The following is a 227,755-nucleotide window of genomic DNA, read 5'->3' as shown; positions in this document are numbered from 1 at the left end:
GAGATCTCCTTCCGGCTGCGCGGCACTTCGCCTCCATACGATTCGACAACTTCCCGGACGCCAAGCTGCAAATTCCGCACCCGTGAATAATACCCAAGACCTTCCCATTGTTTCAGCAGTTCTTCTTCCTCGGCATAGGCAAGAGCTTCAGGCACCGGAAACTTTTCCGTGAACCGTTCATAATAAGGGATGACCGTTTCGACCCGCGTTTGCTGAAGCATCACTTCGGATATCCAAATATAGTACGGATTCGATGTCCTGCGCCATGGCAGATCCCTTTTTTCCCGGTAATACCATGTGATGAGCGCATTCCTGAATTGTTGTTTGTGATCAAGTAGTGAAATCATACGGCCTCCTGTTCGAATTACTTTTCGTATCATTCAAAATGGGTATATAATTAGTATGAAACCTGCGCTTTGCAGGCGGAAGGAGTGATGATTTGGATACAGGAACTCATGTCGTCATGAGCGCGGCCCTCTGCGGCATCGCACTGGCGGATCCTGCTATTTCCTCGGATACCGTGACAATGTCCGCCGCATTTGTCGGAATTGCCGCCGGTTCCCTCGTCCCAGACATCGATACTGTTCTGAAACTGCGGAACAACGCGGTTTATATACGAAACCATAGAGGGATCACACACTCGGTCCCCGCGGTCCTTCTCTGGCCGCTTGTCATATCAGTGCTTCTTTCATTCATATTGCCGGAAGCGAACTATATCCATGTATGGGCATGGACTTTCCTGGCTGTGTTCCTGCATGTGTTTGTTGATATATTCAACTCGTACGGCACCCAGGCGCTGCGTCCATTTTCAAACAAATGGGTCGCGATCGGCGTCATCAACACCTTCGACCCGATCATCTTCGGCCTGCATGTTGTCGCGATTCTGGCGTGGGTGCTGGGAGCAAATCCGGTATTCACTTTCATCGTGCTTTACGTCGTCCTGTTCCTCTACTATTTGCTGAGGTTCGCAGTGAAGGCCGCCGTCAAAAAAGCGGTGCAGAACACGGTGCCGGATGCGACGGATATATTCATCGCACCGACGATGGCGTTCTTCCAGTGGAGGGTCGCCGCATCGAACGAGCATTGCCATTATGTCGGACGCGCCTACAAGCGCTCCGTCAATATCTATGATAAATTCGAGCGCAAACCAATGCCGAAATCTCCCTATATCGACGCCGCGATGGAAGATCCGAACGTGAAGGCGTTCGTCTCGTTTTCCCCCATTTACAGATGGGCGATTTCCTACCATGGCGATCTTGTCGAAGTGCGGCTCATCGACCTTAGGTACCGGAGCAAGGGCTACTATCCTTTCGTTGCCGTCGCCCATATCGATGAGGATCTGAATGTCGTCAATTCATACACAGGCTGGATCTTTTCTGAAGATAAGCTGCGCAAGAAATTGAAGTTTGTCCCCAATTCTTAAGTAATACTGCACATGAACAATCGCCAGGATAGCTCCTGACGATTGTTTTTCATGTGTCTTCAAAAGGAAACCTGACAGAAGTCCGCGGGGAAAACATGTCCGCAATTGCCTGTTTCTGCGGTTCCACGTGGAAATAGCCTTGTCCTTTCGACATCATTTGCCAGATTTCAACGGTTTCAGCATTGCGATCGGCAATGCTTCTGCGGCAAGTTCCCCTCCGAGCCGATATCCCCAGGCGAACCGCCCCTTCAAATAATCGACTTTGAAGAAGACGCCCTCGTCCCCTTCAATCCGGTATACCTCCCCTGGCACAATCGTGCTTGGATCGACAAGATAGGACTGAGCCATCGTCGCTTTTCGCTGATAGACTGCATATTCATTAATGATGCCGAGCTGCTCCGCCTTGCGCGCCTTCTCCATCAAGTTCGCGATTTCCTGCCGGAGCTCATGCTCGGACATCTCACCGTAGTTCTTCTTATTCTCCATGTTCTTCAAGCTCCTTCATTTCGATGAACCTGTTGATCCTGTCCATCGGAATCCCTTTCTGGTACATCGCCTGTTTCACCCGGTTCACCCGTTCATAGCCGGAATGCTTAGCCGAATACCTGCGCCATGCCTTCTCGCCGATCGATTCGGTCATCCGGTCCCATTCATCATCCGCAACCTCGACTTCTAGTGAATCGATCACGTCATTGACAATGCCATAGGAAAACCCTTTCCGCAATAAGGCGTTCTGGATCTTCTGCTTCAATTTAGCGGGCGGGTCATTCGTATTGCTGCGGACCGCCTTTTCTGCCAGTTTCGCAGCCCGGCTCCGCTGCTCATCCTCGGAATACATCTCAATTGTCTTCTCTTGCAATTCTTTTGTAATCCCCTTTTTCCTGAGTTCCTGCTGGATCGCTTTCGGCCCTTTGTTCGACGTGTTCTTCTGCGTCTCGAGCAGCGCCTTGGAGAACGCTTCGTCATTCAGAAACCCAAGTCGTCTCAATTTCACAATCGCTTCCATGATGACCGCTTCACCAAATTCTTTTGCGGCAAGCTTCTCTTTCACTTCCGCTTCACTCCGCATGCGGAACGCCAGATAATGGAGGGCTTTATTGAACGCCTTTTCAATCTGGTCCTCGTACTCAATCTCACCAAGCGCCCATTCATCCAACGGCATCCCTTTCGTAAGGCCGAACTTCACAAGTACAGTTTCATGGACGCTGAATGAATATGTCCCGTCTATGAAAATATTGTAACGCTCGCTATCGCGTTTCTGTTGTGTTATTTTCGTTATAACAGACAAGTACACTACCTCCCCTGCCTTTTAAGTATACAGCTATCCAGGCGCGGGGTCACTTCAAACAGAGAGGAGCGAATGCCATGAAAATCGTCATTACGGGCGGTACAGGTTTCGTAGGCCGCGTGCTGACGGATCTAGCGCAGCAAGACGGACATGAAATCATCATCCTGACAAGAGGGAGGCCACGCGAGGAAGACGGAATCAGGTACGTGCAGTGGCTGGTGGACGAGGCGAAGCCCGAAGAAGCAATCGGGCATGCCGATGCCTTTGTGAACCTGGCAGGCGTATCAATCAATGATGGCAGATGGTCGGAATCACATCGCCGCGCCATTTACGATAGCCGGATGGAAGCGACAGATGAGGTGCTGCGGATCATGAGGGCTATGAAAGAAAAACCTGATTTCCTGGTGAACGCCAGCGCAGTCGGCATCTATCCCGCTTCGGAAGATACCATCTATACGGAACAGTCGGCCGAGCGCGATACCGGAATACTAGGAACGACAGTCGCTGATTGGGAGAAAAAAGCGGCGCAGGCCGAAACGGACGGCATCCGGACTGTCTTTACAAGGTTTGCCACAGTTTTCGGCAAGGATGAAGGCGCCCTGCCGCTGCTCGTCCTTCCTTATAAACTGTTTGCCGGCGGAAAAATCGGAAGCGGCAGGCAGTGGGTGTCGTGGGTCCATGTAGAGGACGTGGCTCGGGCGATCCTTTTCGCCATTAACACGCCTGATCTCCATGGTCCTGTAAACGTGTCATCTCCTTTCCCGAAACGCATGAGCGATACCGGCAAAGCAATTGCGGGCGTCCTGCACAGACCTTACTGGTTCCCAGTTCCCGGTTTTATGATGAAGCTTGCACTAGGCGACAAGAGCGCCCTTGTGCTGGAAGGGCAGCATGTCCTTCCGCAAAAATTGCAAAACGCCGGGTTTGAATTCAAGTATCCTGTCATGGAGGATGCACTGCGCGATTTACTGGCATAATGTATAAATTGATGGAAAGACTCCATCCTACCCTCAAAAAGGAGGGTACGTATGGAACATCATGGACCAGGCATTTTGATGGCCGCTTTCATTATTATTGTCGGTATCCTGTTCAATCCATTCGCCGCAAGCGCGGAGGAGTTCCACTGGGGCTTCAAGAAGTCGACAGGCGGCGTGCCGCCGGATGCAGGAGCCTCGCTCAATGAACTGCTGGAGAAACACGGCGCTCTTTACAAAGGCAAACCCGACGAAAAGGTGGCCTATCTGACGTTTGATAACGGATATGAAAACGGCTATACGGAGACGATTCTCGATACGCTGAAAAAGGAAGAAGCGCCTGCCACCTTCTTTTTAACAGGGCATTACTTGAAGAGCGCCGCCCCTCTCGTTCAGCGGATGGTGAAAGAAGGACATACGATCGGAAATCATTCGTTCAATCATCCGAATATGGCAAATGCACCAGCCGCCAAAGTGGAAGAGGAGCTGAAAAGCTTTGATGAATTGCTGATGAAAACAGCAGGCGTCAGACGTACCCACTATTTCAGACCGCCACAGGGGATCTTCAGTGAATCATTGCTCGCGCAGGCCAACGAACTCGGATACAGGCATATTTTCTGGTCAGTCGCTTTCATCGACTGGCATGCGGATAAACCGAAAGGCCGTGATTATGCTTATAATGAGCTGATGAACCAGCTTCATCCGGGAGCATTGATTCTCATGCACACCGTCTCGCCCGATAATGCACAGGCGCTGCCTGATTTTATCCGCGATGCGAAAAAACAAGGGTACGTCTTCCGCTCGCTCGATGAACTTGTCGCAGAATATGAAGGCGCGGACTTGATTACGGAATGACAGCAAATAGGAAAGGCAGGGGCTCAGTGCACCCTGCCTTTTTTACCGCCGATGAAACCTGCGACGAACAATAGCGCGAAAAAGATCGCCAAGATGAGCAGGAAGCTGATTCCTTCCGTATGCTCGAGGAATAGTCCGCCAACAAAAGGTCCAGTGAGACTGCCGAGACTGAAGAAGATACCGCAGAGCAAGTTCCCTGTCGGCAGCAGATCTTTTGGCGTCAAATCCGACATATAGGAAATGCCTAGTGAAAAGACCGAACCGAGGAAGATGCCGGCAAGAAAGATGGCAGCAAGTATATAAGGTACAGAAGTGCCTGACAAGCTCGCCAGGAAGAAGGCAACCGCCCCTCCTGCATATGCCATCAAGACGACCGCGCGCCTCCCGATTTTGTCTGACAGCATGCCAAGCGGCAGTTGTGACAGGATGGCGCCGAATGAGAATGCCGCTAAAATGAGCGACACCGAACCAAGTGCAATGCCGCTCCGCAGAGCATAGACCGGATACATCGCGTTCAAGGACGATTCGAGGAATCCATAACCGAATGGGCCAAGAAATGCGACGCCCGCCACAAGCACTGTCATCTTCGCGCGGCCAAAGAAGCGCCGGCCATCCGTCTCGTTGCCGGATACCGCATCCGGAAAATCATTGCGGAGCGTAAAGACGAATGACCACGCCAGCATGCAGAGCAGGCCCGAAACGATGAACGGCAGACCCTCAAATACATTGACCAGCGGAACAAATAGCGGACCGAGGCCAAATCCCGCGCTGAACGAAAGGCCATAGACGGCGATATTGCGCCCCAGGCGATTCTGAGGCGACGTACTGGTGATCCATGTCTGCGTTGAAAAATGGAGCGCATGGTCCCCGATTCCGATCAGCAGGCGCAGTGCGAACCAAAACACAGCGCTTTTCCAAAGCGGAAAAAGGAGGAGCGAGGCGAAGACGACAATCCCGCCAAAAATGATGACCGGCTTATAGCCGAACCTCCGAAGGGGCGCTTCCATAAATGGGGATACTAATAATGTACCTATGTATAAGCCTGTCGCGTTCAGGCCGTTCAAGGTGCTCGATACGCCATCCCGCTCAAATATGGCGGAAATCAGGGGCAGCAGCATCCCTTGCGAAAACCCGGAGATCGAGACAATGAGAACGAGAATCCAAAAACGGTTCCGTTCCATCCGTTGCGTTAATTCCATAAGCAATCTGCTCCTTATGTTTGCGAAATTCTTATACAATAGTAGCACAAGGAGGAATGATAACGATGAAATTCGAAATGACTGAAAACGGTTTCGAAACCGAAACAGCGTACGGCAAGCTTCACATCTCTCCTAAGGATGAATATGGATTCCGCCCGTATCAGCTTCTCGTCTCCTCGGTTGCGGTATGCAGCGGCGGTGTCATGCGCAAGATCTTGGACAAGATGCGCATGCCGGCCGAGCATATTACTGTGGAAGCGAAAGAAGTCGTAAGAAATCCCGATGAAGCCGACCGTCTTGAAAAGATCCATTTGCACTTCACAATAAAAGGCTCATCGGTCGACGAAGCTAAGATGGAGAGAGTCCTTGAACTGACGGCAAAAAACTGTTCCATGGCACGCTCAGTGGAACAGTCGATCAAGATTGTGGAAACATACGACCTTCTATGACTCAGTGAACACGAAAAGGCCCAGTCCATATCTGATGGCAGATTATGGCTGGGCCTTTACATCTGAGTAATACTGTCACTTTCCATTTGCATAAAGATGTCGTAGTCGCTCTGGCAGCAGTGCCACTGAACGTTCACGGATCCCTCCTTCTTCATAAGGAATAGATTCGTCCCTACTCTACGGCCTCCTTTGCTTTAGAATAAATTAACTATATCATAACCTTTAGTAGTTTTCAAATGTTTTGATTGGATTATCTTTTCTATTAATTAACGTGCAGTTCCGCTTCTCTTCCTCCCATTGAACAATCGCTTCAATTGATATACGATAAGACAGATGAAAAGAGGTGTGGCGCTTGGAAACTCCAAACAATAACGGACAAGTGGAACAGCTGAAAGTCCGTCTCAATCAATTCCTTGAAAAGCTGGATACAATGGAACCAGAAACGACAGATTTGCATGAGATTGACCAGCTGATCGGGCTTGTCGATGAGATTGAACAGCAAATGGAACAGCTGAAAACAGATAACTGATGATGCAGGGGGAAATCTGAATGTACATAGAGAATTTGGAAAAGAGCATGTATGCGTTGATCTGCGAGACATCTACGGCGCTGCCGAAAGATGTCCGCCGTGCTGTGAAGTCTGCGCGCGAAATGGAAGATGCAGGAACAAGGGCGGCGATGAGCCTTGATACGATTGCCCGGAATGTCAATATGGCGGACGAGAAACTGTCTCCCATCTGCCAGGACACAGGTCTTCCGACATTCAAAATCAAAACACCGATTGGCGTGAATCAGCTTGAGATCAAAGCTGCAATACGCCGAGCGATCGATCAAGCGACGAAAGACGGCAAACTTCGTCCGAACGCAGTTGATTCATTGACGGGCGAAAACAGCGGGAACAATCTCGGTGAAGGGCTTCCTGTCTTCAAATTTGAACAGTGGGAAGAAGATCATATTGAGGTGAAGCTGATCCTGAAGGGCGGCGGCTGTGAGAACAAGAACATCCAATACAGCCTTCCGACTGAACTGGAAGGGCTCGGCCGCGCAGGACGGGATCTCGACGGCATCCGTAAATGCATTCTTCACTCCGTCTACCAGGCACAAGGACAAGGATGCTCCGCTGGATTCATCGGCGTTGGCATCGGCGGCGACCGTTCCTCCGGCTACGACCTCGCAAAAGAGCAATTGTTCCGCGAGCTGGATGATGTCAACCCGCGGCCGGAACTAGCGGCGATGGAACAATACATATTGCGGACAGCCAATACATTCGGCATCGGGACGATGGGCTTCGGCGGTGAAGCGACATTGCTCGGCTGCAAAATCGGCGTCATGCACCGCATCCCGGCAAGCTTCTATGTATCGGTCGCCTATAACTGCTGGGCGTTCCGCAGAATGGCGATTGATGTGGATGCAGCTACCGGCGAGATCATGGACTGGCATTATAATGAAGGCGAGAAGCTGAAATTTGATGAGCCTGCTGAAGACGGCGCCCTGTCGGGTAAGGTTGTCGAGCTGACCGCGCCGATCACAGAAGAAAAGATCCGTTCATTGAACGTAGGTGACGTCGTCAAGATCAGCGGCCGCATGTATACGGGACGGGATGCAATCCATCACCATCTGATGGAGAACGATGCCCCTGTCGACCTGGACGGCCAGATCATCTATCACTGCGGTCCCGTTGTCCTTAAAAATGAAGACGGCTCGTATGAGATCAAAGCTGCCGGCCCGACGACTTCTATTCGTGAGGAGCCGTACCAAGGCGACATCATGAAGAAGTTCGGCATCCGTGCTGTGATCGGCAAAGGCGGAATGGGGCCTAAAACACTTGCGGCTCTCAAAGAACATGGCGGCGTCTACTTAAACGCAATTGGCGGAGCTGCCCAGTATTACGCCGACTGCATCAAAGCCGTCGAAGGTGTCGACTTGCTCGAATTCGGCATACCGGAAGCGATGTGGCATTTGCGCGTAGAAGATTTTACCGCGGTCGTCACGATGGACTCGCATGGCAACAGCCTGCATGCGGATGTCGACCAATCGTCACTAGACAAGCTTGCGCAGCATAAGGAAAAAGTGTTCGCTTAAGCAGCGAGGCCCTATCGATTTTCAGATAGGGCCTTTTTTCTTGATACTTCGATAAGTTGAAACCTTATCAGCTCTTGCAGAAAAGAGAATCGGAGAACTCAAAGATAAATATAAAGATGAAGTTCAAATCCTCATCCACCCTGAAGGCGCTCAGAAATGAGCGTTTTTTTGTTCCAATTAAACCTCCTGAAGTTCGACAGCTTTCTGTTTACCACCCCCCATAAAAAATTTGTATGCATATCGGTAACAAAATCAGTTTTCTCATGCTATACTAGTGGTACTTAATAATAATTACAATTACATAATCATTATTAAACAGACAAACAAAAGTCGATACCCCAAGAAGGAATCGACTTTCCCACTTTATTCAGCATTATGATAGTGAAATTCATTCTCAATTAGGAGGGGTATAAATGACAATTCAATCTGTAGAAACCGAACGAAAACCGATTCAATGGACTGCATTTGCGGAGCTTGGCGCCGCCATCCTGTCAGGAATTCTGATTCTAGCCGCCTGGATGATCGGCCACGAGGAAATGAACAAGGTGTCCATCACCCTATATATTCTTGCATTTTTGATCGGCGGCTTCGCCAAAGCAAAGGAAGGCATCGAGGAAACCATCAAGGACCGTGAATTGAATGTCGAGATGCTGATGGTGTTCGCTGCGATAGGATCTGCAATCATCGGCTATTGGGCGGAAGGCGCAATCCTGATTTTCATTTTCGCGATCAGCGGTGCTCTCGAGACGTATACCATGAATAAGAGCCATAAAGAGATTTCAGCTTTAATGGAAATGCAGCCCGAAGAGGCATGGCTCATCCAGGAAGACGGGGCAACGGTCAAAGTGCCCACCTCTTCCCTCACCGTCGGCTCTGTGTTGCTCGTCAAGCCGGGCGAACGGATTCCGGTCGATGGAGTTGTGAAACAAGGGGCCACTTCCATCGACATGTCTGCAATTAACGGAGAGTCTGTACCTGTTTCCAGAACAGTGGGTGATGAGCTCTTTGCCGGGACAGTCAACATGAGCGGCGCAATTCAAATGGAAATGACAAAACCGAGCTCTGAGACACTCTTCCAGAAAATCATTGCACTTGTTCAAAACGCGCAAAGTGAGAAATCCCCTTCCCAGCAATTCATTGAACGTTTTGAAGGCACCTACGTCAAAATCGTCATCGGAACTGTTTTCCTTATGATGTTTTTGCCGCATTATCTGTTCGGCTGGGATTGGACGACGACTTTCTATAGAGCAATTGTTTTGCTTGTCGTCGCCTCCCCATGCGCATTGGTTGCTTCGATTATGCCCGCCACCCTAGCCGCGGTTTCAAATGGCGCGAAACGGGGCGTGCTGTTCAAAGGCGGCATTCACTTGGAACATGTCGGCTCGCTGCAGGCAGTCGCCTTTGATAAAACTGGGACATTGACCACTGGCAAACCGACAGTCACGGATTTTCTAGTCCGTGACGGGGTAAACGAGCAGGAGATCCTTTCTATACTAGCCGGTATCGAGTCACAGTCCAACCACCCACTCGCCCTGGCAATTGTCCAATATGCGAATGAGCAAGGTGCCGCCATCCAGGTTCCAAGGCAAATTGAGGATGTTCCCGGATATGGAATCCGCGCGATGACTGGGCATGGTACACTCCTGGTTGGAAATCCGCGATTTGTCGGTGCTGAACTGGCTCGCGACTTTAAAGGAGGTATTTCTTCCACTTTGTCGGAAGAAGGCAAAACTGTCATTTACATGAAAGATGATGAAGGCATCCTCGCCTCCGTTGCCTTGAAAGATAAAATACGCCCCGAGGCAAAAGAAGCCATCCGCAAATTGCATCAATTAGGCATTAGCCCTATTATGCTTACAGGTGATAACGAACGGACTGCAGCAGCCATCGCTAAAGAAGCAGGCGTCGAAACGTTCGTCGCAGAGTGTCTGCCTGAGACGAAGGTGGATGAAGTCAAAGGACTTCTCGCAAAATACGGCAAAGTCGGCATGGTCGGCGACGGCATCAATGATGCGCCTGCTCTCGCGACTGCGACAAGCGGCATTGCGATGGGTGAAGGGACGGATGTGGCACTTGAGACGGCTGATGTAGTATTGATGCAAAATGACTTGAACCGCCTGCCTTACGCCATTAACCTATCGCGGAAGATGGAACGCATCGTCAAACAGAATGTATTTTTCTCCATCTCAGTCATCGTCATTTTGATCATCTCTAACTTCATGCAGGCTGTCGATTTGCCGCTAGGCGTTATCGGACATGAAGGAAGCACAATCCTCGTCATCTTAAACGGACTGCGAATGCTGAACACAATCAAGTGACGGGTGACCAAAACGAAAGAGCAATGCCTCCTCAATGGATGGCATTGCTCTTTTCTTTCGCCAGTTTGGCTTGTTTCCGCTCCGTCATGACGGCGTTGATCTGTCCGCCGAGTATGAGAATGATCGAAGAGATATAGAGCCATAGCATGAGGACGATAATGGCCCCGATACTGCCGTATGTCTTCGAGTAGTTTCCAAAGTTTCCGACGTAGAACGAAAATGCCAGTGACGTCAAAATCCAGCCGACTGTCGCAAATAATGCGCCAGGAAGCGCACTTTTAAAATGAACCTTCATATTTGGCACCAGCCAATAGACCATCGTGAATACGAGGAAAATGAGGATCGGTGGAATGACCCAGCGTAAGCTGTTCCATAATTTCAGGAAGCCTTCTTCCAGGCCGAAATAAGAGAACAGCAGAGAACCGATCTGCTGACCGAACACAGGCAGCAGCAAGGCGACAAGCAACACGGCGATCAAAGCGACCGTAAAGACGACAGACATGCCGCGGGCGACGATGAATGACCGTGTCTCCTCAACAAAATAGGATCTGTTCAACGCTTTCGTCAAGGCATTCATCCCTTTGGAAGCTGACCAGATGGTCGCCAGCAGACCAATGGATAGGAGCCCTCCGTTCCGGTTCTTCAATATCTCATCCAGCGTTCCTTTTATGAGATTATAGACATTTTCCGGTGCATATTCCCGAAGGAACAGAAAAATCTGCGACTGATCGAGATGCAAATATGGCAGCAAAGTTATTAACGAGAGTAGTAGCGGGAAAAGAGACAACAGGAAAAAGAAGGCGAGCTGTGAACCTAAACCCGTCACATCGACTTTCTTGATCCGGACAATCAGTTCCTTAAAGAAACCGTTTGTTGTTGTCACATCAAACTTCTCCAAGTCCCCATCTTTCACATCAGCGAGGAAACCTTTCAGTTTCGAACCTTTGTCATCGTCTTTTTCATCATTTGGATAAATAGGCTTCCGGGGAGTTTGCTTGTAATTGTCGTTCACATCAGACTCACTCCTTTCCAAGCCCTTCACTTTTTTGCAGCCGTTTCCGCATCTCCTTGAACGATTTCCTTCACATCCTCAGTTGAATCCATCACGGCATCTTTTGTGCTCATGACAACTTCCTTCACTTGCGGAGTAAGTGTTTTCAGCTCTTCCACTTGCTGTTTGATGAACTTAGCATCGCCAGAAAGCTGTTCATAGACAGACTGGTACTTCTCTTTTTGCTGATTGATCTTGTCCATCAGTGCATCACGGTTTTTTGCATAGTACTTCGCTTCGATTGCAAGACCCTTCGCTTTCTGGACAGTTTGCTCCCGTGTCGCACGGTCGAGCATGCTGGCGAGCGCACCTACAAGAGCCCCTAACAAGATGAACCTTCCAAATTTGCTATTGTTCATGTCTATGCCTCCAATTCCGACTAATTTTGCATATCATATTATACCCTATGGCCAATTAAAACAAACAACCATCCGATTGGCTAAAAAAGTACTTGACTACAGGCTCACAATTTCGGAATATTAACAATAGGACTAGTTATCTTTATGTTCCGGTTAAAAAAAGAGAGTGAAAGGTGGGATATCCAAGAGACCATCTAGTACAGGAAGCTAGTTAAAAAAAGGGGGTAACGGAGAAATGGATCAAATCACAGAGTTTTTAGAGAAGATAAGCGGTTACGTCTGGGGGCCGCCGCTGCTGATTCTGCTCGTGGGGACCGGCGTCTATTTAACTGCAAGGCTGGCATTCATTCAAATTCGTCTATTGCCGTATTCATTGAAACAGGTATTCTCAAGGAGACATGACAAAAAAGCGACCGGAGATATTTCCCAGTTCCAAGCTCTGATGACCGCAATGGCGGCAACGGTCGGTGTCGGTAATATCGTCGGTGTAGCAGGTGCAGTGGCAACCGGCGGACCGGGAGCGGTATTCTGGATGTGGCTCGCTGGATTCTTCGGCATGGCGACAAAGTATGGCGAAGCGATCCTTGCCGTCAAATACCGGACGAAGGACGCGAGAGGCCAAATGGCTGGCGGACCTATGTATTATCTGGAGCATGGATTGAAACAGAAATGGCTTGGCGTCATGTTCGCCGTCTTCGGAGCTTTTGCGGCATTCGGCATCGGGAACGGAACACAGTCAAAAGCGGTCGCGGATGCTATGAACAGCACATTCAACGTGCCTTTTTGGGTGACTGGAATCGCTCTGGTCGTCTTCGGGGCACTCGTAATACTAGGCGGCATCAAATCGATCGGACGGGTAACGGCATTCTTCGTTCCGATCATGGCCCTATTCTATTTCATCGCCGGATTAATCATTGTGGTGACGAACTTCAACCTCGTACCTGATGCGTTCGCACTGATTTTCAAAGATGCATTCACTGGACAAGCGGTCGCTGGCGGTGCTGTCGGAGCGGTCATCCGCTTTGGCGTTGCGCGCGGTCTCTTCTCGAACGAAGCAGGCCTTGGCTCTGCTCCGATTGCAGCAGCTGCTGCACGGACAGATCTGCCTGGACGCCAGGCGCTGATTTCAATGACGCAAGTCCTCTTCGACACTTTGATCATCTGTTCCATCACAGGTGTCACGATCGTCATGTCCAACAAATGGGCGGAAGGCATTGAAAAAGGTGCATTGACAGCGGAAGCGTTCGGCACGTTCCTAGGAGGAGCCGGTCCGATCATCGTCTCGATCGGCCTCATCTTCTTCGCGACTTCGACGATTCTCGGCTGGTCGTACTATGGAGAGAAGTGCTTCCAGTATCTCTTCCCGAATCCGAAGGCAGTGCTTGGCTACCGGATCGTATTCGTACTCTTCATCTTTGTCGGTTCGGTCGCGACGCTGGATGCAGTCTGGGCGCTTGCGGATGTCTTGAATGGTCTCATGGCAATTCCGAACTTGATCGGCCTGCTTGGCTTGTCGGGAGTCATTGTATTTGAGACGAAGCGTTTCAGGGCTAAGATGATAGAAGAGAAGGAAGCTGAAAGATTTGGGAAGTCCGCAGTTGACACGACTTCAGAATAATGGAATGATGGAGTCCGAAGCAACAGAAAGGCGGAGTACCTAATGGATTTGACAAACCCTACGCAAGAAAATATGACATTCATGATCGAGCAGATCAAGGACAAGCTGCGCATGGTCAATGTGGATGCAATGAAATCAGATAGTTTCAGTTTAAAGCATTATGAAGACCTTCAGTATTTATACGAAATGGTGATGAAACGCGACACCTTCTCGCCGAATGAAATGCAGGCGATTGCCGCGGAACTCGGTTCACTGCGCAGCTGACAAAAGGACCGCTCCTATCTTGAGGGCACTGAAAAAGTACCCAAGTTGCTTTTTAGCTCGGCAGGAAACGATTTATCGTTTCCTGCTGAGCTTTTCCCTTTGGCGCCGTGGATTTCCGTTCCAGGCGGACGCTTTCCGCGGGCACGGCCTCAGCCGCTTCCTTCGCTGCGCTCCGTCCAGGGTCTTCGGCTCGCGCTGTTCCCGCTGGAGTCGCCGCCTTCCACTACAATCCACTAGAATAATCCTGTATACTTTATGGTAAGAAAACACAGGTGGTGCGTCTCATGATTTCAAACCAAGAAACCCTTCCCTTAAGTCCCTACATGGCGATCTACGATCTCGTTGTGCCGAAAGACAATATGCTTCGACAAATCAATGAGCTGGTCGATTTCTCTTTCATCCTTGATGAGCTGAAGACTAAATACTGTCTCGATAACGGTCGGAACGCGATTCCTCCCATCCGTATGTTCAAATATCTTCTGTTAAAAGCGATCCACGATCTGTCTGATGTCGATCTTGTGGAACGATCTAAATACGACATGTCCTTCAAGTATTTCCTAGGCATGGCGCCAGAAGATGAAGTCATCGATCCAAGCTCACTCACGAAATTCCGCAGACTGCGTCTACAGGACGTCGGTCTATTAGACATGCTGATCGGGAAGACAGTCGAGATTGCGCTGGATAAGAAGCTCATCACAAGCAAGACCTTGATTGTGGATGCCACCCACACAAAGGCTCGGTTTAATCAAAAATCACCGAGGGAGTTCCTCCAAGAGAAAGCAAAGAATGTGCGGAAAGCTGTCTATAAAATCGATGAATCGATGAAAGAAAGGTTTCCTGAGAAACCAATTTCCCAGGAGATGGACGAGGAATTGGCTTATTGTGAGAAGGTCATCACCGTACTCGAGAACGAACCCCAAATCGCCGAGGTGCCCGCTGTCAAAGAGCGTTTGAACACATTGAAGGAAATAGTCGAGGATACCCAACACCACCTTGCATATTCCGGGGATCAAGACGCACGGGTAGGCCATAAATCGGCGGATTCCTCCTTTTTTGGATATAAGACGCATCTTGCGATGTGTGATGAACGGATCATCACGGCGGCAACTATTACGACGGGTGAAAAAAGCGATGGACACTACCTAAAGGAACTAATCGAAAAAAGCAGAACGGCTGGCATGGAAATTAGCACGGTACTTGGCGACGCGGCATATTCAGGAAAAGATAACCTGATCTATACCCAGAAGGAAGAGATCCAATTGATCTCCAAACTGAATCCGATTCTGAACGGGACCAGGACACAGGCGTTTGATTTCAACAAGGATGCCGGTATGTTTGTCTGCCCGGCGGGACATCTTGCGACGCGGAAGGCACGAACTGGCAAAAAAGGCCAGGGGAAAAACCAGTCCATGACGTTCTATTTCGATATCGAAAAATGCAAGACGTGTCCAATGCGAGAGGGCTGTTACAAGGAAGGGGCCAAAAGCAAGACCTATTCCGTATCCATCAAATCGGCGGAACATGTAGAACAGGCTGCTTTCCAGGAGACAGAACACTTTAAGAAACTTGCGCGGGAAAGATATAAGATTGAAGCGAAAAATAGTGAACTGAAACATGCCCATGGGTTTCATACGGCCAAATCCGCGGGTTTATTTGGCATGGATGTTCAGGCAGCGACCACGATATTCGCAGTCAATCTGAAACGGATCCTGAAGCTCTTAACAGAGAAAGTGCAATAATAAGAGGAAGAAAAGAGGCGATTTCTGTTCAAAATCGAACAGAAATCGCCTCTTTTTTGTTTCTAAGGAGAAATCTTCTTGAAATCGTAAGATTTTCAGTGCCCTCCCTATCTTGGAGCGGTCCTTTTCATATGCAATCATTCAACTGCTGTACCATCTTTCATGACAAGCGGCTGGATCAGCACTTCGACCCGGCGGTTTTTGCTGCGCCCTTCTGCTGTGTCATTCGAGGCGATCGGCTGATATTCACCATAACCTTTCGTGCTGAAAAGCCGTGGATCCAGTTTGCTGTCACGCACGATGATTTTCAGGAAGTTATATGCGCGCATATTGCTCAGATCCCAGTTCGAATCGAATTCAGCCGTATGGATCGGAATATTATCTGTATGTCCCGTTATGACAATCTGACGCGGCTTGTCAAAGAGAAGAAGATCGCCGATATCTTTCGCGATATTCTTATACTGCGGGCTGACTGTCGCTTTTCCCGGTTCAAACAGGACACTGTCCCGGATGGTGATCAGCAACCCTTCATCCGTAAGTTTTGTCTGGAACTGGTTTTCAAGTTCCTGCACAGCGATATAGTTATCGACCTTGTCTTGGATTTCTCCAAGGGAACGCTGATCCTCAAGATAAGAAGAACTGTCACTTTCTTTACCGGCGTCATCTTTAGGAACAGGAACCGTCGTAGGAGATGAGCTCTCCATCACGCCTTTCCCTCCATCAAAAATCTCATTGAAAACAGAGGAAATCTGGCTGAATTTCGCTTCATCGACTGAGCTTGACGCGAACAGGACGATGAAAAGGGCCAGCAGCAAAGTCAAAAGATCTGCGTATGGCAATAGCCAGGATTCATTCACATGTCCTTCTTCATGATTCTTCTTACGTCTCCTCGACAACCTGACCAGCCTCCTTGCCGCCCGCACTCTTATCTGCTAGTTTACGGCGTTCTTCCATTGAGAGGTAGGAAGCGAGTTTCTGTTCAATGACACGCGGCGCTTCCCCTTCCAGTACGGATAGGATCCCTTCGATCATCATCATTTTCTGCCTGACTTCTTCCTTGGATTTTCTGGCCAGTTTATTGGCGAACGGATGCCAGAGAACATACCCTGTAAAAATACCGAGAAGTGTAGCGACGAACGCAGCAGAGATGGCATGTCCCAGCGCATCAATATCACTCATATTTTTCAGCGCCGCAATCAAACCGACAACCGCACCGAGTACCCCGAGTGTCGGCGCATAGGTTCCCGCCTGCGTGAAGATCTGTGCACCCGCGGCATGGCGTCCTTCCATAGCATCCACTTCTTCAGACAGCACATCACGGATATAGTCGGCATTCTGTCCGTCAATCGCAAGTCCAAGCCCGTTCTTCAGAAATGGTTCAGAGATTTCATCCGCTTTCGCTTCCAACGAGAGAAGCCCTTCTCTTCTGGCGATATCTGCCCACCCGGAAAACATACGGATCAATTCAGCATCGGAAGGAAGTTTCTGTTCCTTGAAGATGACGCCGAACAATTTGGGGATCCTTTTTATCTCTTTCAACGGAAACGCAATGACAACACAAGCGATCGTACCAGCAACAATGATCAGCAAGGCTGCCACGTTCAGCAAGACGGTCGGTTCTACCCCTTTTAGCGTCATGCCGACAAACAGTGCGACAAGTCCGATGATGAGTCCAAACACCGTTGATAAGTCCATATTCCGTACCTCCATATTAACCTTCTACTTCTTCTTATTTCGACAGAATACCTCTGTTCTTTAGGTTTGTACACGAATAATCCTTATTTTATTTCAAATATGTTACAACGTCATTCGAACAATTTCAATTGCTCCGCCGCTTCGAACTTGTTACTATTAATAGAAAGAGGAAAGGAGTTTTGATATGTCTTCATTTGAAACAAAATTGGCGAATTATGCTGAGCTCGCCGTGAAAGTCGGCGCCAACATCCAGCCAAATCAGAAGCTATATATAAGCGCTTCCATAGAAATCGCAGACTTTGTACGACTGATTGCCGAAAAGGCTTATGATGCGGGTGCCCGCCAGGTGATCGTCGACTGGTCTGATGATATGCTAGGACGCATCCGGTACGAGAAAGCACCTGCAGATTCCTTCTCTGAGTTCCCTGAGTGGAAAGTGCTCGAGCGTGAAACTCTCGCTAAAGAAGGCGCTGCTGTCATGAGCATCGTTTCCCAGAGCCCGGACCTGCTCAAAGGAATTGACCCTTCTCGGATCGCTGATGCACAAAAGGCAGCTGGCAAAGCACTCAATACATACCGCCAGATGATGCAGGCCGATAAGTTCAGCTGGACCGTCATCGCTGCACCTTCCAAGAAGTGGGCCGAGAAAGTATTCCCGGATCTGCCGGAAGAAAAGCAGGTCGATGCTTTGTGGGATGCCATCTTCAAAGCAGTGAGAGCAGATGTGGACAACCCGGTCGATGCTTGGAAACGCCACGATGAGACGCTTCACGAGAAGGCGGATTATCTGAACCGCAAAAACTATAAGTCCCTTCATTACACAGCGCCGGGAACGAATCTCACAATCGATCTTCCTGCTGGCCATATTTGGTGCGGTGCCGGCAGTGTCAATGAACAGGGCAATACCTTCATGGCCAATATGCCGACCGAAGAAGTATTCACCGTTCCTCATAAAGATGGTGTCAACGGACATGTGGCAAATACGAAACCGCTCAGCTATGGCGGAAATATCATCGACGGCTTCACAGTGACATTTGAAAACGGCAAAATCGTGAAAGTCGAAGCGAAGACTGGCGAGGATGTACTGAAGAATCTCGTGGATACGGATGAAGGCGCCAAGCATCTAGGCGAGGTCGCACTCGTCGCACATGATTCACCGATTTCAAATTCCGGTTTGCTCTTCTACAATACGCTGTTCGATGAAAACGCTTCAAACCACTTGGCGATCGGCAGCGCATACGCATTCTGCCTGGAAGGCGGCAAGACGATGTCCCAGAAAGAACTTGAGGAACACGGCCTTAACCAAAGCATCACACATGTCGATTTCATGATCGGTTCAGATCAGATGGATATCGACGGCATTAAAGAAGACGGAACTCGCGAACCGATCTTCCGCGGCGGAAACTGGGCTTTCTAAAATACGCCACAAATGCGTGTAAACGCCACTTAATTTATACAGCGGATTATAGTATAATGGTCTTGCAAGGAATATCTATTGCATAGAGAGGAGTCTTTTAGATGGGCTTGATGTTTACAACAGTTATCGGCTACATGGTCGTTCTTGGTATTGCTGCATACTTTACAATGCACTACCTCCGCAAGGCCCTCAATTCTTCAGATGCTGAACGGATTGATCCGAAGCCGGACGTAAAATAAGAGTTGCCATCCGGCGACTCTTTTATTTATATGGAGATTTTTTATCAGAATTGGAGGCAACTGCATGACAAACCTTACGAATATTCTTGAATTTAATAAGCAGTTTGTGGATCACAAGGAATATGAACAGTATGCCACAACCAAATTTCCGAACAAGCGGATTGTCATTCTGACTTGCATGGACACTCGCTTGATTGAATTATTGCCTAAGGCGATGAACTTGAAAAATGGAGATGCCAAGATCATCAAGAGTGCAGGAGCGGTCGTGACGCATCCTTTCGGCGGCATCATGCGGAGCATTCTCGTTGCTGTCTACGAACTGCAGGCGGATGAAGTCTATATCATCGGCCACCACGATTGTGGCATGAGTTCCATCGACACGGAATCGATCATATCGAAAATGGTCGACAGAGGCATAGATCGGAGCCTGTTCTCCACTCTTGAATACTCAGGCATCAATATGGAAGAATGGCTTCGCGGCTTCAGTGATGTGACAGAAAGCGTCAAACGGAGCGTGGATGTCGTCCATAACCACCCGTTAATGGATAAAAAAGTGCCTGTTCACGGCCTTGTCGTCGATCCTGCTACTGGTAAACTCGATGTCATCGTTGACGGATATCAGTTAAACGCCAAACAATGACATAGTATTCCCCGGGAAATATCCCTAAGTCTGCAAGTTCGCCGGCTACAAATAAAAAGTCGATTCCTTCTTACAGGAATCGACTTTTTATTTGTGTAACCAGTCTCCGCCAGGCGGCCTTACCCTTTCAAAATTCATCCTCCAGCATGGCGTACATATAGTGGTCTTCCCAGACGCCATTAATGTAGAGGAGCTTCCGCAAAAGGCCTTCCCGCAAATATCCGGCGTTCTCGAGCACTCTCACAGACCCGAAATTCCGGGGAGAGACGAACGCTTCGACCCGGTGCAGTGCGGCCGTTTCAAATGCGAACTTCGTCACAATCCGGACCGCTTCTGTCGCAAGTCCTCTCCCCGTCTCTCGCTCGTCAATCGAATACCCGACGAAACCGCTTGAAAACGGCAAACGTTTAATGCTGTAAAGGGATATATGTCCAATGAGCCTGCTCGTTTCCGAGTCAAAAATGCCAAAATTGTATTCTCTCCGGTCCCTCATCTGGTAAAGTGATTCCCTGATCTTCTGCCTTTGCACAGCCACGGTATAATAGCTTCGGTCATGCCTCGGCTCAAATACCGTCCAATACTCTTTGTTCGCAATCAGCATGTCGGTGAAGATTCCGGCATCCTCCTCTGTCAATATCCGTAAATAACAAGTTTGCCCTTCAAGCAGTATCACTGGCCAATCACCTTTCTTCGGCTGTCAATTTTAAGAACTCTTCCACATCAGCTGCGCATAACGCGACACCCTTAGCCCAGAACTCTTGCTTTGTAATATCTTCTCCAAGATGTTTCATCGCAAGATCCTCGACTGACATCACCGCAGTATCGCGCAATAGCGCCATGTATTTCTGTTCAAATCCTTCCCCTTCGGAGAGCGCCTTCGCATATATGCTGAGCGAGAACAAATAACCGAATGTATATGGGAAGTTATAGAACGGCGTCCCTGTAATATAGAAATGAAGCTTAGAAGCCCAGAAATGCGGGTGGACCGTATCAAGCGCTCCGCCGTAAGCCTCCTGTTGTGCCTCTGCCATCAATTCGTTCAGGCGGGATGCCGGCACGACTCCTCTTTTTCGTTCTTCATAGAATCTAGTCTCGAACAGGAAGCGTGCATGGATATTCATGAAGAATGCAACGCTGCGCTGGATCTTATCTTCAAGAAGTGCAATTTTCTCTTCTTTGGACTCGGCTGCCTTCACAGATGCATCGGCGACAATCATTTCAGCGAATGTCGAAGCTGTCTCCGCAACGCCCATCGCATATTGGCGATTCAGGAAGTGAACCGGGCGCAGTGCATACGAATGGAATGCGTGACCGAGTTCATGAGCAAGTGTGGCGACGTTCGACATGCTGCCGCTGTACGTCATGAAAATCCGGGATTGCTCAGATGCCGGCATGCCCGTACAGAATCCGCCTGGACGCTTGTTCGGACGGTCTTCCGCTTCAATCCAGCTGTCTTCAAATGCCTTACGCGCAAAAGCTTCCAGTTCTGGTCCAAATTCACCGAAATGTTTCAGGATGAACTCCGCACCTTCCTGGTACTCCATCTTCTTAGTGGAGGCAGTCACAGGAGCGTCAAGGTTATACCAGTCCATCTTTTCCTTGCCGAGCATTTCAGCTTTGCGGCCTAGGTAACGGACGAACGGCTCTTTGTTCGCACTGATTGCTCCCCACATTGCGTCAAGTGTCTCTTCACTCATCCGGTTGCGGAGCAGCGGCTCTTTTAGGACAGAATCCCAGCCGCGCTTCTCATAGATGGCAAGACGGAATCCGGCAAGGTGGTTCAGTGTCGTCGCAAAGAAGTCCTCACGGTCGCTCCACACATCCTCAAGTGCCTCAAATGTGTTTTTGCGCAGTTCTTCGCTTTCACTTGAGCTCAAGTTATTCGCCTGGCCGACAGACAGGATTTTCTCTTCGCCGTCGATTGTGACTTTCACTTTGATGTCACCGATCAGCTGGTTGTAGAACTGGCCCCATCCATGATAGCCGTCGACACTGAGTGCAGTGATCAGGCTTTCCTCTTCTTCTGAAAGCTTCATCGCCACTTCCTCGCGCCATTCCTTCAAGATGAAACCGAATTGCTTCAATTCTTCTGTTTCGAGAAGCTCAGTCCAGACAGATTCTTCAATCTTCGCAAGCATCTGCTGAAGTGCCAGGACTGCCGTTGAGAAGCGTGCGCTCAGAGTGCTTGTCTCCGCCTGGAGGACGAGCGCTTTTTTATCCTTCGTGTCAGCCGCAAGGTAGCATCCGATGACTGCGCCAGCCTGGCGAAGGTGGACCGCTGTTTCTTTCATCGTTTCCAGAAGGTCCACAACCCGTCCAGCATCATCGCGGGATGCGGGTACACTGAATTCCTTCACTTTATTTTCGAATGCCTTAATTTTATCCGATGCTTCGTCCAAATGCGAGCGGAGCTCCTCAGATTCGCTGCCCCCTTTGAAAAACACATCCAAATCCCATACTTGTGAGTACGCTAATTTTGTCATGCCGATTCCCCCGATTCATTTTTAAGATTCTAAAAAAACCTGCCATTTCATTATACCACGACTATTCGGGAATCGAAATAAATGAATTGTAATTGATTCTTCATACTTTCCTGCGCATCTTAGCCCTTTCCTATGTATACTTGTATATAGGAGGATTTGGAATGTCTAAATTACTGCTTATGACTTTTACATTGGTCGCTGCCATCGCCTGTAATTTGGCAGTCACCATGTTTTCAATGAATGGCACTACTACGAATGAAATTACCGGCCGTCTTCCGGTGCTCTTCAATCCGGCCCATTATGTCTTTCTCATATGGGTGGCCATATATGGATCGCTTTTTTATTGGATCAGCAAGAGCCGATCTGATCAGACGCAGCTCATGCCTCGGCGGGTTGTGCTGTTTCTCATGGCATGCGGGCTGCAAATTGCCTGGATGCTGCTTTGGCAATTCGAGCAATTCAACTGGTCGCTCGCAGTCAAAGCTGCCTTGCTGCTGACCTTGACTATTTTTTATTTCACTTACCCTTCCCGGGAGAATAAACTTGCGAAACGGGCGCCTATCTCTTTGTTCTTCGCATGGACCTCCGTCACCTTCATCTCCAATCTGGTATATGTTCTGATGTTGCATGATTGGTCGGGATGGGGGCTCAGCGATCCGCTGTGGACGGTCATATATATGACGATCGGTGCGGCTGTAGCTCTACATTTTATGTATCACCACGGAGATTATGTATTTATCCTTGTGTATATCTGGACCTTCCTGGGCATAGCTGTTAAAAACGGCACGGATGAGTTATTCGTATCGTCCGCCGCTATTTTCCTGCTTGTCGTTCTTGCGGCAAGCTTCCTGTTTCTGCGGGACCCAAAACGGGAATAGCTTGAATACCTTCATACATGGTTCTCCACTATCCGGAGGGAGGACGAAGAAATGCCGCCTCTCCATAGACTGGAGGGCGGCTTTCATGTTATGCATGTTTTAGCAAACGCTGTGAAGAAGCAAACAGCGGAACGGCAATTACTGAACATAGGATAATGGACGGAATCATGAAGGAACCGTTATAGATCAATGAGTAAAGCCATGCAGGCTGATCACCTGCGTATTGTGCGTAAAATACGATTCCAGCGATGTAGTGGCAAAGGTAGCGAAGAAGCCCGCCGATCACTGTTCCTGCAATGACAGCTGCAGCCATTCCGCCTTTATTGCCGGTTGCCATGGCTTTCCGGTACCAGCCGAGCGTCACTGCTGCAAGGCCGACGACCGTATATGATCCGAAGTAGTCGAGGAACCCCTGGACAGGATGTATGAGAGTGCCGCCGATTACAGCCTGCAGAGTACCTGTCAGCAATCCTGTCAGCATGCCTCCGGCGAGTCCCCAGCGGAATGCCATGACGATGACCGGCAGCATGGACAAGGTGATCGACCCTCCCTGCGGCATTTTAAACAGCGTAATCTGATCGAGCACGAAAGACAATGCTCCCAAAATAGCAACTTCCAACAACATTTGAAGACGTTTACGATCCATTTTTTCTCCTCCTTTGATTTTGGAGGGATACGGTAAACGGACAAAAAAAGACGCCCCGGATAGAACCGGGACATCTCGTTATGTATGCCTGTTTCCATCCACATCCCTACGCAAGTGCGAACTTACAGGTTCTAAGGGTCAGGACATGCGTCCAATCTCAGCCAGAAACGGCCCCCCTTGTGGTCTTGTAATTCAATTGTCGCCTTCATTGTATATGATGGGACAATTGGAAACAAGATGAGCAGAAGAAATACTTCTACTCGGAATCTTTCGCAAAAGGAGGTTTTCCTATTGGCCAACAATAAAATACTATCCGCATTGTGTTATTTCAGCATATTCTTTTCACCGCTGCTATTGCCGGTTGTCGTTTATTTCGCTTCCAATGACCATGAAGTGAAGATGAACGCAAAACGATCGCTCTTTTCACATCTCATACCGGTCGTTGTCCTGATTGCGGGTTTCATCATCTTTTCATTCTCCCTTGTGTCATTCGAACAGCGTCTTAACACGATCGTGACTGGACGTTTCGATTTTTGGGGATTGGCCCCTTTCCTGTTTCTTCTCATATACGGCGCATTGACGCTAGTTGTAATTGTATGGAACATCTACCAGGGCGTGAAAGTGATGAAGTGAACCAAGCGGATGCATCATCCATTTCTACATCCGCTGCGTATGATATAGTTATGGATGGTAAAGCAATGCGAGCAGAAAGGACTTGTAAAGATGATAGTCAAAACAACTGAAGAAATCGAAGCGTTACAGAAGATAGGCCGGATCGTCGCAGAGATTCGCGAAGCGATGAAAGAGGCCACGGTCCCTGGCATTACGACAAAAGAATTGGATGAAATCGGCGGCCGGCTGTTCTCCGAAAAAGGAGCGGTCTCAGCACCGATCGATCAATATGATTTTCCAGGCTACACATGCATCAGTGTCAACCATGAAGTGGCCCACGGCATTCCGGGTTCCAAAGTGATCCAGGAAGGCGATCTTGTGAATATTGACGTCTCGGGATCATTCGGCGGTTATTTCGCCGATACGGGCATCTCATTCGTCGTAGGTGCTTCTGATGAGCGGAAACAGAAACTTTGTGACGTTGCGAAAAGCGCTTTCGACCGGGCAATGACGAAAGTGAAACCCGGCTCACGGCTGAATCAGATCGGAAAAGCGGTGGAACGTGAAGCACGCGACAATGGGCTAACGGTCATCAAGAACTTGACCGGCCACGGTATTGGCACATCTCTCCACGAAGAGCCGCAGCATATCCTGAACTATTATGATGCATGGGATAAGACTTTGATGACTGAAGGCATGGTGCTGGCGGTCGAGCCGTTCATCTCCGAAAAGGCTGAGCATATTATTGAGCTCAGTGACGGCTGGACGTTCGCGACGCCTGATAAATCCTTAGTTGCACAAATCGAGCATACGATTATCGTCATGAAAGACGGGCCGATGATCTTGACTGAACTATAATGCCAAAAGAGACCTGGATCGCATTGATAGCGTTCCAGGTCTCTTTATATGCCCAGCCGCGTTATTTCTTGCGCGGCTGTTTCTTCTTTTTAGAAGGCGATTTTTTCACGGCAGTCTCCGTTTTCGTCTTCGCATTCCCTTCCATCAGCTTGCCATGGTACCAGATTTTCTGCACAGGTTTGAATTGCTTCGTCAGCTTCCGGTAATCCTTCTCCTCCGGGTATGAAAGAAGGGTCAATACTTCCCCGTCTCGCCCTGCACGTCCTGTCCTGCCCGAACGATGGATGTATTGCTCGATCGTATGCGGGACATCCACGTGGATCACATGCGTCAGTCCGTCAATGTCCAATCCTCTGGCCGCAAGATCCGTAGCAATCAAGATGTTGATATCGCCTTTACGGAACCGCTCCAATGTCTCCTGCCGTTCAAACTTCCTCATATCCGAGTACAAGACAGCGATCGGCGCATCGTTGTGATTCAATTTGATCTCCTTCATGCGGATCTGATCGACATTGTTCATGAACGCAAGCGCGTGGATGCCTTCCATATGGGAGAGCCCCCGCAGCAAATCCGTCTTATCCCGGGCGTCCGTCTTGATGAATGAATGCTCGATGGATGCGGTTATAGGCATCTCATCCAGGGAAACCCGGAATCGAGCAGGGTCGTTCATCAGATTTTTTGCGACAAGTTCAATTTCGTCTGTGATGGTCGCTGAGACTACCGCAACTTGCCGGTCCGGACTGGCGCCCTCAATCAAATTCTTTACGAGGACCCGGTAATCCCTTGACAGCAATTGGTCGCCCTCATCAAGGACAATTGTTTCGATGTCGGCCATTTTAAGCCGTTTCGCCTTCACCAGTTCGACAATCCGGCCCGGTGTCCCGACTACAATGGTCGGTTTCTTCTTCAGCTTTTCAATCTGCCTTTGCATGTTGGCACCGCCGATCAGCTGCGTCACCGTAATATCCGTTTCAGCTGTCCAGTCACGGATAACGTTGACGATCTGCATGGCGAGTTCCTGGGAAGGTGCCATGATGAGCGCTTGGGTCCGCTGCTTGGAACCGTCGACCTTTTGAAGGATCGGCAGTACATAAGCAAGCGTCTTGCCGGTCCCTGTCGGCGATTCCGCCACAATATCCTTTCCGGCAATCATTTCGGGTATCATCTGCTCCTGGATCGGAGTCGGCTCCGCAAAGTTCCATTTCTTCTTAATCCTATTGTCCATCGTATCCAAAAAGGACATGTCCATCCCCGCTTTCAAACGTTTCCTATACGTTAATAATGGACTTTATGGCCGTTCTTTTCAACTACTTTCGAACAGGGCTCGGGGCTTCCTCCGTCCTTTCACCTTCTGCTCATACGCAAAGGCGTAGCCAATCAGCTCGAATTCCGTGCACGCCTGGCCGCAGAACGTGATGTTGAACGGTTCCCCTTTATCCGAAAACGCAGAAGGGACGGTGACTGCCGGGTATCCCGCCGCAGCGCTGAAGCTGCAGCCATGATCTTGCGGGAAGACCAGGACATCGACACCATTTTTGCCGAACGCTTTCCCGAGCGCTTCCTCTTCCGCGAGATGCCTATTACGCAGCAGAGCCTCCAAATAGACTGGTTCTGTAAGAGTCCCGCTTGTCCGGGCCACTTTTTCCAATGTCACCTGGCCATATTCAAGTGTCTCCTCGGGATGTTTTTTATTGAATTCGATAATATCGTGGATGGTGCGAATCGGATTTGTACTCGCCGTATGCCCCAAATATTCATGGAGGGCCGCTTTGAATTCATAAAGAAGAACCTCGTAGCCAAGATCATCCTCCATCGTACCGAGTTCGATATTGTCGTGGATGATCGCGCCAGCCTGCTCGAGGCTTCGCAAGGCTTCATCAAAAAGCTTTCTGCGTTCTGTCGAGATTTCTCGTTCGAATATCTTTCGAGGCACTCCGATATGCACGCCTTCCAGCGCATCCGCTTGTAACGCCTCCTGCCAGTCGACGTGTTCAAACCGCTTCGCAAGAACAGTTGCCGGATCCGCCTTATCCTGGCCAACCAGCACACTGAAGACGAGCGCCGCATCTTCGACGGTCCTCGCGATAGGGCCTGGGGTATCTTGTGTAAAAGAAAGCGGGATGATCCCGGATCGGCTGATCGCTCCCACGGTCGGCTTGATGCCGACTAGCGAGTTCTGGGCCGCAGGATTGATGATCGATCCGGTCGTCTCCGTACCGATGGAGGCGGCAGCCAGATTCGAAGCCACGCCGGCAGCAGACCCGGAGCTCGAGCCCCCTACGTCAAAGGGGCCATACGGATTCTTCACTTGACCGCCCCGCGAACTCCAGCCGTTCGTCATGCGGTCCGACATGAAATTCGCCCATTCCGTCATATTTGTCTTGCCGAGAATGACCGCCCCAGCCTCACGGAGCTTCCTGACCAGAAAAGCGTCATCCTCCGCGTAGAAATGCTGCATCGCGAGCGAACCGCAGCTCGTATGCATTCCGTCAGCTGTATCCATATTATCCTTCAGCAATATCGGAATGCCATGCAGCCAGGAGCGCACTGTGCCGTACGCCTGCCTTTCCTCATCCAGACCTTTTGCAATTTGAAGCGCTTGCGGATTCAGTTCAAGAACCGCCCGCAGTTCGCTATTCTTCCGGCGGATTGCATCGATATACAGCACAGTCAGCTCCTCGCTCGTCAGCTCGCCTGCCGCCATCTTTCCCTGCATATCCCGGATGGTCGCTTCTTCCAGCCATTCATCACGCAGTCTTTGCAATCTTTCATTCAACATACGCTCACCTCAATTGCTCAATGCCGCCTTTACTGTCCACATATTGTTTCATCAATTCATATAGAGATAATTCATATAACTGTTTGCCATTCACTTTAAACACGCCTTGACCGACTAGATCGTTGATAATCAGATCGCGCTTGCGATCAAAATGGATATCTTCTATCTTTCTCATGATGATGTTCCTTTCATCTCGATGTGCATTGTTTTCCTTTCAAGTATTCCCTTTCGCCATTTGCAGGTAAACCTGTCTGAACATTCGAGGAAGTGTTTTTGACGGTTGCTAGCCACTAGCGTTGCATAACTTGAATATGTACCCATTTAATACTTATGTAACCTAATTAAAATGAACAAAAAGAAACACCTTACCAATTTTATTAAAAGTAATTTTTTTACTTTTTACGAGACTTATTTAAATAATGGTCTTTTGTAATCGGTGAAACGATGGCAACGTCTTCTCCGTATTGGATAGGAATTGGAATGCATTCGGGAAGCTTTTGCCTTCCTTTGCTTTTCTTGAGCCTTCGATTGCAAGTAGCTAACAACGTACTTATCGGCCGATAGACATGCGCTCTAATAAGTCGTAAAAAATCCCAAATAGATCTTTTTGGCTGATGTATCAGCCGCATGATTTCAATCAGCGCAAATGCGATCAAGGTAATATACATTTGATTCCATATTCCTTTAGGCGACTGGCTGAAAAGGTGATTGAGTTTCAAATGCTGCTTGATCCATTTGAAGAAAAGCTCGATATACCACCGGTTCTTGTACGTTTCCAGAATTTCCTCTTCACTTAGGTCTAGCCGGTTGGTTACTAAGTGGAACTTTGTTCCTTCTGCATCTTCGAACTCGATATAGCGTAGTATCTCGGGCCTGGTTTGTATTGAAACAAGTTCATTCCGGGTGACAGAGGGATGAGTCGGTGCATAGGACCAAATGGTCTCCATGTGAAACGTCTTTCGCACACGCACCAGGAATTGAATGTTTCTCTGAAGCCAACCGCCCATCTTGGTTTTGTGTGCATATCCGCGGTCCATGATGTATAGAGCATCTTCGTCGATGATGTAATTGACGGCATCCGAGTCCGCAATATTTCCTGTCGAAGCGATCATTTTTTCTGGAAATGCGCTGTCTGATGAAGCGACGACAATCCGGACATGGAGTTTTATGCCGCTTGAAACCTTGGAGATCGCTGTCCAGTTCGATGCACTATCAGGCAATTTTACGTAAGTTCCATCAATGATTCTGATGATACCAACGTTTGTATTCATGCCTATGGCATGTCGTTGTAAGGTCCAGTAACACTTAGTTAAACGACTTAGCAGATCAACAAGCTGGTTGGTGTCTAGATTGATGAGCCGACGACTAAGCTGGGAATGGCTGATTGACTGCAAATCTAGTTCTCGTTGTATGGATTTGTTAGCGCGGATGTTTTCTTCGATTTCTCGATGGCTTTCCCACTTACAGATCATACTTAATATGAGGGCTTTGACCAATGCGAAGTCAGTTAACTTCTTAGCATCGTAGTTCATCAGAGGGCATGCCAGACTGTTGGCTGGCAGCAACGATAAGTATTGACGAAATACTAAGTTATGGTCTATGCTTCCCATAGGGAGTCTCCTTTCTGTAGGATATAACTGGTTTAGTCGTCAGTTATTATTTTACAGTAGGAACTCTCTTTTTGCATTATTCAGGCATTGATGAATACTAGTTTTATATCTATTTACCATAAATTTAAAGCTGTGCAACGCTAGTGGTTGCTAGCTGGGAGTGGCTGTTCGGCTCGGCTAAAAGGCGTTCGACCGGCGGATTCGGGCGCTCGGAGTGGCTAAATAGGCGTTCAACTGACGAAATCGGGCGCTCGGCATGGCTAAACGGGCGTTCAACTGACGAAATCGGGCGCTCGCAATGCTAAAAGGGCGTTCGACTGACGAAATCGGGCGCTCGGCACGGTGAATCGGGCGTTCGACTGACGAAATCGGGCGCTCGGCACGGTGAATCGGGCGTTCGACCGGCGGATTCGGGCGCTCGACGCTACAACAGATCGTTCAAGGTTCATAAACAGTTGCTCGTCAGCTTAAACGGATCGTTGCCGGCGCTAATCGGTCGTTTCCCCAATACGACGGCCGGCAGCCGCCCCGCTAAATCCGCAAACAAAAAAAGAAGGAGCGGCCACCAAGCGGCCCCTCACCTTCTTTACCAAGTATGATTTTTGTACTTTTTGTAGTAATTCACTTGCCGCGCCAGCAGATAGAGCTTCCGCTTGAAGTTCTTATCTCCCTTATAGAACAGCGGGTTGGCGTACTTGCCGGCCCGCAAAAGCCCCCTGATCTCTTCCGCGACATCCGAGTTGTCGACGAATTTTTTGAGAACTATTTTCGGGACGACGGTGAACAGGAATTTCTCTTTCAGCAAGGTTAACGGCTTCTCTTTATTGTAGATCACGTCATCCACGAGATTGCGGGCCATGTTATGTCCGCATGACGTAATATAGTAGCTGGATCGTCCTTGCCTGATATTGACTTCGAACACTTTGAACGTGCCGTCGCGGTAGTCGAATTTCAAGTCGAAATTGGCGTAGCCGACATAGCCGAGGGCCTCGAGGAATCCTTTCAGCTTCATCATCATTTCCTCATTGAACCTCGTGATGACGGCCGTGTAGTTGCCGATTGCGGTGAGTGTATGCTCTTGCAGGACGACTTGTCCGAATGTGATCAGCTCCGTATGACCCTTGCTGTTGATATAGAAGACGGAATCCCACATGTATGTGTCGTCGCCGGGGATGAAGTCCTGGATGATCAGGTCGTCCCGGTAGCCGCTCGCCTTGATCGTCTCGATGACTGTGGCGATCTCTTCGTAGGAATCCACCTTGTACACCTTTTGCATGCCAGGGAACGGGTGCTTATAATACATGACACCATTGCTCGGCTTGATGATGACCGGAAATGTCACTTTGTCCTCAAAAGCGCCGTTTTCCGCACAGGAATAGAAGTAGGTGGCCGGCGCATCGATACCATGTTCCGCACAAAGCCGGTAAAAGTTCTTCTTCACCAGCAGATTATTCAACAGATCTTCATCTATGTAATTGAAGACAAAATGCTTCCGCAGCTCTTCCGCATTCTCGATGATAAGACGGACATACAGATCGTTTGTTCCGACTAGCAGAAGCTGCTTGCCAGGCTCTTGATATTTGGAAGCCACCTGTTTTAAGAAGCGGACAAACTCCTTTGATTCACCGATTCCCGTGTTGTATTCAATGGCTTTGGGAATCGAGCTGAGTTTCGTGAAGGAAAGCGGCTCTTTGCCGACCAATATTGGATGGATGCCGTATTCTTCGTGAAAGGAGATTGCCATATTGTATGCGTTTATATCTGTCCCGACGATGATCGGGATGAACGGTTCGTTTGTCATCATAGTCCTCCAGCTGCCCTTAATATGTTCATGATAAGTGTAGGGTTCTCGTTTTCCGATGTCAATGAAGAGCAGGCACGGACTTTCAATTAGGTCAAGATGGCCAGATCCATTACCCTGTCCCAAGGGGCCTTGCCAGGCGGCAGCGATTCAAAACGCATCCACTCTTTTGTCGTAGGATGCGGAAACTCCAGCGTATGTGCCCATAATGCAATCTGTTCGCCCGGCCGATTCACATGGCGGCCGTATTTTTGGTCGCCGTATAAGGGGTTGCCAATCGCTGCGAGTTGAACCCGGATCTGATGGGAGCGTCCGGTATGGAGCGCCACGGCAAGAAGGCTCAAGTTCTGGTCATGAGATAATGCTTCATAAAAGAGCGAAGCCTGTTTCGCCCCATCCGTCTTAGGTGACACGACATGCACTTCATTGCGGGCCGCATCTTTCTTCAAATGGTGGCCCAGGACCGCCTGCCCCTCCAATTTGCCCCGGACTACGGCCAAGTAACACCGATTCATCTCTTGCCTCCTCAGCGTATCCGACAGGCGTGATGCAGCTTTAGAGGTCTTGGCGAATACCATGACACCCCCTACCGGCCGGTCCAGGCGGTGCACAAGCCCCAGATACACATTCCCCGGTTTGTTATGCCGCTTTTTCAAGTCCTCCTTGAGCAAGGTCAGCATGTCCGCGTCTCCGCTTCGATCCGACTGGACAGGGATATTCACCGGCTTCAGGGCGACGAGCAGATGGTTGTCCTCATATAAAATGGGTAAGCGCATCGATCTGACCGCCTTTCTTTCCAATTGTCGCCACCGGATAATGCCTTCCTGCCTGTTGTTCTCTCATCTGAATTCCTCCTAGTTCGTTTCCGCGAAGAAGGACTGCCAATTCCGGCAGCCCTTCATGCGGATAGATCGTCTTCTTTTATTTTCGCAAGCAGCGCCTTGCAGCCTGCCGTCACCAACTGATAGGTCTCTTCGAAATCACCGGTGAAATAGGGATCCGGCACGTCTTTCGGCACTTCCGTCATCTCCAGCAGGCGGAAGATCTTCGGATGGTCAGGCTGTCCGAGCATCTCCCTGATCTCACTGATATTACTTGCGTCCATCCCGATGATATAGTCGAACCGCTCAAAATCGCCTGCGTCGACTTGTCTTCCGGCCATGCCTTCTGTTGAGATTCCGTACTCCTTCAGTTTATTGACGGTCCCTTCGTGCGGCGGGTCTCCGATATGCCAGCTGCTCGTTGCCGCAGAATCCACTTCTATCCTGTCAGCGAGGCCTTCATCCGCGGCCATCTTCCGAAACACAGCCTCCGCCATAGGTGACCTGCATATATTTCCAAGACAGACGAACACGACACGAACCTTCTTGTCTCTAATCAATCCTATCTCCTCCTCTCCTTTTCTATCATGTCATATTTCCGCAGTCCTCCGCAAAGAAATGCGAGCCCTCCTAACCGGCATGAAAAAAGCTCCCCGAAATGAAAGCCCTTGTTTCAGGCAGCCATTTCGGGAAGCTAGCCGTTTTCCGGCGTCTTCCTCTATCACATCCAGTCATATCTATTCTTTCGCCAGATACAGCTCTTCCGGGCGCTCCTTCAAATCGGAAATGATGCCATCCACTTTGTACTTCATCGCTTTGGAGACGAGGCGCCGGTCTTTCTTCGACCATACAAACACTTTGCCGCCGCTCTTATGGATCTGGTCAACCATCCGCTTGTTCGTGAATGAAACATTGAAGTTAATATAATCAGCGAATGTCAAATAGTCATCGATTTTCCGCTTGGTTAGCAGTGAATCTTTCGGATGGACAAGGATGGCGATTTCAACATCCGGGATAAGGCTATGTATTTTTCTCATCGACTCCACATCGAATGATTGGATGATGATCCTGTCGGCAGCATTATATTTATTGAGCACGCCGGCTACCTTCTCTTCAATTCCCGGATAGTCTTCCGGGTCTTTGATCTCAATGACAAGTCCTACTTCCCCTGCGAATTCCTCAACGAGCTCATCCAGCGTCATGATCGGCTCTCCGGCGAATTCCTCCCCGAACATGAGGCCGGCGTCAAGCTGCCTGAGTTCAGCGAGCGTCATATCACGGATTAATCCTTCGCCGTCCGTCGTCCTGTCTACTTTGTCATCATGCATAATGATGAGCTCCCCGTCTTTTGAGACATGTACATCACATTCCAAGTAATCCGCATTCAGGTCGACCCCTTTTTGGAAAGCGGAACGTGTATTTTCAGGCGCATACGCGGAAGCCCCGCGGTGCGCGATACTGATCATATCATTCGGCGGCAGTTGCCGTATTGTTTGGCCATTATACCCGACGAGGACAAATAAACTTGTCACCGTCAACGCGATGATCAGCAGCACTCGATTTTTTCTCATGTCCCCTCAACCTCTATTCTCTCTGTATAAATGTTTGAATTGTCTTTAAATTAGTATATCATATAATACTAGTCTTGAATACCCTTAATTTATATATAGGGCGAATACACCAGAAAATCTGATTTGACAGCATCTTACTCTAGTCTATGTAATAAAAAAACAAAAAATCCCATGCTCATAAAAGGCATGGGATTCTTCTTCATTCTTGATCTGCCATGATCGCTTTCTCCAGCATGGCATCCGAGTCTGTCTCCAGTACCCGTTTGAGGCCAAGCTGCAAAGAGCTGAATGTCGGCACGTCTGTGAAATCAAGGCCAAGCTGAATGGCTGTCTGCACAATTTCAGGACGCATTCCAGTGATTGTCGACTGGATGCCCAGCAAACGCAGCACTTGAGTGATCTGGTAAATCTGCTGAGCGACGTGCGTATCAATCGTCGTCACTCCGGATAAATCGAGGAACAAGTGGTGAATACCTTCACTTACACATTTCATCGGGATGATATCAAGGATCATCTGCGCTCTTGTCGCATCAATTTCTCCAATCAGCGGCAGTACCCCGATTTCGGAAGTAATAGGAATGACCGGCGCGCTGAGCTCTTCAATCAGATGCTCTGCCGCAGATATACGGCTTGTCATGATTTTATGGTACTTTTCTGCAAACCGGGTAATCAGCGTATCAAGTGCGTTATTGATCATTGCGCCCCACTCAAAAGCATCCGATAATTCAATGTCGTCCTCATGTTCTTTAACAAAGAGTCCTATGTACTCCCAGTAGACGAGACGGACATTATACAGAGCCTCCAGAACTTCATACACAGGCGTATTTGTTTTGACCCTGCTTTCCGCGACTGTCCGGGCCCAATTTTCTCTGTTTTCATTGAATACATCCGGGTCTTCCAGCAAGATTGACGCCACAGTCTTGTTCGTCATGCCGTTCTGCTCGCGAAGCAGCTCCTCGGCAGGCCCTCCTGCGTCCTTTGAATAAATGGAACCTTTTTTCATAGCCCGGCGCTTTAGCCAGGCTTCGGTCATATTGCTGCTGTTTATTGATAAGTATTCATAGAGATCTTTATTTGTAATGCTCAATCTCCCCACCCTTTCTTCCAAACATCAATAAACACATATATAGACAAGTATAGCATAGGTCCGAGGGAATAGATGGTTTTTGTTTAGCTGTACGGGTTCCCGGGGAAAATGATTGGTAAAAGAGCAGGGAGCTGTTACCTATGGGTTTGAAAAAAGTAGTGAAGACAACCATCAAATGGGCGCCCATCATCTATCCGATCGTCCGTCAATTATGGAAGAAAGAAAAGCGCCATGCCGGAAAAAAATAAGTCAAAAAAGCAGTGAAGGAAAATGTCCTCCACTGCTTTTTTTGATTTCAGTTCAACACTTTGAGTTTCACTTTCTTAACGCCCCACTGCATGGCATTCTCGTAGGAGGGGATAAACACATCGATCTTATGGCCTTTAATAGCTCCGCCTGTGTCTCCTGCAATTGCTTCCCCGTATCCTTCCACCCATACCCGTGTTCCTAACGGGATGACACGCGGATCGACCGCAATTACTTTCCGGTCTGGGTTTTCCCGCAGATTAATACCGTATGCTGTCGTTCCAGAGCATCCTTTGCAATAGGCCGTATAGGCAGTCGCCGTCACGAACATCTCTTTCCCTTCCGGCTCGCTTCCTGCAGCGGATGTTGCGGGCGTTGCGGGTGCAGCCGAGACGTCCGGTGGCGCTTGTTTAGCCTGAGGCTGAGCAGCTCGCGATTTCGCCTCCACTTTCGTTTCCGTCCTCGGTTCTATCACAGAGGCGACAAACGGTTTGTTATTCGGCTCAGTCACTTCCATCCCCTCAACAAATTCCAAAAGCAGTTCGTCGCCCGGATGGATGATATCGCTCGTCAGCCGGTTCAGGCTGACCAGCTCTTCGAGAGTCATGTTATGATTCATTGCGATCCTGTAAAGGTTATCTCCGTTTTCCACAATATATGTCCGTGGCTCTTTCGGCAAGTCCGGAAAAAACAAGGCGTAATCCGGCAGTGGCCCGTCGTAGATCGGCCCTTCATAGTCGTTTGATTGAAATGGCAGCTGTTCCAAAGTGATAGGGACATATTGATCTGTTTGTGCAAATGCCTCAGCACCTGGTCCCATTCCGGTTGCTGTGATGAATACGAATCCCAGCAACATACTTTTTAGTTTCTTCATTCGTTCCTCCTTCGGTCCTCGTAGCCGGCTGTCTGTCTGCCGGCTGTACTATCTGACCGTTCTTGCATGGTTCGCGGTGATAACTGCGCAAGCAATATTCCGCCGGCCAGAAGTTACCACCTAGTATTGCCCTGCAAGTTTGAAAAACAAACATTATTATCCAAAATTTTTAGTTGTTATTAAAATTGTACTTGTCTATGTATGTTGCACTCTGTATTTCCATCTCGTTACAAACAAGATGCACTCTTGCTGCCATCATTGCCAAACAGGGAGGTTTTCATCCCTTCTTTCCCGCCATTTATCAATGTTTTATGAGCAGCCGATTGTTAACATAGCTTTGAAACGTTCGCATGTTTACCGCGAATGGATTTAGGTAACTTCTTATTATAGGAGGATGTAAAGTGTCCGTATTATACCGATGGCTAATATTCAGAAAGATTTAATCGCGTATATGTATTGACGCACAGTCCCTATCCCTTATAATTAAATCAATTTCATATTTTTCATCAGGACCCAGCCGATCCGGGGGGTCCTGAAATTATGAAGTGTATTTGTGATCTACAATCAGAGAGGCGTGATGATCGGGTTGGAAAATAAGCTGACGCTCTACGGCTTTAACAACCTCACAAAAACACTTAGCTTCAACATCTATGATGTGAGCTATGCAAAAAGTGAGCGCGAACAGAAAGATTACATCGCTTATATTGACGAACAATACAATTCTGAACGTCTGACGAATATCTTGCGTAATGTCACTGACATGATAGGAGCTCATGTGCTCAATATCAGCAAACAGGACTATGACCCGCAAGGAGCCAGCGTGACTATCCTTATTTCCGAGGAAACCATGCCAGTCGGCTTGATTGACAAGTCATGCAACCAGGGACACGCTGATATCATCGCGACACGCGACTCGGTCGTCGGCCACCTAGATAAGAGCCACTTGACAGTTCATACGTATCCGGAATACCATCCGGATAATTCCATCGCCACATTCCGCGTTGATATCGAAGTGTCGACGTGTGGCGAGATATCTCCTCTTGCCGCTCTCGATTACTTGATCGGCAGCTTCGACTCGGACATCATCACGACCGATTACCGGGTCCGCGGCTTCACAAGAAATGAACACGGCAAGAAATTTTTCATTGATCACAAAATGACTTCCATCCAGGACTATATCGATAAGGAGACCTTAAAGAAGTATGATGCGATTGATGTGAATGTCTACCAAGCGAATATTTTCCATACGAAGATGCTCATCAAGGAGATCGAGCTGCAGAATTACTTGTTCAACCGGGATGTGTATGAAATCCCGCCGAAGGAACGTCTGCAGATCACGAACAATCTTCGCAAGGAAATGATTGAGATCTTCAGTGGGACGAACATATATGATGAGTGAAGGAGGTGTTCGAGAATGACACGGATTTCACAGCATAATGCCCCGATAGCGGAGGCGCTCGATAACTATCGATCCATGCGGGTGGTGCCGTTTGACGTACCGGGCCATAAACAAGGACGCGGCAATGAGGAACTGGCGGCTTTCCTTGGTGAACGCTGCCTCAGTATCGATGTGAACTCCATGAAGCCGCTCGATAACCTGATTCACCCCGTATCGGTCATACGGGATGCCGAGATGCTGGCAGCGGAAGCGTTCGGTGCCAGGCATGCTTTTTTCATGGTGAACGGTACGACGTCAGCTGTACAAGCGATGGTCATGACCGCCTGCAAAGAAGGCGATAAGATCATCCTTCCGCGGAATGTCCACAAAAGCGCAATCAATGCGCTTATTTTGTGCGGGGCTACCCCCGTTTACGTCAATCCAGGAACCCACAAAGAGCTCGGAATCCCTCTCGGCATGGCCCTTGAGGACGTACGGCAGGCCATCGCGGATCATCCGGATGCCAAAGCGATCCTTATCAACAATCCGACGTATTATGGCATCTGCTCGAACCTTAAAGCGATAACGGAACTCGCGCATGAAAATGGCATGCTCGTCCTTGCTGATGAGGCGCATGGCACCCATTTTTATTTCAATGAACAGCTGCCTTTGTCAGCCATGGAGGCCGGAGCCGACATGGCTGCTGTCAGCATGCACAAATCCGGAGGGTCGCTTACGCAGAGCTCCTTCCTCTTGATCAACAACGAAGTGGATGAAGGGTATACCCGCCAGATCATCAATTTGACGCAGACGACAAGCGGCTCTTACCTGCTCATGTCGTCCCTCGACATTTCACGGAAAAACCTGGCCCTGTACGGCAATGCCATTTTCGATAAAGTCATCGGGATGGCAAAATACACTCGAGAAGAGATCAATGCGATCGGCGGCTATTATGCCTTTTCAGATGAATTGCTGAATGGGGACACGATTTTTGATTTCGATATTACGAAGCTCTCTGTACATACGAGGGAAATCGGCCTTGAGGGGATTGAAATCTACGATATCCTTCGGGACGAATACGATATCCAGATCGAGTTCGGGGATATCGGCAACCTGCTCGCCTACATTTCTGTCGGAGACCGGGCCCGTGATATTGAACGCCTCGTTGCCGCGCTCGGCGAAATCAAACGGCTGTACGGCCGGGAAACGCCGCCTGCAGTCGATGCGTACGATTACATCAATCCGATCGTCGAATTATCGCCGAAGCAGGCGTTCTACTCACCGAAGGAAAGCATGCCGCTTTCTGAAAGCGCCGGTTGCATCGCGGGTGAATTTGTCATGAGCTATCCGCCAGGCATCCCGATCCTCGCTCCAGGCGAACGCATTACACAGGAAATCCTGGACCATATCGAATATTGCAGGGACAAGGGCTGTTTCCTTTCCGGAACTGCGGATAGCCGGGTGCTTAACATCAATGTTGTAAAGGAGCAATCATGATGGACTTATGGTATACCGAAGATCATTCACCGGATGTCCGTTTCTCGTTCCGGGTGGAAGAACATCTTTACACAGGTAAAAGTGATTTCCAGAAGATCGATGTATTCCAGACAGCCGAGTTCGGCCGGGTGCTGACGCTGGACGGATACGTCATGGTCACCGAAAAGGATGAATTCATCTACCATGACATGATCACGCATGTGCCAATGGCGACGAACCCGAACATCAAAAAAGTGCTCGTCATCGGCGCAGGAGATGGCGGTACGATCCGTGAACTGGTACGCTATGAATCCATCGAGCGGATCGATATGGTGGAGATCGACGAAATGGTCGTCGATGTCTGCAAAGAATATTTGCCGCAGACCGCTTCAAAGCTCGACGATCCGCGGGTACATCTGTTTTTCGAAGACGGCTTGCGTTTCGTCCGCAACAAAGTCGATGAATATGATCTGATCATCGTCGATTCGACCGATCCGTTCGGCCCCGGAGAAGGCCTGTTCACGAAAGAATTCTACGGCAACTGCTATAAGGCCCTGACCGATGACGGCATCCTTGTGAACCAGCATGAAAGCCCTTTCTACAAGGAGGACGCGCTCGGCATGCAGCGGGCGCATAAGCGCATCATCGGGTTCTTCCCGGAATGCAAAGTGTACCAGGCGCATATTCCGACCTATCCATCCGGCCACTGGCTGTTCGGATTCGCTTCAAAGAAGTATGACCCTGTGAAGGATCTGGATGCAGACGCTTGGAACGCGCTTGGCATTAAGACGCGGTATTATAACACAGACGTCCATGCCGGCTCGTTCGCCTTGCCAAACTACGTGAAGGAGCAACTACAAGATGTTGAATAAAAATATCGAGACATTCATCGGCTGTGATAGCGAATACGAAGACGCAGATATCGTCCTGTTCGGAGCACCGTTCGACTCCACCACTTCCTTCCGGCCGGGCACGCGCTTCGCGAGCAAAGTGATGCGCGGCGATTCGTTTGGAATTGAAACATACAGCCCGTACCAGGACAAGGATCTCGAAGACATCAATGTGTTTGATGGCGGAGATCTTGAATTGATCTTCGGGAATACGGAAAAAGTGCTCGGACAGATCGAAGAATATACTGCGCAAATCGTGAAAGATAAAAAGATTCCTGTCATGATCGGCGGCGAACATCTGGTGACGCTTGGCGCGGTGCGTGCGGTCGCCAAAGAATATCCTGATTTGCATGTCGTCCAGTTCGATGCACATGCGGACCTCCGCGAGGATTATTTGGGCGAACCGCTCTCCCACGCTACGGTCATCCACCGGGTCTGGGATATTCTCGGAGACGGCCGGATCTTCCAGTTTGGCATCCGATCAGGCGACCGCAGCGAAATCCAGTGGGGCAAGGACCATGTCTTCACGAATCCATTCAATTTGGACGGACTTGAAGACATCGTGAAGCAGCTTGACGGGAAACCTGTCTATTTGACGATCGATCTCGACGTGCTCGATCCTTCTGTCTTTCCTGGAACAGGGACGCCGGAAGCAGGCGGCATCAGCTTCATGGACTTGCTGCAAGGGATCCTGACCGCAAGCGGCATGAATATCGTCGCTTGTGATGTGAACGAGCTGTCGCCGGTATATGATCAAAGCGGTGTTTCAACAGCTGTCGCAGTCAAAGTGCTGCGCGAGCTTTTATTGTCACTGAATACGAAATAAGACTATCGAAGGGGTGTAATACAATGGGTAAAGCGTTAATTATCGGAGCAGGCGGCGTCGCAAGCGTCGTCGCACACAAATGCTGTCAGGTGCCGGATGTGTTCGAGGAGATCTGCATCGCGAGCCGGACGAAATCGAAGTGTGATGCACTCAAGGAAAAGCTGGACGGAGGTCGCACGAAAATCCAGACGGCGCAAGTCGACGCGGATAACGTGCCTGAGCTTGTCGCATTGATCAACGACTTCAAGCCGGAGATCGTCATCAACGTCGCATTGCCGTACCAGGACCTCACCATCATGGATGCATGTCTTGAAACTGGCGTCCACTATCTCGACACAGCGAACTACGAGCCGCTTGACACGGCGAAATTTGAATACAAGTGGCAATGGGCATACAAAGAGAAGTTCGAAAAAGCGGGACTTACTGCGATTCTCGGAAGCGGCTTCGACCCTGGCGTAACAGGCGTCTTCTCGGCATATGCACAAAAGCATTATTTCGACGAAATCCATACGATTGATATTGTCGATGCGAACGCAGGCGATCACGGCTATCCATTCGCGACAAACTTCAATCCGGAGATCAATATCCGTGAAGTGACCGCAAATGGCCGCTATTACGAAGACGGAGAGTTCAAAGAAACGCCGCCGCTTTCCGAAAAGCGCGTGTACGACCTTCCTGAAATAGGACCGAAAGATGTCTACCTTCTCTATCACGAAGAACTCGAGTCCCTTGCAAAGAACATCAAAGGCATCAAGAAGATCCGCTTCTGGATGACGTTCTCGCAAAACTACCTGACTCACTTGAAAGTGCTTGAAAACGTCGGCATGACGTCAATTGAACCGATCAACTTCGAAGGCCAGGAGATCGTGCCGCTTCAATTCCTGAAAGCCGTGCTTCCGGATCCGGCTTCCCTCGGACCGCGCACGAAAGGAAAAACGAATATCGGCTGTATTTTCCAAGGCACGAAAGACGGCGAAGAGAAGACCTATTATGTGTATAACGTTTCCGATCACCAGGAATGCTACCGCGAAGTCGGGTCACAGGCGATTTCCTATACAACAGGCGTGCCTGCGATGATCGGCGCGATGCTTCTCATGAAAGGCGAATGGAAAAAACCAGGCGTCTACAATGTCGAGGAGTTCGATCCGGATCCTTTCATGGAAGCGTTGAACGAGTACGGCTTGCCATGGCAGGAAGATTTCAATCCTGAATTGATTGACTGATAGGAGGTGCGGTAACTGATGAATATCAATTTTAATCCAAGCAGCGTCCCCTCCCCTTCCTACGTGGTCGATGAGGCATTGCTCATTAAAAACCTGGAAGTGATGAAGCGCGTCATCGACGAGACAGGCTGCAAAATCCTGCTCGCTCAAAAGGGGTTTTCCATGTTCTCGGTCTATCCGCTCATCGGAAAATACTTGAACGGTGTCACATCGAGCGGCGTGCTCGAAGCGAGGCTCGGCTATGAAGAGATGGGAAAAGAGGTGCATACGTATGCACCTGCCTTCTCCGACGATGATTTCGGCGAGATCCTGAAATACTCCGATCACATCGTCTTCAATTCTTTCAAGCAATGGAATAAATTCAAAGACCGTGTACAAGCGGCGGATAAACCGATCGAATGCGGCATCCGCATCAATCCGGAATACTCCGAGATTGAAGTCGATATGTACAATCCATGCTTCGCCTACTCGCGGTTCGGCGTCACGAAAGAAAACTTTGAGGCTGGCCAGCTGGACGGCATTGACGGACTCCATTTCCATACGATGTGTGAACAGAATTCAGATACACTCGAACGCACGGTGAAAGTCGTGGAAGAAAAGTTCGGGGAATACCTCCATGAGCTGAAATGGCTCAACTTCGGAGGCGGGCACCATATCACACGCCCTGATTACGATGTAGACCGCTTGATCCGGACAATCAATTACGTGAAAGACAAATATGATGTCCAAGTGTATCTCGAGCCGGGAGAAGCAATCGCACTAAACACAGGCTTCCTCGTTTCCACCGTACTCGATACACTTGATAACAAGATGCCGATTGCAATCTTGGATACATCGGCATCCACCCATATGCCTGACGTCCTTGAAATGCCATACCGGCCGGAAATCGCAGGCGCGGGCATGCCGAATGAAAAGGCAATCACCTACCGTCTCGGCGGGCCGACCTGCCTTGCAGGCGACGTCATCGGCGACTACTCGTTCGACGAGCCGCTCAAGCCCGGCGACAAGCTCGTCTTCGGCGACATGGCGCACTACACGATGGTCAAGAACAACACCTTCAACGGCGTCAACCTGCCGTCGATTGTGCTGAACACCGTCGACAATGGCATTAAAGTCATTAAAACGTTCGGCTATGAGGACTTCAAGGAACGGTTGTCTTAAATGAAAACAGTGCATGGCGGCTGCCATGCACTGTTTTTTGTATGATTAACTTTCATCAAGCTTGTGGAACGACAAATTAGCAAGCCGGATGATCCGTTTAGCAAGAGAAGCGATCGATTAGCAGGCGGAATGATTCGTTTAGTCGACGGAGCAATCCATTTTGCCACCTGAACGATCCATTTAACCGGCGGAGCCATCCATTTAGCTTCCGGAGCAATCCATTTAACCAACTGAACAATCCATTTAAACAGTCAAACGATTCATTAGCCGACGAACCAACCTATTTACAAGATCGAACGCCTCATTACCAGCCCTTACCGCCTATTAACAACAACGCCCTACTCCTTCTTCTCCTTCACTCGCACTCTCGCTAACTTGTATTCTCCATCCTTTTCGACAAGAGGACCTTCCATCTTCTCGCCTTCTTTGCCGTATGCCTCGATTGGACTGGCGAAGAGTGTGTTACCTATATCCGTCTCGATGGAAATCTCATAGTCGGTCAGCTTTTTGATCCGCTCGTCGGTTTCCGGATTGTTGAATATGAGGCGAAATGAGCCGTCGGGATTCACCTCGGTCACTCCGATGAAGCCGGATGTGATGTAGTCCGGCAAAATTGCTCTCCCTCGCAGAGACGTCCCTTCGACCAAATTGCTGACGCCATCGATAAAGATATAGTCGTCTTCTTTTGTTATTTCCGTAGGCTCCAGGCGGATTTCAAGGTCTCCGTAATCATCGGGCTGTTTCCAGTCGGGTGCATGCAGCGCCATTTCCACCGTTTCGTTCCCACCTGGCAATTCGACCGTCACGGATGCTTTCTGATATTCCGTTTCGTAGGCGTCGTACGCAAATTTGCGGATGAACGGCCCCTCAAGACTATCACCGTCTTCGCCGTAATGTTCTTTAATCTCTTCATTTTGGCGGGCGGGTTCGAAACTGATTTCCATGGTGATGAGCCCATCCACCGACTTCGGTAATTCCGTCTCGTAACGGAAGCTGCCATCCGCTGCCACGCTAGCAGTACTATTGCCGCCGATCAGTGTTCCGTCTGCCCAGTCCAGGTAGAAATACAGCTGTGAGCCTTCCAGAAGATTCGTCATGCCTTCTGCTGTCACAAGCCGGCCTTCTCTTTTGACGGTCCCTTTGAGCTCAACTGCCGTATCTCCAGCATTCTCATTTTTCGTGATCAATTCAATTTCTTTCTCAGCTTTTCCCTCGCCGGCAGACTCATTTTTCTCTTCAGCAGCACTTGTCCCGCCTTCTTTCTTCACATCTGCTCCATCCTCGGCTTTCGAGCAGGCGCTCGTGAGCATAAGAGCCGCCATGAAAAGATATAACACAGATTGCTTCCGCATTCCTACCACTCCTTTATGCAGGTCTTCGATTTTCAGTATCTTTACGTATACGGCATACCCTCCGCCGCGTTTCACAAATCCTCTCTTTTCCTTGTAAATCAAATCTTTTGAAGGAGACGAAAGGTTATTGGACCTACAAAAAAAGTGCCCTATATGGACACTTTCTCACCCGCCTCTTGATAAGCGGTTATCTCTTTATAATATTTGTTCATCGAGGAAGGCGACACTCCGAACCATTCAGCAATTTCCTTCAATGTCATGTCGAGCGGCTCAAAACATTCCGCTTCCAGGCCATAACGGATCGCTCCCGCGGCAATCGCGACTTCTTTCCTTGCATTCGGCTGCAATTCCACCAGATAATTCTCTATCGTTTCAAGCAGCCTTTCCGAAGAACGGTCATGCGCCTTCAAAAATTCAACCGCCGCCTCGAGAACTCCTGTTTCGAACTTCGAGTATTCTTCGCCTTTATAGCCGTCTTCTGAAAGCATGAGCCAGAATTGCAAGGCATGTTCCTGCATGAATTCCTGCTCATCCGCCTTCTCATAGAGCTTTGCGAACTCGCCAAAGACCGACTGATGATCGACAGGGAAGAAAATCAATGTGGAGACTGCAAGGAATTGATCGGCAGGTTCCGTTTCATCCGGCAAGATGAAGCAGAATAGATGAACACCTGTAGGGATCGGCTTCTCCCCTTCCCGTCGAAGCCGGATCACATTGCCATCCACGATTCCTCTTACCGTCATATATTCATCATCCACATTCAGCACATTGCCGATGAACATGCGAGGGGCCTCACGCCATCCTTCGAGAATCTTCAAGATGGACGGACGGACTTGTTTTTTCAGTTGCTTCTCAATATACGACTGCCAAATATCGGTGCGTTTCTGAAAGAAGAACACATCAAGTACAATCGCTTCAATCATTTCTTCCGCGATCTTCCCGGCCAGTTTCCCCTTCCATTCATCTGCCACTTCCAAATATGAAGGCACATCACTTCGTTTTGGATACTCATCATAAAGTGTCTGTAAAATCCGTTCGACTTCGTATGATTTTACATCAGCAACTGTAACCGCTGCCTTCGATTCGCAGCATTTCTTATACTTTTTCCCGCTTCCGCAAGGACAAGGATCATTTCGTCCAATCATATGTACACTTCCTTAATAAAACTACTTTGCTAGTGTACCACGTATAGCCCCACTGAATAAAAGGGATTTTGAACGAATCTGCGCAAAAAATCCGAGCCAGCACATTTGATTTAATGATAGACTATTTAGAGAATCAATCAGACGAGGGGGATACCAATGAATACGCCATTACAGGAAAAAGTCCAGTCCGCTTTCAATCACTTGCATGCACATCCCGAACTGAGCTGGGAAGAAGTCGAGACGACGCAATTTATCAAACGGCAGCTTGAGGAAGCGGGCTGCCGGGTGACGACATTTGAAGATTGCACGGGCGTCACCGGAGACATCGGCAACTTCTCAGGAGATGTCCCCATCATCGCCATCCGGGCGGATATGGACGCCCTCTGGCAGGAAGTCAATGGCGAGATGAAAGCGAACCACTCCTGCGGCCATGATGCTCATATGTCGATGGCGCTTGGAGTCCTGTGGAAAGTCAAAGACCGTCCTGAACTGCTGGACCGGCTAGGTATCCGTTTCATCTTCCAGCCAGCTGAAGAAGTCGGAACAGGGGCTTTGAAGCTCGTTGAAAAAGGGGTTGTCGATCAAGTCGATTACTATTATGGCATCCATTTGCGGCCATTTCAGGAAATGGAAAACGGTAAGGCGGCGCCTGCCATCCTGCATGGATCGACCGGCACTATCGAATTTGAGATCAAAGGCGACGACGCACACGGCGCGCGCCCTCATCTTACGTATAACGCAGTAGAAATCGGGACGTATATCGTCAACGCTCTGCATTCAATCCATCTCGATCCGACCATCCCGCATTCCGTAAAAGTCACACGGTTTCTCGCCGGAGGCAGAAGCACGAATATCATACCGGGCAGCGCCTCCATGGCCGTCGATTTGAGGGCCCAGACAAACAGCGCCATGAATGAACTGGCAAGACGGGTACATGAAATCCTCGACTCCGCCCGCACCCTATTTGGCGTCCGGCTCCTGGTCACCGAAGACAGCCAGACAGCTGCTGCAGAGGTGCATCCTGACGCACAGAAAATCGCCCAGCAGGCGATTGAATCCATCCTAGGGGCTGAAAATACAATGCCGCCCATCGTAACGCCAGGCGGTGATGATTTTCATTTCAATACGATTGAACGTCCTAGCCTGAAAGCGACCATGGTCGGACTAGGCTGCGGATTATCGCCGGGCCTGCACCATCCGGATATGACCTTCAAACATGATGCCATGCATACAGGCATTAGCATCCTCGAAAAAATCCTGGAACTGCATGCTCTCGGCAAATAAAAATAGAGGCGCTGCTCCGGGTGGGCAGCGTCTCTATTCACTCTTCAGATTCACCGAGTTCCTCACGCACCAATCGTGAAGACTTCGATTCCACGTCCGTCAGTTCATAATACCAGCCCTTCTTCGACTCCTGTGCATAGGTGATGATTCGGCCGACGAGTGTCCGTGCCGTCAGCACCGCCTCATGGAGTTCCTCTTTCTTCTTCTCGTTCAGCGATCCTGTCTCGAGAAGTTCCTCCAGCAGCAGCACCATCGTCTCATACGGTTTACTCAGCAAGGACACATCGCTCAAATATAACGAGTCAAAGAACGACTTCGTATCCCTCAGTTCGTTAATTCGGATTTGCAGCAGATCTTTTCCGCTGTCTTGCGGCAAATTGGCAACCCAGTACGACAGTTCCTGATCATAGAAAGGCTCCAGGCGCTCAACCGCCTCTTTCACCTGATGCTGATACATGCCTTCCGTCTGGGCAGCAAACGCCCTCTTTTCCTTTAATAAATATGTATTCCAGTAAAGGAGAAGAAGGAAGGCCATGACGACGAGCAGAACGATATTCTTTTTATTCATGCCGCTGCCTCCCTCCTTTTTGGATAAACTAAACTAAATAGCACATAGCCGATCATGACGCCGACCGTGTTTAAAATGACATCATCGACATCCGAACTGCGGCCGATGAAAAGTTGGATGAATTCAATCGTACAAGTGACCAGCAGCCCGATGAAGAACACTTTCCACCACCTGCACATGCGATTCCACAGCAGCGGAACCAAAATCCCGATCGGCGTGAAGATCAGCATATTTCCTAGAAGGTTCACAAGTGACAAGCTTCCCCAATCACTCGCCCCGCGGTTCGGCCCAAAGTACATTTTCACCGTTTTAAGCGGCGACCAGTTGACACTCGCAAGTTCGTTCGTCATGATGAAATGCAAATAGCGGCTTCCCGTCTGCGGATTATAGTCTACATACCATTTCGGGAGGATGGTCTGCGATGCAAGTCCAATCATGTACAGCGAAAAAACGGCGATGCCTATCTCCCGCCATGCGTTGCTTTCCTTTTTCCCTATTTTTAAAAATAAAATCCTGAGAAACACATAAATCGGCAATGCGGCAAGCATATAGAGAGCCATGTTTTCCATATACATGCGGATTAATCCCATTGTTCCACGCCTTTCATAAAACCATACCACCCATCTAAGAGCCGGCCTATTCTTTTTGGGCCCGCTCTTTTAAGAAATGTATCGTCCATTAAAGTGAAGTATGACAATCATAGTTGAAAGTTTACCATGATGCCTGCCAGGATAACAGCCTAGCTGCGGTCCGGTTTACAGGAGATTTACAGACAATCTTTAAATGATACCGCTTACATCGGACAAATTGCAACATTATTAAAAAAAGGACTAAAATAAAACAACAATTTGTGCTATTCTAATCCGTAAGGTTCTTGCTGGCCCCTTTCGCCGCAAGGATAACACATACATATCAAGGGGGATTGGGAAATGAGAAAGAAGAGTATTTTCGCTTTGCTCACAATTGCGTTTTTGATGCTGGCACTGGCCGGCTGCGGCAAGAGCGATGACAAGACAGAAGCAGCAGAAAAGGGCGGAAACGCCAAAGTGGAGATTGGCATGTTGAAATTGACGAGTTCCGCTCCCCTATTCATCGCAATCGAAAAAGGTTTTTTTGAGGAAGAAGGCATCACGCCTGATGTGAAATGGTTCGAGGCGGCGCAGCCGATTGCAGTCGCAACAGCCAGCGGCGATATCAATGTCGGTGCCACTGGCATTACCGCCGGCCTTTACAATATGATCGCGGGCGGTGAGAAACTGCAGATTGTCGCGGATAAAGGACGCGAGGAGAAGGGCTATTCTTCGACAGCTTTGCTTGTCCCTTCGGATTCCGCCGTCTCTTCGATTGAAGAGCTGAAAGGCAAGAAGATCGGAATTACCCAAACCGGCTCCACGTACCACTATATGGCGGGACGCTTGCTTGAAGCGCACGGACTTTCAACGAGCGATGTTGAACTTGTACCGCTCAACAGCATTCCCGGCTTGATGGAAACCCTCCAAAGCAAACAGGTCGACGCGGTTCTCTTGAACGAACCGAATGTTTCCCGCGTCGTAAATGAAGGTTATGGAAAAGTGATCGCACAAGTGGGAGATGAATTCGACTATCAGACATCGGGCATTTTCTTTGCCCAAAAATTTGCGGATAATGAAGAACTCGCGACTAAATTCATGAAAGCCTATGCGAAAGCGACCCGTTATTATTACGATGCTGCCCTGCACCAGGAAAACGGCAAAATTGTGCCAGGTGATAATTATGAAGAAGTCGTAAAGATTATTGCAGAGTACACCGACCAAGAGCCTGATTTGATCAAACAAGGGTTGCCTTACATCGATCGTGACGGCAGATTGCTCGCGAATGACATCCAGACACAAATAGATTGGTATGCAAAAGAGAACTTGATCGATACATCGATTGATGCAGCTGAAATTGTGAACACCGACTTGCTGGAAGAAGCCATTACACAACTAGGGAAGTGAGCAGCATGAGAATTGTCATCGACCATGTCGGAAAGACATTCAAACGGTCAAAACATGAAGAGACGACCGCTCTTAAGGATATTAACTTCACTATCAATGAAAAGGAGTTCGTCGTCCTCGTAGGCCCAAGCGGCTGCGGAAAATCGACCTTGTTAAATATTGTCGGCGGCTTGCTGTCACCGACCGAGGGCAGTGTGTATTTCGAAGGCATGGAAGACGAGGCAAAAGATCCGTCTCTTGCGATCGTCTTCCAGGAAATCGCCCTCTTTCCATGGCGTACTGTCTACGAAAACGTCATATACGGACTGCAAGAACGAAAAGCGAGCAAGCAGGAACAGCGGGAGAAAGGCAACTACTACATTGATATGGTAGGCCTGACGGAGTTCAAGGATGCGTACCCTAAACAGCTGTCCGGCGGCATGAAACAGCGGGTCGGCATCGGCCGGGCGCTTGCTGTCGAGCCGGACCTTCTCCTGATGGACGAACCGTTTTCCGCTCTTGATGCCCAAACGCGCACGCTCATGCAGGAAGAATTGCTGACGATTTGGAATCGCACGCAGCTCAGCACCCTTTATGTCACACATAATATCGAAGAGGCCGTCTATTTGGCGGACCGGGTCATCGTCCTGTCGCGGCATCCGGGACAGATCAAAGAGATCATCGAAATCGATTTGCCGAAAATGGGCCGTGGCAATGGGGAGCATCTGGAACAGTTCAATCGCTATACGGAACAGATCTGGCAATTGATCCGCCACGATGCAGTAGAGGCACTGAAGGAGTGAGACGCTTATGACAAATAACCTTATGACGAAACCAGACATCGCGGAGCCTACTCCGCCAGCGGGGAAATCTAGCGGGAGCTCCCGGAAAATAATCACGAACCGGGTCGCCTTCCTTGATAAGAAGGTCCCCCTCTACGCCTCTGTCCTTGGACTGGTCGGCATTCTCGCCGTTTGGGAAATCATCTGCAGCCTGCATATCGTCTCGCCGCTCTTCCTTCCCGCTCCGTCAGCCATCATCACGACCGGCTGGGACATGCTGCGGAGCGGCGAGATTTTGAAGAACCTGGCGCCAAGCCTGTACCGGATCGGGATGGGCTATGTGATCGGCTCAATAGTCGGCATCCTTGTTGGCCTGATCCTCGGCTTTTCCAAATGGGCGGACGCTGTCGGTACACCTGTAGTCTATTCCATTTATCCGATACCAAAAATTGCACTGCTGCCGCTGTTCGTATTGTGGCTTGGAATCGGAGAGCTGTCCAAAGTGACCATCATTTCACTTGGCGTCTTCTTCCCTGTCGTCATTAATACGTACTCAGGTGTTAAAAGCGTCGACCCAATCCTGATCAAAGCCGCCGTCACATTCGGCTCAAACCATCTGAACGTCATCCGGAAAGTGATCTTGCCAGGGGCGCTCCCGATGATTTTCGCCGGCCTGAAACTGGCAGCTGGCACCTCGCTGCTCCTGCTCGTCGCAGCCGAAATGATCGCTGCTCAAAACGGCATCGGCTCCATGGTACTCCATTACGGCAATCTCATGATCACTACAAAACTTATGGTAGGCGTGCTCGTCCTCTCCTTGCTCGGCCTCGCATTCAACCGGCTGTTGCAGTGGATTGAGAATCGGCTGCTCCCATGGAAATAGGAAACCAGGCGGACACCGTGTCCTCCTGGTTTTTTGATTGTTCCATAGCGGAACAAGGATTGATCAGTTCATGCAAAAGAACGACCGACTAGCAGGGTGAACAATCCACCTACACGGGGCCCCTCCCTCTCCCTCTCGCGCGTCACATTACTTTGCGTAAGAAAGAACAGATTCACTCTCCTAGCTGCTTACCCAGCCTCGCCAGAATAATAGGACAATCTGTTTTTAATTCCCTGGCACTATGTTACACTAGCCCATAGACAATCAATATCTGGAACAGCAAAAGGAGCCCTGCCATGTATATTGTCAATTCGACATTCCAAGTTCCGTCCGAGAAGGCGGATGAAGTGATTGGGATCTACAGAAGCCGGTCGAAGCGGGTTGATCAGGCAGAGGGATTCCTGTCGTTTCAATTACTTCAGAATCAAAAGCGGCCCGGTGAGCTCGTAGTCCATATGGAATGGGACACGCGGGAACACTATCTAGAATGGGTGCGCAGTGCGGAGTTCAAGGAAATTCATGAACTTGAGAAGAAATATCCGGATCAGGAGCTGGCGGGGATCATCCCAAAAGTCTCCCAGTATAAGGTGGTGGCGGATTAGTGGAACAGGAGCTCAAAGAGCAGGTTGTGGAAGAAGTTGTGGAGCAGATCTACGAGGCCTATCCATGGCTGTGGGAAAAGTTCGGCGACAATGGCCACAAGCGCACTGCTGAAGACAACTACCATCATCTGGAACATCTCGAAACCGCTTTTCAAATGAACGATATTCGGTTCTTTATTGATTATACAAAATGGCTTGACCAGGTATTGACAAGCAGGAACGTAGGTACCGAATTGATTGTGGATAATTTCGAACGACTGCTGGCTATACTGCCCGGCAAGCTGGATCCAGAGAGAGAAACAGCTTATTTGGAATATTTACAGCAAGCACTTACTACATTACGGCAAACAGGCTGACAAGGAGGGATCAAATGGCAGACCATTACATCAAGCTGGCGGAACTGTTCCTGACAGGAGATGAACATGCCGCCATTGCATATATTACCGAGGTCATGTCTGAAGATAATCGGCTGATGCTATACGAGGATCTTCTTACACCTGCAATGAGCCACATTGGAAGCCTATGGGAGCGGAACGAAATATCGGTGGCGGATGAACATCTGGCGACCGGTGTATGTGATTATGTCATTTCGGATTACGAATTCAGGAATTCATCAGAACAACATGCCAGCTGCAAAAAAGTGATGCTGTTCGGCGTGGAGGGCGAAGAACATTATATCGGACTGAAGATGGCAGCGGCAGTTTTCCAAGAATGCGGCTGGATGGTGCGATATCTCGGCCCGAACCTTCCGCTGCGCCATGCCGAAACGGCGGTTAACGCCTGGCAGCCCGATGTGGTTGCCATGTCGGCTGCCCTTTCTTACCGATTGCCGATGCTCCGGAAATCTGTACAAGTGCTCGCGAATACGGTTAGCCGTCCGACCATTGTCATCGGGGGCCGCATGGCACCTCACGCCAACTTCAAGCAGGAGGCTGGTCCTGGTCAAGTGATCGCCATGCCGAATTTGCGGGAACTTCGAGATTGGCTAGTGTATGCAGAAAAAGGAGCGGAACCGATCAATGTCATTTCCTAATTCCTCCTTGCCGATTCCTATGTATGCGATTGACAAGAACTTGAATATCCTGAAGGCCAATCAAGCTGCAGTACATACATTTGCCCTCGGAAAAAGCATTCTTGAGATCATTGAGCCGGAGAGCCGGTCAAAAATGGAGAGGCACATTCTGCAGTCCCCATCCATCGAGGCTCTTGAGATCAACGCACTTTCAAGCTCAGGCGAAGTCCTGCTCGCCGATTTCTATGTATCCTGGGACGATCAGATGGCTGGCGAGGTAGCTATTATCAAGAAGGACCGTGCAATTATAAAAGTGAGTGAACAGTTAGGACGAATCCGTTCCCGCCTGAACGAAACCAATTTCGAACTGCTGGAAGCGAAGGAAACGGCAGAAAACCTGCTGGAGGAAAACATCAGGCTCTCCTCTCCCTTTATCGAATTGACGGATACAGTCGCTCTTGTTCCTATTTTTGGCGGCCTTGATGAGCATAAGTCGGAAATCATCGCATCCACGCTGACTCGGCGTGCTTACACATCGAATGTGGAAACAGTGATCATCGACTTCACAGCTGTCGGACACATCGAACAAGGCGGATTGAACGGTTTCGAAAAGCTGGTGAGCATGCTGCAGCTCCTCGGATTCTCCATCCTTGTCTCAGGCCTCCACCCGGGACACGTGAAAGAATGGAAAGAGCTGGAGTTCACATCTGATATCCAGTTCAAGAAGTCTCTGCGGCTGGCGATCCAAAGCCTTCTCTCTGCGAAATCCGCCTATCGGAATAAAGAAGTCCATCAACTACCCTCGTTGATGGACATGAAATCATAAAAAAGAGAAAGCGGCATCGCGCCCTTTCTCTTTTTTATCTTCATCAGACCTGCCGTTCCATCTTCACCTCGAACTCCGGATGGGTCACGTAGTCCATATACTTTACACCGCCGAGATTTTCCAAGTATACGTTGAATCGCGTGCAGTAGGCATCAGCCTGCATATAGGCGAGGACTTCTCCGCGCGGCACCCAGCGGGAGTCTGATGTTTCTTCCGATGTAGTGAGCTCTCCGCCTACCGGTGTACAGACGAAGTCCATCATCACTTTGGTCGGCACATCGGTGATGCCATCATGCCATTTATGGATTGCTGTATTTGAATAAATGCCCAGCAGCCGGGACACTTCAATCTCGATGCCACTTTCTTCTTTCACTTCCCGTATGACCGCATCAATCACATTTTCCCCCACTTCCACTTGGCCGCCCGGAAATACCCAGCCCCCGTGCTGCGTTTTCACAAGCAATATGTTCCCTTCCCGATCTTCCACAATTCCTCCTGCTGCGACAATATGAGTCGGCATCGCCATAATAACACCCCTTATTTATCCTTCTACCATTGTACCATAACGTAAATTCTGAAAAACGGAAGATTCTGCTTGGCAGGTGTGTTATATTGAGGCAGAGAGGAGCGATCAATATGGGTATTCGGAATTTGAAGCCACATCTGTAATGCGCATTATCATTACAGGAGGAATAAAACATGACAACACACAAATGGGTACTCCCTTTCTATAAGAGACAATTTGAATGGCTGGACAGCAGCCTGGAAGAGACGATGCAGGATGATCTTACAAGACAAGCATCCGACGTGGTCGAACAGGCAGGAAAACCGATCCGGTCGATGCTTGAAATCGGCGCCGGCATGGGGGCTCTTGCAAGGCATCTCGATTCCATCGGCATTTCGATGACGACGCTTGAGCTCGTGCCAGATCTGGTCGCCTATTCAAAAGGAATCTCTCCAGAGACGATTGACATCCACCAAGGTGATTTCTACACATATGAGTTTTCCCGCACATTTGACGCGGTCGGCTATTTCGACGGGTTCGGCATCGGCACGGATGAGGATCAGCTGATTTTATTGAAACGGATCCGGGACTGGATGGCGGAAGACGGGTGCGCGCTGATCGACATCTACAAGCCCGAGCATTGGCAAAAGGCGGCCGGCCAGGAGATGAACCTTGGGGCTGCGTCCCGGCGGTATGGATTTGACGAAGAAAACAGCAGGATGCTGGACAGCTGGTGGAATCCGTGCACCCCTGATTCCCTCGTCACGCAATCCTTGCGCTGCTATACTGTTGAAGAGGTCAGTGAGCTCTGCTCGCAGGCCGGCCTGCTCATAACAGGCATCTTTCCCGGCGGTGCCATGGATTACGAAAAGTGGATCTATCATGAGCTTGCCCCGCTGCCGGACTGCATGATGTACCGAATCAAATTGAAAAAGCTCTAAAGCAAGCGACAATCAAAGGAGATGAAAACATGGACGACCAGATGCAAACCTACATGGACGGACTAGACCCCAAATGGGCAAATGCCTTTCGGGAGCTCAAAGGCATGATCGACCAAAGGATTCCGAGTGGATTTACGTGTACGATGCAAAATGGCATGCCGTCGTATGTTGTACCGCTCGGAACCTATCCGGCCGGTTACCATTGCGAAGCGAACACCCCCTTGCCTTTTCTGAGCTTAGCTGCGCAGAAGAAACATCTGGCCCTGTATCATATGGGTCTTTATAGCAGCCCTGAGCTGCTCGGTTGGTTTCAAGAGAACTACCCGAAACACATGGACACCAAATTGAATATGGGCAAAAGTTGCATCCGGTTCACCAATCCGAAAAAGATCCCGTATGAGCTCCTAGGTGAACTTGTATCCAAAATGAGTGTGCAAGACTGGATCCACTTATATGAAACGAATGTAGAGCGCTAAACAAGCAAAGAGCAGAAGATCTACCATCTTGTGCTCTTTGCCTTTTCCACGATGCAAAAACTAACAATGGACTAGCAGGCTTCAATAGATCAGGAGGTGCTTGACTTGAAGATGATTCCACTTTTCATCGTTGCTTTTGTCATGCTCATCTCGCTGCTCGGATGCGACTCAGGGAAAAATAGCCTGGACGGCTACAAAGACAGCGATGTCGCGGCAATCGTTTCCGGCAAAGAAATAACGATCGGTGATCTGAGGCTTCTCTACCGGGATGAGGATGTGCTGGATAATATCGAAGGTAGCGCAAAACTAGAAGTGCTCATACAAGAGATGAAACGCAGGGGCGTAGATATTTCAGAGGACAAGCGGACCCAGAAAGAGCTCATGTTATCGGTCCCCTTTGAGGAGATTGAAGATAATACGATGAGGGATTTCATTAAGCAGCAGGCTGATAAGCTCGGAATGGAGCCTGATCAGTATTATGAAAAATTCGCCGAACTGAGAAGCGAGCAGGATCCCTACCTGTCAGCCTTCATGGAAGAGATGTTCAGTGAAGAGGAAATTGAAGAAGGCCTGAATGATGTAAAAGCCTTCGATAAGAAGGTGAGCCAGGCACTGGACCGCTTATACAAAGCCCATAAGGACGAGATTACAATCCTGATCAAATAAATGAAAGCCGGCAAAACGGAAAGACGCATACGATCATGCGTCTTTCCTGTTCATCGACTTTGTGCGTTCCATTCATTACGGGCATCGACGAGTTCAAACCGTTCACAGACAAGTTCCAGATCGTCCTTAAAGGCAATTCCTGCTTTCCCCAGTTCCTGCTTGAAAAATTGTTCATGTGCTTCCTTCCAGTCACGGAAAGACCCTTCACCTTCCGCCAGTGCAAATTCCTCCGTCACTTCATTCATCGGCACAATCGACACATCGACTGTCCTAATGATGGCGACCGGCTCTTCGCGGCTGTTCAAGATGATGCTGTGCTCCCCGGTCTCTGGAAGCGGCTCGTTCTCCATCTCGTAGAGGATACGGGCAGAACAGGTAGCTGTCTTCCTTCCATCGATCACGGATTGGGCAAACTCGTCCGGCGAATCGCCAAATGCCCATGCACTGACCGATTCCGGCACTTCCTTTCCCGCTGAGTAAAGCTTCCAATACTCCATTGCCGCCTGATTCATATGATTACCCCCTTTCCTGGCTTTCTGCTGCCGATTGTTCTGCCTTCACTATAGCAAACAGCAGATGATCTTTCTAGTTGATTACCCCTTGTCCAACCTCTATATGCACAAGCCCCTTTATTGACAAGCAAAAGATCCTCTCTTATAATTACCTTGAATTCAAGATAAAAAGGAGTGTGTCCGATGAATGAATTGAAAGGAATCCACCATGTTACGGCAATCACAAGCAGCGCCGAGAAGAATTATGAGTTTTTCACGTTCGTGCTCGGCATGCGACTGGTGAAGAAGACTGTCAATCAGGATGATATCCGCACCTACCATCTGTTCTTTGCGGATGACAAAGGATCGGCGGGCACCGACATGACCTTTTTCGACTTTCCGGGCATCCCAAAAGGAACGCATGGAACTGATGAAATCCATAAGACCTCATTCCGTGTACCGAGCGATGAGGCGCTTGGTTACTGGGTGAAACGGTTTGATAAATATGATGTCGTCCATACCGGTATCCAAGAACTTTTCGGTACACGTACACTTTCCTTCACGGATTTTGACGATCAGAAGTATATGCTCGTCTCTGATGAAAACAACGCTGGCGTCCCGTCCGGCTCGCCTTGGCAGGACGGCCCTGTTCCGCTGGAATACGCGATTACCGGTCTAGGGCCTGTCCATATCCGGGTGTCTGATACTATGCATTTCAAGGATATTCTTCAGGAAGTGATGGGAATGAAGGAAATTGCGACTAACGGGGACTTCCATCTATTTGAAATGGGGCAGGGCGGAAATGGCGCCCGTGTCATCGTCGAGTTGAACACTGCATTGCCAAGAGGACAGCAAGGGTTCGGCACAGTCCATCATGCGGCATTCCGGGTCGCTGACAGGGCAGCTCTTGATGAGTGGATCCAGCATATGCGCAGTTTCCGCTACCCGACATCCGGCCATGTGGACCGTTTCTTCTTCGAATCGCTTTACTGCCGTTTCACGCATGGCATCTTGTTTGAATGGGCGACGGACGGACCCGGTTTCATGGGTGATGAGCCGTACGAGACACTCGGTGAAAAGCTGTCACTGCCGCCGTTTCTCGAACCGAAGCGCGAGTCGATCGAACGCATGGTGCGGCCGATCGACACGGTGAGAAGCACGCTGACAATCGAGAAGGAATACTTGTGATGCATAGAGCCGGGCGATTGCCCGGCTTTTTCAGCAGATGATAACCACTTGATCGGGGGTGGTCTGTGCAGGTATGCTTCTGGTCGTTGCGCCATAGACAACAAGAAGAATCCGGTTTCTCGGGTCTCCTGTAAATGCCTGACCGTTCTCCAACACCATTTTCGTCCTCTTTCCGAGATTCAGTTTCAAAGTGCCCGTACTGTTCACAAGCAGACCGTCAAAATAATCGATCGTCACAAATCGTCCCGGTTCTTCCTTCGCCATGGCGACCGCCCGGTATTGCGGCGGGTAAATGAGCGGTACAGGCAAGTCGGCATCAAAGAACCCGATCACCCGGTCGCCCCTCTTCACCATTGCATGATCCACAAAATATGTGCCAGGTTCAATGACGAACTGAACTGGAGAACCCTGATCTCCCTCCAGCATGAATAGCTGATAACAGCCAGCCGCCGGATCACCTGGACTCAGATAAAAATCCGAGATGTCCATCACCCTGCCGCTGAATGATTGAAAGTTCAATGCATCCTCCCCTTTCTGGTTCTTACGCCTATTCACCATATGCAAGCATGCATGCGGATGTGCGAAGCCTGCTGCGACATTGTTTCAGGCGAATGCTTGTGATATACTCGTGTGAGCACTGACTTTATAGAGAAAGAAGGAAGCCGTTTCTTTCCGAAGAAACAGCGACTGCATGAAACTGATCCGGATTTGCCTGCAAATCGGCATCCTTTTCCTATTTTCATATGCCGGCAACTTGCTTCAAGCCACTTTTCACCTGATTTTACCCGGCAGTATCATCGGCCTGCTGCTGCTGTTTGTCTGCCTATGCCTGAAGGTGATCCCCGCCAAGCTGATCGAAGACGGCGCGGGCTTCCTGATTGGCATACTGACCCTTTTGTTCATCCCCATGACGGTTGGAATCATGAAATATCCTTCCCTTCTGTCGATTCATGGGCTTCTTTTATTCTTAGCAGTCCTTGTCAGCACGGTGCTTACCATCGCCGTCACTGGGGCAGTAAGCCAGCGGATTGAAAAAAGAAGGGACAGAAAGGAGGCCGAAAAGGCATGCAGCAAATAATACTGCCGGCAGCAATGGTATTGCTGACCATGGGCTGCTACTTCCTTATGACAAGAGCATATACACGGTTCCCTCTTCCCTTCCTGCTGCCCGTCTTGACATCGACGGTTGCCATTATCCTCATCCTTTCGATTTTCTCTATTCCCTACGAGACATACATGGCGGGCGGAAAGTGGATCAATTCCTTGCTCGGTCCGGCGGTTGTCGCTCTTGCCTATCCCCTCTACAAGCAACGGGAATTCCTGAAGAAACATATAATCGTGATTCTTGCAGGCGTTTTGACAGGCGGCACGTTCGGCATGCTAAGCGTTGCCATACTTGCAAAGGTCAGCGGATTAAGCCGGTCTTTGAGCCTGTCGATCCTGCCGAAATCCGTGACAACCCCGATTGCGATTGCAGTCGCCGATAGTCTCGGCGGCAATGCCTCCATGGCAGTCGTCAGTGTCATGATTGCGGGGATTTTCGGTTCAATTCTGGCTCCCTATCTGTTCAAATTGGCAAGAGTGGACAGCCCGGTCGGAAAAGGGCTCGCGCTCGGGAGCGCTTCCCACGCACTCGGCACAGCAAAATCAGCGGAATTCGGGGAGCTCGCCTTTTCCATGAGTTCGGTTGCAATGACGATCAGCGCCATTCTTTGTTCGATTCTTGCACCGCTCATCGCCTGGCTGTTTTTTGGCTGATCAATCATGGAAACGGGCGAATAGGACATATGCCTATTCGCCCGTTCACTTTACTTCCGCGCAGATCAGTCCGAAATAGGTCGGGGCTTCATAGGAGTGCCCTCCCTCGTCAGGCGCATCCGCTCAGGCTGATTCCCTTTCAGCTCAGGAATGATTTCCCCTCCGTGCGGGGCGATACAGGCAAATACAAATGGATTCATGTCATCACATCTTTCCTTTAAGATATCTTTATACCTTTCTATAACGAAATTAAAAATCCTTCTTGCCCGCCTGCTATTTTCACACAATTAAAGGATTCCCAAGAGTTCATCCCGAAATAGAAGGAGATGAAAGAGAGGAGAATTCCATGAAACCACCTGTAGCAAAACGCATCCCCCATCCCCACGAACTGCATGGCGATGTGCGGGAAGACGATTATTACTGGCTGAAAGAACGCTCGAACCCGGAGGTCATTGACTATCTGGAAGCGGAGAACGCCTATTTCAGAAGCGTTATGGATCCGCTGAAGGACCTGACCGAGGAAATCTATCAGAGCATGGTGGACCGCGTGCCGGAATCGGAGACAAATGTTCCTGTGAAACGCGGCGCTTACTTCTATTATTCGCGCCTGGACAAGAGCAAGCAGTATCCGATCTATGCACGCAAGAAAGCGGAGAGCCGCCAGGGACTCGAAAATGCCAAAGAGGAAATTGTACTCGACCTGAATGAACTGGCAGAAGAAGACGGCTATCTGAGCGTCACCGCCCAGCGCATGAACAGTGCCCATGACCGCCTGGCCTACCTTGAAAACCGGGACGGCACGGACCGGTATACCGTTTTTGTGAAAAACATGGAGACTGGCGAACTGCTGGAAGACACGATTTCAAATGTCTATATATACGGCAGCCTGGAGTGGAGTGAATGCGGCGACTACCTCTTCTACATAACGGTAGATGACAGCGAACGTCCAAACCAGCTTTGGCGCCATCGTATCGGCAGCGGCACGGAAAGCGATGAAATGATCTACGAAGAGAAGGATGAAACGTTCACTCTTTACTTGGGCAAGTCACAGAGCAGCAGATACATCTTTGCCTACTCCCATTCCAAGACAACGAGTGAAGTCCGAATGATCGACGCATCCTCTCCTCTCAAGGAGCCAAAAATCCTCGATGAGCGCCGCGAAGGAATTTTGTACGACGTCGAGGATTGGGGCGATGACCTGCTCATCTTGACAAACGAAAACGCACTGAACTTCAAGCTGCTCCGTGCGCCGCTCGATGATCTGCGGAACAGGACAAGTGTCATCGAGTACAAGGAAGAACGGTTCCTCCAAGGCATGTATCCTTTCAGGGACGCCTTGATCCTATCCGGCCGAGAAAACGGCTTAACACAAGTCTGGGAGCTGAAAGACGGCGCCCTGGAACAGATTGAGTGGAACGAGCCGATCTACTCTGTATCCGTCATCGGCAACCAGGACTATGATGCGACTGAGGTGTTGATCGAGTATGAGTCGCTGCTGACCCCTGAGACGACCTACAGCATAGATCTTGCAACTGAAGAGAAAACATGTCTGCAGGTAGCTCCGGTCAGCGGTGAATATGATCCGTCTTCCTACCGTCAGGAACAGCTCTGGGCGACTGCAGAAGACGGTGTCAAAGTGCCGCTCAATGTCGTCTATAAAGAAGGCGCGTTCGATAACGGACCTGCGCCGACAATCCTGCATGCATACGGCTCCTATGGATCGAACAGCGATCCATATTTCAGTCCTTACCGACTGCCCGCCTTGGATAAAGGCGTCGTATTCGTCACCGCGCAAGTCCGGGGCGGGTCTGAAATGGGGCGTCAATGGTACGAAGACGGGAAGATGCAGCACAAGCGGAATACATTCACCGATTTCATTGCGGCTGCGAAACATCTGATAGCGGAAGGCTACACAACTCCCGATCTGCTTGCAGGGCGCGGCGGCAGTGCTGGCGGCCTCCTGATCGGAGCGGTCGCGAACATGGCGCCAGATCTGTTCAAAGTGCTGATTCCAGAAGTGCCGTTTGTTGACGTTATAACGACGATGCTGGACACTTCCATACCGTTAACGACTCTCGAGTGGGATGAATGGGGCAATCCGCAAAAAGCGGACGACTACTTTTATATGAAATCGTACAGCCCTTACGATAATGTCGAGGCGAAAGACTATCCGCATCTTTACATCACAACCGGCATCAACGATCCGCGTGTCGGCTACTGGGAACCTGCAAAATGGGTGGCACGCCTGCGTGATCTGAAGACGGATGACAATCTGCTCGTGATGAAGACGAACATGGGCGCCGGCCACTTCGGCGCGTCCGGGCGTTTCAATCACTTGAAGGAAGCTGCTGAAGTGTATGCGTTTGTCTTTGATAAGCTTGGTGTTCGTTCTCAGTAAACAATCTGACCCCCGTCTTTGCACGGGGGTTTTCCAATACATACAGGGTTCTTCTTAGGAGCCTGGGTACAATGAACTTACGCACAGAGTTAAGCATCCTTATTTATAATGCTGCTAAGTGGGTATGAATAGACAGAAGAAGGAGCAGAAAACTGAAAGGAATGAGGCATATATATGGTCTACCTGCTGTTGCTTGCCGGATTCGCTTTACTGATCAAAGGAGCAGACTTTTTCGTTGACGGCTCCTCGAATATTGCACGCCTTCTGCGGATTCCGCCTATTTTGATCGGTCTGACCATCGTCGCATTCGGAACCAGTTCTCCCGAAGCGACCGTCAGTATTATCGCAGCTCTTGACGGCAGTGCGGGCGTCGCTGTCGGAAACGTAGTCGGAAGCAATATCTTCAACATCACTCTCGTTGTCGGCATAGCCGCCTTCCTCCATCCTTTGAAGGTGGAGAGCGAAAGCGTCAAGAAGGAAATCCCTTTCACCCTGCTCGCGAGCATCGCCCTGCTCATCCTCATGAGCGATATGGCCTTGCAAGGATTCAGCAGCAATGTGATCTCGCGCGGAGACGGTTTAATCTTTCTCTTGTTTCTATCCATTTTCATGTACTATGTCATTGAACATGGCTTGAAAAGCAGAAGAGAGACTTTGAATGAACCCGTTCCTGCTGCGGGCAACTGGGGGAAAAGCATCTTCATCACCCTCTTAGGGCTCGCTGCTATCATCTTCGGAGGAGATCTGGTTGTCGATAATGGGACAAAAATCGCTTATTCACTCGGCATGTCGGAAACCCTCGTAGGGCTTACCATCATTGCAATCGGCACGTCCCTCCCCGAACTCGTCACTTCCATCACCGCGGCCTTGAAGAAAGAGAGTGAAATTGCACTAGGGAACATTGTCGGGAGCAATATTTTCAATATCCTATTCGTTCTGGGTGTCTCCTCTGTGATCTCACCTCTGGCAGTGAACGGAAAAGTCCTGCTGGATGTGCTATTCATGATCTTGCTGACATTCGTTCTGTTGATTTTCGCCAGGACCGGCTACAAAATCGGCAAGCGCGAAGGAATTGTTCTCGCCATTTTTTATCTTATCTATTTCGTCTATATCATCATTCGGAACTGACCGCCTGCAACTTAAAAACCCCGCATGCCGTTTTCAGCATGCGGGTTAGCAGGTTACTTGAATTAAAAAGGATTCGTCGCAATGAACGTCGCTGTCTTCGTATAGACACGAGGATGCAGCTTCAATTGGCTGACAATCACTTCTGCGATGTCTTCCGGCTGGATCGTTTTGGTCTCGTTGTTTTCCTTGATAAGGTCAAGATCATGCGCCAAGTCTGTAGCGACCGTGCTTGGGGCAAGCGCTGATACCCGGATATTGTTGCGGCGCACCTCTTGCGCAAGCGATTCGGAAAATCCGATCACTGCAAATTTGGATGCACTATACGCGCTTGATGTGGCAGCACCGTTTAAGCCATTAGTCGAAGCGATATTGATAATGTCTCCGCTGTTTTTTTCGATCAGCTGCGGCAGCACCGCGCGCGTCACGTAATATGTGCCCATGACATTCACGTCGATGATCCGCTTCCATTCTGCGGGCTCCATCTCCTGCACGGTGCCGAATGTCGCGATCCCCGCATTGTTTATGAGAATATCAGCTTCGCCCAGTTGTTCTGTCAGGATGTTGATTGCCTTTTCCGCCTGCTCCTGAGAAGAAACATCCGCCGCAGCATAAGCTGTTTTCACTCCCAGTTTACCGATTTCATCCGAAACTTCCTTCAATGTGGATTCCGTTCTTGCGAGCAAGCCGACATGCACGCCTTCTTTCGCCAAGGCAATCGCCGCCGCTTTTCCGATGCCCCGGGCAGCCCCTGTGATGAACGCCACTTTCCCTTGCAATGATTGTGCCATCAGATGATCTCCTTTCCATACTTCTTCTGAACGATTCCATTATACATTGTCTGACTTGTCCGTTCATCGAATCAGTCCGTATACAGTGCACTAAACCAAAATTGTATAGTTCCTACCATTCACATTTCCACACCTGCCTGTAACCATTTAGCCGTCACAGTGTCCGCTTTCATCATTTCTACTGGCGTGCCTTCAAACAATACGAGACCGCCCCGCTTTCCGCCTCCCGGTCCCATTTCTATGATCCAGTCGCTCGCTGCCAGCATGTCCAGATTGTGTTCAATGATGATGACCGAGTTTCCTCTTTCCACAAGCTTTTGAAAGACATCCAGAAGTTTCTTTCTGTCCTTTGCGTGCAATCCAAGGGATGGTTCGTCCAGCAAATAGATTTGGCCTTCTTTTTGCAGCTGGCTCGCAAGTTTAAGCCGCTGGATTTCTCCACCGCTTAGAGAACTTGTCGTCTGGCCTAATGTCAGATACCCGAGTCCTACATTCTGCAGCGTTTGCACCCTGTTCAATATCTTTTGCTGTGTGAAATAATTAGCGGCTTCGTCAATGGTTAACGCTAAGATCTCTATAATATTTTTGCCTTCAAATCGATAGGATAACGCTTCATCGGAATATCTCGTGCCCCCGCATGCTTCACAAGGGATCGTCACGGGATCTGCAAATGCCACTTCCGGCGTCAGAACCCCTTTTCCGTTGCAGACGGGACAAGCTCCTAATGAGTTGAAGCTGAATAATCCCGCTGGCTGTCCTGTCGCTTTGGCAAATGTTGTGCGTATATCATCCATGATCCCCATGTAGGTAGCCATCGTTGAACGGCTGGAAATACCGATACCGCCTTGTTCAACGGTAATCGATTCGGGATACCGTTTTTTGAATGCTTCCAATATCAACGAACTCTTTCCTGAACCGGATACGCCGCAAACAGACACGAGTACATCTTTCGGAATTTCAATATCCACTTTCCGCAAGTTATTGTCCGAAGCTCCTTTGATTGAAAAACTTCCATTTCGTTCCCTTGGACTCCGGTTAATAGTAAGTTTCTGCTCTAGGGCAATAGCAGTCGGAGTATCCGACAATCCTGCCAGATCTCCAGAATAGACCACTTCCCCGCCATTCACGCCTGCACCCGGCCCCATCTCGATGATCTCATCAGCCGCTTTGATGACGGATAGATTATGTTCAATGACGATGACGGTATTATGGTGTTCTTTTATACGATTGAGCATTTGAAGTAACAGTTCCACTTCTTCCGGATGCAGCCCCGCACTCGGTTCGTCGAAGATGTACGTAATGTTGTTTAAGCTGCTCCCTAAGTGACGGGCGATTTTCACCCGTTGCGCTTCTCCTCCAGAAAGGGTCCCCATTTTTCTGGATAGGCTCAAATACCCTAATCCCATGTTGATTAGCTGTGTTACGTATGGAATTGCCTGCCTGGCGATCGATTCACCCATCGGATCTTTTATAGCCTTCAGTTCCGCAAGTATTTCCGGCAGCTCCAAATGGTCGTATTCTGCAATGTTCAAGCCGTTGATCCGGCATTCCAAGACTTTAGGATTGAGGCCGGACCCTTGGCAAGTCGGACATAATGAGTGCGAGGACATGGCTAATACATCCTCTTGGGAAACGGATTTCAGCTTGGAGATATCCCGATTGATATACACCCGTGTAAATCTAGGCAGCAATCCATCCCACTCTGCGTTATGAGGTCCGTTCTTTGTATGGAACGGTGCATATGCCCGTTCACCTTCCCGAGGACCGTACAATAGCAAGTGAAGGTCTTCTTCGGAGTAGTCCTTCAAAGGCAGATCCGGATCAAATAATCCACATGTCATCATCCAATGGCCTTGCCAGCCGGATGGGGATAAGGGCTTAAATTGAACTGCATATTCCCGCAGTGATTTATCGAAATCGACGAGTTTATTTACATCCGGTGCAATCACTTCTCCAAAACCGCCGCATTCCGGACATCTGCCGAACGAGCTTTGGCTCGAGAAATCATTGGCGGAACCGATTGCCGGCTGTCCGATCCTTGAAAACAATAGCCGGATTAACGGATTGATATCCATGTATGTCCCAACTGTTGACCGGGAGTTGCCCCCGATCGGCCTTTGTTCCACGACGATGACAGGACTGAGATTCTGCATCAGATCAGCATGCGGCCGCTCATACCTTGGCATCTGATTCCTGACATACAAAGGATAGTTCATCGTCATTTGCCTTCTGCTTTCAGTCGCTACTGTGTCAAAAACAACCGAGCTCTTTCCTGAACCGGAAAGGCCGGTAAACACGACAATCTTCTCTTTCGGTATCGTCAGATCTATATTTTTCAGATTGTTTTCTTTCAGTCCTCTTAAAATGATTTCATCTTTCATATCCGACATAGAATAATCCGATCCCTTCCTATTTTTATCGCTCGTTCACCTTTACCCCGAAAAACATACTTGCTTACCATTATGACTTTTTTTGCACTTATATTAAAATGATCGGCGGGAAATCCGCAGACAAAAATATAGTCCATCCTAGTTACCGGATGGACTACATGATTACTTCTCTTTTGCAGCCTTTTCCTGCAGTTCTATAAGTATAGCTTTTACCTCCGCCTGTGTGAGCGGCGCCCAAGCAGAGCCAGCAGCGTCGGACAATGCTGAAGCCGGACTCTCACCCTGGTTAACCCATTTGGCTTGATAAGGCACTCCTTTGAAGATGATCCGCTGACCGGCCGCATATTTAGTCGCTTTTCTCCAGGGCGGATAAGTATCTTGCGGAACGGCAGGCTGTGATATCGGTTTTTCACCAGGCATTACGGGACCTATGAGATTCCATGGTGTCTCCCATGACTGAAGAACCGGATTGTCTGGCACGTCGCCTTTTGTCCACCACTTGGCTTCATACACGTTATGGTTTCGAACTACTTTTTCACCTTCCAGATACATGACCGCCGGTGACCATATCTGGTAGGGACTTGTTTCAGGATTGTCAGGTTCCTGCTGACTGGCAGACTCCTGGTCAGACATTGTTATAAGACCGGCACTCGTAACGATACTCCCTTTAAAACCCCTGCCTAACAACTCGGAAAAACCGAACTTCGTTTGCTGTACACCACTACAAGCGTCTGAAACGATGCCGACGTCCACATAATTACTTCCGCACATGATATCGCGGTTGACCGACCACATGGACATCCGGCCAACCCCCTGCGACTGAGCAAACTTATTAAAAGCTTGTGCGTCATTCAAGGTGAAAATTTCATTTCTATAATCGTTTTGGCCAATCATGGGTGTTGCACCAATCTTCGACCATAAAGTTTCATCACGCAAGTTGATACCAGCTTGCTTGTAAAGTATCTTGAGCTGTCGATGAGTCTGTAGGAGTGCACTTTCTGAAGCATCCAACATTGTCTGATCAGGCGTTAGACTTGATCCGTAATCCATTGTCATAACGTTCACTCCTGCTAAGTCGACACCATGCTCAAGCAGCTGTTCAACAGCTTTCGTACCGTCCTGACTCAATCCTTGAGGTGAGACAGGGAGCGTTACCCATACCGCCAGTTTCTTGCCGACTGCACGCCTTTCCAGCTGTAATTTGGCGATTACTTCAGCACGTCGTCTGCCGGCATCTGTGTCCGTAAGCCCGGCATTTTCAAGATCCAAGTCTATCGTTGTCAAATTATATCTGTCAACAACTGATTGGTAGGCGGTGAAGAGTTCTTCTGTGGCTGTACACTCGACTGCCAGTTCATTGTTCTTTACACCTCCAAAGGAGACGGCAACACTGCCGCCCTGCTGTTTTAATCGAGCAATGCGCCGATCCAGATCAAGCATTTCACTGGCTTGATCCAGAGTGTACGCACCGCCCCAGGATGGTGTACAAGAATGTACCGGATCAGAAACAATGAAGGCAAGAACTGCATCCTTATGCTCGAAGGAACCTACGTTTTGAAACATGAACATCGGTGTAGCAGTCACGTCAACGTAAGGTGCAAACCATTGACTTGGCAACTCATCATGAGAGACCCACAAATTCCCCAGCCTGCCCGTTATGCCAAGGAAAGTACTAGTGACCAGGCCAGCAATGACCATAAGTAAAAACAAAAGCCGCCATGGTGATAAACGCAGTTCCTTATCCGCACGTTTCTTGTACTCGTTCATGAGCGCATCACTTCATTTCCTTCTGCTTGGGCTGGTAATGAAGTCAATGCACTCCGATATGAGGCGTGACCAGACAACTCCATCTCGCCATCACCATGATAAATAATCGCTTGCCAGCTAAGAGGCTTTGCTTGCTCTTGCTTCTTATTTTTCTTTACGGGCACGTATAACCAATTTTTGATGCCGAGCCATATATCAACAACTGTATTTTTGATGCCGATAAATTCCACAACAGCCCAGGTGGCCGTAAGAATATTGAATGCTGCAAAAGCGGCATTGCCCCAATTCTGCAGTACGACGCCACGCCAAAAAATAAATAGTGAGATTCCAATTATGAGGAGAGGAGAAAGGACGTATAGCATGGGAGATATTGTGCGGTCCTTGATTTTAGGAGTTCGAGCAAAGGGGATTTTGCGGGTGCTTAGAGCCTGCTGTATGGATGTCAGCACGCCAGCTAAGTTCACTGGTAATAAGATTAGGTTGAAACCATAAATTCTGAAGACGTCACGTCGCTTATAGTTGCAATACTTAAGATCACTGGACATCGCCAAGAAGTATGGCAATGCTGCAAAGAGAACAAATGGGCTCAAGAGACGCCCGTCTATAGGGTACGCTAACATGATTAACAGTCCAATGCTAGCCCAAGCAATAGAGGCCAGATAGTTCAAACGAAGTAATACCTCTATCCTCGACACACCATTTCCTTGTCTTTTACGATTTCGAACCAAAGACCACATCTTCGGCAAGATGATCAGCCCTCCATTCGCCCATCGACGCCTTTGTACAATAAGCGAACCGAAATCAGGGGGAGTTGCGCTATAACTGAGTCGTTCAGGATAGTTGATCAGCGTCCAATCATATCTGGCTAGATCAACACTGGATTCCGTATCTTCGATAACTGTACGATCCTGGATATACCTTCTTATCTCAAAGTTACCCACCCACTCCGTCTCACAGATATCTTCCAATGCAGATTTCCGTATGATCGCATTGGCCCCGACCCAAAATGTTGCGTTATAGCAAGTCATGCCCTGGTGTAATATATGTTGGATGTCAGTTGTAGCTCCTGCAATCCGTTCAATGCGGGTAGCGGCTCCGCGGAATGAGGAATAAGGTGTCTGTACGACCGCCACACGTTCATTGTTCGGCTGCTGCAAGAAATAGACCAAGCGTAAACAGTATCCTGGACGCAGTATGGAATCTGCATCTAAGGTAAGTACAAATTCGCTATCCGGAAATGTGATACTCTCTCCATTATGATGTTCAGCCGCGGATACCAGTATAGGACCATCTGGCGTTTGTACCTGTTTGAACGTCCGGCCCATAAGTCCGATATACGAATTGAGGTTCATGGCTTTATTAGGTTCATGAGATAATGAAGCAAACTTTTTACGCTCAAAGACATCCAGGTCCGTGTTAAATATCCAGGTCAGCCGTTTATAAAGTTGATTGATCCTGCCAGCAGGCAGACTCACTTTTTCGGTGTAGGAAGCCAGCAATGCTTCATGAACCAATCGCAACTCATTTGATAAACCGCCTACCACTTCACCTGCAAAAAATTCTCCAACGTGGTCACCAACTTCTTCCTCCTTGACCAGCTCATCTAACCAGTTGGCCGCCCATGCATAATGTTCAGCCAACTCCTTTGTAATCTCTAGTCTGCTACGCTGTGAGTCTTCCTGTTGATATTCTACAAGTTTGGACTCAAACAGTTGACGGGGAGCAGCAAATGAATCAGTGATATCTTGAACCAGCTGCCGGGTGGCATTGAGTCGAACTGAAGCCGCTGGATCGGTTGGATAGGGGGCATCGTCCAAGAGAAGAACAACTCGGATCCGGGGATATTCTTGTAGAGCAGCAGATAACAGGGTCTTGCGCACGACTTCCGGCTCTTCATCGTAAGATGGTACCAGTACAGTGATTTCAGGCTGATTGTCTTCTAAGTATCTGTCGATATCAGCTCGAGGTATGCGTACATGTTTACTAAATCGCTGCATCGCACCCTGACGTGCTATGAGATACATTAAGGCTGAAAAGGTTAAAAAAGTGACAATCAGCAGATACCCTACGGATTCCATTACGAACTGATACGTAATCGGCCCCTTAAAATACTCCTGTATAATAGTCGTTATCACATAGGCAATCCAGAATCCGATTGTCAAGATGATAGCTAACCCGCCATAGACCATTTTCCGGACAGGCGGCTTGTCATGGAAAACGGGCAGAGGCGTTGAGTCCCGCTCCGTCCCCCACTGCCGTTTCCGTTTCAGTTTCCGAGTGCCTCGAGCACGTGACATATCGATTATCAGATCCCTTCAATAGTATTTCTACACCAACACCGCGGCGTGTCAAATGGAGAAATCGGCGCTAGATGATTATATTCACCTATTCAATTCTCTATTCACAGATACAGCGACTATTGATTGGTAATCATTATGTCTATAGAAACATGGATTGTCGCATTGCTTTCAGTTCTCGCTTAAAAGCAGATCCCTAGCACCAAAAATCCCCCCGAGCCATCCGCCCGAGGGAACATATCTCATCAACCTATTGCAACTCGATCAACGCCACGCACTCCACATGTGTTCTCATTTTATTAGAATAGATTTTCGCGTAGGATTGGGGACCAAAAACTGGAAATAAGTGCAACAGTTTTCTGCGCAAACTATGAGTTACAATAGTCATTATAGATTTGTCGCATTGGAAAAACATGTAACGAATTTTAAGGTCATACCTTATATATATTTCATTAGAAATGAAAGGATTCTTTATGATGACATTTTTGAAATAGGTCTGGAGTAAAGTTATATTTATATTTGAGTTTAGCGTCAGATTGCATAATGAACAATTTAGGCTTGGAGGTTTATTCTAAGCCTTTTCATCATTCTCCAATTTGGCATTCAGTGCTATAATGATGCTAACGAAATAACAAGGCGGTGTTTCAATTGAGTGTTAACCGTGACGAACTGAAACGGCTGGTTGACATGATTCACGAAGAAGATGCAGCTGAGGTATATGATTTTATTGGTTATCTAAACATGAAACGAGAAAGGGAAACCATTAATCAAATTGATTTGTCTCTTTTCTCGGAGGATAAAGAACTTATCCGTCAAGTGCAAAACAGCCAGGAAGATCGTTTAAATGGACGGATTTTTGATCAAAAACAGGGACTAACCTATCTTCAGAACAAGATCAAGGAGTCCGAAAGTGAACAAAACCTATAAAGTCTTTTGGTCAAAAACTGCTCTGGATGAATTGAGTGGTATACTTGCATATCCTTTAGAAGTTAAGGAACAGATATACTTGGATTCCTTTGGACGACTGTCATACATGCCCGCTTTGACTGCAAAACAAATAACAACCGGGGCTTTAAAAGGCTACTGGGTAAGGCTTGGTTTATATCAAGTAATTTTAGTGTTTGAAGTTAATGAAGAAGAATCTGTTGTTTGGATTGATGGTATCAAACATAAAAGAGAAAATGTTTATTGGAAGAGGAATTGACGATTCAGCAGAAATCGTTACGAGGATGCTCAATCTTCATAAATACGTGCGAATATCAATGAGGGCTTGGAGACTAATTCAAAGCCCTTTTTGTCATTTAGTTCTGCATCAAGGCTAACCCTCGGGGGTCAAAAAATCCCCCGAACCATTCGTCCGAGGGAACATAAAACACACTTCACTATTCACCTGAAAACCACAAAACCATTACCACCAACCTATTGCAACTCGATCAACGCCACGCACTCCACGTGACTGCTCTGCGGGAACATATCGACCGGCTGCACTTCTTTCGCCCGGTAGCCGCCGTCCTCTAAAATCCGCATATCGCGGGCGAGTGTGCCAGGGTTGCAGCTGACGTAGACGACGCGCTTCGGCTTGTAGGCGAGGATCGTTTCCAGCAGCTTTTCATCGCATCCTTTTCGCGGCGGATCGACGACGAGGACGTCAAACCGCTTGCCAGCTTCATACCACTTTGGAATGACGTCTTCAGACGCCCCTGTTTCAAAAAAGGTATTGGTGATGCCGTTCAATTCTGCATTGCGCTTGGCGTCTTCGATCGCCTGCGGCACAATTTCCACACCGTATACCTCTTTCGCCCTCTGCGCAAGGAACAGGGAGATCGTACCGATGCCGCAGTAAGCGTCGATCACTGTTTCGTCTCCTGACAGCTCTGCATAATCCAGCGCCTGCCCGTACAGCACTTCCGTCTGCTCTGGGTTCACCTGATAGAAAGAACGCGCAGAAATCTCGAACTGGATATCGCCGATCTTGTCGATGATAACGGGTTTTCCATACAAGTTGATTGTTTCATTGCCGAAAATGACATTCGTCTTGTCAGGATTCACGTTCTGCATAATTGACGTCACTTCAGGCACGACCCGTTTGATCAGCTCCACAACCGTCTGCTTTTGGGGGAATTTCTTTTTCAACGTGACGAGGACGACCATGATTTCACCTGTCGCCTTCCCTTTCCGGACGATCAAGTGCCGCAGCATGCCGCGGTGCGCTTTCTCGTCGTAGGCATCAATGCCAAGCATATGCATTTCATGCTTCAGCGTCGACATGAGCTCGTCCGCTTCCTCACTCTGGATGATGCAGACATCCGTATCAACGATATGATGGGTGCGCGGTTTGAAGAATCCGGAGACAACGCGTCCATTCCGCTCACTGAATGGGATCTGTGATTTGTTCCGGTATCTCCACGGATCTTCCATCCCTTTCACCGGATGGACAGGCACGTGCGGAAGCTTCGCAATCCGGTCGATGACATCGCGAACCTGTTTCTGCTTTTGCGCAAGCTGCGCCTCGTACGACAGGTGCTGCAGCTGGCATCCGCCGCATTCCCAGAACACATGGCACGGTGCTACCACGCGGTCAGGCGACGCCTGTTTCACTTCAAGCAATTGAGCAAAGCCATAGTTTTTCAAGGTTTTTCCGACTTTGATATCGACTTCCTCCCCAGGCAGCGCGCCAGGGATGAATAAGGGATACCCTTCCACTTTTGCGACTCCCGATCCGTCATGAGTTAGATCTTCGACATGGACAGTGAGGCGGTCGTTTTGATTTACAATAAAAGACATTCTTCTGTTCCTCCACATTTCGTATGTGTCTAGTGTAGCACTTTTGCAGGCAATCACACACCATTACATGATGAGTGCATAGAAAAAGGAATGTCCACAGGTACAGTGAACATTCCTTCCCCAGTCAGTTGCGCTTTTTCCTGTCTCGTCCAGCACGTTTGCCTTCTTTCCGGACAACATTGCCATCCATCGGCGCCACGACGAATGCGGCGGCAATCAGCGCAATGAGGACCAGGAACGGTGCATAGAAAATCAGGAAGTTCGTAAACGCTTCAGGCATGATCGATCATCTCCTTATGCATGGTGGTCACTCTTGCCGCGGACGTAGTCCTTGTTGAACAGGAACAGACGCAAGAGAAGGTAGAGCGACGGAATCAGCAGGCAGAGCCCGAGTATGAACGCGACGACAAGGGCAGTAGCCATCGCCGGGTTCGTGAAGCTGTCGTACAGTGTCAGGTACGGATACAGCAAGTACGGGTAATGGGACATCCCGTAGCCGTAGAACGCGAAAGCGAACTGGCCGGCGAGCAGGCCGAACGCCCAGCCGTATTGCTTTCCCTTGAGCAACAAATACACCGTACCGGCGAACAGGATAGCCGAGATGAGGAACATCGGCCAGAAGTTCTGGATGTTCGTGTAATGTTCGGGATTGTGCCGCCTGAGTTCAAAGATGATGCCGCCAGCCGCAATGATGGTCGGCAACGCCCAGATGAGCGCATATTTGCGGAGCAGCCCTGTCGCCTCCGCGTCCCCCGCCTTATTCGCATACCACGTCAGGAAGACGGCGGAAATATAAAGAGTTGCGGACAGACTTAATACCACGATCGACCACGTCAACGGGCTTGTGAAAAGTACCCAGTAGTCGAGCACGGGCTTGCCGTCTACCATTTCGATGAACCCGCCTTCCGAAATCGTCAGCACAATGGAGAGCGACGCGGGAATCAAGAGACCCGCCAGACCATACATGAAGGAGTAGCCCTTATGCCCTCTCGCCCCGTACGTCTCAAACGCATAATAGGAGCCACGGATGGCAAGCAGGATGATGCCGAAGCTGACCGGCACAAGCAATGTGGTCCCATAGTAGAAGGCGGTCTTCGGAAAGAAGCCGATGACGCCGACGAAAAAGAACACAAGGAAGACATTGGTCACTTCCCAGACAGGCGACAGATAGCGCTGGATGACATTCGTCAGAATCCGCTGCTTCCCCGTCAGCAGGCTGTATGCGTTGAAAAAACCGGCTCCGAAGTCAATCGCCCCGACGACGATATAACCGAATAGGAATGTCCAAAGGACCGTAATACCGAGTATTTCAAGGTTCATCGCACATCCGCACCCCTTTCCGCATGCCGGTCTTCCAGTTCACGTTCAACCGGATTCTTCTTGAACATCCTTCGCAGAACAACGGCACTCCCTACTCCGAGCACCAAGTAGAGCAGGCAGAACAAGATGAGCATAGTGTCTACGTGGTCACTTGTTGTCGCCGCCTGATCGACACGCATGATATGGCGCAAGATCCATGGCTGCCGTCCGACTTCAGCGAGCCACCATCCCGCTTCGATTGCCAGGAGTGATAACGGTCCGCCGAGTACAATGAGCCAGCGGAACCACCGTGTCTGCACGGTTTTCCAGCCGCGTCTCATGCCAAGCCAGAACCAGGCTGACAATAGCGCCATCCACATACCGATAAAGACCATAATGTTAAATAGATAGTGAATATAGAGCGGCGGTCGTTCGTCCTCAGGAAATTGGTCGAGGCCGATGACTTCCGCATTCGGATTGTTATGTGCAAGAATCGAAAGGCCGAATGGAACTTTGATGGCGTATTTCGGTTCGCCGTCTTTCAGGATGCCAAGCAGCAGCAGTTCCGCATTTTCCTTCGTTTCAAAATGCCATTCCGCTGCGGCAAGCTTTTCTGGCTGGTATTCCGCGAGATACTTTCCAGAGAAATCACCGATGATGGCAGCGCCGATCGAAAAGATCAGACCCAGCTTCATCAATAGGTACAGCGCCTTCTTGTGATAAATATGATCTGACCCTTTGAGCAGCCTGAACGCGGCGATGCCCGCCAGGACGAACGCCGAAGTCATATAAGCCGTCACGACGACGTGCGCCACTTTTGTCGGCATAGCCGGGTTGAACATTGCAAGGATCGGCTGGATATTGACAAGCTGTCCGTCGACTATGTCAAATCCTTGCGGCGCGTTCATGAACGCATTGACGATCGTGATGAAAACCGCTGACATCGATGCCCCGATTGCGACCGGGACAAGCAAAAGCATATGCTTCTTCTGATTTTCGAAACGGTCCCATGTATAGAGGTAAATGCCGAGGAAAATCGCTTCAAAGAAGAATGCGAACGTCTCCATGAAAAGCGGCAGTGCAATCACATTGCCCGCCAGCTCCATGAAATTCGGCCAAAGCAGCGACAACTGCAGACCGATGGCCGTTCCGGTCACGACACCGACCGCAACGGTGATGACAAACCCGCGCGCCCATCTGCGTGCCAGCAAAATGTAATGCTCGTCGTTCTTCTTGATGCCGACCCACTGGGCAATCATGATCATCAGCGGTACACCGACACCGATGGTCGCGTAGAGAATATGGAAACTGAGTGTCGTCTCCGTCAGAACCCTTGAGAAAAATACAGCTTTTTCATTCATTTGCCTCCCCCTCCCTTATGAACCGAAAATCCGGCCAAGTATGGATATGAGCATAATGGCAGCAACGCCGAACGACAGCCATATAAGCCACTTTTCCTGCTTCCGGTACATGTCATCATCTTCTTTCCAAAAGATTTTAACCGATCTTTCCATTAGGGAATTCCCTTATCTCTCTTCATTTTAGTATTTCCTTTCCCCTAATCCTAGCCACTCTAACAACCAGTTATGAGGAATTGGTGACCGGCTGATGACGAATTATTGAAGTCACCAGCAACGGTACTCTTGAGAATATACGTAATATTGTGTATACTAGTAGAATCAAAAAGGGGTGACTGCGGTGGTTTGGAAACGGAAAGTTTTAGCGTATATCACAAATGGGGAGCACGAACTTCTTGTGTTTGAACACAAGGATCACCCAGAGGCGGGCATACAGGTGCCCGGAGGAACCATCGAGGACGACGAGCTGCTGATCGATGCGCTGTTCCGGGAGATCAAGGAAGAGTCTGGGCTTGGGTTTGAACAGCTGCTCTTTCTTGGTAAAGTATCAAAGTCGAACTATTATCCTGAAGGTACAACTGATGTTATCTACGAACGTAACTATTTTCACCTCGCCTACGTCGGGGATGAAAAGCTTGATGAGTGGGAAAATAAAGTGAGCAGCGACGGAAAAGACAATGGTCTTGTCTTCTCATTTCGCTGGGTGCCGATCTCCCGCATTCCGGATCTTGCCGTCAAACAGGATGAGGCTATTGAGCTGCTGGACTTTGATGAAGTATCGTAAACAGCCCGCACGGCCAATTTGCCATGCGGGCTGTTGCTTGTTTATACCCGGTCCTGTTCACGTAGTTCATCATACGGAGCGAACATTTCAATATGCCGGTACTTGTTTTCAAAAGTCGCAGGCAAAACGCCGCCGTATTCACCGTCCAAATTCAAAAGCACTTCTTCGTTTGAAGTGACTTTCACATATTTCGCGCTCGTCGAAATGACAAGCGGGTCATCCAAATGCTCTCCCCGCAATGCAAGACTGGCGACCCGGATGAATTCGGCGATATTGCATTTCTTCAAGATGAGCAACGTGAAATTGCCATCGTTAACACTGGATTTTGGTGCAAGCTTTTCGAATCCGCCGACCGAGTTTGTCAGCCCGATGAGGAATAGCATTGCCTCTTCCTCAAACACTTCCCCATCATATTCGATGCGGACATGGCTCGCATGGATGGACGGCAGCATCTCGATCCCTTTTAAGTAATAGGCAAGCTGGCCAAGGACGGTCTTCAAGCGGCTCGGAACTTCATACGTCAATTCCGTGAGTCTGCCGCCCCCCGCAATATTGATGAAGTAGCGGTCGCCGTTCATCAATCCCACGTCGACTGGAATTTTTTTGCCCTGTATAATAATATCGAGCGCCTCGTCAATATCACGCGGAATGCGGAGTGCCCGCGCAAAATCATTCGTCGTACCCATTGGGATCAATCCGATGGTCGGCTTTTTTTCAGACGAAGAAATACCTGCGACTACTTCATTCAACGTGCCGTCTCCGCCCGCAGCGATGATTACGTCAAATCCACGCTCCACTGCCTCTTTTGCCGCAGCTGTCGCATCTCCCTCACAAGTCGTCGCATGTGCTGATGTTTCATAACCGGCGATCTCTAGCTTTTCCAGCACTTCTGCAAGATGCTTGCGGAACACTTCTCTTCCTGCTGTCGGATTGTATATAATTCGTGCACGCTTCATCTTTGTACCCTCTCGTTTCATGGTAGAATGCAATTCAATCAGGCGTTCTCCTGCAGTACTGGCATGAACGTCTTCCGGATATCCTCATATACGGCAAGCCATAGTTCCGGCTGCGTTGTATATTCCGTCATCAGGTTTTGAATGAACGACTTCTGCTTCTCATCGAAATCTGGCGCCTCTTTCGGCGGCAATGCCTTTCTGCGTTCCAGTACATCCCTCTGGATCGACTCTGCGCGGGGGCCCCACGTCGCCGCAACATGTCCCTTGTCATCCAGCAAGAGATAGATCGGAATCGATCTGCCGCCGTTTGTCAGATGCCGGTCGATCAGATCCGTATCTTCATCCCGGTATACCGCACGCACATCAAGATCCGCAGCTTCTGCGATTCTGCGAAGAACCGCGTTGTTCATCATTGCATCCCCGCACCAATCTTCCGTGATGACCAGGATCCGCGGTTTTTTCTCCCTGAGCAGATTGATGAATTCATCATCCTTCGGCACTTCGAACCGTTCGTAGATCCCTTCCGTATTCTCTTTGTGGGATGTCATCTTTTCTGTGTAATCCGCAAGCGAAATAGCGCCATCATAATAGTCGAGTTCAGTTTTCATGTTCCACACTCCCCTTTAGTTTCAAGAAAACGCCCTATGCGTTGACCCTTGCAGCCAAAGATAGGACGTTTCCCTTTTTCATGCGTTCCCGATCATCGTTTGCCGATCTCTTCAAGAAGGATCTTGTTGACGAGCGGCGGATTCGCCTGCCCTTTTGTCGCCTTCATCACTTGGCCGACGAGGAAACCGACAGCCCGGTCTTTACCATTTTTATAGTCTTCGATCGACTGCTCATTGGCATCGAGGATTTCAGTGACGACTTTGCGGAGAGTGCCTTCATCGGAAATCTGGACAAGGCCTTTCGCCTTGACGATTTCAGAAGCATCGCCGCCATTCTCAATCAATTCCTTGAAGACTTTTTTCGCGATCTTCGAGGAGATGGTGCCCTCAGCAAGCAGTTTGACCATTCCGGCAAGACCTTCTGGCGTTAGTTCCGTGTCATGAAGTTCTTTCTGCTCCGCATTCAGATAGGCGGACACTTCACCCATGAGCCAGTTCGACGCGAGTTTCGCATCAGCCCCCGCCTTGACCGTCGCATCGAAGAAGTCCGACATCTCTTTTGTGAGCGTCAAGACGTGCGCATCATATTCAGGCAAGCCAAGCTCATTGACATACCTTGCTTTCCGGGCATCCGGAAGTTCTGGAATCTCTGCGCGCACCCGGTCCATCCATTCTTGGTCGATATGAACTTCGGAGAGATCCGGCTCATTGATGAAGCGGTAATCGTTCGCACTTCCTTTAACACGCATCAAAACCGTCTGGCCAGTCGCTTCGTCATAGCGGCGCGTCTCCTGGACAATTTCCCCGCCGGAAAGAAGGATCTTCTCCTGGCGTGCGACTTCGTTTGCGATTCCGCGGCGCACGAAGTTGAAAGAGTTCAAGTTCTTCAGCTCCGTTTTCGTGCCGAACGTCTCCTGTCCATATGGGCGGAGTGAGATATTCGCGTCACAGCGGAGTGATCCTTCTTCCATCCGCACATCCGAAACGCCTGTGTACTGGATGATCGATTTGAGCTTCTCCAGAAAAGCATACGCTTCTTCCGGCGAGCGGATGTCCGCTTCCGTCACGATTTCGATCAGTGCAGTGCCTTGACGGTTCAAGTCGACGAGGGAGTAGCCGCCATCAGCATGCGTCAGCTTGCCTGCATCCTCCTCGAGATGGACCCGTTCGATGCGGATCTTCTTCTTTTTCCCTTCCACCTCGATTTCAATCCAGCCATTCGATCCGACAGGGAAATTATCCTGCGAAATCTGAAAGGCTTTTGGATTATCCGGGTAGAAATAGTGCTTCCGGTCAAAATGCATGACAGGGGCGATGGAGCAGTTGAGCGCCATGGACGCTTTCATGCCGAAATCGATTGCACGCTTATTCAGAAGCGGCAAAGTCCCTGGATAGGCGAGATCGATGACATGTATATTCTTGTTCGGTTCCGCACCGAAGTGGGACGGAGCCGGAGAGAAGATTTTCGTGTCTGTTTTCAGTTCAACGTGGACCTCAAGTCCGACAATCGTTTCAAAGTTCATCGGTTCATCCCCTCCCCTAGTACTGGAGTGCCTGTAAATCCGGCCGCCTGTTCGTATGCATGAGCCACTTTATACAGCGTCGCTTCGTCAAAGTGGTTGCCTATGAACTGAAGACCGATCGGCAGGCCGCCGGATAGACCGCATGGAACGGAGATGGCCGGCACACCCGCAAGGTTCACGGGCACTGTCAGAATATCGTTTGCGTAAAGTGTCAGCGGGTCAAAAATCGTCTGATTCAGTTCGTAAGCGGTTGTTGCGCTCGTCGGGCCTACGATGACATCATACTGCTTGAATAGCCTTTCAAAGTCCTGTGCAATCAAGGCGCGCACTTTCATGGCTTTCACATAGACGTCTTCATATTGATCAGCGCTTAGCGCATATGTTCCGTAAAGGATGCGTTTCTTCACTTCCGGTCCGAATCCTTCGGCGCGCGTGCGGAAATAGAGCTCCTCGAGATCCTTTACTCCTTCCGCTCGGTAGCCATACCGGATGCCGTCAAAACGCGCAAGATTGGAAGATGCTTCCGCACAGGCGATCGCATAGTATGTCGGTGCTCCGTACTTTGCGTGCGGCAGGTCGACCTCCTCTATGGATGCTCCAAGTGATTCGAGCACGTCAATCGCTTTGCGTACAGACGCCTTGACATCCTCGGCGATGCCTTCTCCAAAGAATTCTTTTGGGACAGCGACTTTAAGGCCTTTGATATCCCCAGTCAACGCGCTCCGGTAATCCGGGACTTCCTTTGAAGAAGAGGAGAAATCATGATCATCATTTCCTGCAATGGCTCCAAGCAGAAGTGCGTTGTCTTCGACTGTACGGGAAAGCGGACCGATCTGGTCAAGCGATGAGGCAAATGCAACAAGGCCGTACCGTGAAATCCGGCCGTATGTCGGCTTCATTCCGACGAGCCCGCAAAAAGCGGCCGGCTGACGGACGGATCCGCCTGTATCCGTTCCAAGGGAAAGAGCAACTTCGCCAGCTGCAACCGCAGCCGCGGAACCGCCTGAAGATCCGCCGGGCACATGTCCGAGATTCCAAGGATTCCGAGTTGCCTGGAACGCGGACTGCTCTGTCGTTGAACCCATGGCGAATTCATCCATATTAAGCTTTCCGATGCTGACTCCGCCTGCCGCATCAATCCGATCGACGACTGTCGCATTATAGACCGGCACAAAGTCTTCGAGCATCTTGCTCGCGCATGTTGTCCGTGTCCCTTTTGTCACAATATTATCTTTAATGCCGATCGGCAGGCCGAATAGAACCCCGCGATCTTCTTCCGGCATGTTATCAAGCTTCTCAGCGCGCGCTTTCGCCTCTTGCTCTGTAAGCGTCAAGAAGGCTTGCACATCGCCATCCACATCGGCAATCCGCTTGTAAGCATCCTCTGTGATTTCCTTGACGGATACTTCGCGTTTATGTAAGAGCTCCTGAAGTTCAGTCGCAGTTTTTGTATATAATGTCATCGTAGAATTCCCTCCTTTATAGGGTCATGAGAGGATATTCGGAACTTTGATCATTCCGTCCTCATGTTCTTTTACGCTTTTCAGCATGTCGTCACGGTCCAGGATCTCTTTCGGCACATCCTCGCGAAGCACGTTCACTTGGTGAAGCGGGTGCGTCATCGGAGCGATCGATTCAGTATCGACGTCCTTCAGTTGATTTGAGAAACCGATGAGTTCCGTGATTTTTTCCGCATAGATGCCAGCTTCTTCTTCCGAAACTGCAATGCGGGCGAAATTGGCGTAATAGCGGACTTCCTCTTTTGTAAATGGCTTTGTCATTTCTTCGCCTCCTCTGTAAAAACATTGTACGACTTATACTAGCGGCTGACAACATCATTGAAAACCGGCCTGGCCGATAGCCTCTGGACAGGCCGATTCAAATCATTCAATAACCGTATATATGGACATACGGTTCTTCTTCGCCGGCTTTCTTGACAATCAGCGCTTCCGGTCCATTCACCGAAGTGATGTTCACTTCAACCTTTATATCCGGAAAGTATGTTCTGACAAGCGATGTCATATACTGCGTAAATCCAATCATTTCGCTCGTACCGTAAAATTGGACCGGCACTTCGATCTGCAGTGACTCAAAACGGCTGTCTTTGAAAAATCCCCTGCCGATCACGTTGACAAAGCTCGGGAAATACTTGTCGATATCCTGTTTGAAATTGCTGAATGTCGTGTTGATATCACGATAATTATCAATGGAAGACGGTGCCGGCAGAATGACGTATTTCTCGTTCACTTCTTTCCAGCCGGAGACCGCGGTTTTTCCTTTATCCGCAAAACCGACGCCAAAGTACGTCCCTGGAACAATCGAACTTCGGCTCTCCTGTTTGAACAGGCCGACGACGATCGGAATGTCCTTGAGCCCTTCCTTCGCACGCAGACGGCTGACAATCTCATCGGCCATCTTCATGCCCTCTTTCTGAAGCTTCTCGTTAGAGATATTGGTCTCCTTGCCCTCTCTCGAATAGTAGACGGAGTTCATCGCAAGCCCGATCGAGATGCCCGACAAGCGCACTTTGTTCTTCTCAGGCTTTGTCAAGTAGTTCTGCTCGACAATATGCGCCAGGTAGATCGGCGCCTGATCCGCCACTTGCTCCGGGGTCGCGTCTTTCGCCGCCCCCCCCGGATTCAGCCCCTGCTCATCGATATTTTTGCGGGAAAGCCATTTCCGGGCTGTTTCCTTGTCGATATATTGTCCTTCCTGAAAGAAGTAATTATCAGGGGGAAAGTACTTTGTCGATTGGCGAAGCAGCCCTTCCTCCACTTCTTTCATGTCATATTTCGTATTGAGATTGTTGACGACAAGGCCCCGGCTCGCGCTCTGTTTGAACGGAATCAGTGTTCTGTAGAATTCTTCGTTCAATTGCACGTCCGGGATGATCACGGTCTCTTCCGCTTTCTTCTCATTCTCCTGAACGACTTCTTCCTTCTTCGGTGCGAATGAAGGAATACAGCCGCCGAGGAAAATCACTGCCGCAAGTCCCGGTGCTACCCATAACCTTTTCATGCTTCGTTTACTCCTTTTCGCCGATTGCCTCTGCGAGACTCGTCTCATCCCAGACTTCGATGCCCAGCTCCTCCGCTTTCGCAAGTTTGGAACCGGCGTCTTCACCTGCAATGACCAGATCGGTCTTCTTGCTGACACTGCCGCTCACTGTGCCTCCGAGCGACTCAATTTTTTCCTTCGCCTCGGTACGGCTGAACAGCGAGAGCTTTCCTGTCAGCACAATCGTTTTTCCGGCGAACGGCCCTTCTGTCGGCAGCTCGGCTTTTGTCTTGCCTTTATATATCATATTGACGCCATATTGTTTCAGTTTATCGATGACGGCAAGGACATCCTCATTGTGGAAATACGTAATGACAGCATCCGCCACTTTGTCGCCGATTTCATGGATGGCTGTCAGTTGCTCATGGGTGGCTTCCATAAGGTGATCGAGCGAACCGAATTCCTCCGATAAAATATGCGCGGCCTTCGCACCGACATGCCGGATGCCAAGCCCGAACAGCAGTTTTTCGACAGAATTCCCTTTCGAGGCCTCGATCGCTTCCAGCAGGTTGCCGGCGGATTTTTCCCCCATCCGTTCAAGGCTGAGGAGCTGGTCCTTTGTCAGTGCATATAAGTCGGCGACGTCCTTGACAAGACCCGCACTATATAACTGATCGACAACACGTTCTCCGATCCCTTCGATGTTCATCGCATTACGGGAGACATAATGGATCAGCGCTTCTTTCATCTGTGCGGGACATCTCGGATTGACGCAGCGCAGGGCAACTTCTCCTTCGATGCGGACGAGGTCAGAGCCGCATGCCGGGCAATGGGCCGGCATTTCGAACACCTGCTCATCCCCCGTTCGTTCTTCAGCCAGTGGCCTGACGACTTCGGGGATGATATCGCCTGCTTTGCGGATGACCACTTTGTCGCCGATCCGGATGTCCTTCTCTTTTATCAGATCTTCGTTATGGAGGGAAGCCCGGCTGACGGTCGTCCCTGCCACGCGGACAGGAACAAGGATCGCAGTCGGTGTCACTACACCCGTACGGCCGACGCTAAGTTCGATCTCGGTCAATGTGGTCACGACCTCTTCCGCAGGAAACTTATAAGCTGTCGCCCATCTCGGGCTCTTCGCTGTGAAACCGAGCTGCTCCTGATCTTCAAACCGATCCACTTTGATGACGATTCCGTCGATTTCATATTCCAGGCTTTGGCGTGTCTCCTGCCATGCTTCAATGAATGCCAGCACGTCCTCGACCGAATTGCAGCGCCTGCTTTCACTGTTGATCGCAAACCCCTGGGAGCGCAAGAAGTCCAGCGAATCCGAATGGCTGTCCTGCCCATACGCCGCCCCGTCGCCGCCGATCGCATAGATGAACACCGACAGATTGCGGCTCGCTGCAATCTTCGGATCGAGCTGGCGCAAGGAACCCGCAGCTGCGTTGCGCGGATTTGCGAAAGGTTCCTCCCCGTTCTCATCCCGTTTTTCGTTTAACTTAGCAAACGATTTCTTTGGCATATACGCTTCGCCGCGTACTTCGATCGTCACCGGATCACTGAGCGTCAGCGGTATCGCATGTATAGTTCTTAAGTTGGCGGAAATATCTTCGCCAATCGTTCCGTCTCCGCGCGTCGAACCCTGGACAAATTTGCCGTCCTCATATTTCAAGGAGACGGCAAGTCCGTCAATTTTCAGCTCACAAATATAGGAGACATCTTCCCGGCCGAGCCCCGAACGGACTCGCCGGTCGAAGTCACGGATATCCTCCTCGTTGAACACGTTCGAGAGGCTGAGCATCGGAAATTCGTGGACAACTTTGGTGAACCCCGCAAGTACTTCTCCGCCGACACGCTGCGTGGGCGAGTCGGGATAGATGAGGTCAGGATGCTCCGCTTCGATCGCGAGCAGTTCCTGCATCAGCTGGTCATAGAGGGAATCCGGCACGACCGGCTTGTCGAGCACATAGTAGGCATGCCCGTATTCTTGCAGCAGCCTGTTCAACTCCTGCACCCGTTGTTCAATTGCAGTACGGTCCATAATTCGATCCCTCCATCATGCTTTTTCAATCGGTGCGTATTTGGCAAGCAGACGTTTAATGCCTACCGGATCCGGGAAGGCGATGTCGAGCTCTATATCATCCGCAGTGCCCCGCACGCTGACCACCATGCCGGTGCCCCATTTTTTATGGACGGCTTTGTCTCCTGCTTTCCAGCCCATCTTGTCTCCGCCGCTTGTCTTGTACACCGGTTTTTTCACCGCCGGGCGGACGGGTGCAGATGTGCGCGTGAATGAATTGCCGACTATAAAATCAGAATCCCCCGATAACGACTCGATGATCGCTTCCGATATTTCACTGAGGAAGCGGGATGGGTTATTGTAATTCGAACGGCCGAACAGCGTCCGGAACGCGGCACTCGTCAGATACAGCTTCCGCTCCGCCCGCGTGATGGCAACGTAGGCGAGCCGGCGTTCTTCCTCCATTTCCTCTTCATCCGCAATGGAACGGGCATGAGGGAAAACATTCTCTTCCATCCCGATCACGAAAACGACCGGGAATTCCAGACCTTTCGCGGAGTGCATCGTCATTAGGACGATCTTTTCCTGCGCCTGGTTCTCTTCTTTATCCAGCGAATCGATATCCGCAACGAGGGCAAGATCAGTTAAGAAAGCAGTTAGGGAACGGTCTGCATCCTCTTCTTCCGCCCGCTTCTCAAATGCTTCCGCGACGGAAAGGAATTCATCAATATTCTCGAGCCGGCTTTCCGCCTCAATCGTCTTTTCCCGCTCAAGCATGTCCCGGTACCCTGTCTTTTCAAGCACCTGCTCCACAAGTTCTGTGACCGGCAGGAATTCCTGCATTTTCGTAAATCCATCAATCATCTCGCGGAACTTTGCGGCTTCGTTTGCAGCACGGGCCGTGAGCCCCATGAAATGGATCTCCGACATTGCGTCAAAGATGGAACGGTCGTTTTCAATGGCGAATTGCGCCATGCGTTCGAAAGATGTTGCACCGATGCTCCGCTTCGGTTCATTGATGATCCGCGCTAGAGCCAGATCGTCCTCATTATTCGCGATCAGCCGTAAATAAGCGAGCAGGTCTTTGATTTCTTTGCGATCATAGAACTTCGTGCCGCCGACGATCGTGTAGTCGAGATTCGATTTGACGAGATATTCCTCCATCACCCGCGACTGGGCGTTCGTGCGGTAAAGTATGGCAAATTGATCCAGCTTCAGGTTTTCCTCTTCCTTCAGTTCAATGATCTTCTGGACGACGAACTGGGCTTCCGATTTTTCATCATTCGCCTTATATACATAGATTGCTTCGCCTTCCTCGTTTTCAGTCCGAAGTTTCTTATCATAGCGGCTCCTGTTGTTCTGGATTACATCGTTCGCCGCTTGCAGGATACGTTTTGTCGACCGGTAATTCTGTTCGAGCATGATGACGGTCGCATCCGGGTAGTCCTTCTCGAATGAAAGGATATTGCCGATATCCGCTCCGCGCCATTTGTAAATGGACTGGTCGCTGTCTCCGACGACGCAGAGGTTGCGGAATTTTGATGCCAGCATTTTGACTAGGCGGTATTGGGCATTGTTCGTATCCTGATACTCATCGACATGGATATATTGGAATTTGTTTTGATAAAACTCGAGGACGTCCGGAACCCGTTCGAAAAGCGTCAGCGTCAGCATGATCAGGTCATCAAAATCGAGGGACTGGTTTTTGCGCAGCTTCTTCGCGTACCCTTCATACACATCCGCAATCGTCTTCTCGTACGGATTGGATGGATTGCTTTGTGCCCGGTAGGCCTCCGCGTCAATACATTCGTTTTTCGCGGAACTGATGGCATTCAACATGGAACGGGGATCGTATTGTTTAGGGTCGATATTCCGCTCTTTCAGCACGTTTTTGATGGCCGTTAATTGATCGGCGGTGTCGAGGATTGTGAACGTCTTCGAAAAACCGATCCGGTCAATATGACGGCGCAGGATGCGGACGCACATCGAGTGGAATGTCGACACCCACATGCGCTCCCCTGTCCCTGCGCCGAGAAGGCCGTCGATCCGCTCCCGCATTTCACGTGCAGCTTTGTTGGTGAATGTGATCGCAAGGATATTGGATGGATAAACTTCCTTCTCGACAACGAGATAGGCGATCCGGTGGGTCAGGACACGCGTTTTGCCTGACCCCGCCCCCGCCATGATCAAAAGAGGGCCTTCCGTCTTCTTGACGGCCCGCTCTTGCTCCGGATTCATGCCTTTCAGCAGATTTTGCGCGATAGTGTTCAAAATCGATCACACCTTTCATGGAACGTTTGTTCTTTAGTATACACCATTTTCTTATTCGCGTGGAGTCGACCTTGCGGCTTCCACAGTCGACAAGGCATCTCGCATATTTTCATAAATGATGTTTCCGACAATGACCGTATCTGCATATTTCGCCATTTCTGCAGCCTGCTCTCTTGAAGTGATGCCGCCTCCGTAGAACAGGCGTGTCTTTTCAAGGACACGGGCCGCGGACCGGACGATGGCCGGGTCGCCATACATGCCGCTGTACTCCATATAGAACACTGGCATGCTGAATAGATGCTCGGCCATCCGGGCATACGCGACCACATCATCTTCATCGGGGATGGATAGGGCCCCTGTCAGCTGGGCCGCCTTGCAGCCTGGGTTCATGATGCAATAGCCTTCTGCCAGGATTTCCTCCCAGTTCATCATATGGCCGTATTCCCGGAGTGCTGCATGATGGATCCCGTTGATCCACTCGGCTTTCGGCGAGTTCAGGACGGACGGGATGAAATAATAGTCAAAACCCGGAGTCACCGATTCAACATTCGATACTTCCAGTGCAGCAGGGACGGAGAATCTGCGGATCCGGGCAAGCAGGTCCAATACATTTTCGAGTGTCACGTCATCCGTTCCGCCGACGATGAGCGCATCCGTCCCCGATTCCGCGAGACGCTCCAGGTTTTCGTCGGTGATCGTCTTTGCGGGGTCCAGTTTAAAGGCATGGCGCCAAGAGTTATAGTCCATGTTCATCCACCTTGCTTTTCTATGTACGTCTGTTTAGTATACCAAAAAAAGAGGACGGAATCTGTTCCCGTCCCCTTCCTGCGGTTAATAAAAACCTTCATGCTTTTCCTTCATCCTCATCCAGCTCTGGATATAAGCGCTCGAGCACTTTGTTGTATCCGTCCGAACCATAGTCGACGCAGCGCCGGACGCGCGAGATGGTTGCGGTGCTGGCTCCGGTCTCATGCTGGATCTTGTCATACGTCATCTTCTTTTTCAGCATATGGGCGACTTCCAGGCGCTGCGTCATCGATTGCAGCTCGCTCATCGTGCATAAGTCATCGAAGAAGGAATAGCATTCTTCCACATCTTTCAATTCAAGGATCGCTTTGAATAGCTGGTCTGTCAGGGGACCACGTATTTTATCGATTTGCATTTGTCTCCCTCTCTTCCCGCGCTTTTTTATGGTAAATACGTAACCGCTTTTCCGATGCCAGGACTCGTCGGCAATATGTGCACCCATGTTTTGCCTCGTACCAGTTTCGCCGGCACTCCATCTTCATAAGGGATCATGAAGCCATCTACGTTCTTCCATTCGATTTCCCGGGCTGCGCCTGCCTGAAACAGGATCGCTTTGCCGCCTGCCGTGAGGTCGACGGACTGTCTTCCAACCGAGTCAATCGTCCGGTGGGGCGCTTCAAGGACGAGGATGTTCGCAGGTTTCACAGGTTCACCGTCTTCCAGGTCAATCGTCTGTTTCCCGTTCACTGTCCGCGTGTATGTCCCTTTATGCGGCTCATATGCGAAAGTGCTGATGAAGTTCGGGTCCCCGCTGAAGCGGACTGTGATCTCCGATGCGATATCTCCTATTTTAGCATCTTCCAGAGACTCATGGAATAATAGGTCCGGCGTCTTCTCGATCTCCATATGCGATTTCGTGCGCTCCATCGCTTCGAGCACATTTTCTCCGCTTATATAGGAATTGTGCGGTGCCTTGCGCTCTTTGGACCGTTTGAAAAGCGTACCGTCATACTGCATGCCGTTTACATGATCGACATAGCGGTTCTGCAGAAGCTTTTGTGCATCAGGGCTATAGCCGTGCGCGACATAGAAGGCATCCATTCCTTTCGCTAGGTGGACGAAGTAATCGCGGGCGCTGCGCACAGGTCCGATCCGTCCAGGCAATTCACTTTGGAAAACGGCAAGGTACCTTGTTACATTGCCTTCAGCCAGAAATTCATATATGATATCCGCATCACTGATACCAGATTGCGGCCTCGCGAGCGGATGGTTATTGATCGTCGCGATAATCGGCCGTCTCAGCTCCTTCTCTTCCTTCAGCTCTCCCGTGAATGCCGCTTGATAGAGCAGCGCCCCTTCCGGCTCTTCCTCTGGCTCTTCTTCCGGCTCCTCTATCTCGATTGCCGGTTCCTCTTCCACCTCAGGCTCCGGTTCCACCGCTTCTGCCCTCTCATTTTTTGAACACGCGGAAAGCAACAGCAGCATAGCTGCCGCAAGCAGCAGCCATATCCTCTTTTCCCCTTTCACCATTTGTTCCCCCTCTTATCTTTCTGTTACTGGTACGATCACTTCGTTCTTCATGACATTGTATAGCCCAAGCTGCGTGACGCGCACATACGGCAGATGGGTTGATTGGAGGAAGAGGAACGTATAGACCGCATCTCCAAAATGATAACCTCTGTCACTCAGTGCGCGCTTCAACAGCATCTCTTTTTCAATTAAGACGTCGACCGGGTCAGCGGACAGGCCGCCCCCGATTGGCAGAAGGAGCGAAGCGGCGACTCCGCCGTCTTCCATGATGACCATCCCGCCGCCCATCCGTTTCATCTCATCGAACGCCTTTCGCATTTCACGCTTGTCCTTGCCGATCAGGAGAATGTCCCCCGTGTTCGAATAGGAAGAGGCCATTCCTTGGACATTGTCCGCAAATCCTTTGATCACTGTATTGACACGCCACTTGCCGTTTTTATCGATCAGCATGAGAAAATTCTCGTCTTGATCTGCAGGGAGCGTATCCTGACTCAGGTCAAGTGTTGACGTGTACGGCTTCGTGATGACGTCATTGACCATATCAATGCCTATTTGCGAATCGAACCGGAAATCATCCTCCGTCAGATCATATGACAGGTTGAATGCAGGGATGATCGACCAATCGACCGCTTTAAAATCCGCTGCCGCCTGGCCGTCGCGCGCAAGCCATACCCCTTTTGACAAAACATCACTAGGCACAGGATCCCTCTCGTCGTTTAGAATGTTAAGGGTCGCATAACGGCCTGTCGCGATGACGCCATGCAGCGAGTCGATTCCGTAATAGCGTGCGACATTATAGGAGGCCATCAAATAGGCGTCGATCGCCGGAACTCCAGCGCCCAGCGCTTCTTTAATGCACTTGTCGATCACGCCGTCCTGATGGAAGGAAGGCGTCGATCCATCCGTCGTCATCATGAGATGATCGAATACGTCAAGCCCGCTTCCTGCAATCTCCTTCAGCATCGCGGGCAGGTCAGGCCGGATGGATGAGTGCCGCAGCGTAACAGCGTAGCCTTGAAAGAGCCTGCGCTCCACCTCTTCGAAGGTCATCGCTTCATGATCGCCGTCCGCACCGAGCAGGCGCATCCTTGCAAGGGTCCGTTCCGACGCACCCGGGAAATGGCCTTCAATCCGTTTGCCGCCCCGCTTCGCTTCGAGCAATGAAGCGAGCATCTGCCTGTCGCCTGCAAGCAGCCGCGTCCATCCGGTCAACTCGCCGCCCATGAGGACATCCTCGCGGTCGATCCATTCCTTGATGGCGGCTGGATTATATACTTCCTTCTCATCCTTCAGCACCGTCTGCGAATCGAATCTCGCCCACCAGTAGAAGGAGAACGGCAATTCATTCAGCTGATCAATGAGCTTGAAAGCCTTTTCATTGCCCAGCATCATGAAGAACGTCATATTATCCGAGAGGAATGTCGTCGTGCCAAGCCGCCCCGCGTATTCAGCGAAGGTCTCCGGATTATACAGCTGGAAGGGATGTACATGCGGTTCAATATAGCCCGGTACGACATACTTCCCTTCCGCATCCACCAATTCCGCCTCGTCCAGCACCTGCGGCATTTTCGGTCCCACATAAATGATCCGGTCACCGGATATCCATATATTGCCTGTCATCCATTTCTTAAAGATGGAATGCAGGTAGGTCGCATTCTGGATGACAAGCGACGGCGCTTTTTTGCCGTCGATGATTTTGATCTGTTCATAGATTTCTTCTTGGCTCCACATCAGTCAGAGGCTCCCCCCTTTTGTCAAAATAGTGCTGTTTTTATCGTAGCATAGCAACCACCTGAAACATAGAGCGTTCTTTCAATTTCCAGATGTTTTTTGAAGGATTTGGGAGATGCATCGAGAAGTTAGCAGGATAGTATCCAACTTAAACGATAGGACTGATGAATATGGAATTCAATAAAGAGCTGGCGAATGAATATGACAAAGGGATCCGGCGCACATTTCCGGCATACGACGCGATGCTTAAAATGAGCAATGCCTACCTTGGGCGGCTGCTTGGCGATGAAGCTTCCCTGCTGCTTGTAGGGGCGGGCGGCGGCAACGAACTCGCAACGTTCGGCGGGCGGCATCCAGGGTGGCGGTTCACCGCGGTGGATCCTTCAAAGGAGATGCTGGACATAGCCGGAGAGAAAGCGCGGAGCCTCGGTCTTTCAGGGCGGACGCAGCTGATCCACGGGACGGCTGCAGATGTTGGCGCCCGCACGGAATTCGACGCAGCGACTTGCCTTCTCGTCATTCACTTCATCGAAGACGACATGGAGAAGACAGATATACTGCAAGCGATCAATAGGCGATTAAAACCGGAAGCTCCTTTCATCCTCGCCGCGATGTACGGAGATTCGGGCAGCGCTGAATATGACCGCTTAGTGGAATTGTGGAAGACCTATTGGCTGGAGACGACGAAATTGACCGAGGAAGAGGTTGACGAAATGGAGGAAAGTGTTCGGAAGCTTTCGTTCCAAACAGGAGAAGCTATCGAAGAGAACTTGAGGAAGGCAGGATTTAAGGAGGTAACGCAATTTCTGCAGGCCGGGTTTTTCGGCTGCTGGATTTGTTATGCCGAATAAGTGAATGTTTCTCCACCTTGCTGGCAATCCTATTATAACAGCAGTTATGAGAGGAGAGGAACCGGATGGGACATGCATCATCAGGCGGCAGGCCGCGGCTGATGGATCAGATTGCGCAGCAGCTGAAGCCTTCCAAAGATATGGTGGAAACGACTTTGCAGCTGGACGATCGGACAGCGTACCTTCTCTATCTCAAAAGCGTTGTGGACGGGGATAAGTTGCAGAGGTCGATCATCCGCCCTTTCTTTGAACTTGCTTCGGACACCCATTATCTACAGTATGTAACCTCCCTTCCCGACAGGACCCAGATCCCAAGCGAAGAGGATCTTCTCATTGACATCGCAAAGGGGTTTTTGCTCGTCGGCATCGAAGACCGCGTACTGCTGCTGGATTTCAAGGCGGTCAAAGCGGATGTAGTGCTGGAAGCGACTGTTGAACCGACTATCAACGGACCGCAGCTCGGATTAAGCGAGAGCATGGAGACCAATTTCAATATTATCCGCCAGCGGTACACGGAGACGTCTCTCGTGATTGATACGATGCAAATGCATGATAAGTCAAAGAGGTCCATCGCTTTTGTCTATGACAAGATTCAGGTGAATGTGAGAGTGCTTCAGAAACTGAAGAAGAAACTGGAAGCAATTGATCATCCGTTCATCCAATCGGCAGCCGATCTGCAGTTATTGCTTAACAAACCGAAGTATTCACTCTTCCCGACGCTTCTCGTAACAGGCCGCCCGGACCGTATCGCCTATAACCTGAGCGGCGGAAAAATCGTGATTCTGATCGAAGGAAGTCCGCAGGCCGTCATTGCTCCTGTCATCTTTTTCGACTTCATGGCATCGATGGAGGATAACTATCATTCTTTCTGGATCAGCCTGTCTACGTTTTTCTTGCGGTATTTCGGGCTTATCACCTGTGTCACTTTGCCTGCAATCTATGTCGGCATCACTTCCTATAATCCCGACGTCTTCCGCATAGAGCTCGCCCTGTCTGTGGCAGCGAGCCGGATCGGCGTGCCGTATCCGTCTTTCATCGAAGTGTTTTTCATGCTGATCTTCATCGAGCTTCTGACCGAAGCCAGTGTGCGGCTTCCCGCTGCCATCAGCTCGACGGCAACGACAGTCGGCGGCCTGATCCTCGGTACGGCGGCCGTGGAAGCGGCACTCGCTTCGAATATTATGATCATCGTCGTTTCGCTCGTTGCCATCTCAAATTTTGTCATCCCCTTGAATGAGCTGGCCTTTGCAACGAGGGTCCTGCGCCTGGTCATGCTGCTGTATACATCCGTATTCGGGCTAGCAGGACTCGCTATCGGCTTCATCGGCTTCATCCTCTATATGACGAACCTGGAAAGCGTCGGGGAACCATATTTCCGGTTCGCCTGGAAAGGAAGACGCCGGGAATTGAGGGCAAAAGATTCATGAAAAAACGGTTTGTCTATTACTTAATTTTCATCAATATGGTATCGAATATAGTGGCTCAAGTGCCAAAGACCTTCCAGGACAAATCGGCACAAGGTGCGCTGATTTCAATGGCAATCGGCAGTCTGGCGGGAATCCTGCTCATCTGGATCATCGAGTGGCTGTTTGGAAAGTTCCCTGGCAGGACATTGAATGATCTGATGAAGGAATACTTGCCGCGCTGGTATACGTATCCCGTGCTCATCTATTTGGCAGCGAACTGGTTCTTCGCAGGGCTCATCATCTTGGCCAGTTATACTTTCCTGCTTATTCGGTTCCTGACGCCTGAAATGTCAATCTACATCATAATCGGTACATTCGTCGCATTTCTCACATACGCCGTTGTCTGTAAAAGCAAAAGCATCCTATACACGATCGAAACCATCTTTGTCTGCCTGAGTCCGATGATTGTCTTCCTGCTTGTGAAAATCCTTTTGAACAAACAGATGAAATGGGATTATGTCGGTGTTGCCGTCATGCATGGCACCGCTACGCCCGATTATTCTGCGATGATGGCCACCATTTTCATCTTCATGGGAGTGGTCAACATTGCATACTTCAATCTTTTTTTGAATCAAAAACTGAAGATGAGCTTTTGGAATTATGTGTTCATCTGGATGGTCGGCGTCATTATACTTGCGTTCATCTATTTTATCCCATTCGGTTATGCGGGCTACAACCGTGGCAGCGACCTGATCTATCCATGGATCATGACCAGCGACTCAGTTCAGATGAAATATGGTTTCGTGGAGCGGTTCGTCTTTATTTTCATGCTCAACTTCCTGGCAGTCGCATTCTTGAACATCATGGTCCACTGGCATATCGCCGCACGTTTCCTAAGCAGTTTAGTAAGTGAGAAGGTCCGGATCAAGAAGCTGGATGCCCGGCCCTTCCTATTTGCCGTCCTGTTCTGGGCGATCTCTTTCCCTTTCATTGTCAAGATCACCGAGTATGATTTGTTCAAGTTCAGTACGTACTTTTACAATCAGATGCCGCTGTTCGCGCTTCTGCTTGTTGGCACCCTGCTCCTGATTCGCCGAAATGCGAAACGGAGGAATGAAAGATGAATCATTTTAGAATAACCGGCAAACGACTTATCATGTCCCTTTCACTTGGCGCGCTTCTGCTAACAGCCGGGTGCGGCTTCAAAGACATCGACAAGCGGCTGTTCATCGCGGCAATCGGTGTAGATCCTGCGGAAAAGATGGAAAACGGCTATAAAGTGACACTGAAAGTCATTTTGCCGTTCGGAGCCATAAAAGAAGCAGCCAAACCGACTTTCACCTATTTATCCGAGGAAGCGGAAACGATCGGGGAAGCTGTACGGATCCTTGAGACCCATGTCGACAAAGTACTCGAATTCGGACACGTGAAAGCGATCATCATTCATGAAGATCTGCTGCATGACAATATGAAGACCTTCATGGATTACTTCGTAAGACGGGGCGATATCCAGATGATCGCATTTGTCGCTGGCGCCCGGCCGACTGCAGAAGCGATCGTGAAAATGGAACCTGCTACAGAAGCACCCGCCTCGGTTTCCCTGTTCAACTTTTTCGGAGACAATGCAACGGAGTCCCCCTTCATCGTAACGACCTATTTGTATCAGCTGCGCAGAGACTTTTTTGGAAAAGGGATCGACCCTGTCGTTCCGCTCATGGAAGTTTCTGAAGAGCAGAAGGAGTTCATTGTCAATAAATCACTTGTCATCAGTGAAGAAAAGAAACCGTACGAGCTTGGCATGATCCATACAAAGTATTACAATTCCTTATACAATAAGACCTCGGGATTCACCTATAAAGTGAAAAATGACGAGTACCTCTTATTGCTGAACATTGACTCAGTGAAGATGAAATACAAAATACGGACGGAAGGGGTCCGCCCTGTCGCAATTGACATGGAAGTCGCCATGAAGGGGATCATCGGGGAGTCCAACCAGTTCCTGAAACTGAAGGATTTGGAGAAATACAACCAAATTGCCGAAACCGAAATCAAGAAGAAGGTTATGGATTTCCTGCTGGATATGCAGAAGGAGCATTTGGATCCTTTAGGGTTCGGCCTGCGCTACAGGGCAACACATCTTTATAATGACGAAACGGACAAGACATGGACCGATGCGTATCCTGACATCCAGTTCAACCTGAAACTGAATGTCGATTTGAAGAGCACCGGAACAATCGAGTAAAGGCCATTCCTCAAATGGGATGGCCTTCACTTTTTATTTGTTCAAAGCCCTGAAGCCGATGTCTGTCCGATAAAAGAAACCCGGCCATTCACGTGAGGAGAGGCCGCTGTAAACTTTTTCTCGTGCGGCTGCCAGTTCATCTGCAGCTGCTGCCGCCAGAATGACCCGGCCTCCGTTTCCGAAAAAGCGGTCGCCCGTTTTGTAGGTGCCTGCATGGAAGAGTAGCAGCCCTGAATCTTCCAGGCTATGCAGTTCAGGAAGAAGTGCCCCTTTTTGAACCATTCCGGGATACCCATCCGCCGCCACTACCACACCCAGCATCGCTTTCTTGCTCCACTGCAGATCGAACGGCTTCCCGTCCATCAGTGCCATCATGAACGACCCGAAATCCGATTCCATCCGCGGCAGGACGACTTGTGTCTCAGGATCCCCGAATCGCGCGTTGAACTCGATCACTTTCGGCCCCTCTGCAGTAAGAATCAGTCCTGCATACAGGATGCCTGTAAAAGGGTTCCCTTCCGCGGCCATCGCTTCGACAATAGGCACAACAACCTTCTCGTATGATTCCTGTACGACTGTATCTGGAATATGAGGGACAGGGGAATACGCCCCCATTCCGCCCGTATTCGGCCCTTCATCGCCGTCGAACGCACGCTTATGATCCTGCGCGATCGGCATCGGATAGATCTGCCCTTCATGGACAAACGACATGAAGGAAAATTCCTCGCCGTCCAGGAATTCCTCGATGACGATCGTGGAAGATGATTGCCCGAATCGCTGGTTCCCAATCATTTCATCCACCGCATGAAGCGCCTCATCCAGTGTCATCGCAACGACGACCCCTTTCCCTGCGGCCAGCCCGTCCGCCTTGATGACAATCGGCGCGCCGTGTTCATGGATGAACGCCTTCGCCTGCTCCGCATCCGTGAAGGTGCCGGAATCGGCAGTCGGGATGCCGTGTCGCTTCATCAATTCCTTGGCGAACGATTTGCTGCCTTCAAGCCTCGCCGCTTCTTTGGAAGGACCAAAGATACGGCGGCCCCGCTCGCTGAAATAGTCGACGATCCCTTCTGACAGCGGCTGTTCAGGGCCGACGAATGTCAGATCGATCTGCTGTTCTTCTGCAAAATCTGCAAGTGCCGGAAAATCCATCGCGTGAATCGGAACGCATACGGCATCATCTTCCATTCCATCGTTTCCTGGCGCAACAAACACTTGCGATACAGACGGCGACTTTGCGAATTGCCTCACAATCGCATGCTCCCGGCCGCCGCTTCCGATAACAAGCACTTTCATTGAAAAGCCCCCTTAGTGTTTGAAATGGCGAACGCCTGTGAATACCATTGCCATGCCGTACTCATTCGCTTTTTTGATGGAATCTTCATCCTTGACTGAGCCGCCCGGCTGGATGATTGCCGTGATGCCCGCTTTTGCAGCCGCTTCGACCGTATCATCCATCGGGAAAAACGCATCGGACGCGAGCGCCGCCCCTTTCGCACGATCGGCTGCCTGTGTAAGCGCGATTTCCGCAGCACCTACCCGGTTCATCTGTCCTGCCCCGACGCCGAGGGTCATTTGGCTGTCAGTGACGACAATCGCATTGGATTTCACGTGTTTCACGACAGCCCATCCAAGCTTCAGCGCCTCCCACTCCGATTCTGTCGGTTCCCGGTCCGTCGCAACGCGGATATCCGCATCGCCAAAACCATAACGATCCGGCTCCTGCACGAGCAGGCCGCCCTCCACCGACACCGTGTTCCACGCATCCTGACGTTTCTGCCCAAACGGGATTGTCAGCAGCCGAATATTCTTTTTCTTCGTCAAAAGTTCGATTGCCTGCTCCGTAAAGGCCGGCGCAATGATGATTTCGAGGAAGATGCCGGCAAGTTGCCCAGCTGTCTCTTGATCAACTTCGCGGTTTAGTGCGATGATGCCGCCGAAAATGGATACCGGGTCGGCTTCATATGCTTTGGCAAACGCCTCTGAAATCGTCCCGCCTGTCCCTACGCCGCATGGATTCATATGTTTCACTGCCACTGCCGCCGGAGAGTCGAACTCCTTCACGATCTGGATCGCTGCGTTGGCATCCTGGATGTTGTTATACGACAACTCTTTCCCGTGCAGCTGCGCAGCAGAAGCTATCGAAAAGTCGGATCCAAGCGGCCTGCTGTAGAACGCTGCTTTCTGGTGCGGATTCTCTCCATACCGGAGAGCCTGCTTCCGCTCATATGTAAAAGTCATCTGTTCAGGAAACTCCTCGTCCGAGAGATCCGTCAGATAGCCGGCAATCAATGCGTCATAGGCCGCAGTATGGCGGAATACCTTTGCCGCAAGCCTCCTGCGCGTCTCCTTCGTAGTCTTTCCAGCTGACTGTAATTGCTCAAGCACTTCTCCGTAGTCTGCTGAATCGACGAGCACAGTGATATATTGGTGGTTCTTTGCGGACGCCCTCAGCATCGCCGGGCCGCCGATATCAATGTTTTCGATCGCTTCACTCGCCGAAACGCCTTCCTTTTCGATCGTCGCCTTGAAAGGATACAGATTGACACAGACAATATCGATCGGCTGGATGCCATGCTCCTCCATCTGCGCCTGATGGGATGGATCATCCTGCTTGGCGAGAAGACCTCCGTGGATCATCGGATGCAGCGTCTTCACCCGGCCTTCCATAATTTCAGGGAAGCCTGTCACTTCGTCGACCGCCGTCACATTGACGCCGCTTTCCCGCAGGTGGGCCAGCGTTCCCCCTGTCGAGAGGATTTCATATCCAAGCGACTCAATCTTTTTTGCGAACTCCGCGATGCCGGTCTTATCCGACACACTTAGCAATGCACGTTTTTTCACCGATCACAACTCCGTTTCGTTTGATTACCTCTCATATCGCTTAATGGCAGTTTCAGCAGATGCATTCGGTCGCTTCATCAAGCAGCTGCTGCAAAGCCCGCTTATACAATTCATGTTCGACGGAATGGATGGCAAGTGCCGTCTTTTCGGCATTACCTGGCACAACATCAACCGCTTGCTGTGCTACGATAGGGCCGGTGTCCATTCCTTCATCGACAAGATGAACAGTGACGCCCGTCACTTTTACGCCATGCCTCACTGCTTGACCGATTGCATCTTTTCCAGGGAAAGCGGGCAGCAGTGACGGATGGATGTTGACGATCCGCCCTGGAAACGCTTCAAGCAGCACAGGGCTGATCAGCCGCATATAACCAGCAAGGACCAGCCATTCAACATTTTCATCATGAAGCGCCTTCCTGATCATCTCTTCATAAGCCCGCTTTGTTTTAAATGCCTTCGGGTTGAATGCTGCGACCCGGATACCCGCCCGCATAGCGCGTTCGATCACCTGGGCATGCGGCCGGTCTGTGATGACTAGTGCGATTTCCGCATCGAGCTCACCTTCCCGGCAGGCCGCCTCAAGTGCGGAGAAATTGCTGCCGCTTCCTGACGCGAATACCGCAATCCGGCGCCGGGTCATCCTTGCAGGCTCCCGTCATGCTCTCCGGTGAATGACAACGTATTTCCTGCAACCACTTTACCGATCATATATGCCTCTTCACCGTGCGCTGCGCAAATCGAGATTGCTTTTCTAGCCTGTTCTTCCGGCAGGGCGATGACGAATCCGATTCCCATATTGAACACGCGGTACATATCCGAATCCTCTAGGTCCCCTTTTTCCTGCAGCATCTTAAAGACAGGCAGCACCGGCCATGAACCTAGATGAATTTCCGCCGTCAGGCCGCCGCGGAACATACGAGGCAGGTTTTCATAAAAGCCGCCTCCAGTCATATGCCCCATCGAATGGATATCAAGTGTACGTAGCATCTCAAGGACCGGTTTTGCATAGATCTTAGTCGGCGTCAGCAGCGCATCGCCCCCCCTGCCGAGTTCTTCGTACCCTGCGATATAGCTGTCAATTCCGTAGTTCTGTTCTTCGAAGACGATTTTACGCACAAGCGAGTAGCCATTTGAGTGGATGCCGCTCGATGCGATGCCGACAAGCACATCACCTTCGCGCACTTTATCTCCCGTCACAACGCGGCTTTTCTCACAAGCGCCGACTGCGAAGCCCGCCAGGTCATATTCCTCCTCATCATAGAGACCCGGCATTTCCGCCGTTTCCCCGCCGATCAGGGCGGCGCCCGCCTGCACGCAGCCGTCCGCTATGCCTTTCACAATCGCTTCCACTTTCTCCGGAACCGCCTTGCCAAGCGCGATATAATCGAGGAAATAGAGCGGCTCTGCCCCTTGGGCGACAATATCGTTCACGCACATCGCGACGCAATCGATGCCAATCGTGTCATGCTGGTCCGCGAGAAACGCGAGCTTCAGTTTTGTTCCGACACCGTCTGTTCCGGAAATGAGCACCGGCTCTTTATACTCAAGGGCGGAAAGGTCGAACATGCCCCCGAAGCCGCCGAACGTTCCCGCGACACCTTTTCTTGACGTTCTGGCCACATGGGATTTCATCCGTTCCACCGATTCATAGCCCGCCTCGATATTCACTCCGGCGCGCTCATATGCCTTCGACATCATACTGCCTCCTTAACGTACAATCTCTTTTTCATGCGGCATTGCCGTATCCGCATATATGTCTGTCGGGTACTCCCCTGTGAAACAGGCGAGGCACTGCCCGCAATTCTTCATTCCTGCAGGGCGGCCGATCGCCCCCAGCATTCCGTCTTTCGAAAGGAAATGAAGGGAATCTGCTCCGATCAGGTCGCGAATCTCATCTGCCGACCGGCCGGTTGCGATCAATTCGGAATCCGTGCTGATATCCACTCCGTAGAAACACGGACTCACAAGAGGCGGAGCCGCGATGACGACGTGCACCTCAAGCGCACCCGCCTCTTTCAGCATGGATACGATCCGTTTTGAGGTCGTGCCCCGGACGATGGAATCATCGACCATGATGACGCGCTTCCCTTTTACGACTTGATGGACAGGCGACAGTTTCATCTTGACGCCCCGCTCCCGCATCGACTGGGTCGGCTGGATGAACGTTCTGCCGACATAGCGGTTTTTAATCAGCCCCAGCTCATATGGAATCCCGCTCTCTTCGGAAAAACCGATCGCCGCCGAAATGCTTGAATCAGGGACACCTGTCACAACATCCGCTTCAATTGCCACTTCCCGGGCGAGCTGTTTGCCGCATCGTTTGCGTGCCATATGGATATTGATGCCGTCGATATCGGAGTCAGGCCTTGAGAAATACACATATTCCATCGAACAGATAGCAGGACCCCCGCTGTCCGTAAACCGGTCCGCGTAGACGCCGTCTTGATTGATGATGAGCAGTTCCCCCGGCTCCACCGAACGTACTGCTTCCGCTCCAATCAGGTCAAATGCGCATGTCTCCGATGCGACGACCCATGCATCTCCAAGCTGGCCGATCGAGAGGGGGCGCATGCCGTTCGGGTCTTGCGCCACCATGAGGCCTTCCTCGGTCAGAAGGACGAACGCGAACGCGCCCTTCAGCATCCCTAGCGCCTTTTTTACGCGGTCTCGCTGCGTCAACGAACCGCTGCCGCTGCGTTTGATCAAGTGGGCGAGCACTTCGGTATCCGAAGTTGTCTGGAAAATGCTTCCCTGCTTTTCGAGGCTTTCTTTCAATTCTTTCGCATTGATTAGATTGCCGTTATGGGCAATCGCCATGCTGCCCGTCGTTGAACGGAAGACGAGCGGCTGGACGTTCTCCGCGCCGCGCCCCTCTTCTGTCGTATAACGGACCTGGCCGATTGCCGCACTGCCTGTCAACTTCGCTAGCTTGTCGCCTGTGAACACCTCGTTCACTAATCCCTCGCCCTTTAAGACATGCAGCCCTTTCGCATCCTTTGTAACAATGCCAGCGCCCTCCTGTCCGCGGTGCTGCAGCGCATGAAGCCCGTAATAGCTGATCTGCGCGGCCTCTTCATGGCCGAAAACGCCGAAGATGCCACATTCTTCGTTCAGCCCTCTCAGTTCAGCAAGCATTTGATCGCCCCTCTCCAGGCCGTCTCAAGTTCATCCACCGGACTGCTCAGCCATTCGCCTCCCTCGCCGTTAATGACAAGACGGGCTTGATCCGTCACATGGCCGATGCAGACAGCGTCAGTGACAGTTTTTTCGAATCGCTCTGCATTCTCGGGGGTGACTGTCACCAGAAAACGGGATTGCGTCTCGCTGAACAAAGCCGTCACCTTGCTGCCTGCAAGCTCCACTTCCGCTCCAAGTCCGCTTCCGAATGCCTTTTCACAAAGGGCCACCGCAAATCCGCCTTCCGAAAGGTCAGTCGCCGATTGTACGAGCCCTTCTCCGATTGCCACTAGCAACTCTCGCTGGCGTCTCGCTTCAACTTCAAGGTCGATTGCTGGCGCTTTGCCGGAAATCTTCCCTTCTAGCATCTGCTGCAGTTCACTGCCGCCGAATTCTGTCATCGTTTCGCCAATGAGATAAATCAGATTTCCCGTCTGCTTGAACGGCACGGTCGTCACGTTCTTCAAGTCTTGCATCAAGCCGACCATTCCAATTGTCGGTGTTGGTTTTACCGGCACGCCGTCCGCCTCATTCGACATCGACACATTCCCGCCGATAATCGGACTGTTCAGCTCCAGGCAAGCAGCCGCGATGCCGTCCGCTGATTTTTCGATCTGCCAGAACACCTCCGGCTTGTCTGGACTTCCGAAATTGAGGCAGTCCGTCGATGCGATCGGCTCAGCGCCTGAACAGACAAGATTCCTTGCGGCTTCCGCGACTGCAATTTTGCCGCCCGTCTCAGGATCGAGATAGATATAGCGTGAGTTGCAGTCCGCTGTCATTGCAAGCCCTTTGTCCGTTCCAGGGATCCGGATGATGCCTGATGATGAGCCTGGAGCGACGACTGTATGGCCGCCTGCCCCGGAATCAAACTGCCGATACACCCACTCTTTCGAAGCGATTGTCGGCTGACTTAATAGCTGGATCAACGCCTGCTTCACGTCTGCAACTTGCGGCTCTTTATTGTCCAATGCCTGGAATTCCGCGAAGTATGCCGGCTCTTTGGACTTTTTATGATACACTGGCGCATCATCCGCGAGGACATCCGCCAAAATCTCAGCAACCATCTCTCCGTTATGATAAAGCCGAAGCATCTTATCTTCAGTCACTTTGCCGATTGCTACAGCGGTCAGGCCATAGCTTGCAAATAGATCCGTGATTTCCTGTTCGCGTCCTTGCTTAACAACGACAAGCATGCGCTCCTGCGATTCGGACAGCATCATTTCATATGCCGTCATGCCTTCTTCACGCTGTGGCACAAGATCAAGGTTCATCTCTATACCAAATCCAGCTTTTGAGGCCATTTCCGCAGAGGAAGACGTCAGCCCCGCCGCACCCATGTCCTGTATGCCGATCAGCGCATCTGATTTCACGAGCTCAAGGCATGCATCCATAAGCAGTTTCTCAAGGAATGGATCACCCGCCTGCATGACCGGCAGCTCCGCTTCCTTCTCGACTTCCACTTCTGCAGAGGACATCGTCGCTCCGTTGATGCCGTCCCGGCCTGTCGGCGCACCAACATACATGACTGTATTGCCTGCTCCTGACGCAATTCCTTTCTGAATATCCGCGTGATTCAGTAATCCAACCGCCATCGCATTGACGAGTGGACGTTTCGAGTAGCTGCTGTCAAACTGCACTTCCCCGGCGACAGTCGGAATGCCGATGACATTGCCGTAATGCGCAATCCCGGCGACCGCCTCCTCGAACAGATAACGGTCCCTCGGATTTGCCAGATCACCAAATCGCATCGAATTGACGAGCGCAATCGGACGAGCGCCCATGGAGAATACATCACGGATGATGCCGCCCGCCCCCGTCGCTGCACCGATGAACGGCTCTATTGCGGACGGCGAGTTATGCGACTCCAGCTTGAAGACGACTGCTTGCTGATCGCCGATATCGACAATTCCGGCTCCTTCGCCAGGCCCTTGGAGAACCCGCTCACCTTCCGTCGGGAACTTTCGAAGAACCGGCTTTGAGCTCTTATAGGAACAGTGCTCCGACCACATAGCTGAAAACAGCCCGGTCTCCGTATAGTTCGGCAGCCGGCCGATCATTTCACACGCACGGTTGTATTCTTCCTCGGTCATGCCCATCTGCAAGTATAGTTTCTCGTCCTTGATCAGTTCTGTCGTCGGTTCAAGCAAAGTTTGCATGTTCGTTCCTCCCGTTTTTAACGATTGATTGGAATAAAGGCAATCCATCTGTTCCTCCGATCAATTCCTCTGCAGCGCGTTCAGGAAGCGCCATCAGTCCGAGCACATTCTTCCCTTCATTCAGGACACCCGCGATACGGCCAGTGCTGCCGCTCATCGCAGCGTCCGCGTATGTAAAAGCGATCCTGTCGTCAGACATGAGTTGTTGGTGTGTCTCTTCATCAACATAATAGGTGCCGTATGCATGCGCGAAAGGCAGCCGGATCTGCCTGCCTTCCCCGAATGCAGAGGTGAAGAGCGCAGTAGACGTCTCGACATTCAGCAAAGCTGTGCCTGAATCAAATTTGAGGCTGGCATTCGGAAGGAAGGCGCCTGGCAGCAATCCTGCTTCCGTCAAAATCTGAAAGCCGTTGCCGACGCCAAGGACTGGTTTTCCGGACGCGGCAAACGACCGAAGCTTGCTAATTGCAGGCGAGCTTTTCGCAAGTGCACCGGGCCGGATATAATCGCCATACGAAGCCCCGGCCGGGATGATGACTGCATCATATCCATCAAAATCGGCATCTGTATGCTTGACGATTGTGGCTTCGGTTTCTAGCACATCTGCCAGCACGCGCTGCATGTCGCGGTCACAGCTGGAACCCGGAAAAGACAAGATGGCGAACCTCATTGGACATGCGCCTCCTTGATGTCGATCTTGTAATCCTCGATCACCTGATTGACTAGCAGCTGGCTGCACATCTCCTGGACGCGTTCTTCCAAGTTTTCCGGAGTACCTTCCAACTCAAGTTCGATAAGCTTGCCGACACGGACATCTTTCACCTCGCCGAAACCTAGCGAATGAAGAGCTCCTTTCGCCGCCGTGCCTTGCGGATCAACAACGCTTTCCCGAAGTGTTACGAATACGTTCACCTTTGTCATGTCAGTTCCTCCTAAATTGGATATATGTGATAGATTTGATTACGCCCAGATGCCAGTTGCATCAATTTCGGCTAATGTGGCATCATGGTCATCAGTCAAGACTGTAATATGCCCCATCTTCCGTTTCTCCTTCGCTTCCGCTTTGCCGTATAGATGGAAAGACCAGTCTGGATAACTTGAAATTGCACTGCAGACGTGTGCGATATGTTCACCCAGGACATTCACCATGACAGCCGGTTTCCAAAGAATCGGTTTTTGCAGCGGCCAGCCGCAAACCGCCCGGATATGCTGATGGAACTGGGAGATGTTGCATGCTTCAATGGAATAATGCCCAGAGTTGTGAGGACGGGGAGCCAGCTCATTAATCAGAACACCGCCTTCTTTCATGACGAACATTTCAACTGCAAGCGTACCGACAAGCTGAAGGTGGTTCGCGATGGCGGCAGCCGCTTCTTGGGCTTTCATCACAACTGCTTCCGGAACGCGCGCCGGCACGATCGTTTCATGCAAAATATGATTCTTGTGGACATTCTCGCAGGTCGGCAGGCAATGAGACTCCCCAGCGGCATTTCGCTGGATAATAACAGAAATCTCACGCTCGAATGGAACGAACTCTTCCGCGATGCATGCCGAGTGGGCGAATAAGCCCTTCGCCTGCTCCAGATCATCTACAGAATGGAGCTTCACCTGCCCCTTGCCGTCATACCCGCCGAACGCCGTCTTCACGACACATGGAAAACCGATATTGCCGATATCCCTTACCAGTTCTTCGAACGAACCAGCCGTGATATACTTCGCAACAGGAGCACCGGATGCTCTAATTTCCGCTTTTTCCAGGATCCGATTCTGCGTGATTCTCACAAGCTCCGCCCCTTGCGGCAAATACGTGAACCGCTCCATATGCCGAAGCCCTTCATAATCCACATTTTCGAATTCATACGTCACGACATCACTGACTTCGCCAAGCTCCTCTAGCGCCGCCAAATCATCATATAGCGCGGCGATCCGGATATCAGCCACCTGCCCGCATGGTGAATCAATGACGGGATCCAGCACAGCGATCCGAAATCCCGCTTCCTTTGCAGCAAGCGCCATCATGCGTCCGAGCTGGCCGCCGCCAATGATGCCGATCGTCTGTCCCGGTAAAATTGTCTTCATGCAAGCTCCTCCCCGCTCTTGATAGATGCCTCGCGTGCTTCGCAGCGTCTCATTTCCAGCCGCTCTGCGAGTTTACAGTCATGGACTGCCAACATCTGGGCAGCCAGCAGACCTGCATTTATCGCACCCGCTTTTCCGATGGATACGGTCGCCACCGGCACACCTGCGGGCATCTGGACAATGGATAACAATGAATCCAGCCCATTCAGCGCTTTCGATTGAACCGGCACGCCGATGACAGGAACCAGCGTCTTTGCAGCGACCATGCCCGGCAAATGGGCAGCTCCGCCTGCTCCTGCGATAATAACCTCGATTCCTCTTTCACCCGCCTGCTCCGCATATGTAAACATCAGATCCGGTGTCCGATGCGCCGATACCACTTTTTTCTCATATGGCACCTGTAGCTCTTCCAGGAGGTCGCATGCATGCCGCATCGTCTCCCAATCACTTTTGCTTCCCATGATCACACCGACTTTCGGTTCCATCCAATCCACTCCCTTTGCTCATATGTTTCTATGCAAAAAGCCCTCGGATAAACCGCTATTCCAACATGCATTGGAAAGCGGACTATCCGAGGGCTTGCCGCGTCATGAAAGACGCCAAAACAAACTGGCAGCGGACCTGCCAATCCTCGTTCATCGCTTCCCGCATAGTCCGGACATTACGGTGTCCTGGTAGAAACACTGGGGCCAATCCCCCAGCATATATGTGGGTCTCTCTTATTCACTTACATTCTAACAATCATCGAAGCTCCTGTCAACTCATTACACGAACGTTTATATATTATGTATATAAAAACGTTCGTATTTATTCAACATCAATCGAGATTCCTTTAAACTTGATGATTTGCCGAACAGGAATGTAGGTACCATCCTGTTCCATGAAAACAGGTTCTTCTTTGCGGCCTGCCGCCATATACCCTTCCGCCTTCATCCGATTCAGGCACTCCTCGATGGTTTCATTCTCATCCACTTCAAACCATACCGTCTTTCTCTTGCTCATTTATAAAATCCTTTCCTCCTGCGCGCCCGTTTGAAAACTTGCCGCAGCCTAATTTGTTTGATTGTATCATACTTCAAGCTCTGATTCGCCTGAGGGATCAAAAATGCGGGATGCTGGTTGCTGTTTAACGACGAGCGGTTAGTGCGTGGAACGGCGGGTTGTGAGTAGTCGGCGCAACGAACCGATTAGCTCGGGAAGCGACCGTTTGCCAGCGAAATGATCCGGTTAGCTCGGCGAGCGACTGATTAGCCGATGGAACGATTCATTTAGCCCGAGGAACGACCGTTTAACCGCAGAAACGATCGGTTTAGCTCGGCGAGCGACCGTTTAACCGCCGGAGCGATCCGTTTAGCTCGGCAAGCGACCGTTTAACCGCTGGAACGATTCATTTAGCGCGACGAGCGACCGTTTAACCACTGGAACGATTCATTTAGCGCGACGAGCGACCGTTTAACCACTGGAACGATTCATTTAGTTCGGCCACGATCAGCATCTTTTCATCCTCTATGCCAGCCTTCAAGGAAGGTCTCCATGGCGTCGAAAAGCACAAAAAAACCATCCCCACTCGGGGGATGGCCTTGGCCTGGCAACGTCCTACTCTCACAGGGGGAAGCCCCCTACTACCATCGGCGCTGAAGAGCTTAACTTCCGTGTTCGGGATGGGAACGGGTGTGACCTCTTCGCCGTCATTACCAGACAGGTGAATGAATTGCTCATTCAAAACCAGATAGAAGTGACATTGTGTAACGTAATCAACTACTGTTGTAACTGTCCAGCCTCAGCGGCCAGTCGCTCGGGTCACAAGCCATCTCGGCTGTGCGGCAGAAAGCGCCGCTTCGCCAATCCGTCTTGTGCCTGTCGCGCCTAGACGGCCGCTTCGGCATTTCTTGGTTAAGTCCTCGATCGATTAGTATCCGTCAGCTGCACGTGTCGCCACGCTTCCACCCCGGACCTATCCACCTCATCATCTTTGAGGGATCTTACTTACAGAAGTAAAGGGAAATCTCATCTCGAGGGGGGCTTCATGCTTAGATGCTTTCAGCATTTATCCCGTCCACACATAGCTACCCAGCGATGCCCTTGGCAGAACAACTGGTACACCAGCGGTGTGTCCATCCCGGTCCTCTCGTACTAAGGACAGCTCCTCTCAAATTTCCTGCGCCCGCGACGGATAGGGACCGAACTGTCTCACGACGTTCTGAACCCAGCTCGCGTACCGCTTTAATGGGCGAACAGCCCAACCCTTGGGACCGACTACAGCCCCAGGATGCGATGAGCCGACATCGAGGTGCCAAACCTCCCCGTCGATGTGGACTCTTGGGGGAGATAAGCCTGTTATCCCCGGGGTAGCTTTTATCCGTTGAGCGATGGCCCTTCCATGCGGAACCACCGGATCACTAAGCCCGTCTTTCGACCCTGCTCGACTTGTAGGTCTCGCAGTCAAGCTCCCTTATGCCTTTGCACTCTGCGAATGATGTCCAACCATTCTGAGGGAACCTTTGGGCGCCTCCGTTACTCTTTAGGAGGCGACCGCCCCAGTCAAACTGCCCGCCTGACACTGTCTCCTGCCCGGATCACGGGCAAGGGTTAGAAGTCCAATACAGCCAGGGTAGTATCCCACGGGTGCCTCCACCGAAGCTGGCGCTCCGGCATCTTAGGCTCCTACCTATCCTGTACAGGCTGCACCGGAATTCAATATCAGGCTACAGTAAAGCTCCACGGGGTCTTTCCGTCCTGTCGCGGGTAATGCGCATCTTCACGCATATTATAATTTCACCGAGTCTCTCGTTGAGACAGTGCCCAGATCGTTACGCCTTTCGTGCGGGTCGGAACTTACCCGACAAGGAATTTCGCTACCTTAGGACCGTTATAGTTACGGCCGCCGTTTACTGGGGCTTCAATTCGGAGCTTCGCTTGCGCTGACCCCTCCTCTTAACCTTCCAGCACCGGGCAGGCGTCAGCCCCTATACGTCACCTTACGGTTTTGCAGAGACCTGTGTTTTTGCTAAACAGTCGCCTGGGCCTATTCACTGCGGCTCTCTCGGGCTATTCACCCTACCAGAGCACCCCTTCTCCCGAAGTTACGGGGTCATTTTGCCGAGTTCCTTAACGAGAGTTCTCTCGATCACCTTAGGATTCTCTCCTCGCCTACCTGTGTCGGTTTGCGGTACGGGCACCTCCCGCCTCGCTAGAGGCTTTTCTTGGCAGTGTGAAATCAGGGACTCCGGGGACAATTCCCCTTGCCATCACAGCCCAGCGCATCTGGAATGGGATTTGCCTCATTCCACGCCTCACTGCTTGGACGCGCATGACCAACAGCGCGCTCACCCTATCCTACTGCGTCCCCCCATTGCTGATAACGGCGGGGAGGTGGTACAGGAATATCAACCTGTTGTCCATCGTCTACGCCTATCGGCCTCGACTTAGGTCCCGACTAACCCTGAGCGGACGAGCCTTCCTCAGGAAACCTTAGGCATTCGGTGGAAGGGATTCTCACCCTTCTTTCGCTACTCATACCGGCATTCTCACTTCCAAGCGCTCCACCAGTCCTTCCGGTCTGGCTTCGACGCCCTTGGAACGCTCTCCTACCACTGACACCAATGGTGTCAATCCGCAGTTTCGGTGATCCGTTTAGCCCCGGTACATTTTCGGCGCAGCGCCACTCGACCAGTGAGCTATTACGCACTCTTTAAATGGTGGCTGCTTCTAAGCCAACATCCTGGTTGTCTGGGCAGCGCCACATCCTTTTCCACTCAACGGATACTTGGGGACCTTAACTGGCGGTCTGGGCTGTTTCCCTCTCGACCACGGATCTTATCACCCGCAGTCTGACTCCCAAACAGAAGTCATCCGGCATTCGGAGTTTGTCTGAATTCGGTAACCCGGGATGGGCCCCTCGTCCAAACAGTGCTCTACCTCCGGGACTCTTACGTTTGAGGCTAGCCCTAAAGCTATTTCGGAGAGAACCAGCTATCTCCAGGTTCGATTGGAATTTCACCGCTACCCACACCTCATCCCCGCACTTTTCAACGTACGTGGGTTCGGGCCTCCAGTAAGTGTTACCTTACCTTCACCCTGGACATGGGTAGATCACCTGGTTTCGGGTCTACGACCCCATACTCATGCGCCCTATTCAGACTCGCTTTCGCTGCGGCTCCGCCTTCTCGGCTTAACCTCGCATGGAATCGTAACTCGCCGGTTCATTCTACAAAAGGCACGCCATCACCCATTAACGGGCTCTGACAACTTGTAGGCACACGGTTTCAGGTTCTCTTTCACTCCCCTTCCGGGGTGCTTTTCACCTTTCCCTCACGGTACTGGTTCACTATCGGTCACTAGGGAGTATTTAGCCTTGGGAGATGGTCCTCCCGGATTCCGACGGAATTTCACGTGTTCCGCCGTACTCAGGATCCACTCTGGAGGGGCTGGACTTTCGGCTACGGGGCTTTTACCCGCTCTGGCGGACCTTTCCAGGTCGCTTCGCCTAACCCAGCCCTTTGTAACTCCGTATAGAGTGTCCTACAACCCCAGGAAGCAAGCTTCCTGGTTTGGGCTCTTCCCGTTTCGCTCGCCGCTACTAAGGGAATCGATGTTTCTTTCTCTTCCTCCGGGTACTTAGATGTTTCAGTTCTCCGGGTGTGCCTCGCTCACGCTATGTATTCACGTGTAGCGTACTGCCCCATTACGGGCAGTGGGTTCCCCCATTCGGAAATCTTCGGCTCAAAGCTTACTTACAGCTCCCCGAAGCATATCGGTGTTAGTTCCGTCCTTCATCGGCTCCTAGTGCCAAGGCATCCGCCGTGCGCCCTTTCTAACTTAACCTTTTATGGCTTCCGATCCGCGGCGCATTACTTTGTCAGCTCGGTCACTGCGGTCCTCACGTGCCAATGCACGTTCCGGTCCTCGCTCCCATCGCTTCCTCGTCCTGCTTGCGTCTCGAAACCCATTGGCATCCTGCTAGAGGTGCCATGGTTTGAGTGGTGTATTTAGCGATAAATACAACCAGCTCGTTACAAAGTATTGCATGTTCAATCACAAAAGTGATCGACTCGGTTGATTACTTGTTACTTTCAATGTCGTTCTATCCAGTTTTCAATGAACAAGTTAGAAGATCTATAAAGAAAGAAATAAACCTTCAAAACTGAACGCAAAACGTCAACGTATGGATCGGAGATCCATATTCCGTAATTATCCTTAGAAAGGAGGTGATCCAGCCGCACCTTCCGATACGGCTACCTTGTTACGACTTCACCCCAATCATCTGTCCCACCTTCGGCGGCTGGCTCCCGTAAGGGTTACCCCACCGACTTCGGGTGTTACAAACTCTCGTGGTGTGACGGGCGGTGTGTACAAGACCCGGGAACGTATTCACCGTGGCATGCTGATCCACGATTACTAGCGATTCCGGCTTCATGCAGGCGAGTTGCAGCCTGCAATCCGAACTGGGAACGGTTTTATGGGATTGGCTCCCCCTCGCGGGTTCGCAGCCCTTTGTACCGTCCATTGTAGCACGTGTGTAGCCCAGGTCATAAGGGGCATGATGATTTGACGTCATCCCCACCTTCCTCCGGTTTGTCACCGGCAGTCACCTTAGAGTGCCCAACTGAATGCTGGCAACTAAGATCAAGGGTTGCGCTCGTTGCGGGACTTAACCCAACATCTCACGACACGAGCTGACGACAACCATGCACCACCTGTCACCGCTGTCCCCGAAGGGAAAGGCATGTCTCCATGCCGGTCAGCGGGATGTCAAGACCTGGTAAGGTTCTTCGCGTTGCTTCGAATTAAACCACATGCTCCACCGCTTGTGCGGGTCCCCGTCAATTCCTTTGAGTTTCAGCCTTGCGGCCGTACTCCCCAGGCGGAGTGCTTAATGCGTTAGCTGCAGCACTAAGGGGCGGAAACCCCCTAACACTTAGCACTCATCGTTTACGGCGTGGACTACCAGGGTATCTAATCCTGTTTGCTCCCCACGCTTTCGCGCCTCAGCGTCAGTTACAGACCAGAAAGCCGCCTTCGCCACTGGTGTTCCTCCACATCTCTACGCATTTCACCGCTACACGTGGAATTCCGCTTTCCTCTTCTGCACTCAAGTCCCCCAGTTTCCAATGACCGTTCGCGGTTGAGCCGCGAGATTTCACATCAGACTTAAAGGACCGCCTGCGCGCGCTTTACGCCCAATAATTCCGGACAACGCTTGCCACCTACGTATTACCGCGGCTGCTGGCACGTAGTTAGCCGTGGCTTTCTGACGAGGTACCGTCAAGGTACGGGCAGTGACTCCCGTACGTGTTCTTCCCTCGCAACAGAACTTTACGACCCGAGAGCCTTCTTCGTTCACGCGGCGTTGCTCCATCAGACTTTCGTCCATTGTGGAAGATTCCCTACTGCTGCCTCCCGTAGGAGTCTGGGCCGTGTCTCAGTCCCAGTGTGGCCGATCACCCTCTCAGGTCGGCTACGCATCGTCGCCTTGGTAGGCCGTTACCCCACCAACTAGCTAATGCGCCGCGGGCCCATCCTGCAGTGACAGCCGAAACCGTCTTTCAGAGTTCCTCCATGCGGAGGAACTGATTATTCGGTATTAGCCCCGGTTTCCCGGAGTTATCCCCATCTGCAGGGCAGGTTGCCCACGTGTTACTCACCCGTCCGCCGCTAAATCAAGGGAGCAAGCTCCCTGTCATTCGCTCGACTTGCATGTATTAGGCACGCCGCCAGCGTTCGTCCTGAGCCAGGATCAAACTCTCCATAAATCCGGCGCGCGATACGCGGCGGATTGCGTTGTCAGCTTCAGTCGCGCGGTCGGTCACGTACTGGTGTACGTTCCCTCCCTTGCTCCTTCGCTTCCTAGCACTCCACCACGTCTCGCACACCAGTCTGGCGGACCGATACGCAGCGCATTGCGTTGTCGACTTCATTCGTTCAGTCGGTCACGTGCCAAAGCACGTTCCCTCCTTCACTCAATCGTCTCCTAGCACTGCACTACATCTCGGCCGTCAGAGCCTCTCTTATAGAAGAAAGGTTGAAGAAATTCGAGTAGCTCGATTTCTTTGCTGGCATCTTTATGATGTCCATTGTTGTTCGTCCGCCGACGGGGTCGGCTTCGGAACTTTATGTTGACGTTTTGCTGTTCAGTTTTCAAGGTTCATTGCCGTTTGCGCTTTATTTCTTAGCGGCGCTCCCGACTGCTTTATTACTATACCAAATCATTTTCAGACCGTCAACAGTTTGAACATCTTTTTTCATCTTTTTTCGCGTTTATGTGCAAAACACCCGTCTGGACCTATGCCAGACGGGTGTTTCTTCCTATTTGATAAAGATGAAATACAGAACGAAGATGATAAAGAGCCCATACATGATTGGATGGATTTCCTTCCGGCGGCCGCTTAGGATCATGGTGATTGGATAGAAGATGAACCCAATCGCGATACCGGTCGCGATGCTGTATGTGAGCGGCATTGAAATGATTGTGAAGAATGCCGGAACGGCGATTTCGAATTTTGTCCATTCAATATTGCCGATTGTCGATACCATCAACACGCCCACGATAATCAATGCAGGTGCTGTCACTTCAGGTGTGATAACGAACAGCACCGGTGAGAAGAACAACGATAGCAGGAACAGGACGCCGACTACGATTGCTGCGAAGCCTGTTTTCGCCCCTGCCGCGACTCCCGCTGTGGACTCGATATAAGATGTCGTTGTCGATGTACCGAAGATTGCGCCTGTAACTGTTGCCATTGAATCTGCGAGCAACGCTTTTCCTGCACGCGGCAGCCGGTCGTTTTTCATCAATCCGGCTTGTGTCGCAACCGCAACGAGTGTTCCTGCTGTGTCGAAGAAATCGACAAACAAGAACGTGATGACGACGACGAGGAACTGGGTTGTCATCAATGATGACGGTTCATGGATGATGGCGTCGAATGCTGCGCCGAATGTAGGTGCAACGCTCGGTACTTTGTCGACGACTCGGTGCGGAACTTCTATTAGATGCGTGAGCATTCCAAGAATCGTTGTGGCGATCATTCCATAGAAGATCGCACCCTTGATCTGCTTGACCATCATGATGATCGTGATGACCAGGCCAAAGATGGCGAGCAGCGTAGGACCTGATGACAGATCGCCCAGTGTGACAAGTGTATTTTCGTCACCGATAATGATATTGGCATTTTGCATGCCCAAGAAGGTGATGAAAAGACCGATTCCCGCGCCTACCGCATATTTAAGCTGAGCCGGGATGGCATTGATGATCATTTCTCGCAAACCAGTAAGAGACAAGATGATGAAAATAAGTCCGGAACAAAGTACGCCCGTTAATGCCGTTTGCCAAGGAATGCCGAAGCCGAGCACAACTGAAAATGCGAAGAAGGCGTTCAGGCCCATACCAGGGGCAAGGCCGATCGGATATTTCGCGATGATTCCCATGAATAATGAACCGACTGCCGCGGATAATGCAGTGGCTACGAATACTGCGCCTTTATCCATTCGCATTGCATCCGGCAGATCAGGGACTGCGTCAAGGGACAGCATGAGCGGATTCACAGCAAGGACATAGGCCATCGCCAGGAACGTCGTTAATCCACCGATAATTTCCCTGCGATAATTGGTGCCAAGTTTATCAAACTCGAAGTATTTCTTCATTGAAAGGTTCCATCCTTTATATAGGTTTCTAAAAGCAATAAAAAAGGAAGCATACGGATTCATCGTATGCTTCCCTAAGACGCAGCTCATGAGGACGCATGCCGCCCTCATTGCCGCGCTCCGTAGTCAGACCATTTACGGTGATCTGGTAGAAACTTCTGGGCCCTATTCCCATGATTATACGATGCGTCATCTTATTTACTTGTTATTATTCCCACTCGATCGTGCCCGGCGGCTTCGGGGTAATGTCATACACAACGCGGTTGACGTGATCCACTTCCGCCGTGATCCGGTTGCTTATCTTCTCAAGGATTTCCCAAGGTAACTTTGCAAAGTCGGCAGTCATTCCATCCACGGAATGGACTGCACGAAGGCCGACCGCGTAGTCGTAGGAACGCTTTTCATTACGGACGCCGACGCTCTTGATGTCCGGAAGGATGGCGAAGTATTGCCAGATCTTCTTGTCGAGTCCCGCTTTCGCGAATTCGTCCCGAAGGATCCAGTCCGCTTCACGCACAATTTCAAGCTTATCTTCCGTCACCTCGCCAAGGACGCGGACGCCAAGGCCCGGACCTGGGAATGGCTGGCGGCGGACGATGTCTTCCGGCAGGCCGAGCTCAGCGCCGACTGCACGGACCTCATCTTTGAAGAGCGCTTTTAGCGGTTCAATCAATTCGAATTCCAAGTCTTCCGGCAGGCCGCCGACATTATGGTGTGATTTGATCACTTCATTTGTCGCTGTTCCGCTTTCAATGATATCCGCGTAAATTGTACCTTGTGCGAGGAACTCGATGCCGTCAAGCTTTGCCGCCTCTTCGTCAAACACATAAATGAATTCATTTCCGATCGTCTTACGCTTCGCTTCAGGATCCGTAACGCCTTTCAGCTTGTCCAGGAACCGTTTGCGAGCATCCACTTTGATGAAATTCATATGGAACTTGTTGCTGAATGTATCAACAACGCTTTCCACTTCCCCTTTTCGGAGAAGACCGTGATCTACGAAGATACATGTCAATTGATCGCCGATTGCACGGTGTATCAATGTTGCGACAACGGATGAATCGACCCCGCCGCTTAGAGCACAAAGGACTTTCCGGTCACCGACTTGGGAACGGATCTTCTCCATTTCGATATCGATGAACGCCTTCATCGTCCATTTGCCGGTTGCTCCGCATACGTTCAAGAAGTTGCGAAGCATGTCCCGGCCGTTTTCCGATCCTTCGACTTCAGGATGAAACAATACGCCGTAGATACGTTTCTCATCATTTGCAATTGCAGCGATATCTCCATTGCTTGTAGCAGCGATCTTTTCAAACCCTTCCGGCAAGCCGTCAAAAGAACGAAGCGCAGACACCTTTTGTTCTTCTGCAAGTCCGGAGAAAAGTTTAGCTGACGGATCAACAGTGATTGTTCCTTCTGCCACCGATGTTGATGTTTCACTTGCCTGCCCCCCAAATTCACGGGCGATCAGCTCAGCGCCTGAAGCGACTCCAAGGACCGGTATGCCAAGCGAGAAAATTTTATGGTCAATTGCGAAAGTATCTGCACTCTTCTCACCGCCCGACAGGATAATCCCGACTGCGTTCAATTTCTTGATATCTTCCGCGGATGTTGTATGAGGAAACAATTCGCTATAAACTCCCAGTTCACGGACGGTGCGAGTGATCAGCTGGTTATAAGAGCTGCCATAATCTAACACGATGATTTTCTCTTGTTCGACTAGTAAAGGAGCAGTTGACAATTGTTCCACCTCTTCTGAAGTATTTATACCGATTTTTCTTCTTAAAATTGAAAAGACGCGATAGAAAATCCTCTTTCCTCGCGTCTCGGCAACTACAAAAAGCAGGAACAGCAATATACATTGCTCTTCCCGCCTTCATAGAAAAGCCATTCAAGGTGGCTTTGTAGAGACATCCGAACCATATTATCGGACTTATATGAGGGCTGCATCGGTATGTTGTTTTTTTCATCATACTCTTGCATTCTGCAAAAATCAACCCGATGTCCTTATGATTAAATCTTTCCATATTTCCTGCAGCTCCTCATAATCGCCCGCATCTGCATGTCCGCCGTATATTCCCTTCTCGTATGCGTCCGTCAAAATACGCATACGATTGCCTCCGAAATGGCGATCGACCGTGGACGCAAATTCCCCGAGAGTCATGCCGCCCTTGCGTTTCAAGCCAAAGCGCTCGAGCTGGCGGAGCAGTCCTTTATACTGTTTGGCGAACATACCCCAGTCACGATCCGTGTTTTCGTAACGCCGGACAAGAAATTTAGGCAGCCATTTGCTGCGCTTTGAGAATAACCACCACGCGGCGATTAGAAGAACGCCTCCTGCAGCAAACAACAGCAGCTTATTCGCTTTCAACCAGTCACTGACATGTGTAAAGAAAGGAGTCCCGCTTGCGGAGCTTTTTGACTTCTCAGGCACGTCCGGTTTGTTTTCCTCCGGTTTCGGCAATTCCTCCATCTCAGGAGTTTGAGGATCGTCCAAATTGGATTCAACATCATACGTGATGCCAGCGGGGTTAGTGAAGCCGATTGTCGGTTCGAACGGCATCCATCCAATTCCCGGCAAATATGCTTCCACCCAGGAATGGGCTTCATTGTTCGTAACAGTGTAGACTCGCTCACCATTACCGTTCAACTCGGATGTGCCCGGCGCGAACCCTTTTGCCCACCGAGCAGGTATGCCGACAGAACGAAGCATTACGACCATTGACGTAGAAAAGTTATCACAATACCCATGTTTGGATTCAAACAGGAATTGGTCGACATAGTCCTCATCCGCTTTAGGCACCGGCACATTTGTCTGGTCATAGACGAATCCATTCCGTTTGAAATACCGCTCGATCGATTTCGCCTTATCATAGACGCTTGCCTCGTTCTCCGTTATGGAAGCGGCCAGCTCCTTTACCCGTTCCGGCAATTCAGAAGGTAGCTGCAGATAGGCGTCCATCTGCCCGAGTTCATTACCGTACTCCGCCATATCAGCTTCACGTAATGCCTTCATGCTATAGATTGGTTCATTGAAGTCAAAACCATACTGATCCAGGTCGATTTCTTCCCCGTCTTTCATCGCCCAGAGCTGTCCGCTTTCTTGGTAATGGTTCAGCAGCACATCAGACCTTGCGTCAATTTTCGTATATCCATAGGGCTGGACCAGATACGGCAGCGGCTCTTTCATGGCAATTTCAGCACGCATATTCCGATCTTCTTCTACGGATTCATCTTCATCTGCAATAACTGAGCCGGGAAAATAGTTGACAGGCAGACGATCTGTCATGTTCTGCACCCAGCCTTTTGACGTATAGGTATCTTTTGATTCGATTTTCCAGTATTGACGCGAAGGCGCCTTCGCTTCGAAGACGACCCTGTCATCCGGATTGAACGGACCGCCAAGTTTTGAATCGTCCGGATCATATCCGCTTGTCGACATGACACCTCCCACTCCCTCACTGCCAGTGACAATCGACTTGAAGAACGGAACGGGGTCCGGCCAAACCGGATCTCGTTCCGGCATGGCGCTTGCCAGCAATGAACTGCCTACGACCATGAAAAGCAGAGGGAGCGAAATGACCGCATACATTCCTGTTTTGATCGGTTTCCCGTGTTTTTCGGACACACGCATAATATACAGAAGACCGATGAGCAACAGGCCGTTCACCATGATCCGGATGATGGCATGATCCGCTGAATAGGCACTGAAAGTATCAATAAACGCGATAAAGACGACTGTCATGATGTAGAACAAAAGAATGCTCTTCCGCACTTCAATCCAGTGCCGGATCAGATAAGTCGTCATCCACAGCAACACAAAGAACATGACCGTGCGAAGCGGATTCGTTATCCCCATCCAATCAAACGCTGCAATCACAGGAAGATTACTGAAAAGATCGTCCATCAAAAGAAGGATCGAGCTTTTCGTCATGACCACGCTGCCTAGGAAGACATAATGGATTGCCCAGAAAATGAATAGAATTTTCGCTGGTATTACAATCCACCATTTCACGCCTAGAAGCGCCAGTAAGAACGACAGGCCGATAAACAAAAGGAACAGACCCAGATAATCTGTGTCCGTCAGTTCCATGACAGGAAGCAGCCATTCCCTTAGAAGCATGAACGCGAGCAGATAGAGGAATGCGAACAACCACTTGTCTTTTTTCTTCAGTTTCGTCATGATGAGGCCACCTCCCGAAACACATCGGAGAATTCCATTGGTCCAATTGCAATTGTCTTGATTCCTTTTGAGCGCAGTACAGCCATTTTTTCATCAAGCTGCCGGGTGGATGTTCTTTTACGGTCGACAATGACAAAGCAGATGACAGCCCTTGCTGAAGGAAGTGATGCAAGAACCGGCTGGATGAATATCCAGTCAGGATCACTCGTGACCCAGACGGCGCTGCCGGAAACAGGCATATTGACAGCCGCACTTTGCACGCCGCCTGGATCAGTGAAGGGGCGCAGTTTTGCCAAGTGGACTAAAAGTTTCCGCATCTGTTCAGCCGTCTGAATCGACGGAAATTCCCGGCTGTGGTCCGTGATTGTCGCAAAACTCACAACCGCCTGTTCGGAAGAGGCCTCTTGCACAATCGATGCGGCAAGTTCGATTTTCTCTTCGAACAAATCAGATGCCCTTCCATCAAGCAACAGCAGCAGCTCCTCCGACTGGCGATCTTCAAACTCTTTCGTCATAAGGGTTTGCGTGCGGGCGAACGACTTCCAGTGGATCCAAGTCACACGGTCTCCAGGCTGGTATTGCCGGACGCCTGTCGCCATCGTCGTGTCTTTGACGAGAGCGAACGGCGAGGTGATCGATCCCCGGTCGTACTGTGCTTTGATCGGGACATAATGGATGCCTTCTGTTTTTGGTAGCACAAGGATCTGGTCCTTCAGTTCAATCAGTTTCGACTTACGGATCCATCCGAAAAAGTCTGAGACTTCTACCTCTACGCCAAGCAGTACATGCTCTCCCCGCGGCATATCATGAATGGTGTATGTCCATTCGACCCGCTTTCTAAATCCCAGCAAAAAAAACTGTCTTCCAGTAATTCCGGCCTTTTTGCCGATCAGCGGATTCTCCCAGCGTTCAGCCGCGACGGTATAAAGAAGAGGAAAAGGGAGCTTTCGATAGAGTGTGATATGCACCTCCAGCTTGCCTCCCCGCTCCAGCGTCCGGGTTTTAAAAGTGCGCTCTGCATTGAAGTCCGTAAGCGGATAGAGGAATAGAAGGGTCGAATAGATGACGAACGGCAATATGGCGTACAAGATTGTCCAGCTCACTTTTCCGCCCTGGAACATGGCAAAGACGACGGTCGTCACGAGCAAAAGGAGGACAAGAAGAAAACGTCCCGATACAGACAGGAATTGCAGCTTTCCTCTCATTTCACCCGAAGCCTTTCGATCGGAACATTCACTTTCGTCAAGATCCGGTCAATGATTTCTCCTGTTGTAATTCCTTCATACTTCGCTTCCGGCCTCAAAATGATCCGGTGTCCAAATACATAAGGAGCCAAATACTTCACGTCATCCGGCGTCACATAATCCCGGTCTCGCATCAAGGCATACGCCTGGCTAGCCTTCATAAGCGCGAGCGAGCCGCGCGGGCTCACGCCAAGATAGACATACGGATTCGCCCTCGTTTCCGACGCACAGTCAACAATGTAGGATTTAACCGCGTCTTCCACATTGACTTCCGTCGCTGCCTGCTGCAATTCACGCAGTTCCTCAAGTGAGATGACCGGCTCCAGGCGAGCGATCGGTGCCGATTTTTCCGCGCGCTGCAGCATTTCAATCTCTGCCAGCCGCTCCGGATACCCCATGTTCAATTTGAATAAAAAGCGGTCGAGCTGGGCTTCCGGCAATGGATAGGTCCCTTCGTACTCAATCGGGTTCTGTGTCGCCATGACAAAAAACGGCTTCGGGATCTGCAAGGTCTCCCCGTCTACCGTGACCGAACCCTCTTCCATGCTCTCAAGCAAGGCGGATTGCGTCTTAGGGGAAGTCCTGTTGATCTCGTCGGCGAGAACAATATTTCCGACAATCGGGCCAGGCCTGAACTCGAAATCGAGCTCTTTCGGATTGTAGACGGAAACGCCGAGGACATCAGACGGCAGCAGATCCGGCGTGAACTGGATCCGCTTGAATGATGCGCCGATCGATTTCGAAAGAGCCTTCACCATCATCGTTTTTCCGACACCCGGCACATCCTCGAGCAGCACGTGGCCGCCCGCGAGCAGCGCCGTCATGCTCAACTCCGCAATATTCCGCTTGCCAATCATAACTTTATCGATATTTGCCAACACATTGCTGATCAACTGTGCATGGTTCATAAGGAAGCCTCCAATTTCTCTATGCATAGACAACACGCCGATAAAAACAATTTACTCTCTCGACATGTCCGAAAATTAACAAAATGTAACTTCATAATACCCCACTTGCTATTTTCCTACAACTTTAACTTATCCGTGCTGACAACGGTAAAAAGAGACTCCTCTCATCGAAGAGTCTCTTTCCTTCATTTCCAAAAATCATCAAACACGGTAATCGGCATATGCCTTTTATGGGCAGACCGGATATACAACTTCTCAATTTGATCGCGTGCGTTTTCCGAAACCTCTTTACCTTCCAGAAAATCGTCGATCTCCTCATAACTGACACCGAGCGCCACCTCGTCCGGAAGCGCAGGCCTGTTCTCCTCAAGATCCGCTGTCGGAACCTTGTTGTACAGCCGCTCTGGGCAATCCAGCTCAATCAGAAGCTCGCGTCCCTGTCTCTTATTGAGACGGTAGATCGGCATCAGATCCGCGCCGCCATCCCCGAACTTCGTATAGAATCCAGTCAGTGCTTCGGCAGCCTGGTCTGTTCCGAGGACGACGCAGCTTTGCGCTGCGGCAACGGAGTACTGCGCCTTCATCCGCTCGCGCGCCTTCTCGTTCCCTTTCGTGAAGTCGGAGATGATGACACCCGCTTTTTCGAGGGACTTCGCGCTTGCATCCACAGCGTCCTTGATATTCACCGTATAGATGACTGAGGGCTGAATATAGTCAAGAGCCGCCTGACAGTCATCCTCGTCGAACTGCGTTCCGTACGGCAATCGGAGTGCGATGAATTTGTATCGGTCCGTGCTGTCTTCCTCATTCAGCTCGTCCACCGCCATTTGTGCAAGCTTGCCGACGAGCGTGGAATCCTGGCCGCCGGAGATGCCTAGGACAAAGCCGCTAAGAAACGGGTTCTTTCTCATATACTCCTTCATGAAGTCGATGGACCGACGGATTTCCTCCTTCGGATCGATGGACGGTTTCACTTTCAACTCTTCGATAATCTGCTGCTGAAGTGTCATGTCAATTCCTCCTTACCGTGATGAAAAGGCCTCGACCTTCTCGCGCACCTGCCGGATATTATTCATTTTATTATCCCAGCATTTCTGGCTTAGGTCGACCGGATACTCTTCCGGATTCAGGGACCGCTTATACTCTTCCCATAGAAGCCCCAGATTGTCATGCGCATAGGCCTGCATTTGTGTGATGGGCGGATTCTCATAAATGGCCTTTCCGCCTTCTACAACTTTCACATGCAAGTTGATTGCATCGAAGTTCGTGACGAATTTCGAAATGAACGTATGGACCGGGTGGAACATTTTGATCCGCTCCTCGGCAGCCGGATCCTCGTCCTGCAAAGTGATATAATCCCCTTGCGCTTTGCCGTTCTCTTTGTCGATGATCCGGTAGACATTCTTCAATCCCGGCGTCGACACCTTTTCGGCATTCGAGGATATCTTGATTGTATCTTCCATTTCGCCTTGCGCATTTTCAATGGAAACCATCTTATAGACCGCGCCGAGTGCCGGCTGGTCATACGCGGTGATGAGTTTCGTGCCAATGCCCCAGATGTCGACTTTGGCTCCTTGCGCCTTCAAGTTTAGAATTGTATATTCATCAAGATCATTTGAAACGACGATTTTTGCATCCTTGAAGCCTGCTTCATCGAGCATACGGCGCGCCTCTTTCGATAGGAACGCAATATCACCGCTGTCGAGCCGGATGCCAATGAAGTTGATCTGGTCCCCAAGTTCTTTCGCCACCTGGATTGCAGTCGGCACGCCGATTTTCAGCGTGTTATACGTATCTACGAGGAATACACAGTTTTTATGGCGTTTCGCATAGGCATGGAACGCTTCGTATTCACTCTTATATGCTTGGACGAGGGAGTGGGCATGTGTGCCGGAGACCGGTATGCCGAACAGCTTCCCTGCACGAACATTACTCGTCGCTTCCACCCCGCCAATGAACGCGGCTCGGGCGCCCCAAATGGCAGCGTCCATCTCATGTGCCCGCCGGCTGCCGAATTCCATGACGATTTCATCTTTCACCACTTGCTTGATGCGGCTGGCTTTTGTCGCGATCAGCGTCTGAAAGTTGACGATGTTCAGCAAAGCCGTCTCAACAAGCTGCGCCTCGGCGAGTGTCGTTTCAACGCGGAGGATCGGTTCATTCGCAAAAACCAGCTCCCCTTCGACCATCGAATAGATGTCGCCCGTGAAGCGAACCCCTTTCAAGTACTCCAGAAAGTCGTCTCGGTAGCCGAGCTCTTCGCGCAAATAGGCGATATCGCTCTCGCTGAAATGAAATCCTTCTATGTACTCCAGGATCCGCTCAAGCCCCGCAAACACCGCATACCCGTTACCGAATGGCAAGTTCCTGAAGTACAGCTCGAATACAGCCTTCCGTTCATGGATTCCATCCGCCCAATATGATTCCGTCATATTGATCTGATACAGATCGGTGTGCAGCGCCAGGCTGTCGTCCGCATAATTCGACATTCCAAATCTCCTTCTTCCACAATCGCTTTTTAGGTCAAGTATACACTATTTACCCATTAATGAACTCACTCTAACGAAAATCCGCATGGAAAACTTGTCGGACCCTGGAAGGATGACGCATGTAAACGCATCGGATGGTTTGATGCTATATGATGTCTGGTCTTTCTTAAGACATCCCTTGGACCGATCACTCCAGGAAGGTCCATCAACCGAATAATTTCAATCCAACAGCCCCGCCGATAATAAGAGCAATGAAAACCATCCGCTTCCATCCCGCCGGCTCCTTGAAGAAGAAGATACCGACCAGGACCGCGCCAGCCGCGCCGAGCCCTGTCCAGATCGCATATGCGGTACCCATCGGAATCTCGCGCATCGCCATCGATAGGAACACAAAGCCTGCGCCAAAGACACCGACGAGCAGAGCAAGACGGCCGATTGTCTTTTTTTGGATGAATAAATTGATGCACATCACACCGAAGATCTCGCCAAAACTTGCGATAATAAGATAGACCCACGCCATTTTCAGCGCCCCCCTTCTGCATCCGCTGGCGGTTCTTCAGCAGGTGTTGTCACCTTGATTCCAACGACGCCTGTAATGATGACGAGAAGGAAAAGTATTTTAAGCATTGAGAAGTCGGCGTCAAACACAAGAAAGTCAATCAGCACAATTGCTGCCGCCCCGGAACCCGTAAATACCGCGTAAACGGTTCCGCTCGGCAGCACTTCACATGCCTTGATGATGAAAAAGAAGCTAAAAATAATCGCGATGCATGTCCCCGCCCATTCAAGCGGAGTTTCCGCATAGCGCAGCCCGATCACCCAAAACACTTCGACAATCGCGGCGAAAAGAACATATAGCCAACTCATAGTCATACCTCCTACGTAAATGCCTATCATATGAGTATATCAAAAAACACGCTTGCCTCTCTAAAAAGGGAAAGTGATATTGTTGTGTAAAGGATTTTCTAGCAATTTTTTAATTCATTTCTTATCAAGAGAGTCGGAGGGATTTGGGCCTGCGTAGTCTCAGCAACCAGTCTGCTGCAGCACAAGTGCTATTTCCAAACGGCGTACGTGAACCAGCCAAGAGCCTCTTCATTATGCATAGGCCCTCTTACATTTTCTTTTTTCTCAATGGCAAGGCCCAGTGATCTGTAATATTGTGCCGAAACCTGAGAAGGCGTCCGGCTTCCCAGTCCGCTCATTCGCCATATTGCCATAAAACATGACAGGATGCTGTAGTACGCAGCGTCCTTTTTATTTTTATCCAATAACATTAATCACTCCACAACTTCCCTTCTCCTTCCATTCGACTTTCCTTGTTCCTTTCGACAAACCCACTGCTAGTAATACATAATACATAGCTAACTTTGTCGTAAGTTGTAACAAAAAACATTTATTCCAAATAATGATTGACAATTTTGAATAACATTATTAGGATGTATATAACATTTCGCAAGATTCATAACATGAAAGGATATTCGGGCGACCACCATTACCGAAACGAGGGATGTCTAAATGAGCCAACAGCCTGTCCTAGATGTCAGCAACTTGAAAACATACTTCTACTTAGAAAAGGATGTCGTCGCAAAAGCGGTCGATGACATATCGTTCTCCGTCCAGCCCGGAGAAACTGTCGCCATTGTCGGTGAATCGGGAAGCGGTAAAAGCATCACCGCCCTCTCGATCATGCAGCTGATCAATAAACCGGGACGGATCGTTGACGGGCGGATCGAGATGAACGGCAAGAACTTGGCTGTCCTGAAGCAGAAGCAGATGATGTCAGTCCGCGGCAATCATATCGGAATGATCTTTCAGGAGCCGATGACCGCCTTGAATCCCGTTTATACGATTGGCAGCCAATTGACTGAGACCATCCGCAAGCATAAGAAATTGTCCAAGAAGCAGGCCACAATGAAAGCGGTCGAGCTGCTTCGGATTGTCGGCATCCCGCGACCGGAAGAAATCATCAAAGAATTCCCCCATCAGTTGTCCGGCGGCATGCGCCAACGAGTCATGATCGCCATGGCCATCTCATGTGAACCTGAACTCCTGATTGCTGACGAACCAACGACAGCACTGGACGTCACCACCGGAGAATGGATATGTTTCTTTTTTATTAATCACCTGTTATATTAGGTATTAACTAAAAATATTAGTTAATACCTAAAATGCGAGGTTATTAAATGGGGAAGCAACCTTTTCTATCTGTTATCAGTAATAAACAAGAATTAATTTTTTCAACATATGAAGAATCGAGAGAATACCAAGCAAAGTTAATAGGATTGTGGGAACAGCAACAGCGTGTTCTAGGATATACAGAGCACACTATAGCACTAGGAACAAAATGCTTGAATGAGTTCTTAGATGTGTCAAATAAGTTCATATGGGAAGTTACAATGTCTGATGCAGATAAATTTTATTTGGGCTTGGTTGGAAGAGGATTAGCCTATTCAACTAGGAGGAAATATCAATCCACTATTTCTACATTTTTAGAATATCTAAAGACAAGGCATGGTCATGAAATATGGGAGAGGTATAAAGTACAAGTACCTAACTTATTAGATAAATTTAACCGTTACTACCATAGAAAAGATGATCATAATGGTCAAGTAATACCTCCAAAACCTGAATTACTTGATAGGTTTTGGAATGGTATGAAAGAAGAAATGAAAACAGCAAGAAAATACTCTACTGTAGCGAGGGACTATACTCTTTTTAGGATGTTAGAATTAACAGGGTTAAGAACTCATGAAATAATCATGATGGATGTAAAAGACTGTAGGTTTGACTTGGGGGAAAAAGGTAAACTCCATGTTCGCTTTGGAAAAGGGTCTAAAGGGTCAGGATTTAAGCGAAGGTGGGTACCAATGTTGGATGATGTAGAAATACTCCTAAAATGGTACTTAGAAAGGATCAGACCTCTTTTCACTAACGAAACTGAAGGGCCTTTATTCTTATCTGAAGGTGGAGTAAGGCTGAATAAACATACAGCTAGAAAGAGTTTAGCGAGAAGGCAAGAAAAGATGGGTTTTACTAAAGAGGAGATTTTCAGTCCTCATCAATTACGTCATTCATTCGCTACTCGTCAGACAGAACTAGGCGTTGACTTATTAACGCTAAAGGAACTATTAGGTCACGCAGATGTCGCAACTACATTTAATTACTCTAATCCTGGTTCAGATCATTTGGAGAAAAGAGTGAGGATGGCTCAAGAAAAATGGCGAAATCAATTATTAAACTTTAATAAAAAGGGTGAATGAATTGGCGATTGAATGGAGATTAAGAAAAGTCATGGCTGATATTGGAATATGGTCTGGAGCTGAATTAGGTAGGCTTTTGGAGGATAAGGCAGGCTATAAACTATCTCCTCCCTCAATAAGCGCTTTATTAACTAATGAACCTAAGCAAGTAAAGACTCAAACAATGGATGCGCTTTGTACCGCATTAGAATGTACTCCAAATGATTTATGGAAACACACTCCTACACCAGTGAAAAAACTTGAAAAACCAACGAATAACAAGTTGGCGAAGGCGGTTAATGAATCTATTTCTGAAGATAAGCTTCCACCAATATAGGAGAATGATGAACATTATTACATGTGTATCTTGTGAAAGAAAACTAAATACATCAGAAATTAATAAGAAAGCAACCGTCTGTCATAATTGTTTGAGTAAAGCTCGTGTAGAGAGAATCCAAACCGAAGATTTTCTTAAAGAAAATTTCACAAAAACATGGAGTGCAACACTATTTAAAAAATATATTATGTATTTAAAAGAACTAGGTATTGGTGTAGAAACAATTCGTAAGAATAGTAGTAAGGTGTTACGGTTTTTACAAGCAGCTGAAAAAGAGCTTTTAAGCCCTTCTGATATTAATGAAGGATGGCTGATATCTACATTAGAAAAGACCCCTAATTCCAAGAGAATAAAATTAAGTCTATTTAATTTTTTTATTAAAATAGGTTATTTAAGTGTTAACGCAGATGAGGGTATTCTCACTAGTATTAGAGAGGTTTTAAAGCAAGTTCCTAAAGGATTTATTCGTCTCTTGGAGATATATTTCAACGAAAAAATGGAACTTAGGAATAGACAAGTAAAATTTAACGCGAGAAACCCATTATCCCTATTAACAGTAAAGGCGGACATAGTAGTCTTTGTTAGATTAGTCCGATGGCTTCAAATTAACTGTAAGCATATAGAATCCTGGGATACTGTTCAACAAGAAGATGTTCATGAATTTCTTTTAACTTTAACTCCTAAGAATCGTGAGATTGTGAGAAAAGATTTATTAGTTCTGTTTAAGTTAGCCAAAAGAAAAAGGCTAATAACTCATATACCAATCTTGGATATAAAATCTAGAGAGCTTCCTCCAACTATCGAGCCATTAACCTTTTTTGAGCAAGTAAATGTGGCTAAATTAGTTAAAAGTAGACTTTACGAACAACCCTTAGAGTGTTTATTGACTGTGCTATCTTTTTATCATGGGCTATCTTCATCACATATTAGTAATATAAAAATAAGTGATGTAAAGGTTGAAATGAAGGCGATTTTCCTCAACGATAGACCACCAGTTTATCTATCTGATGATGAACTGGTATTAATAAATGAATATGTTAAACAGAGATCGAATAATAGAAACGCAAAGAATAAGATTTATTTAATTCTAAGTTCAAGTTCATCAGGGGTATATCAGGATCGTCCAATCAATAATCAATTCATAGCAAGAAAAGTAAAGGCCTTTTGTGGTTTTACACCTAAATCTCTTAGAATTACTTGTTTTAATATGATAGCAAGTAACTTTGGACCACAAATACTTGTAGAAGGGTTTGGTCTATCACTTACACAGGCTTCAAGATATGGGAAGTTAGAGGATTATCTTATAGAGGAAAGTATAAGTCATCAAAGAGCACTTCTTCATAACGAACAAAAGAATTAAGAGTAGAGTGTGTGTAAATAATAACTAATACTCGTATTAATATTAATGAATTAATATAAAAAATGTTCTCTCAAATGCTTAAGGATAAAATACTGGGCAACTAGGGTGATTATAATGAAAAATATAGACACCAAAAGGAAAATTAATTTTATTAAATGTTAAGTGACAATAAAGTTGTTTAATTTTGAAGCTGAAAGAATGAATTACACCGTCCGCATATGCGGACGGTGTAAAAATAAAGTTGTTTAATTCCTTTTATAATTACTGAATAGGAACTTAAGGAAGCTACAATAAAGTCGTTTGAAAATCATAATCTTATGCAACAATCGCGCCCGATTGCTTAAGAAAGCTAGAAGTCATTTAATTTATCTCTGGTATTCAACTTTTAAATTGAATTTGTCTTCGTTTATATACATTCAAGGTGATCAGCCAACTAGTGACAACGACTCCTGTAAAAAGGAATAGCATATTACTATACAAATAAGTGGATTGATCAAGGTCCATAGGTAGCAACTTCTGATTCAGTAAGCGTACAGATAATAAACCACCAACAATTGCAATACCTATTCCCTCTGATAAAAAACTGGTAAAATTAAGCAAACTCATTCCGGCACCAGCTTCCTTTTGTTTCAAACTACTTGAAACAATTGTAGATATAACTGTTTTGGTGAATGACAGCCCACCAAAAACAAAAACTAATATAATTGTCAGTAACCATGGTGTTACTTCTAAAAAAAAGGCAGCAATTAAAAAGCTAACGGAAAGAAATGTAACTCCAATGGTTAACACGTACAATGGACCTTTTCTATCAACAAGTAATCCACCAATGTAACCGAAGATAATAACGCTCATTGTTCCAGGGAAAATAATCACACTGCCAATTGCAGCAGTACTTAGTTGATGTACATCTTTCATCATGTAAGGAACCATAGAGATAAACCCTGCTACTGTACCAAATATAAGTCCTCCACAAAGGACACCAATTATAAAAGAAATATTTTTCCCCAGTGCAGGTTCAACAAAAGGTTCTGTTACTTTCCTAATATGTTTTACAAATATCAGGAATGACAGAATACTGATGATCAGAAAAGAAATGTTATAAGATGTTGTAAACAGCATAAAAAATACAATGCCCACTGACATTAGTATAATTCCTACAATATCAAAATGACCTTTTATCCTTACTTCTTTTTTCAACAATTTAATAAGGAACGGAACAGTGATAATTGTCATCATTGGAATGAGCAGAAGATAAGACCAATGGATAAAATGAGCTATCATTCCACCAATAGCTGGACCGATACCTTCTCCCATAGCTACTATGGAGCCAATAAGACCAAACGCTTTACCCCTATTTTCCTTTGGAATATAGCGCGCAACTACAACCATCACGAGTGCTGGAAATGCAGCTGCACCAGCTCCTTGAATAAATCGAGCCAGAATAAGTATGGGAAAAAAAGAATGTCCAACAAACCCAATTACCGATCCGAAGCAATTTATTATAATCCCAAATAGGAGTAACCTTTTAATGCCTAGCTGATCAGATAGCTTTCCATATAGAGCTGTTCCAATAGAAAAGGTTAACATAAAGGCTGTGTTCACCCAGTTTGTACTCGCCGGTGATTTATTAAAATCATTTGCAATATCAGGTAATGAGACGTTCAAAACCATTTCATTTAATACGCTAAAAAAAGATAGAACGCAAAGCCAAATTAAAATTTGGTTGTGTCGTAAATTTGATTGTGAATAAGACGTATTCACATTTCGCCCTCCAATAATGAGGGTAGACGCAGTTTATAGGGCTAATGATACGTTTCCCTCTTTTAATTGAACCCTGTTACATTCATTGCACTTCATAATTAATGCCTCCTAATCTTGATTGAAACATTTTACCACATACAGATGTCACCGTCAACCCAAATTGAACATTTTTTGCTCATTAAGGATGAACACTTTTTATTCGGTAAAGATTCTTTGTTGATGTTTTAAACGATGACTTTCATTGTTCATATGAATGACCTCGACTCTGTGTAACAGGCGGTCTAAAATAGCAGTCATCATCCCTTGGTTATCCACTAACTCTGTCCATTCTTCTGGACTTCGATTTGATGTCAATATTAGCGAACTTTGTTCGTATAGCTGATGTACGAGTTGAAAGAATAAAGTGGCTTCCCGTTGATCTAAAGCCATATACATCACATCATCAATAATAATTAAATCTGATGCTCTCAAACGTTTTAATTGGATTTGTGAGCGATGTGTAAATTCTTCTGTTTTCAATAACTGAATTAATTCTCCCATTGTTATGAAATAGACTTGAAAGCCTTTTTGAATGGCTTCAATGCCTAAGCCTACGGCCAATAATGTTTTCCCTGCACCAGGTGGTCCCAAAAGAATTAAATTGTAACTTTGCTCTAACCATTGGAACTCCTGCAGCTGTTTCATTTGGCGCTCTGTAATCGCTGTTTGCTCCTCTAACTGAAACATATGCAACGGCTTATGGTATGGGAAACGTGCCCACGATAAACGCTTTTCGATACTCTTTTCTTCTCGTCTTCTAAGCTCTAATGTTGTTAGTTCATCAATAAATTCTAAATATGTCCACGATACTTGTTCCGCTTGGCGGAGAAGCTCTGGGAGCCCCTCAGCGGTTTCTGCTAAACGTAATTGCTTAAATGCCTGTTGGATATCTGCCACACTTTTACTCATATTATTTGCCTCCCATACGTTGAATGTATTCTTTTAAATCTCTCGTTTGAACTGCTATTGCTAGCGATTCTTTTGATTCTTTTACAGTAGTTATTGGCTGCTCAGGTTCGATATTTGTACGCTTAAAATAGGCGACAACGTCTCGGAACTCATTTGCGCTGTATAACTTTTCTTGAATACATTTATGTATTGCTGCAGATAACCATTCGGGATTCTCTTTCGCAATTTTTTGGAATAACAATAATTGATCTCTACGATATCGACCGTATGTATGACAAACATCTTGAATATATTGTTCGGCCCCATCATATGGAAATAAAGTGAGCACATTTCGTTGTAACTCATCGAGCGACTTAGAGCGATCACGTCCATGATTTAGATTTTTTATCAACTTGCCTTTTTCTAAACTGATGGTATGTTCCGCAAGTATTTCGCCAGTATGCGGTGCTAAGATTTTTAATTTTTGCCCTTGGGGCACTATTTGTACGACTGGATAATTCGTATAGGTTCCTAGTGGAACGGAATATCGATTCGATGTGTACCGGACTGTGTTGTCCTTGTTGACATTCCTTGTTATAATTTCTGTATGGTTGCTTTCTAATATAGGAAGCGGTGTAGAGACTTTTTTTAAGTGTTGCTTTTCCAGGAGAAACACTTCGAAAGGTCTCTTTTTTGTTGTATTGTGCACTTTATAATTCCCGGTACGTTCTAACCATTTTAAAGACCTCTCATTCCAGTCCTCAAGTGTTGTATAAATTCGATTTTTAGCGAAATTATATTTTACGTATTTTACAACACTCTCTATTTTACCTTTGGATTCGGGATCTGCTTTGCGGCACAGATAGATTTTAAATTTCCGGTCTTTTATATACTGTTGAAATTCCTTTGTTAAAATGAGGTCGCCTGCATTTTCACTTACCGCAATTAAATTGTCTTGATCGTACACAATTTCATCTGTTATACCGCCATAAAACTGAAAAGCTTTTTCGTGACAGGCTATTGTATCTCTTGTCGTAAAAGGACGATCTAACCACACAGTGAATTTATGTCGAGAGTGCGCTAACACAAAGGCAACGAAGTATAATTTCACTTCTTTACCACCTGATGTTTTTTGAATAGTTTGTCCCCAATCTACTTGTAATTGCTTCCCTGGTGGCAGCTCAATGACCGCTTCGTATTCACGGGGTTCATCTACCTTATCAATTTGATAAATTTCGCGAATTTCATTTACATAACGTCTAACTGTACTTTCCCCAACTGGATCTATGTCAATATCCTGGACACAAAAATGTTAAGTCGTTGTCAGAAACGGCATCCATTCATGGATGGTCCTGTATCCAGCGAAACCAGTCAAGTGAAAGCCCGCACTTGACAGCTTTCGCTGGATACAGGAAGTACAGTCCATGGATGTCGTTCCTGAAAAATGTGTAGGTAGGTTGAATCGAAGTCCTAATGACATCTAACGATCAAGCAGCTACCTGTCTGCACTGATCCTCGAGTTGCTGCGGCGTCAAGTAATCAATTGCCCCATGGATTCGTTTCCGGTTATACCAGGATTCAATGTACTGGAAGAGGGCAATTCGTGCTGCTTCAAAATCTAGATAAGTGGTTTGATAGATTTCTTCCTTCTTTAATGTGGCATGAAAAGACTCGATGCAGGCGTTGTCATACGGACAGCCTTTTCGACTGAAAGAGTGTTCCATTTTCGCTGCTTTTACTGCTTTTTGAAAGTCCTCGCTCGTATATTGGCTGCCTAAATCGGTATGAAGGATCAGCCCCTCTTCAGGCTGCTGGACATCAATTGCGTTGGCTAATGCTTGTAAGACGAGTTCTGTTGTCATGGATTTAGAAAAAGAATAACCTACAATTTTCTTCGTATGTAAATCCAATACAGAGGCCAGGTAGCACCAACCGTCTCTCAGTGTATGGATATACGTAATATCGGCCACCCATTTTTCATTGATGGTCGTCGTTTTAAAATCTTGATCTAATACATTGTCGCGTTCTTCTACTTGGCTGTCCGATGAAGTTGGACGGTATTTCTTCGTGATGACAGATCGAATTCCTTCTGTTTTCATAAGGCGCTGGACACGCTTTACGCTGACAGCGTAGCCTTCCTTTTTGAGAAGTTGATGAATTTTAGGCGCACCATAGCGGCCTTTACTCTCCGCATGTATGATTTTTATGCGTTCTAAAATCGCCTCGTTTTCCGTTTCATACGAGGATTTCACTTTATGGAATGATTGATAGTACGTACTTCTTGGCATGTCTAGCACGTCACACAAAACTTGAACAGGGTGGTTTTCTTTCTCCTGTTCGATATGGTCGATAATCTCTTGGTCGGTCACTTTTTCGCGAATATGGTCATAGCCTTTTTTAGAATGTCTACCTCCTGCTTGAGGCGTAGATTTTCCTTTTGGATCTCCGCAATTTCAGCGGGTGTCAAACCGTCTCCATTTTCAATTGGGGAGTGCGCTTTGATCCATTTGTAAATGGTCACTTCAGATACACCATATTCGCGGTTGAGATCACTCACAGGCGTGCCAGCTCTGTAGAGTTCGACGATTGTTTGTTTGAATTCGTGGTTGTAACGTTTTTGTTTCATTCCGGACACGTCCTCTCTATTGTTTAGGATAGAGACTTAACTAACTTGTGTCCATACATCTATACTAGCTCCAAACATCAATTTCAGGGTATTTCTCTTGTAGCCAATCTAAAACTTGTGCCCCTGTTAAGCTTGGAAACTCAAGTAACCAACCTACAATCCAATCTTTGTATTCATCCAGCTTCTTCTTACGGCCAGTCTGACTAAACTCATTTACTGCATCTTCAAATGACATATCTAAATATTTATACACGGTATTACGTGATATTCTTAGTCGCTTTGCAATTTGCACAATCCTTAATCCACGATCACGCAATTGATGAATTTCGATATGTAACACAAGCTTCTCCTCCATTAGTACAGCCTCCTATTAAACTGATATTTCCAGTTTACAGGAAACTATTGAATTGGTGAAAAAGTGTTCAATTGAAATGAGCAAAAACTGTTAATTTTATTTTAGCGGTTACAACAGACTAAGTTTTAAATTCAGTTTTCATCACTTATTCCGTTAAATGGCCCGTTTGTTGAATAACATAACAGCTATTTTAATTTTAAATGACTTTATACGATTTTATTATGGTTTAAACAACTTTATTATTTTTATATAAAATGTTAGGTAGTATCAAACATGTCAATTTTGAACATGTCCTTTTCCATCCAAGCCCAAATCCTGGACCTGCTAAAAGAGATGCAGATGAAATACAACATGGGTCTCCTGTTAATCACCCATGATCTCGGTGTCGTCTATGAGTACGCAGACCGCGTGATTGTCATGTACGGCGGGCAAATCGTCGAAGAAGCGCCCACGCGGCAGCTGCTCGGGACAACGAAGCATCCTTATACACAAGGTTTGTTAAGCAGTCTTCCGAATCTTGACCGGGACGTGGATCGGCTCGGCACGATCAAAGGGACTGTGCCCCCTGCCTACAACTTCCCTGCAGGCTGCAGATTCCACTCGCGCTGCCCATTTTCGATGGACATTTGCAAGCAGGAGGTTCCCGGACTGATCGACCTTTCGTCCAGCCACCGAGTACGTTGCCATCTGTATAAGGAGGAGGAACGCCCGCATGACGATCACAAAAACTGACTCAACCGGACTGGCGGAACAGCAAAACGACTCCGCTGTCTTATTGGAAGCGAAGAATGTAAAAAAATACTTTCCTATCAAAGGCGGGGTTTTAAAGCGGACAATCGGCCAGCTGAAAGCAGTGGATGACATATCCTTCCGGCTTCATGAGCGCGAGACATTCGGCATTGTCGGCGAGTCGGGGTCGGGAAAATCGACATTGGGCCGGACACTCATCCGCCTGTTAGACCCGACAGAAGGTGAGATCATTTTCAGCGGCACAGACATCACCAGCCTGAAACATCGCGAAATCCGGCCGTTGCGCAAAGACATGCAAATCGTATTCCAAGATCCATTCGCTTCCTTGAACTCCAAAATGAGTGTCGGTCAGCTGATCGAAGAACCGCTTCTCGTCCAAGGGGGATTATCGCAAAGCGAGCGGAAAGAGCGGGTCATTGAAATGATTGAGAAAGTCGGTTTACGGCCGAGCGACCGGCAAAAATACCCGCATGAATTCTCCGGGGGGCAGCGGCAAAGGATCAGTATCGCCAGGGCGCTGATCCAGCGGCCTAAGCTCGTCATCTGCGACGAGCCTGTGTCCGCTCTTGACGTCTCCATCCAGGCCCAAGTATTGAATCTGATGAAAGATTTACAAGAAGAGTTCGGGCTAACCTACTTATTCATCGCGCATGATCTGAGTGTCGTCAAGCATATCAGTGACCGGGTCGCGGTCATGTATCTGGGCCGCTTCGCGGAGATTGCACCCAAGAACATGTTATATGACCGGCCGCTGCATCCATATACAAAAGCGCTCCTATCCTCCATACCGGTTATTGACCTGGATGAGTCAGCGCCAAAACGGGAGAAAATCAAGTTATCCGGCGACTTGCCGAGCCCTGCAAATCCGCCGTCCGGCTGTGCATTTCGAACGAGGTGCCCCGAGGCGCATGAACGTTGCGCTGCGGTCAGACCCGAGCTTGCCGAAATAGAGCCTGGCCATTTTGTCGCCTGTCATTTATTTGATGACGCATCCATATAATTGAATCGATGTGCTTTCGGCCTGTGAAACCTTCCATTTAGGAGGTGGTGCACGAGATCCATTGCATCCCGAATTACGAGCAAGCTTTATCAAATGAGCAAAAGAAAAGGGGGACTTGAAATTGAAAAAACGGCACAAACATTCATTGATCCTATTGATGCTACTGTTCGCGTTCGGCATGGTGCTCGCAGCTTGCAACAACACAGAGGCGGAGCCGGTCAAGGAGGAAGAGAAAAAACCTGCTGAGGAAAAGCCGAAAGAGAACGAAGGCGAAAAAGCCGCAGAAGAAGGGCCGAAGCAAGGCGGCACGATTGTCGGAGCGATGTATTCCGCACCGACAGGACAATTCAATCCGATCTTTTATCAGGAAGCATATGAAGCAAATATCCTTGACTTCACGCATGAGGGTCTCGTTTCCCAGGATGAAAACCTGGAGTTCATACCAAGTCTCGCAAAAGAATGGAAGTTGAATGAAGATCAGACGGAAATCACGTTCACTTTGCAAGAGGGCGTAAAATGGCATGATGGCGAAGAATTCACAGCCGATGATGTCGTTTTCACGTACAAAGCGATTTCTGATCCTGATTATGTAAATGCAGGCGGGGTCCGGACGAATTTCGTTACGCCTCTTCTCGGTTATGAGGAGTATTCTTCCGGTCAGACGGATGAATTCCAAGGAGTCGTAGCGGATAGTGACTATCAGGTCACCTTCAAGTTTAAGGAGCCTAGCGTAACACCACTGTATACAGCAAGCTTCGCTATCATCCCGGAACACGTCTTCAAGGATATTCCAGTAGCCGAGATTCCGGAAGCGGAAGCCTCGCTGCAGCCAGGCAAAGTGATTGGAACCGGTCCATTCAAATTGACAGACATGGTGGAGCGGGAGCAGTACGTGCTTGAGCGTCATAGCGACTACTGGCAAGGCGCGCCTCATCTTGACAAGATTGTCTGGAAAGTGATCGCACAGTCTGTCATGACAGGTCTTCTTGAAAAAGGGGAAATCGACTTTGTCGCAAGCCCGGGCGGAATAGCTCCGGCTGACTATGAAATGGTGAGCGAATATAAAAATGTAACACTCGTCGAGCAGCCTGATTTCGGCTATCAGCTCATGGGCTTCAAGCAGAATCACAGAACGAGTGACGATGTAGCAAAGGGCAATATCATCCCAGAGAACTGGGTGCCAAACAAAAAGATCTCCAATCCGAAAGTCCGCCAGGCGATTGCATACTCGGTGAATCGCCAAGGTCTTGTCGGTGAAGGCCATGGCCAGGGTCTTCTTCATGGACGCGGCCAGCCGATCAACTCGCCGATCGCCACGCAGTTCTGGGTGTATGACGACAATGCGGCAATCAATTATAATTACGATCCGGAAAAAGCGATGCAACTCCTGGACGAAGAAGGTTATGTAGACGTGGACGGAGACGGATTCCGTGAAGATCCGGACGGCAACAAGTGGGTCTTGAACCTTGATTACCCTACAGGAAACGAACTGCGCGAAAGGTCTGCGCCTCTTCTGAAAGCCGATCTCGAAAAAGTCGGCATCCAGGTAAACATGCGCCAGCCGAAAGAAATGTCTGCATATGTACCTGACCTTACAAATGACGATACAGACTTCGACTTGTATCTGATTGGCTGGAGCCTTGGAAGCACAGATCCGGATCCATCCGGCCTCTGGTCAACAAAAGCGGGCTATAACTTCTCCCGCTGGAACAATCCTCGCTCAGAGGAATTGCTGCAAAAAGGGCTGAAGGCGCCTGAGGCATTTGACAAGGACTTCCGAGCAGAAGTCTATAAAGAATGGCAGCATCTCTTCTCTGAAGACTTGCCTGCACTTCTGCTTTACGCACAGAACAGCATTTGGGCGTATAACGAACGTATTCAAGGCATCAAGCCTCTGCCTCACACGATGTATCAGGATTCGCATGAATGGTGGACCAGCGATGCGAAGTAACTAAAGACTTTCAGGAAGGAGTATGCCGGCACACGGCATACTCTTCCCTTTACTGGGAGGATCCGCAATGTATCAATATATCATTCGTAGAATTCTCGTATTCATCCCTATGCTGATTGCGCTTTCCGTCATTGTGTTCGCCCTTGCGAAAGCGGCACCCGGGGATCCATTTTCCGGGAAGATCCTTGACCCGAACGTCGATCCGATTGTTTTTGAACAGCAGAAAGCAGCACTCGGTCTCGACAAGCCGATCCCCGTCCAGTATGTCAAGTGGGCGTCATCTGTTGCCGTAGGTGATTTCGGGAAGTCGATCATGTATAACGGCCGTTCTGTTGCAAGCCTGATCAAGGAACGGGTGACCAACACGATTTACCTGGGATTATTCTCGCTCGGAATCACCTTGGTTGTCGCTATACCGATCGGCATCTATTCAGCCCGCCATCCTTATTCACTGCTCGACTATAGTGCGACGACGTTCGGATTTTTCGGACTCGCGGTGCCGAACTTCTTCTTCGGGCTTGTCGCAATCTATCTTTTGTCGATCAATCTAGGGTGGTTTCCTGCGCAAGGCACCGTTTCCAGCAATGATTTGTCCGGCTTCGCCGAATTCAAGGACCGCATCCACCATCTTGTGCTTCCGGGCTTGACGCTAGGGCTTGCAGGAACAGCGACATATATGCGTTATATGCGGTCGGAAGTGATGGATGTGCTAGGCAGCGATTATATCCGCACTGCCAAGGCGAAAGGGATGAGCGACCGGAATGTGCTGTACAAGCATACGCTCAGAAATGCGATGATCCCGATCATTACGCTGATGGGATTTGAGTTCGGCGCGCTGCTCGGCGGCGCAATCATCACGGAACAAGTGTTTAACTTCCCGGGGCTCGGCACACTCTTCATCGGGTCTGTCGTCAACCGGGATTATCCAGTCATCATGGCGATTGCTCTTCTGCTAGGAGTTGCCATTCTGGTTGGAAATCTGCTCGCTGACATTTTCTATAGCATCGTCGATCCGAGGATCCGCTATGATTGAGGTGAACATATATGCAAAACATCCAAACTGATAATACGCAAACGGGCGTTGATTTCGATCGTAAACATAGGAGCCCGCTGCAGCTGGCCGCGCGGCGTTTCATACGGAATAAGCTCGCCATCGCAGGGCTCATCGTGCTTCTGCTGATCGTCTCGGCATCCGTCTTCGCACCACTGCTGACTGAGTACGACCCGGAAGAGGCGAATCTTCTCATGGTTGAACAGAAACCGAGCGCCGATCATCTGCTCGGCACCGACAGCTCGGGACGGGATAATTTCGCAAGATTGCTCTACGGCTCCCGCATCTCCCTGACAATCGGTTTTTGCGCCATGATGTTCACCCTTCTTATCGGATTGATCATGGGCGCGCTCAGCGGCTATTATGGCGGCTTGATCGATAATATCATCATGCGGATCACGGATCTGATTTTGGCATTGCCGTTCATCGTCCTAGCAATGACGATCATGGCACTGCTGGAGAAAGTGACAATCGGGCTGTTCATCGTCATCATTGCAGTCACCGCATGGCCGTCTCTTGCGCGGATTGTGCGGGGGACGTTCCTCTCTCTCCGTGAGCAGGAGTTCGTCCTAGGCGCCCGGGCGATCGGTTCGAGTGACGCGCGGATCATCTTCCGGCACTTCATCCCGAACGCCATCGGGCCGATCATCGTCAATGCGACGCTGATGATGGCGTCGATGATCCTCTTTGAGTCAGGGCTCAGTTTCATCGGCATGGGAATTCCCCAGCCTACGCCTACATGGGGGAATATGATCTCGGAAGCGCAAAATATCCGTGTTCTCCGCTATCACCCGGAAGCATGGATTCCTCCAGGGCTCAGTATCCTGATCACAGTTCTGGCAATCAATTTCATAGGGGATGGCCTGCGAGATGCTTTTGACCCGAAAAGCAGCGGAAGGTAGCGCCTTGACAGACGCCAGAAAGCAATTGCTTTCCGACGTCTGTTTTACTTTTACTAGGAGTTATTTTTCGAAGGATGTTTACGATTGTGCGAGTGCGGGAACTTAAACAATAGCAAGACGATACCACAATCTTAAAGGAGGACTTTTAAAATGGCTAAAGACTACGACAAAAACAATGATGGTAAAATGACAGTGGAAGAAGCAGGACGCAAAGGCGGAGAAGCGACAGCTGAATCTCATGGCCATGAGTTCTACGAAGAGATCGGTAAAAAAGGCGGAGAAGCAACAGCTAAGAACCACGACAAGGAATTCTACCAAGAGATTGGTAAAAAAGGTGGAGAAGCTCGCGCGAAACAACATGATGGAAATGTCGGTGACGGCAAAATGAGCTTGGAAGAGGCCGGTGAAAAAGGCGGAGAAGCTCGCGCAAAACAACGTGACAACAACTGATAGCAACTGACAAACAATAGAAATTTTATAAACTGGAGGCAGTCCGTTTGGTCTGCCTCCAGTTTTTTTGTCTCCTCGCGCCATACTTAGGCGATTCCCCTTTTATGATCCACATCAATAAACGTAATCGCATCTCCTAAAAGAATGCCTGTTTCGAATTGGAAAAATTCACTTTCTAAAAAAGACGATTAAAAAACAGGGAAGTGACCATATTAAGTTCGGGAGGTGAACACCAATGCCAAACAACAACAACAACAACAACAACAACAACAACAACCGTGAGAACAACCGCGATAACAACCGTAATCGCAATCAAAATCAGAACCAGAACGAAAACCGCGACCGCGTAGAGTTCGGTACTGATTTTGATAACAACAACCGCAACAACCGCGACAACAATCGCGATAACCGCGAAAATCGTGAGCGTAACAACCGTGATAACCGCAACTAATTAAGTTGCAAAAGACCGCCGTGGGCATTTGCTCGCGGCGGCCTTTTTATTATTGGGACAATCCCAAAAACGATGCCTTCCAAGTTTTTTTCCTCTTTTGCCTTTTCGGCATCCTGCGTGATGCCTCTACATGGCAGTGCGTCAATTCCTTTTACTCATCCGCGGGTTGTTATGTCAGTTTTCCAATCCAACGAACGCTTCAAACCATACTGCCATTGGAAAGTCTCTGCAGAAATAGTGTATGATAGTGAAAGGGATTTCAGGAAAAAGCAGTAACGATGCAGAAAAAGAGGCGATTTCATTGAGCAAGGAACAGAAACTCGAAAAAGAAGCGATGCGGGTATTGAAAGAGACGAGCCGCACATTTTATATACCGATCAAACTGTTGAATCCTACTCTGCGGTTGGCAGTAGGAGCAGCCTATCTATGCATGCGGGCAATTGATGAAATCGAAGACCACGAACAGCTTTCGCCAGATGTGAAACAGACACTGCTTGAAAAGACAGGGCAGATGCTGGAATCCGGTTTCTCTGGCGACGAGTATCAGGCTCTTCTCACTCCACATAGAGACGAGCTTCCTGAAGTCACATTGCGGCTTGAAGACTGGCTTACCGTATGCCCTGACGACTATACAGAACTTGTCAAAAAATGGACAGGCGAAATGGCAGGCGGCATGGCGAAATGGGTTGGCCGGAATTTTAATGTGCAGAAAAAAGAGGATCTGGATGACTATACATATTACGTCGCTGGGCTTGTCGGCGTCATGCTCTCCGAGATTTGGGAGCAGTATGACGGAACGAAGACCGACCGTGAGCTTGCCGTCGGTTATGGCCGCGGACTGCAAGCCGTGAACATTCTGCGCAACCAAGGGGAAGACGCAGAGCGCGGGGTCCGGTTTTTCCCAGAAGGCTGGTCACGCCAGGACATGTTCGACTATGCTGAACGGAATCTAGAAATGGCAGACAGGTATATCGAAGACATCCAAACGAAGACAATCCTGCTCTTCTGCAAAATTCCACTGGCACTTGCGAAACGCACATTGCAAGCGCTTCAGCGAGGAGAAGATAAGATGAAACGAGATGAGGTTCTCTCCACTGTGGACGATATATTGAACAGCCAAGACTGACGGGCACTTTCAAGCAAGCGGCGGCGGCCGCTTGCTTTTTTATGCACCTAAGCGAGCCAAAGTCCAATCATCCCACCGGGACTCATGCATAGACTATAGGCAATGAGGGATCGGGAGGGTTGAGATGAGGAATAACGAACCGGTGACTGGAAGTGAAGGCTTGTCATTCAGTGATGAACAAGTGGCAAAACTTGCCTTCATCGGCAGCTTGCTCGCAGCAGTAGGCGATGCTCTGACGACGGTTTCCGCTGCCGCTGCCCTTGAAAACTTGAAGAAATCAAGCGGGAATACCAACAGCCAAGCAAACTTGGACACCTCAAAAGATCTTGAGAATCTTCGGAGGCAAGTCGATTATCTAACAAAAGAAGTGCAGAGGTTGCGTGCTAAGGAAAAAGAAAGCAGCCCTTGGCGTCCATCCGGTTATTGGCCATAAAAAAGGAATGCCTGCGGATGGTTCCTGCCAGACATTCCTTCCACTTCATTTATTTAAAACACTTTCGTTGTCCAAGATTCTCCGTTCCATACGTCCGTGACGACATCCTCGTAAAAATGCGGTTCGTGGGAAATGAGAAGGACACTCCCTTTGTACTCCTTCAGTGCACGTTTCAGCTCGTCCTTCGCGTCCTGATCCAAGTGGTTTGTCGGTTCGTCAAGGACAAGCAGGTTCGTCTCCCGGTTAATGAGCTTGCAAAGCCGGACTTTCGCCCGCTCTCCCCCGCTCAACACCTTCACTTTGCTTTCAATATGCTTTGTCGTCAAGCCGCATCGAGCAAGTGCCGCACGCACCTCATACTGCGTGAAATGCGGGAACTCGTCCCAAATCTCCTCAAGGCATGTCCGATTGTTATCCGACTTGATCTCCTGTTCGAAATAGCCGATATGCAGATGCTCTCCGAGTTCAACCTTCCCCGATAACGCCGGAATTTCACCCAGAATGCTTTTCAGCAGAGTCGTCTTCCCGATTCCGTTTGCTCCGGAAAGCGCTATTTTCTGTCCCCGCTCCATTTTCAAGTTCAGCGGCTCGGATAATGGTTCACCGTAACCGATAACCAGATTCTCCGTTTCAAATAGGAACCGGCCCGGCGTCCGCGCTGGCTTGAAGTCGAATTGCGGCTTCGGCTTCTCCGCATCAAGTTCGATGACATCCATTTTATCGAGCTTTTTCTGACGTGAACTCGCCATCCGGCTTGTCGCTGCATTCGCTTTGTTCCGCGCAACAAAATCTTTCAGGTTGGCGATCTCCTTCTGCTGCTTTTTATAAGCGGCTTCCAACTGCTGTTTCTTCATTTCATGAACCTTCAGGAATTCATCATAATCTCCAGGGTAACGCGTGATCTGCTGATTCTCCATATGGTAAATCAGATTGACGACGCTGTTCAAAAATGGAATATCATGTGAAATCAAGATGAACGCATGATCATAGTTCTGCAAATAGCCGCGCAGCCACTCGATATGCTCCACATCCAGATAGTTAGTCGGCTCGTCCAGGAGAAGGATATCCGGTTTCTCGAGCAGCAGTTTTGCAAGCAATACTTTTGTACGCTGCCCGCCGCTCAGATCATGGACATCCCGGTCAAGGCCAAAATCGGTAAGGCCGAGACCGTTAGCCACTTCTTCCACTTTCGAATCAATAATATAGAAATCTTTGTTCGTCAATTCATCCTGCATCTGCCCGGTCTCTTCCAAAAGCTTTTCCAGCTCATCCGGATCCGCTTCCCCCATCTTTTCGAACAACGCATTCATTTCGGCTTCCATGTCGTACAAGTACTGGAACGCGGTACGCAGAACATCACGGATGCTCATCCCCTGCTTCAGCACGGCATGCTGGTCCAAGTAGCCGACCCGGACACGCTTCGCCCAGCTGATGGTCCCGGCATCCGGCTCCAGCTTCCGGGTGATAATGTTCATGAATGTCGATTTACCTTCGCCATTCGCCCCGATCAGGCCGATATGCTCCCCTTGCAGGAGACGGAACGAGACATCGTCGAAAATCGCGCGGTCACCGAATCCATGGCTCATATTTGATACTGTCAATAAACTCATATGCTGTACACCTTTTCATGTTGGATTTCTTTTATTATACGGGCATTTGCTTTAGAACGATAGCGTTTCTTCAAGCAGAATGTCATAGCTGTCCGAGCATTTCCATCGTACGCAGCATGTGGTAGAGGAAATTGCTGATATCCTGCATATGATCTTCATTGATCCGCGTCTTGAACGCTGCTTCGACAATATAGGCAGCACCGCTCGCTTCAGATCCGACGACATAACTGATCGTCTGTTTAACGTCGATATCATGTTCCCAAATGTCGTGCAGCAGCTGCTGGGCCTGGTGATAGGGAACTCCTTTTCCCTTTTCAATCGGAAGCTGCCGGATGAAACGCAGCTTCAATGCACAGCCCGGCGTCTCCCCTTCTAACTCCATGATTTCTGAAGCCAGATCGTTTAAAGTTGTGCTGAGCGAGATCTCGCCCGTCAGTTCCGGGTTTTCGGCTAGCGTGAACGAAATGCCGAATTGACGCGACATGACCGCAAAATCCATCTGATCTTGCCGGTTGGTGATGCGTATTTTCTGCTCAATCGTCTCCAAATCATAAACACGATTTTCAAAAGCGACTTTCAAATTATCAAAAACGGTCGGGTCAAACATATAGTACCCACCTTTCCATATCCAAATGAAGGAAATCTCTTCTGCCATTATAATAAAGCCCTGCTCCAGAAGCAAAGGTTGGAGCGGAATAAAAGCATTCGGAGTTCCGCTTCATCCCGATACGCAGAAAAACCCCTGGCCTTCTTAGAGAAGGACTCAGGGGTGTTCGGCTCAATAATAGATATTCTGCTTCTTCGCAGCCAGCTGGTGTGCCAGGCGTATTGTGGACACAGCCAGGTCGGCATAAGAGATTTCCTTGCCGGGATCAAAGCGGCCGTCTGCAGCCGTCAGCAAGCCTTTCGCATTCGCAAGCGCCACGTAGCCGATATTTTCCTTCTTTATCAAGTCCGCATCGGCAAAATCAGCCTTAAATACTGCCGGATGCTCAGCCGCCTGCTCGAGGCCTAATATACGGATATACCACACTGCCAATTCCTGTTTCGTCAGCGGCGCATCCGTATCAAAAGTCTTCTGACTTGCATCAATCAATCCAATGGCAGCCGCATGTTCCACAGCTGTATATAAGGAATGTGCCGGGTCGATATTTTCAAACGTCTGTCCTGCCTGCTCCGGTCCCCCAAACCTGCCATCATAGAAATACGTGAGAGAGCTCATTACGACACGCAAGGCCTCTCCTTTAGTTATGGCGCTGTCACCATTGAATGTTTTCCCGTCTTTCACATCGAGAAGGTTATTGCTGATCAAGTAATTCAATTCTTCTTCCGCCCATGGATGCGTCACTTTCACATCATTTCGGACGCCATATCCCGATTTCCATTCTCCCGTTCGTGCATCGATGCTGCCGAAAATATGTTCACCAAATGACGGCATATAGACGAGGTCGTAGTGTTTGGCATCCCCTTTTCGTACATATGTCAGATCAACGGAAAGCTTCTCTTTTAGTTTAGCGAGCGCTTCCGCTTCTCCAATCGCCTTGCTTGGGTCCGGCCATTCCGAAATAGTCCCTGAATCAGCATTTAACCCGTTCAGTGTGCCATCTGCATTGACGGAAACGAAAATCTGATCTCCAATCACGGTAAGGCCCTTTTCGACCCGCGGGAACGTGAATTGGTAAGCGCCTGACATTTCATCGAAACGGCTTTCCTGAAGCGGCTTTGCATAGAGATGGAGACGGGAAGGGGCGAGGTCCTTCATATAACCGGCAGCGGCTTTCAAGGCCTCCTGCTCGGAAATCACATCTCCGAAATCCGGTTTCTCATCGCCGTAGTATCCATGGTACTCTTTCGCTTCGTAATAATTGAGCAGATCCCCCGTTTGCTTGTCGATTTCCAGGCTAGAACCGTAATACCGGTTCCCGTTTTTATAAGAAAAATAAATGCTGATAACTTCCTGTCCATTATAGTTCGTACGCTCATCAATCGACTCAATCGTCAATTTTACATCATCGGAAGCCGGCTTTAAGAATTGCTCTGCAAATTTTTGTGCCTTCTCTGCGGTCATGTCACTGTCTTTCGGTGCCAGCGGTTTGCTCGTGATCATCTCAATTTTAGGTTTTGCGGAAGGCTGTTCCAAAAAGCCTGTTACCGTTTCCCACTTCCCCGTCAATGCATGCACATTGGAAACGCGCGGTGTGTAAACAAGGTCCACTTTGCGGTCACCGGTTTGGTAATTCCAATTCACTTCGTATTGCAGATCGACTGCTAGATTCTTTTTCACTTGCTCCAGCACTTTCGTTTTCTCCTGGCTGCCGCCGACTTTATCGAAAGTCACATCGTTCTTTCCCTCATTAAAATTGTAGTAATCGACAACTTCACCGTTGCCAAGTACAGTTACGTGAAGATTGCGATCATAAACGGGAACATTATCTTTCATTTGATTGAAGGTGAAAGAATACCGTACAGGTTCTGTCAATTTTACGTTGTACGTAAAGGGTGCTTCCTGCATTTTATAACTCTTGTCCCCTGCCACTTTGGATACAAACGCTTCCGCAATTTTTCGTGCTTCGTCATTTGACACCTTTGCCGGGAATAAAGCGTCCGCTTCATGCGGAGAATAATAGTAATACTGATCAAGCAATAAGTCTTTCCCTGTAAAACTTGCGCTGCCGCTTACTTGTTTGCCTTGTTTGGCTCTGCTGAAGGACAAGTAGTACCGCTTCTCCCCTTCCCGCACACTGGTCCCGCTGCTCATCTGAAAATCGGCAGCCGCCAAATAATCAAATTCGGGAAACAGCTTTTTAAACGCAGCGACCAACTCGTTCTTTGTGACAGTTTGTAAGGCAGCCGCTTCAATTCCTTGTCCTGTTTTTTCTTCAGACGCGACCGCGGAAGTAGCCAGCAGACTAAGCGCGAGCGCAGACGACGACAATGCAACACCTATTTTTTTAAATGCAGCCAACTCAATCCCCCTATACTTGGATAAAACAAAACTCCACTACTTATATATGTAAGGGTTAAGACAAATATTCGTAAGTCTCTAGTAAAATTTTCGCAGTGCCTCCTATGATGTTTACATTTATTCTGAGGTGTAAAATAGGTATGAATGAATCTTTTTAACGCTTACTGAAAGGAGGGCGTATCGCTATGAAAAAAACACCTAGGGCTTCAAACACCTCACTAGCAGCAGAAGCGGTACTGCGCGGAGATGTGAAAGGCTTCCGCAAACTCCTTCCATTTCTAGGCCCCGCTTTCATCGCCGCAATCGCTTATATCGACCCTGGTAATTTCGCAACGAACATCGCTGCGGGTTCGACATATGGCTATTTGTTGCTGTGGGTCATTTTTGTCTCGAATCTTCTCGCGGTGCTCATCCAGTCACTTTCCGCAAAACTTGGAATCGCGACTGGTAAAAACTTACCCGAAGTTGCAAGAGAGCGGTTTCCGAAGGGCGTCTCTATTTTCCTATGGATTCAAGCCGAACTCGTCATCATTGCCACGGACCTTGCCGAGTTCATTGGCGCAGCTCTCGGCCTTTACTTGCTATTTGGCATCCCGATGCTGCCGGCAGCCTTGATCACAGCTGTTGGATCATTCGTCATTCTGGAGTTGCAGCGACGAGGGTACCGTACTCTCGAAGCGGTTATCACTGGTATGCTGTTCATCGTCGTCATCGCGTTCGCCTTGCAGACATTCCTGGCGAAGCCAGAGATGGGTTCGGTCTTAAAAGGGATGTTCACGCCGCGGTTCCAAGGGGTTGACAGTATCTTGCTCGCGGCCGGGATCCTTGGGGCGACCGTCATGCCTCATGCCATCTATCTTCACTCCTCCTTGACACAAAAGAGGATTGTGGGACGTACGGAAGCTGAGAAAAAAAGGATTTTCCGGTTTGAATTCATCGATATCATTATCGCGATGGTCATTGCCGGGGCTATTAATATGAGCATGCTTATCATTGCGGCTGCTTTATTCTTCAAACAAGGACTCGTCGTAGAGGATCTCGACGTCGCGTTTGACCAGCTCGGAACGTTGCTTGGACCGATTGCAGCCATATCTTTTGCACTCGGATTGCTCATTGCTGGGCTTTCGAGTTCATCAGTCGGCACATTATCCGGTGATGTTGTCATGCAAGGGTTCATCAACAAACGGATCAACCTATATATCCGGAGAGCTGTAACGATGATTCCTCCCCTTGCCATCATCATTACAGGCGTCAATGCGACCGACGCCCTTGTCTGGAGTCAGGTGATCCTGTCTTTCGGCATCGCATTTGCTCTCATTCCGCTTGTCATGTTCACGGCGAATAAGGGCATCATGGGGGCCTTGGTGAACCGGAAAGCAACGACAATAGCCGCATGGATCATTGCCGTCGCCGTCATCTTCCTGAACTTATTTCTGCTCTACGAGACCGTCCTGTAAAGACAGTTGCCGTGAAACGCTTGCTTTCCATCGCAAGCCGTGATAAATTATGTATCGTCAATTAAATAGCGCGAAATGATGTATAATCTCAATAATTTGGTTTGAGAGTCTCTACCAGGAACCTTGAAATCCTGACTACACGCATTTTGTAGTCGGGATTTTTTTTATTGTACGGAGGGATTTTATGGATTTCAGAGTTTTGATTATGGCAGTCTCCACCATAACGGTCGGACTGGTGGAATTGATTGTCGGCGGGATTTTGCCGACTGTGGCAGAGGATCTGAATGTCTCGATTGGGACAGCCGGCCAGCTTATCACCGTCTTTGCCCTTGTTTACGCAATTGCAGGACCTGTCCTGCTCACTATTACGTCAAAAATTGAACGAAAAAAGCTATATCAGATTACACTTGCTGTCTTCTTTATCGGGAATATCATGACGTTTTTGAGCCCGAACTTTGCGCTCATGATGATAGCCCGCGTGTTCACCGCGGCCAGTGCCGCTCTCGCTGTTGTACTGGCGTTGACCATTACAGCGCGGATTGCAAAGCCTGAGAAACGGGCGAAATCGCTTGGTTATATTTACATGGGAATCAGTTCCGCGCTTGTGCTCGGTGTCCCGCTGGGCATTTTAATCACAAATGCATTCGGCTGGCGCATGGTATTCCTAGGAATCGCCATCTTATCGATCGGTTCATTTGCACTGATCTCCATCTTTCTTGAAAAGATTCCGACAGGCGATGTCCAGCCGCTTTCTGTGCAGATCAAGTCGCTCGGCAATCGGAAAATCCTGTTTGCCCATTTCGCGACAATGTTCATGCTTGCTGGCCATTATACGGTATATGCATATTTCACGCCATTCCTTGAGACAACGCTCGGACTCAGTCCATCTTGGATTAGTATTTTCTATTTCCTATTCGGTCTAGCGGCTGTTGGCGGCGGTGCATTCGGCGGGAATCTCGCTTCATTTATCGGATCGAAGAAAGCGATTCTATTTGTACTGGCCGCATTTGCTGTCAGCTTGTTCATCCTTCCGTATTCAACGTTTTCGCTGCCTGTATTCATCGTCGTCATGATGGTCTGGGGAGCGCTCAGCTGGAGCCTTGCCCCGCCGCAGCAGGACTATATCATCCAGACGGATCCGGAAGCTTCGGATATTCACCAGAGCTTCAACAATTCGGCGCTGCAAGTCGGAATTGCTCTCGGCTCCGGTATCGGCAGCCTTGTACTCAGCCATACCGATTCTGTCGTCAGCACAGCATCTGTCGGTTCAGGCGTCGTATTGATCGCATTGGTCTGTGCGATTATCTCACTCCAAATGAAAAAGCCCCGGACAGCAGAAAAACTGCAGTCCGATGAAGTCTCTGCAGCGAAATAAAAAGCCGTACCCAGAAAATTGCCTGGGTACGGTTATTTTCATTGTTCGAGCGGTTTCGGCTGCTTCCAGAAGAACATAAGTGCAACCCCTATGCCGAGGAAGATGGTCCCCGCATAGAACGGGTAGTCCAAGTCAATGTCAAAGAGATATCCGCCGAGAATAGGTCCGAATATATTCCCTAGGCTCGTAAATGTGGAATTCATGCCCCCGACAAAGCCTTGGTCACCCCCCGCAATTTTGGATAAGTATGAAGTGACAGCAGGCCGCAGCAGATCGAAGCCGACAAACACAATCATTGTGACGATCAAAATTGACAAGTAGGAATGTACAATTGTCACAGCGAAGACGAGCAGCGCGGAGAACAGGAGACAGACGAAGATCAGTCTGATTTCACCGAGTTTTTTCGTCAGCCTGTCGAATAACGCGACTTGCGCGATGGCGCCGAATAAGCCGCTTCCCGTGATGATGATCGCAATGTCCTTCGGTGTGAAGCCGAATTTATGGTCGACGAACAGGCTGAAAATGGATTCAAAGGAAGACAGGCCGAAAGACGATACGAAGATGACGAGAAATGCGATAAAATACATCGGAGCAAAGATTCGGCCGATTCCTTTGGCACCGGGCAATGCGACAGCAGCAGGCTGCCGCTCCGGCTCTTTCAGCATCGTGACGGAGAAGACCGCTGCAAACAGAGCCAAGCCTGCCGCGCAGAAAAACGGGATCCTCGTCCCAAAGTGCGCAAGAAATCCGCCGATCCCCGGACCGATGATAAAACCGGTCGAAATGGCAGCCGACATGTAGCCGAGCGCTTTTGCACGCGACTCCATCGTCGTAATATCCGCAATGAACGCCGTGACCGCCGGCATGATAAAGGCGGCACTCACTCCTCCAAGACCACGCGAAATGAATAGGACAGGCAGCGTTGATCCGACCGCAAACAGCAACTCAGAAAGGCTGAACACGAGCAGGCCGATGACAATCTTTTTTTACGGCCGGCCGTATCCGCCCACCTGCCTGCGAGCGGTGAAAAGACCAGCTGGGTGATTGCGAAAACAGCGACCATATATCCGACACCAGCGCCGGATATGTGCAGTTCATTCATCAAAGAAGGGAGCACCGGAATCACGAGGCCGATTCCCAGGAACGCGATAAATAGATTGGATAGGAGAATTACTAATGTCATCGAATGTTGTTTCATCATTACCCTCTTCAGCCGCAACAGTTTTTGTCTCTTTTTTTGCGAACTTCAAATAAGTATAGCAGGTCATGTGCCAGAAATCATATGTAGTGCATGCAAAGAGCCGACCAGCAAGGCATCGAAAGCCCTGCTGATCGGCTGGTCATAGACTAGTTAATCGACGCCAGTCAATACAGCGCCGTCAGATCAATAGCCGCCGCCCCAATATGCAGCACCGACAATGATCAACAAGATGAAAAGGACAACAATCAGCGCATAACCGCCGCCGTATCCGCCAACTCCTCCGCCTACTCCAGACATGAATGAACACCTCCATATCAGTTATAACTCTACTGTATGCCGGCTCTTCGTAAAGACCCGTGACGTTCTCCCAAAGCAGCGAAGAACAACCGCAAGGCAGGTGAGAAATCTCTCCTCTTCCTGGACCGTGCCGCTTCTCTCACGCGCATGGTGCAAGATGTCCAGGCAGACAAGGGAACCTCACCCGCTATAATTCAAATCAATAAAAATAGGCAGCACCCACAATGATCAACAAGATGAACAATACGACGATCAACGCGAAACCGCCGCCGTATCCGCCTCCGCCTCCGGACATGTGCAACACCTCCTTATCGCGTGATGCTATATACTATGTCGCCCTAAAGCATTGGCGACTGACAAACATCACGGCCTTTTCGGATATGTGAAAAAAACACAGATGCGGGGCATGCAAAAATGAGGGCATGGATTGTCCGCCCCCGTCTTGTCGTAATCCTCGCATACCATAACAAGAGATGGACGAGGGCGAGGTGATGAATTATGCCAGCTTATGATGACTTTTACTCCCTTTGCTGCCGCCATACTGGACGGCCGGTAGTGATCGGGACAAGAGATGGAAATTACCACCGAGGGGTCATCCGGGGCGTAAGAGGAAATCAGGTCTATCTTCAGCCGATTGGACCTTATGGCGGCGGAGCAAGATTCGGAGGATATGGATATGGCGGATTTAGACCCGGGTTCGGCTGGGGAATTGCGATCGGTGCAATCGGTACGCTTGTATTGCTTCCTTTCTTTATCTGAAATCAATCAGGACGCCGGGCTTTGAATGACACGGCGTCCGTTTTTCCGCCAATTCCTTTGTCATATTTTGTTTATTAAGTACTCTTTCAGGCAATCCACATAGTGACAGGTGATTCGTTACACATAGATTTCAGTAAAAGTCGCATCCTAGAAAGAATGACGCTGTACTTTGTTCTATAGGGAGGCCTTTCTATGAAGAGACTCTTCACTTCTTATCTACATACTTCATTGATCCTGAAAATCACAATTGCCCTCATTCTCGGCATTTTGGCAGGTTTCTTGCTAGGCGATCATGCTTCGGTTCTTGCACCGCTTGGTGATCTGCTCATCCGGCTGCTGACTTTCCTCATTTTGCCGCTGATTTTCTTTACCCTCATTGTCGGGGTGAGCCAGACGACCATTAGCGACCTTGGCCGGATGGGGATCAAAGTGTTCATTTACTATACAATCAGTTCCGCACTCGCAATTGTGGTAGGACTTCTCGCAGCCAGTCTTTTTGAACCTGGCATGGGCATGCAACTGACAGGGGAAGAGAAGTTCGATGTACCTGAAAATCCGGGAATTATCGCTGTTCTTCTCAATATTGTCCCATCCAATATCATCAAGGCATTCACAGAGATGAACTTGCTCGGCATTATTTTCACGGCACTTGCATTCGGCATCGCATTTTCAGCGATGCGCGCCGCTCCTGCCCTCGCGGATCTTGGCGCAACTGCAATCAAACTTGTTACTGCACTCAATGAAGCTGCCCTGCTTATTTTGCGGGCAATCCTTCAATATATCCCCATCGGCATTTTTGCTATCATGGCTGCTACAGTCGGTAAGCAGGGGGTGGATACGCTGCTGTCTCTAGGAGGCATGATCGGGGTGTTTTACGTGGCGATCCTGTTTCAAGTGGTCCTCTATATTGTCATCATGATCTTATTCCGTGTGCCGCTCGGCCGCTTCTTCAAATACGCCAGAACGCCGGTGGTCACCGCATTCGCTACGCAAAGCAGCGCTGGGACTCTTCCATTGACACTGCAGGCGGCAGAAAGGATGAACATCACAAAAAGCCTTTACAGTTTCAGCCTGCCGCTTGGCGCGACTGTCAACATGGATGGTGCTGCGATCAGGATTGCGGTTTCCGCTGTATTCGCTGCTAACATATCCGGCCATCCGCTCAGCATTGCAGATATGCTGATGGTCGTACTTATTGGAACGCTTGCCTCTATTGGCACAGCCGGCGTTCCTGGAGCAGGAATTGTGATGATCGCCACGGTATTCGTCCAAATCGGCCTGCCGATGGAAGCCGTCGCTCTGCTGACAGCTATTGATGCGTTGATCGGCATGGGAGCGACTGCTTTGAATGTCGCTGGCGACCTCGTCGGGACAAGCGTGATTGATCAGAATGAAAAGAGACGGCGGGTCCATGAAAAATGATATTGACCCGCCCTCTACAAAAGAAGGCTGTTAAAAAAAGTTTGCAATTGCACTGAATACATTTTAGTGTGTATTTAGAAGGAGTGGATCAGTTGGAGACGTACATACATGTTTTTCAGGGAACGGCTTTTACAAGCGAGACCCCAGAGGAAGTAAGAGTATTACAGGATTGCCTATTTTGTATAGATGCGGCTGGTACGATTGCAAGGATTTCCAAACCGCAAGACCCCGATTATACACAGTTGCTGCAAACTTTTCAAAACACGGATAAGTTTCATCGTTTGAAGGAGGGCACTTATCTTCTTCCCGGGTTCGTCGATCTCCATGTGCATGCACCTCAGTGGATCCAGGCAGGCACCGCGCTGGATATCCCGCTTAACGACTGGCTGCAGACTTATACATTCCCTTCCGAAGCAAAATTTTCGGACCTCACTTTTGCAAAACAGGTGTATACAGATGTGGTCAACACATTGCTTGCCAACGGAACAACGACAGCGCTCTACTTCGCCACTATTCATAAAGAAGCGAGCGTCGTGCTGGCAGAGATCTGCGCACAGAAAGGACAGCGTGGGCTTGTCGGGAAAGTGGTCGCGGATAATGTGGATCAAACCCCAGATTTCTACCGGGATGAAGATACTCAAACAGCTCTGCAAGAGACGGAAGAATTCATCGTCGCAGTGAAGGAACTTGGCAAGAAAACAAAACAAGGCGTCTATCCTGTCGTTACGCCTCGCTTTATCCCGAGCTGTACAGACGAAGCGCTCAAAGGGCTCGGTGAACTGGCAGAGAAATATGATACGCACATCCAATCCCATTGCAGTGAAAGCGACTGGGCGCACGGCTATGTGCAAGAGCGTTTCGGCATGAATGACGCCAAAGCATTGCACGGATTCGGCCTGTTGCGGGAGAAATCCGTCATGGCGCACTCGAACTTTCTGTCAGATGAAGATGCTGCCCTATTTGCGAAAACAGGCGGTGCCATCGCGCATTGCCCTGTTTCCAACGCATACTTTGCGAACAGCGTGCTGCCGTTGAAACGGTTCATGGCGATGGGCGTTGAAATCGGATTCGGTTCCGATATTTCGGGCGGCTTTTCGCCAAGCCTCTATGACAATGCGCGCCAGGCCGTCATGTCGTCACGGATGCTGGAAGATGGCGTGGATACAAGCCTTCCTGCAGAAACGCGTGGTGTTCCTGGTTCTCGCATCACTCTCAACGAAGCTTTCTATCTGGCGACAGCAGGCGGCGGCGACAGCCTCAGCCTGAAAGTCGGTCGCCTCGAGGAAGGGTACGCATGGGATGTCCAGATTGTCGATGTGAATGTAAAGACGGCGCGTCTTCCGTTATACGATCCAGAGGAAAGCGAGCTCGATATCTTCCAGAAGATCATCTATCTTGCGCGTCCTGAGAATATCCGCGAAGTATGGGTACAAGGGGAAAAAGTGCACTCCCGTGCATAAGGAAAGGCATCCGCGATTCGATTCGCGGATGCCTTTTTGTATTACGCTTTCACTATATGTCTGCCACCATACACAATCCGTTCGACAGTTCCGCACTTCTTTTCAATGAACTGCAGGATATCACTGTTCTCTTCTTCGCCCATGAATACATTTTTGCCAATGCAGCGTAGCGGCCGGAAGACGCCGCTTGATTCGATGCCGAATTGTCCGTTCTCTGTTCTGACGTGCAAATTCATCCCTTCGCCGGACACATACACGCCTTCGAATTTCTGCAATTCATCTTCCCCCACTTCGACGGTCTCATAGCTGAATGGGGACGACTCATACGGCCGTCCTTCCGCCGCATTGAACGCTTCCATCAACAGATCGCCCGCCTCGACGTCCGCGACATTCGTCAAGATGACGCCCGTCAGCTTCTTCTCCGGAATCGCGCACATATACGAAGACACCCCTTTGAGTCCCCCGCCGTGGCTGATGAGCTTCGAGCCGAAATAGTCTGGAATGATGCGGAAACCGTATCCGTAGCACTTGCCCGGCTCATATTCGATATGTGGTGTCAGCATTTGCTCGATGCTTTCTTTCGATAAAATCTGGACTCCACCAGCCATTCCTTCATTGCAATACATCCCGAGATATCGGAGAATATCATTTGCCGTCGACTTCAAGTAGCCGACCGCCCGCATCGACGGCGCATCCCACCAGAGAGGCGCCTCGTACACATGCGAGCCATCCTTCGCTTTCATATAGAGGGTCGTCACATTATCGAGCTCATCGAGACGTCCTATGTCGAAAAACGTACGGATCATCCCTGCAGGCTTCAGTATATTCTCTTCAATGAACGATTCGTACTCTTGCCCGCTCGCTCGCGCAATTATGACACCAAGCAAACCATACGAATCATTGGAGTAACTGTAGAATTCGCCTGGCGCGCCAAGCCATTCGAACTTATCATTTGCCATGAACGAAAGCATCTCATCATACGTCTCGATATGCGGTCCCGGGTTGTTCAGCAGATTGAGGCCATAATCCTTTGCGGACGGGTCTGCCTCGATGCTGTTCTTCCTCGCGTAGACATGGGTCGCAAGCGGCGGGTAGCCCGCCGAATGGGTCATCAGATGATGGAGGGTGATCTTCTCCGCTTGCGGATTCCCTGCAAGTTCCGGCAGATACGTCACCATTTTATCGTGGACGGACAGTTTCCCCATTTCCTGCAATTTCATCACACCCGCGCAGGTGAACGACTTGGTCATCGATGCAATCCCGAACACCGTGTCTCCAGACACCGGCAATTGGGACGCGACATTTCTATAGCCGGACGCGATGGACAAGATTTCTTCTCCGCCTCTGTCCATTTTCATCATGGCTCCCGGAATCATCTTCTGTTTTGTGAATGCCTCTGCCCTGCTTCCCATCGGTTCCTTCTGTAATGTCTGCTTCATTTCTCCCATTCCCCCTTGTGGTTTCTTATATATCTTCCTTGCAGACTCAGGGCATCTCACTTCCCTGCCTACAAAATGCTGATTTATCTTAACATTCTACCACTTCATAATACCATAGATCCACGGTAAAAAACGCTTGGATCGTGGAGACTCCAAGCGTTTTTTCGATTAAACGATTTCCGGAACTGCCGCTTCTTCCGCTACGGGGTCGACGAGCCCATGTTTCTCCCAGGCGCGGCTCTTCCATCGAAGGGCCATGGCGATGGCGCGGATCCATTCGTCCGTCGCGATGGCGAGCCAGATGCCGACGATGCCTAGATCCAGCACAAACACGAAGAAATATCCGAGCGGCAGGCTGATCATCACCATCGAGATCGCTCCCATGAGCACCGGGAACCGGGCATCCCCTGACGCCCTGAGCGAATTGATGATGACGAGATTGAAGACACGTCCTGTTTCGAGCAGGCAGGACAGCAAGAGGACCGACGCGCCGAGCTGGATGATCTCTTCATTGTCCGTAAACAGCCGCATGAGCGGATATCGCAGCAGCGTCACGATGACGACCATGCCCGCCGTGAACAGGAAGGCAGGTTTCAGCGATTTCCATACTTGCGTGTAGGCTGTTTCCTGCTCGCCGCCGCCGACAAGCCGTCCGACGAGGATGGACGTGCCGAGGCCGATTGCGAGCGCAAACAGATAACTGAACATCGAGATATTTGTCGCATATTGCCTCGCCGCCATCGCTTCCGTCCCAAGATACGTGACGTAATATAGGAAGACGATCTGGCATGCCTGATACAGGACTTGCTCGAAAGCGGACGGCAAGCCGATATGCAGGATCTTTTTAACGTATTCCTTCGACCATGTCAGATAATAGCGGAATTCGATTCGATATTCGAGAACCTGATAGAGCAGCCACACAAATACGAATAGCGCAATCAGGCGGCTTCCTACCGATGAAATCGCTGCACCTTGCACGCCGAGTGCCGGCATGCCGAACTTGCCGAAAATGAGGGCATAGTTCCCTAGAATATGGATGACGTTCATCCCGAGGGAGACGAACATCGTCTGCTTCGTGTAGCCATGCACCCGGATGACTGCGGCGAGTGAATTGATGATAGCTTGCAGGAAAATGCCGCCGCCGACGATGACTAAATACGTCTTCGCATGGGCGAGCACCGCGCCTTCCAGGTTCATCGCCTGCATCATATGACTCGTGAATAAGAGGAACACACCGCTGATCGCAACGCCGACGACGAGGTTCAAGGAAACAGCAAGCGCCGAAATCCTCGATGCCTCAATGTATCGGCGTGACCCGAGATACTGCGCGACGACGATCGCCGCCCCGTTTCCGACCACTTCGAGCACGAGGATTGCAATCTGTACGTACTGGTTCGCGGCACCTACTCCGGACACCGCTTCATCAGACAAGCTGCTTAACATGAATGTGTCCGCAAGCCCCATGGACATAAACAAAAACAATTCAAGAAAAATAGGCCATGTCAGGTGAAACAAATTAAGGTTTGCACCCGGGCCTTTGACTGTGGCTGTCGCCATCTATTTCATCGCCTTCACTTTCATTCCAAATTAAAACAGGAATAGCTTACCATATAATATGAGCGATGAACATCATTATTTTGTGTGAAACATATGTTATTTTTGTTACGGCAGCCTGCTAACAATATTTTTATTCTCGATAAATGATCGGGCGGCTTTTCCCCTCCTATTCTCTATCCATACTATTCAGATCCACCCTGCCGTAAAACTCATATAATAACAGCCAAGCGCCTGTTTCCTGCGCTTGGCCGTTTTCCTCACCACTGAATCTCTTTTAGGCCGGTGCCGTCCTCGTTCATCTGATACAGATAATAGTCCGGCGCACGGCCGCCAAAGTTCCGGTCGACGAAGATGTACATCGCAATGCAATGTACTAACTGTGTCCTTATCACCGCTCACCACATGGTTATCACCGTTAAAGGGAGGTTTATCACCGATTAAAACAAGGTTATCACCGTTCATGCCTCTTTTATCACCGCTCAGTCCATTTCAAAGTATAATTCCTCACTTTCAAACCAAAGTACATAAAGGAGGTGACTTCCTTTGAGCAAAAACAGCAAGAAGACGATGAACGAGCGCACGCATAACAGCTTCGGCGTCTACAAAGACATGAAAAACACAAACAGTAATACGAATGACCCTGGCGAGAACCGTACATCCGAATTCGGGATGGATTTCAACGAACAGGTGAAACAAAAAGTAGAACGGAAAAAATAAAAAAAGAGGGCGGCCCCATAGTGGAGCTTGCCCTCTCTTCCCCATTTCATCCCGCTGTCCTTGTGACGTCGGCGAGCTTCTTCTTCACAAAATCCCGGAATTGTTCCTCATCCACATCGCGTTTCGGAATGATGAAGGAACTGACCGCGCTGTTGTATAAATAGAAATGCCGCTTGTCCTCTTTGAACTGCTTGATCGCCTGCCAGTTTGAGCGTGATTCTCCGCTCGTTGTGATTTCCACGATACCGGCAGCATTCAGTTTCATCGTATGGCTGCCGATCAAACCGTCATTTTTGCCTTCCCGCAGCGACTTTTGAACTTGCCGGGTGATGTACCAATAAAAATATTTTGGATAAAAGACGACCCATAAGATGGCACTGACTCCGAATGTCACATACAGCACGCCCGTCTCGATATCTGTTGTGACTGACAGGAAATAGGCGAACAGCAGAAACAGCAAAGGTGAGATGAAACGCTGCCAGCGCAGCGACCGTTCCCCCGTTTTGGAATGTTTGACGTGATAGACGTTGAAGTTGACTACGTCCTCTTCTGTCAATTCATAGTGAATCTCCATGACTCCCTTACCCGCCTTCCTTGTATTCTATCGTCCAGCATACGAGATATAACGCAAAAGTGCAAAGCCCTATCAGCGGCCGGATACTGACAATTGATTTCGGCCGCGCGCTTTTGCTTTATACAATTGGCGATCGGCTTCTTTAATCGCATCCTGAATGGAGGCATCCTGGTCCCATCTGGCAATCCCGATTGAAACGGTGACTGGAATGGAGACATCCCCCTGAATACGGAATTCAGCTGCACGGATCTTTCCTTGCAGTTTCTCAATCAATCCAATTGCCTCATCATAATTTTTCGCACCGATATAAAACATGAACTCCTCGCCTCCATACCGCGCAGGAAGAACATGTTCCCCTTGAAAACTGCGCAGTATATGCGCCAGCTGGATGAGCGCTTCATCTCCCGCCATATGGCCAAACCGATCATTCAGCCTTTTAAAATGATCGAGATCCAGCATGGCGATGAAATGCTCGTGCCGAGATGATTTTATTTTCACTTCTGCAAGGCGGATGCATTCATTTTTATTCAGCAAATGGGTGAGCTGATCATGGGTCGCTAAAAATCGCAGCTGCGCCTTCATTGCCTGGCGCTTGAATTCAAGCCGAATAAAACTATAGTAGGTGAAGGCCACGACGATAAAGGCCGGATATCGGACCAGAATGATTTTCCGCAGCGCTTCAACGCTTTCAGGATGCATGACAATAATAGGTATATCGGACAACACCCAGCAACAGGAAATCAGAAGGACCATCTCAAATTCTTTCAGACTCCTGCCTTTCCATTTGGCATACGCCAGTGCGAAAAAGGCAGGAAGCATCATGCCGAACACCGTTCCAGGCAACGCCCCTTCCCCGCCCATGGACACCCGCCATGCGACTGCGATGGCAAGCACTGGCAACGTAGTTCTCCAGCCATTGAAAACTGCCAGCATGATGAGCGGGATAAGCCTGAGGTCGAACCGGAACTCCCCGATCATAATCGGTAAGTAGAGCATGGATACCACCACGGCGGATTCAATCAATATGATGCTAGTCCACAATACTTTTATGGATATATGATTTCGATAGCTGACCAAAGTGGTAATGACCAAATGGCCGAGAAGGATTACAGCCAAGTTTGATAATATGGATTGGATCATGGCGTGACCCTCCTTTTAGGTAAACCGGGTAAACGAATCCACCTCAGATTATACTTATTATAGCTTACGACAAATTAATGGAAAGGTGTAGTATAATTAAACTAGTAAGATAGAAGCGTTGACATGATTGAAAGGAGGATTCCTGTATGTCGCGGTATGCCATCCTGACAGTCGGCAAAACGCATAGCGGCAAGACGACATTTGCGAGGCTGCTGGATAAGGAGCTTCCTGGCGCAGTCGTCATGGATCAAGACAACAATGCAGCTTTCATCAATGAATTCTATGAGAAATTACAGCCGAAAACGGGGCCAAATACATTTAAACACCGGATCAGCCTGGCGATCGTCGACTATGCGATCAACGAGACGGATCTGCATTTGATCATCTGCAACGCCAACCGCAGCAAAAGAGCAAGGCAGGAACTGATCCGGTATTTCAAAGATAACGGATTGCGTGTCATACTCATCCATTTCGACCTCCCTGACAGCGTTCTGGAAAAGCGGATTGCGAGGACTGATCGCAGTACATCAATCTTCCGCAGCGCGGCGGCATTCGAGGAAGTGCTGGCGCGGCAGCAAATCGATTCTCTGTCAGGCGACACAGCGCCTCCTTCAAGCAACGAAGCGCATCGGCTGTTCACAATCCACAGCGAAGCCGATGTTCCGTTCGTCATAAAAGAAATTGTACGTTGCTTGGCATGAGAGGTAAGGTGCGGGATGCATAGTATCTTCTTTATCATCCCTCCTTTTCTTTCCAGCCTAATCGCAGTATGATGAAGATATCCGCTTACCGAAAGGACTATCATATGAATCCGGATCTCTTCCACTATGTCGTCATCACGTCAGTATCAGGCGTCCTGTCGCTATTTTTGGCCATCTATGCATTTGCGAGGCGCAACCTATTCTCAAGCAGCACCCTTTTTATCTGGATGTCATTTTTCTCCGTCATCTATATATTCGGCCATGCGTTTGAGCTGACCAGCAAAAGCCTTGCGGAAAGTATTATTTGGCTCAAAGTGCAGTACGCCGGGATGCCATTCATCTCGCCTCTGTCCATGATGCTCGCCATGCGTTTTGCAGGAAGAGATCGGATCAGGCAGCCCAAAGTTTACATTCCTCTTCTGATCTTGCCGGCTCTTACCACTCTCTTTGTCTGGACGAATGAATGGCATCATCTCATGTACCGGGATATCTATTTGCGTCCGGATGAAACCCAGCCGCTCATTGACATATCACCCGGCCCTTGGTATATCGTCCACGGAAGCTACACATTCGGCTGCCTGTTGTTTGGCGCCATGGTTCTCGCGCGCTACTGGATGCGGACGAAAGCGCGATACTGGAAACAGATCTTTACCATGATTGCAGGACTGGTCATTCCGATGCTCGCCTCCTTCCTGTATCTCATGGGGCTGTCTCCGCACGGGATGGATCCGGTCCCGATCGTCATGTGTTTCACTTCAGGGCTCTATTTGCTCGCCATCCTTTCCATGAATCTGTTGATCGCTCCGATTGCGAGGGATCGTATATTTGAAAGCATGCGGGATGGAGTGCTCGTTGTCGACCTGGCGAACCGGCTGATCGACTATAATTCAGCTGCCCAATCGCTGCTTCCAGCCCTGCACGCCTCCTTCACCGGCAAGCCGATTGAGGACGCGTGGAACAAGGAAGTCCTCGGCCGCATCCCTACATTCGATTCAGCAGAAACTGAATGGACGCATGCCCATAATAATCGTTATCACAGCCTGCGTACGATGCCCGTACAGGACGATAAAGGGCTGCAAATCGGGAATGCCATCGTCATTATCGAAATCACGAAACAAAAACTGCTCGAAAACCGGCTGACCCAGCTGGCATATACCGATGGGCTGACGCAGATCGCCAATCGATCGCATTTTCTTGAAAGAAGCGAAGAGGCTGTAAATCTGGCATTGATCAGCGGCGGGGATCCTTTATCCGTTCTTCTCTTCGACATCGATTTCTTCAAGCGGATCAATGATCAGTACGGCCATGCTGCAGGAGACGAGGCGATCCGTCATGTTGTCGCCACAGCTCAGCGCTGCTTAGGGCCGGGTGCCATATTCGGCAGATATGGAGGGGAGGAATTTGTCGTCTGTCTCCCCGGCAGCTCTGTCAGCGATGGGTTCCAAGTGGCCGATCGCATCCGCTTGGCCATCGAAGCCGCGCCTTTGGAATTCGAAATGCAATCTCTCTTCATTACCGCCAGTTTCGGCGTCGCCAGTCTGTCCCGCCGTACGCAGACAATGGAGATGCTATTGAAAAAAGCGGACGAGGCATTATATGAAGCAAAGGAAGCCGGTCGCAATCAAGTTCACGTATATCAGGAAGAAGAAGCGGCTCTCTGCTGAGGGGAACGCCCATTTAGACGAACGAACGCCTATTTCTTGCCGGCTAACGCCCATTTAGACGAATGAGCGCCTGTTTGCTGCCGGCGAACGCCTATTTAGACGAATGAATGCCTATTTCTTCCCGGTGAACGCCCATTCAGACGAGTGAACGCCTGTTTCTTGCCAGCGAACGCCCATTTAGACGAACAAACGCCTATTTCTGGCCGACGAACGCCTATTTAGACGAATGAACGCCTATTTCTTCCCGGTGAACGCCCATTCAGACGAGTGAACGCCTATTTCTTGCCGGCGAACGCCCATTCAGACGAATGAACGCCTGTTTCTTGCCGGCGAACGCCCATTCAGATGAACGAAGGCCTCATACAGCTGGCGATCTCAAAATAAAAACGCTTGGCGCAAGCCAAGCGTTTTCTTATAAAGCGGCTTCCAGGCCTATCCGCGTCTCCTTGCCAGAGAAGTCCTCATTCTCATAGTAGGCATGTTTGACGAGCAGGTTCGGCCCAAGGCAGCGGACTGCCGGACAATGGCAGCTGACTGTTTTCGCAAGCGGACTGTCAAGCCATTTGTCGAGCATCCCGGGGAGCGGATCTTTTTGGATATTACCAAGGGGCGGTGCGTCTCCGAAGTCGGTGACGATAATATCACCGGTAAAGATATTGACATTCAATCGCGACCGGCCGTCCGGATCATTCCGTACAGAGACATTCGTCGATCTGTAAAGACGCTCGAGCAAGTCCAGATCCTCTTTATCACTGCTGCATGGATAAAACGGCAGGGTGCCGAACAGCATCCAGATCGATTCGTCGCGATGGTCCAGCAGCCGGTGGATTGCTGCGCGGATTTCAGGCAGCGGCAATACTTCCAGCTGCGTGGCAAAATCGACAGGGTACATCGGATGGATTTCATGACGGCTGCACTTCATCTCCTCCACCACTTGCTGATGGATTCTCTCCAGATGCGGCGCGGTCCGCTTATTGAGCATCGTTTCCGCCGATACGAAAACACCAGCTTCTGCAAGTGCGCGGCTGTTTGCGATCATGCGTTCGAATTGTTCCACGCGCTTTTCCACAGACGGTTTCCGTTCCATATTGGCGAATCCGCCTTCCACGAAGTCCTCGATCGTTCCCCAGTTATGCGAGATATGAAGGACATCCAGGTATGGCGCCACTTCCATGTACCGTTCAAGCGGCATCGTCAAATTGGAGTTCATCTGTGTCTTGACCCCGCGCTCATGTGCATATTTCAATAGCGGCAATACATACCGCTCTACCGATTTCTTTGAAAACATCGGTTCCCCGCCGGTTATGCTGATGGTTCGCAGATGGGGAATTTCCTCCAGCCGTGAAATGAGCAGCTCGACCGGAAGGCCTTCCGGATCTTTCATGGCCAGCATATCCCCGACTGCACAGTGTTCACACCGCATGTTGCACAAATACGTTGTTGTGAACTCGATGCTGGACAGCACCTGTTTTCCATATTGATCAATATCCAAGTACGCTTCCCAAGGATCCATTTTCGGTGTCATTTCCATCAACTCTTCAACTCTTTCATTTGGTTTACTGAACCATTATACACCGCCTGTCAATGATCCATGCCAGGCTTCTGGCTTGCAAAAGGCCAGCCATCCCGAAGGAGGCTGGCCTAGTACGCCACGTATGGTTGGTTGTTGCGGTTTATTTCGCTTCCATCATCTCTTCGATCAGCTGGACAGGGACATAGGTCTTCCACTCTTCCAGCATTTTCGGAGCGACCGGGAATTTACGGAGTGACTTGTTATAGCCATACTCCTTTTCACCGCGAGTGATGGTATAGGACAGTGCGCCTTTTTTGACGATTGCACCCTCTCCTGTCGACAGCACTTTATAGTCTAGTGCCTCTGCCAGTTTACGGAGCGGAACCATCTTGACGCCCTCGACCATATAATGATCCGCTTCGATCATGTCCTCAATGACATTTGTTTCAACAGTTCCATCATTTTCTTCCATCTCATCAAGCACGATGACTTTTTCAGGAGGCGTCTGCGCCGGGATGCTGCGTGTCGTGATCGTATAGAAAACGACTAGGTTCTGGCCAGGCAGATCATCCGCCGTCATTTTTTTGCCGGATTGGCTTTCAATCACTGTCTCTTCCCCTACGTTCAACTTGAGGGACAGCTTTTCGCTCAGCAAGTCCTTGTTAAATTTGTCGACAGCGACAGATCCTTCTTTCCCTGTCTGAACGATGACCGCTTCCGGGCTGTATTGCGGCGGATAAATCATGATCATCGGTTTGTTTGCATCCGTATAGGCTTCCACTTTGTCGCCTTTTTTCAGCTCGGTTGTCTTTCCTGTGTTATCAAAAACGAGCGTGTCCTTCGTGATGGCGAGAACATTGATCTGCTCTCCGTCTTTCAGCGAGTAGTAGGTGACTTTCCCATTTGTCTCCACGCTGTCAATGGTGCCCGCCACTCTTACGAAAGCGGGATGCATTTCTGCCTCTTCAGACTGCTGGCCCTCCTCCGCAAATGCGACCGGTGCTAGCGCTCCTCCTATCAGCATAGCTGACATGGCGATTGGTGCTACTCTTTTCATTTTCATGAAAAAACAACTCCTTTTCTATGGTCTCAACAGAGTAGTCGTTCCAGAAATGGATAGGTTACAAGATTACTAGAATTTCTTATTGCAGTTCTAGAAATGCCTCATTTTCATAGACTGGATCATTATCATAACAAAAGGGGACAAGATTATGTTCGCTGTTCATTTTTATGAAAATCAAGTCTGTGTGCTTAATCAGGCGCTGCGCACGGTGCCTGCTGCCGGCGACAGCATCCGCATCAAGGGCCGCAACGGAAAGGTGACAAGTGTCGAAGCGCTGGAGGGCATCCACTATGCCGTCGCAGTCGAGTTTGAGAAGATCGTCGATAAAAAGAAGGCCGCTCTCAAAGAGCTGGACAAAAAGAGAAGACGGTAGCAGAAAAACCATATGGCTGGTCCGGGATTACCGGCATGCCGTATGGTTTTTTCAAATTCACTCCATCATCTCCGCCAGAATCTCATACGAACGAAGACGGTCTTCATGGTGATAGATGCCCGAGCTGATGATCAATTCGTCCGCTTTTGTCAGCGCAAGGAACGCTTCCAACTTCTCTTTGACAGTATCCGGACCGCCGACGATCATGGACGGCCACTCAAGCAGTTCATTGATTGCCGCTTTCTCAAACTCAGAGAAAGCAGAATCACGGTCCTCAATCGGAGGCTTGAACTTCGATGTATCCCCCCTGCGGATATTGAGGAATTGCTGCTGGTGGGATGTTGCCAGGTACTGGGCTTTTTCATCTGTGTCCGCCGCAATGATCGTCATGCCCATCATGGCATACGGTTTATCGAGATCCCTGGATGGCCTGAACCGCTGGTGATACAGCTGCAGCGCCTGCATCATATAGGCAGGAGCAAAGTGGCTTGCGAACGAAAACGGCAGACCGAGCTCTGCTGCAAGCTGCGCGCTGAAGCCGCTGGAACCGAGCAGCCAGATCGGAATATCCTGCCCTTCCCCAGGCACCGCACGAACACGCGCTGACGGATTGACCTCAAAATAGCCTCTGAGTTCCGCCAGCTGCTCAGGAAAGTCCTCACCAGTGCTGTGGAGAGTTCTTCTAAGCGCATAGGCCGTCGCCTGGTCGCTGCCCGGAGCTCGCCCCAGTCCGAGGTCAATACGCCCCGGGTACATTGCATCCAATGTGCCGAACTGCTCAGCGATGACGAGCGGCGCATGATTCGGCAGCATGACGCCTCCGGAACCGACACGGATTGTGTTCGTCGCGCCTGCCACATGACCGATAATAATAGACGTCGCACTGCTCGCGACCCCTTGCATATTATGGTGTTCCGCCAGCCAGTAGCGATTGAACCCCCACTTCTCGGCATGCTGCGCCAGATCTACTGTGTCCTTGAAGGACTGCGAAGCATCGCTCCCTTCTTTGATCATCGCCAGATCGAGAATCGAAAGCGGCACTCCATTAAACCTCTTTGCTGTTTCACTAATCAAAACGTTTCCCTCCCTGCACTTTTACTATGATCTAATTTCATGATAGACCTTCAGAGCGAACACTTCCATCAGTAGGCTCACGGCACTTTTGTTGACACTTTGTCATCACTCCTTTACAATTTGGTAACATTGAGAGAAAACTAGCATGTACTTGAAGGAGCGAATAGAGTTGAAGACTACAAAAGACGATCTGGCACTCGGCCGGCTCTTGCGCACCTTGCTTGCAGAGCGTTCTTTATCCATGAGGCAGTTCAGTAAACTTGCCGAGCTTGACATAGCTACTATTTCAAGGATCATCAATGGAAAACGAAAAGCGAATTTGCAGCATCTGGAGCGTTTTTCGGACAGTCTGGATATTCCTCTGTCACGTCTGATGACAGCTGCGGGCTATGAGGTCGACCTTACGGAAGAAGAGCTTGCCACGGATCTCCACGCATCGATTGAGGTCATACAGGACTTCCTGGAGACGGACGAGAAGTTCACCCGTTCCTTCTCGGCTGAACAGGTCGAAGAGAAATTAGAGCAGTACCAGCTATACTCCCAGACGGAAGAGGGAGCGAGGACCATCCGGCAAGGATTTGCCGAGAAACTCAAAAGCGTCGGCAGCGTCGGCCCTTTCATTTCCGAATTGAAGCGATTCCATAAACGTTTCATCGCAGGGAATGGAACGGCTTTTGAACTTGCGCTGATCGGCGGAGTCCTCCTCTATTTCATCACACCGGTCGATGTCATTCCCGACTTCCTTTTTCCAGTCGGTTACTTGGATGACGCGATTGCCGTGCAATTGACGAGCGGGATTCTGGCAAAGCGCGGCTGACAACTTTACAGATAGGCGGGAAGGCTGATGAAACGCAGTGACAGACATCTGAAGAAAAACAAACGTAAAAAGACCGGCTGGACAATCGCCGGTTCATTGCTTCTGTTCATGCTCCTCCTGCTTGCTGGAGGAGTAATTTATTGGAATGTGCAGTTCAACAAAGGCGCAAGCCTCGCGGAGTCAGGCAAAATGGATTCCCTGCCAGCCAAGCCGATTGAATTTAAACCATTCGAAGGGGCGGAACCGGCATTCGGGAAAATCAACATCCTGCTGATCGGCAACGATGCAAGGTCTGATGAGGAGCGGGCGCGCTCAGACTCCTTGCTGATCGGCCAGTATGACTCAGAGACAAAGACGGTAAAATTGGTCTCCCTGATGCGAGATATCTATATCGCCATCCCCGGGCACGGCAAACAGAAACTGAATGCAGCTTACGCATTCGGCGGTCCTGAACTCGTACGCCAGACCATTAAGGAAAACTTCGATATTGACGTAAACTACTATGCAGCGGTAAATTTTGAAGGGTTTCCGAAAATCATAGATACACTTGCGCCTGACGGCATCGAGGTCGATATCCCTTATCCGATGTCACATGGCATCTATATGACGCTAGAACCGGGCATCCAAAAGCTGAACGGTGAACAGACGCTTGGTTATGTTCGTTTTCGCCATGACCGCAAGAGTGATTTCGGACGGGTGGAACGGCAGCAGGAAATACTCGGGAAACTGAAAGAACAAGCTGTGAGTATGCACACGATCGCAAATTTGCCTAAACTTCTTGGCCTGCTCGATCCGTATGTCGATACGAACGTTGACAAGCGGACCATCCTGAAAGTCGGAGGCAGCTTGCTCACGGCAAAAGACAATCCGATTGAGACGCTGCGCATCCCAGTCGAAAACTCATTTACCGATGAATATTACAGTCATGCAGGTGCCGTCCTGAGTATCGATTCTGAAAAAAATAAAGAAGCGCTGCAACAATTTTTAGGCAGTACAGACCGTTCGTCGACTACAGAGTGAAAAGAATATAGTAGAATGTCCGTCAGCATGTTGCTTACTGACGGATTTCTTTTTACCACCAAATAATTTCAAAATATTTAAATTCATCTTACTTATTTCATTGTATCTATATCTTTCCTTTTAAATATAGTGTAGGGTAGAGATAGCTAAAGGAAGGAGTTGGCAAGATGGAAGTATTCATCAACGATTTTATGCGTGAGCAGCGAAACATCCACATCCTTTATTCCTACGGGAAAATGGAGGAATATCTTTTGCAAGTGGTCAACTTTATTAAAGAAGGCATATTTGCCAAGGAGCATGTCATTTTAGTGGAAAATGACCGCCTGTACCCAATGATTTACAAGATGCTTCAAAGCCAATTGACTGAAGAACAGCAAAAGATGTTGCACTTTGAGAACAGCCTATCTTTTTACCGGTCAAGCGGAAGCTATCATCCTCCTGCCATAAAAGCGTACTTCGAAAGAATGGTGGCACCGTTCGTCAGCAAAGATATAAAGTTCCGATCTTGGGCTCATGTTGAATGGGCAACCATGCAGGAGCCATGGTTTCTTGTAGAAGAGTTGGAAGAGATGATTGATAGCGCGGTGAATATTATCCAGTTTCCTCTCATTTGTGCCTATCAGGCAGAACGGATGCCGGAAGTGCTTCAGAAAGCTCTAGTAAGAACCCATCCATACATCCTATCAGATGAAGGTCTGCTCATCTCCGAGGCATATGCAAAATAAAGGCTCTGCTGTCTATGGTAGTCAGACTGCAAGAGCCCTCTTTTTGTTTACATACCGATGGTCATGACGCCGCCTTTGCGCTGCAAGACCGAGAGGATGCTGAGCGCGGCCAGATAACTGGTTTTCGGGTTTGCCGGCATCGGTTCATTCTCGACTTGTAATGTCATGTTCCCAAACTCGCCCTGGGCCTCGATCGTATGAGTATTTTTTTGTATGACCGGGTCGGCGATGACCCGCACATTCGTCAGATCCGCCCCCAGCCCCGCTATTGATAGAAGCAGGGCGACATTCACGTTTTTCGGGAACTGCCCAATCGCTTCGCTCGCCGGCCCGTCGAACAGCATCTCTTCTTGCTCCCTAGGCTCGATGCCTAACGATTCAAATGACTTGCGTGTCGTAATGCGCACTTCCTTAAGGCCGCCTGCAGCATTCGCCGATTGCAGAAGATCCAGCCCGCCAATCGCGCCAGACGGCAGATGAATCCGCGCCCCGTGTTCCTCGGCAAGCTGCAAAACACTGTGCGACAGATGCCCGTCATTCAACGCGCCGATGCTGCTGACCACCACGTCTTTGCCGCGGCGCAGGACGTCCGGAAGATAGCGGCCTGCCGCTTCAACTGTCGCCGCTTCCACCACCACATCGACAGGCGATTGGATGAACTCCTGAAAGTCATTGTAAAAAATCGCTCCATATTGTTTTGCAAGACGCTCCCCCGCTTCACGGTTCCTGCCTAGAAGCGATACAATCTCCCCCTCCGCCTTGCCGGCACCGTTAATCGTCTCCAATAAATATGCAGCTATGTTACCTGTCCCAATAATCCCAATCTGCATTGTAAGCCTCCTTCTTCCAAAATCCAGCTTGCGAAGCCGCTGATCAATCCGGCTGATGACGAACTCGCACTCTTCCACTTCAAACGCATCGTAATACTTCGTAAAATAATGCAGGCATTTGACCGCGTGCCTTCTCCATTCCCGCAATTCTTCTTCAGTACATTCCCTAATCTCCTGTTCCACAGATTTTCTGTTCAACATATCACCCCGCCAGCAAGTGCTCTCCAGCCCATTGTAGCGAAGCAGGCAGGCGGAAGCCACTGCCAGTTGGATGACAGGATACTTTCACGCATCTGAATAGCTGTTCATTTTGTGTTATGCTAGCTGTACTAGACAACTAAGGGGATGCGGAAATGTTCCTGAAAAAGAAAGTTTCTTTCGGAGACAAAAGCGGTGTGCGGTTCGTGAATGGCATGATCTCGTTCGGCAGCGTGAAACTTAATGTCCATTGCTTCGAGACAGACGGTGTGCTGATCGATACGGGCTCCAAAACGCTGCTTCCCAGCTTCAAACCTTTCTTTGCGGAGGCGGATGTCGATATGGTCTTAATCACCCATCACCACGAGGACCATACAGGCGGGGCCAGGTATTTACAGAAGCAGTATGGGTTGCCGATTTTCATGGATGGACAATCCATCCAGGCGTGCGCGAAGAAAGCCGGATATCCGCTATACCGGAAATTGTTCTGGGGCAACAGACCATCTTTTCAGGCACTGCCGGTCGGAGAGTCTTTTGCATCCCGTCAGGCCGCATGGAAAGCGATCCGCACCCCCGGTCATGCAGATGACCATCTCGCTTTTCTGAATGAAGAGACGGGACAGCTGTTTTCCGGAGACCTGTATGTCCAGCCGCGTACGAAACTGATCTTGCGGGAAGAAAGCATCCCTCTGATTATTCGATCTATCAAAGAGATTCTAACGTATGACTTTGGGGAAATGTTTTGCTGTCATGCGGGATATATCAAAAATGGGCAGAAGGCGATGCGTGCAAAACTTGATTATTTAACAGAACTTCAGGAACGGACTATTATGCTCTGGCAGCAAGGGCGCAGCGAAAGGGAGATCCAATCGATCCTCTTTCCAAAGAAGTACCCGATCAGCAAATTCTCTTCCGGTGAATGGGATTCCCTCCACATCGTCCGTTCCATCTTGCGGGAAACCGAAGAAGCGGGCACTTCTTGAGTGGCCCGCTGCACATTTACCGGTAAGTCGTCACGAAAGAGGGACGTGGAAAGATATTCGGACGTTTGTCGATGCCCTGGTCGGTCCCGCGCTTCGCGTGCGCTTTGGAATAGGCCTGCGATTCCTGCCATGCCTTGAATGACGTTTCATCTTCCCACTGCGTTAGGATGATGTACGTATCCGATTCCAGAGGGCGCAATACCCGGATCGCGACAAAGCCCGGTTCTTCTTCGATCAAACGCGCCCTGTTCATAAAGCGCTGCTCAAATAGATCCCTGCCCTCTTCTGTCACGGGAATATTGTTCAATACCGTGAAGCTATCTCCCCGTAACTCGCCCGTCCTGTCAAGAATCTCATAAGAATTCGCGTCGATGGACGCAGTCTCGCCTTCTTGTAAGATCAGGCATTCTTCCTCGCTTTTTAAAAGGATGATCGAAGTGTCACCAGCTTCTGTCAAATAGCGCTGCGCCTCCGCCTCAGGTCCAGTCCACGCAAACAATTTCATCACTTGCCGCCTCCTATCAGTTTACTAATTTGATTGTATCATGCACGCAGGCAATACCTTCCCGCTGATGTGCTGCATGAAAAAACCAGGCTATGGAGAACCTGGCTTAGAACTTCTCGTGTGGCAGCGCATGTGTCTCTTCGAACTCCGCTGCTTCACTCCACGCCGGTGCCGGTCCTAAAATGACATCGGCAAGACGGCGGCAATGGTGCTGGTCAAAGTACGCGATATATTTATTGGCTTCCGGATACCATGGATTCGTCGTCCGGCGGCCGCTCGTTATGGCTTTCAGCGTCTCGAACACTTCTTTGATTTCCCTAGCCTTATATCCATACAGTTCCTTGTCAAGATCCATATACGTGCCGCGTTTCGCGACAAATTCCTCTTGGTCGAACATGTAGAAGATGATAGGTTTATTCAGGTATAGGAAATCCCAGGAGACACTTGTATAATCGGTGAGCAGCATATCAGATTTCGTAATTTCTTCCCTTATCGAAATTTCATCGAAGTTATAGAACTTGATGGCAGGCTCGTCCGAAACAAGGTTTCGGAAATACGATTCGAATCGTTTCATAAATGGATGAAGGGCAAATACGATCTCCAGCTGTTCGCTGCGAATGAGTTCGCGGATGTCGGAGTCAGTCAGCAGCTGTTTTGTGCGCTGGAAGTAGTCGCTTTGCATGAATTCCTTTTCGCTCAATCCAAATAGCCATTCCCTCCATGTCATCATGAACAAAATACGCTGTACACGCGGGGCCGGCTGGTTTGTCTTGAACCTGTCAAACCGCGGCATGCCTGTGATGACCAATTTTTCTTTAGGGATGCCCCATTCAAACTGCTTGATATCCTTCTCATGCTGCGATGCGCAGTTGAAATAATCTGTCCTTTTGAGCAGCGGTACGTCTTCCGGCTGGATCAGGATCTTTTTGAACCCTTCGATGCCATGGCTGACGTGCGTGATTGTCGTCCGTTTGTTCAGGAAGATATAACGATCGATGAAAGGGGCAATGTCATAGATGAGCGAGTGGCCGTGAAACGAGAAATCCGCCTTGAAAAACAGCAGATAGTTACGGAAACTCCCAAGGGGAACCGCATTCTCAAGACCAAGCTTTTTCGCATAATCAGTAGATGGATCATATAGCCAATATACATCCAGGTCCTTTCGTTCCATAGATAAATAATGGTGAAGGACAGACGCATTATCCTCATATTTCTCGCCGAGATTTCCCCCAACGAGCACAATCGGCTTTTCTCGTTTCCGCCGATCCAGCATAGTCCACAAAAAAGCCGCCATCACTTTGAAAAAGGCGACGACGTGAGCGAACTTCTTTGTTGTCTTTAAATCCATAGTCATTCCCCTCCCCGATCACATTTACATGTATATACCCGTTTTCGCTCAATGTTATTTATGGAATTCGACCTATTTTTCTTGTATTCTTCAAAAAACCCCTTGCCGCTTGGACAAGGGGATACGATTCATACATTTTCTGCTGCTGTCTCTTTATGATGGAAAGGGCATTTTCCCTGAATCGGCTCGGCATCGTCTCCGATGAAGAACTGTTTCCATTCATTATGGTCCGGGTCGCCAAAGTGGCTGATATCCGGATGTTTCGGCAGCTTGTCCCATACTTCTACACGCTGCCGGACCTTTTCACGGGAATTGATGCCGCCTTTTTCTGTGCCTTTGAGGCCTTCAAAGATTCGCCGCGGCTGGAAACCGAGCACCATGGACTGTCCAAGATCCCTTGTTTTCCGTTGTTTGTAGGCAGGTGCGTTGCCGAACACGAAAATGGGTTCTCCGGCAAAGTGGAAGTCCCATAAATGATGCTCCGGATCACGAGGCCTGTCAGCTGGCCACGGGGAATCATCGACCTCATGCAAGTACTGGAGGATATCCCAAAACTGCGCCCGGTATTCTTCCAGGTCCCCTTCCTGGTCGAATGGCTCAACGAACACGAACAATCCATGCCTTTTATGTTTTGGATTTTGAAACAGCTTGAGGAATTCCCCTAGCGCTTCCGGAAGATTGCTCCAATCCTTCTGCGATATGTAAGCATAGCGCAATTCGCCCTTCAACTCTCCGCCCATGCCGAAGTAACACGGAAACGTTTTATCCGTCACGGTTTTGTGAAACTCCTCATAACTGTCCTGCAGCCACGCCGGCAGGTCAGTCCGTTCTTTGAAATCCTCTTTTGTCAGTAATGCGTTCATTTACGTCACCCCCGTTTGATATCTCTCACCTTCTTTCCCTTGAATTCTCTTTCCAAAACGCAAGCTAGCCAAGTGGCTTCCATTGAAAACGGGGCTGTCCAGAAAATATAAACTTCATTATAAGGACATTTTAAAAAATTCTTATGAGGATGTAGAAAATCGCCAGAAACGGCCGACTCCTGCGGGAACAGCACGAGTCCGAGACCCCGCAGCGAAGCGAGGAGGCTCGGGCCGTGCCCGCGGAAAGCGTGCCGGTTCTGGCGATTTTCGTCTTTTCGGACAATCCCGTCAATGTTCCTACTAGATAAAACGCACTTTATCTTCAATTGGAAAACGTGTTGTCTGGTAAGCAGGAGAACTTTCTTTCCCGATTGTGATCAGAACGATCGGGAATTGGTTTTCCGGAATATTGAAACGCTCTGCGAACTTCACCTTGTCAAAACCGCCCATCGGCCCTGTCGCGTAACCGCGCTCTTTCGCTATCAGCATGAATTGCATCGCCGCCAGTCCCGCGTCGAATGTTGCGAGATTTTTGCGGGACTCCTCAGGCGCATAAGGGTAGGTCTTCTTTGCGTTCCCGACGAGCACTTCTTTGCTAGCTTCATCCAAAAAACCTGCTGCATGCATACTGTCATGCACTGGGTCGATGTTGTTATGGAAGTCTTTATCACCGAGCACTGCAATGACAGCCGAAGCCGTCTCGACTTGCTCCTGGTTGTACGCAATCTTCCGCAATTCCTTCCTCTCTTCCGGATCAAGGAAGACGATGAATTCCCATGGCTGCAGATTGCTCGTAGACGGTGCCATCGTCGCCTCTTCCAACATGCCTAAAATCTCTTCCCGTCCGATTTCGAAGTTCGGATCATATTTACGGACCGATCGCCGCTCTCGGATCAATGTCGATAAATTGCCAGCCATATAAACTCCTCCTACAGTCAACTAATCTTTTGTAAGTACAACGTAAGCATACTTTTAGTAAGTGCATACGTCAACCGTTTTGCAATATGGTATGATGGTAGAAAATCCGGAAAGAGGGAATGGCTGATGGCAAATCATCCAGTACACCAGTCCAATACGGAATCATCTTGCCATACATACTGGCGGGCGATTGAATTTATCGGCAAACGATGGACTGGCGTCATTATCTATCATTTATTCGAAGGGCCGAAGCGGTATCATGAACTGCTCGAGGCGATCGACGGCATCTCGGACAGGCTGCTGAGCGAGCGGCTGAAAGACCTGGAGCAGGAAGGGCTGCTCACCAAACGTGTCAGCAAGGAAGGGCCGAAAAAAGTGGAATATGAGCTGACCCCTGTCGGCCATGACTTCCGGGATGTGTTTAAAGCCATTCTGAAATGGGCGGAGAAACAGGACGCTTTTCTGGAAATGAAAAACTGACCAGCAGCACTGCTGATCAGCGTCCCGGGTTGCGGGCACCTATTCGTGGATAAGATCGATATGGATGACGGGAAGCCCCAGTTCGTTCACTTTATACCGCTCGAGCGCTTCCCGGACATCTTTCACATATAACACAATAAGTGTCCCGGTCAGCATCGTATCATGGGCATCCCATAACTCGATACTCTGGTCTTGCCACACATGAGAATCTTCTTTATCCTCATAAACATAAATTGCGGCCGGCGTGAAATGGAGGATGACGGGAAACAGATCCGTCTCTTCCTCTTTCCAATCCTCGCGTCTGCGATATGGATTTTTATCCTTCTGAAAAAACACGGAACCACTCCTTTCAAGCATTTCTTACTGCTAGTTTACATGATGGAGGATGAGTTATGGGCAACTGGTTTCCCAAACTATATGACTGGGCGATGAAGCCGCTGGAGGCTATGCGTTTCAGGGACGTACGCAAACGACTTGCCGGACATGCAGAAGGCCGTGTCCTTGAAATCGGTTCAGGGACCGGTTTGAATTTCCCATTTTACCTGCATGCGGAAAGCGTGGATGCGATTGAACCGAACCCGCTCATGAGTGCGCGGGCAAGAGGGCGACTGGCGAAAGCGACGGTGCCCATCAAGGTGCATGAAGCATCTGCCGAGCAACTGCCTTTCGAAGACGATACGTTCGACACAGTCGTAACGGCGCTCGTATTCTGCACGATTCCAGATCCTCACAAAGCATTACTGGAAATCAAGCGTGTCGCTAAAAATGATGCGAAACTGCTGTTTTTCGAACATGTGCGCATGGATCCTCCCATGCTCGCAAAAGCACAGGATGTTCTGACGCCGTTCTGGTCAAAAATCTGTGATGGATGCCGATTGAACCAAGACACATTAACGCTGATCCGCCAGTCTGGAATCTCAGTTACGGACGTGGAAGGCCTATACCGTGACTTGTTCTTAACTATAGAGGGTTCCAATTCAAAATAAGAGGCAGCCCAGGGCCAATCCGCCATTCGCTATACGGATGTAACATTCTGTTCACTTTCCGTTCATCTCTCCGGGGTACAGTGAAGGGATAAAAAATGTTTAGCGGAGGTGCGGAAATGGCGGCCCATAAAAAATCAACGAGTACCATAGGCTTTGCGATCCTTTTGATCGGCGTCTTCATGGCTGCGCTCGACAACGGAATCATCAGTGCGGCGCTCACGACGATCAATTCCTCATTTGACGTGTCCGCCACGCATGGCGCTTGGGGCATCACCCTCTACACGCTTGGTCTTGCGGTGGCGACTCCGATTGTCGGGAAGCTCGCGGACCGATATGGCAGGAAAAAGCTATTCCTGATTGAAGTGGCAATCTTCACAGTGGGCTCGCTTGGGGTAGCATTGAGCCCGAGCTTCCCCCTCTTCCTGGCAGCGCGCTTATTCCAGGCGCTTGGCGGCGGAGGCATTTTCATCATCGCAAGTTCGCATGTCATCAGCACATATTCCAGGGAGACGCAAGGCAGCAAGCTAGGCCTGCTTGGGGCCATGAACGGAATTGCCTCTGTCGTCGGACCCAATATCGGAAGTTTCCTGATCGACATCACTGGAAGCTGGCATTGGCTGTTCTTGATCAATGTGCCGATCGGCATTGCGCTCGTAATATTCGGATGGATTTCTCTTAAAGAAACAAAGACAGAAGTCATGTCGAAGATCGATTTTCTTGGAATTTCTTTGCTGTCCTTCTCCATTCTCAGCGTCATGTTTGCTGTCAATAATCTCGGTGAAGGCGGTTTGCTCGAAAGCCTCCTCGGCTGGAGCACGCTTGGACTGCTTCTGCTTGGCGTTATGATTTTCGCAGTGCTGATCATTGTGGTAAAACGCAATGAAGCGAAGAATATCGACCCGATTCTCCCGTATCATCTTTTGCGCAAGCCGACGTATTCAATGACAATGGTCATGGGTGCGCTGTCCGGGATGTTCATCGGATCGGTCATTTTCATCCCGTCTTACGCGGAACAGGTCCTCGGGATCTCGGCTGCGAAATCAGGCTACTGGATGACGCCATTGGCTCTCGCTTCCGGTATCGGAGCGGCAGGCGGCGGCTTCTTCGTGGATAAACAAGGTCCTGTCAAAACGCTTGTGCTATCCGGCGTCATTTCGGTGATCGGCTTCGGCGGTCTTGGCCTCTTTACAGACACAAAGCTGACTTTTATCGTCTTCTCTGTCATTGCAGGCATCGGTTTCGGATTCGTCCTTGGCGCCCCGCTCACCGTGCTGACATCGAATGCAGCAGGAACACAGAAAGGGTCGGCAATCGGCACCTTATCTGTTGCACGCCAGATCGGACTGACCATCTCGCCGACCATCTTCGCTGCGTTCATCCAGCAAGGCTTCAGCAGACTCGGGACACTGATTCCCGAGAAACTGAGAGCGCACGGTGTTGACCCTTCGCAAATGCCGGAAGGGGTGATGGGTGATGTTAGCGGAGGCGGTTATGCGAACATCCAGGAAAACATCGATAAGATCCCGGTTCCGGATGTCCGCGATGCACTCCACGAAGCATTTCAAAGCGCAGTCCATTCGGCGTATCAGCCGATTTATCTGACGACTGCCGGAGCGGCTGTGCTCATGATCCTTATCGCCCTGCTATTCAGCAGGAAGTTCAAAGAGGATGCGGAGGAGAACGCAGGAGAATGACCAAAAGGAACAGCCTGTCTTGGCTGTTCCTTCTTTGTATTCACTCCCGGTCAATTGTCACACGATATGATTTACGGGATGAGGTCAGGCGTTCGACTGTTATATTGAGTGACCGGATGGAGTCCTCCGAGAGTGGAATCTTTCCGTCATGATGGATTCGTTTCCACGTCTGAAGCTCTTTCCGGTATAGCTGCTCCGAGAACCGATAGATATCCACATCCATCTTGAGTGCCTCTGCATACGTTTCACGAATCTCCTTCTCGACTTCTTCAATCACCCTTTTCCGGATCTCTCCAAACTCTTCCTCACCGACAATTGTACTGACATTGCCGCCCACTCCCACATTCACGTCAAATTTTACACTATCGCCTGATACAATCGGTTTAATCTTTACAGTAACAGTGTCAATGACGACTGTCATATCATCGTCACCATCCGTGGAGAATGTGACTTCTCCCCGTTTCGTATCATTCGACATCCACTGGATCCCTTTTGCCTTATCCCCTTTGAGGAACCCTTTAAAGCCATTCGGCGTGGCGATTCCTACTCCTGCCAATTCGGGTGCTTTTATCTTTTCCTGCAAGGATGACCAGTTTTCTTTAATGGAGATTAACGGGATTTTCGCTTCATGGCTCGGCTCATTCATCTGGATGATCAGTCTTCGGATATCCAGCGGAGAGACAAATGATTCCTGCTCGAAGGAGTTTTCCGGATCTCCTAATTTTGAAAGGATGATCGCTTTATTAATGACTGGTCGCAGCAGCAATATTTCCTCGACCGGATCTTCCGTCGTATACACCCAGATTTGATATCTTGTTTCCCGATAGCGGATGAACAGATCGATGACCGGGCTTAATTTTACATTCTGCATGGCCTCTTCCGAAACAACCAGGTAGGACATATGCCCCCAAAAAACCGTCTGATCGGTCGTGCGATATAGATTAAAAATCGCTTCGTCCAATGTTCTCCCCGTGGCATGCCCGACCTCTGCCTGCACTTCTGCTGTTGTAGGCTGCTCTGATTTTGCCGTATTGGCAAAGTTTATGATTTGAGCGTAGAGAATATAGTGATCGTCCTTATAGTCGACCCCGACGCCATTGATATACAGCATCCGTTCCGGTTCTTTCACATCCCAGCAGCCGCTGAGCAGCATAGCGGGCAGAAGGATGATCAGCAGCAGCCGTTTAGTCATCCCGATCATCCGCCTTTCCGCTTCGTGTCTGATCGGTCACGTCTAATGACTTGGGCCGATCACGATAATATTTTGCAGGCAAGCGGAACAATGCTTTTCCTGCCTCTTTGAAGTCCAGATCAGTGGCTATATTCAAATAGGGTACGCCGAATGTCCGGATATTCGCCAGATAGACTAGAGTGAAGTAGACGGAGAGGAGCAGTCCGAACAAGCCGAAAAATGAAGTTAATAATATGAAACAGATACGTAATATGCTGATTGACATAATTAGTGACTGGTTCACCAATGTGAATGTCGCGATGGTGGATATGGCTATGACAACAACCATCGCAGGACTCGTGATGCCCGCACGAATGGCCGCGTCGCCTATGATGAGCCCTCCAACGACGCCGATGGTACCGCCGAGTGCTGACGGAAGACGCAATCCCGCTTCCCGGAACAGTTCAAACATGATCAGCATGACAATCATCTCAATCGACGACGGCAGGGGAAGCCCTGTATTCGCCTGTACAATCGTCGCCAGCAGCTGAAGCGGCAGCTGGTTTTGGTGAAACGTGGTCAGCGCGAGCCAAAATGCGGGCAGCACGAGACCTATCGACATCCCGAAAATCCGAAGAATCCTTTCAAATGATCCGGGGATGATCGGGGCTTCATTGTCCTCACTTGATTTGACAAGCAGGAATAGGTTTACAGGCAAGATGACTGCATACGCCACACCATCAACGAGAACCAAAAACCGCCCCCTTGCCAGTGCTTGCACGGCTTTATCCGGCCTGCCTGTGTAATCGAAACGGGGAAACAGCTTCGCACTTCTATTGACACTTTCCAGCAGAAGATCTCCACTGAATATAATATCGGTATCCACTTTTTTCAGTTGTTTTTTAATGCCGTATAAAATTTCCTTGCTTGCAATGTCTTCAAAATACAGAAGGGCAATCGTTGTTTTGGAACGCTTGCCAAGTTCGAGTTTTTCTACATTCAATGAATTTGTCGGCAGCCGCTTTCGGATTAAAGCGATATTGACTGCCACATCTTCGATGAAATTATCCCGGGGCCCCCTGACCGGAACTTCCATTTTTGTCTCTTCAGGCTGCCGGTTCGGTCGCTTTGTTATATCCACAGTATAAATAAGTCCGCTCTGTCCAAAAAACAAGAGGGCATATCCTCTGTATATCAAATGGATGAATTCTTTCTTATCCACTTGCCTTTCCAATCCAGGAAGGTACAATTCAGTCTCGATGGTCTGTGGTTCAAGCGGACGTCCGTTCATCGACTCTGCAAACTTCTGCAAACGCGGAATCACCAATTCACTGAGAAGCTGGCCGTCCACCATCGCATCACACGTTCCTACTGAGACCTGATGAATGCCAAACAGGTAGCTTTGAAATTGTACATCAGCCGACTTCTCAAACAGGGCACGCAGTTCATCCAGATTCAACTGATTTTCCTCTTGCTGCATGTCAGCTCACCTTTCCGTACCGCGTCGGTCTTCCTGTTTCGCTTTATTCCGAATGAGCACTAGGAACAGCGATAACAGGAACAGGAATACAAACGTCCCGATCAATACATAATCACCTTTGATTTTCAAAAAGGTATGGTCATTGATCAGAAAGAGGGAGAGCGATAGGAAATAGAAAGCCGGTGCAATGATACGCCACGCCCTCTTCTTGTCGCCCCCCATTTTCAACAAATCCAATACAATGTATAAGATGAAACCGATTCTTACAAACGCACCAGTAAGCCATTGGTAAACGGAAAGGAAATCAATATGCTCGATAAAACGGCCGACCCCGACTAATCCCCATTCTTCATATGCCGGATACCTTTGCTTCGTTGCCTCTTGGGGTCCAAACTCGGCAATGGCGCCAATCAATGGCCCTAGTGTCAGTCCTAAAAGCAGCACCAGCATGATCGCAAAATGCTTGAAGCGAAATTCACTCTTCACCTTATGCTGGATGAATAAGAACATCAAGATTTCCGTGAAACCAGATGCAGGGAAAACTGCCCCTTTCAAAACGGGCAAGGTTCCATGCTCTAAAAAAGGCAGCAGAAGCATGTAATCCTTCACCTGAATGTTAGTGATGGCAACAAAGAAACCTAAAATCACCACCCAGAATAATACAATTGCATTGACAATGACAATTGTCTGCAGACTGGTTGCCGCAAAAAATATACAAAGGATCGTATATACGAGTAGCAGTAAAGGAATTGGCGACTCAGGCAAGAAGGTGGCGTCTATCCACTGCACCGTCTCTGCCATCGTAAAAACTGCGATGATCAAAAAGACAATCGCGGTACTATAACGGAAAACAGCTGCTGCCCTCGGTCCGATGCGCGGAACGATCCAATCGGAAAGCCGTTCCCTGTTCGTTTTCCTGTGAATATGGACGAGCAGAAGAAGCCAGGGAATCACTGTCAAAAAAGCTGCAATGACTGACATCCAGGCATCCCGCCCCGCCCCCTGCAAGAGGGAAGGGATAATGGTGACATGATTTTTCAGGCCTGTTACAGTCATCGATAATAGGATGACATGCAAAACACTAATGGAGCCGACTCGATTCATATTAAAAACCCCTACCTCTTGTTATCACCCAGTTTCGACAGGGAATCCGTGATTTATAAGCAATAAAAAGCCAGCCGCCCATTTATAGGAAGCTGGCCATTCTTTATTCAACAATTACACCGTCCCGCATCGTGATAACTCGATCGGCATACGGCAGCATCTCTTCATCGTGCGTCACCATCAACGTAGTCAGGGATAGTTTCTTCGTCAAGTCTTGCAGCAGTTTCATGACATCTCTCGACCGCTTCGTATCAAGGCTTGCCGTCGGTTCATCAGCAAACAGGATCTTCGGGCGGTGGATAATTGCCCGCGCGATGGCAACGCGCTGCCGCTCCCCTCCTGATAGTGAAGCGGGATAGGCGTCCTTCCGATGCGCCATATCAACAAGTTCCAGGATCCGTTTCACTTCAGCTGCCTGCTCTCTTTTGCTGAGCTTCGTTTCAGAAACATCGAGCATGAGCATCAGCTGCTCTTCCACCGTCAGGAACGGGACGAGATGAGATGACTGGAAGACGAATCCGAATTCGGTTGCCCGCACATGGCGGATCTCCTCCTGCGACAGCTTTGTCATGTCCTTCCCGCCAAACATGATCTCGCCGTCGGATGCTCTCTGCAAACCTGCCGCAATTGTAAGGATTGTGGATTTCCCCGAACCCGATGGACCGACAAGCGCTGTGATTTCGCCCTCCTTCAGAGTAAGATTGACCCCCTTGAGGATCTGCTCCTCCACTTCACCGTTGGTAAATGACTTCGTCACGTCTTCAATCAAAAATGCAGGCATCTTACATCTCTCCTTGCTGAATCGCCTGAAGCGGTTCGATTTTCTTGATTTGGAATCCTGAAATGGTGGCTCCGATGAAACCGACGACCAGGAATACCGCCGACAGCATCAGCACTGTATCAAGTGTCAAATGGAAAGGCATCCCTTCAGATGCAATGAAATTGAACAACTGGCTAAGTGCGATGCTCAGAGCCAATGCGACAAGCGTGATGGCGATCATCTGCATCCAGATCATCCGGAACAGCGCAATGGTCTTCATTCCGATCGCTTTCAGGATGCCATACAGCCCGATTTTCTGGACATTCATCATATAGAAGAAGATCGCGAACAGCATACCGCTGATGACAACGAGGAACCAGATGATCATGTTAAGCGACATCTGTTCTGCACTGTAACTCGGAATTGCATTCAAGAAAGATTTGTTGGAGAATGCCTCTAGTCCGCTAATCGAAGGTGCGTCTTTCCCTGGGATGAAGATCGTCTGCATCTCCATCACCCGGTACATCTCCTGATAGTTCTTCATGCTGACGTACGCGACCGGCGCATGGCTGTATTTCTTTTTATCAACAAAGCCTTTTACAACGAATTCGCCGCTGTACTGGTTGTTTGTCAGCACATCACCAACTTCGATGCCGTCTTCTTTTAATGAGCTGTCGAGAATGATCTCACCGTCTTTCACGTTTTCAAAGACATCAGACTCAGTTGATGTGACGAACGCAACACTGTGCTGCTGGTCATCCTGGTCCGTCACGAATCCCATCTGCACAGAGAAGGCCGCTGCGTCTTCATGATCAGCGAGAACTTTCTTCTGCTGCTCCGTATCAATCTTGGAAAGATTATACGTCTGCTTTGCATTGTCATTCAGATAAAAATGGCCATTCGGCATATCTTTGATGAGCGCCGCATTATCTTGCGACAACCCATTTGCAAGTCCTGAAATGATGAACGTCAGAAAACTGACGAGAAAAATGATTGAACCGAGGATGAGGAACTTTGTCTTGTTCTTCCTCATTTCCTTCCATGCGATTTTCATACATACCGCCTCCGCTCTTCGTTATGTCTTCATGATACCCGGTCAATATAAACGGAAGGTGAACGGATGGTTACAGTTTGAAACGGGAAAAACCGCACAGGGGTTGTGCGGTGAGAGTGCTTGTTGCTTGCTTTAGTTTGGGTGTTGCTTACTTACGCAGATGGACTGCTTGCGATTGCGGGAGCATTGCGGATTTGAATCGTGGCATTGCTTATTTGTACCCTAGCCTTGCTCACATTTCGCGGTGCATTGCTTATTTAAGCAGCCGCTTGCTTGGAGCTAGGCTATTGCTTACTTTCGGCAGCGCCTTGCTCATTTCAGCTGCTCTATTGCTCATTTTTGACTGGCGTTGCTCATTTTAAGCAGGACGTTGCTCATTATGACTGCTTCATTGCTTACTTTGCACAGGAGATTGCTTACTTCAGCCAATCGCCTGCTTGCTACCAAGGGCGGGAAGATACTTATTTCAAATAAAACAATCCTCCATTGATAATATCCACAGTGATCACCGCTTCATACTGTTCTTCAATTGCGCGCTTTTCCACGTCATAGCATTCCGGCTTGTCGATGACGCCCTCATAGAAGTAATCCAGCACCTTGAGATCGCGTTTCTTCCGTGCCTTTGCTTCTTCTGCCCATGTGTGGTCATCATCGTTTATCAATCGGTCGATCAACGCATCGAGCCGGTCCAGCGCACGCATCGGCGGAATGGTGTAAGGGAGATAGAAGGTATGGGGCGGAATCTGCGCTTCGAGCTGCAGCTTGCCCGCTTTCTCCTGAAATCCATTGATCACCGCGCCGGTCATAAGGTTCATGCCGAGGGAATGCAGCATTTCCTTCGTCCGGTCGCTGCTGTAGGTGATTTTATAATTCACGCCGAGCCACGGGGTGAGCACCGCCTGCTTGTCATCTGCGGCATCCGTTTTTTCGAACATCCGGACAAAGGAGCCTCTCTCCCTTGTCACCTGAAACAGCTGGGAGAGACGCGGCGAGCCGTAGTGGATGATTTCGCCCGGCATGGGGTTCGCCAGATTGTCAGCCCTTGTGATCAAGGTCAATTTCATCGGCTTCGGCTCGTCTTGGATGCTCTCGATGTAACTCCAATAGTACGGCCGGTTCATGATCCGCTTATCCATGTCAATGGTCAGCTGGACGGTCAAGGCTTGCGGGGTCTCCTGCACGATCGTACAGCCCGTTTCCGTGAAGAAAGACCTGAGATACTCGTGAACGTGCTGGGGATACATACAGCAGCCTCCTTACATCGATAATTTTTCTGTCAAAATGTCATCGAGTTCTCCGACGACTTGTTCAAACACACCGATTTTCGTGTTCAGCAGCTCTAGAATATAGTCCTCGACCGTATTCGTGACCGCCAGATTATAAATATGGACATCATGCTTCTGCCCGAGCCTGTGGACACGCCCGATCCGCTGCTCGACTTTCATCGGATTCCATGGCAGATCATAGTTGATCACATGATGACAGAACTGCAAGTTGATACCCTCGCTTCCCGACTCGGTCGCAATGAGCACTTGCGCTTTCTCCCGGAACAGCTGTTTCATCCATTCACGCTTGCTTTTGTTGAACTTCCCGTTAAATGGGACGCTTGTAATGCCTCTTTCAAACAGATAATTTTGCAAGAACAACTGACTTTCCCGGTATTCCGTAAAGATGATGACTTTATCATTCGCTTGCTTGATAAGCTCCACCGTTTTCTCCGCTTTTGCATTTCGTCCTAGCGCAGATGCTTTTTCCATCAGTGTTTCCATGTAAGCAACTTCGGCAGCTGCCGTGCACCTGTCTTGCACTTTGCGCAGGGTGGCGAGCGCTGCTTCCTTGCTGCTGCAAAATTCCCGTTTCAACGTCATGACAGTGAAAGCATCCGAGAAGTTAGCGCTTTGATCCGGCAGTTCCGCAATCAGCTCATAGACTTCCTTTTCCTCGTCACTGAACTTGATCGGGATGATCTCCACAAGCCGGTTCGTCCATTCGATTCCTGTGCTTTGCCTTGAATTACGCACCATCACTTGGTTGATCAATTCTTTCAGGAATTCGTCTTCCTCGACATGATGCTTACTCGCGGAGAACACCTGCTGGAATGTCTCAAAATCGCCCAGATGTCCGGGCTTCAATAGTGATATTAAATGAAAGAGCTCGAATACATCATTCTGGATAGGCGTCGCCGTGAGCAGCAGACAGAATTTCTTTTTGAGGCTTTGGACGAATTCATAGTTCTTCGTCTTATGATTTTTCAATTTGTGCGCCTCATCGATGATGACGAGATCAAAATCCTGCTCGTAGATCCTTTCCTTATGCGGGCTGCGTTTTGCCATATCGAGACTTGCGACGACTATATCGCAGGTTTTCAGGTCATACTTCTTATTATATGGCATAGCAGGAATATGGAATTTCTGCGTAAGCTCCTCAATCCATTGATTCATAAGCGAGGCGGGCGTTAGAATGAGCGCCTTTTTCACGAGGCCGCGAATCAGATATTCCTTCAGGATGAGCCCGGCTTCAATCGTTTTCCCAAGCCCTACTTCATCCGCCAAGATCGCTTTGCCGTTCATCCGTTCAATCACATCCCGTGCGGCTTCGAGCTGATGGGCGTAAGGTGTCAATGACGGAACATACTTCGGCGCCTGCAATCCGTAGAAATCCGGGATGAGTTTCATTTTCTCGGTGTCATAGCACATCTGATATAACGTCCAATTATCCCAGTCCTGCGCACCATCAAGACGCTGCTCCAGGCCTTCCCTCCACTTGGACGGCCGTTCGATCCGCATATACGCTCACCTCCTCAAAAGACTTTTCCGTTAGACTGTCCAGGATGGGCATTCCTATGTATTTTCGGTATTTGTCCAATAAAAAGAGACACCCTGTTCCGGATGTCCCTCGTGTTTATTCGTCTTCATCTCCGTAGATATCAAACAACTCTTTGATATCTGCATATACCTGATAGCCCTTCCGCCAATAGCCTTCCATCCATTGCAAGAGAGATTCCATTTCTGGCCCATGGGCAGCTGCCGCTTCCCAGAACCCTTTACATTCATCCAGTTTCGCAAGGCACCAGGCAGGATCCGGAAATGACTCAAACCACTGCTTATCCTCCTCTTCCATCGGGTCAAAATGCAGGACATCTTCCGCGACAGGCAGCATTTTCGGCCACTCATCCGCCAGCCCTGCTTCAGCCATTATGTCCCGCAACTTCAGGAACATGGCGAACGGCCAGCCTTCTTCATCCGCATCTTGCAAAGTGTCCGGACGCAGCCGGTACTCTTTTTCAGGATGGGTTTTTACCAGCTTCTGAATAAATGTCTGTTTCGACGTAACATCCTCAAATGTATAGTTTCCAAGCGCAATCAGGATGACATCCGCTCGCAGCTGTCTGTCTCCGTATCGGGGTATTTCGGCAGTTCGCTTCTTTAGCAGCTGCTCCATTTCTGCCTGTTCGCTGTATGACAGCCTTTGGGTCAGTTCTTTTTTCCGCAGCTCCGGCAGCCGGATGGCGATATGACGAAATTCTTCTATGTTCATATGACTCCCTCCAATCATTTTCCTGTCTTCATCAATTGATTCCTGACTGGAAACTGGCCGTCAAAAGTGACCGGTACGCCGGCTCCGTCCAGTTCTGCATGGATATGCAAATGCGGTTCGCTCGTATTTCCAGAGTTCCCTACTTTGCCAAGCAGCTGCCCTGTTTCAACACGGTCCCCTTCTGATACAGCGACACTGCCTTCCTGCATATGCGCAAGCAAGATGGTTGCTTCATGTCCATCGCATAGTAAGAGGACATGGTTGCCTTCCGCATGCTCAGGATCCATCTCAGAAGGCCGCAGATCCGGCAGGTCATTCACCGCGCCGGTGACCTCGCCGTCACACGGGCTGTACAGTTCATGGCCGAAGATGGCATATTTCTCGAGCTCCGTCGGATAATATCCTTTAGCCCTCGTTCCCCATGGATATAGCCCTATTATATCAAGCGCATATTTCTGATCCGGGTACGCCTGATGATAGTTCATCATCGGATGGTTTCCGCCATGTCCGATATAGTACGTGCCCTCCTTCAGAGGAAACGCGAGATCGATTGCCGGTTCGTTCAAAAAATGGCTTCTGATGCCGTTGATATTATAGAAACCGAACACGATGATGAGCAGCCCATACAGACCATAAGTGAACCGTTTCGATTCTTTAGACACCATCTGTAACGACCGCACTTTCCGGAGTGATACCCCAAGCGCCAAGACAAATAGGACAACCCATACATACCGAAGCCCGTACCACACCCAGCTCCAATTCGCCGACTGAAATAAATACATGATCAGCAGAAATGTAGTCGCCGCATCGAGAATCCACTCCAGCTTGCTTTTGAAGGCGGCCTTCCATAAAATGACCAGGAATACACCCGGCAAAACAATCAGCATGAACAATGGAAGTAACACTGCATCACCCCTTGCGAATATAACTCTCTGCTATGGTCTACGGTTCAGGTATCCGTTTTGTTTCAAGAGATTGAATAATGGCAACTGCGACTTTTGATTTTCTGCTTTCAAATCAGGGTATACTTGCTGTGATTGGAGGTGACATAATGAAGAGAGTAGCATTTGCTGGCATCTTCTGTTCCCTGCTTCTCATTTTGGGAGCTTGCGGCACTACTGATGACAAACAGCCAAAGGTGGATAACAGCACTTCGACTAGCGGGACATCCGGCAGTGAGACGGCTGGCACTGCTAATGAAGGCACGGCTTCCAATAACGGCTCCAATGCCGCAGATCATGATGACATGGCCGCGAAATGGGAAAGCCTTGGATACCGGGAATTTGAGGTGGAAGTGACCTATCCCGACCGTTCGGAATATGAGGCGGAAATCGAAAGGAAACATGACGGCACGTTGAAGTCGAAGATCGAGGATTCGGTGAACAATCAGGAGTCTCACGGGCAGGATGCATTTGACGAGCTGTATCCCATGATTGAGAAGACCGGTATTACGCAGGATACACCGAAAGAGGACGCCATTTCCAAGACACTGGATGCGCTCGGACTGGATGCCGGCTATGAAAAATTTGAACTTGAAATCACATTTGCAGATGGAACTGAAATTGAATATGAGGATCGTAAATAAATGGGATCCGCCGAGCCTGCTGGAAGATAGGGCTTGGCGGATCTTTTGCCCGGAATGCGGCACGGGCAGCAGCGGGATTTGCTTGCCGCCTTTCGCAGCTGTTTTATCACCGTTCAGGGCCGAGTTATCACCGTTCAAGACTAGGTGATCACCGTTCAGTCTCAAAAACCCTCATCGGGGCCACTCCCCTTTCACCCTTTCTTGAACCGTTTTCCAGGATCGACGGCGACACCGACAATGATGAAGAGGGTCAAGCCGATTATGAGGATGAATCCTAATACGAACAGCCAGCGAATATCGAAGAAGGCACTCAGGGCCCACATTACCAGGGCTGCACAATAGCCGTACATGCCGGCGCCGACAAACTTGGTCAGCTTCTCCTCATCGTATTTCCTCTTTTCCTCTTCCGGTAATGTATTGTAGCCCGCAATCAGAAAGGCTCCTTTGCCACGTGACAGCACGATCGCGAAAATGAGGAACGGGACTGCGATAAGTAAATGGATGATTCCTTCTGTCATCATCCCCACCTCCTCCCTCCTATACGAAAGAAAGCCTTCAATAGTTCCTTCTCCTGAACAGGATTCCATGAATTGCATGTCGAATGGAATACATAGGACAAATCTAGCGGGGGTGCATCATATGTACAAAGCGTACTGCCGATCGTATCAATTCGCATACAGGACGGCCGCCCATTTTCTCCCTTGGCGTGAGCCTGAACTTTTGACGGGAGAAAACTGCGTGCTGAAACTCCCTTCCCTTTTACAAGATAAAGGACGCACACATGTGCTCATCATTACGGACAGCGGCGTTGCAGGACTCGGATTGATGGATAGCCTGCTCGCTGGACTGGATCAGCAGGGAATCCGGTACCGACTCTATGATAAGACAGTCCCCAATCCAACTATCGAAACGATCGAAGAGGCGCTGCAGGATTACAAATCAGCAGGCTGCGATACCCTATTGGCGTTCGGCGGCGGATCTCCGATTGATTGCGCAAAAGGAGTGGCCGCCCGCTTGGCAAGACCTGATAAGGCACTTTCTCAGATGAAAGGGCAACTGAAAGTGAGGAAGGCGATTCCAATGCTGATCGCCATCCCGACAACAGCCGGCACTGGCAGTGAAGCGACCATAGCGACTGTTGTTTCTAACCCTTCCGCCCATGAAAAATATGCAATCATCGACCCTGCCCTTACGCCTCATATCGCAGTGCTTGATCCAGTGCTGACCCGCGGGCTGCCACCGTCCATTACGGCTGCCACCGGAATGGATGCACTGACTCATGCGGTGGAAGCCTATATTGGGAAGAGCACGACAAAAGAGACAAGAGCGTGGAGCCTAGAGGCGGTTGCACTCATTTTTAAAAACTTGCCGGCAGCTTATGCGGATGGCAGCGACATGGCGGCCCGAACTAATATGCAGCATGCCGCCTACTTGGCGGGACGGGCGTTCACACGCTCATATGTCGGATATGTTCACGCTGTCGCTCATACTCTTGGCGGTTTCTATAATATGCCGCACGGACTCGCAAATGCTGTCATTTTGCCATATGTGCTCAAGCAATATGGAAGCTCGATTTATAAGCCGCTCGCTGAACTGGCGGATGCTGCGTCAATCGGCAGGCAGCAAGATTCGGATGAACAGCGGGCAATCGCTTTTATATCCGCCATAACAGACCTCAACAGGACAATCGGAATCCCCGAAACGCTTGCAGGAATCCAGAAATCCGATCTTCCGAAGCTTGTCGGGCGGGCCCATTCCGAAGCGAATCCCCTGTATCCTGTGCCGCAGGTCTGGAACAGAAAAGATATACGGCAAATCTTCGATCAGATATCACAGTAGCACCTGGACTGAATCATTGATGAACTTGCAATGATACGATACACTAGGGATAGTCTAAAATGGAGTCGATTTTCTATGAAAGTGGAACAATGCAAAGTGGAAGAAGCACTCGGCATTCTCGTCGGAAAGTGGAAGCCGGTCATTTTACTGCATTTGCTGAATGAAGGGAAGGCATTACGGTTCAGTGAATTGAAACGCCTGATGCCAGGCATTACGCAAAAGATGCTGACGAAGCAATTGCGGGAACTGGAAGAAGAAGGAATTGTGGACCGGTTTGTCTTTCCTGAAGTGCCGCCCCATGTAGAATATTCCATATCGGAATACGGCAGAAGCCTGAAGACCGTTCTGGATGCCATGCATCAGTGGGGGCAATCCCATGCAAAGCGGAAATCAGAAACAATATAAAAAGCCATCCTATACTTGGTTCTCCAAGTTCGGATGGCTTTTCTGCTGTTATCAGGATGTCATCTTCTCGTAAAACGCGATGAAGTTTTTCACAACAGAATCCAGGAAGTCGATCGTGCCTTGATCTGTCAGGTTCCCTTCTTCATCCATTTTTTGATGAACTGAACCGATGTACACTTCGTTATTCGGCAAGATCATCGGAGACAGCATCGGATTGGACAGGATCTCACGCAAGTGCATTTGTGCACGCACGCTTCCAAGCACGCCCATTGATGCGCCGATGATGAAAGATGGCTTGTCCTTGATCGCAAAGTCGCTGCGAGACAGCCAGTCCAGCGCATTCTTCAATACGCCGGGAATTGAAAAGTTATATTCAGGAACCGCAAATAGGATTGCATCGGCATCCCTTACGTCATCCATGAACACCTTCACCTCTGCGGATGGATTCTTCTCCTTCTCCACGGAAAACATATCCACTTTGTCAATGAAGACCGGAGTGATTTCGAGCTCCCCTGCATACTTTTTGCGAAGATTTTCAACCACTTTCAAGTTGTATGAAGTCGGACTCGTGCTTCCGATAATCGCTTTTACTTTGATTGCCATGATGAATCGGCTCCTTTGTTTACATACTCGGGTGATTATAGCATTCCGCACAATCCATCCCCTATACAATAACTATGAAGGAATACGGCCAAAAATGGAAGTACGCACTTCTAAGTGCCATAGTATCGGATTGTATACTATCATTCTTTCCCAGATCAATGCGGACTACCCGTTTACTTACCCGATCAAGAGAAGACTAAACAGGAACGGTTTCAATCCTTCATACTTTTTTTGGTCAGTTTTAAAGTGGCCACAATCATGAAACTTACAATGACAAGCAATAGCCAGGAACTAACCTTGCCTAGGTGGACCAAATGCCAGGTCTGCATTTGGTTCGGGTATTGCCAGGCTCCGAAAAAGGTTGCGATATTTTCAGCAACCCAGATGAAAAAGCCGATCAGGACAAAGGAAAGGGTAATCGGCATCCTGTACGTAACTCCACCCACTTTATAGGTGACCCATGATTTCCAGAAGACAATGAGCACGAGGCCCGCGAGCCACCACCTCACATCCAACCAATAATGGTGAGTGAAAAAGTTCAAATAGATGGCTGCTCCCAGCGGGACAACCGCCCAGACAGGAGGCCATCCTGCTAAATCCACATGCAGCCTGCGCCATGCTTGGCACAGATAGCTCGCCACACTAGCGTACATGAATCCACTGTACAGCGGCACGCCGAGGAGTTTGGAATATCCTTCTTCGGGATATGCCCAGGATCCCATATGGACTTTAAATATCTCGAGCGCCAGGCCGATCAGATGGAACAATGTGATAACCTTCAGCTCGTCACGCGTCTCAAGCCCCGACCGCACCATCCACCACTGCATTAGCAGAAAAATGAGCAGGAGCCAGTCGTAGCGGGGCAGAAGAGGAAGCGGCACGGCTTTCGTCAAAGCGAGCGAACCGAAAATGACGACCGGAAAGAGGCAGGACATCGCCTGCTGATATCCGAAACGGGACAGCTGGACAGCCCCTTTAGGCAGGCGTGTAGCAACAGGCACACCAAAGACAGCTATCCTTGGCAGCCTATTCATCTCCTTTGTCTCCTTCCGGCCGGTATTCAAGAAGATCGCCAGGCTGGCAATCGAGCGCTTTGCAAATCGCCTCCAGCGTCGTCAGCCGGATCGCTTTCGCTTTGCCATTCTTCAGGATGGACAGATTCGCCATTGTAATGCCAACCCGCTCGGACAGCTCAGTCACGCTCATCTTCCGTTTTGCAAGCATCACGTCTATATTGATAATAATCATCGCCCTCACCTCACACCGTCAAATCATTTTCTGATTTGATGTCGATTGCTTCTTGCAAAAGTCTTTGAAGAACCGCCGCAAATACAGCGACCACGGCAGAAGCGAACGCGATCACTAAACCGATGACAATCAGCCCCGGCGCATCGTCCTTCTCTGCAATCAAATACAGCAGTGGGAGGCCGGCGATATATAACAGGCAGATTGCGACTCCGCATAATTTGATATTTTTCAGTGCCGCTACGGACAGTTTGGAGAAGGCGCTGTTTTGATCGATCATCCTCAGCAGTCTATATGCCTGATACAGCGCGATGTAAAACGGTATGGCCGATGCATATAGATCAGCGTAGACAAGGTACTTCAAGTATGCATGGTCCGGGTATAATTCGGATGCATAATTCGCAAGCCCCGGAACAAAAAAGATACATAATGCCAAGATTGGCAGCCCCATCAGAACGAGTGCTGCTTTTAAAAAGAGAGTGGACCGCTGTTTCATGTTAAACACCTCACAAGAATGGTATGAGTAGAGTGTACATCAATATTTATCGTTTTACAATAAATAATATATACCTATCAATAAAAATATATTGCACATCATTTAAAAGCAGTAGATCATCCAGCCAAATAGACTGCAATCGAGAGGTGTCACTACAAATCCCATTATTTTCTAATCGGCCGATTCGCATTTCATTTCAAAACGGCAGGGTATTTCCAGAGAAACCCGACATGTCTTTATTGAAGAATGCACCAAAAAAACAGCGAGTGCGGCTTCAAGAGACCGCATTCGCTGTTCTTTCCGTACACTGCCTAACTACGAATACCATATATGGCCAACCACCCCTAAGATCAATAAATGGAATGATTGATCTGCCATGGTTATAAGCCAACCGTCCCGGCCCCCGGCAACTCCCATGACCCGGCGCGCCCACCAAGCGACAAAATTTCTGCGGTCCAGGATGACATGGCTGAGAAAGATGAGGAAAACTGCACCGGCTTCGACACGCCCGCTGCCAATGGAAAGTGAGATGGCGATACAAGCTGTATAGACCAGGCAATGGATGAGCAATGCCGGCCATTCTGACGCTTTGCAGAGCGCCATCCATCTTGTCTGGAACAGATAATCCCCTGCCAGATGCCCCAGCAGCATATACGCGAAAATACCCACTCTACACCCCTTTTCTATAAATCTTGCGAATCTTGCTAGTTTGTATGTATGTTATTTTGATTATACGTGATAAAATAGTTACAGGAAAAGCCTTTTGTATAGAATGCGAGGATTGAATGAGCTTTATGTCTTTCACCTATAAGCCTGGAGCAGCAGCAACCGGCAGTCAATCGGATCAGTTGTTAGCTACAATTTTTGAATACATGGCAAAAATGTCAACTGAAACTAATATGGAAAAAATGTTATTATTACTAGCCGATTTAGGAAAGAAAATTGTCAGAGCTGACCGTTGTACCGTCTGGCTCCATGATCCTTTCGATCGAACGATCTGGACGGTGGCGGGGCATGGTGTCGAGAGGATCGCAGTCCCTGATGATAGCGGGATTGTCGGCCTCAGTGTGCAGACGGGCGACACAGTCATTGTTCGAAATGCGTACGACGACCCGCGTTTCAATGATGCGGTCGACCGCAAGACAGGATACACAACCCGTTCACTGCTCTGCATTCCGTTCCGCAACAGTGAAGGGAATGTTATCGGGGCATTCCAGGCAATCAACAAACTGAACGATCAAGGACTCTTCGATGACGAGGATGAGAAGATCCTGAATTTCGCTTCGACTTATGCAGGAAAGTCATTGGAAGCCTTCATCTTGCACAATGAATTGATTGAGACCCAAAAAGAGATCATCACAATCATGGGTGAAATCGGCGAAAGCCGATCCCAGGAGACAGGCCATCACGTGAAACGGGTCGCGAGTTATTCCTATTTGCTGGCCCTGCTCGCAGGTGTCCCAGAAAACCAGGCACGGATGTTGCAGCATGCGTCCCCTATGCATGACATCGGCAAAGTCGCCATCCCTGACCGTATCCTTTTGAAGCCAGGAAAACTGACCGATGAGGAGTTCGAGGAGATGAAGACCCACACGTCAATCGGGCACGAGATCTTCCGGAAATCCCAGCGCTCCTTATTGAAGACAGCTGCTGTCATCGCACATGAGCATCATGAACGCTGGGATGGGAAAGGTTATCCAAGGGGACTTTCCGGGGCGGATATCCACTTGTTCGGCCGGATCACGGCGATTGCCGATGTCTTCGATGCTCTTGGCAGCGACCGTGTGTACAAAAAAGCTTGGCCGCTTGACGAAATCTTATTGTATCTGAAAGAGCAGCGCGGACGTCAATTCGATCCCGGATTAGTCGATCTGTTTCTTGAGAATACAGGACAATTTGTCGCCATCCGGGATAAGTATAAGGAAGGATAATTGGCTGTCGTGGATAAAACGCTCTACTTACAAGAAGAGAAATACTTCCCTATTCCTTTAAAGATGATTTGGGAGCTTGTTGCAGATACGAACAGGCTGAACCGTTCCATCGGCCTCTTTCCTGTCACCTTCTCCCCTTTCAAGGAGAATAGTGCGCATGTGAGCCGGAAGGCGGAAGGGAAAGCGTTCGGCCTCTTGCAGATCGAATGGGAAGAGCATGTATTTGAATGGGTGCGTGAATCGTATTATACAGTGGAACGCCTGTATCATAAGGGTCCAGTCGAGCGTGTCGTCTGGAAAGTGAGTGTCCGCGCGTGCGGTCCGGGAACGACTGTCAGATTGGACGGCGCCTTTACCTATCGTAATGCAATCGGCAAAATCGCGTTGCAGGCCGGCATCATCCCTCAATTGCGGAAGACATTCGAGTATGTCTCCGCCGGCTCAGCTGCAGGATTGCCGGAAGAGTCCCCTTCCAGTACTGCGCCGGCTGTGCAGGTTGATGAAGCGAAACTAAGCAGCGCGGAAACAAAGCTGCGCGGCCTGTACCCAGACCCGGAACTGATCAATCTCCTGATACAGACGATCAGGACCGCTCCCGACGAGGAAGCTGCGGGCATCCAGCCCTATGCCTGGGCCGCTCGGCATCATGCAGAGATGCATCAGGTGGTCGAGCTCTTCCTGCTTGCGAATGAAGCTGGGCTCCTCGATTATGAATGGAGCATGATGTGCCCGAATTGCCGCGTGCCGAAGGCAAAAGCGGCGAGCTTGCGGAACGTTGCAAAGTCTGTTCACTGCGATTTATGCGGCGTCAATTATGATACGGATTTCGATAACTATATCGAAATGACATTCTCCGTCCACCCAAGCATCCGCAAGGTGAATCATGAAGTCTATTGCATCAACGGGCCCGCCAATTCCCCGCATATCCTAGCCCAGTTCCGCCTGCCGCCTGGAGAGACGCTGAAAACCGGCTGGGTACCGCTTCCCGCTGACGTCCCGTTACGGCTGCGTGTACTCAAAAGGAACGACACTGCAGAGTTTCTTGAAGCGGCCGGTCATCCGTCCTCCTTCATCTGCTATGGCGAGTCTGGATTTACGCCGGCTTCCTTCTGCCAGGCGGACGAGCTGCAATTTCGCAACGAAACAAATGCGGAGATCGTGCTGGCGATCGAAAAGACGGAATGGGACGCTTTCGCGCTGACCGCCCGCGATGTCACTTCTCTGCAGTCATTCAGGACCCTGCTGCCAAAGGAAGTCTTATCACCTGGCATTGAAATCGGCGTCAATACACTGACGATCTTGTTTACAGACCTGAAAGGCTCCACACATCTTTATGAATCGATCGGTGACGCGCTTGCGTATGCGGACGTCAAAAAACACTTTGATTACTTGGAAGAGAAGATTGCGGCACATCATGGCGCCATCGTAAAAACAATCGGCGATTCGGTGATGGCCGCCTTCACTTCTGCAGAAGATGCTTTGGGCGCTGCACGCCGTATACAACAGGGGATCGGCGGGCTCAACGAGACTCTACAGCATCCGCTGTCCATCAAAATCGGCTTCCATACCGGCCCAGTCATCGCCGTCAACGCAAATGATGTCCTCGATTATTTCGGCCGCACTGTCAATATGGCTGCCCGGATCCAGCAGCAGAGTCTCGGAGGCGATATTGTGCTTGAAGAGTGCGTGTACCGGCAGCTTCAGGGCAGCATGGATGGTAACGATGCCGAAGAAGTGTTCACTGCCAAACTACAAGGGCTGGATAATGAAACGAATTTAATCCGGATACCCTGCATATAAACAGATTCAAGCAGAAAGGCCTCCGATTCGTCTGAGAATCCGGAGGCCTTTCTTCATTTAACAATTGTCACGGGGCAATGCACATGCTTCATCACTTTATGGCTGACACTGCCAAGGATCATCTCCTGGAGGGCGTTCAGGCCGCGGCTGCCCATAAAGAGCTGATCGATGCCCGAGTCGTTCACATGCCGGATGATCTCTTGGCTCGGATTCCCTTTCAGCTTAGTAGTTTCGACTGCTACGCCATTCGTTTTTGCCAGCTCCATCACCTGATGCACTTTATGTTCCCGCTTAGCATACAGGCTCTCTGGGCTCTCAGCGAGCAGCCGCTCATCCATCGCCTTATCGAAATCCGATACGTAAATCACTTCCAGCACAGCTGATGGCATATGTTTTGCTAGTTTGACTGCCTGTTCGGCTGCCCGAAAGGCATGTTCCGAACCATCGACCGCTACCGCAATCTTCATACGTGTTCCTCCCCTACAGTAACTTTTCGTATAATCGCCTGCTTGATGCATTTAATCCTCGGATGGTCACGCTTGCGCCTTTCTCTTCCAGCTTCTGCTTCACTTTGCCGATTGCGCCGACCGCCGATTCATCCCACAGCTGGCTGTCCTCGAAATCGATGATGATCTCTTTTTCAGCAGGCTGATCAAATGACTGGATGAATTTCGTTGTCGACGCAAAAAACAATGGGCCTTTCACTGTATAGACTCCATCCCTGCGAGTAACGTTGACCCGGGAGATTTTCGCAACAAAAAAGAGCGAGCTCAGCAGGACGCCGATGACGACACCGATGGCCAGATTATGTGTATAAAGGATGATCGCGACGGTGATCAGCATGACGAGCGACTCTGTCCTTGGCGCGTATTTCAAGAACTTGAACGACCCCCAGTTGAATGTCGTCATGCTCACCATGATCATGACACCTGCCAGGACGGGCATCGGAATCTTTGCAACGACATCTCCGAGCACGATGATCAGGAACATGAGGAAGATGCCCGCAGTCAGCGTCGAAAGCCTTCCCCGGCCGCCTGATTTAATATTGATCATCGACTGGCCGATCAGTGCGCACCCTGCCATGCCGCCAAAGAAGCCGTTGACCATATTCGCGATTCCTTGTCCGCGTGCTTCCCTGTTCTTATTGCTCGGCGTATCCGTCATATCATCCAGCACCTGGCTCGTCAGGAGTGATTCCAGCAGCCCGACGACGGATAAGGCAAGTGAGTATGGCAAGATGATTTTCAAGGTTTCCAGATTGAACGGGATATCCGGCAGGAAAAATACCGGCAATGTATCCGGCATGGAGCCAAGATCGCCGATCGACCGCAGCTTCACGCCGCTGATGAGCGCGATTGTCGTCATGACAATGATCGCGATCAGCGGCGCAGGGATCGCTTTGAAAAAACGCGGTACTGCATAGACGAGCACCAGCGTCGCGAGCGCAAAAACGACCGGCATGGCGCCTGCCCCCGTCACATAAGGCAGCTGGGTGATGAAGATCATGATGCCAAGTGCATTGACGAAACCGAGCATGACCGAATTCGGGATGAAGCGCATCAGGTTCGCAACGCCGCACGCACCGAGGATCAGTTGGATGATTCCCGTCAAGACAGTCGCTGCAAGCACGTACTGCAAACCGTGATCCGCCATCAGGCTGACGAGGACAAGCGCCATCGCACCGGTCGCAGCGGATATCAGCCCCGGCCGGCCGCCGACGAACGCTGTAATGACAGCGATCGTGAAAGAGGCATACAGCGCAACCCGCGGATCCACCCCCACGATGAAGGCGAATGCCAGCGCTTCCGGAATGAGCGCGAGGCCGACGACAATTCCTGCCAGGATATCAGCCCGGATATTGCCGAACCATTGTTGTTTCAATGTATGCATTTACCTGTGTCCCCTCTCAAGATGTATTGCGCATTTTTCATGCATACAGGTTGTTATGATTCCTCTTCATCCACTTTGATAAGTTCAGTCATAGAAGACTGGCGGATGCCCCTAAGGTCACTGCCCGCAGGATTTTGGAAGATCCGGAGCCCGAACTCGCCCGCAACGGCAAACAGATGATCGAAGATATCGGCCTGCACCGTCTCGTAGTACGCCCATTGCGTATTGTTCGCAAAGGCATAGATTTCAAGCGGCAGTCCCGTCTCCTCCGGCGCAAGCTGGCGTGCCATCATCGTCATATCCTTATGGATGCCGGGATGCACCTTGATGTATTCATTCATATACGCACGAAACACTCCGACATTCGTAAGTGCCCTGCCATTCACGGCATTCTCGCGATTGACCTTATTCTTACGGTTATATTCCTCTATTTCACGCTCTCTGATTGTCACATAATCTTTAATCAGTTCAATCTGTTTAAAGTGATCGATCATTTCCTGCGTGCAGAACGTGATGCTCGTCATATCGATGTACAAGGCCCGCTTGATGCGCCTGCCGCCCGACTCCTGCATCCCCCGCCAGTTTTTGAATGAATCCGAAATAAGGGCGTAGCTCGGAAGCATTGTGATCGTCGAATCGAAATTCCGCACCATGACCGTGTTCAGGGATATATCAATGACGTCGCCGTCTGCCCCGTATTTCGGCATCTCGATCCAGTCACCGACACGCACCATATCGTTCGCCGACAGCTGAATGCCCGCGACGAGTCCGAGAAGCGAATCACGGAACACGAGCATGAACACCGCTGACAGTGCTCCGATCCCGCTAAGCAGAATGAGCGGGCTTTTGCCCATCAAATTAGCGATCACAAGAATGATCCCAACGATGATAACTACAATCTTGGCGACTTGGATATAGCCTTTGATCGGCTTCGTCTTCGCCACTTCATATGTTTGATAAATATCGTTAAATGCGCTCAGCAGGCTATTGATTACGCCAAGCGTTACGATCATCATATAAGTGATTGATAACGTTTGTATGGCGGGTTTGTACGTCGGGAACGCCCCGGCGAAATAGTAAATGATGATCGCTGGTACAAAATGGGACAGTTTACGGAACACTTTCCGCTCAAACAGGATGTGTCCCCATTTGATTTTATGCTTTTGAATCACATGGGAGATGAACCGGATCACCACTTGTTTCGTGATGAAGTTCGCAAGTATGCAGAGTAGCGTGATGAGTGCAATCAGAATGACCGCTGCAAGCGTGTCAGCCATTACCACATCCACGCCGTAACCTAACAGCCGGTTACGTATAAAAGCCATTGTATCCCTCCGAAGATTAGATTCACGTGCCTGATAGACAGTGTATGTACGCATGCCATTATAACAGAAACAATGGTCCAAAACTTGGGCAATCCTTCATGTCTGAAAGTGATTAGTCAATGCTTCCATAGGGAACATGTAGAAACATAGACTTTACAAAAGGTGGGATTGCTATGTTCTTTAATAGTTGGGAAGCGATTGGCCGCACACTGGTGGTCGGCGTACTCGCCTATATCGGCCTGATCGCCATCTTGAAGATTTCCGGCAAGCGGACGCTCTCCAAAATGGATGCATTTGATTTAGTCGTCACCGTCGCCCTTGGTTCCACGTTGTCATCAATATTGATCAACCAGAATGTCAGCCTCTTGCAAGGGATCGCCGCATATCTTGTCCTCATTTTGCTCCAATATATTCTCGCTTTCCTTTCAGTCCGTTCGAATCGGATAAAAAATCTAGTCAAATCGGATCCTGAGCTTCTCTTTTATAACGGCGAATATTTGCGGGATATCATGAAGAAAAAAAGGATATCAGAAGACGAAATTATGCAATCGGCGCGCTCAAGCGGCGTCGGCTCATTAGATAATATTCACGCAGTCGTCCTTGAAACGGACGGCAGTTTTTCGGTTATCCAGAAGACGGACGGAACGCTGGAAGATTCCACTTTGCAGGATGTGGAGCATGTAAAGCGAATGAAGGCGAATATCTGATAAGGAACGAAAAAGCTTCCGCCCGATTCTTCGGGCGGAAGCTTTTTGATTATAAATAGGTCAAGGAAACTTTCAAGTTGGCATTCCGTTCGCGGATTGCGTCAAGCAGCACTTGGTCGCGTGTCTCTACTTTACCGCGGATGGAGAATGTATATTGGATCATCGTGCCAAGGTTCGTCGTTTCCACTTGGCGTAGCTGGTGGTAGTCAGTCATGTCGTTCAAGATGTCCTCAAACAGGTCTTCGTGGTTCAGATTCTCCGGCACCGTCACTTTCAAGATTTGCGTATCCTTCCCTTTTCCATAATCAAACTTGAACAGCAAGTAGAAGACGAGGCTTGCGAAGATGGTAAGCACGATGGCCAGACCGAATTGGAACAATCCCGCTGTCATGCCGACACATAACCCGAAAAAGATATAGGCGATGTCCTTCGCATTTGTTACAGCGCTTCGGAACCGGATGAGCGAGAAGATCGCGAACAGGCCGAACGCAACTCCTGCATTGTTGCTGACGACATTCATGACAACCGAAACGACGACACTCATCATGACGATCGTATGAACGAATGACTGGGAATAACGCTCCCCTGTAAATGTCGTCTTATACACCTTCGTGATGATCAAGCTCAAAATTGTGGCAAGTGCCATTGCGGCTACACTCATCCATATCGAGTGCCCTGCCGCTCCTGTATTAAATGAAAACAAGTTGCCGATCTGTTGCATCTTCCATTCCTCCTATAATTGTCGTTTCTTTTGTTGTTTTCGGAACCGCCAGCTCATTCAGCAGTTCTGTGCTCGTGCAAAACTTCGATGCGCTCCGCTGCTCACATTCCAGCCGCTGTAAAATACGCGCAAGCCAAAGCGGCACGCTATGCTCCACTTTCACTTCCAGGACGACGAGGTCCGGATCGATGAAATGGTCACCGTACGGGCCATGTTCGAGCCGCAGATCATCCTTCCGGCACATCAGATCAAAATCAAACGTCATCCGTAAATCTGCATTATCCACTCCATGCAGCGCATGACGGCGGTAGCTGACGACCATCTCAGGCTCCAGCTGGTAAAAGCTCCGGAAATAATCGATTTCCTTCAATACCTGGCTGTTTGTCGTCTCGAATTCGGTAAGATCCGCTTTCTCCGCATCCAGATACCTGTACGCCTCACCGAGCGGCATAAGCAGCCGCCGTTTATTGACGACTTTGTTATGCTTCTGCTTCACTTCGAAAAAGGCCGTGCTTGCTAACGTTGCGTCGTCATACACCCGAAGGCGCAGCTTTTGCCGGTACTTCAGCTTGTTCTTCGTCTCGTAGTAGATCGAATGCTCGGGGTTGTCGAAGTACAGGCTCGTCACCGTATACCTTCCGTCCGTCCCGTTCTTATCATTCCGCATCCTTGGACCAATCTCCTCAATCAGCTGTTCATACTGATTTCGTGTGATCAGGTACTTCTGTTCCTTCCGGCAGAAAATCTCGATTGCCATGGAACATTCCTCCTTTTGTTCTCCTCTAGTGATCTGGTAACTCTAGAATACCCCTCGCAAATGGGAATTCGCTGAGATGCAAATGAGAGATTGATGAGAGGATAAAGGATTTTGCGGATAACCCGCGATCGTTAAGGGTAAGGACAAAACAGATGGGCCATCGGGCAAAAGGAGGTGAGGAGAAGATGGATCAAGAGAATGCGAGGAACGGTACCCGCTTCGTCACCGGCTTGACCATCCTGATGACATTCCTCATGGGGTTTGTCGATTCCTACACGTATATTGTGCTCGACCATGTATTCGTCAGTGCGCAGACTGGGAACATGGTGACATTCGGCGTTAAACTGTTCTCCGGCGAGGTCGGCAGTTCGGTGGACAATGTCATTTCACTAGCGGGCTTTGCATCAGGCGCCTACATCGGAGAGATCCTCGCTGTGCAAATCAAACAGGATGGTATTTCCAGATATCGGAGTTTCTTATACATGCCCGCTTTGCTTCTGTTCTTGCTGGCCCTCTTTCAGATGTATTTGGCTAACGGCATCCTCATAGCCGCACTTGGTATCCTGTCTGGCTATTCCTTGACACTGTTCCGAAAAATCGGCATGACAGATGTGAACAACGGCATCATGACAGGAAATACGAAAAACATCATGAATCGGCTTTACTTGGTTATTCATGAAAAAAGCCAGAAAGCAAAGAGGGAAATGATCAGCCTCCTGATTGGAGTGCTCACTTTCGTCATAGGCGTCTGCGCAGGCACCTTGGTCAATAATGCGAATATTAAAGCCGGTCTCTGGACAGCGTTCGCAATCGTCTGCGTGCCGATTCTCTTTGCCATCTTGACGAACCGGAAAAAGCAAAACTAAGCAGGAGGGAATGCAGTTGACTTCACTGAAAGGTTCGAACCATTCATACTGGCGCACCATTTCCGGAAGCGTCAGTTATCCAAAACTATCGAAGGATTTGTCCGTTGACACGCTTGTTGTCGGGGGAGGCATATCAGGGGTTCTTACAGCCTATCAGCTGGCGGCGGCCGGCAAGTCGGTGGCATTGATCGAATCCCGCGAATTTGCAAGCGGCACGACTGGCGGCACGACAGCTAAACTGACGTCCCAGCATGAGTTGATTTACGATAAGCTGATACGTGAAGAGGGCCTTGAGGTCGCCAAGCTTTATTATGAGGCGAATCAGGAAGGGCTTCGCCTCATAGAATCACTGATTGACCGCCACTCGATCGACTGCGGGTTTGAAAAGATGGACTCCTATGTGTTCTCCCAAAGCGGAAAGACCACGGGTGATCTTGAAAAAGAGGCACAGGCATATGAACAGATTGGCATAGAGGGCAGCATGACCGATTCCGTGCCGCTCGACTTCCAAGTTGCCTCCGCTGTTGTCATGCGCGACCAGGCCCAGTTCAACCCAGTTGCATTCATTTATGGCGTCCTCCGGGACCTTGAATCAAAGGGAGCCGCCTTGCATCAGCATACGATGTACAAAGGCTTCGAAAAAAGCGGGGACCGACTGCTAGTGTCAACAGACACGCCTTTTACAATCTCCTGCAGCCAAGTCGTACTAGCCACGCTGTTCCCTGCTGAAGATCCCCATTCTTTTTATTCGAATACCATGAAACCGGTCACTTCGCATCTGACGGTATACGAAAGTCCGGACACCTTCGTCGGGGGAGTCTATATCAGTGATGATTCGCCGAAACGGACATTCCGCGGCGTGCAGGACGGAGAACGCCATCTCTTGCTGGTCGGCGGCCAGACCCATCCAACGGGTGACGGATCTTCGACAGAAGCTCGCTATGAAGCGATCAAAACGTTCGCAAAAGAGGAGTTCGACCTGTCCAACATGCTCGCCTACTGGTCGCAGCACGAACTCATCACTCCAGATATGCGTGCATTCATCGGCCCGATCGAAGAGGGCGACAACCAAATGTATGTCATGACCGGCTATAACAAATGGGGGCTAACTGCTGCCGCCGCGGGAGCCAAACTGATAACCGACCTGATTCTCGGAAATGACAATAGATACGAAGATCTGTTCAGTCCGCAACGAAAAATGGTTGACGCCACAGGCTCCAATCAGCAGAAGGGTTCTGGCAGCGGAAACCGTAAACAGGAGATCCTTTCTAAAGCGGATAAACTGCAACCTGGAGAGGCGGATACGTTTGATACGGATGGCAGCCGGGCAGGCATGTATAAGGATGCAAACGGAAATGTCCATTACATGGACTTGTCTTGCACGCATCTCGGCTGCGAGGTGAAGTGGAACAACGGGGATCATACATGGGACTGCCCATGTCACGGTTCCATCTTTGACGGTGCAGGCAACGTCTTGGAAGGTCCCGCTAAAGAGCCTCTGAAACAAGTAAAACCGTATTGATATGAAAACACCCCCCATGCCGTCCTCACTGGCATGGGGGGTTCGTGGTTGAAGATGCAGCGGAATTGATATGTTCAGCCTGGTGATCGATCTATTTAGCTATCAGATTGAACCGTTTAGACCGAGGAACGATCCATTTAGTCACCAGATCGACCCGTTTAGCCCGCGGAACGATCCATTTAACCGCCAGATCGATCCGTTTAGCTCGCGGAACGATCCATTTAGTCATCAGATCGATCCGTTAGCTCGCGGAACGATCCATAACCACCACATCGATCCGTTTAGCCCGTAGAACAATCCATTTACCTCACGAAGTGACCGGACAGCACACCCTGCGTCAGGTACCCGCTGCCCCGCTTCAGTCCAATAATCCAAATAACGCCCGGCGATCTACCGCCGGGCGTTCATTTTCCTCTTATTTAAATTTGACGTTTGGCCGCTTATCGCTGTGCAGTGCTTTTTCGATGAATTCATCGCTGAGCGGCAAATGTTCTTTTAACAGTTCCGGAGGTGTCTGGGACATCCACTGGTTGAGGGAGACATCGGCGAAATGATCGCTGCGGAACATTTCGAGGAAACGGAGCGGTGTGTCTCCGGTGTTTTGCACGTAATGTCCCATTGCGAATGGCACGTAGCCGACATCTCCCGCCTGGTAGTCATAGGTACGCGCTTTACCGCCTGAGGCGAAAACAGTCATTCTCCCCTGTCCTTCCAAATAATATTGCCATTCATCCTGATTCGGATGCCAGTGCAATTCACGAATGCCGCCCGGTTCCACTTCGACCAAAGCGGCCGCAACTGTTTTGGAGACCTTGAAGTTGTTGGAGTCCGCAATCCATACTTTTCCGCCGCTTGTTACGATCGGCTCGACATCATGCAGTTTGAAGCTGTATGGATTCTCGACAAATTCATTTGTATCCTTCGGCATGTTCTGTGCAATCGGGCCAGGCACTTTCCCCTGGTACATATATAGTTCGCCATCCGGGATTCCATCGAATTCATCTTCCGAGACGCCGAAGTTCGCTGCTAATACATCTTTTGGCGTATGGGCGAACCAGTCGGTGATCGAGAAGGTGCTATTCTCAGAGAACGCTCCATCGTCAAAAGCGAGGATGAACTCCGCCCCTTCGCTCAAACCTTTAATGGAATGAGGCACCCCAGCCGGGAAATACCACAGATCGCCTTTTTCCACATCGTCCACGAACATCTTCCCTTCTGGAGATATCGCGGTAATGCGCGCACTGCCTGCAATCATATATGACCATTCCGCTTCTTTATGCCAATGCAGCTCCCGGACGCCGCCTGGTTCCAGATGCATATTTACACCTGCTATCGTCTCGGAAGCCGGCAATTCACGGATGGTAATTTCGCGGGACCATCCGCCGTATTCCACTCGGTCATGTGTCTGGGCATACGGGAACTTCAAATTAGGCATCGTTCCATGATCAGTATCAGGCGGGACGAGGAAGTCCGGATTCATTCGTGATATTTCTGGATTCTGCGCGCCCCAAATCTTTCCGCCCCGTTCGCCTTTCATGGGCTGCGGATTTTGTTGGTCCATCTGCTCTTTGTTCGCTTCTTGCTTCATCAAATATCTCCTCCTTGTGGTTCTTCTGCTCTCACATCCGCCATCTGTCTTCTATGCGCAAGGAGACTTTCCGGTGTTTCCCGGAAGCAAGATTAGGAACCCTTTCATATAGTGAAATCCCTTTGAACATGATATCCAGATCCTCCCTGCCGGCGTCTGTGATCATCCAACCGGGTCTCCCAGCAGCATGTTGACATTTTGGCATCAGTCTACAATCTCGTATTTCCCTCTTTATATGGGACTAAACGATTCCATCAAGTTTCTGAGAAACTGTACTGATGTGGCTATCAACCTATTCCACAGACGCTTTTATTCCTTATTACGGCTATACAAATCAGTTTGCGTCCGCCAGGTTTGGTGCTACAATACCTGTTATCTCTAATGTAAGGAGCTATCCTGAAATGCAGTTAAATAAAAAGACAATCATCTCCAATACAGTGCTCTTCATCCTGATCATCGGGTTCATCGTAGGTTTCAGCTCGCTGTTCGGGGATGCCAATATGCTGATTGGCGTATCAACGATCACTGCAATGCTGATGCTGCTTGAACGAGACCTGACGAAGCGACCAGCAATGAACACAATTAAGTTCATTGCCCTCAATCTCTTCATCGGCATCGCTGCATTCGTGGCGGACCTCAATATGTGGGTCGCCATCCCAGTGAATTTTATCGCCATGTTCGCAATTAGCTATTCCCTGTTATTCAATTTGAAAAATCCCCTATACCTTCCTTTCTCCCTTCAATACCTGTTTGTGCTGGCCATGCCCGTGACGCTCGGCGAAATGCCGCTCAGGCTTGCTTCCCTTGTATTCGGCGCACTCGCCATCATGGGACTACAGCTAGTAGTCAACCGCAATAGAATTGTGAAGAGCGGGGACAAGAAAATCCAGGCGATCTGCAAAGGTCTGATCGAGAAGGCGAGGATGATCCGGTCCGGGGAAGCGCATGAGGCAATCGACAAGCAAATTATCGCTGATCTCAGCGGGCTGCGGAGCATCATCTACGATCAGCGGGAGGAGAATTACTATTTGACGGAAGAAGGGCGGGTGAAGTTGAACTTGTCCGCCTCCCTGGAAAAGATCAATCTCTTCCTGGACGGCTTGGATGATGGAGAAGACGCCCATTCCATAGTGGATGATGTGACCCGTTGCCTCAAGCTGGCGGCAGAAAGCATGGAGAAGGAGCAGACGGCAGAGATGCTCGATGAGTCATTTGAGGCCATGCTGAAGAAATACAAAGAGAGCCGGGAACATTCCCTCCCCGTTCTGCGCCTGCTGCACGCGATCGATTTCTTGAGGGGAAGCCTTGTCAAATTAAAAAGTCTCGGCATCCGGCGACATAAAGTCACAAAAGTTGAAACAGTCCCGGAAAAATTCAAACGAATGCGTATGCGTGACATTCCCGGACACACCAACTCCATCAAGCTGTCATACGCAGTGCGCATGGCGGTCGGCATTACGCTGAGCGGTTTCATCGTCGACTTCTTCGATATCCATGAAGGGCGCTGGATGATGTTCACCGTCCTGTCGGTCATCATCCCTCTGTATGAGCAATCGACGAAAAAAATGCGGGACCGGCTATTCGCGACCGCTGCCGGGGCTGTGCTCATCGCCGTCCTGTTTTCCATTTTCTCGGGAGCCACAATGCGTACCATCCTTCTGATGACTGCCGGCTATTTGATGAATTACGTGAAAGTGTACCGCTATAGCACCATTCTCGTCACCTTTTCCGCAATCGGTGCTGCCGCTCTTGTGACAGATGCAACGCAGATCCTGACACTGGACCGAATCGCACTAGTACTAGGAGGTGTTGTCCTCGCCCTTCTTATCAACCGGTTCATCCTGCCATATAAGCTGGAGGATGCCAACCGGGATTTACAAGAGATGCACGGGGACACGCTGAAAGAGATGATTATAGAGACCCTTCGCCTGCTGAACGGCGCTGGCCGTGAACATGCCATGAAAAACCTGCTGCTCATTTCAAACATGATCGAAGACCGCCTGAAATTGAACAATCAAAGCGGCGCAGGACTAGAAGAGCTCAGTTGGCTCCGATGCCAGCGGGATGCAGCAAGTACTTTATTCGAATTGTTCGGATGGATAGACAAGCATGGAATACGAGAGGCCAATGCATCTGCCATCAAATCCCGCCTCGATATATTGCTGGATGGGAACCGAGAGCAATTAAGGATTTCCGCATCTGCCATGCAGCAGGAGATCCATTCGATGCGTGGTATCGAAGATCGCATGGTCGTCAGCATGATACTTGAAGTTACAGAATCAATCGCCAATGCAAACCTCGTTTTCTCAAAATGAAGAAGCCCGGACGGACACGAACATGTCCGTCTTTTTTATTTCCACATAACTGGTTTTATTTGATTCTCACAGGCAATAGATAGAGTATGCGGCTTACGAACCGAAATCGTTAAGCCGCCTATGATCAGGGAATAATTACCTGGTCTTTTTGTTGCTTTTCGTCCTTGTCAGGTTTTTGGATTTCCTGAATACTAGTCAGGTGAAAAAAATGCGCAGAACGAGGAGGCACATCAACAGATGAAAAGAATGATGTATTTGGCAGCAGCGCTGTTTCTCTTTCTAGGTGTTTTGCCAGCACAGCCGGCAGCCGCAAAAGGGTTTTCAGACGTCACCCAGTATCAAGATGAGATTAGCTATTTATCGGAAAAAGGAATTATTACAGGATTTCCAGGCGGCCTGTTCAAGCCAAAAGAGAACCTTACCCGCCTGCAAGCGGTCACGATGATCCTGCGGGAGAAAGGGATTACCGATTTCACTGCTCCTGATCCAGGGTTCACAGATGTCAAACCGGGCAATCATGGCTATGACCGGATTGCGAAAGCAGTAGAACTGGGTTTCATTTCAGGTAAAACGGACAAGAACGGCAATAAATACTTTGATGCCGCCGCCCCGCTGACACGCGGTCAGATGGCGAAAATTCTAGTGGAAGGCTATCAGCTTCCAAAAACGAAGGATGTCAGCTTCGTAGATGTCCCGCAAGGCAACGGCTACAGAGATTATATAAGTGTACTGGCGACGGAGAATATTACGACGGGTTACCTCGATGGCTCATTCGGTCCGAATGACAAGCTGACCCGCCAGCATTTCGCTGTTTTCATGGCGCGCATGTTGAATGATCATTTCAAGCCTGCGCCGAATATGCAAGTGCATTTTATCGATGTCGGACAAGGGGATTCCATCCTGATCCAATCACCGAGTGGTAAAACGATGCTGATCGATGCAGGCAAAGCCTCGGCAGGAAACAAGGTCGTCTCCTTCCTCAAATCAAAAGGAGTGACGGAGCTTGATACCGTCATCGCGACACATCCCGATGCCGATCATATCGGAGGCATGGTTTCGGTACTGAACAATTTCAAGGTCCACACATTCATAGATAGCGGTAATGCTCATTCGACGCAGACATATTATGATATGCTTGCTTTGATTGATCAAAAGAATATCCCATTCGAGATTGCGAAAACTGGGGAGCTCTTGCAGTTTGACCCGCTTCTCTCGGCAACTGTCCTGCATGCGGATGAACATGCTGCTGACAGCAATGAAGCATCGGTCGTCCTGCGGCTCGTTTATGACAAAGTCAGCTTTTTATTCACGGGAGATGCCGGGATTCCAGTAGAAAATGAAATCATGAAACAGTACAATGTGAGCAGCACATACTTGAAAGCAGGCCATCATGGCTCCCATACGAGCAGCTCGGCTGCATTTGTAAATGCGGTACATCCAGCAGGAACCATTCTTTCATACGGCAAGGATAATTCGTATGGCCACCCGCATGCAGACGTCATTAAAAACTTGCAGGCGGCAGGATCGAAAATCTATTCGACCGCTGAGTCTGGTGATATTACGGTAACGACGAATGGCACAGCGCATTCTGTGACGGCAAAGCCTTGGTCACCAAGCACCGGGACAAAGCCGCAACCGAAGCCAACGCCGAAGCCGGATCCAAAACCGGTGCCTACACCACAGCCTGCACCTGGTTCAGGTTTGTATGTCATCCCGGGTGCACCGACGTCCTTTGCAAACTGCACTGCACTGCGGAAGTATTATCCGAACGGCGTGAAGAAGGGCCATCCGGCTTATGCTTCAAAACATGATCGCGACAAAGATGGGTGGGCATGTGAAAAATGACCAGATATACGCTTGACCGGATTGATGACGGGTTTTATGTATTTCTGAAATACGACAATGAGCAAGAGGAGCTGCTCATCCCGGCAACCGCCGTTTCTGTCCAGCTGAACGCTGGTGATCATGTCGATATCCGGAAAGACGGTGAGGCGTTCACCATCCATTTTCTTCAGGAAGAGACGCGCGAAATGAAGAGTAAAGTGAATGATCTATTGAACAAATTGAAACAGAAGAAGTAAATGAGGAGCGGCAGTCATTTCGGTGGCTGCCGCTTTTTTTGCCTATGGCCCCGTCACTACCTCCCCTTTTTCATTCAGCAGCGGAGTCATGGAACTGCCCATGCCTACCCAGGAGTGGATATAATTCACCCCTGTTTCACGGTCAACCAGAATTGTGAATCTTCCAAGTCCATGTATATCTTCTTGCGATTTCACATAGAATCGGGTCTCTTTCTCTTCCTTTTTATCGCCGAACATGGTGTTCCTCCTCTGTTATATGTTTTTCTCTGCACCTATTACTTCAGTTTCCCTTTGGTTGATTCCTTTCAAACAAAGTTTCCTATTAGTGTATTGAATAACTTTACGATTGACTTTACAGTTAAGAGAGAAAGGATGTGGCGGGATGCTGACAATCGGCACAGTCATTTTACAGGAACGCAAGAGACTCGGAGTTACGCAGGAAATGCTGGCGGAGCATTGCCAAGTTTCCAAAGCATCGGTATCGAAATGGGAAAAGGGACAGAGTTATCCGGACATCACCTTGCTTCCAAAGCTGGCGGCTTATTTCGGACTTTCGGTGGATGAGCTTCTCGGATACGAACGAGAGCTGACGAAGGAATCGATCCGCGAGGCGTATTTTGGATTCGCTGCCCGGTTTGCCGGCGAGTCGTTCCAAGATGTGGCGGCAGATGTATACGAGCAAGTGAAACTATACTATCATCATCCGTCCTACCTGCTGCAGATGAGTGTGCTCATGCTTAATCACCAGATGCTGAGCGATGATCCCAAAGAGGTTCTTCAAAAGATCGCGCAATGGCTTGAACGGATCCGCCAGCTTAGTGACGACGTATGGGTGTTGAGACAGGCGACATCCCTGCTTGCGCATATTACACTCATGCAGAAAGAACCCGCCAAAACGCTGGAACTGCTAAAAGGGGTTATTCAGCCAGGCATCGGAGATGAGGTTCTGCTTGCTACTGCGCATGAGCAGCTTGGGGACCCCGTTGAAGCCCGCCGCGTAATCCAGACACTGATCTATCAGAGCCTGATTTCTGCCGTCGGCAGCGCACCGTATTACCTGCATCTCACAATAGAAGATACAGAATCATTTCAGGAGACTCTGCGGCGGACGGATGGTCTGATCGATTTATGCAACCTCCAGAAACTGCATCCGAATATCTGTCTCCAGTATTACCTGGGTGTCGCACAATGTGCATCGATGCTGCAGGATCGTACGCTGCTCTATAAGTACTTGAATAAATTCACAAATGTATCCATCCATCACTTCCTCCCCTTCCGGCTTCGGGGAGACAGCTATTTCAACTTGCTGGACGGCTGGCTTGAGACACTCGATCTCGGGCCTGGAGCACTTCGCAGTGAAGAAATTGTAAAACAGTCGATCCATGACGCGCTCGATCTGCCCTTCTTCAGCGCCTATCAAGACGACCCAGAAATGAAAGACATGCGTCAACGACTTCGTTTTGGACTGGGGGGAAATTAATTGAATACGGACTTGGAGCTTTTGATCGAATACTTGCCATTTCTTTTGCCGCTCGCATTGCTGCAGGTGGGGCTCGCCATCTTTTCAGCAGTGCATGTCATTCGGCATCCGCACTACCGGTTCGGCAATATGGCCGTGTGGCTGCTGATTGTGCTGCTGATCCAATTTATTGGGCCGCTAGTCTATTTTGTTTTTGGAAGGGGGGAACGGGATGGTCGTGCAAATTGAAGATGTATCAAAACGGTTTGGCACAAAAGAAGTGTTGCGGGATATCAATCTCTCGATTCCCGAGAGGACAATTTTCGGGTTTACCGGTGCAAACGGGGCCGGCAAGACGACACTCATGAAATGCATGCTCGGCCTGCTGCCGCTCAGCAGCGGGTCTATCACAATTGCCGGGGAACCTGTTGTTTTCGGGGAAACGAAATCCAATCAGCATGTTGGCTATTTGCCGGATGTCCCCGAATTTTATCCATATTATACAGCTCCGCAGTACTTGGGACTATGCGCAGACCTTACAGGGATGCCGAAATCCGAAAGGACAGAGCGGATTGGTCAAATGCTTGAGCTGGTCGGCCTTCAAGGCAACAGCACCCCAATCAGCGGCTATTCCCGCGGGATGAAGCAGCGGCTTGGAATTGCGCAAGCTTTATTGAACCGGCCGAAACTGCTCATCTGCGACGAACCGACATCAGCGCTCGACCCGGCCGGACGTGCACAGATCCTCTCCATCTTACAAAAGGCGAAAAACGAAACGACTGTATTCTTCTCGACGCATATTCTGTCAGACGCCGAGCAGATCTGCGACCACGTCGCCATGCTCCATCATGGTTCCATCATTTTTCAAGATGAACTCGTGAACTTGCAGCGGCAGGTCCGCGGCCAATTCGTCTTCACCTTCACCATCCCGATAGAGCAGGCACTTGAGCAGCTATCCGCGATCCCTTTCAATATGGAGCTCGCTGAAGATGGACTGATCGCCAGCCTTCCGGATGATCAGGCACGTGTAACGTTCATGGAGGAGCTGACCCGCCGCGGCCTTGTCGTGGATTCCATGCATCCGCGCACCAAGCTGCTGGAACAGATTGTGCTGGAGGTGCTCAGATGAATCAATGGTTTGGATTCCTTCGAAAGGAATGGGTGGAAAGTGTTAAGACATACAAACTGCTGCTCGTGCTTGTCATATTCTCCATCCTTGGCATCCTGAACCCGTTCACTGCGAAAATCACCCCTGTGCTGCTCGAAAACTTCATGCCGGAAGGTGCTGTACTGAATATCGCTGAACCGACAGCGCTCGATTCCTGGCTGCAGTTTTACAAGAATGTCCCTCAGATGGGCATGGCCGTCTTCATCCTCCTGTTCAGCACAATGATGTCAAAGGAGCTTGAGAAAGGGACGCTGGTCATCCTTCTTACGAAAGGGCTGCCCCGCGGCACGGTCATCACTGCGAAATTCGCCATGGCGGCATTGTACTGGCTGATCGCCCTTGCGCTCGCATTCCTTCTCACGTATGGCTATACGGCCTATTACTGGGATCAAAGCAGTCTGATGCATCTCTTCTTCGCCGCGAGCTGCATCTATGTATTCGGCCTTATGCTTCTCGCTATCACTCTTTGGGGGAATACGTATTTTGCGACAAACTACAGCGGAATCCTGACAGCTGCCTTAGCCATGATTGCCCTTTTTATCCTCTCCATCTTTCCACAGATGAAAGATTGGAACCCACTCAGCCTGCTGGCATCTTCCGCTGCATTGCTGACAGGGGATGCAATGCCATCTGACCTGGCTGCGCCCTTCTTATTAGCAACAGGAATCATGGTTCTGTTCATCATTACGACCGTTCTGCATTTCAGAAGGAAGCAGTTATGACTACTGCATGTTTCGATTCATAAAAATGAAAAGACGGTGTATCTGTCAGTCCGTTGACAGATGCACCGTCTTAGTAAAACGAGTAACGCGCCACTTGCTCGCCGTCGATCACCAATCCTTCGACCTCTTGGAATCCCATCGACTCGTATAATTGTTTGGCAACCGTGTTTTCCGGCTCATACGACAAGCTGATCGTTCTGTGCCGGGATTCTTTTATTTCATTTATACCGTCAATGACAAGTTGGACAGCCTGCCTCCCAAAGCCTTTGCCTTGGTGCTGCTGATCAATCATCATTCGGTAGATCCAATACTCGCTGTCCTCTTCATCTATGCCATAAAGAGTGAAGCCGATCATGTCATGATCCAAATAAATCCCCTTCGCATGGAAGTTCTCAAGAAAGTTCAGCTGTGCCAGCGAAACGGCATTGGAGGCTACAAACTTTTTCTGATCGTCCCGCACATTCAAAGAAATCGCATCAATCCAATTGTCTTTTGTGATGGCCTCAAGATGTAACATACACTTCCCATCCCCTATCCTCTTCTCTATCACTATCAGTCTACCACGCTGTCTTTCAAGTAGCGATACCCATCTATCTGCAACCTCATACCATCACAAGTATCCATCTACTTACTCTGCAAGTCGCCTTTGGTTACCGGCTCGTACTCCGGTTTCTTCTGCACGGTGACGGTACCATCCCTTTCCATGTAGGCATGGGCGATTTCCTCGATTGAAAAGATTCCCTGTTTTCTTAGGGCATGGCTCAGTTCCCGCAAATCCAGACGGTTGGCACGCAATCGGTCTTCATCAATTTTCCCGTCTTTGATGATCAAGTCCTTTTCTCCCGTGATCAGCACTTCAATTTTATCTGACCGGAACATGAACAGGTCGAACAGGACTTTCAATAGACACCATGCGAGCAGCGTGAACAGGACTGTGTACCATTTTACATCGGGAGAGTACAAGCCGTTCCCGATAATTTCAGAGAGCAAGATACTCCAAATGAAGTCGATCGGCGTCAGGTTGGAGACGCCTTTCGCTCCGGTAATTTTCATACAGATGACGAGTGCCAGAAATCCGCTTACCAATTTGACAAGGATCATCCCAAATCCCATTCTCATGCACCTCGCAGTCTTTATGTATTGTATAGACTGCGAGGTGACTGCCTAAACACTGACTGATTGGTAATTTATAGCTCTAGGCTATTCTGGATGGCAAGAAGATTCTCCCGGTACCGTTTTACATCGGCGCGTGAGATCAGCCCTTCTTCGAATGAACGCTGAATATAATCCCGCTCCGTCTGAATGGCAAAATCGAGGAGATCCCGCTCTTCTTCCGAATCGCCTTTACTCGCCGTTCCCCGGCCAAGTCGCCGTTCGTACAACAGGATGAACATTTCGATGAGTTCTTTCGGAAATTCATCATCCGCAAGCTCCCGTAAGCGGTCCAGGATGAATGCCCGGTTGCTGCTGTATAATTTTTTACGCTGTTCCCTTCGCTCTGTTGCCGACAGCATCTGGATGGGTTTGGAGGAAACCCGTCTTTTGGTCATCCGGATTCTCAACATGTTCTGCCAGTAATGCAGTTCTTTCGTCATGGAGAACAATCTGCGATTCAGCTGCCATAGTGCAGGATAGGCGATCCGCAGTTTGATCTCCCGCTGCTGCACGAGACGGACGGTATCCTGAAGCTGCCAATCAAGGATCATCCGGCGCAGTCTGCGCTCTGTCTTCAGCAATTCATCCGTGTTCGCAAGCGACATGATCCGGTCGTTGTACATCCGGATGACGCGTGACATGGCCGCCTGGTTCTGGTCACTCGCTTTGCTTTTCAGCTGTTCTTTCACTTTACGCAAGATGGCGATCTCTTCTTCCACTGATTCTCGGTCCGACCGTTTCTCTTCCTTCATTGCGAATAGCGGCAATGTGAAGTTCGCCAGCAACAGCGTCAGCAAGATGACACCTGCCGCAATGCTGAGGAGCATGTCACGTTCTGCAAACACGGAGCCGTCTGACAGAAGATGCGGAAGCGACAAGGCGCTGACAAGTGTGATCGTCCCCCTTACGCCGGCGACGGTATAGAGCATCGTCGTCTTCCATCGGTTGATCCCCGGTGCGGTGTCAGTGCCAAAATTCCTGAACAGGCGCACCCAGATGAAGCGGAGACCGAGAAGAGCGAGTGTAATGCTGACGATATAGAGGATCAGCAGATCATTGCGGACGAATTCATTCTCCCAGATGGTCTGGATGATCTGTGGAAGCTGCGTGCCGAGAAGTACGAACACCAAGCCATTCAGACTATAGGAAATAACAGCCCACGTACTTTTGGACAGCAAATTCAGCTGCGCCATGCCCGGACTCGTCACCCGGTAGCGGTATGAGTGGACAATCCCGCCGAAGACAACGGCAAGGACCCCATTGACGCCGAGCTTTTCGGCTGTCAGGAAGATCAGGAATGGCAGGAGCACTTCCATAAGGATGTAGGATACTTCGTTTTCAAGACCGACCCGGCGCAGCTTCCGCATGAAGACAATTTTGAGAAGCGACAGGATACAGCCGACGACGATTCCGCCGATCGACTGGAACAGGAAGCTCGTCCCTGCCTCGAAAATCGAGAACGTGCCCGTGAGCAGCGCTGCGACTGCGAACTGGAAGGACACAAGCCCTGAAGCATCATTGATGAGCGATTCCCCTTCGAGCGTCACCATGACGGACTTCGGCACTTTCACCTTTTTTGCAAGCGCCCCGACCGCCACCGCATCTGTCGGACCAAGTGCTGCAGCAAGCGCAAAAGCCGCCGCATATGGCACCGTCGGCAGCAGCCAGTGGATGAACAGCCCAAGGAGCAGGACCGTGAGGAAGACAAGGCCGAGCGACATAAGCAAGATCGGCTTGCGCATGCCCCAGATTCCGCTTTTATCAACATTTACTGCATCATTGAACAGAATTGGTGCGAGGAACAGGACGAGGAACAATTCAGGGCTGAGCTCCAGCGAATGATTCGTGAGCGGGAGGGCAAGGACCACGCCAAGCGCCACTTGGATGAGCGGAAATGCGACTCCCGGGATGAAACGGCTGAGCACATTCGATAGGAATACAGCCCCCAGCATAAGCAGGATAATTTCAAAGATCTCCATTCGGTTCCACCTTCTCGTCTTTACGTGTGACTAGTGTATCAAAAAGGGAGGCTGGGGGGAAAGCGTCTGCCACTACAGCGACATCCATCTTTTCACGTGGTTCTTACACGAATGGAAAAGCCATCATTCCATCCGGTCATCCGGAAAAATGATGGCTATTCCCTTACAAAGAAATCAAACCCCATCGCAGTTGCAATCCCGAAGGCCAATGTCCAGGCAGCGATGCTGATTGTCATCCAGACGGTCGTATTCGTTTTGGTTGCCCCAAGCAGCAGGCCAAGGAAGGCGGCGATATGGGTGCCGATCAGGATGGGGCCGAGGAGAGCAAGACCCGGCATGCCGTATTTGTTCCAGATGCGTTTGCCGCGGTCCATGCGCTTTGTCGGTTCCTTCCCTTTCGCACGATTGCGCTTGTCGAGATACGCTTTCACCCGCTGGTATCCGAAAATGACAAGCAGAACTGTCAGCAGGTTGCCAGTAAAGGCAAGCAGCATGACAATGGAGGGAGACAGCCCCCGGATGATACCGAGCGGGATGACGAGGGCAATTTCAAACCACGGCACGGCAGCTCCGATAAAAACGAGTGCGTATTCAATAATCACTGGCGGCATCCTCTGTCATATAGCTGCGCATCGTCCGGTAATAAATGAAATACTGTCCGATGGCGAGTAACAGTAAAGCGTTCAGCATCGTAAACTTGCCGAATGGAAGCAGCAGGAACGCGGCAGCCAAACATGGCAGGGCGACTGAAAAATACGAGTAGACTTTCTGTGTAGCCCGTCTTGTCAACTCCGCAAACAATTCGTCGTCCTCCATGTATTCCTGCGGCCTGAATGTCGAAAACGAAATCTTATGAGCAGGATGCTGCGTATTATGCCGCCGGATCCTCCTGATGTAGATGCTTACATAGACAGCAAGAACAAGCAGCCATGCGGCAACAAGTACGAATGCAGTACCTTCCACCGAGATCGAGAGAAGAAATCCGCTTGCCCCATTTGTCCAGCCGAACACCGCTGCTGCTCCGATGATCCACGTCAAGAGCATCAGTAGAAATATGAACCCCATCTGCCATAACGGATACGTGATTCTCATGTCGCCCTTCATTTCATCCATCCCCTTCCAGCCAGAATAAGTCATTGATATCACATGAAAACGCGTGAGCGATTTTCAGCGCCAGTGTGACTGATGGCGCGAACTCCCCTTTTTCAATAAACCCGATCGTCTGCCGGGTGACGCCAACCATTCCCGCCAGGTCACTTTGCGTGAACTCATGGCGCGCCCGCATCTCTCGCACTCTATTTTTCAGCATTTTCTACTCCTCCTGAACCAAATGTACAGTATTATTAACATCATGTAAAGTATTATTAACATAAGCGTATAAAATTAAACGTAAACTAGCTGAACCTTTATAGGTTACTAAAAGTAAGTTGTTTTGTTTGAATACTCGAAACTGGAGTGCTAGACTCGGAGGTGGTATTGGAAATCGAATAGGGAAGGGATGAGTTGGATGAGAGCAGTAACGATTGAGCAATACGGAGATACGGATGTGCTGAAGTACACAGAGATCGAAAAACCGGAACTCCGGCCAAATGATGTATTGATCAAAATCAAGGCAACCTCCGTCAATCCGGTAGATTGGCAGATCCGGGCGGGTTATTTGCAGCAGAGCATGCCATATGAGTTTCCTTTGGTCCTTGGCTGGGATGCGGCGGGAGTCGTTGAGGAAATCGGCAGCAATGTCACGAAGTTCAAAGTGGGGGATGAAGTATTCTCAAGTCCAGACATGATGCGCAACGGGACGTATGCGGAGTATGTCGCGGCCAATGAGGACATGGTTGCCAAGAAACCATCGAACTTATCCTTTGAGGAGGCGGCTGCCATTCCCCTCGCAGGACTGACAGCATGGACCAGCCTCGTTGATAAAGCGGATATTAAGGCGGGCGAGCGCGTATTGATCCATGGCGGTGCAGGCGGTGTCGGCAGCTTTGGCATCCAGCTTGCGAAAGCGCTAGGCTGCTGGGTCGCGACGACTGGCAGCGGTAAGAACAGTGAGTTTCTAAAAGAACTTGGCGCCGATCAAGTCATTAATTATGAGGATGAACAATTCGAAGAAGTCCTGCAGCCCGTCGATGTTGTGCTGGATACAATCGGGGGCGACGTGCAGGAGCGCAGTTTCAAAGCATTGAAAAAAGGCGGCCGGCTTGCGTCAACGACAACAAAGCCTGATGACAAACTTGCGGAAGAATACGGCGTCAAGACATTCCAAATCGTCATGAGCCGGGACGGCGAATCCCTTGCGAAGATTGCAAAGCTCTTGGAAGAAGAGAAGATTAAACCGGTAATCGGCACGGTTCTTGAGCTTCCGGATGTCAAAGAAGGACATAAACTGAGTGAGACCCGTCATGCCAGAGGAAAGATTGTTGTGAAGATCTGAAAAGAGCCAGATGCTGCATATTCATTTGCAGTCATCTGGCTCTCTTTTCATTCATTTTGCCGTTTGGAAGGATCGGCGCGCAGCTGTTTTCTGTTGCGGGCGACAATCTTTTCGAAATTGGAAAGCCCGGCAAGGCTGTCCGCTTCATCGAAAGCGGGGCTAGCGGCAACACCGTTCTGCGGCTCGCTTTTTCCAAGCTTCAGTGATGCCGCCTGTTCGCATGCAGCCGGCTTTCGCTCTATAGTTGCACTTGGCCCAAGGGGCACTCTCTCTGCTGCAGTGCGGCCAGATACACTCCTGGGCTCTTTTTGTGAGACAGGCAAAGATTTTGGCCGGGTTTCCGGTTTCGGCTTGGCAAAAGGCTGAGGAGCCGGGTCCGGCGCAGCATGCGGCTCTGTGGCCGCCTCGGGTTTCGCGCTCGTCTTTGCGCTTGGCGGAATCTCCATTCTTCCGAGCACCTGTGCACCTGTTCCTTGACGGTTCCTTTTCTCCTCGAACTTCCGGCTGCCTGGCTTCACTGCATCCACTTGCTTCGCAGGTGCATTTACTTCCGGTTCCGTGAATTTTGCCGGCGCTACGTGCGTCCAGCCTGGCTCCCAGCGACTCGCCATCTGCGCAAACCGGTCATACCATTTCCGCATTTCCGCTTCATGCGCCCGGAAAGCATCCGATTCCTTATCAATCTGCTGGTACGGTTCGTTGAAGAAACTGATCGGAAAGACCTTGTATTTGGCATGTTCCATAGTAAGAATCAGTTCCAGCCTGCTCGCTTTCCCCTCCGGAACATCAACCGCCTTGACCCGGCGCCCCGCAAGAAACTCTTTAATGGCATTCACTTTTCCTTCGTAGTCCCGCAGATTGCCCTCTTCGACAATCGCAGCACCCGATAGATCGCTGAATGAAAAATTCAGCAGCCGGTACGTCATACCAAGTCTCGGCGTATATAAGATGTCCCCTTTGCCATCCTCGGCAAACCAGATATATACCCGTCCTTCTTTAGGATCAAGAGCAACCCTTGTCAGCAAGTCTGATGAAATGACCGAAGGCATGCGCTCAAAATCAGCGATCTCCTTGCTTTGTTCCAGCAGACTCTCTTTCTGCAGTTTCAGCTTCGAATCTTTCATCATCTGGGCTCCGCCGATCAGGGCGATCCCGCCGATAAATGCGAGTAATGAAAGGATGAACCCGACAAAGCCGAAGCCGTTAAACAAAGAGAACGCAAAAAAGCCGATTGCGAATAGCGGGAGCAGGCAGCCAAGACTATTCATCGCTTTCATAATTGGTGTAGAGATCGTTCCCCTCCCCCTTCTTTCCTGACTCAATGTCTATCTATACGAAAGTGTGCTCGAAAGGGTTTCATCCAAATAAAAACCTCTCCCTGCAAAACGGGAGAGGTGACTGCCTTACATAGATCCTGTCTTGACTTCATTCAAAGCGACAGGTGTTTTCTTCATGAACAGGACAAGCAGCATGATGGCGACGGACACGATGAGACCCGCGGAGAGCAGGCTATACTGGAAACGGATCGTTTCCAGGCCGGCAGCTTTACCGATGAAATCCAGCACGACAGGAGACAGGAATTGACCGACGTAGATCATGCTTGAAACGATCGAGATGACACGGTCGCTGATTGTCGGGTCAGCGCTTCTTAGCACTTTATCGTTGATGAGCGGGAATGCAATCCCCTGGCCGAAACCGATCATGCAGACGGCAACGAGCACAATCGCGACTGAGTGGCTGATCGTCAGGATGCCAAACGCAATTCCCATGGCGAGAAGAGCGGCAGGCATCAAAAATTTCTTAAACAAGGACTGCAGACGGACAAGGATCAAGCTTGTAATCATCCCGCCGACAGTCGTAAAGGACATGACGAGTCCAGCCGTCTTGGAACTTCCAAGTTCACTCTGTTCAAGATAAAGAGCCATATTCGTCGCAACCGCGTAATATGCGAGCATGATGCCGCAGGCTCCAAGTGCGATGCCATATACGGAAGCAGGCATTTTCGCTTTGTCTGCTCCTGGCCGCGGCTTCAGCGGCTCGTTTTTCGGCAAGAAGAACAGGACAAGCAGGAAGATGACAATTCCGAGCCAATACACATTGAATGGCATCCGCCAGTTGAACGACGCAAGATACCCGGCGAGCAGCATCGTAATGATGCCGCCGACGTTGCTGAATGCCGTATTATAGCCCATCATCTTCGTCATTTCTTTCTCTTTGAAATGGTCACTGATCAGTGTGAAGGACAACGGCATAACAAGTCCGACCCCGGCACCTAGGAATAAACGGAATGCAAGCAGGACGACAATCGTATTCGCAAACTGCGCACCTACCCCTCCGATGACATAGATGGCAAGACCTAGCATAACGATAGAACGCTTCGAGATTCTCTTTGTCAAATAGCTCGAAACAAATGAAAACGGAATAATCATGAGCGACGGCACCGTCAATACGAGCTTGATCAGCACAGGATCGGCCTCATGGAAATGAGCCGCAATCAGTCCAAGCGCAGGTGAAATCGCCGCCCCTGCCATGACAGTTGCCATGGCAATCGAGATGATTGTCGGCTTTAACATACGATTCATGTAAATAATCCTCCATAGTTCAAATTTCGCAAAGTATGTAAAATAGTTAGCATGCTAATTAAACAGCATATGAAACATAAAGTCAATTTATAGACACATCCTGCTCATTTTGTGCAAGTGATTTTTTGATATAATTAGCGTACGAACTAAGTACGGGGGGATTTCTATGATAGAGAGCGAAATCCGTCTTCTTTTGCAAACCATCGCCATACAGACCCGTAAACGGTACGCTCAGCAGCTTCGGGAAATCGGCCTTCATATCGGACAGGAGCTGGCCCTTTCCCATCTATGGGAGCAGGACGGCATTACCCAGTCACAGCTTAAACAGAAAACCGGCTCCGAGGCCTCCACGATCAGCAACATGCTCCGAAAGCTGGAGCAGGACGGTATTGTCTATCGGAAGACTGACGAAGTGGATCACCGGATTTCAACAGTTTACTTGACGGAAAAAGGAAGGCAGTTGCAAGAGCCCGTGGAGCTGATTTGGAAAGAGCATGAGAAGATGATGTTCAAAGGCATGCTGCCTGAGGAGCTGCAGATGATGCGGCGTTTACTGCAGCAAATGACCGAGAACTTGGATATACAATAATAGTTTTGATGAACAGCGAAAACTCCCGGCCACCACAACCGGGAGTTTTCGTTTCTTTTTGGAATGGAATGGCGGGAAAAGTTTCCCTAAGGAAAGATTATAGGATGCTCGCGGAAATTGCAACTCTTATCTCTGTTGGATGAAAGGCATGTCTCCCTCTTGACAGGTGGAACGGATATGCTATCATGGCCATAAGTAAATGTTGCACTAGGGAAACTTTTAAAGAGGGAGTAATGTTCATGGGGTTTGAACTTGAGCTGTTCATCTTGCTTGCAGCAAATATCATAGGCACTTCCATATTCGGGAAATTCGAGACGGAGACGCCATGGTGGCGCCTGTCCCTGAAATGGTTCATCGTCCTTGCTGTCACATATGGACTTTATCGCCTGGCTGGCCATTGGTCTATCGCTTTTGTGCTGTTTTGCCTTTCCGCAGGCTCTGTCTATCATTTCATCTGGTGCCGCCGCCACGGATCCATCCGCTGACTGCGACTCCTAGGAAGAGGCTCTATGCGATTAGAGGGTGGCGCCTGGATGATGAGCCATGAGAGGATGACCGCAAGCTATCACTTCAATACCCGTATGCCTGTCACCCCTTCAATCTGCTGCAACATGCCAATGACCGTGTTCTCATCCCACCGTTTCGACGGCTGAAGTTTTATCAAAATGCTGTAGCCGGTTTCCGATTCGCCTTTTTGCAGTTTAATTTGATAGTCCTTGATGGGAAGTCCAGCTTTCGTCATGACGGAAATAATCTGTTCAATCGCTTTCGTCTCGGTGACATCTATGCGAAGGCGCATCACTTTCGGGATGACCGGACTGAACAGGCGTTTCAAAAACTCGAGTCCCAAAATGACAAGAAGCCCTGCAGTGATACTGATCGTATACATGCCAGCGCCGACCGCAAGCCCGATGCCCGCAGTCGCCCAGATGCCGGCAGCTGTTGTCAGCCCCCGGATGGACGTGCGTTGCACAAGGATCATGCCCGCGCCTAGGAACCCGATGCCGCTCGGAATGGATGCGGCAATCCGGCTCGGATCCAGCTTGATATTTTCCCCGATTACGTCCTGAAAGGCATATTTTGAGACGATCATGAACACGGCGCTTCCGATCGCGACAAGAAAATGCGTACGCAGTCCAGCTTCCTTGAATCGTTTTTCCCGTTCCAGTCCGATCAGTGCGCCAAGCGCTCCCGCGACAATCAGCCTGATAATATATTCCACATCCATCGACATCCCGATCACACCCATCTATTCTCCGTTTTACCTCATCCCTTCCCCATCTTGCTTTCAGCTAATCAATTGCGGACCTGAAATCCAGTTATCATATGCAACTTTTGTGTATTGCCGGTATGATTGGATCAGGTGCAGACAAGGAGGTGAGCCGAATGGGAAAATGCACAATCGACCATACACAAGAGGACGTCCGCCAAAAATTGAAAGAGCAGCAGGCGTTCCTTCCCCCTGCCCTGCATGACTTGGTATCCGGATTTCTCAGACAGCCTCGCGGCCAAGAGGTGCTGAACGAAGTGTTTCATCTGTTGAAGAAATATGACCTGTCGACGGATGCCGAGCAAGAACGAAGGAACGAAGAGCTGAAGAAATGGGTGAAATAAAAAAGCGGAGGCAGGATGTCTCCCTCTCCGCTTCTTTCCCGTTCAGTTTGTAAATGACAAGATCGCATTTTTGCCAAAACGCTTCATAGCGTCTTTGGCTTCCAATTCAAGTGCAAATTCGAAAATCCGTACATTCTGCTGTTCAAACAATGTGATGACCCACATGTCTAACCGCTCCTTTGATAATAGTTTTGCGCTTCCTGGACATTGTGACGATCGTCTGTTGCTATCTCCATCATACACGCTTTCGCTTTGCTTGGAAGGGCTGTTGTGAAGGGTTTCACAAATCAGTCATACTCAAGCGCTTACATATGAAAGGTTTGTGAATTCCCTTTTCAAAGGCTGTAAAACCGGCTGCAAGGGAGCTGTGTATGTGGTGAATCAAACAGGATCCTTGCCGTTTTTCAAGATCGATCCGAACAGATCCGTTGAACCCGCTGGCTTGTGTTCCGGAGCAGTAATCCGATTATATATATGTGTGTTTTCATATTAATTTCACAATCCGGATAGTAGCCTGTTGCATTTCCTTCTCGGAACGGGTACAGTAGTAGTAATTTAACATTCACTTATTTCGCAAGTTTTGAAGTAAGGATAGAGGCGCAAAAACCATTAGTACCTAGTCAGAGGATGATGAGATCCCGTGAAGACTAGTGGAAAGGGGAATTTGCCGAAGTGGAGAGACCTCATTGTCTCGAAGCTGGTTCTGTGCTGAACAAGTGCAGGATTGTCATATAGGAAACTATATGGAGGGCTATCTGATGCAAGAAATACACCAAGTATTTCTAAGCAGCAACGGACCCTCGTTGCTGCTTTTTGCGTTCCGCGTTTCATGCCCTTCTCCCTCTATGGTTTGAAAAAAACAGATAAGGATGTGGAGAAAGATGAATTTTGGACAACTTGTAACTGCTATGGTGACCCCTTTTGATGAACACGGAGAGATCGACTACCCCGCGACCCGGAACTTGATCGAGCATTTGATTGCGACTGGAACGGACGGTATCGTCGTTTCAGGCACAACCGGAGAATCCCCGACCCTGACGAATGATGAGAAGGTGGAACTATTCCAGTTCACGGTGGAAGTTGTGCGTGGCCGCATTCCCGTCATTGCCGGCACCGGCTCGAACAACACAAGGGAATCGATCGAATTGACAAGACAGGCGGAGCTTTCTGGCGTCGACGGAGTCATGCTCGTCACGCCGTATTATAATAATCCTTGCCAGGAAGGCCTTTATACGCATTTTAAAACAATCGCCGAATCCACCGCTCTGCCGGTCATGCTTTACAATGTGCCGGGCCGCAGCGTCATCTGCATGAGCCCGGAGACGATCATCCGTCTTGCAGACATCCCGAACATCGTAGCCATCAAAGAGGCGAGCGGCAATCTGGATGCGATGGCGCGGATCATCGAACGGACGCCTGAGGACTTCTCCCTATATAGCGGAGACGATGCATTGACCATTCCTGTACTCGCAATCGGCGGCGTCGGAGTCGTTTCTGTCGCTTCGCATATTGTCGGAAGAGACATGCAGTCCATGATCCAAAGCTTCAAGCGCGGCCAGATGAACGAGGCATCGCGCCTCCATCGTCGTTTGCTGCCAGTCATGAAGGCCCTTTTCGCTGCGCCGAATCCCGCTCCGACAAAAGCGGCATTGAACTTACAGGGCATTCCTGTCGGCGGCGTGCGTCTGCCGATGATGCCGCTGAACGACGATCAGCTGCATGCCTTGCGCGAAAAGCTGCCGTTCGTTCCTGCGACGTATCCGCAGATGGCCCAGAATATTATCGGCTTGTAAACTGGAGAACGGCCCGTCTCATGAGGGCCGTTTTTTCATTTTATATAAAATGAAGATCCGTCGATGATTTCAATGTCTCCCCTCTTCTTCACATCCTCCATAAGCGCGAAAAGGGCCGCATCTTTCTTCTTCGCTTCAATCATGCAGTCGATTTGCGAAACGCTTCCGCGGATCCCCTGCAAGAAGTCAAAAAACATATCCGGGTCTACGTAATCCGCATGGTGGCGGAATTCCTTCTCGCTTTTCGGACTGGAGATATGCATCTTGATCGGCAGCGTCGAGTCCTTCCAGGTGGAGACGACGCGGGCCCACTTATCTTCCCAAGCCTCCTCGTAGTGATGTGCTTGGTGGTGATGATAGTCGAAGACGAGCGGGATGGAGAGCTTTTCACAGAGATACAATGTATCTTCCAAGGTAAAGGATGTGTCGTCATTCTCCAGCATGATCATCTGCTGGATTGCCCTTGGGATATCGCTCCAGTTGGAAATGAACCGCTCCAGCGAATCGGCAGTGTCCTTGTAGTTGCCGCCTACGTGAAGGACGCATCGGTTCACCGGCTCGATCTTCATGCCCTTCAGCAACTGGTAATGCGTTTTCAAAGAGGTTACTGAATTGGCCAGCACTTCCGGTTTCATTGAATTCAGCACGACAAAATGATCCGGATGAAAATCGACCCGCATTTCGTGCTCTTTGACAAAGGCTCCGATCTCCCGCAGCTTTTCCCGCAGTGGACGCATATAATCCCAGCCCGCGAGCTCTTCATGGTTGGCGAGCGGTATCAGTCTTGAGGAGAATCGATAAAAATGGATGTCGTTAAATGCGTTATGCTTCAGCAGCCTGAGCGTGTTTTCCAAGTTTGTCTGTGCAATCCGTTCCAATTTGCGGATCGCCGCCTCGCGGTCCCCGATTTTCTGGAACTGTGCGAACGTCATCGTTTTGGATGGGGAAGCGTTTTCCAGCTCCATACTCATCGCCACGTAGCCGAGACGCACTTTCGTCACATCCTCACCTCCAACTATGTACTCCGCTTAGTCTTTGCCCAGGATGGATAACTATGCAAAAAAGCCAGGCATCCCGCTAGGAGACACCTGGCTTTCCATTTACATGGCGGGGCGGTCTGAGAACTGGCTGTAGTACAAATCCGCATAGAACCCTTTCTGCTCAAGCAGTTCTTCATGGGTTCCCTGCTCAATGACTTTCCCTTGATCCATGACAAGAATAAGGTCTGCGCCTTGGATTGTGGACAGCCGGTGGGCGATAACAAAGCTCGTACGCCCTTCCATCAGCCGGTTCATCGCCTGCTGGATGAGCAGTTCCGTCCGCGTATCGACGCTTGACGTCGCTTCATCCAGAATCATGATTGCCGGATCCGCAAGAACCGCGCGGGCAATCGTAATGAGCTGCTTCTGGCCTTGCGAGACATTCGAAGCAGATTCATTGAGCACCGTATCGTACCCTTCCGGAAGCGTGCGGATGAACTGGTCGGCGCGCGCCGCCTCTGCCGCTTCCATGATCTGCTCTTCTGTCGCATTTTTATTGCCGTACGCAATATTGTCTTTGATTGTCCCGTTAAAGAGCCATGTATCCTGCAGAACCATTCCGAAATGGCTGCGCAGTTCCGGTCGTGACATATCCCGCGTATCCACTCCGTCAATCGTGATCCGTCCGCCATCCAGTTCATAGAAACGCATGAGCAAGTTGATGATAGTCGTTTTCCCCGCTCCGGTCGGCCCGACAATTGCGACTGTCTGACCCGGTTTTACATGGACATTCATATCCTCAATCAGTAAATCGTCTCCATAGCCGAAGTCGACATGCTCAAATGCGACTTCCCCGCGCGGGTGCTCAAGGCGGACCGTATCCGTCTCATTCACTTCTTCTTCCTTGTCGAGCAGTTCGAAGACACGTTCCGCTGCTGCGATTGTCGACTGGATGACGTTCGCGATGTTGGCCGTCTGGGTGATCGGCTGCGTGAACTGCCGCATATACGTGATGAACGCCTGGATATCCCCGATCAGGATAGCCCTCTTCGTAACTAGGATGCCCCCGATGACGCAGATGAGCACATAGCTGAGATTGCCGATCAAGGTCATCATCGGCATAATGATGCCTGAGATGAACTGCGCTTTCCTGCCCGCCTCATACAGCTCTTCATTCACCGCT

222 protein-coding genes, 3 rRNA genes, 3 pseudogenes and 6 riboswitches (2 of these 234 running past the window's edge) are annotated in these 227,755 nt (G+C 49.5%); of the genes and pseudogenes, 95 read left to right on the top strand and 133 right to left on the bottom strand.

What is annotated here, in order from left to right:
* Positions 1–347 carry the start of an A/G-specific adenine glycosylase gene (gene mutY / locus ACZ5FK_RS14300; protein ID WP_464805548.1) on the bottom strand. Its footprint begins 715 nt before the window's first position, so only the first 347 of its 1,062 coding nucleotides appear in the window; the start codon lies at positions 345–347; its stop codon lies beyond the left edge, outside the window.
* 92 nt (positions 348–439) lie between these two features.
* Between mutY and ACZ5FK_RS14295 the strand changes: the two genes are divergently transcribed.
* The gene (locus tag ACZ5FK_RS14295) at positions 440–1,423 is read left to right on the top strand and encodes a metal-dependent hydrolase (RefSeq protein ID WP_464805547.1); all 984 of its coding nucleotides are present in this window, start codon (positions 440–442) and stop codon (positions 1,421–1,423) included.
* Between the two features lie 153 nt (positions 1,424–1,576).
* On the opposite strand, the gene ACZ5FK_RS14290 is transcribed toward ACZ5FK_RS14295, so the two are convergent.
* Positions 1,577–1,909: a YfhH family protein gene (locus ACZ5FK_RS14290; protein ID WP_464805546.1), complete on the bottom strand. Its 333-nt coding sequence runs from the start codon at positions 1,907–1,909 to the stop codon at positions 1,577–1,579.
* Positions 1,899–2,717: a recombination regulator RecX gene (gene recX, locus ACZ5FK_RS14285; protein WP_464805545.1), complete on the bottom strand. Its 819-nt coding sequence runs from the start codon at positions 2,715–2,717 to the stop codon at positions 1,899–1,901. Before recX ends, ACZ5FK_RS14290 begins: the two co-directional genes overlap by 11 nt.
* Before the next feature lie 71 nt (positions 2,718–2,788).
* On the opposite strand from recX, the gene ACZ5FK_RS14280 reads away from it, so the two are divergent.
* Positions 2,789–3,688 (top strand): TIGR01777 family oxidoreductase, encoded by a 900-nt coding sequence (locus tag ACZ5FK_RS14280; protein ID WP_464805544.1) that lies wholly within the window; start codon positions 2,789–2,791, stop codon positions 3,686–3,688.
* A 51-nt stretch (positions 3,689–3,739) separates the two neighbouring features.
* Positions 3,740–4,540 (top strand): delta-lactam-biosynthetic de-N-acetylase, encoded by an 801-nt coding sequence (gene pdaA / locus ACZ5FK_RS14275; RefSeq protein ID WP_464805543.1) that lies wholly within the window; start codon positions 3,740–3,742, stop codon positions 4,538–4,540.
* Positions 4,541–4,563: 23 nt separating this feature from the next.
* Here pdaA and ACZ5FK_RS14270 read toward each other — a convergent pair whose 3' ends face one another.
* Positions 4,564–5,739: an MFS transporter gene (locus ACZ5FK_RS14270; RefSeq protein WP_464805542.1), complete on the bottom strand. Its 1,176-nt coding sequence runs from the start codon at positions 5,737–5,739 to the stop codon at positions 4,564–4,566.
* 65 nt (positions 5,740–5,804) lie between these two features.
* On the opposite strand from ACZ5FK_RS14270, the gene ACZ5FK_RS14265 reads away from it, so the two are divergent.
* From ACZ5FK_RS14265 to ACZ5FK_RS14250, 4 genes are all read left to right on the top strand, one after another.
* Positions 5,805–6,188, top strand: a complete 384-nt coding sequence (locus tag ACZ5FK_RS14265) for an OsmC family protein (RefSeq protein ID WP_464805541.1) — start codon at positions 5,805–5,807, stop codon at positions 6,186–6,188.
* Between the two features lie 352 nt (positions 6,189–6,540).
* The gene (locus ACZ5FK_RS14260) at positions 6,541–6,717 is read left to right on the top strand and encodes an SE1561 family protein (protein WP_464805540.1); all 177 of its coding nucleotides are present in this window, start codon (positions 6,541–6,543) and stop codon (positions 6,715–6,717) included.
* Positions 6,718–6,737: 20 nt separating this feature from the next.
* Positions 6,738–8,270, top strand: a complete 1,533-nt coding sequence (locus ACZ5FK_RS14255; protein ID WP_464805539.1) for a fumarate hydratase — start codon at positions 6,738–6,740, stop codon at positions 8,268–8,270.
* A gap of 413 nt (positions 8,271–8,683) precedes the next feature.
* Positions 8,684–10,588, top strand: coding sequence for a heavy metal translocating P-type ATPase (locus ACZ5FK_RS14250; RefSeq protein WP_464805538.1), 1,905 nt, complete (start codon positions 8,684–8,686; stop codon positions 10,586–10,588).
* Between the two features lie 31 nt (positions 10,589–10,619).
* Here ACZ5FK_RS14250 and ACZ5FK_RS14245 read toward each other — a convergent pair whose 3' ends face one another.
* Together ACZ5FK_RS14245 and ACZ5FK_RS14240 are read right to left on the bottom strand one after the other, a co-directional pair.
* A complete protein-coding gene (locus tag ACZ5FK_RS14245; protein ID WP_464805537.1) occupies positions 10,620–11,600 on the bottom strand; it encodes a YihY/virulence factor BrkB family protein in 981 nt (326 codons plus the stop codon).
* 26 nt (positions 11,601–11,626) lie between these two features.
* Complete coding sequence (locus tag ACZ5FK_RS14240) at positions 11,627–11,998, bottom strand: YtxH domain-containing protein (protein ID WP_464805536.1); 372 nt, start codon at positions 11,996–11,998, stop codon at positions 11,627–11,629.
* A gap of 235 nt (positions 11,999–12,233) precedes the next feature.
* On the opposite strand from ACZ5FK_RS14240, the gene ACZ5FK_RS14235 reads away from it, so the two are divergent.
* The 3 genes from ACZ5FK_RS14235 to ACZ5FK_RS14225 all read left to right on the top strand — a co-directional run bounded on the left by ACZ5FK_RS14235 (position 12,234) and on the right by ACZ5FK_RS14225 (position 15,619).
* Complete coding sequence (locus tag ACZ5FK_RS14235; protein WP_464805535.1) at positions 12,234–13,616, top strand: alanine/glycine:cation symporter family protein; 1,383 nt, start codon at positions 12,234–12,236, stop codon at positions 13,614–13,616.
* A gap of 42 nt (positions 13,617–13,658) precedes the next feature.
* A complete protein-coding gene (locus tag ACZ5FK_RS14230; RefSeq protein WP_464805534.1) occupies positions 13,659–13,880 on the top strand; it encodes a DUF1128 domain-containing protein in 222 nt (73 codons plus the stop codon).
* 284 nt (positions 13,881–14,164) lie between these two features.
* A complete protein-coding gene (locus ACZ5FK_RS14225) occupies positions 14,165–15,619 on the top strand; it encodes an IS1182 family transposase (protein ID WP_464805533.1) in 1,455 nt (484 codons plus the stop codon).
* 137 nt (positions 15,620–15,756) lie between these two features.
* Here the strand turns inward: ACZ5FK_RS14225 and motB are convergent, their stop codons facing one another.
* Both motB and motA read right to left on the bottom strand, forming a co-directional pair.
* Positions 15,757–16,515: a flagellar motor protein MotB gene (gene motB, locus ACZ5FK_RS14220; protein WP_464805532.1), complete on the bottom strand. Its 759-nt coding sequence runs from the start codon at positions 16,513–16,515 to the stop codon at positions 15,757–15,759.
* Positions 16,499–17,314, bottom strand: a complete 816-nt coding sequence (gene motA, locus ACZ5FK_RS14215) for a flagellar motor stator protein MotA (RefSeq protein WP_464805531.1) — start codon at positions 17,312–17,314, stop codon at positions 16,499–16,501. Before motA ends, motB begins: the two co-directional genes overlap by 17 nt.
* Positions 17,315–17,498: 184 nt before the next feature.
* Between motA and ACZ5FK_RS14210 the strand changes: the two genes are divergently transcribed.
* From ACZ5FK_RS14210 to ACZ5FK_RS14200, 3 genes are all read left to right on the top strand, one after another.
* A complete protein-coding gene (locus ACZ5FK_RS14210; RefSeq protein ID WP_464805530.1) occupies positions 17,499–18,731 on the top strand; it encodes an aminopeptidase in 1,233 nt (410 codons plus the stop codon).
* Positions 18,732–18,832: 101 nt separating this feature from the next.
* Positions 18,833–18,970, top strand: coding sequence for a hypothetical protein (locus ACZ5FK_RS14205; protein ID WP_464805529.1), 138 nt, complete (start codon positions 18,833–18,835; stop codon positions 18,968–18,970).
* A gap of 64 nt (positions 18,971–19,034) precedes the next feature.
* Positions 19,035–19,610, top strand: a complete 576-nt coding sequence (locus tag ACZ5FK_RS14200; RefSeq protein WP_464805528.1) for a beta-class carbonic anhydrase — start codon at positions 19,035–19,037, stop codon at positions 19,608–19,610.
* A gap of 127 nt (positions 19,611–19,737) precedes the next feature.
* Here ACZ5FK_RS14200 and ACZ5FK_RS14195 read toward each other — a convergent pair whose 3' ends face one another.
* Positions 19,738–20,283 carry a GNAT family N-acetyltransferase gene (locus tag ACZ5FK_RS14195; RefSeq protein WP_464805527.1) on the bottom strand — a complete coding sequence of 182 codons (546 nt, stop codon included), beginning with the start codon at positions 20,281–20,283 and terminating at the stop codon, positions 19,738–19,740.
* Between the two features lie 7 nt (positions 20,284–20,290).
* Positions 20,291–22,093: a M3 family oligoendopeptidase gene (locus ACZ5FK_RS14190; RefSeq protein WP_464805526.1), complete on the bottom strand. Its 1,803-nt coding sequence runs from the start codon at positions 22,091–22,093 to the stop codon at positions 20,291–20,293.
* 161 nt (positions 22,094–22,254) lie between these two features.
* On the opposite strand from ACZ5FK_RS14190, the gene ACZ5FK_RS14185 reads away from it, so the two are divergent.
* On the top strand, positions 22,255–22,971 hold the full coding sequence (locus tag ACZ5FK_RS14185; protein ID WP_464805525.1) for a tryptophan-rich sensory protein: 717 nt from the start codon (positions 22,255–22,257) through the stop codon (positions 22,969–22,971).
* An 88-nt stretch (positions 22,972–23,059) separates the two neighbouring features.
* Here ACZ5FK_RS14185 and thiT read toward each other — a convergent pair whose 3' ends face one another.
* Complete coding sequence (thiT, locus tag ACZ5FK_RS14180) at positions 23,060–23,617, bottom strand: energy-coupled thiamine transporter ThiT (RefSeq protein WP_464805524.1); 558 nt, start codon at positions 23,615–23,617, stop codon at positions 23,060–23,062.
* An 86-nt stretch (positions 23,618–23,703) separates the two neighbouring features.
* Positions 23,704–23,805: riboswitch (TPP riboswitch) on the bottom strand.
* Positions 23,806–23,908: 103 nt separating this feature from the next.
* Here thiT and ACZ5FK_RS14175 point away from each other — a divergent pair.
* Both ACZ5FK_RS14175 and map read left to right on the top strand, forming a co-directional pair.
* Complete coding sequence (locus ACZ5FK_RS14175) at positions 23,909–24,250, top strand: magnetosome magnetite crystal formation protein family (protein ID WP_464805523.1); 342 nt, start codon at positions 23,909–23,911, stop codon at positions 24,248–24,250.
* A gap of 90 nt (positions 24,251–24,340) precedes the next feature.
* Positions 24,341–25,087: a type I methionyl aminopeptidase gene (map, locus tag ACZ5FK_RS14170; RefSeq protein WP_464805522.1), complete on the top strand. Its 747-nt coding sequence runs from the start codon at positions 24,341–24,343 to the stop codon at positions 25,085–25,087.
* Between the two features lie 61 nt (positions 25,088–25,148).
* Here the strand turns inward: map and ACZ5FK_RS14165 are convergent, their stop codons facing one another.
* The 10 genes from ACZ5FK_RS14165 to ACZ5FK_RS14120 form a co-directional block, all read right to left on the bottom strand.
* The gene (locus ACZ5FK_RS14165; protein ID WP_464805521.1) at positions 25,149–26,330 is read right to left on the bottom strand and encodes a DEAD/DEAH box helicase; all 1,182 of its coding nucleotides are present in this window, start codon (positions 26,328–26,330) and stop codon (positions 25,149–25,151) included.
* A 60-nt stretch (positions 26,331–26,390) separates the two neighbouring features.
* Positions 26,391–27,866: an amidase family protein gene (locus tag ACZ5FK_RS14160; protein WP_464805520.1), complete on the bottom strand. Its 1,476-nt coding sequence runs from the start codon at positions 27,864–27,866 to the stop codon at positions 26,391–26,393.
* A gap of 4 nt (positions 27,867–27,870) precedes the next feature.
* Positions 27,871–28,041 carry a Fur-regulated basic protein FbpA gene (locus ACZ5FK_RS14155; protein ID WP_464805519.1) on the bottom strand — a complete coding sequence of 57 codons (171 nt, stop codon included), beginning with the start codon at positions 28,039–28,041 and terminating at the stop codon, positions 27,871–27,873.
* 217 nt (positions 28,042–28,258) lie between these two features.
* Entirely contained in the window at positions 28,259–29,476 is a 1,218-nt protein-coding gene (locus ACZ5FK_RS14150; protein WP_464805518.1) for an IS4 family transposase, read from the bottom strand.
* A 586-nt stretch (positions 29,477–30,062) separates the two neighbouring features.
* Positions 30,063–31,280 carry a carboxylate--amine ligase gene (locus ACZ5FK_RS14145; protein ID WP_464805517.1) on the bottom strand — a complete coding sequence of 406 codons (1,218 nt, stop codon included), beginning with the start codon at positions 31,278–31,280 and terminating at the stop codon, positions 30,063–30,065.
* An 86-nt stretch (positions 31,281–31,366) separates the two neighbouring features.
* On the bottom strand, positions 31,367–32,053 hold the full coding sequence (locus ACZ5FK_RS14140) for an RluA family pseudouridine synthase (RefSeq protein ID WP_464805516.1): 687 nt from the start codon (positions 32,051–32,053) through the stop codon (positions 31,367–31,369).
* A gap of 122 nt (positions 32,054–32,175) precedes the next feature.
* Positions 32,176–32,595 carry a low molecular weight protein-tyrosine-phosphatase gene (locus tag ACZ5FK_RS14135; RefSeq protein ID WP_464807446.1) on the bottom strand — a complete coding sequence of 140 codons (420 nt, stop codon included), beginning with the start codon at positions 32,593–32,595 and terminating at the stop codon, positions 32,176–32,178.
* A gap of 240 nt (positions 32,596–32,835) precedes the next feature.
* A complete protein-coding gene (locus ACZ5FK_RS14130) occupies positions 32,836–33,669 on the bottom strand; it encodes a glycerophosphodiester phosphodiesterase (protein ID WP_464805515.1) in 834 nt (277 codons plus the stop codon).
* A gap of 199 nt (positions 33,670–33,868) precedes the next feature.
* Positions 33,869–34,756 (bottom strand): STAS domain-containing protein, encoded by an 888-nt coding sequence (locus ACZ5FK_RS14125; protein WP_464805514.1) that lies wholly within the window; start codon positions 34,754–34,756, stop codon positions 33,869–33,871.
* A gap of 295 nt (positions 34,757–35,051) precedes the next feature.
* A complete protein-coding gene (locus tag ACZ5FK_RS14120; RefSeq protein WP_464805513.1) occupies positions 35,052–35,876 on the bottom strand; it encodes a 3D domain-containing protein in 825 nt (274 codons plus the stop codon).
* A gap of 577 nt (positions 35,877–36,453) precedes the next feature.
* On the opposite strand from ACZ5FK_RS14120, the gene speD reads away from it, so the two are divergent.
* The 6 genes from speD to nspC are packed head-to-tail and all read left to right on the top strand — an operon-like array spanning position 36,454 to position 42,830.
* Positions 36,454–37,275: an adenosylmethionine decarboxylase gene (speD, locus tag ACZ5FK_RS14115; RefSeq protein ID WP_464807445.1), complete on the top strand. Its 822-nt coding sequence runs from the start codon at positions 36,454–36,456 to the stop codon at positions 37,273–37,275.
* A gap of 15 nt (positions 37,276–37,290) precedes the next feature.
* Positions 37,291–38,751, top strand: coding sequence for an aminotransferase class I/II-fold pyridoxal phosphate-dependent enzyme (locus ACZ5FK_RS14110; RefSeq protein WP_464805512.1), 1,461 nt, complete (start codon positions 37,291–37,293; stop codon positions 38,749–38,751).
* The gene (gene speE, locus ACZ5FK_RS14105) at positions 38,751–39,602 is read left to right on the top strand and encodes a polyamine aminopropyltransferase (RefSeq protein WP_464805511.1); all 852 of its coding nucleotides are present in this window, start codon (positions 38,751–38,753) and stop codon (positions 39,600–39,602) included. Before ACZ5FK_RS14110 ends, speE begins: the two co-directional genes overlap by 1 nt.
* The gene (gene speB / locus ACZ5FK_RS14100) at positions 39,592–40,446 is read left to right on the top strand and encodes an agmatinase (protein ID WP_464805510.1); all 855 of its coding nucleotides are present in this window, start codon (positions 39,592–39,594) and stop codon (positions 40,444–40,446) included. The genes speE and speB overlap by 11 nt, the downstream gene beginning before the upstream one ends.
* Before the next feature lie 23 nt (positions 40,447–40,469).
* Entirely contained in the window at positions 40,470–41,669 is a 1,200-nt protein-coding gene (locus tag ACZ5FK_RS14095; RefSeq protein WP_464805509.1) for a saccharopine dehydrogenase family protein, read from the top strand.
* An 18-nt stretch (positions 41,670–41,687) separates the two neighbouring features.
* Entirely contained in the window at positions 41,688–42,830 is a 1,143-nt protein-coding gene (nspC, locus tag ACZ5FK_RS14090; protein WP_464805508.1) for a carboxynorspermidine decarboxylase, read from the top strand.
* A 338-nt stretch (positions 42,831–43,168) separates the two neighbouring features.
* On the opposite strand, the gene ACZ5FK_RS14085 is transcribed toward nspC, so the two are convergent.
* Together ACZ5FK_RS14085 and ACZ5FK_RS14080 are read right to left on the bottom strand one after the other, a co-directional pair.
* Positions 43,169–44,182, bottom strand: a complete 1,014-nt coding sequence (locus ACZ5FK_RS14085; protein ID WP_464805507.1) for a hypothetical protein — start codon at positions 44,180–44,182, stop codon at positions 43,169–43,171.
* 149 nt (positions 44,183–44,331) lie between these two features.
* Positions 44,332–45,327, bottom strand: coding sequence for a YecA family protein (locus tag ACZ5FK_RS14080; RefSeq protein WP_464805506.1), 996 nt, complete (start codon positions 45,325–45,327; stop codon positions 44,332–44,334).
* A gap of 156 nt (positions 45,328–45,483) precedes the next feature.
* Here ACZ5FK_RS14080 and ACZ5FK_RS14075 point away from each other — a divergent pair, with 156 nt between their 5' ends.
* Positions 45,484–46,611: a M20 peptidase aminoacylase family protein gene (locus ACZ5FK_RS14075; protein WP_464805505.1), complete on the top strand. Its 1,128-nt coding sequence runs from the start codon at positions 45,484–45,486 to the stop codon at positions 46,609–46,611.
* A 37-nt stretch (positions 46,612–46,648) separates the two neighbouring features.
* Here the strand turns inward: ACZ5FK_RS14075 and ACZ5FK_RS14070 are convergent, their stop codons facing one another.
* Positions 46,649–47,179, bottom strand: a complete 531-nt coding sequence (locus ACZ5FK_RS14070) for a hypothetical protein (protein ID WP_464805504.1) — start codon at positions 47,177–47,179, stop codon at positions 46,649–46,651.
* Positions 47,176–47,754: a VanZ family protein gene (locus ACZ5FK_RS14065; RefSeq protein ID WP_464805503.1), complete on the bottom strand. Its 579-nt coding sequence runs from the start codon at positions 47,752–47,754 to the stop codon at positions 47,176–47,178. Before ACZ5FK_RS14065 ends, ACZ5FK_RS14070 begins: the two co-directional genes overlap by 4 nt.
* 354 nt (positions 47,755–48,108) lie before the next feature.
* Between ACZ5FK_RS14065 and ACZ5FK_RS14060 the strand changes: the two genes are divergently transcribed.
* The 7 genes from ACZ5FK_RS14060 (at position 48,109) to ACZ5FK_RS14030 (ending at position 53,239) form a co-directional block, all read left to right on the top strand.
* Positions 48,109–49,155 (top strand): ABC transporter substrate-binding protein, encoded by a 1,047-nt coding sequence (locus tag ACZ5FK_RS14060; protein WP_464805502.1) that lies wholly within the window; start codon positions 48,109–48,111, stop codon positions 49,153–49,155.
* Between the two features lie 5 nt (positions 49,156–49,160).
* Entirely contained in the window at positions 49,161–49,937 is a 777-nt protein-coding gene (locus ACZ5FK_RS14055) for an ABC transporter ATP-binding protein (protein ID WP_464805501.1), read from the top strand.
* A 7-nt stretch (positions 49,938–49,944) separates the two neighbouring features.
* The gene (locus tag ACZ5FK_RS14050) at positions 49,945–50,799 is read left to right on the top strand and encodes an ABC transporter permease (RefSeq protein ID WP_464805500.1); all 855 of its coding nucleotides are present in this window, start codon (positions 49,945–49,947) and stop codon (positions 50,797–50,799) included.
* Positions 50,800–51,095: 296 nt separating this feature from the next.
* On the top strand, positions 51,096–51,401 hold the full coding sequence (locus ACZ5FK_RS14045) for an antibiotic biosynthesis monooxygenase family protein (RefSeq protein WP_464805499.1): 306 nt from the start codon (positions 51,096–51,098) through the stop codon (positions 51,399–51,401).
* On the top strand, positions 51,401–51,757 hold the full coding sequence (locus ACZ5FK_RS14040) for a hypothetical protein (protein ID WP_464805498.1): 357 nt from the start codon (positions 51,401–51,403) through the stop codon (positions 51,755–51,757). Before ACZ5FK_RS14045 ends, ACZ5FK_RS14040 begins: the two co-directional genes overlap by 1 nt.
* Positions 51,758–51,771: 14 nt before the next feature.
* Entirely contained in the window at positions 51,772–52,434 is a 663-nt protein-coding gene (locus ACZ5FK_RS14035) for a cobalamin B12-binding domain-containing protein (protein WP_464805497.1), read from the top strand.
* Positions 52,421–53,239: an STAS domain-containing protein gene (locus ACZ5FK_RS14030; RefSeq protein ID WP_464805496.1), complete on the top strand. Its 819-nt coding sequence runs from the start codon at positions 52,421–52,423 to the stop codon at positions 53,237–53,239. The genes ACZ5FK_RS14035 and ACZ5FK_RS14030 overlap by 14 nt, the downstream gene beginning before the upstream one ends.
* 43 nt (positions 53,240–53,282) lie before the next feature.
* Here ACZ5FK_RS14030 and ACZ5FK_RS14025 read toward each other — a convergent pair whose 3' ends face one another.
* A complete protein-coding gene (locus ACZ5FK_RS14025) occupies positions 53,283–53,765 on the bottom strand; it encodes an NUDIX hydrolase (RefSeq protein WP_464805495.1) in 483 nt (160 codons plus the stop codon).
* Positions 53,766–53,938: 173 nt separating this feature from the next.
* Between ACZ5FK_RS14025 and ACZ5FK_RS14020 the strand changes: the two genes are divergently transcribed.
* The 3 genes from ACZ5FK_RS14020 to ACZ5FK_RS14010 all read left to right on the top strand — a co-directional run bounded on the left by ACZ5FK_RS14020 (position 53,939) and on the right by ACZ5FK_RS14010 (position 55,827).
* Positions 53,939–54,685: an SAM-dependent methyltransferase gene (locus ACZ5FK_RS14020; protein ID WP_464805494.1), complete on the top strand. Its 747-nt coding sequence runs from the start codon at positions 53,939–53,941 to the stop codon at positions 54,683–54,685.
* Between the two features lie 29 nt (positions 54,686–54,714).
* Complete coding sequence (locus ACZ5FK_RS14015) at positions 54,715–55,161, top strand: DUF1801 domain-containing protein (RefSeq protein WP_464805493.1); 447 nt, start codon at positions 54,715–54,717, stop codon at positions 55,159–55,161.
* Positions 55,162–55,266: 105 nt separating this feature from the next.
* A complete protein-coding gene (locus tag ACZ5FK_RS14010) occupies positions 55,267–55,827 on the top strand; it encodes a hypothetical protein (protein ID WP_464805492.1) in 561 nt (186 codons plus the stop codon).
* Between the two features lie 50 nt (positions 55,828–55,877).
* Here the strand turns inward: ACZ5FK_RS14010 and ACZ5FK_RS14005 are convergent, their stop codons facing one another.
* Entirely contained in the window at positions 55,878–56,339 is a 462-nt protein-coding gene (locus ACZ5FK_RS14005; RefSeq protein ID WP_464805491.1) for an ASCH domain-containing protein, read from the bottom strand.
* 183 nt (positions 56,340–56,522) lie between these two features.
* Here ACZ5FK_RS14005 and ACZ5FK_RS14000 point away from each other — a divergent pair, with 183 nt between their 5' ends.
* A complete protein-coding gene (locus ACZ5FK_RS14000) occupies positions 56,523–57,506 on the top strand; it encodes a ring-cleaving dioxygenase (RefSeq protein ID WP_464805490.1) in 984 nt (327 codons plus the stop codon).
* A 30-nt stretch (positions 57,507–57,536) separates the two neighbouring features.
* Here ACZ5FK_RS14000 and ACZ5FK_RS13995 read toward each other — a convergent pair whose 3' ends face one another.
* Positions 57,537–58,025 (bottom strand): hypothetical protein, encoded by a 489-nt coding sequence (locus tag ACZ5FK_RS13995; protein WP_464805489.1) that lies wholly within the window; start codon positions 58,023–58,025, stop codon positions 57,537–57,539.
* A 172-nt stretch (positions 58,026–58,197) separates the two neighbouring features.
* Here ACZ5FK_RS13995 and ACZ5FK_RS13990 point away from each other — a divergent pair, with 172 nt between their 5' ends.
* The 4 genes from ACZ5FK_RS13990 (at position 58,198) to ACZ5FK_RS13975 (ending at position 62,790) form a co-directional block, all read left to right on the top strand.
* A complete protein-coding gene (locus ACZ5FK_RS13990) occupies positions 58,198–58,584 on the top strand; it encodes a CidA/LrgA family protein (RefSeq protein ID WP_464805488.1) in 387 nt (128 codons plus the stop codon).
* Positions 58,572–59,264 carry an LrgB family protein gene (locus tag ACZ5FK_RS13985; protein WP_464805487.1) on the top strand — a complete coding sequence of 231 codons (693 nt, stop codon included), beginning with the start codon at positions 58,572–58,574 and terminating at the stop codon, positions 59,262–59,264. The genes ACZ5FK_RS13990 and ACZ5FK_RS13985 overlap by 13 nt, the downstream gene beginning before the upstream one ends.
* Before the next feature lie 346 nt (positions 59,265–59,610).
* Positions 59,611–61,662 carry a S9 family peptidase gene (locus tag ACZ5FK_RS13980; RefSeq protein ID WP_464805486.1) on the top strand — a complete coding sequence of 684 codons (2,052 nt, stop codon included), beginning with the start codon at positions 59,611–59,613 and terminating at the stop codon, positions 61,660–61,662.
* A gap of 174 nt (positions 61,663–61,836) precedes the next feature.
* Positions 61,837–62,790, top strand: a complete 954-nt coding sequence (locus ACZ5FK_RS13975) for a calcium/sodium antiporter (RefSeq protein WP_464805485.1) — start codon at positions 61,837–61,839, stop codon at positions 62,788–62,790.
* 62 nt (positions 62,791–62,852) lie between these two features.
* On the opposite strand, the gene ACZ5FK_RS13970 is transcribed toward ACZ5FK_RS13975, so the two are convergent.
* The 4 genes from ACZ5FK_RS13970 to ACZ5FK_RS13955 form a co-directional block, all read right to left on the bottom strand.
* Positions 62,853–63,578: a 3-ketoacyl-ACP reductase gene (locus ACZ5FK_RS13970; protein ID WP_464805484.1), complete on the bottom strand. Its 726-nt coding sequence runs from the start codon at positions 63,576–63,578 to the stop codon at positions 62,853–62,855.
* Between the two features lie 119 nt (positions 63,579–63,697).
* Positions 63,698–65,968, bottom strand: a complete 2,271-nt coding sequence (locus ACZ5FK_RS13965) for an ATP-binding cassette domain-containing protein (RefSeq protein WP_464805483.1) — start codon at positions 65,966–65,968, stop codon at positions 63,698–63,700.
* Positions 65,969–66,130: 162 nt separating this feature from the next.
* Positions 66,131–67,735: a chitinase gene (locus ACZ5FK_RS13960; RefSeq protein WP_464805482.1), complete on the bottom strand. Its 1,605-nt coding sequence runs from the start codon at positions 67,733–67,735 to the stop codon at positions 66,131–66,133.
* On the bottom strand, positions 67,732–69,897 hold the full coding sequence (locus tag ACZ5FK_RS13955) for a glycosyltransferase family 2 protein (protein ID WP_464805481.1): 2,166 nt from the start codon (positions 69,895–69,897) through the stop codon (positions 67,732–67,734). Before ACZ5FK_RS13955 ends, ACZ5FK_RS13960 begins: the two co-directional genes overlap by 4 nt.
* Before the next feature lie 783 nt (positions 69,898–70,680).
* Between ACZ5FK_RS13955 and ACZ5FK_RS13950 the strand changes: the two genes are divergently transcribed.
* On the top strand, positions 70,681–70,959 hold the full coding sequence (locus ACZ5FK_RS13950) for a hypothetical protein (protein ID WP_464805480.1): 279 nt from the start codon (positions 70,681–70,683) through the stop codon (positions 70,957–70,959).
* On the top strand, positions 70,943–71,236 hold the full coding sequence (locus tag ACZ5FK_RS13945; RefSeq protein ID WP_464805479.1) for a type II toxin-antitoxin system RelE family toxin: 294 nt from the start codon (positions 70,943–70,945) through the stop codon (positions 71,234–71,236). Before ACZ5FK_RS13950 ends, ACZ5FK_RS13945 begins: the two co-directional genes overlap by 17 nt.
* A gap of 215 nt (positions 71,237–71,451) precedes the next feature.
* Here the strand turns inward: ACZ5FK_RS13945 and rlmD are convergent, their stop codons facing one another.
* From rlmD to ACZ5FK_RS13920, 5 genes are all read right to left on the bottom strand, one after another.
* Complete coding sequence (gene rlmD / locus ACZ5FK_RS13940) at positions 71,452–72,816, bottom strand: 23S rRNA (uracil(1939)-C(5))-methyltransferase RlmD (RefSeq protein WP_464805478.1); 1,365 nt, start codon at positions 72,814–72,816, stop codon at positions 71,452–71,454.
* Positions 72,817–72,940: 124 nt separating this feature from the next.
* The gene (gene cydS, locus ACZ5FK_RS13935) at positions 72,941–73,096 is read right to left on the bottom strand and encodes a cytochrome bd oxidase small subunit CydS family protein (protein ID WP_464805477.1); all 156 of its coding nucleotides are present in this window, start codon (positions 73,094–73,096) and stop codon (positions 72,941–72,943) included.
* A gap of 14 nt (positions 73,097–73,110) precedes the next feature.
* Positions 73,111–74,136 carry a cytochrome d ubiquinol oxidase subunit II gene (locus tag ACZ5FK_RS13930; protein ID WP_464805476.1) on the bottom strand — a complete coding sequence of 342 codons (1,026 nt, stop codon included), beginning with the start codon at positions 74,134–74,136 and terminating at the stop codon, positions 73,111–73,113.
* Positions 74,133–75,476, bottom strand: a complete 1,344-nt coding sequence (locus tag ACZ5FK_RS13925) for a cytochrome ubiquinol oxidase subunit I (protein WP_464805475.1) — start codon at positions 75,474–75,476, stop codon at positions 74,133–74,135. The genes ACZ5FK_RS13930 and ACZ5FK_RS13925 overlap by 4 nt, the downstream gene beginning before the upstream one ends.
* 15 nt (positions 75,477–75,491) lie before the next feature.
* The gene (locus tag ACZ5FK_RS13920; protein ID WP_464805474.1) at positions 75,492–75,629 is read right to left on the bottom strand and encodes a hypothetical protein; all 138 of its coding nucleotides are present in this window, start codon (positions 75,627–75,629) and stop codon (positions 75,492–75,494) included.
* 184 nt (positions 75,630–75,813) lie between these two features.
* On the opposite strand from ACZ5FK_RS13920, the gene ACZ5FK_RS13915 reads away from it, so the two are divergent.
* On the top strand, positions 75,814–76,257 hold the full coding sequence (locus ACZ5FK_RS13915; protein ID WP_464805473.1) for an NUDIX hydrolase: 444 nt from the start codon (positions 75,814–75,816) through the stop codon (positions 76,255–76,257).
* Positions 76,258–76,298: 41 nt separating this feature from the next.
* On the opposite strand, the gene ACZ5FK_RS13910 is transcribed toward ACZ5FK_RS13915, so the two are convergent.
* The 12 genes from ACZ5FK_RS13910 to ACZ5FK_RS13855 all read right to left on the bottom strand — a co-directional run bounded on the left by ACZ5FK_RS13910 (position 76,299) and on the right by ACZ5FK_RS13855 (position 90,643).
* A complete protein-coding gene (locus tag ACZ5FK_RS13910) occupies positions 76,299–77,213 on the bottom strand; it encodes a diacylglycerol kinase (protein WP_464805472.1) in 915 nt (304 codons plus the stop codon).
* A gap of 38 nt (positions 77,214–77,251) precedes the next feature.
* Positions 77,252–77,821 carry a thioredoxin family protein gene (locus tag ACZ5FK_RS13905; RefSeq protein WP_464805471.1) on the bottom strand — a complete coding sequence of 190 codons (570 nt, stop codon included), beginning with the start codon at positions 77,819–77,821 and terminating at the stop codon, positions 77,252–77,254.
* Between the two features lie 92 nt (positions 77,822–77,913).
* Complete coding sequence (gatB, locus tag ACZ5FK_RS13900; protein WP_464805470.1) at positions 77,914–79,344, bottom strand: Asp-tRNA(Asn)/Glu-tRNA(Gln) amidotransferase subunit GatB; 1,431 nt, start codon at positions 79,342–79,344, stop codon at positions 77,914–77,916.
* The gene (gene gatA, locus ACZ5FK_RS13895) at positions 79,341–80,807 is read right to left on the bottom strand and encodes an Asp-tRNA(Asn)/Glu-tRNA(Gln) amidotransferase subunit GatA (RefSeq protein ID WP_464805469.1); all 1,467 of its coding nucleotides are present in this window, start codon (positions 80,805–80,807) and stop codon (positions 79,341–79,343) included. The genes gatB and gatA overlap by 4 nt, the downstream gene beginning before the upstream one ends.
* Before the next feature lie 24 nt (positions 80,808–80,831).
* On the bottom strand, positions 80,832–81,125 hold the full coding sequence (gene gatC / locus ACZ5FK_RS13890) for an Asp-tRNA(Asn)/Glu-tRNA(Gln) amidotransferase subunit GatC (RefSeq protein WP_464805468.1): 294 nt from the start codon (positions 81,123–81,125) through the stop codon (positions 80,832–80,834).
* A 106-nt stretch (positions 81,126–81,231) separates the two neighbouring features.
* Positions 81,232–82,362: a CamS family sex pheromone protein gene (locus tag ACZ5FK_RS13885; RefSeq protein WP_464805467.1), complete on the bottom strand. Its 1,131-nt coding sequence runs from the start codon at positions 82,360–82,362 to the stop codon at positions 81,232–81,234.
* A gap of 7 nt (positions 82,363–82,369) precedes the next feature.
* The gene (ligA, locus tag ACZ5FK_RS13880) at positions 82,370–84,385 is read right to left on the bottom strand and encodes an NAD-dependent DNA ligase LigA (RefSeq protein ID WP_464805466.1); all 2,016 of its coding nucleotides are present in this window, start codon (positions 84,383–84,385) and stop codon (positions 82,370–82,372) included.
* Between the two features lie 15 nt (positions 84,386–84,400).
* Positions 84,401–86,602 (bottom strand): DNA helicase PcrA, encoded by a 2,202-nt coding sequence (gene pcrA / locus ACZ5FK_RS13875; protein WP_464807444.1) that lies wholly within the window; start codon positions 86,600–86,602, stop codon positions 84,401–84,403.
* Positions 86,603–86,686: 84 nt separating this feature from the next.
* Positions 86,687–87,382 carry a heptaprenylglyceryl phosphate synthase gene (gene pcrB, locus ACZ5FK_RS13870; RefSeq protein ID WP_464805465.1) on the bottom strand — a complete coding sequence of 232 codons (696 nt, stop codon included), beginning with the start codon at positions 87,380–87,382 and terminating at the stop codon, positions 86,687–86,689.
* A 97-nt stretch (positions 87,383–87,479) separates the two neighbouring features.
* Entirely contained in the window at positions 87,480–87,797 is a 318-nt protein-coding gene (locus tag ACZ5FK_RS13865) for a YerC/YecD family TrpR-related protein (RefSeq protein ID WP_464805464.1), read from the bottom strand.
* 26 nt (positions 87,798–87,823) lie between these two features.
* On the bottom strand, positions 87,824–88,912 hold the full coding sequence (locus ACZ5FK_RS13860) for a DUF3048 domain-containing protein (RefSeq protein ID WP_464805463.1): 1,089 nt from the start codon (positions 88,910–88,912) through the stop codon (positions 87,824–87,826).
* A gap of 12 nt (positions 88,913–88,924) precedes the next feature.
* Positions 88,925–90,643 (bottom strand): adenine deaminase C-terminal domain-containing protein, encoded by a 1,719-nt coding sequence (locus ACZ5FK_RS13855; protein WP_464805462.1) that lies wholly within the window; start codon positions 90,641–90,643, stop codon positions 88,925–88,927.
* A 170-nt stretch (positions 90,644–90,813) separates the two neighbouring features.
* Here ACZ5FK_RS13855 and ACZ5FK_RS13850 point away from each other — a divergent pair, with 170 nt between their 5' ends.
* From ACZ5FK_RS13850 to ACZ5FK_RS13835, 4 genes are all read left to right on the top strand, one after another.
* Complete coding sequence (locus tag ACZ5FK_RS13850; protein WP_464805461.1) at positions 90,814–91,494, top strand: class I SAM-dependent methyltransferase; 681 nt, start codon at positions 90,814–90,816, stop codon at positions 91,492–91,494.
* Between the two features lie 65 nt (positions 91,495–91,559).
* Positions 91,560–92,921, top strand: a complete 1,362-nt coding sequence (locus tag ACZ5FK_RS13845; protein ID WP_464805460.1) for a spore germination protein — start codon at positions 91,560–91,562, stop codon at positions 92,919–92,921.
* Positions 92,918–94,024, top strand: a complete 1,107-nt coding sequence (locus ACZ5FK_RS13840; RefSeq protein ID WP_464805459.1) for a GerAB/ArcD/ProY family transporter — start codon at positions 92,918–92,920, stop codon at positions 94,022–94,024. The genes ACZ5FK_RS13845 and ACZ5FK_RS13840 overlap by 4 nt, the downstream gene beginning before the upstream one ends.
* Positions 94,021–95,142, top strand: coding sequence for a Ger(x)C family spore germination protein (locus tag ACZ5FK_RS13835; RefSeq protein ID WP_464805458.1), 1,122 nt, complete (start codon positions 94,021–94,023; stop codon positions 95,140–95,142). Before ACZ5FK_RS13840 ends, ACZ5FK_RS13835 begins: the two co-directional genes overlap by 4 nt.
* A 33-nt stretch (positions 95,143–95,175) precedes the next feature.
* Here ACZ5FK_RS13835 and purD read toward each other — a convergent pair whose 3' ends face one another.
* The 23 genes from purD to ACZ5FK_RS13720 form a co-directional block, all read right to left on the bottom strand.
* Positions 95,176–96,438 carry a phosphoribosylamine--glycine ligase gene (purD, locus tag ACZ5FK_RS13830; RefSeq protein ID WP_464805457.1) on the bottom strand — a complete coding sequence of 421 codons (1,263 nt, stop codon included), beginning with the start codon at positions 96,436–96,438 and terminating at the stop codon, positions 95,176–95,178.
* A 12-nt stretch (positions 96,439–96,450) separates the two neighbouring features.
* On the bottom strand, positions 96,451–97,986 hold the full coding sequence (purH, locus tag ACZ5FK_RS13825; protein WP_464805456.1) for a bifunctional phosphoribosylaminoimidazolecarboxamide formyltransferase/IMP cyclohydrolase: 1,536 nt from the start codon (positions 97,984–97,986) through the stop codon (positions 96,451–96,453).
* A gap of 52 nt (positions 97,987–98,038) precedes the next feature.
* Positions 98,039–98,626, bottom strand: coding sequence for a phosphoribosylglycinamide formyltransferase (gene purN, locus ACZ5FK_RS13820; protein ID WP_464805455.1), 588 nt, complete (start codon positions 98,624–98,626; stop codon positions 98,039–98,041).
* Positions 98,623–99,681 (bottom strand): phosphoribosylformylglycinamidine cyclo-ligase, encoded by a 1,059-nt coding sequence (gene purM / locus ACZ5FK_RS13815; protein WP_464805454.1) that lies wholly within the window; start codon positions 99,679–99,681, stop codon positions 98,623–98,625. Before purM ends, purN begins: the two co-directional genes overlap by 4 nt.
* 12 nt (positions 99,682–99,693) lie before the next feature.
* Positions 99,694–101,121, bottom strand: a complete 1,428-nt coding sequence (gene purF, locus ACZ5FK_RS13810; protein ID WP_464805453.1) for an amidophosphoribosyltransferase — start codon at positions 101,119–101,121, stop codon at positions 99,694–99,696.
* Positions 101,106–103,322 carry a phosphoribosylformylglycinamidine synthase subunit PurL gene (purL, locus tag ACZ5FK_RS13805; RefSeq protein ID WP_464805452.1) on the bottom strand — a complete coding sequence of 739 codons (2,217 nt, stop codon included), beginning with the start codon at positions 103,320–103,322 and terminating at the stop codon, positions 101,106–101,108. The genes purF and purL overlap by 16 nt, the downstream gene beginning before the upstream one ends.
* The gene (purQ, locus tag ACZ5FK_RS13800) at positions 103,306–103,992 is read right to left on the bottom strand and encodes a phosphoribosylformylglycinamidine synthase subunit PurQ (protein WP_464805451.1); all 687 of its coding nucleotides are present in this window, start codon (positions 103,990–103,992) and stop codon (positions 103,306–103,308) included. Before purQ ends, purL begins: the two co-directional genes overlap by 17 nt.
* A complete protein-coding gene (purS, locus tag ACZ5FK_RS13795) occupies positions 103,989–104,243 on the bottom strand; it encodes a phosphoribosylformylglycinamidine synthase subunit PurS (protein WP_464805450.1) in 255 nt (84 codons plus the stop codon). Before purS ends, purQ begins: the two co-directional genes overlap by 4 nt.
* Before the next feature lie 39 nt (positions 104,244–104,282).
* Positions 104,283–105,401, bottom strand: coding sequence for a 5-(carboxyamino)imidazole ribonucleotide synthase (gene purK / locus ACZ5FK_RS13790; RefSeq protein ID WP_464805449.1), 1,119 nt, complete (start codon positions 105,399–105,401; stop codon positions 104,283–104,285).
* Positions 105,398–105,886: a 5-(carboxyamino)imidazole ribonucleotide mutase gene (purE, locus tag ACZ5FK_RS13785; protein WP_464805448.1), complete on the bottom strand. Its 489-nt coding sequence runs from the start codon at positions 105,884–105,886 to the stop codon at positions 105,398–105,400. Before purE ends, purK begins: the two co-directional genes overlap by 4 nt.
* A 145-nt stretch (positions 105,887–106,031) precedes the next feature.
* Positions 106,032–106,131, bottom strand: a riboswitch (purine riboswitch).
* Positions 106,132–106,208: 77 nt separating this feature from the next.
* Positions 106,209–106,403 carry an NETI motif-containing protein gene (locus ACZ5FK_RS13780; protein ID WP_464805447.1) on the bottom strand — a complete coding sequence of 65 codons (195 nt, stop codon included), beginning with the start codon at positions 106,401–106,403 and terminating at the stop codon, positions 106,209–106,211.
* 581 nt (positions 106,404–106,984) lie between these two features.
* Positions 106,985–107,100, bottom strand: a 5S ribosomal RNA gene (rrf, locus tag ACZ5FK_RS13775).
* 190 nt (positions 107,101–107,290) lie between these two features.
* Positions 107,291–110,225 (bottom strand): 23S ribosomal RNA (locus ACZ5FK_RS13770).
* A 376-nt stretch (positions 110,226–110,601) separates the two neighbouring features.
* Positions 110,602–112,153 (bottom strand): 16S ribosomal RNA (locus ACZ5FK_RS13765).
* Together the 16S, 23S and 5S rRNA genes form the textbook arrangement of a ribosomal RNA operon.
* 553 nt (positions 112,154–112,706) lie before the next feature.
* A complete protein-coding gene (locus ACZ5FK_RS13760) occupies positions 112,707–114,041 on the bottom strand; it encodes an NCS2 family permease (protein WP_464805446.1) in 1,335 nt (444 codons plus the stop codon).
* Between the two features lie 103 nt (positions 114,042–114,144).
* Positions 114,145–114,246, bottom strand: a riboswitch (purine riboswitch).
* A 3-nt stretch (positions 114,247–114,249) separates the two neighbouring features.
* On the bottom strand, positions 114,250–115,782 hold the full coding sequence (gene guaA, locus ACZ5FK_RS13755) for a glutamine-hydrolyzing GMP synthase (RefSeq protein WP_464805445.1): 1,533 nt from the start codon (positions 115,780–115,782) through the stop codon (positions 114,250–114,252).
* Between the two features lie 118 nt (positions 115,783–115,900).
* A riboswitch (purine riboswitch) is annotated at positions 115,901–116,002 on the bottom strand.
* A 32-nt stretch (positions 116,003–116,034) separates the two neighbouring features.
* Complete coding sequence (locus ACZ5FK_RS13750; RefSeq protein ID WP_464805444.1) at positions 116,035–118,224, bottom strand: DUF4129 domain-containing transglutaminase family protein; 2,190 nt, start codon at positions 118,222–118,224, stop codon at positions 116,035–116,037.
* The gene (locus tag ACZ5FK_RS13745) at positions 118,221–119,429 is read right to left on the bottom strand and encodes a DUF58 domain-containing protein (RefSeq protein WP_464805443.1); all 1,209 of its coding nucleotides are present in this window, start codon (positions 119,427–119,429) and stop codon (positions 118,221–118,223) included. Before ACZ5FK_RS13745 ends, ACZ5FK_RS13750 begins: the two co-directional genes overlap by 4 nt.
* Positions 119,426–120,376: an AAA family ATPase gene (locus ACZ5FK_RS13740; protein ID WP_464805442.1), complete on the bottom strand. Its 951-nt coding sequence runs from the start codon at positions 120,374–120,376 to the stop codon at positions 119,426–119,428. The genes ACZ5FK_RS13745 and ACZ5FK_RS13740 overlap by 4 nt, the downstream gene beginning before the upstream one ends.
* A gap of 185 nt (positions 120,377–120,561) precedes the next feature.
* The gene (nadE, locus tag ACZ5FK_RS13735) at positions 120,562–121,386 is read right to left on the bottom strand and encodes an ammonia-dependent NAD(+) synthetase (protein ID WP_464805441.1); all 825 of its coding nucleotides are present in this window, start codon (positions 121,384–121,386) and stop codon (positions 120,562–120,564) included.
* Between the two features lie 12 nt (positions 121,387–121,398).
* Positions 121,399–122,865 carry a nicotinate phosphoribosyltransferase gene (locus tag ACZ5FK_RS13730; protein ID WP_464805440.1) on the bottom strand — a complete coding sequence of 489 codons (1,467 nt, stop codon included), beginning with the start codon at positions 122,863–122,865 and terminating at the stop codon, positions 121,399–121,401.
* A gap of 205 nt (positions 122,866–123,070) precedes the next feature.
* Complete coding sequence (locus ACZ5FK_RS13725; protein WP_464805439.1) at positions 123,071–123,385, bottom strand: DMT family transporter; 315 nt, start codon at positions 123,383–123,385, stop codon at positions 123,071–123,073.
* Between the two features lie 2 nt (positions 123,386–123,387).
* The gene (locus tag ACZ5FK_RS13720) at positions 123,388–123,732 is read right to left on the bottom strand and encodes a DMT family transporter (protein WP_464805438.1); all 345 of its coding nucleotides are present in this window, start codon (positions 123,730–123,732) and stop codon (positions 123,388–123,390) included.
* A 271-nt stretch (positions 123,733–124,003) separates the two neighbouring features.
* Between ACZ5FK_RS13720 and ACZ5FK_RS13715 the strand changes: the two are divergent.
* From ACZ5FK_RS13715 to ACZ5FK_RS13695, 5 genes and pseudogenes are all read left to right on the top strand, one after another.
* Positions 124,004–124,087 (top strand): annotated as a pseudogene (locus ACZ5FK_RS13715) (cyclase family protein); the annotation flags it as partial.
* A 296-nt stretch (positions 124,088–124,383) separates the two neighbouring features.
* A pseudogene (locus ACZ5FK_RS13710) lies at positions 124,384–124,956 on the top strand (ABC transporter ATP-binding protein); the annotation flags it as partial.
* A 95-nt stretch (positions 124,957–125,051) separates the two neighbouring features.
* Entirely contained in the window at positions 125,052–126,128 is a 1,077-nt protein-coding gene (locus tag ACZ5FK_RS13705) for a tyrosine-type recombinase/integrase (RefSeq protein WP_293928558.1), read from the top strand.
* 31 nt (positions 126,129–126,159) lie between these two features.
* On the top strand, positions 126,160–126,444 hold the full coding sequence (locus ACZ5FK_RS13700) for a helix-turn-helix domain-containing protein (protein WP_083600205.1): 285 nt from the start codon (positions 126,160–126,162) through the stop codon (positions 126,442–126,444).
* Between the two features lie 7 nt (positions 126,445–126,451).
* On the top strand, positions 126,452–127,804 hold the full coding sequence (locus tag ACZ5FK_RS13695) for an integrase (RefSeq protein ID WP_074036665.1): 1,353 nt from the start codon (positions 126,452–126,454) through the stop codon (positions 127,802–127,804).
* Positions 127,805–128,182: 378 nt separating this feature from the next.
* On the opposite strand, the gene tet(L) is transcribed toward ACZ5FK_RS13695, so the two are convergent.
* From tet(L) to ACZ5FK_RS13665, 6 genes are all read right to left on the bottom strand, one after another.
* Entirely contained in the window at positions 128,183–129,565 is a 1,383-nt protein-coding gene (gene tet(L) / locus ACZ5FK_RS13690) for a tetracycline efflux MFS transporter Tet(L) (RefSeq protein ID WP_068450235.1), read from the bottom strand.
* A 33-nt stretch (positions 129,566–129,598) separates the two neighbouring features.
* Complete coding sequence (locus ACZ5FK_RS13685) at positions 129,599–129,661, bottom strand: tetracycline resistance efflux system leader peptide (protein ID WP_013762478.1); 63 nt, start codon at positions 129,659–129,661, stop codon at positions 129,599–129,601.
* A 99-nt stretch (positions 129,662–129,760) separates the two neighbouring features.
* Entirely contained in the window at positions 129,761–130,513 is a 753-nt protein-coding gene (istB, locus tag ACZ5FK_RS13680) for an IS21-like element helper ATPase IstB (protein ID WP_074036667.1), read from the bottom strand.
* A 1-nt stretch (position 130,514) separates the two neighbouring features.
* A complete protein-coding gene (locus ACZ5FK_RS13675; RefSeq protein WP_464807443.1) occupies positions 130,515–131,630 on the bottom strand; it encodes a Mu transposase domain-containing protein in 1,116 nt (371 codons plus the stop codon).
* A 349-nt stretch (positions 131,631–131,979) separates the two neighbouring features.
* Positions 131,980–133,118 (bottom strand): IS3 family transposase gene (locus ACZ5FK_RS13670; protein WP_464805437.1). Its coding sequence is split into 2 segments (ribosomal slippage): positions 131,980–132,893 and positions 132,893–133,118, totalling 1,140 coding nucleotides; the frame shifts between segments, so codons are not numbered across the junction.
* Positions 133,119–133,182: 64 nt separating this feature from the next.
* Positions 133,183–133,473 carry a helix-turn-helix domain-containing protein gene (locus ACZ5FK_RS13665; protein WP_464805436.1) on the bottom strand — a complete coding sequence of 97 codons (291 nt, stop codon included), beginning with the start codon at positions 133,471–133,473 and terminating at the stop codon, positions 133,183–133,185.
* 273 nt (positions 133,474–133,746) lie between these two features.
* On the opposite strand from ACZ5FK_RS13665, the gene ACZ5FK_RS13660 reads away from it, so the two are divergent.
* The 9 genes from ACZ5FK_RS13660 to ACZ5FK_RS13620 all read left to right on the top strand — a co-directional run bounded on the left by ACZ5FK_RS13660 (position 133,747) and on the right by ACZ5FK_RS13620 (position 141,587).
* A complete protein-coding gene (locus ACZ5FK_RS13660) occupies positions 133,747–134,205 on the top strand; it encodes an oligopeptide/dipeptide ABC transporter ATP-binding protein (protein WP_464805435.1) in 459 nt (152 codons plus the stop codon).
* On the top strand, positions 134,186–135,223 hold the full coding sequence (locus tag ACZ5FK_RS13655; RefSeq protein WP_464805434.1) for an ABC transporter ATP-binding protein: 1,038 nt from the start codon (positions 134,186–134,188) through the stop codon (positions 135,221–135,223). Before ACZ5FK_RS13660 ends, ACZ5FK_RS13655 begins: the two co-directional genes overlap by 20 nt.
* A gap of 121 nt (positions 135,224–135,344) precedes the next feature.
* Positions 135,345–137,174, top strand: coding sequence for a peptide-binding protein (locus ACZ5FK_RS13650; protein WP_464805433.1), 1,830 nt, complete (start codon positions 135,345–135,347; stop codon positions 137,172–137,174).
* A 67-nt stretch (positions 137,175–137,241) separates the two neighbouring features.
* Entirely contained in the window at positions 137,242–138,207 is a 966-nt protein-coding gene (locus ACZ5FK_RS13645) for an ABC transporter permease (RefSeq protein ID WP_464805432.1), read from the top strand.
* An 11-nt stretch (positions 138,208–138,218) separates the two neighbouring features.
* The gene (gene opp4C, locus ACZ5FK_RS13640; protein WP_464805431.1) at positions 138,219–139,127 is read left to right on the top strand and encodes an oligopeptide ABC transporter permease; all 909 of its coding nucleotides are present in this window, start codon (positions 138,219–138,221) and stop codon (positions 139,125–139,127) included.
* Between the two features lie 150 nt (positions 139,128–139,277).
* Positions 139,278–139,577 (top strand): KGG domain-containing protein, encoded by a 300-nt coding sequence (locus ACZ5FK_RS13635; RefSeq protein ID WP_464805430.1) that lies wholly within the window; start codon positions 139,278–139,280, stop codon positions 139,575–139,577.
* A gap of 235 nt (positions 139,578–139,812) precedes the next feature.
* Complete coding sequence (locus tag ACZ5FK_RS13630) at positions 139,813–140,028, top strand: hypothetical protein (RefSeq protein ID WP_464805429.1); 216 nt, start codon at positions 139,813–139,815, stop codon at positions 140,026–140,028.
* 301 nt (positions 140,029–140,329) lie between these two features.
* Positions 140,330–141,154, top strand: a complete 825-nt coding sequence (locus tag ACZ5FK_RS13625; RefSeq protein WP_464805428.1) for a squalene/phytoene synthase family protein — start codon at positions 140,330–140,332, stop codon at positions 141,152–141,154.
* 124 nt (positions 141,155–141,278) lie between these two features.
* On the top strand, positions 141,279–141,587 hold the full coding sequence (locus tag ACZ5FK_RS13620; protein WP_464805427.1) for a hypothetical protein: 309 nt from the start codon (positions 141,279–141,281) through the stop codon (positions 141,585–141,587).
* Positions 141,588–141,640: 53 nt separating this feature from the next.
* On the opposite strand, the gene ACZ5FK_RS13615 is transcribed toward ACZ5FK_RS13620, so the two are convergent.
* The 3 genes from ACZ5FK_RS13615 to ACZ5FK_RS13605 all read right to left on the bottom strand — a co-directional run bounded on the left by ACZ5FK_RS13615 (position 141,641) and on the right by ACZ5FK_RS13605 (position 146,162).
* A complete protein-coding gene (locus ACZ5FK_RS13615) occupies positions 141,641–143,197 on the bottom strand; it encodes an ABC-F family ATP-binding cassette domain-containing protein (RefSeq protein WP_464805426.1) in 1,557 nt (518 codons plus the stop codon).
* 82 nt (positions 143,198–143,279) lie between these two features.
* Positions 143,280–143,804, bottom strand: a complete 525-nt coding sequence (locus ACZ5FK_RS13610) for a hypothetical protein (RefSeq protein ID WP_464805425.1) — start codon at positions 143,802–143,804, stop codon at positions 143,280–143,282.
* Between the two features lie 171 nt (positions 143,805–143,975).
* Positions 143,976–146,162, bottom strand: coding sequence for a YcdB/YcdC domain-containing protein (locus ACZ5FK_RS13605; protein ID WP_464805424.1), 2,187 nt, complete (start codon positions 146,160–146,162; stop codon positions 143,976–143,978).
* 185 nt (positions 146,163–146,347) lie between these two features.
* Between ACZ5FK_RS13605 and ACZ5FK_RS13600 the strand changes: the two genes are divergently transcribed.
* Positions 146,348–147,619 carry an Nramp family divalent metal transporter gene (locus tag ACZ5FK_RS13600; protein WP_464805423.1) on the top strand — a complete coding sequence of 424 codons (1,272 nt, stop codon included), beginning with the start codon at positions 146,348–146,350 and terminating at the stop codon, positions 147,617–147,619.
* Positions 147,620–147,678: 59 nt separating this feature from the next.
* Positions 147,679–147,777: riboswitch (purine riboswitch) on the top strand.
* 26 nt (positions 147,778–147,803) lie between these two features.
* Positions 147,804–148,994 (top strand): MFS transporter, encoded by a 1,191-nt coding sequence (locus ACZ5FK_RS13595; protein WP_464805422.1) that lies wholly within the window; start codon positions 147,804–147,806, stop codon positions 148,992–148,994.
* 38 nt (positions 148,995–149,032) lie between these two features.
* On the opposite strand, the pseudogene ACZ5FK_RS13590 reads toward ACZ5FK_RS13595, so the two are convergent.
* The 3 genes and pseudogenes from ACZ5FK_RS13590 to ACZ5FK_RS13580 form a co-directional block, all read right to left on the bottom strand.
* A pseudogene (locus ACZ5FK_RS13590) lies at positions 149,033–150,192 on the bottom strand (MFS transporter).
* A gap of 186 nt (positions 150,193–150,378) precedes the next feature.
* On the bottom strand, positions 150,379–150,492 hold the full coding sequence (locus tag ACZ5FK_RS13585; RefSeq protein ID WP_464805421.1) for a YjcZ family sporulation protein: 114 nt from the start codon (positions 150,490–150,492) through the stop codon (positions 150,379–150,381).
* 199 nt (positions 150,493–150,691) lie between these two features.
* Positions 150,692–150,787 carry a YjcZ family sporulation protein gene (locus ACZ5FK_RS13580; protein ID WP_464805420.1) on the bottom strand — a complete coding sequence of 32 codons (96 nt, stop codon included), beginning with the start codon at positions 150,785–150,787 and terminating at the stop codon, positions 150,692–150,694.
* Positions 150,788–151,047: 260 nt separating this feature from the next.
* On the opposite strand from ACZ5FK_RS13580, the gene ACZ5FK_RS13575 reads away from it, so the two are divergent.
* The 3 genes from ACZ5FK_RS13575 (at position 151,048) to guaD (ending at position 154,133) form a co-directional block, all read left to right on the top strand.
* A complete protein-coding gene (locus ACZ5FK_RS13575; RefSeq protein WP_464805419.1) occupies positions 151,048–151,251 on the top strand; it encodes a hypothetical protein in 204 nt (67 codons plus the stop codon).
* Between the two features lie 192 nt (positions 151,252–151,443).
* Positions 151,444–152,673, top strand: a complete 1,230-nt coding sequence (locus tag ACZ5FK_RS13570) for a dicarboxylate/amino acid:cation symporter (RefSeq protein ID WP_464805418.1) — start codon at positions 151,444–151,446, stop codon at positions 152,671–152,673.
* A gap of 92 nt (positions 152,674–152,765) precedes the next feature.
* A complete protein-coding gene (guaD, locus tag ACZ5FK_RS13565) occupies positions 152,766–154,133 on the top strand; it encodes a guanine deaminase (RefSeq protein ID WP_464805417.1) in 1,368 nt (455 codons plus the stop codon).
* A 41-nt stretch (positions 154,134–154,174) separates the two neighbouring features.
* On the opposite strand, the gene ACZ5FK_RS13560 is transcribed toward guaD, so the two are convergent.
* The 3 genes from ACZ5FK_RS13560 to ACZ5FK_RS13550 all read right to left on the bottom strand — a co-directional run bounded on the left by ACZ5FK_RS13560 (position 154,175) and on the right by ACZ5FK_RS13550 (position 157,521).
* Complete coding sequence (locus tag ACZ5FK_RS13560) at positions 154,175–155,572, bottom strand: serine hydrolase domain-containing protein (protein WP_464805416.1); 1,398 nt, start codon at positions 155,570–155,572, stop codon at positions 154,175–154,177.
* 168 nt (positions 155,573–155,740) lie between these two features.
* The gene (locus ACZ5FK_RS13555) at positions 155,741–157,129 is read right to left on the bottom strand and encodes an MATE family efflux transporter (RefSeq protein ID WP_464805415.1); all 1,389 of its coding nucleotides are present in this window, start codon (positions 157,127–157,129) and stop codon (positions 155,741–155,743) included.
* Between the two features lie 257 nt (positions 157,130–157,386).
* A complete protein-coding gene (locus ACZ5FK_RS13550; protein WP_464805414.1) occupies positions 157,387–157,521 on the bottom strand; it encodes a hypothetical protein in 135 nt (44 codons plus the stop codon).
* 151 nt (positions 157,522–157,672) lie between these two features.
* Here ACZ5FK_RS13550 and ACZ5FK_RS13545 point away from each other — a divergent pair, with 151 nt between their 5' ends.
* The gene (locus ACZ5FK_RS13545; RefSeq protein WP_464805413.1) at positions 157,673–157,846 is read left to right on the top strand and encodes a hypothetical protein; all 174 of its coding nucleotides are present in this window, start codon (positions 157,673–157,675) and stop codon (positions 157,844–157,846) included.
* 46 nt (positions 157,847–157,892) lie between these two features.
* Here the strand turns inward: ACZ5FK_RS13545 and ACZ5FK_RS13540 are convergent, their stop codons facing one another.
* Positions 157,893–158,420, bottom strand: a complete 528-nt coding sequence (locus tag ACZ5FK_RS13540; protein ID WP_464805412.1) for a YcxB family protein — start codon at positions 158,418–158,420, stop codon at positions 157,893–157,895.
* A 72-nt stretch (positions 158,421–158,492) separates the two neighbouring features.
* Positions 158,493–159,560: a GGDEF domain-containing protein gene (locus ACZ5FK_RS13535; RefSeq protein WP_464805411.1), complete on the bottom strand. Its 1,068-nt coding sequence runs from the start codon at positions 159,558–159,560 to the stop codon at positions 158,493–158,495.
* Between the two features lie 146 nt (positions 159,561–159,706).
* Here ACZ5FK_RS13535 and ACZ5FK_RS13530 point away from each other — a divergent pair, with 146 nt between their 5' ends.
* Together ACZ5FK_RS13530 and ACZ5FK_RS13525 are read left to right on the top strand one after the other, a co-directional pair.
* Complete coding sequence (locus ACZ5FK_RS13530) at positions 159,707–160,261, top strand: ATP-binding protein (protein WP_464805410.1); 555 nt, start codon at positions 159,707–159,709, stop codon at positions 160,259–160,261.
* 104 nt (positions 160,262–160,365) lie between these two features.
* Complete coding sequence (locus tag ACZ5FK_RS13525) at positions 160,366–161,925, top strand: histidine kinase N-terminal 7TM domain-containing diguanylate cyclase (RefSeq protein WP_464805409.1); 1,560 nt, start codon at positions 160,366–160,368, stop codon at positions 161,923–161,925.
* 412 nt (positions 161,926–162,337) lie between these two features.
* Here ACZ5FK_RS13525 and yfkAB read toward each other — a convergent pair whose 3' ends face one another.
* The gene (yfkAB, locus tag ACZ5FK_RS13520) at positions 162,338–163,450 is read right to left on the bottom strand and encodes a radical SAM/CxCxxxxC motif protein YfkAB (RefSeq protein ID WP_464805408.1); all 1,113 of its coding nucleotides are present in this window, start codon (positions 163,448–163,450) and stop codon (positions 162,338–162,340) included.
* 148 nt (positions 163,451–163,598) lie between these two features.
* Positions 163,599–164,501 (bottom strand): stalk domain-containing protein, encoded by a 903-nt coding sequence (locus ACZ5FK_RS13515; RefSeq protein ID WP_464805407.1) that lies wholly within the window; start codon positions 164,499–164,501, stop codon positions 163,599–163,601.
* 148 nt (positions 164,502–164,649) lie between these two features.
* Here ACZ5FK_RS13515 and ACZ5FK_RS13510 point away from each other — a divergent pair, with 148 nt between their 5' ends.
* Positions 164,650–164,874 carry a hypothetical protein gene (locus ACZ5FK_RS13510; protein WP_464805406.1) on the top strand — a complete coding sequence of 75 codons (225 nt, stop codon included), beginning with the start codon at positions 164,650–164,652 and terminating at the stop codon, positions 164,872–164,874.
* Between the two features lie 57 nt (positions 164,875–164,931).
* Here ACZ5FK_RS13510 and ACZ5FK_RS13505 read toward each other — a convergent pair whose 3' ends face one another.
* Positions 164,932–165,948 (bottom strand): LLM class flavin-dependent oxidoreductase, encoded by a 1,017-nt coding sequence (locus ACZ5FK_RS13505; RefSeq protein WP_464805405.1) that lies wholly within the window; start codon positions 165,946–165,948, stop codon positions 164,932–164,934.
* A gap of 169 nt (positions 165,949–166,117) precedes the next feature.
* Here ACZ5FK_RS13505 and ACZ5FK_RS13500 point away from each other — a divergent pair, with 169 nt between their 5' ends.
* The 3 genes from ACZ5FK_RS13500 to ACZ5FK_RS13490 all read left to right on the top strand — a co-directional run bounded on the left by ACZ5FK_RS13500 (position 166,118) and on the right by ACZ5FK_RS13490 (position 168,510).
* Complete coding sequence (locus tag ACZ5FK_RS13500; RefSeq protein ID WP_464805404.1) at positions 166,118–166,765, top strand: DUF1232 domain-containing protein; 648 nt, start codon at positions 166,118–166,120, stop codon at positions 166,763–166,765.
* 27 nt (positions 166,766–166,792) lie between these two features.
* Positions 166,793–167,785, top strand: coding sequence for an LCP family protein (locus tag ACZ5FK_RS13495; protein ID WP_464805403.1), 993 nt, complete (start codon positions 166,793–166,795; stop codon positions 167,783–167,785).
* Between the two features lie 167 nt (positions 167,786–167,952).
* Positions 167,953–168,510 (top strand): MEDS domain-containing protein, encoded by a 558-nt coding sequence (locus ACZ5FK_RS13490; protein ID WP_464805402.1) that lies wholly within the window; start codon positions 167,953–167,955, stop codon positions 168,508–168,510.
* Between the two features lie 47 nt (positions 168,511–168,557).
* Here the strand turns inward: ACZ5FK_RS13490 and nadX are convergent, their stop codons facing one another.
* Complete coding sequence (gene nadX / locus ACZ5FK_RS13485) at positions 168,558–169,538, bottom strand: aspartate dehydrogenase (RefSeq protein WP_464805401.1); 981 nt, start codon at positions 169,536–169,538, stop codon at positions 168,558–168,560.
* A gap of 155 nt (positions 169,539–169,693) precedes the next feature.
* Between nadX and ACZ5FK_RS13480 the strand changes: the two genes are divergently transcribed.
* Entirely contained in the window at positions 169,694–170,521 is an 828-nt protein-coding gene (locus ACZ5FK_RS13480; RefSeq protein ID WP_464805400.1) for an MBL fold metallo-hydrolase, read from the top strand.
* A gap of 16 nt (positions 170,522–170,537) precedes the next feature.
* On the opposite strand, the gene ACZ5FK_RS13475 is transcribed toward ACZ5FK_RS13480, so the two are convergent.
* The 4 genes from ACZ5FK_RS13475 to ACZ5FK_RS13460 all read right to left on the bottom strand — a co-directional run bounded on the left by ACZ5FK_RS13475 (position 170,538) and on the right by ACZ5FK_RS13460 (position 174,155).
* Positions 170,538–171,026, bottom strand: a complete 489-nt coding sequence (locus ACZ5FK_RS13475; protein WP_464805399.1) for an antibiotic biosynthesis monooxygenase family protein — start codon at positions 171,024–171,026, stop codon at positions 170,538–170,540.
* A 106-nt stretch (positions 171,027–171,132) separates the two neighbouring features.
* Positions 171,133–172,374, bottom strand: coding sequence for a CDP-glycerol glycerophosphotransferase family protein (locus ACZ5FK_RS13470; RefSeq protein ID WP_464805398.1), 1,242 nt, complete (start codon positions 172,372–172,374; stop codon positions 171,133–171,135).
* Positions 172,375–172,502: 128 nt separating this feature from the next.
* On the bottom strand, positions 172,503–173,237 hold the full coding sequence (locus ACZ5FK_RS13465) for a YqcI/YcgG family protein (protein WP_464805397.1): 735 nt from the start codon (positions 173,235–173,237) through the stop codon (positions 172,503–172,505).
* A gap of 300 nt (positions 173,238–173,537) precedes the next feature.
* Positions 173,538–174,155: a nitroreductase family protein gene (locus tag ACZ5FK_RS13460; RefSeq protein WP_464805396.1), complete on the bottom strand. Its 618-nt coding sequence runs from the start codon at positions 174,153–174,155 to the stop codon at positions 173,538–173,540.
* A 126-nt stretch (positions 174,156–174,281) separates the two neighbouring features.
* Here ACZ5FK_RS13460 and ACZ5FK_RS13455 point away from each other — a divergent pair, with 126 nt between their 5' ends.
* A complete protein-coding gene (locus ACZ5FK_RS13455; protein ID WP_464805395.1) occupies positions 174,282–174,635 on the top strand; it encodes a winged helix-turn-helix transcriptional regulator in 354 nt (117 codons plus the stop codon).
* A gap of 39 nt (positions 174,636–174,674) precedes the next feature.
* On the opposite strand, the gene ACZ5FK_RS13450 is transcribed toward ACZ5FK_RS13455, so the two are convergent.
* On the bottom strand, positions 174,675–174,971 hold the full coding sequence (locus ACZ5FK_RS13450; RefSeq protein WP_464805394.1) for a hypothetical protein: 297 nt from the start codon (positions 174,969–174,971) through the stop codon (positions 174,675–174,677).
* 56 nt (positions 174,972–175,027) lie between these two features.
* Here ACZ5FK_RS13450 and ACZ5FK_RS13445 point away from each other — a divergent pair, with 56 nt between their 5' ends.
* A complete protein-coding gene (locus ACZ5FK_RS13445; protein WP_464805393.1) occupies positions 175,028–175,621 on the top strand; it encodes a class I SAM-dependent methyltransferase in 594 nt (197 codons plus the stop codon).
* A gap of 116 nt (positions 175,622–175,737) precedes the next feature.
* A complete protein-coding gene (locus ACZ5FK_RS13440) occupies positions 175,738–177,315 on the top strand; it encodes an MFS transporter (protein WP_464805392.1) in 1,578 nt (525 codons plus the stop codon).
* Between the two features lie 40 nt (positions 177,316–177,355).
* Here ACZ5FK_RS13440 and ACZ5FK_RS13435 read toward each other — a convergent pair whose 3' ends face one another.
* From ACZ5FK_RS13435 to ACZ5FK_RS13395, 9 genes are all read right to left on the bottom strand, one after another.
* Complete coding sequence (locus ACZ5FK_RS13435; protein WP_464805391.1) at positions 177,356–178,507, bottom strand: Ger(x)C family spore germination protein; 1,152 nt, start codon at positions 178,505–178,507, stop codon at positions 177,356–177,358.
* Positions 178,500–179,966, bottom strand: a complete 1,467-nt coding sequence (locus ACZ5FK_RS13430; protein ID WP_464805390.1) for a spore germination protein — start codon at positions 179,964–179,966, stop codon at positions 178,500–178,502. Before ACZ5FK_RS13430 ends, ACZ5FK_RS13435 begins: the two co-directional genes overlap by 8 nt.
* A 6-nt stretch (positions 179,967–179,972) precedes the next feature.
* A complete protein-coding gene (locus ACZ5FK_RS13425; RefSeq protein ID WP_464805389.1) occupies positions 179,973–181,070 on the bottom strand; it encodes an endospore germination permease in 1,098 nt (365 codons plus the stop codon).
* Positions 181,071–181,173: 103 nt separating this feature from the next.
* A complete protein-coding gene (locus tag ACZ5FK_RS13420) occupies positions 181,174–181,851 on the bottom strand; it encodes an ABC transporter ATP-binding protein (RefSeq protein ID WP_464805388.1) in 678 nt (225 codons plus the stop codon).
* Between the two features lies 1 nt (position 181,852).
* Positions 181,853–182,884: an ABC transporter permease gene (locus ACZ5FK_RS13415; RefSeq protein WP_464805387.1), complete on the bottom strand. Its 1,032-nt coding sequence runs from the start codon at positions 182,882–182,884 to the stop codon at positions 181,853–181,855.
* 461 nt (positions 182,885–183,345) lie between these two features.
* Positions 183,346–184,128, bottom strand: a complete 783-nt coding sequence (locus ACZ5FK_RS13410; RefSeq protein WP_464805386.1) for a YqhG family protein — start codon at positions 184,126–184,128, stop codon at positions 183,346–183,348.
* 12 nt (positions 184,129–184,140) lie between these two features.
* Complete coding sequence (locus ACZ5FK_RS13405) at positions 184,141–185,670, bottom strand: DEAD/DEAH box helicase (protein ID WP_464805385.1); 1,530 nt, start codon at positions 185,668–185,670, stop codon at positions 184,141–184,143.
* Positions 185,671–185,785: 115 nt separating this feature from the next.
* Positions 185,786–186,421, bottom strand: a complete 636-nt coding sequence (locus ACZ5FK_RS13400; protein ID WP_464805384.1) for a hypothetical protein — start codon at positions 186,419–186,421, stop codon at positions 185,786–185,788.
* 14 nt (positions 186,422–186,435) lie between these two features.
* Positions 186,436–187,326, bottom strand: coding sequence for a M23 family metallopeptidase (locus ACZ5FK_RS13395; protein ID WP_464805383.1), 891 nt, complete (start codon positions 187,324–187,326; stop codon positions 186,436–186,438).
* Positions 187,327–187,472: 146 nt separating this feature from the next.
* Here ACZ5FK_RS13395 and ACZ5FK_RS13390 point away from each other — a divergent pair, with 146 nt between their 5' ends.
* Positions 187,473–188,006, top strand: a complete 534-nt coding sequence (locus tag ACZ5FK_RS13390; protein ID WP_464805382.1) for a YusW family protein — start codon at positions 187,473–187,475, stop codon at positions 188,004–188,006.
* 191 nt (positions 188,007–188,197) lie between these two features.
* On the opposite strand, the gene ACZ5FK_RS13385 is transcribed toward ACZ5FK_RS13390, so the two are convergent.
* Positions 188,198–188,524: a DUF3784 domain-containing protein gene (locus tag ACZ5FK_RS13385; RefSeq protein ID WP_464805381.1), complete on the bottom strand. Its 327-nt coding sequence runs from the start codon at positions 188,522–188,524 to the stop codon at positions 188,198–188,200.
* A 121-nt stretch (positions 188,525–188,645) separates the two neighbouring features.
* On the opposite strand from ACZ5FK_RS13385, the gene ACZ5FK_RS13380 reads away from it, so the two are divergent.
* Together ACZ5FK_RS13380 and ACZ5FK_RS13375 are read left to right on the top strand one after the other, a co-directional pair.
* Complete coding sequence (locus tag ACZ5FK_RS13380; protein WP_464805380.1) at positions 188,646–189,845, top strand: iron-containing alcohol dehydrogenase; 1,200 nt, start codon at positions 188,646–188,648, stop codon at positions 189,843–189,845.
* Between the two features lie 75 nt (positions 189,846–189,920).
* Complete coding sequence (locus ACZ5FK_RS13375) at positions 189,921–190,250, top strand: winged helix-turn-helix transcriptional regulator (protein ID WP_464805379.1); 330 nt, start codon at positions 189,921–189,923, stop codon at positions 190,248–190,250.
* A 51-nt stretch (positions 190,251–190,301) separates the two neighbouring features.
* Here ACZ5FK_RS13375 and ACZ5FK_RS13370 read toward each other — a convergent pair whose 3' ends face one another.
* From ACZ5FK_RS13370 to ACZ5FK_RS13350, 5 genes are all read right to left on the bottom strand, one after another.
* On the bottom strand, positions 190,302–190,853 hold the full coding sequence (locus ACZ5FK_RS13370) for an NADPH-dependent FMN reductase (RefSeq protein ID WP_464805378.1): 552 nt from the start codon (positions 190,851–190,853) through the stop codon (positions 190,302–190,304).
* A 212-nt stretch (positions 190,854–191,065) separates the two neighbouring features.
* Positions 191,066–191,887 (bottom strand): DUF817 domain-containing protein, encoded by an 822-nt coding sequence (locus ACZ5FK_RS13365; protein ID WP_464805377.1) that lies wholly within the window; start codon positions 191,885–191,887, stop codon positions 191,066–191,068.
* The gene (locus ACZ5FK_RS13360; protein ID WP_464805376.1) at positions 191,880–192,101 is read right to left on the bottom strand and encodes a helix-turn-helix domain-containing protein; all 222 of its coding nucleotides are present in this window, start codon (positions 192,099–192,101) and stop codon (positions 191,880–191,882) included. Before ACZ5FK_RS13360 ends, ACZ5FK_RS13365 begins: the two co-directional genes overlap by 8 nt.
* A gap of 10 nt (positions 192,102–192,111) precedes the next feature.
* The gene (locus ACZ5FK_RS13355) at positions 192,112–192,594 is read right to left on the bottom strand and encodes a DUF2975 domain-containing protein (protein WP_464805375.1); all 483 of its coding nucleotides are present in this window, start codon (positions 192,592–192,594) and stop codon (positions 192,112–192,114) included.
* 315 nt (positions 192,595–192,909) lie between these two features.
* Positions 192,910–193,263 carry a DUF3307 domain-containing protein gene (locus ACZ5FK_RS13350; RefSeq protein WP_464805374.1) on the bottom strand — a complete coding sequence of 118 codons (354 nt, stop codon included), beginning with the start codon at positions 193,261–193,263 and terminating at the stop codon, positions 192,910–192,912.
* Positions 193,264–193,493: 230 nt separating this feature from the next.
* Between ACZ5FK_RS13350 and ACZ5FK_RS13345 the strand changes: the two genes are divergently transcribed.
* On the top strand, positions 193,494–194,525 hold the full coding sequence (locus ACZ5FK_RS13345; RefSeq protein ID WP_464805373.1) for an HD domain-containing phosphohydrolase: 1,032 nt from the start codon (positions 193,494–193,496) through the stop codon (positions 194,523–194,525).
* Positions 194,526–194,534: 9 nt separating this feature from the next.
* Complete coding sequence (locus ACZ5FK_RS13340; RefSeq protein ID WP_464807442.1) at positions 194,535–196,325, top strand: DUF5939 domain-containing protein; 1,791 nt, start codon at positions 194,535–194,537, stop codon at positions 196,323–196,325.
* A gap of 53 nt (positions 196,326–196,378) precedes the next feature.
* Here the strand turns inward: ACZ5FK_RS13340 and ACZ5FK_RS13335 are convergent, their stop codons facing one another.
* Genes ACZ5FK_RS13335 through ACZ5FK_RS13325 form a run of 3 tightly spaced genes read right to left on the bottom strand, consistent with a single transcriptional unit; the run spans position 196,379 to position 199,540 of the window.
* Positions 196,379–196,792, bottom strand: a complete 414-nt coding sequence (locus ACZ5FK_RS13335) for a universal stress protein (protein ID WP_464805372.1) — start codon at positions 196,790–196,792, stop codon at positions 196,379–196,381.
* A 13-nt stretch (positions 196,793–196,805) separates the two neighbouring features.
* On the bottom strand, positions 196,806–198,215 hold the full coding sequence (locus ACZ5FK_RS13330; RefSeq protein ID WP_464805371.1) for a SulP family inorganic anion transporter: 1,410 nt from the start codon (positions 198,213–198,215) through the stop codon (positions 196,806–196,808).
* Positions 198,216–198,268: 53 nt separating this feature from the next.
* On the bottom strand, positions 198,269–199,540 hold the full coding sequence (locus tag ACZ5FK_RS13325) for a mechanosensitive ion channel family protein (protein ID WP_464805370.1): 1,272 nt from the start codon (positions 199,538–199,540) through the stop codon (positions 198,269–198,271).
* A gap of 173 nt (positions 199,541–199,713) precedes the next feature.
* On the opposite strand from ACZ5FK_RS13325, the gene ACZ5FK_RS13320 reads away from it, so the two are divergent.
* Entirely contained in the window at positions 199,714–200,247 is a 534-nt protein-coding gene (locus ACZ5FK_RS13320) for a DUF421 domain-containing protein (protein ID WP_464805369.1), read from the top strand.
* A gap of 49 nt (positions 200,248–200,296) precedes the next feature.
* Here ACZ5FK_RS13320 and ACZ5FK_RS13315 read toward each other — a convergent pair whose 3' ends face one another.
* Positions 200,297–200,968 (bottom strand): DUF4956 domain-containing protein, encoded by a 672-nt coding sequence (locus tag ACZ5FK_RS13315; RefSeq protein WP_464805368.1) that lies wholly within the window; start codon positions 200,966–200,968, stop codon positions 200,297–200,299.
* Complete coding sequence (locus tag ACZ5FK_RS13310; RefSeq protein ID WP_464805367.1) at positions 200,937–201,725, bottom strand: VTC domain-containing protein; 789 nt, start codon at positions 201,723–201,725, stop codon at positions 200,937–200,939. The genes ACZ5FK_RS13315 and ACZ5FK_RS13310 overlap by 32 nt, the downstream gene beginning before the upstream one ends.
* A gap of 185 nt (positions 201,726–201,910) precedes the next feature.
* Here ACZ5FK_RS13310 and ACZ5FK_RS13305 point away from each other — a divergent pair, with 185 nt between their 5' ends.
* Positions 201,911–202,591, top strand: coding sequence for a YoaK family protein (locus ACZ5FK_RS13305; protein ID WP_464805366.1), 681 nt, complete (start codon positions 201,911–201,913; stop codon positions 202,589–202,591).
* Between the two features lie 16 nt (positions 202,592–202,607).
* On the top strand, positions 202,608–204,113 hold the full coding sequence (locus ACZ5FK_RS13300) for an FAD-dependent oxidoreductase (protein WP_464805365.1): 1,506 nt from the start codon (positions 202,608–202,610) through the stop codon (positions 204,111–204,113).
* 415 nt (positions 204,114–204,528) lie between these two features.
* Here ACZ5FK_RS13300 and ACZ5FK_RS13295 read toward each other — a convergent pair whose 3' ends face one another.
* Together ACZ5FK_RS13295 and ACZ5FK_RS13290 are read right to left on the bottom strand one after the other, a co-directional pair.
* Complete coding sequence (locus ACZ5FK_RS13295) at positions 204,529–205,674, bottom strand: oxalate decarboxylase family bicupin (RefSeq protein ID WP_464807441.1); 1,146 nt, start codon at positions 205,672–205,674, stop codon at positions 204,529–204,531.
* Positions 205,675–205,732: 58 nt separating this feature from the next.
* The gene (locus ACZ5FK_RS13290; protein ID WP_464805364.1) at positions 205,733–205,867 is read right to left on the bottom strand and encodes a hypothetical protein; all 135 of its coding nucleotides are present in this window, start codon (positions 205,865–205,867) and stop codon (positions 205,733–205,735) included.
* A gap of 235 nt (positions 205,868–206,102) precedes the next feature.
* Here ACZ5FK_RS13290 and ACZ5FK_RS13285 point away from each other — a divergent pair, with 235 nt between their 5' ends.
* The 3 genes from ACZ5FK_RS13285 to ACZ5FK_RS13275 all read left to right on the top strand — a co-directional run bounded on the left by ACZ5FK_RS13285 (position 206,103) and on the right by ACZ5FK_RS13275 (position 210,097).
* On the top strand, positions 206,103–208,016 hold the full coding sequence (locus ACZ5FK_RS13285; protein ID WP_464805363.1) for an FUSC family protein: 1,914 nt from the start codon (positions 206,103–206,105) through the stop codon (positions 208,014–208,016).
* Between the two features lie 237 nt (positions 208,017–208,253).
* Positions 208,254–209,861: an S-layer homology domain-containing protein gene (locus ACZ5FK_RS13280; RefSeq protein WP_464805362.1), complete on the top strand. Its 1,608-nt coding sequence runs from the start codon at positions 208,254–208,256 to the stop codon at positions 209,859–209,861.
* Positions 209,858–210,097: a DUF3006 family protein gene (locus tag ACZ5FK_RS13275; protein ID WP_464805361.1), complete on the top strand. Its 240-nt coding sequence runs from the start codon at positions 209,858–209,860 to the stop codon at positions 210,095–210,097. The genes ACZ5FK_RS13280 and ACZ5FK_RS13275 overlap by 4 nt, the downstream gene beginning before the upstream one ends.
* Positions 210,098–210,139: 42 nt before the next feature.
* Here the strand turns inward: ACZ5FK_RS13275 and ACZ5FK_RS13270 are convergent, their stop codons facing one another.
* Positions 210,140–210,334 carry a DUF6440 family protein gene (locus ACZ5FK_RS13270; protein WP_464805360.1) on the bottom strand — a complete coding sequence of 65 codons (195 nt, stop codon included), beginning with the start codon at positions 210,332–210,334 and terminating at the stop codon, positions 210,140–210,142.
* 145 nt (positions 210,335–210,479) lie between these two features.
* Between ACZ5FK_RS13270 and ACZ5FK_RS13265 the strand changes: the two genes are divergently transcribed.
* The 4 genes from ACZ5FK_RS13265 to ACZ5FK_RS13250 are packed head-to-tail and all read left to right on the top strand — an operon-like array spanning position 210,480 to position 213,446.
* The gene (locus ACZ5FK_RS13265; protein WP_464805359.1) at positions 210,480–211,577 is read left to right on the top strand and encodes a helix-turn-helix domain-containing protein; all 1,098 of its coding nucleotides are present in this window, start codon (positions 210,480–210,482) and stop codon (positions 211,575–211,577) included.
* Positions 211,578–211,805, top strand: coding sequence for a PLDc N-terminal domain-containing protein (locus ACZ5FK_RS13260; protein ID WP_464805358.1), 228 nt, complete (start codon positions 211,578–211,580; stop codon positions 211,803–211,805). It abuts the gene before it with no gap.
* A complete protein-coding gene (locus ACZ5FK_RS13255) occupies positions 211,789–212,685 on the top strand; it encodes an ABC transporter ATP-binding protein (RefSeq protein ID WP_464805357.1) in 897 nt (298 codons plus the stop codon). Before ACZ5FK_RS13260 ends, ACZ5FK_RS13255 begins: the two co-directional genes overlap by 17 nt.
* Entirely contained in the window at positions 212,682–213,446 is a 765-nt protein-coding gene (locus tag ACZ5FK_RS13250) for an ABC transporter permease subunit (protein ID WP_464805356.1), read from the top strand. Before ACZ5FK_RS13255 ends, ACZ5FK_RS13250 begins: the two co-directional genes overlap by 4 nt.
* Positions 213,447–213,516: 70 nt before the next feature.
* On the opposite strand, the gene ACZ5FK_RS13245 is transcribed toward ACZ5FK_RS13250, so the two are convergent.
* From ACZ5FK_RS13245 to ACZ5FK_RS13220, 6 genes are all read right to left on the bottom strand, one after another.
* Positions 213,517–213,963: a GNAT family N-acetyltransferase gene (locus ACZ5FK_RS13245; RefSeq protein WP_464805355.1), complete on the bottom strand. Its 447-nt coding sequence runs from the start codon at positions 213,961–213,963 to the stop codon at positions 213,517–213,519.
* A 107-nt stretch (positions 213,964–214,070) separates the two neighbouring features.
* Positions 214,071–214,559, bottom strand: a complete 489-nt coding sequence (locus ACZ5FK_RS13240) for a DUF421 domain-containing protein (RefSeq protein WP_464805354.1) — start codon at positions 214,557–214,559, stop codon at positions 214,071–214,073.
* Positions 214,560–214,633: 74 nt separating this feature from the next.
* Entirely contained in the window at positions 214,634–216,580 is a 1,947-nt protein-coding gene (locus tag ACZ5FK_RS13235) for a cation:proton antiporter (protein WP_464805353.1), read from the bottom strand.
* 155 nt (positions 216,581–216,735) lie between these two features.
* Positions 216,736–217,179: a small multi-drug export protein gene (locus ACZ5FK_RS13230; protein ID WP_464807440.1), complete on the bottom strand. Its 444-nt coding sequence runs from the start codon at positions 217,177–217,179 to the stop codon at positions 216,736–216,738.
* The gene (locus tag ACZ5FK_RS13225) at positions 217,172–217,684 is read right to left on the bottom strand and encodes a hypothetical protein (RefSeq protein WP_464805352.1); all 513 of its coding nucleotides are present in this window, start codon (positions 217,682–217,684) and stop codon (positions 217,172–217,174) included. Before ACZ5FK_RS13225 ends, ACZ5FK_RS13230 begins: the two co-directional genes overlap by 8 nt.
* 1 nt (position 217,685) lies before the next feature.
* The gene (locus tag ACZ5FK_RS13220) at positions 217,686–217,889 is read right to left on the bottom strand and encodes a helix-turn-helix transcriptional regulator (protein ID WP_464805351.1); all 204 of its coding nucleotides are present in this window, start codon (positions 217,887–217,889) and stop codon (positions 217,686–217,688) included.
* Positions 217,890–218,087: 198 nt separating this feature from the next.
* Between ACZ5FK_RS13220 and ACZ5FK_RS13215 the strand changes: the two genes are divergently transcribed.
* Entirely contained in the window at positions 218,088–219,014 is a 927-nt protein-coding gene (locus ACZ5FK_RS13215) for an NADP-dependent oxidoreductase (RefSeq protein WP_464805350.1), read from the top strand.
* 47 nt (positions 219,015–219,061) lie between these two features.
* Here ACZ5FK_RS13215 and ACZ5FK_RS13210 read toward each other — a convergent pair whose 3' ends face one another.
* Positions 219,062–220,291, bottom strand: a complete 1,230-nt coding sequence (locus ACZ5FK_RS13210; protein WP_464805349.1) for a hypothetical protein — start codon at positions 220,289–220,291, stop codon at positions 219,062–219,064.
* A 126-nt stretch (positions 220,292–220,417) separates the two neighbouring features.
* The gene (locus ACZ5FK_RS13205) at positions 220,418–221,596 is read right to left on the bottom strand and encodes an MFS transporter (RefSeq protein ID WP_464805348.1); all 1,179 of its coding nucleotides are present in this window, start codon (positions 221,594–221,596) and stop codon (positions 220,418–220,420) included.
* Between the two features lie 166 nt (positions 221,597–221,762).
* Here ACZ5FK_RS13205 and ACZ5FK_RS13200 point away from each other — a divergent pair, with 166 nt between their 5' ends.
* Both ACZ5FK_RS13200 and ACZ5FK_RS13195 read left to right on the top strand, forming a co-directional pair.
* A complete protein-coding gene (locus ACZ5FK_RS13200; RefSeq protein WP_464805347.1) occupies positions 221,763–222,185 on the top strand; it encodes a MarR family winged helix-turn-helix transcriptional regulator in 423 nt (140 codons plus the stop codon).
* Between the two features lie 239 nt (positions 222,186–222,424).
* Positions 222,425–222,670 (top strand): hypothetical protein, encoded by a 246-nt coding sequence (locus ACZ5FK_RS13195; RefSeq protein WP_464805346.1) that lies wholly within the window; start codon positions 222,425–222,427, stop codon positions 222,668–222,670.
* Positions 222,671–222,750: 80 nt separating this feature from the next.
* Here ACZ5FK_RS13195 and ACZ5FK_RS13190 read toward each other — a convergent pair whose 3' ends face one another.
* Positions 222,751–223,434: an MgtC/SapB family protein gene (locus ACZ5FK_RS13190; protein ID WP_464805345.1), complete on the bottom strand. Its 684-nt coding sequence runs from the start codon at positions 223,432–223,434 to the stop codon at positions 222,751–222,753.
* A 137-nt stretch (positions 223,435–223,571) separates the two neighbouring features.
* On the opposite strand from ACZ5FK_RS13190, the gene ACZ5FK_RS13185 reads away from it, so the two are divergent.
* A complete protein-coding gene (locus ACZ5FK_RS13185) occupies positions 223,572–223,799 on the top strand; it encodes a hypothetical protein (RefSeq protein WP_464805344.1) in 228 nt (75 codons plus the stop codon).
* A gap of 42 nt (positions 223,800–223,841) precedes the next feature.
* Here the strand turns inward: ACZ5FK_RS13185 and ACZ5FK_RS13180 are convergent, their stop codons facing one another.
* Positions 223,842–223,964: a hypothetical protein gene (locus tag ACZ5FK_RS13180; protein ID WP_464805343.1), complete on the bottom strand. Its 123-nt coding sequence runs from the start codon at positions 223,962–223,964 to the stop codon at positions 223,842–223,844.
* Between the two features lie 419 nt (positions 223,965–224,383).
* Positions 224,384–224,561: riboswitch (Lysine riboswitch) on the top strand.
* Between the two features lie 119 nt (positions 224,562–224,680).
* On the opposite strand from ACZ5FK_RS13180, the gene dapA reads away from it, so the two are divergent.
* Positions 224,681–225,592 carry a 4-hydroxy-tetrahydrodipicolinate synthase gene (dapA, locus tag ACZ5FK_RS13175; protein WP_464805342.1) on the top strand — a complete coding sequence of 304 codons (912 nt, stop codon included), beginning with the start codon at positions 224,681–224,683 and terminating at the stop codon, positions 225,590–225,592.
* A 35-nt stretch (positions 225,593–225,627) separates the two neighbouring features.
* Here the strand turns inward: dapA and uvsE are convergent, their stop codons facing one another.
* Both uvsE and ACZ5FK_RS13165 read right to left on the bottom strand, forming a co-directional pair.
* Positions 225,628–226,593, bottom strand: a complete 966-nt coding sequence (gene uvsE / locus ACZ5FK_RS13170) for a UV DNA damage repair endonuclease UvsE (RefSeq protein WP_464805341.1) — start codon at positions 226,591–226,593, stop codon at positions 225,628–225,630.
* Positions 226,594–226,692: 99 nt separating this feature from the next.
* Positions 226,693–227,755, bottom strand: partial view of an ABC transporter ATP-binding protein gene (locus ACZ5FK_RS13165; protein ID WP_464805340.1) — the 3' portion only. 779 nt of this gene lie beyond the right edge of the window; the window shows 1,063 of its 1,842 coding nt (coding positions 780–1,842); its start codon lies off the right edge, out of view — the gene reads right to left on this strand; its stop codon occupies positions 226,693–226,695.

This window comes from Sporosarcina sp. GTC18466 (genome assembly GCF_055389225.1).
The sequence above is the reverse complement of the archived record's forward strand: the minus strand, read 5'-3'. Positions and strand labels throughout refer to the sequence as shown.

What these genes read in the sequence shown, in the direction of transcription:
- ACZ5FK_RS14290 (WP_464805546.1), bottom strand. Translation starts at nt 1,909, where the DNA reads ATGGAGAATAAGAAGAACTACGGTGAGATGTCCGAGCATGAGCTCCGG.
- ACZ5FK_RS14280 (WP_464805544.1), top strand. Translation starts at nt 2,789, where the DNA reads ATGAAAATCGTCATTACGGGCGGTACAGGTTTCGTAGGCCGCGTGCTG.
- pdaA (WP_464805543.1), top strand. Translation starts at nt 3,740, where the DNA reads ATGGAACATCATGGACCAGGCATTTTGATGGCCGCTTTCATTATTATT.
- ACZ5FK_RS14270 (WP_464805542.1), bottom strand. Translation starts at nt 5,739, where the DNA reads ATGGAATTAACGCAACGGATGGAACGGAACCGTTTTTGGATTCTCGTT.
- ACZ5FK_RS14265 (WP_464805541.1), top strand. Translation starts at nt 5,805, where the DNA reads ATGAAATTCGAAATGACTGAAAACGGTTTCGAAACCGAAACAGCGTAC.
- ACZ5FK_RS14255 (WP_464805539.1), top strand. Translation starts at nt 6,738, where the DNA reads ATGTACATAGAGAATTTGGAAAAGAGCATGTATGCGTTGATCTGCGAG.
- ACZ5FK_RS14250 (WP_464805538.1), top strand. Translation starts at nt 8,684, where the DNA reads ATGACAATTCAATCTGTAGAAACCGAACGAAAACCGATTCAATGGACT.
- ACZ5FK_RS14240 (WP_464805536.1), bottom strand. Translation starts at nt 11,998, where the DNA reads ATGAACAATAGCAAATTTGGAAGGTTCATCTTGTTAGGGGCTCTTGTA.
- ACZ5FK_RS14235 (WP_464805535.1), top strand. Translation starts at nt 12,234, where the DNA reads ATGGATCAAATCACAGAGTTTTTAGAGAAGATAAGCGGTTACGTCTGG.
- ACZ5FK_RS14230 (WP_464805534.1), top strand. Translation starts at nt 13,659, where the DNA reads ATGGATTTGACAAACCCTACGCAAGAAAATATGACATTCATGATCGAG.
- ACZ5FK_RS14225 (WP_464805533.1), top strand. Translation starts at nt 14,165, where the DNA reads ATGATTTCAAACCAAGAAACCCTTCCCTTAAGTCCCTACATGGCGATC.
- motA (WP_464805531.1), bottom strand. Translation starts at nt 17,314, where the DNA reads ATGGACTTATCAACGGTGTTTGGACTCATCATCGGACTTGTCGCACTG.
- ACZ5FK_RS14210 (WP_464805530.1), top strand. Translation starts at nt 17,499, where the DNA reads ATGTCTTCATTTGAAACAAAATTGGCGAATTATGCTGAGCTCGCCGTG.
- ACZ5FK_RS14205 (WP_464805529.1), top strand. Translation starts at nt 18,833, where the DNA reads ATGGGCTTGATGTTTACAACAGTTATCGGCTACATGGTCGTTCTTGGT.
- ACZ5FK_RS14200 (WP_464805528.1), top strand. Translation starts at nt 19,035, where the DNA reads ATGACAAACCTTACGAATATTCTTGAATTTAATAAGCAGTTTGTGGAT.
- ACZ5FK_RS14190 (WP_464805526.1), bottom strand. Translation starts at nt 22,093, where the DNA reads ATGACAAAATTAGCGTACTCACAAGTATGGGATTTGGATGTGTTTTTC.
- ACZ5FK_RS14185 (WP_464805525.1), top strand. Translation starts at nt 22,255, where the DNA reads ATGTCTAAATTACTGCTTATGACTTTTACATTGGTCGCTGCCATCGCC.
- thiT (WP_464805524.1), bottom strand. Translation starts at nt 23,617, where the DNA reads ATGGATCGTAAACGTCTTCAAATGTTGTTGGAAGTTGCTATTTTGGGA.
- map (WP_464805522.1), top strand. Translation starts at nt 24,341, where the DNA reads ATGATAGTCAAAACAACTGAAGAAATCGAAGCGTTACAGAAGATAGGC.
- ACZ5FK_RS14165 (WP_464805521.1), bottom strand. Translation starts at nt 26,330, where the DNA reads ATGTCCTTTTTGGATACGATGGACAATAGGATTAAGAAGAAATGGAAC.
- ACZ5FK_RS14160 (WP_464805520.1), bottom strand. Translation starts at nt 27,866, where the DNA reads ATGTTGAATGAAAGATTGCAAAGACTGCGTGATGAATGGCTGGAAGAA.
- ACZ5FK_RS14155 (WP_464805519.1), bottom strand. Translation starts at nt 28,041, where the DNA reads ATGAGAAAGATAGAAGATATCCATTTTGATCGCAAGCGCGATCTGATT.
- ACZ5FK_RS14150 (WP_464805518.1), bottom strand. Translation starts at nt 29,476, where the DNA reads ATGGGAAGCATAGACCATAACTTAGTATTTCGTCAATACTTATCGTTG.
- ACZ5FK_RS14145 (WP_464805517.1), bottom strand. Translation starts at nt 31,280, where the DNA reads ATGATGACAAACGAACCGTTCATCCCGATCATCGTCGGGACAGATATA.
- ACZ5FK_RS14140 (WP_464805516.1), bottom strand. Translation starts at nt 32,053, where the DNA reads ATGCGCTTACCCATTTTATATGAGGACAACCATCTGCTCGTCGCCCTG.
- ACZ5FK_RS14135 (WP_464807446.1), bottom strand. Translation starts at nt 32,595, where the DNA reads ATGGCGGAGGCTGTGTTTCGGAAGATGGCCGCGGATGAAGGCCTCGCT.
- ACZ5FK_RS14130 (WP_464805515.1), bottom strand. Translation starts at nt 33,669, where the DNA reads ATGAGAAAAAATCGAGTGCTGCTGATCATCGCGTTGACGGTGACAAGT.
- ACZ5FK_RS14120 (WP_464805513.1), bottom strand. Translation starts at nt 35,876, where the DNA reads ATGAAGAAACTAAAAAGTATGTTGCTGGGATTCGTATTCATCACAGCA.
- speD (WP_464807445.1), top strand. Translation starts at nt 36,454, where the DNA reads ATGATCGGGTTGGAAAATAAGCTGACGCTCTACGGCTTTAACAACCTC.
- ACZ5FK_RS14110 (WP_464805512.1), top strand. Translation starts at nt 37,291, where the DNA reads ATGACACGGATTTCACAGCATAATGCCCCGATAGCGGAGGCGCTCGAT.
- speE (WP_464805511.1), top strand. Translation starts at nt 38,751, where the DNA reads ATGGACTTATGGTATACCGAAGATCATTCACCGGATGTCCGTTTCTCG.
- speB (WP_464805510.1), top strand. Translation starts at nt 39,592, where the DNA reads ATGTTGAATAAAAATATCGAGACATTCATCGGCTGTGATAGCGAATAC.
- ACZ5FK_RS14095 (WP_464805509.1), top strand. Translation starts at nt 40,470, where the DNA reads ATGGGTAAAGCGTTAATTATCGGAGCAGGCGGCGTCGCAAGCGTCGTC.
- nspC (WP_464805508.1), top strand. Translation starts at nt 41,688, where the DNA reads ATGAATATCAATTTTAATCCAAGCAGCGTCCCCTCCCCTTCCTACGTG.
- ACZ5FK_RS14085 (WP_464805507.1), bottom strand. Translation starts at nt 44,182, where the DNA reads ATGCGGAAGCAATCTGTGTTATATCTTTTCATGGCGGCTCTTATGCTC.
- ACZ5FK_RS14080 (WP_464805506.1), bottom strand. Translation starts at nt 45,327, where the DNA reads ATGATTGGACGAAATGATCCTTGTCCTTGCGGAAGCGGGAAAAAGTAT.
- ACZ5FK_RS14075 (WP_464805505.1), top strand. Translation starts at nt 45,484, where the DNA reads ATGAATACGCCATTACAGGAAAAAGTCCAGTCCGCTTTCAATCACTTG.
- ACZ5FK_RS14070 (WP_464805504.1), bottom strand. Translation starts at nt 47,179, where the DNA reads ATGAATAAAAAGAATATCGTTCTGCTCGTCGTCATGGCCTTCCTTCTT.
- ACZ5FK_RS14065 (WP_464805503.1), bottom strand. Translation starts at nt 47,754, where the DNA reads ATGTATATGGAAAACATGGCTCTCTATATGCTTGCCGCATTGCCGATT.
- ACZ5FK_RS14060 (WP_464805502.1), top strand. Translation starts at nt 48,109, where the DNA reads ATGAGAAAGAAGAGTATTTTCGCTTTGCTCACAATTGCGTTTTTGATG.
- ACZ5FK_RS14055 (WP_464805501.1), top strand. Translation starts at nt 49,161, where the DNA reads ATGAGAATTGTCATCGACCATGTCGGAAAGACATTCAAACGGTCAAAA.
- ACZ5FK_RS14050 (WP_464805500.1), top strand. Translation starts at nt 49,945, where the DNA reads ATGACAAATAACCTTATGACGAAACCAGACATCGCGGAGCCTACTCCG.
- ACZ5FK_RS14045 (WP_464805499.1), top strand. Translation starts at nt 51,096, where the DNA reads ATGTATATTGTCAATTCGACATTCCAAGTTCCGTCCGAGAAGGCGGAT.
- ACZ5FK_RS14035 (WP_464805497.1), top strand. Translation starts at nt 51,772, where the DNA reads ATGGCAGACCATTACATCAAGCTGGCGGAACTGTTCCTGACAGGAGAT.
- ACZ5FK_RS14030 (WP_464805496.1), top strand. Translation starts at nt 52,421, where the DNA reads ATGTCATTTCCTAATTCCTCCTTGCCGATTCCTATGTATGCGATTGAC.
- ACZ5FK_RS14025 (WP_464805495.1), bottom strand. Translation starts at nt 53,765, where the DNA reads ATGGCGATGCCGACTCATATTGTCGCAGCAGGAGGAATTGTGGAAGAT.
- ACZ5FK_RS14020 (WP_464805494.1), top strand. Translation starts at nt 53,939, where the DNA reads ATGACAACACACAAATGGGTACTCCCTTTCTATAAGAGACAATTTGAA.
- ACZ5FK_RS14015 (WP_464805493.1), top strand. Translation starts at nt 54,715, where the DNA reads ATGGACGACCAGATGCAAACCTACATGGACGGACTAGACCCCAAATGG.
- ACZ5FK_RS14005 (WP_464805491.1), bottom strand. Translation starts at nt 56,339, where the DNA reads ATGAATCAGGCGGCAATGGAGTATTGGAAGCTTTACTCAGCGGGAAAG.
- ACZ5FK_RS14000 (WP_464805490.1), top strand. Translation starts at nt 56,523, where the DNA reads ATGAATGAATTGAAAGGAATCCACCATGTTACGGCAATCACAAGCAGC.
- ACZ5FK_RS13990 (WP_464805488.1), top strand. Translation starts at nt 58,198, where the DNA reads ATGAAACTGATCCGGATTTGCCTGCAAATCGGCATCCTTTTCCTATTT.
- ACZ5FK_RS13985 (WP_464805487.1), top strand. Translation starts at nt 58,572, where the DNA reads ATGCAGCAAATAATACTGCCGGCAGCAATGGTATTGCTGACCATGGGC.
- ACZ5FK_RS13980 (WP_464805486.1), top strand. Translation starts at nt 59,611, where the DNA reads ATGAAACCACCTGTAGCAAAACGCATCCCCCATCCCCACGAACTGCAT.
- ACZ5FK_RS13975 (WP_464805485.1), top strand. Translation starts at nt 61,837, where the DNA reads ATGGTCTACCTGCTGTTGCTTGCCGGATTCGCTTTACTGATCAAAGGA.
- ACZ5FK_RS13970 (WP_464805484.1), bottom strand. Translation starts at nt 63,578, where the DNA reads ATGGCACAATCATTGCAAGGGAAAGTGGCGTTCATCACAGGGGCTGCC.
- ACZ5FK_RS13965 (WP_464805483.1), bottom strand. Translation starts at nt 65,968, where the DNA reads ATGTCGGATATGAAAGATGAAATCATTTTAAGAGGACTGAAAGAAAAC.
- ACZ5FK_RS13960 (WP_464805482.1), bottom strand. Translation starts at nt 67,735, where the DNA reads ATGAACGAGTACAAGAAACGTGCGGATAAGGAACTGCGTTTATCACCA.
- rlmD (WP_464805478.1), bottom strand. Translation starts at nt 72,816, where the DNA reads ATGTCTTTTATTGTAAATCAAAACGACCGCCTCACTGTCCATGTCGAA.
- cydS (WP_464805477.1), bottom strand. Translation starts at nt 73,096, where the DNA reads ATGCCTGAAGCGTTTACGAACTTCCTGATTTTCTATGCACCGTTCCTG.
- ACZ5FK_RS13930 (WP_464805476.1), bottom strand. Translation starts at nt 74,136, where the DNA reads ATGAACCTTGAAATACTCGGTATTACGGTCCTTTGGACATTCCTATTC.
- ACZ5FK_RS13925 (WP_464805475.1), bottom strand. Translation starts at nt 75,476, where the DNA reads ATGAATGAAAAAGCTGTATTTTTCTCAAGGGTTCTGACGGAGACGACA.
- ACZ5FK_RS13920 (WP_464805474.1), bottom strand. Translation starts at nt 75,629, where the DNA reads ATGGAAAGATCGGTTAAAATCTTTTGGAAAGAAGATGATGACATGTAC.
- ACZ5FK_RS13910 (WP_464805472.1), bottom strand. Translation starts at nt 77,213, where the DNA reads ATGAAGCGTGCACGAATTATATACAATCCGACAGCAGGAAGAGAAGTG.
- ACZ5FK_RS13905 (WP_464805471.1), bottom strand. Translation starts at nt 77,821, where the DNA reads ATGAAAACTGAACTCGACTATTATGATGGCGCTATTTCGCTTGCGGAT.
- gatB (WP_464805470.1), bottom strand. Translation starts at nt 79,344, where the DNA reads ATGAACTTTGAAACGATTGTCGGACTTGAGGTCCACGTTGAACTGAAA.
- gatA (WP_464805469.1), bottom strand. Translation starts at nt 80,807, where the DNA reads ATGACATTATATACAAAAACTGCGACTGAACTTCAGGAGCTCTTACAT.
- gatC (WP_464805468.1), bottom strand. Translation starts at nt 81,125, where the DNA reads ATGACAAAGCCATTTACAAAAGAGGAAGTCCGCTATTACGCCAATTTC.
- ACZ5FK_RS13885 (WP_464805467.1), bottom strand. Translation starts at nt 82,362, where the DNA reads ATGAAAAGGTTATGGGTAGCACCGGGACTTGCGGCAGTGATTTTCCTC.
- ligA (WP_464805466.1), bottom strand. Translation starts at nt 84,385, where the DNA reads ATGGACCGTACTGCAATTGAACAACGGGTGCAGGAGTTGAACAGGCTG.
- pcrA (WP_464807444.1), bottom strand. Translation starts at nt 86,602, where the DNA reads ATGAATCCGGAGCAAGAGCGGGCCGTCAAGAAGACGGAAGGCCCTCTT.
- pcrB (WP_464805465.1), bottom strand. Translation starts at nt 87,382, where the DNA reads ATGGACTATAACTCTTGGCGCCATGCCTTTAAACTGGACCCCGCAAAG.
- ACZ5FK_RS13865 (WP_464805464.1), bottom strand. Translation starts at nt 87,797, where the DNA reads ATGCAAATCGATAAAATACGTGGTCCCCTGACAGACCAGCTATTCAAA.
- ACZ5FK_RS13860 (WP_464805463.1), bottom strand. Translation starts at nt 88,912, where the DNA reads ATGGTGAAAGGGGAAAAGAGGATATGGCTGCTGCTTGCGGCAGCTATG.
- ACZ5FK_RS13855 (WP_464805462.1), bottom strand. Translation starts at nt 90,643, where the DNA reads ATGTGGAGCCAAGAAGAAATCTATGAACAGATCAAAATCATCGACGGC.
- ACZ5FK_RS13850 (WP_464805461.1), top strand. Translation starts at nt 90,814, where the DNA reads ATGGAATTCAATAAAGAGCTGGCGAATGAATATGACAAAGGGATCCGG.
- ACZ5FK_RS13845 (WP_464805460.1), top strand. Translation starts at nt 91,560, where the DNA reads ATGGGACATGCATCATCAGGCGGCAGGCCGCGGCTGATGGATCAGATT.
- ACZ5FK_RS13840 (WP_464805459.1), top strand. Translation starts at nt 92,918, where the DNA reads ATGAAAAAACGGTTTGTCTATTACTTAATTTTCATCAATATGGTATCG.
- ACZ5FK_RS13835 (WP_464805458.1), top strand. Translation starts at nt 94,021, where the DNA reads ATGAATCATTTTAGAATAACCGGCAAACGACTTATCATGTCCCTTTCA.
- purD (WP_464805457.1), bottom strand. Translation starts at nt 96,438, where the DNA reads ATGAAAGTGCTTGTTATCGGAAGCGGCGGCCGGGAGCATGCGATTGTG.
- purN (WP_464805455.1), bottom strand. Translation starts at nt 98,626, where the DNA reads ATGACCCGGCGCCGGATTGCGGTATTCGCGTCAGGAAGCGGCAGCAAT.
- purM (WP_464805454.1), bottom strand. Translation starts at nt 99,681, where the DNA reads ATGTCGAAGGCATATGAGCGCGCCGGAGTGAATATCGAGGCGGGCTAT.
- purF (WP_464805453.1), bottom strand. Translation starts at nt 101,121, where the DNA reads ATGCTTGCTGAACTGAGAGGGCTGAACGAAGAATGTGGCATCTTCGGC.
- purL (WP_464805452.1), bottom strand. Translation starts at nt 103,322, where the DNA reads ATGCAAACTTTGCTTGAACCGACGACAGAACTGATCAAGGACGAGAAA.
- purQ (WP_464805451.1), bottom strand. Translation starts at nt 103,992, where the DNA reads ATGAGGTTCGCCATCTTGTCTTTTCCGGGTTCCAGCTGTGACCGCGAC.
- purS (WP_464805450.1), bottom strand. Translation starts at nt 104,243, where the DNA reads ATGACAAAGGTGAACGTATTCGTAACACTTCGGGAAAGCGTTGTTGAT.
- purK (WP_464805449.1), bottom strand. Translation starts at nt 105,401, where the DNA reads ATGAAGACAATTTTACCGGGACAGACGATCGGCATCATTGGCGGCGGC.
- purE (WP_464805448.1), bottom strand. Translation starts at nt 105,886, where the DNA reads ATGGAACCGAAAGTCGGTGTGATCATGGGAAGCAAAAGTGATTGGGAG.
- ACZ5FK_RS13780 (WP_464805447.1), bottom strand. Translation starts at nt 106,403, where the DNA reads ATGAGCAAGAGAAAGACGGTATGGTTTGAAGTGGATGAGAATGAAACC.
- ACZ5FK_RS13760 (WP_464805446.1), bottom strand. Translation starts at nt 114,041, where the DNA reads ATGAAGAAATACTTCGAGTTTGATAAACTTGGCACCAATTATCGCAGG.
- ACZ5FK_RS13750 (WP_464805444.1), bottom strand. Translation starts at nt 118,224, where the DNA reads ATGACGAAACTGAAGAAAAAAGACAAGTGGTTGTTCGCATTCCTCTAT.
- ACZ5FK_RS13745 (WP_464805443.1), bottom strand. Translation starts at nt 119,429, where the DNA reads ATGAGAGGAAAGCTGCAATTCCTGTCTGTATCGGGACGTTTTCTTCTT.
- ACZ5FK_RS13740 (WP_464805442.1), bottom strand. Translation starts at nt 120,376, where the DNA reads ATGAACCATGCACAGTTGATCAGCAATGTGTTGGCAAATATCGATAAA.
- nadE (WP_464805441.1), bottom strand. Translation starts at nt 121,386, where the DNA reads ATGACACTTCAGCAGCAGATTATCGAAGAGTTGAAAGTGAAACCGTCC.
- ACZ5FK_RS13730 (WP_464805440.1), bottom strand. Translation starts at nt 122,865, where the DNA reads ATGTCGAATTATGCGGACGACAGCCTGGCGCTGCACACCGATCTGTAT.
- ACZ5FK_RS13725 (WP_464805439.1), bottom strand. Translation starts at nt 123,385, where the DNA reads ATGGCGTGGGTCTATCTTATTATCGCAAGTTTTGGCGAGATCTTCGGT.
- ACZ5FK_RS13720 (WP_464805438.1), bottom strand. Translation starts at nt 123,732, where the DNA reads ATGAGTTGGCTATATGTTCTTTTCGCCGCGATTGTCGAAGTGTTTTGG.
- ACZ5FK_RS13705 (WP_293928558.1), top strand. Translation starts at nt 125,052, where the DNA reads ATGGGGAAGCAACCTTTTCTATCTGTTATCAGTAATAAACAAGAATTA.
- ACZ5FK_RS13700 (WP_083600205.1), top strand. Translation starts at nt 126,160, where the DNA reads ATGGCTGATATTGGAATATGGTCTGGAGCTGAATTAGGTAGGCTTTTG.
- ACZ5FK_RS13695 (WP_074036665.1), top strand. Translation starts at nt 126,452, where the DNA reads ATGAACATTATTACATGTGTATCTTGTGAAAGAAAACTAAATACATCA.
- istB (WP_074036667.1), bottom strand. Translation starts at nt 130,513, where the DNA reads ATGAGTAAAAGTGTGGCAGATATCCAACAGGCATTTAAGCAATTACGT.
- ACZ5FK_RS13665 (WP_464805436.1), bottom strand. Translation starts at nt 133,473, where the DNA reads ATGGAGGAGAAGCTTGTGTTACATATCGAAATTCATCAATTGCGTGAT.
- ACZ5FK_RS13660 (WP_464805435.1), top strand. Translation starts at nt 133,747, where the DNA reads ATGTCAATTTTGAACATGTCCTTTTCCATCCAAGCCCAAATCCTGGAC.
- ACZ5FK_RS13655 (WP_464805434.1), top strand. Translation starts at nt 134,186, where the DNA reads ATGACGATCACAAAAACTGACTCAACCGGACTGGCGGAACAGCAAAAC.
- ACZ5FK_RS13645 (WP_464805432.1), top strand. Translation starts at nt 137,242, where the DNA reads ATGTATCAATATATCATTCGTAGAATTCTCGTATTCATCCCTATGCTG.
- opp4C (WP_464805431.1), top strand. Translation starts at nt 138,219, where the DNA reads ATGCAAAACATCCAAACTGATAATACGCAAACGGGCGTTGATTTCGAT.
- ACZ5FK_RS13635 (WP_464805430.1), top strand. Translation starts at nt 139,278, where the DNA reads ATGGCTAAAGACTACGACAAAAACAATGATGGTAAAATGACAGTGGAA.
- ACZ5FK_RS13630 (WP_464805429.1), top strand. Translation starts at nt 139,813, where the DNA reads ATGCCAAACAACAACAACAACAACAACAACAACAACAACAACCGTGAG.
- ACZ5FK_RS13620 (WP_464805427.1), top strand. Translation starts at nt 141,279, where the DNA reads ATGAGGAATAACGAACCGGTGACTGGAAGTGAAGGCTTGTCATTCAGT.
- ACZ5FK_RS13615 (WP_464805426.1), bottom strand. Translation starts at nt 143,197, where the DNA reads ATGAGTTTATTGACAGTATCAAATATGAGCCATGGATTCGGTGACCGC.
- ACZ5FK_RS13610 (WP_464805425.1), bottom strand. Translation starts at nt 143,804, where the DNA reads ATGTTTGACCCGACCGTTTTTGATAATTTGAAAGTCGCTTTTGAAAAT.
- ACZ5FK_RS13600 (WP_464805423.1), top strand. Translation starts at nt 146,348, where the DNA reads ATGAAAAAAACACCTAGGGCTTCAAACACCTCACTAGCAGCAGAAGCG.
- ACZ5FK_RS13595 (WP_464805422.1), top strand. Translation starts at nt 147,804, where the DNA reads ATGGATTTCAGAGTTTTGATTATGGCAGTCTCCACCATAACGGTCGGA.
- ACZ5FK_RS13585 (WP_464805421.1), bottom strand. Translation starts at nt 150,492, where the DNA reads ATGTCTGGAGTAGGCGGAGGAGTTGGCGGATACGGCGGCGGTTATGCG.
- ACZ5FK_RS13580 (WP_464805420.1), bottom strand. Translation starts at nt 150,787, where the DNA reads ATGTCCGGAGGCGGAGGCGGATACGGCGGCGGTTTCGCGTTGATCGTC.
- ACZ5FK_RS13570 (WP_464805418.1), top strand. Translation starts at nt 151,444, where the DNA reads ATGAAGAGACTCTTCACTTCTTATCTACATACTTCATTGATCCTGAAA.
- ACZ5FK_RS13560 (WP_464805416.1), bottom strand. Translation starts at nt 155,572, where the DNA reads ATGAAGCAGACATTACAGAAGGAACCGATGGGAAGCAGGGCAGAGGCA.
- ACZ5FK_RS13555 (WP_464805415.1), bottom strand. Translation starts at nt 157,129, where the DNA reads ATGGCGACAGCCACAGTCAAAGGCCCGGGTGCAAACCTTAATTTGTTT.
- ACZ5FK_RS13540 (WP_464805412.1), bottom strand. Translation starts at nt 158,420, where the DNA reads ATGGAGATTCACTATGAATTGACAGAAGAGGACGTAGTCAACTTCAAC.
- ACZ5FK_RS13535 (WP_464805411.1), bottom strand. Translation starts at nt 159,560, where the DNA reads ATGATCCAATCCATATTATCAAACTTGGCTGTAATCCTTCTCGGCCAT.
- ACZ5FK_RS13530 (WP_464805410.1), top strand. Translation starts at nt 159,707, where the DNA reads ATGTCGCGGTATGCCATCCTGACAGTCGGCAAAACGCATAGCGGCAAG.
- ACZ5FK_RS13525 (WP_464805409.1), top strand. Translation starts at nt 160,366, where the DNA reads ATGAATCCGGATCTCTTCCACTATGTCGTCATCACGTCAGTATCAGGC.
- yfkAB (WP_464805408.1), bottom strand. Translation starts at nt 163,450, where the DNA reads ATGACACCGAAAATGGATCCTTGGGAAGCGTACTTGGATATTGATCAA.
- ACZ5FK_RS13515 (WP_464805407.1), bottom strand. Translation starts at nt 164,501, where the DNA reads ATGAAAATGAAAAGAGTAGCACCAATCGCCATGTCAGCTATGCTGATA.
- ACZ5FK_RS13510 (WP_464805406.1), top strand. Translation starts at nt 164,650, where the DNA reads ATGTTCGCTGTTCATTTTTATGAAAATCAAGTCTGTGTGCTTAATCAG.
- ACZ5FK_RS13495 (WP_464805403.1), top strand. Translation starts at nt 166,793, where the DNA reads ATGAAACGCAGTGACAGACATCTGAAGAAAAACAAACGTAAAAAGACC.
- ACZ5FK_RS13490 (WP_464805402.1), top strand. Translation starts at nt 167,953, where the DNA reads ATGGAAGTATTCATCAACGATTTTATGCGTGAGCAGCGAAACATCCAC.
- ACZ5FK_RS13480 (WP_464805400.1), top strand. Translation starts at nt 169,694, where the DNA reads ATGTTCCTGAAAAAGAAAGTTTCTTTCGGAGACAAAAGCGGTGTGCGG.
- ACZ5FK_RS13475 (WP_464805399.1), bottom strand. Translation starts at nt 171,026, where the DNA reads ATGAAATTGTTTGCGTGGACTGGACCTGAGGCGGAGGCGCAGCGCTAT.
- ACZ5FK_RS13470 (WP_464805398.1), bottom strand. Translation starts at nt 172,374, where the DNA reads ATGGATTTAAAGACAACAAAGAAGTTCGCTCACGTCGTCGCCTTTTTC.
- ACZ5FK_RS13465 (WP_464805397.1), bottom strand. Translation starts at nt 173,237, where the DNA reads ATGAACGCATTACTGACAAAAGAGGATTTCAAAGAACGGACTGACCTG.
- ACZ5FK_RS13460 (WP_464805396.1), bottom strand. Translation starts at nt 174,155, where the DNA reads ATGGCTGGCAATTTATCGACATTGATCCGAGAGCGGCGATCGGTCCGT.
- ACZ5FK_RS13455 (WP_464805395.1), top strand. Translation starts at nt 174,282, where the DNA reads ATGGCAAATCATCCAGTACACCAGTCCAATACGGAATCATCTTGCCAT.
- ACZ5FK_RS13445 (WP_464805393.1), top strand. Translation starts at nt 175,028, where the DNA reads ATGGGCAACTGGTTTCCCAAACTATATGACTGGGCGATGAAGCCGCTG.
- ACZ5FK_RS13440 (WP_464805392.1), top strand. Translation starts at nt 175,738, where the DNA reads ATGGCGGCCCATAAAAAATCAACGAGTACCATAGGCTTTGCGATCCTT.
- ACZ5FK_RS13435 (WP_464805391.1), bottom strand. Translation starts at nt 178,507, where the DNA reads ATGACTAAACGGCTGCTGCTGATCATCCTTCTGCCCGCTATGCTGCTC.
- ACZ5FK_RS13430 (WP_464805390.1), bottom strand. Translation starts at nt 179,966, where the DNA reads ATGCAGCAAGAGGAAAATCAGTTGAATCTGGATGAACTGCGTGCCCTG.
- ACZ5FK_RS13425 (WP_464805389.1), bottom strand. Translation starts at nt 181,070, where the DNA reads ATGAATCGAGTCGGCTCCATTAGTGTTTTGCATGTCATCCTATTATCG.
- ACZ5FK_RS13420 (WP_464805388.1), bottom strand. Translation starts at nt 181,851, where the DNA reads ATGCCTGCATTTTTGATTGAAGACGTGACGAAGTCATTTACCAACGGT.
- ACZ5FK_RS13415 (WP_464805387.1), bottom strand. Translation starts at nt 182,884, where the DNA reads ATGAAAATCGCATGGAAGGAAATGAGGAAGAACAAGACAAAGTTCCTC.
- ACZ5FK_RS13410 (WP_464805386.1), bottom strand. Translation starts at nt 184,128, where the DNA reads ATGTATCCCCAGCACGTTCACGAGTATCTCAGGTCTTTCTTCACGGAA.
- ACZ5FK_RS13405 (WP_464805385.1), bottom strand. Translation starts at nt 185,670, where the DNA reads ATGCGGATCGAACGGCCGTCCAAGTGGAGGGAAGGCCTGGAGCAGCGT.
- ACZ5FK_RS13400 (WP_464805384.1), bottom strand. Translation starts at nt 186,421, where the DNA reads ATGAACATAGAAGAATTTCGTCATATCGCCATCCGGCTGCCGGAGCTG.
- ACZ5FK_RS13390 (WP_464805382.1), top strand. Translation starts at nt 187,473, where the DNA reads ATGAAGAGAGTAGCATTTGCTGGCATCTTCTGTTCCCTGCTTCTCATT.
- ACZ5FK_RS13385 (WP_464805381.1), bottom strand. Translation starts at nt 188,524, where the DNA reads ATGACAGAAGGAATCATCCATTTACTTATCGCAGTCCCGTTCCTCATT.
- ACZ5FK_RS13380 (WP_464805380.1), top strand. Translation starts at nt 188,646, where the DNA reads ATGTACAAAGCGTACTGCCGATCGTATCAATTCGCATACAGGACGGCC.
- ACZ5FK_RS13375 (WP_464805379.1), top strand. Translation starts at nt 189,921, where the DNA reads ATGAAAGTGGAACAATGCAAAGTGGAAGAAGCACTCGGCATTCTCGTC.
- ACZ5FK_RS13370 (WP_464805378.1), bottom strand. Translation starts at nt 190,853, where the DNA reads ATGGCAATCAAAGTAAAAGCGATTATCGGAAGCACGAGTCCGACTTCA.
- ACZ5FK_RS13365 (WP_464805377.1), bottom strand. Translation starts at nt 191,887, where the DNA reads ATGAATAGGCTGCCAAGGATAGCTGTCTTTGGTGTGCCTGTTGCTACA.
- ACZ5FK_RS13360 (WP_464805376.1), bottom strand. Translation starts at nt 192,101, where the DNA reads ATGATTATTATCAATATAGACGTGATGCTTGCAAAACGGAAGATGAGC.
- ACZ5FK_RS13355 (WP_464805375.1), bottom strand. Translation starts at nt 192,594, where the DNA reads ATGAAACAGCGGTCCACTCTCTTTTTAAAAGCAGCACTCGTTCTGATG.
- ACZ5FK_RS13345 (WP_464805373.1), top strand. Translation starts at nt 193,494, where the DNA reads ATGGAAAAAATGTTATTATTACTAGCCGATTTAGGAAAGAAAATTGTC.
- ACZ5FK_RS13335 (WP_464805372.1), bottom strand. Translation starts at nt 196,792, where the DNA reads ATGAAGATTGCGGTAGCGGTCGATGGTTCGGAACATGCCTTTCGGGCA.
- ACZ5FK_RS13330 (WP_464805371.1), bottom strand. Translation starts at nt 198,215, where the DNA reads ATGCATACATTGAAACAACAATGGTTCGGCAATATCCGGGCTGATATC.
- ACZ5FK_RS13325 (WP_464805370.1), bottom strand. Translation starts at nt 199,540, where the DNA reads ATGGCTTTTATACGTAACCGGCTGTTAGGTTACGGCGTGGATGTGGTA.
- ACZ5FK_RS13320 (WP_464805369.1), top strand. Translation starts at nt 199,714, where the DNA reads ATGTTCTTTAATAGTTGGGAAGCGATTGGCCGCACACTGGTGGTCGGC.
- ACZ5FK_RS13315 (WP_464805368.1), bottom strand. Translation starts at nt 200,968, where the DNA reads ATGCAACAGATCGGCAACTTGTTTTCATTTAATACAGGAGCGGCAGGG.
- ACZ5FK_RS13310 (WP_464805367.1), bottom strand. Translation starts at nt 201,725, where the DNA reads ATGGCAATCGAGATTTTCTGCCGGAAGGAACAGAAGTACCTGATCACA.
- ACZ5FK_RS13305 (WP_464805366.1), top strand. Translation starts at nt 201,911, where the DNA reads ATGGATCAAGAGAATGCGAGGAACGGTACCCGCTTCGTCACCGGCTTG.
- ACZ5FK_RS13295 (WP_464807441.1), bottom strand. Translation starts at nt 205,674, where the DNA reads ATGGACCAACAAAATCCGCAGCCCATGAAAGGCGAACGGGGCGGAAAG.
- ACZ5FK_RS13290 (WP_464805364.1), bottom strand. Translation starts at nt 205,867, where the DNA reads ATGATCACAGACGCCGGCAGGGAGGATCTGGATATCATGTTCAAAGGG.
- ACZ5FK_RS13285 (WP_464805363.1), top strand. Translation starts at nt 206,103, where the DNA reads ATGCAGTTAAATAAAAAGACAATCATCTCCAATACAGTGCTCTTCATC.
- ACZ5FK_RS13280 (WP_464805362.1), top strand. Translation starts at nt 208,254, where the DNA reads ATGAAAAGAATGATGTATTTGGCAGCAGCGCTGTTTCTCTTTCTAGGT.
- ACZ5FK_RS13275 (WP_464805361.1), top strand. Translation starts at nt 209,858, where the DNA reads ATGACCAGATATACGCTTGACCGGATTGATGACGGGTTTTATGTATTT.
- ACZ5FK_RS13270 (WP_464805360.1), bottom strand. Translation starts at nt 210,334, where the DNA reads ATGTTCGGCGATAAAAAGGAAGAGAAAGAGACCCGATTCTATGTGAAA.
- ACZ5FK_RS13265 (WP_464805359.1), top strand. Translation starts at nt 210,480, where the DNA reads ATGCTGACAATCGGCACAGTCATTTTACAGGAACGCAAGAGACTCGGA.
- ACZ5FK_RS13255 (WP_464805357.1), top strand. Translation starts at nt 211,789, where the DNA reads ATGGTCGTGCAAATTGAAGATGTATCAAAACGGTTTGGCACAAAAGAA.
- ACZ5FK_RS13250 (WP_464805356.1), top strand. Translation starts at nt 212,682, where the DNA reads ATGAATCAATGGTTTGGATTCCTTCGAAAGGAATGGGTGGAAAGTGTT.
- ACZ5FK_RS13245 (WP_464805355.1), bottom strand. Translation starts at nt 213,963, where the DNA reads ATGTTACATCTTGAGGCCATCACAAAAGACAATTGGATTGATGCGATT.
- ACZ5FK_RS13240 (WP_464805354.1), bottom strand. Translation starts at nt 214,559, where the DNA reads ATGGGATTTGGGATGATCCTTGTCAAATTGGTAAGCGGATTTCTGGCA.
- ACZ5FK_RS13235 (WP_464805353.1), bottom strand. Translation starts at nt 216,580, where the DNA reads ATGGAGATCTTTGAAATTATCCTGCTTATGCTGGGGGCTGTATTCCTA.
- ACZ5FK_RS13225 (WP_464805352.1), bottom strand. Translation starts at nt 217,684, where the DNA reads ATGAAGGGCGACATGAGAATCACGTATCCGTTATGGCAGATGGGGTTC.
- ACZ5FK_RS13220 (WP_464805351.1), bottom strand. Translation starts at nt 217,889, where the DNA reads ATGCTGAAAAATAGAGTGCGAGAGATGCGGGCGCGCCATGAGTTCACG.
- ACZ5FK_RS13215 (WP_464805350.1), top strand. Translation starts at nt 218,088, where the DNA reads ATGAGAGCAGTAACGATTGAGCAATACGGAGATACGGATGTGCTGAAG.
- ACZ5FK_RS13210 (WP_464805349.1), bottom strand. Translation starts at nt 220,291, where the DNA reads ATGAAAGCGATGAATAGTCTTGGCTGCCTGCTCCCGCTATTCGCAATC.
- ACZ5FK_RS13205 (WP_464805348.1), bottom strand. Translation starts at nt 221,596, where the DNA reads ATGAATCGTATGTTAAAGCCGACAATCATCTCGATTGCCATGGCAACT.
- ACZ5FK_RS13200 (WP_464805347.1), top strand. Translation starts at nt 221,763, where the DNA reads ATGATAGAGAGCGAAATCCGTCTTCTTTTGCAAACCATCGCCATACAG.
- ACZ5FK_RS13195 (WP_464805346.1), top strand. Translation starts at nt 222,425, where the DNA reads ATGGGGTTTGAACTTGAGCTGTTCATCTTGCTTGCAGCAAATATCATA.
- ACZ5FK_RS13190 (WP_464805345.1), bottom strand. Translation starts at nt 223,434, where the DNA reads ATGGGTGTGATCGGGATGTCGATGGATGTGGAATATATTATCAGGCTG.
- ACZ5FK_RS13185 (WP_464805344.1), top strand. Translation starts at nt 223,572, where the DNA reads ATGGGAAAATGCACAATCGACCATACACAAGAGGACGTCCGCCAAAAA.
- ACZ5FK_RS13180 (WP_464805343.1), bottom strand. Translation starts at nt 223,964, where the DNA reads ATGTGGGTCATCACATTGTTTGAACAGCAGAATGTACGGATTTTCGAA.
- dapA (WP_464805342.1), top strand. Translation starts at nt 224,681, where the DNA reads ATGAATTTTGGACAACTTGTAACTGCTATGGTGACCCCTTTTGATGAA.